At 34.4% G+C, this 230,686-nt stretch carries 187 protein-coding genes and 4 tRNA genes (2 of these 191 only partly in view); 64 read left to right on the top strand and 127 right to left on the bottom strand.

Annotation, left to right across the window (positions count from 1 at the left end):
* Window positions 1-136 carry the beginning of an NRDE family protein gene (locus GCQ56_RS12890; RefSeq protein WP_152734887.1) on the bottom strand. The gene continues 575 nt to the left of window position 1, outside the view, so the window shows 136 of its 711 coding nt (coding positions 1-136); it begins with the start codon at window positions 134-136; its stop codon lies off the left edge, out of view.
* Complete coding sequence (locus tag GCQ56_RS12885) at window positions 124-645, bottom strand: DinB family protein (RefSeq protein ID WP_152734886.1); 522 nt, start codon at window positions 643-645, stop codon at window positions 124-126. The genes GCQ56_RS12890 and GCQ56_RS12885 overlap by 13 nt, the downstream gene beginning before the upstream one ends.
* 198 nt (window positions 646-843) lie before the next feature.
* Between GCQ56_RS12885 and GCQ56_RS12880 the strand changes: the two genes are divergently transcribed.
* Window positions 844-1,887 carry a hypothetical protein gene (locus tag GCQ56_RS12880; protein WP_152734885.1) on the top strand — a complete coding sequence of 348 codons (1,044 nt, stop codon included), beginning with the start codon at window positions 844-846 and terminating at the stop codon, window positions 1,885-1,887.
* Window positions 1,888-1,947: 60 nt separating this feature from the next.
* Here the strand turns inward: GCQ56_RS12880 and GCQ56_RS12875 are convergent, their stop codons facing one another.
* From GCQ56_RS12875 to GCQ56_RS12840, 8 genes are all read right to left on the bottom strand, one after another.
* Complete coding sequence (locus GCQ56_RS12875; RefSeq protein ID WP_152734884.1) at window positions 1,948-3,249, bottom strand: OmpP1/FadL family transporter; 1,302 nt, start codon at window positions 3,247-3,249, stop codon at window positions 1,948-1,950.
* 335 nt (window positions 3,250-3,584) lie between these two features.
* Window positions 3,585-4,205, bottom strand: a complete 621-nt coding sequence (locus tag GCQ56_RS12870) for a rhodanese-like domain-containing protein (protein ID WP_152734883.1) — start codon at window positions 4,203-4,205, stop codon at window positions 3,585-3,587.
* A gap of 23 nt (window positions 4,206-4,228) precedes the next feature.
* Window positions 4,229-4,819, bottom strand: coding sequence for a YeeE/YedE thiosulfate transporter family protein (locus tag GCQ56_RS12865; RefSeq protein ID WP_152734882.1), 591 nt, complete (start codon window positions 4,817-4,819; stop codon window positions 4,229-4,231).
* Window positions 4,820-4,844: 25 nt separating this feature from the next.
* The gene (locus tag GCQ56_RS12860; protein ID WP_152734881.1) at window positions 4,845-5,366 is read right to left on the bottom strand and encodes a YeeE/YedE thiosulfate transporter family protein; all 522 of its coding nucleotides are present in this window, start codon (window positions 5,364-5,366) and stop codon (window positions 4,845-4,847) included.
* Window positions 5,367-5,400: 34 nt separating this feature from the next.
* Window positions 5,401-6,342 carry an NrfD/PsrC family molybdoenzyme membrane anchor subunit gene (gene nrfD / locus GCQ56_RS12855; RefSeq protein WP_152734880.1) on the bottom strand — a complete coding sequence of 314 codons (942 nt, stop codon included), beginning with the start codon at window positions 6,340-6,342 and terminating at the stop codon, window positions 5,401-5,403.
* A gap of 13 nt (window positions 6,343-6,355) precedes the next feature.
* Window positions 6,356-6,889, bottom strand: a complete 534-nt coding sequence (locus GCQ56_RS12850) for a 4Fe-4S dicluster domain-containing protein (RefSeq protein ID WP_152734879.1) — start codon at window positions 6,887-6,889, stop codon at window positions 6,356-6,358.
* 3 nt (window positions 6,890-6,892) lie between these two features.
* Entirely contained in the window at window positions 6,893-9,130 is a 2,238-nt protein-coding gene (locus tag GCQ56_RS12845) for a molybdopterin-dependent oxidoreductase (protein WP_152734878.1), read from the bottom strand.
* A gap of 331 nt (window positions 9,131-9,461) precedes the next feature.
* On the bottom strand, window positions 9,462-10,040 hold the full coding sequence (locus GCQ56_RS12840) for a molybdenum cofactor guanylyltransferase (RefSeq protein WP_152734877.1): 579 nt from the start codon (window positions 10,038-10,040) through the stop codon (window positions 9,462-9,464).
* Window positions 10,041-10,160: 120 nt separating this feature from the next.
* On the opposite strand from GCQ56_RS12840, the gene msrA reads away from it, so the two are divergent.
* Together msrA and GCQ56_RS12830 are read left to right on the top strand one after the other, a co-directional pair.
* Window positions 10,161-10,778 carry a peptide-methionine (S)-S-oxide reductase MsrA gene (gene msrA, locus GCQ56_RS12835; RefSeq protein WP_152734876.1) on the top strand — a complete coding sequence of 206 codons (618 nt, stop codon included), beginning with the start codon at window positions 10,161-10,163 and terminating at the stop codon, window positions 10,776-10,778.
* A 177-nt stretch (window positions 10,779-10,955) separates the two neighbouring features.
* On the top strand, window positions 10,956-11,633 hold the full coding sequence (locus GCQ56_RS12830) for a hypothetical protein (protein ID WP_152734875.1): 678 nt from the start codon (window positions 10,956-10,958) through the stop codon (window positions 11,631-11,633).
* On the opposite strand, the gene GCQ56_RS12825 is transcribed toward GCQ56_RS12830, so the two are convergent.
* The 4 genes from GCQ56_RS12825 to GCQ56_RS12810 all read right to left on the bottom strand — a co-directional run bounded on the left by GCQ56_RS12825 (window position 11,591) and on the right by GCQ56_RS12810 (window position 15,216).
* Window positions 11,591-12,667 carry an AMP-binding protein gene (locus tag GCQ56_RS12825; RefSeq protein ID WP_152734874.1) on the bottom strand — a complete coding sequence of 359 codons (1,077 nt, stop codon included), beginning with the start codon at window positions 12,665-12,667 and terminating at the stop codon, window positions 11,591-11,593. The two genes, GCQ56_RS12830 and GCQ56_RS12825, sit on opposite strands and share 43 nt — an antisense overlap.
* Window positions 12,668-13,711, bottom strand: a complete 1,044-nt coding sequence (locus tag GCQ56_RS12820; RefSeq protein WP_152734873.1) for an o-succinylbenzoate synthase — start codon at window positions 13,709-13,711, stop codon at window positions 12,668-12,670.
* Window positions 13,712-13,736: 25 nt separating this feature from the next.
* Window positions 13,737-14,639, bottom strand: coding sequence for a 1,4-dihydroxy-2-naphthoate polyprenyltransferase (locus GCQ56_RS12815; RefSeq protein WP_152734872.1), 903 nt, complete (start codon window positions 14,637-14,639; stop codon window positions 13,737-13,739).
* A gap of 181 nt (window positions 14,640-14,820) precedes the next feature.
* Window positions 14,821-15,216 (bottom strand): twin-arginine translocation signal domain-containing protein, encoded by a 396-nt coding sequence (locus GCQ56_RS12810; protein WP_152734871.1) that lies wholly within the window; start codon window positions 15,214-15,216, stop codon window positions 14,821-14,823.
* 289 nt (window positions 15,217-15,505) lie between these two features.
* On the opposite strand from GCQ56_RS12810, the gene GCQ56_RS12805 reads away from it, so the two are divergent.
* Window positions 15,506-16,081 carry an HD domain-containing protein gene (locus tag GCQ56_RS12805; protein ID WP_152734870.1) on the top strand — a complete coding sequence of 192 codons (576 nt, stop codon included), beginning with the start codon at window positions 15,506-15,508 and terminating at the stop codon, window positions 16,079-16,081.
* Here the strand turns inward: GCQ56_RS12805 and GCQ56_RS12800 are convergent.
* The 7 genes from GCQ56_RS12800 to GCQ56_RS12770 all read right to left on the bottom strand — a co-directional run bounded on the left by GCQ56_RS12800 (window position 16,076) and on the right by GCQ56_RS12770 (window position 21,735).
* Window positions 16,076-16,609: a GNAT family N-acetyltransferase gene (locus GCQ56_RS12800; protein WP_152734869.1), complete on the bottom strand. Its 534-nt coding sequence runs from the start codon at window positions 16,607-16,609 to the stop codon at window positions 16,076-16,078. The genes GCQ56_RS12805 and GCQ56_RS12800 overlap by 6 nt on opposite strands.
* Window positions 16,610-16,672: 63 nt before the next feature.
* Window positions 16,673-17,167 (bottom strand): GNAT family N-acetyltransferase, encoded by a 495-nt coding sequence (locus GCQ56_RS12795; RefSeq protein ID WP_193323781.1) that lies wholly within the window; start codon window positions 17,165-17,167, stop codon window positions 16,673-16,675.
* 51 nt (window positions 17,168-17,218) lie between these two features.
* The gene (gene menB, locus GCQ56_RS12790; RefSeq protein WP_152734867.1) at window positions 17,219-18,043 is read right to left on the bottom strand and encodes a 1,4-dihydroxy-2-naphthoyl-CoA synthase; all 825 of its coding nucleotides are present in this window, start codon (window positions 18,041-18,043) and stop codon (window positions 17,219-17,221) included.
* Between the two features lie 2 nt (window positions 18,044-18,045).
* On the bottom strand, window positions 18,046-19,785 hold the full coding sequence (gene menD / locus GCQ56_RS12785) for a 2-succinyl-5-enolpyruvyl-6-hydroxy-3-cyclohexene-1-carboxylic-acid synthase (protein WP_227006070.1): 1,740 nt from the start codon (window positions 19,783-19,785) through the stop codon (window positions 18,046-18,048).
* A gap of 86 nt (window positions 19,786-19,871) precedes the next feature.
* A complete protein-coding gene (locus GCQ56_RS12780) occupies window positions 19,872-20,978 on the bottom strand; it encodes an isochorismate synthase (protein ID WP_152734866.1) in 1,107 nt (368 codons plus the stop codon).
* Window positions 20,979-20,981: 3 nt separating this feature from the next.
* Window positions 20,982-21,398 (bottom strand): PaaI family thioesterase, encoded by a 417-nt coding sequence (locus GCQ56_RS12775; protein ID WP_152734865.1) that lies wholly within the window; start codon window positions 21,396-21,398, stop codon window positions 20,982-20,984.
* A 145-nt stretch (window positions 21,399-21,543) separates the two neighbouring features.
* Window positions 21,544-21,735 carry a cold-shock protein gene (locus tag GCQ56_RS12770; protein WP_152734864.1) on the bottom strand — a complete coding sequence of 64 codons (192 nt, stop codon included), beginning with the start codon at window positions 21,733-21,735 and terminating at the stop codon, window positions 21,544-21,546.
* A 537-nt stretch (window positions 21,736-22,272) separates the two neighbouring features.
* On the opposite strand from GCQ56_RS12770, the gene asnA reads away from it, so the two are divergent.
* On the top strand, window positions 22,273-23,310 hold the full coding sequence (gene asnA, locus GCQ56_RS12765; RefSeq protein WP_152734863.1) for an aspartate--ammonia ligase: 1,038 nt from the start codon (window positions 22,273-22,275) through the stop codon (window positions 23,308-23,310).
* A gap of 104 nt (window positions 23,311-23,414) precedes the next feature.
* Here asnA and GCQ56_RS12760 read toward each other — a convergent pair whose 3' ends face one another.
* The gene (locus tag GCQ56_RS12760; protein ID WP_152734862.1) at window positions 23,415-24,632 is read right to left on the bottom strand and encodes a S8 family serine peptidase; all 1,218 of its coding nucleotides are present in this window, start codon (window positions 24,630-24,632) and stop codon (window positions 23,415-23,417) included.
* Window positions 24,633-24,890: 258 nt separating this feature from the next.
* Here GCQ56_RS12760 and GCQ56_RS12755 point away from each other — a divergent pair, with 258 nt between their 5' ends.
* From GCQ56_RS12755 to GCQ56_RS12745, 3 genes are all read left to right on the top strand, one after another.
* Window positions 24,891-25,415 carry an SRPBCC family protein gene (locus GCQ56_RS12755; RefSeq protein WP_152734861.1) on the top strand — a complete coding sequence of 175 codons (525 nt, stop codon included), beginning with the start codon at window positions 24,891-24,893 and terminating at the stop codon, window positions 25,413-25,415.
* Between the two features lie 6 nt (window positions 25,416-25,421).
* Window positions 25,422-25,637, top strand: coding sequence for a DUF2892 domain-containing protein (locus tag GCQ56_RS12750; RefSeq protein WP_152734860.1), 216 nt, complete (start codon window positions 25,422-25,424; stop codon window positions 25,635-25,637).
* A gap of 175 nt (window positions 25,638-25,812) precedes the next feature.
* Window positions 25,813-26,184: a DUF3795 domain-containing protein gene (locus GCQ56_RS12745; RefSeq protein WP_152734859.1), complete on the top strand. Its 372-nt coding sequence runs from the start codon at window positions 25,813-25,815 to the stop codon at window positions 26,182-26,184.
* 20 nt (window positions 26,185-26,204) lie between these two features.
* Here GCQ56_RS12745 and GCQ56_RS12740 read toward each other — a convergent pair whose 3' ends face one another.
* The 3 genes from GCQ56_RS12740 to GCQ56_RS12730 all read right to left on the bottom strand — a co-directional run bounded on the left by GCQ56_RS12740 (window position 26,205) and on the right by GCQ56_RS12730 (window position 29,551).
* Window positions 26,205-26,717, bottom strand: a complete 513-nt coding sequence (locus GCQ56_RS12740) for a hypothetical protein (RefSeq protein ID WP_152734858.1) — start codon at window positions 26,715-26,717, stop codon at window positions 26,205-26,207.
* Window positions 26,718-26,841: 124 nt separating this feature from the next.
* Window positions 26,842-28,191: a PAS domain-containing sensor histidine kinase gene (locus tag GCQ56_RS12735; RefSeq protein WP_152734857.1), complete on the bottom strand. Its 1,350-nt coding sequence runs from the start codon at window positions 28,189-28,191 to the stop codon at window positions 26,842-26,844.
* The gene (locus GCQ56_RS12730; RefSeq protein ID WP_152734856.1) at window positions 28,181-29,551 is read right to left on the bottom strand and encodes a sigma-54 dependent transcriptional regulator; all 1,371 of its coding nucleotides are present in this window, start codon (window positions 29,549-29,551) and stop codon (window positions 28,181-28,183) included. Before GCQ56_RS12730 ends, GCQ56_RS12735 begins: the two co-directional genes overlap by 11 nt.
* A gap of 183 nt (window positions 29,552-29,734) precedes the next feature.
* On the opposite strand from GCQ56_RS12730, the gene GCQ56_RS12725 reads away from it, so the two are divergent.
* From GCQ56_RS12725 to GCQ56_RS12705, 5 genes are read left to right on the top strand one after another with little or no spacing between them, the layout of a single operon-like run.
* Window positions 29,735-30,445: an ABC transporter ATP-binding protein gene (locus tag GCQ56_RS12725; RefSeq protein WP_152734855.1), complete on the top strand. Its 711-nt coding sequence runs from the start codon at window positions 29,735-29,737 to the stop codon at window positions 30,443-30,445.
* 45 nt (window positions 30,446-30,490) lie between these two features.
* Entirely contained in the window at window positions 30,491-32,836 is a 2,346-nt protein-coding gene (locus GCQ56_RS12720; protein ID WP_152734854.1) for an ABC transporter permease, read from the top strand.
* A gap of 11 nt (window positions 32,837-32,847) precedes the next feature.
* Window positions 32,848-35,208, top strand: a complete 2,361-nt coding sequence (locus GCQ56_RS12715; protein ID WP_152734853.1) for an ABC transporter permease — start codon at window positions 32,848-32,850, stop codon at window positions 35,206-35,208.
* Window positions 35,209-35,245: 37 nt separating this feature from the next.
* A complete protein-coding gene (locus GCQ56_RS12710; protein ID WP_152734852.1) occupies window positions 35,246-37,648 on the top strand; it encodes an ABC transporter permease in 2,403 nt (800 codons plus the stop codon).
* Window positions 37,649-37,683: 35 nt separating this feature from the next.
* On the top strand, window positions 37,684-40,086 hold the full coding sequence (locus GCQ56_RS12705; protein ID WP_152734851.1) for an ABC transporter permease: 2,403 nt from the start codon (window positions 37,684-37,686) through the stop codon (window positions 40,084-40,086).
* Window positions 40,087-40,128: 42 nt separating this feature from the next.
* Here the strand turns inward: GCQ56_RS12705 and GCQ56_RS12700 are convergent, their stop codons facing one another.
* Together GCQ56_RS12700 and GCQ56_RS12695 are read right to left on the bottom strand one after the other, a co-directional pair.
* Window positions 40,129-40,497: a putative zinc-binding protein gene (locus tag GCQ56_RS12700; RefSeq protein WP_152734850.1), complete on the bottom strand. Its 369-nt coding sequence runs from the start codon at window positions 40,495-40,497 to the stop codon at window positions 40,129-40,131.
* Window positions 40,498-40,522: 25 nt separating this feature from the next.
* Entirely contained in the window at window positions 40,523-41,692 is a 1,170-nt protein-coding gene (locus GCQ56_RS12695) for an adenylate kinase (RefSeq protein WP_152734849.1), read from the bottom strand.
* A gap of 329 nt (window positions 41,693-42,021) precedes the next feature.
* On the opposite strand from GCQ56_RS12695, the gene GCQ56_RS12690 reads away from it, so the two are divergent.
* The 3 genes from GCQ56_RS12690 (at window position 42,022) to pdxH (ending at window position 44,663) form a co-directional block, all read left to right on the top strand.
* Window positions 42,022-43,527, top strand: a complete 1,506-nt coding sequence (locus GCQ56_RS12690) for a NapC/NirT family cytochrome c (protein WP_152734848.1) — start codon at window positions 42,022-42,024, stop codon at window positions 43,525-43,527.
* A gap of 79 nt (window positions 43,528-43,606) precedes the next feature.
* On the top strand, window positions 43,607-44,005 hold the full coding sequence (locus GCQ56_RS12685; protein WP_152734847.1) for a hypothetical protein: 399 nt from the start codon (window positions 43,607-43,609) through the stop codon (window positions 44,003-44,005).
* A 13-nt stretch (window positions 44,006-44,018) separates the two neighbouring features.
* Window positions 44,019-44,663 (top strand): pyridoxamine 5'-phosphate oxidase, encoded by a 645-nt coding sequence (gene pdxH / locus GCQ56_RS12680; protein WP_152734846.1) that lies wholly within the window; start codon window positions 44,019-44,021, stop codon window positions 44,661-44,663.
* Window positions 44,664-44,831: 168 nt separating this feature from the next.
* On the opposite strand, the gene GCQ56_RS12675 is transcribed toward pdxH, so the two are convergent.
* Window positions 44,832-45,773, bottom strand: a complete 942-nt coding sequence (locus tag GCQ56_RS12675) for a PfkB family carbohydrate kinase (RefSeq protein ID WP_152734845.1) — start codon at window positions 45,771-45,773, stop codon at window positions 44,832-44,834.
* 421 nt (window positions 45,774-46,194) lie between these two features.
* On the opposite strand from GCQ56_RS12675, the gene GCQ56_RS12670 reads away from it, so the two are divergent.
* Complete coding sequence (locus tag GCQ56_RS12670; RefSeq protein ID WP_152734844.1) at window positions 46,195-49,689, top strand: hypothetical protein; 3,495 nt, start codon at window positions 46,195-46,197, stop codon at window positions 49,687-49,689.
* A gap of 481 nt (window positions 49,690-50,170) precedes the next feature.
* Here the strand turns inward: GCQ56_RS12670 and GCQ56_RS12665 are convergent, their stop codons facing one another.
* The 6 genes from GCQ56_RS12665 to GCQ56_RS12640 form a co-directional block, all read right to left on the bottom strand.
* On the bottom strand, window positions 50,171-51,406 hold the full coding sequence (locus GCQ56_RS12665) for a hypothetical protein (RefSeq protein WP_152734843.1): 1,236 nt from the start codon (window positions 51,404-51,406) through the stop codon (window positions 50,171-50,173).
* Window positions 51,407-51,523: 117 nt separating this feature from the next.
* The gene (locus GCQ56_RS12660; RefSeq protein WP_152734842.1) at window positions 51,524-54,352 is read right to left on the bottom strand and encodes an FAD-binding and (Fe-S)-binding domain-containing protein; all 2,829 of its coding nucleotides are present in this window, start codon (window positions 54,350-54,352) and stop codon (window positions 51,524-51,526) included.
* A gap of 119 nt (window positions 54,353-54,471) precedes the next feature.
* Window positions 54,472-56,130 (bottom strand): L-lactate permease, encoded by a 1,659-nt coding sequence (locus GCQ56_RS12655; RefSeq protein ID WP_152734841.1) that lies wholly within the window; start codon window positions 56,128-56,130, stop codon window positions 54,472-54,474.
* Window positions 56,131-56,147: 17 nt separating this feature from the next.
* Window positions 56,148-56,339, bottom strand: coding sequence for a hypothetical protein (locus GCQ56_RS12650; protein WP_152734840.1), 192 nt, complete (start codon window positions 56,337-56,339; stop codon window positions 56,148-56,150).
* A 17-nt stretch (window positions 56,340-56,356) separates the two neighbouring features.
* Window positions 56,357-58,501 (bottom strand): L-lactate dehydrogenase (quinone) large subunit LdhH, encoded by a 2,145-nt coding sequence (gene ldhH, locus GCQ56_RS12645; RefSeq protein WP_152734839.1) that lies wholly within the window; start codon window positions 58,499-58,501, stop codon window positions 56,357-56,359.
* A 9-nt stretch (window positions 58,502-58,510) separates the two neighbouring features.
* Window positions 58,511-58,984 (bottom strand): lactate utilization protein, encoded by a 474-nt coding sequence (locus tag GCQ56_RS12640; protein WP_152734838.1) that lies wholly within the window; start codon window positions 58,982-58,984, stop codon window positions 58,511-58,513.
* Window positions 58,985-59,551: 567 nt separating this feature from the next.
* On the opposite strand from GCQ56_RS12640, the gene GCQ56_RS12635 reads away from it, so the two are divergent.
* Entirely contained in the window at window positions 59,552-61,231 is a 1,680-nt protein-coding gene (locus GCQ56_RS12635) for a hypothetical protein (protein WP_152734837.1), read from the top strand.
* Between the two features lie 158 nt (window positions 61,232-61,389).
* Window positions 61,390-61,989 carry a rubredoxin-like domain-containing protein gene (locus GCQ56_RS12630; protein WP_152734836.1) on the top strand — a complete coding sequence of 200 codons (600 nt, stop codon included), beginning with the start codon at window positions 61,390-61,392 and terminating at the stop codon, window positions 61,987-61,989.
* Between the two features lie 95 nt (window positions 61,990-62,084).
* Here GCQ56_RS12630 and GCQ56_RS12625 read toward each other — a convergent pair whose 3' ends face one another.
* The 9 genes from GCQ56_RS12625 to GCQ56_RS12585 form a co-directional block, all read right to left on the bottom strand.
* Entirely contained in the window at window positions 62,085-62,798 is a 714-nt protein-coding gene (locus GCQ56_RS12625) for a TonB family protein (RefSeq protein WP_152734835.1), read from the bottom strand.
* 217 nt (window positions 62,799-63,015) lie between these two features.
* On the bottom strand, window positions 63,016-64,866 hold the full coding sequence (locus tag GCQ56_RS12620; protein WP_193323780.1) for a helix-turn-helix domain-containing protein: 1,851 nt from the start codon (window positions 64,864-64,866) through the stop codon (window positions 63,016-63,018).
* 240 nt (window positions 64,867-65,106) lie between these two features.
* Window positions 65,107-65,622: an LUD domain-containing protein gene (locus GCQ56_RS12615; protein WP_152734833.1), complete on the bottom strand. Its 516-nt coding sequence runs from the start codon at window positions 65,620-65,622 to the stop codon at window positions 65,107-65,109.
* A gap of 293 nt (window positions 65,623-65,915) precedes the next feature.
* Window positions 65,916-67,361 carry a sigma-54 dependent transcriptional regulator gene (locus GCQ56_RS12610; protein WP_152734832.1) on the bottom strand — a complete coding sequence of 482 codons (1,446 nt, stop codon included), beginning with the start codon at window positions 67,359-67,361 and terminating at the stop codon, window positions 65,916-65,918.
* Between the two features lie 31 nt (window positions 67,362-67,392).
* The gene (locus GCQ56_RS12605) at window positions 67,393-69,786 is read right to left on the bottom strand and encodes an ABC transporter substrate binding protein (protein WP_152734831.1); all 2,394 of its coding nucleotides are present in this window, start codon (window positions 69,784-69,786) and stop codon (window positions 67,393-67,395) included.
* 98 nt (window positions 69,787-69,884) lie between these two features.
* Complete coding sequence (locus tag GCQ56_RS12600) at window positions 69,885-71,072, bottom strand: ATP-binding protein (protein ID WP_152734830.1); 1,188 nt, start codon at window positions 71,070-71,072, stop codon at window positions 69,885-69,887.
* Between the two features lie 135 nt (window positions 71,073-71,207).
* Window positions 71,208-71,822, bottom strand: a complete 615-nt coding sequence (locus GCQ56_RS12595) for a porin family protein (RefSeq protein ID WP_193323779.1) — start codon at window positions 71,820-71,822, stop codon at window positions 71,208-71,210.
* Window positions 71,823-71,994: 172 nt separating this feature from the next.
* Window positions 71,995-73,206 (bottom strand): aminopeptidase C, encoded by a 1,212-nt coding sequence (locus GCQ56_RS12590; RefSeq protein WP_152734828.1) that lies wholly within the window; start codon window positions 73,204-73,206, stop codon window positions 71,995-71,997.
* Window positions 73,207-73,390: 184 nt separating this feature from the next.
* Window positions 73,391-74,101 (bottom strand): AAA family ATPase, encoded by a 711-nt coding sequence (locus GCQ56_RS12585; RefSeq protein WP_152734827.1) that lies wholly within the window; start codon window positions 74,099-74,101, stop codon window positions 73,391-73,393.
* Window positions 74,102-74,269: 168 nt separating this feature from the next.
* Here GCQ56_RS12585 and GCQ56_RS12580 point away from each other — a divergent pair, with 168 nt between their 5' ends.
* Both GCQ56_RS12580 and GCQ56_RS12575 read left to right on the top strand, forming a co-directional pair.
* Window positions 74,270-76,252, top strand: coding sequence for a tetratricopeptide repeat protein (locus tag GCQ56_RS12580; RefSeq protein ID WP_152734826.1), 1,983 nt, complete (start codon window positions 74,270-74,272; stop codon window positions 76,250-76,252).
* Between the two features lie 36 nt (window positions 76,253-76,288).
* Window positions 76,289-77,563, top strand: a complete 1,275-nt coding sequence (locus GCQ56_RS12575) for a replication-associated recombination protein A (RefSeq protein ID WP_152734825.1) — start codon at window positions 76,289-76,291, stop codon at window positions 77,561-77,563.
* A 275-nt stretch (window positions 77,564-77,838) separates the two neighbouring features.
* Here the strand turns inward: GCQ56_RS12575 and GCQ56_RS20290 are convergent, their stop codons facing one another.
* Entirely contained in the window at window positions 77,839-77,994 is a 156-nt protein-coding gene (locus GCQ56_RS20290; RefSeq protein ID WP_193323778.1) for a hypothetical protein, read from the bottom strand.
* Window positions 77,995-78,341: 347 nt separating this feature from the next.
* Between GCQ56_RS20290 and kdsA the strand changes: the two genes are divergently transcribed.
* Window positions 78,342-79,160, top strand: a complete 819-nt coding sequence (kdsA, locus tag GCQ56_RS12570) for a 3-deoxy-8-phosphooctulonate synthase (protein WP_152734824.1) — start codon at window positions 78,342-78,344, stop codon at window positions 79,158-79,160.
* Between the two features lie 919 nt (window positions 79,161-80,079).
* On the opposite strand, the gene GCQ56_RS12565 is transcribed toward kdsA, so the two are convergent.
* The 8 genes from GCQ56_RS12565 to GCQ56_RS12530 all read right to left on the bottom strand — a co-directional run bounded on the left by GCQ56_RS12565 (window position 80,080) and on the right by GCQ56_RS12530 (window position 91,860).
* Entirely contained in the window at window positions 80,080-81,870 is a 1,791-nt protein-coding gene (locus GCQ56_RS12565) for an NADH-dependent [FeFe] hydrogenase, group A6 (protein WP_152734823.1), read from the bottom strand.
* 48 nt (window positions 81,871-81,918) lie between these two features.
* A complete protein-coding gene (locus GCQ56_RS12560; RefSeq protein WP_152734822.1) occupies window positions 81,919-83,106 on the bottom strand; it encodes an NADH-ubiquinone oxidoreductase-F iron-sulfur binding region domain-containing protein in 1,188 nt (395 codons plus the stop codon).
* Between the two features lie 42 nt (window positions 83,107-83,148).
* Window positions 83,149-83,616: an NADH-quinone oxidoreductase subunit NuoE gene (nuoE, locus tag GCQ56_RS12555; protein WP_152734821.1), complete on the bottom strand. Its 468-nt coding sequence runs from the start codon at window positions 83,614-83,616 to the stop codon at window positions 83,149-83,151.
* A 550-nt stretch (window positions 83,617-84,166) separates the two neighbouring features.
* Window positions 84,167-84,856, bottom strand: coding sequence for an energy transducer TonB (locus GCQ56_RS12550; RefSeq protein WP_193323777.1), 690 nt, complete (start codon window positions 84,854-84,856; stop codon window positions 84,167-84,169).
* A gap of 349 nt (window positions 84,857-85,205) precedes the next feature.
* Complete coding sequence (locus GCQ56_RS12545) at window positions 85,206-85,982, bottom strand: hypothetical protein (protein WP_152734819.1); 777 nt, start codon at window positions 85,980-85,982, stop codon at window positions 85,206-85,208.
* A gap of 177 nt (window positions 85,983-86,159) precedes the next feature.
* Window positions 86,160-87,491 carry a hypothetical protein gene (locus GCQ56_RS12540; protein WP_152734818.1) on the bottom strand — a complete coding sequence of 444 codons (1,332 nt, stop codon included), beginning with the start codon at window positions 87,489-87,491 and terminating at the stop codon, window positions 86,160-86,162.
* Between the two features lie 212 nt (window positions 87,492-87,703).
* Entirely contained in the window at window positions 87,704-90,592 is a 2,889-nt protein-coding gene (locus GCQ56_RS12535) for a DEAD/DEAH box helicase (RefSeq protein ID WP_152734817.1), read from the bottom strand.
* 338 nt (window positions 90,593-90,930) lie between these two features.
* Window positions 90,931-91,860 carry a hypothetical protein gene (locus GCQ56_RS12530; protein ID WP_152734816.1) on the bottom strand — a complete coding sequence of 310 codons (930 nt, stop codon included), beginning with the start codon at window positions 91,858-91,860 and terminating at the stop codon, window positions 90,931-90,933.
* A gap of 709 nt (window positions 91,861-92,569) precedes the next feature.
* Here GCQ56_RS12530 and GCQ56_RS12525 point away from each other — a divergent pair.
* The gene (locus tag GCQ56_RS12525) at window positions 92,570-92,911 is read left to right on the top strand and encodes a hypothetical protein (RefSeq protein ID WP_152734815.1); all 342 of its coding nucleotides are present in this window, start codon (window positions 92,570-92,572) and stop codon (window positions 92,909-92,911) included.
* Between the two features lie 1,192 nt (window positions 92,912-94,103).
* Here GCQ56_RS12525 and buk read toward each other — a convergent pair.
* The 17 genes from buk to GCQ56_RS12440 form a co-directional block, all read right to left on the bottom strand.
* Window positions 94,104-95,180 carry a butyrate kinase gene (buk, locus tag GCQ56_RS12520; RefSeq protein WP_152734814.1) on the bottom strand — a complete coding sequence of 359 codons (1,077 nt, stop codon included), beginning with the start codon at window positions 95,178-95,180 and terminating at the stop codon, window positions 94,104-94,106.
* 321 nt (window positions 95,181-95,501) lie between these two features.
* The gene (locus tag GCQ56_RS12515) at window positions 95,502-96,839 is read right to left on the bottom strand and encodes a serine hydrolase (protein WP_152734813.1); all 1,338 of its coding nucleotides are present in this window, start codon (window positions 96,837-96,839) and stop codon (window positions 95,502-95,504) included.
* Between the two features lie 377 nt (window positions 96,840-97,216).
* Window positions 97,217-98,500 (bottom strand): adenylate/guanylate cyclase domain-containing protein, encoded by a 1,284-nt coding sequence (locus tag GCQ56_RS12510; RefSeq protein WP_152734812.1) that lies wholly within the window; start codon window positions 98,498-98,500, stop codon window positions 97,217-97,219.
* A 23-nt stretch (window positions 98,501-98,523) separates the two neighbouring features.
* The gene (locus tag GCQ56_RS12505) at window positions 98,524-99,819 is read right to left on the bottom strand and encodes a cyclic nucleotide-gated ion channel (RefSeq protein ID WP_152734811.1); all 1,296 of its coding nucleotides are present in this window, start codon (window positions 99,817-99,819) and stop codon (window positions 98,524-98,526) included.
* Between the two features lie 99 nt (window positions 99,820-99,918).
* On the bottom strand, window positions 99,919-101,037 hold the full coding sequence (locus GCQ56_RS12500; protein ID WP_152734810.1) for an ABC transporter permease: 1,119 nt from the start codon (window positions 101,035-101,037) through the stop codon (window positions 99,919-99,921).
* A 55-nt stretch (window positions 101,038-101,092) separates the two neighbouring features.
* On the bottom strand, window positions 101,093-102,199 hold the full coding sequence (locus GCQ56_RS12495; protein WP_152734809.1) for an ABC transporter permease: 1,107 nt from the start codon (window positions 102,197-102,199) through the stop codon (window positions 101,093-101,095).
* Between the two features lie 25 nt (window positions 102,200-102,224).
* Entirely contained in the window at window positions 102,225-102,971 is a 747-nt protein-coding gene (locus GCQ56_RS12490; protein WP_152734808.1) for an ABC transporter ATP-binding protein, read from the bottom strand.
* Window positions 102,968-103,894: an ABC transporter ATP-binding protein gene (locus GCQ56_RS12485; RefSeq protein WP_152734807.1), complete on the bottom strand. Its 927-nt coding sequence runs from the start codon at window positions 103,892-103,894 to the stop codon at window positions 102,968-102,970. Before GCQ56_RS12485 ends, GCQ56_RS12490 begins: the two co-directional genes overlap by 4 nt.
* A gap of 3 nt (window positions 103,895-103,897) precedes the next feature.
* On the bottom strand, window positions 103,898-104,788 hold the full coding sequence (locus GCQ56_RS12480) for an HlyD family secretion protein (protein ID WP_152734806.1): 891 nt from the start codon (window positions 104,786-104,788) through the stop codon (window positions 103,898-103,900).
* Window positions 104,789-104,809: 21 nt separating this feature from the next.
* The gene (locus GCQ56_RS12475; RefSeq protein ID WP_152734805.1) at window positions 104,810-106,093 is read right to left on the bottom strand and encodes a TolC family protein; all 1,284 of its coding nucleotides are present in this window, start codon (window positions 106,091-106,093) and stop codon (window positions 104,810-104,812) included.
* 10 nt (window positions 106,094-106,103) lie between these two features.
* Window positions 106,104-106,718: a TetR/AcrR family transcriptional regulator gene (locus GCQ56_RS12470; protein ID WP_152734804.1), complete on the bottom strand. Its 615-nt coding sequence runs from the start codon at window positions 106,716-106,718 to the stop codon at window positions 106,104-106,106.
* 192 nt (window positions 106,719-106,910) lie between these two features.
* The gene (locus GCQ56_RS12465) at window positions 106,911-109,298 is read right to left on the bottom strand and encodes an ABC transporter permease (RefSeq protein WP_193323776.1); all 2,388 of its coding nucleotides are present in this window, start codon (window positions 109,296-109,298) and stop codon (window positions 106,911-106,913) included.
* A gap of 227 nt (window positions 109,299-109,525) precedes the next feature.
* The gene (locus GCQ56_RS12460) at window positions 109,526-110,776 is read right to left on the bottom strand and encodes a DUF1015 domain-containing protein (protein ID WP_152734802.1); all 1,251 of its coding nucleotides are present in this window, start codon (window positions 110,774-110,776) and stop codon (window positions 109,526-109,528) included.
* Between the two features lie 114 nt (window positions 110,777-110,890).
* Window positions 110,891-111,811 (bottom strand): 3-phosphoglycerate dehydrogenase, encoded by a 921-nt coding sequence (locus GCQ56_RS12455; RefSeq protein WP_152734801.1) that lies wholly within the window; start codon window positions 111,809-111,811, stop codon window positions 110,891-110,893.
* 140 nt (window positions 111,812-111,951) lie between these two features.
* Window positions 111,952-113,028: a 3-phosphoserine/phosphohydroxythreonine transaminase gene (gene serC, locus GCQ56_RS12450; protein WP_152734800.1), complete on the bottom strand. Its 1,077-nt coding sequence runs from the start codon at window positions 113,026-113,028 to the stop codon at window positions 111,952-111,954.
* A gap of 437 nt (window positions 113,029-113,465) precedes the next feature.
* Window positions 113,466-114,569 (bottom strand): glycine cleavage system aminomethyltransferase GcvT, encoded by a 1,104-nt coding sequence (gcvT, locus tag GCQ56_RS12445; RefSeq protein WP_152734799.1) that lies wholly within the window; start codon window positions 114,567-114,569, stop codon window positions 113,466-113,468.
* A 143-nt stretch (window positions 114,570-114,712) separates the two neighbouring features.
* Window positions 114,713-116,449 carry a tetratricopeptide repeat protein gene (locus tag GCQ56_RS12440; RefSeq protein ID WP_152734798.1) on the bottom strand — a complete coding sequence of 579 codons (1,737 nt, stop codon included), beginning with the start codon at window positions 116,447-116,449 and terminating at the stop codon, window positions 114,713-114,715.
* 327 nt (window positions 116,450-116,776) lie between these two features.
* Between GCQ56_RS12440 and GCQ56_RS12435 the strand changes: the two genes are divergently transcribed.
* The 4 genes from GCQ56_RS12435 (at window position 116,777) to GCQ56_RS12420 (ending at window position 119,549) form a co-directional block, all read left to right on the top strand.
* Window positions 116,777-117,232, top strand: a complete 456-nt coding sequence (locus tag GCQ56_RS12435; protein ID WP_152734797.1) for an Hpt domain-containing protein — start codon at window positions 116,777-116,779, stop codon at window positions 117,230-117,232.
* Window positions 117,233-117,247: 15 nt separating this feature from the next.
* A complete protein-coding gene (locus GCQ56_RS12430; RefSeq protein WP_152734796.1) occupies window positions 117,248-117,598 on the top strand; it encodes an STAS domain-containing protein in 351 nt (116 codons plus the stop codon).
* A gap of 9 nt (window positions 117,599-117,607) precedes the next feature.
* Window positions 117,608-119,170 (top strand): response regulator, encoded by a 1,563-nt coding sequence (locus GCQ56_RS12425; protein WP_152734795.1) that lies wholly within the window; start codon window positions 117,608-117,610, stop codon window positions 119,168-119,170.
* 64 nt (window positions 119,171-119,234) lie between these two features.
* Window positions 119,235-119,549, top strand: coding sequence for a PQ-loop repeat-containing protein (locus GCQ56_RS12420; RefSeq protein WP_152734794.1), 315 nt, complete (start codon window positions 119,235-119,237; stop codon window positions 119,547-119,549).
* A gap of 26 nt (window positions 119,550-119,575) precedes the next feature.
* Here GCQ56_RS12420 and GCQ56_RS12415 read toward each other — a convergent pair whose 3' ends face one another.
* The 8 genes from GCQ56_RS12415 to clpB form a co-directional block, all read right to left on the bottom strand.
* Window positions 119,576-120,649 carry a [citrate (pro-3S)-lyase] ligase gene (locus GCQ56_RS12415; RefSeq protein WP_152734793.1) on the bottom strand — a complete coding sequence of 358 codons (1,074 nt, stop codon included), beginning with the start codon at window positions 120,647-120,649 and terminating at the stop codon, window positions 119,576-119,578.
* Between the two features lie 180 nt (window positions 120,650-120,829).
* Window positions 120,830-122,221 (bottom strand): triphosphoribosyl-dephospho-CoA synthase, encoded by a 1,392-nt coding sequence (locus tag GCQ56_RS12410; protein WP_152734792.1) that lies wholly within the window; start codon window positions 122,219-122,221, stop codon window positions 120,830-120,832.
* A 91-nt stretch (window positions 122,222-122,312) separates the two neighbouring features.
* Complete coding sequence (citF, locus tag GCQ56_RS12405; RefSeq protein ID WP_152734791.1) at window positions 122,313-123,872, bottom strand: citrate lyase subunit alpha; 1,560 nt, start codon at window positions 123,870-123,872, stop codon at window positions 122,313-122,315.
* 25 nt (window positions 123,873-123,897) lie between these two features.
* Window positions 123,898-124,794, bottom strand: coding sequence for a CoA ester lyase (locus GCQ56_RS12400; protein ID WP_152734790.1), 897 nt, complete (start codon window positions 124,792-124,794; stop codon window positions 123,898-123,900).
* Entirely contained in the window at window positions 124,794-125,081 is a 288-nt protein-coding gene (gene citD / locus GCQ56_RS12395) for a citrate lyase acyl carrier protein (protein ID WP_152734789.1), read from the bottom strand. Before citD ends, GCQ56_RS12400 begins: the two co-directional genes overlap by 1 nt.
* 937 nt (window positions 125,082-126,018) lie before the next feature.
* Window positions 126,019-127,452, bottom strand: coding sequence for an ADP-dependent glucokinase/phosphofructokinase (locus tag GCQ56_RS12390; RefSeq protein WP_152734788.1), 1,434 nt, complete (start codon window positions 127,450-127,452; stop codon window positions 126,019-126,021).
* Window positions 127,453-127,653: 201 nt separating this feature from the next.
* Window positions 127,654-128,964 carry an SPFH domain-containing protein gene (locus tag GCQ56_RS12385; RefSeq protein ID WP_152734787.1) on the bottom strand — a complete coding sequence of 437 codons (1,311 nt, stop codon included), beginning with the start codon at window positions 128,962-128,964 and terminating at the stop codon, window positions 127,654-127,656.
* A 204-nt stretch (window positions 128,965-129,168) separates the two neighbouring features.
* On the bottom strand, window positions 129,169-131,760 hold the full coding sequence (gene clpB, locus GCQ56_RS12380; protein WP_152734786.1) for an ATP-dependent chaperone ClpB: 2,592 nt from the start codon (window positions 131,758-131,760) through the stop codon (window positions 129,169-129,171).
* A gap of 289 nt (window positions 131,761-132,049) precedes the next feature.
* Between clpB and GCQ56_RS12375 the strand changes: the two genes are divergently transcribed.
* Together GCQ56_RS12375 and GCQ56_RS12370 are read left to right on the top strand one after the other, a co-directional pair.
* Window positions 132,050-132,463, top strand: coding sequence for an OsmC family protein (locus GCQ56_RS12375; RefSeq protein ID WP_152734785.1), 414 nt, complete (start codon window positions 132,050-132,052; stop codon window positions 132,461-132,463).
* Window positions 132,464-132,694: 231 nt separating this feature from the next.
* Window positions 132,695-133,276, top strand: coding sequence for a peroxiredoxin-like family protein (locus GCQ56_RS12370; protein ID WP_152734784.1), 582 nt, complete (start codon window positions 132,695-132,697; stop codon window positions 133,274-133,276).
* Window positions 133,277-133,313: 37 nt separating this feature from the next.
* Here GCQ56_RS12370 and GCQ56_RS12365 read toward each other — a convergent pair whose 3' ends face one another.
* The 9 genes from GCQ56_RS12365 to GCQ56_RS12325 form a co-directional block, all read right to left on the bottom strand.
* Window positions 133,314-134,147 (bottom strand): AraC family transcriptional regulator, encoded by an 834-nt coding sequence (locus tag GCQ56_RS12365; protein WP_152734783.1) that lies wholly within the window; start codon window positions 134,145-134,147, stop codon window positions 133,314-133,316.
* A 103-nt stretch (window positions 134,148-134,250) separates the two neighbouring features.
* On the bottom strand, window positions 134,251-135,681 hold the full coding sequence (locus tag GCQ56_RS12360; RefSeq protein ID WP_152734782.1) for a glycoside hydrolase family 47 protein: 1,431 nt from the start codon (window positions 135,679-135,681) through the stop codon (window positions 134,251-134,253).
* 231 nt (window positions 135,682-135,912) lie between these two features.
* Window positions 135,913-138,981, bottom strand: a complete 3,069-nt coding sequence (locus GCQ56_RS12355) for an ATP-binding cassette domain-containing protein (protein ID WP_152734781.1) — start codon at window positions 138,979-138,981, stop codon at window positions 135,913-135,915.
* Between the two features lie 1,174 nt (window positions 138,982-140,155).
* The gene (locus GCQ56_RS12350; protein WP_152734780.1) at window positions 140,156-141,307 is read right to left on the bottom strand and encodes an alpha/beta hydrolase-fold protein; all 1,152 of its coding nucleotides are present in this window, start codon (window positions 141,305-141,307) and stop codon (window positions 140,156-140,158) included.
* A 43-nt stretch (window positions 141,308-141,350) separates the two neighbouring features.
* Window positions 141,351-142,157 (bottom strand): hypothetical protein, encoded by an 807-nt coding sequence (locus tag GCQ56_RS12345; protein ID WP_152734779.1) that lies wholly within the window; start codon window positions 142,155-142,157, stop codon window positions 141,351-141,353.
* A complete protein-coding gene (locus GCQ56_RS12340; protein WP_152734778.1) occupies window positions 142,157-142,591 on the bottom strand; it encodes an SRPBCC domain-containing protein in 435 nt (144 codons plus the stop codon). Before GCQ56_RS12340 ends, GCQ56_RS12345 begins: the two co-directional genes overlap by 1 nt.
* A gap of 31 nt (window positions 142,592-142,622) precedes the next feature.
* On the bottom strand, window positions 142,623-143,633 hold the full coding sequence (locus GCQ56_RS12335) for a hypothetical protein (protein ID WP_152734777.1): 1,011 nt from the start codon (window positions 143,631-143,633) through the stop codon (window positions 142,623-142,625).
* Between the two features lie 10 nt (window positions 143,634-143,643).
* The gene (locus GCQ56_RS12330; RefSeq protein WP_299994520.1) at window positions 143,644-144,051 is read right to left on the bottom strand and encodes a DUF3788 domain-containing protein; all 408 of its coding nucleotides are present in this window, start codon (window positions 144,049-144,051) and stop codon (window positions 143,644-143,646) included.
* A 40-nt stretch (window positions 144,052-144,091) separates the two neighbouring features.
* The gene (locus GCQ56_RS12325; protein WP_152734775.1) at window positions 144,092-145,291 is read right to left on the bottom strand and encodes a PDZ domain-containing protein; all 1,200 of its coding nucleotides are present in this window, start codon (window positions 145,289-145,291) and stop codon (window positions 144,092-144,094) included.
* 314 nt (window positions 145,292-145,605) lie between these two features.
* Between GCQ56_RS12325 and GCQ56_RS12320 the strand changes: the two genes are divergently transcribed.
* The 3 genes from GCQ56_RS12320 (at window position 145,606) to GCQ56_RS12310 (ending at window position 148,615) form a co-directional block, all read left to right on the top strand.
* Window positions 145,606-146,430 carry an FKBP-type peptidyl-prolyl cis-trans isomerase gene (locus GCQ56_RS12320; protein WP_152734774.1) on the top strand — a complete coding sequence of 275 codons (825 nt, stop codon included), beginning with the start codon at window positions 145,606-145,608 and terminating at the stop codon, window positions 146,428-146,430.
* 230 nt (window positions 146,431-146,660) lie between these two features.
* Complete coding sequence (locus GCQ56_RS12315) at window positions 146,661-147,050, top strand: BlaI/MecI/CopY family transcriptional regulator (protein WP_152734773.1); 390 nt, start codon at window positions 146,661-146,663, stop codon at window positions 147,048-147,050.
* Window positions 147,051-147,061: 11 nt separating this feature from the next.
* A complete protein-coding gene (locus GCQ56_RS12310; protein WP_193323775.1) occupies window positions 147,062-148,615 on the top strand; it encodes a M56 family metallopeptidase in 1,554 nt (517 codons plus the stop codon).
* A gap of 89 nt (window positions 148,616-148,704) precedes the next feature.
* On the opposite strand, the gene GCQ56_RS12305 is transcribed toward GCQ56_RS12310, so the two are convergent.
* Window positions 148,705-149,025, bottom strand: coding sequence for a co-chaperone YbbN (locus tag GCQ56_RS12305; RefSeq protein WP_152734771.1), 321 nt, complete (start codon window positions 149,023-149,025; stop codon window positions 148,705-148,707).
* A 175-nt stretch (window positions 149,026-149,200) separates the two neighbouring features.
* On the opposite strand from GCQ56_RS12305, the gene GCQ56_RS12300 reads away from it, so the two are divergent.
* The gene (locus GCQ56_RS12300; protein ID WP_152734770.1) at window positions 149,201-149,761 is read left to right on the top strand and encodes a DNA-3-methyladenine glycosylase I; all 561 of its coding nucleotides are present in this window, start codon (window positions 149,201-149,203) and stop codon (window positions 149,759-149,761) included.
* Between the two features lie 41 nt (window positions 149,762-149,802).
* Here the strand turns inward: GCQ56_RS12300 and GCQ56_RS12295 are convergent, their stop codons facing one another.
* Together GCQ56_RS12295 and GCQ56_RS12290 are read right to left on the bottom strand one after the other, a co-directional pair.
* Window positions 149,803-151,683, bottom strand: a complete 1,881-nt coding sequence (locus tag GCQ56_RS12295) for a TonB family protein (RefSeq protein WP_152734769.1) — start codon at window positions 151,681-151,683, stop codon at window positions 149,803-149,805.
* A gap of 2 nt (window positions 151,684-151,685) precedes the next feature.
* Complete coding sequence (locus tag GCQ56_RS12290; protein WP_152734768.1) at window positions 151,686-152,057, bottom strand: BlaI/MecI/CopY family transcriptional regulator; 372 nt, start codon at window positions 152,055-152,057, stop codon at window positions 151,686-151,688.
* Between the two features lie 151 nt (window positions 152,058-152,208).
* Between GCQ56_RS12290 and GCQ56_RS12285 the strand changes: the two genes are divergently transcribed.
* Together GCQ56_RS12285 and GCQ56_RS12280 are read left to right on the top strand one after the other, a co-directional pair.
* Window positions 152,209-152,658: a hypothetical protein gene (locus tag GCQ56_RS12285; RefSeq protein ID WP_152734767.1), complete on the top strand. Its 450-nt coding sequence runs from the start codon at window positions 152,209-152,211 to the stop codon at window positions 152,656-152,658.
* 76 nt (window positions 152,659-152,734) lie between these two features.
* Window positions 152,735-154,705 (top strand): hypothetical protein, encoded by a 1,971-nt coding sequence (locus GCQ56_RS12280; protein WP_152734766.1) that lies wholly within the window; start codon window positions 152,735-152,737, stop codon window positions 154,703-154,705.
* A 1-nt stretch (window position 154,706) separates the two neighbouring features.
* Here GCQ56_RS12280 and GCQ56_RS12275 read toward each other — a convergent pair whose 3' ends face one another.
* Window positions 154,707-156,038, bottom strand: a complete 1,332-nt coding sequence (locus GCQ56_RS12275; protein ID WP_193323774.1) for an MATE family efflux transporter — start codon at window positions 156,036-156,038, stop codon at window positions 154,707-154,709.
* A 62-nt stretch (window positions 156,039-156,100) separates the two neighbouring features.
* On the bottom strand, window positions 156,101-158,254 hold the full coding sequence (locus GCQ56_RS12270; protein ID WP_152734764.1) for a DPP IV N-terminal domain-containing protein: 2,154 nt from the start codon (window positions 158,252-158,254) through the stop codon (window positions 156,101-156,103).
* A 239-nt stretch (window positions 158,255-158,493) separates the two neighbouring features.
* Between GCQ56_RS12270 and GCQ56_RS12265 the strand changes: the two genes are divergently transcribed.
* From GCQ56_RS12265 to GCQ56_RS12255, 3 genes are read left to right on the top strand one after another with little or no spacing between them, the layout of a single operon-like run.
* Window positions 158,494-159,426, top strand: a complete 933-nt coding sequence (locus GCQ56_RS12265) for a hypothetical protein (protein WP_152734763.1) — start codon at window positions 158,494-158,496, stop codon at window positions 159,424-159,426.
* An 18-nt stretch (window positions 159,427-159,444) separates the two neighbouring features.
* Window positions 159,445-159,864, top strand: a complete 420-nt coding sequence (locus GCQ56_RS12260; protein WP_152734762.1) for a hypothetical protein — start codon at window positions 159,445-159,447, stop codon at window positions 159,862-159,864.
* 49 nt (window positions 159,865-159,913) lie between these two features.
* Window positions 159,914-162,976: an ATP-binding cassette domain-containing protein gene (locus GCQ56_RS12255; protein WP_152734761.1), complete on the top strand. Its 3,063-nt coding sequence runs from the start codon at window positions 159,914-159,916 to the stop codon at window positions 162,974-162,976.
* Window positions 162,977-163,033: 57 nt separating this feature from the next.
* Here GCQ56_RS12255 and GCQ56_RS12250 read toward each other — a convergent pair whose 3' ends face one another.
* The 4 genes from GCQ56_RS12250 to GCQ56_RS12235 form a co-directional block, all read right to left on the bottom strand.
* Window positions 163,034-163,414 (bottom strand): DUF1987 domain-containing protein, encoded by a 381-nt coding sequence (locus GCQ56_RS12250; RefSeq protein ID WP_152734760.1) that lies wholly within the window; start codon window positions 163,412-163,414, stop codon window positions 163,034-163,036.
* Between the two features lie 23 nt (window positions 163,415-163,437).
* Window positions 163,438-163,977 carry a SiaB family protein kinase gene (locus GCQ56_RS12245; protein WP_152734759.1) on the bottom strand — a complete coding sequence of 180 codons (540 nt, stop codon included), beginning with the start codon at window positions 163,975-163,977 and terminating at the stop codon, window positions 163,438-163,440.
* 89 nt (window positions 163,978-164,066) lie between these two features.
* Window positions 164,067-165,233: a class I SAM-dependent RNA methyltransferase gene (locus GCQ56_RS12240; RefSeq protein WP_227006069.1), complete on the bottom strand. Its 1,167-nt coding sequence runs from the start codon at window positions 165,231-165,233 to the stop codon at window positions 164,067-164,069.
* 187 nt (window positions 165,234-165,420) lie between these two features.
* Window positions 165,421-167,034 carry a S41 family peptidase gene (locus GCQ56_RS12235; RefSeq protein ID WP_152734757.1) on the bottom strand — a complete coding sequence of 538 codons (1,614 nt, stop codon included), beginning with the start codon at window positions 167,032-167,034 and terminating at the stop codon, window positions 165,421-165,423.
* Window positions 167,035-167,139: 105 nt separating this feature from the next.
* Between GCQ56_RS12235 and GCQ56_RS12230 the strand changes: the two genes are divergently transcribed.
* On the top strand, window positions 167,140-167,874 hold the full coding sequence (locus GCQ56_RS12230) for an Hpt domain-containing protein (RefSeq protein WP_152734756.1): 735 nt from the start codon (window positions 167,140-167,142) through the stop codon (window positions 167,872-167,874).
* A 44-nt stretch (window positions 167,875-167,918) separates the two neighbouring features.
* Here the strand turns inward: GCQ56_RS12230 and guaA are convergent, their stop codons facing one another.
* From guaA to rpsA, 5 genes are all read right to left on the bottom strand, one after another.
* The gene (guaA, locus tag GCQ56_RS12225) at window positions 167,919-169,451 is read right to left on the bottom strand and encodes a glutamine-hydrolyzing GMP synthase (RefSeq protein WP_152734755.1); all 1,533 of its coding nucleotides are present in this window, start codon (window positions 169,449-169,451) and stop codon (window positions 167,919-167,921) included.
* A 168-nt stretch (window positions 169,452-169,619) separates the two neighbouring features.
* On the bottom strand, window positions 169,620-170,867 hold the full coding sequence (locus tag GCQ56_RS12220) for a hypothetical protein (protein ID WP_227006068.1): 1,248 nt from the start codon (window positions 170,865-170,867) through the stop codon (window positions 169,620-169,622).
* A gap of 66 nt (window positions 170,868-170,933) precedes the next feature.
* On the bottom strand, window positions 170,934-171,860 hold the full coding sequence (locus GCQ56_RS12215; RefSeq protein ID WP_299994506.1) for a ribonuclease Z: 927 nt from the start codon (window positions 171,858-171,860) through the stop codon (window positions 170,934-170,936).
* 3 nt (window positions 171,861-171,863) lie between these two features.
* Complete coding sequence (locus tag GCQ56_RS12210; protein ID WP_152734754.1) at window positions 171,864-172,223, bottom strand: STAS domain-containing protein; 360 nt, start codon at window positions 172,221-172,223, stop codon at window positions 171,864-171,866.
* A 17-nt stretch (window positions 172,224-172,240) separates the two neighbouring features.
* Window positions 172,241-174,046, bottom strand: a complete 1,806-nt coding sequence (gene rpsA, locus GCQ56_RS12205; protein ID WP_152734753.1) for a 30S ribosomal protein S1 — start codon at window positions 174,044-174,046, stop codon at window positions 172,241-172,243.
* A 329-nt stretch (window positions 174,047-174,375) separates the two neighbouring features.
* Here rpsA and GCQ56_RS12200 point away from each other — a divergent pair, with 329 nt between their 5' ends.
* From GCQ56_RS12200 to GCQ56_RS12165, 8 genes are all read left to right on the top strand, one after another.
* Window positions 174,376-174,951, top strand: a complete 576-nt coding sequence (locus tag GCQ56_RS12200) for an alkylphosphonate utilization protein (protein WP_152734752.1) — start codon at window positions 174,376-174,378, stop codon at window positions 174,949-174,951.
* A 433-nt stretch (window positions 174,952-175,384) separates the two neighbouring features.
* Window positions 175,385-176,734: a UDP-glucose/GDP-mannose dehydrogenase family protein gene (locus GCQ56_RS12195; protein WP_152734751.1), complete on the top strand. Its 1,350-nt coding sequence runs from the start codon at window positions 175,385-175,387 to the stop codon at window positions 176,732-176,734.
* A gap of 95 nt (window positions 176,735-176,829) precedes the next feature.
* Window positions 176,830-177,774, top strand: a complete 945-nt coding sequence (locus GCQ56_RS12190) for a UDP-glucuronic acid decarboxylase family protein (RefSeq protein ID WP_152734750.1) — start codon at window positions 176,830-176,832, stop codon at window positions 177,772-177,774.
* A gap of 80 nt (window positions 177,775-177,854) precedes the next feature.
* Window positions 177,855-178,724 (top strand): glucose-1-phosphate thymidylyltransferase RfbA, encoded by an 870-nt coding sequence (gene rfbA / locus GCQ56_RS12185; protein WP_152734749.1) that lies wholly within the window; start codon window positions 177,855-177,857, stop codon window positions 178,722-178,724.
* A gap of 16 nt (window positions 178,725-178,740) precedes the next feature.
* Entirely contained in the window at window positions 178,741-179,301 is a 561-nt protein-coding gene (gene rfbC / locus GCQ56_RS12180) for a dTDP-4-dehydrorhamnose 3,5-epimerase (protein WP_152734748.1), read from the top strand.
* 9 nt (window positions 179,302-179,310) lie between these two features.
* On the top strand, window positions 179,311-180,183 hold the full coding sequence (gene rfbD, locus GCQ56_RS12175) for a dTDP-4-dehydrorhamnose reductase (RefSeq protein ID WP_152734747.1): 873 nt from the start codon (window positions 179,311-179,313) through the stop codon (window positions 180,181-180,183).
* A 21-nt stretch (window positions 180,184-180,204) separates the two neighbouring features.
* A complete protein-coding gene (locus GCQ56_RS12170) occupies window positions 180,205-181,947 on the top strand; it encodes a phospho-sugar mutase (protein ID WP_152734746.1) in 1,743 nt (580 codons plus the stop codon).
* Between the two features lie 45 nt (window positions 181,948-181,992).
* Window positions 181,993-183,213 carry a PP2C family protein-serine/threonine phosphatase gene (locus tag GCQ56_RS12165; RefSeq protein ID WP_152734745.1) on the top strand — a complete coding sequence of 407 codons (1,221 nt, stop codon included), beginning with the start codon at window positions 181,993-181,995 and terminating at the stop codon, window positions 183,211-183,213.
* On the opposite strand, the gene GCQ56_RS12160 is transcribed toward GCQ56_RS12165, so the two are convergent.
* On the bottom strand, window positions 183,210-184,643 hold the full coding sequence (locus tag GCQ56_RS12160) for an ATP-dependent RecD-like DNA helicase (protein ID WP_152734744.1): 1,434 nt from the start codon (window positions 184,641-184,643) through the stop codon (window positions 183,210-183,212). The two genes, GCQ56_RS12165 and GCQ56_RS12160, sit on opposite strands and share 4 nt — an antisense overlap.
* 90 nt (window positions 184,644-184,733) lie before the next feature.
* Between GCQ56_RS12160 and GCQ56_RS12155 the strand changes: the two genes are divergently transcribed.
* The 12 genes from GCQ56_RS12155 to GCQ56_RS12100 all read left to right on the top strand — a co-directional run bounded on the left by GCQ56_RS12155 (window position 184,734) and on the right by GCQ56_RS12100 (window position 194,875).
* Complete coding sequence (locus tag GCQ56_RS12155) at window positions 184,734-185,375, top strand: hypothetical protein (protein WP_152734743.1); 642 nt, start codon at window positions 184,734-184,736, stop codon at window positions 185,373-185,375.
* A gap of 11 nt (window positions 185,376-185,386) precedes the next feature.
* A complete protein-coding gene (locus GCQ56_RS12150) occupies window positions 185,387-186,235 on the top strand; it encodes a DUF3822 family protein (RefSeq protein WP_152734742.1) in 849 nt (282 codons plus the stop codon).
* The gene (locus GCQ56_RS12145; protein WP_299994517.1) at window positions 186,226-186,765 is read left to right on the top strand and encodes an RsmD family RNA methyltransferase; all 540 of its coding nucleotides are present in this window, start codon (window positions 186,226-186,228) and stop codon (window positions 186,763-186,765) included. The genes GCQ56_RS12150 and GCQ56_RS12145 overlap by 10 nt, the downstream gene beginning before the upstream one ends.
* Before the next feature lie 163 nt (window positions 186,766-186,928).
* Window positions 186,929-187,002 (top strand) — tRNA-Asp (locus GCQ56_RS12140).
* Between the two features lie 36 nt (window positions 187,003-187,038).
* Window positions 187,039-187,115: transfer RNA gene (locus GCQ56_RS12135), tRNA-Asp, on the top strand.
* 26 nt (window positions 187,116-187,141) lie between these two features.
* Window positions 187,142-187,218, top strand: a tRNA-Asp gene (locus GCQ56_RS12130).
* Window positions 187,219-187,250: 32 nt separating this feature from the next.
* A tRNA-Asp gene (locus GCQ56_RS12125) sits at window positions 187,251-187,327 on the top strand.
* A 357-nt stretch (window positions 187,328-187,684) separates the two neighbouring features.
* On the top strand, window positions 187,685-188,890 hold the full coding sequence (locus GCQ56_RS12120) for an aminotransferase class I/II-fold pyridoxal phosphate-dependent enzyme (RefSeq protein WP_152734741.1): 1,206 nt from the start codon (window positions 187,685-187,687) through the stop codon (window positions 188,888-188,890).
* 78 nt (window positions 188,891-188,968) lie between these two features.
* Entirely contained in the window at window positions 188,969-189,769 is an 801-nt protein-coding gene (locus tag GCQ56_RS12115; protein WP_152734740.1) for a DUF1338 domain-containing protein, read from the top strand.
* 133 nt (window positions 189,770-189,902) lie between these two features.
* Window positions 189,903-192,464, top strand: a complete 2,562-nt coding sequence (locus GCQ56_RS12110) for a M1 family aminopeptidase (RefSeq protein WP_193323773.1) — start codon at window positions 189,903-189,905, stop codon at window positions 192,462-192,464.
* A 50-nt stretch (window positions 192,465-192,514) separates the two neighbouring features.
* Window positions 192,515-193,633: an AraC family transcriptional regulator gene (locus tag GCQ56_RS12105; RefSeq protein ID WP_152734738.1), complete on the top strand. Its 1,119-nt coding sequence runs from the start codon at window positions 192,515-192,517 to the stop codon at window positions 193,631-193,633.
* Window positions 193,634-193,720: 87 nt separating this feature from the next.
* On the top strand, window positions 193,721-194,875 hold the full coding sequence (locus tag GCQ56_RS12100; protein WP_152734737.1) for a DUF418 domain-containing protein: 1,155 nt from the start codon (window positions 193,721-193,723) through the stop codon (window positions 194,873-194,875).
* 94 nt (window positions 194,876-194,969) lie between these two features.
* Here the strand turns inward: GCQ56_RS12100 and GCQ56_RS12095 are convergent, their stop codons facing one another.
* Both GCQ56_RS12095 and GCQ56_RS12090 read right to left on the bottom strand, forming a co-directional pair.
* Complete coding sequence (locus tag GCQ56_RS12095; protein WP_152734736.1) at window positions 194,970-196,310, bottom strand: erythromycin esterase family protein; 1,341 nt, start codon at window positions 196,308-196,310, stop codon at window positions 194,970-194,972.
* 138 nt (window positions 196,311-196,448) lie between these two features.
* Window positions 196,449-196,892: a DMT family transporter gene (locus GCQ56_RS12090; protein ID WP_152734735.1), complete on the bottom strand. Its 444-nt coding sequence runs from the start codon at window positions 196,890-196,892 to the stop codon at window positions 196,449-196,451.
* 172 nt (window positions 196,893-197,064) lie between these two features.
* Between GCQ56_RS12090 and GCQ56_RS12085 the strand changes: the two genes are divergently transcribed.
* A complete protein-coding gene (locus tag GCQ56_RS12085; protein ID WP_152734734.1) occupies window positions 197,065-197,613 on the top strand; it encodes a fused DSP-PTPase phosphatase/NAD kinase-like protein in 549 nt (182 codons plus the stop codon).
* A gap of 691 nt (window positions 197,614-198,304) precedes the next feature.
* On the opposite strand, the gene GCQ56_RS12080 is transcribed toward GCQ56_RS12085, so the two are convergent.
* The 19 genes from GCQ56_RS12080 to GCQ56_RS11990 form a co-directional block, all read right to left on the bottom strand.
* Window positions 198,305-199,219, bottom strand: a complete 915-nt coding sequence (locus GCQ56_RS12080) for a carboxypeptidase-like regulatory domain-containing protein (RefSeq protein ID WP_152734733.1) — start codon at window positions 199,217-199,219, stop codon at window positions 198,305-198,307.
* Between the two features lie 299 nt (window positions 199,220-199,518).
* Complete coding sequence (locus GCQ56_RS12075; protein ID WP_152734732.1) at window positions 199,519-199,860, bottom strand: hypothetical protein; 342 nt, start codon at window positions 199,858-199,860, stop codon at window positions 199,519-199,521.
* A gap of 799 nt (window positions 199,861-200,659) precedes the next feature.
* Entirely contained in the window at window positions 200,660-202,780 is a 2,121-nt protein-coding gene (locus GCQ56_RS12070; protein WP_152734731.1) for an RNA-binding domain-containing protein, read from the bottom strand.
* A gap of 327 nt (window positions 202,781-203,107) precedes the next feature.
* Entirely contained in the window at window positions 203,108-204,673 is a 1,566-nt protein-coding gene (locus GCQ56_RS12065; RefSeq protein WP_152734730.1) for a rhomboid family intramembrane serine protease, read from the bottom strand.
* Window positions 204,674-204,794: 121 nt separating this feature from the next.
* A complete protein-coding gene (locus tag GCQ56_RS12060) occupies window positions 204,795-205,274 on the bottom strand; it encodes a hypothetical protein (protein ID WP_152734729.1) in 480 nt (159 codons plus the stop codon).
* A 165-nt stretch (window positions 205,275-205,439) separates the two neighbouring features.
* Complete coding sequence (locus GCQ56_RS12055; protein ID WP_152734728.1) at window positions 205,440-205,829, bottom strand: hypothetical protein; 390 nt, start codon at window positions 205,827-205,829, stop codon at window positions 205,440-205,442.
* Window positions 205,830-205,874: 45 nt separating this feature from the next.
* Window positions 205,875-205,973 carry a helix-turn-helix transcriptional regulator gene (locus GCQ56_RS12050; protein WP_152734727.1) on the bottom strand — a complete coding sequence of 33 codons (99 nt, stop codon included), beginning with the start codon at window positions 205,971-205,973 and terminating at the stop codon, window positions 205,875-205,877.
* A 497-nt stretch (window positions 205,974-206,470) separates the two neighbouring features.
* Window positions 206,471-207,109 (bottom strand): hypothetical protein, encoded by a 639-nt coding sequence (locus GCQ56_RS12045; protein ID WP_152734726.1) that lies wholly within the window; start codon window positions 207,107-207,109, stop codon window positions 206,471-206,473.
* 183 nt (window positions 207,110-207,292) lie between these two features.
* On the bottom strand, window positions 207,293-208,294 hold the full coding sequence (locus GCQ56_RS12040) for a hypothetical protein (protein ID WP_152734725.1): 1,002 nt from the start codon (window positions 208,292-208,294) through the stop codon (window positions 207,293-207,295).
* A gap of 104 nt (window positions 208,295-208,398) precedes the next feature.
* On the bottom strand, window positions 208,399-208,764 hold the full coding sequence (locus tag GCQ56_RS12035) for a DUF2200 domain-containing protein (protein ID WP_152734724.1): 366 nt from the start codon (window positions 208,762-208,764) through the stop codon (window positions 208,399-208,401).
* 456 nt (window positions 208,765-209,220) lie between these two features.
* Window positions 209,221-210,150 carry a YeiH family protein gene (locus GCQ56_RS12030; RefSeq protein WP_152734723.1) on the bottom strand — a complete coding sequence of 310 codons (930 nt, stop codon included), beginning with the start codon at window positions 210,148-210,150 and terminating at the stop codon, window positions 209,221-209,223.
* Between the two features lie 77 nt (window positions 210,151-210,227).
* On the bottom strand, window positions 210,228-211,115 hold the full coding sequence (locus GCQ56_RS12025; protein WP_152734722.1) for a LysR substrate-binding domain-containing protein: 888 nt from the start codon (window positions 211,113-211,115) through the stop codon (window positions 210,228-210,230).
* 175 nt (window positions 211,116-211,290) lie between these two features.
* Window positions 211,291-212,823 carry an Ig-like domain-containing protein gene (locus GCQ56_RS12020; RefSeq protein ID WP_152734721.1) on the bottom strand — a complete coding sequence of 511 codons (1,533 nt, stop codon included), beginning with the start codon at window positions 212,821-212,823 and terminating at the stop codon, window positions 211,291-211,293.
* A gap of 432 nt (window positions 212,824-213,255) precedes the next feature.
* A complete protein-coding gene (locus GCQ56_RS12015) occupies window positions 213,256-213,792 on the bottom strand; it encodes a VanZ family protein (protein WP_152734720.1) in 537 nt (178 codons plus the stop codon).
* A 266-nt stretch (window positions 213,793-214,058) separates the two neighbouring features.
* Entirely contained in the window at window positions 214,059-214,589 is a 531-nt protein-coding gene (locus GCQ56_RS12010; protein WP_152734719.1) for a Crp/Fnr family transcriptional regulator, read from the bottom strand.
* 14 nt (window positions 214,590-214,603) lie between these two features.
* A complete protein-coding gene (locus tag GCQ56_RS12005; protein WP_152734718.1) occupies window positions 214,604-215,305 on the bottom strand; it encodes an ATP-binding cassette domain-containing protein in 702 nt (233 codons plus the stop codon).
* Complete coding sequence (locus GCQ56_RS12000) at window positions 215,292-216,239, bottom strand: hypothetical protein (protein WP_152734717.1); 948 nt, start codon at window positions 216,237-216,239, stop codon at window positions 215,292-215,294. Before GCQ56_RS12000 ends, GCQ56_RS12005 begins: the two co-directional genes overlap by 14 nt.
* 58 nt (window positions 216,240-216,297) lie before the next feature.
* Window positions 216,298-217,506, bottom strand: a complete 1,209-nt coding sequence (locus GCQ56_RS11995; RefSeq protein WP_152734716.1) for a winged helix-turn-helix domain-containing protein — start codon at window positions 217,504-217,506, stop codon at window positions 216,298-216,300.
* 139 nt (window positions 217,507-217,645) lie between these two features.
* Entirely contained in the window at window positions 217,646-218,584 is a 939-nt protein-coding gene (locus tag GCQ56_RS11990; RefSeq protein ID WP_152734715.1) for a radical SAM protein, read from the bottom strand.
* A gap of 264 nt (window positions 218,585-218,848) precedes the next feature.
* Here GCQ56_RS11990 and GCQ56_RS11985 point away from each other — a divergent pair, with 264 nt between their 5' ends.
* Window positions 218,849-219,613 (top strand): SPFH domain-containing protein, encoded by a 765-nt coding sequence (locus GCQ56_RS11985; RefSeq protein ID WP_152734714.1) that lies wholly within the window; start codon window positions 218,849-218,851, stop codon window positions 219,611-219,613.
* Between the two features lie 96 nt (window positions 219,614-219,709).
* Here GCQ56_RS11985 and GCQ56_RS11980 read toward each other — a convergent pair whose 3' ends face one another.
* Window positions 219,710-220,360: a DUF1349 domain-containing protein gene (locus tag GCQ56_RS11980; protein WP_152734713.1), complete on the bottom strand. Its 651-nt coding sequence runs from the start codon at window positions 220,358-220,360 to the stop codon at window positions 219,710-219,712.
* 97 nt (window positions 220,361-220,457) lie between these two features.
* Here GCQ56_RS11980 and GCQ56_RS11975 point away from each other — a divergent pair, with 97 nt between their 5' ends.
* Entirely contained in the window at window positions 220,458-221,222 is a 765-nt protein-coding gene (locus GCQ56_RS11975; RefSeq protein ID WP_152734712.1) for a response regulator transcription factor, read from the top strand.
* A gap of 70 nt (window positions 221,223-221,292) precedes the next feature.
* Here GCQ56_RS11975 and GCQ56_RS11970 read toward each other — a convergent pair whose 3' ends face one another.
* Both GCQ56_RS11970 and GCQ56_RS11965 read right to left on the bottom strand, forming a co-directional pair.
* Window positions 221,293-223,140, bottom strand: a complete 1,848-nt coding sequence (locus GCQ56_RS11970) for a glycoside hydrolase family 13 protein (protein ID WP_152734711.1) — start codon at window positions 223,138-223,140, stop codon at window positions 221,293-221,295.
* Window positions 223,141-223,349: 209 nt separating this feature from the next.
* Window positions 223,350-225,773: a DUF5916 domain-containing protein gene (locus GCQ56_RS11965; protein WP_152734710.1), complete on the bottom strand. Its 2,424-nt coding sequence runs from the start codon at window positions 225,771-225,773 to the stop codon at window positions 223,350-223,352.
* A 254-nt stretch (window positions 225,774-226,027) separates the two neighbouring features.
* On the opposite strand from GCQ56_RS11965, the gene GCQ56_RS11960 reads away from it, so the two are divergent.
* Together GCQ56_RS11960 and GCQ56_RS11955 are read left to right on the top strand one after the other, a co-directional pair.
* A complete protein-coding gene (locus tag GCQ56_RS11960) occupies window positions 226,028-227,089 on the top strand; it encodes a sensor histidine kinase (protein ID WP_152734709.1) in 1,062 nt (353 codons plus the stop codon).
* Window positions 227,089-227,814, top strand: a complete 726-nt coding sequence (locus tag GCQ56_RS11955) for a LytTR family DNA-binding domain-containing protein (RefSeq protein ID WP_152734708.1) — start codon at window positions 227,089-227,091, stop codon at window positions 227,812-227,814. The genes GCQ56_RS11960 and GCQ56_RS11955 overlap by 1 nt, the downstream gene beginning before the upstream one ends.
* Before the next feature lie 97 nt (window positions 227,815-227,911).
* Here the strand turns inward: GCQ56_RS11955 and GCQ56_RS11950 are convergent, their stop codons facing one another.
* Together GCQ56_RS11950 and GCQ56_RS11945 are read right to left on the bottom strand one after the other, a co-directional pair.
* A complete protein-coding gene (locus tag GCQ56_RS11950; RefSeq protein ID WP_152734707.1) occupies window positions 227,912-229,288 on the bottom strand; it encodes an alpha-amylase family glycosyl hydrolase in 1,377 nt (458 codons plus the stop codon).
* Between the two features lie 42 nt (window positions 229,289-229,330).
* A protein-coding gene (locus GCQ56_RS11945; RefSeq protein WP_152734706.1) for an alpha-amylase family glycosyl hydrolase crosses the window boundary here: on the bottom strand, window positions 229,331-230,686 show its 3' portion. Its footprint extends 297 nt past the window's final position; the window shows 1,356 of its 1,653 coding nt (coding positions 298-1,653); its start codon lies beyond the right edge, outside the window — the gene reads right to left on this strand; it ends in the stop codon at window positions 229,331-229,333.

The raw sequence follows: 230,686 nt of genomic DNA, 5'->3' as shown, positions 1-230,686 counted from the left end.
CTCTCGGAAAAATAGAAACAAAACCATTTATTATTTGTCTCGCAGGATAAGAGGCTACACGCCTAGGACTCTCATCGCGATTAGTTGTTAATATGTAATTTGATTCTCCTAATGGAATATAAGTTAGTGTGCACATAAATCATCTCTAAATCTAATGGTTGAATATGCAACTCCAAAATGTTGATCCAAATTAACCGATTTGAGCTCATTTTCAACAGCAATCCGTATAATAGCCATATGATGAATTGCATGTTCAATATTATACACCAATTCTCTATCTAAACTAGTTTTTACCTTGAAACATTCACTATTATTCTTATTGTAGCTGATATTCAAGTCAAAACTTCCATTCACATCCAGTCCATCAAACCATTTGTATATTCGGCTGAGTCTATTTTTGGCCAATTCAATATCTTTTTCTGTCTTTTCGCAATGAACTCGATGATCGTAACTTAAGGTATTAGATTTTTGTTCTGCATCAATCAAAATGTCGTAAAACTCAACAATGTGTCTAACATGTTTTCCGATTGTATTTTTTGAAAGCAAGGTCAATGGTTTAGAAAATTGCTCTGTTGAAAGAGAATTACACAAGTCAATAAGTTGACCTAAAATTTCCTTTGAGGCTGATTTTATTTGTATATGCATAGTTTAATTTCAATAAAGATTGATATGTTACAATATATCAAATTATCAATATTTTTCATAGCAAAGTAAGTTTTAAACATTTACCTTATGCAATTAATTATAAAAAGTAAAAATTACAGCGCGATTTTACTACCTTCAGAGTAGTGAAATTGAATTTCAGCATTGCTATTAACACCATAATTTCTTGTGACTAAATTTATGAAGCAATTTTTTAAACTCCCTTTTTTTATTTCAAAATGGTTTCGATTTGAGTTTTGGCCATTCTGGATATTTTACATCCCAATGTTTGGATATGGGATTATTTTGGCAATAAAAGCAAGAGCTTTTGCCTACTTTACTCCAGCAAATCCTGCAATGAAATTTGGCGGAGCATTTGGAATGGATAAAATGGAAATCCTAAAGTCAATCAAAAAACAATATGTACCAAAAGGTTTTGTTAGCAATTCTAGACAAACTATTATTGAATTGCTTGAATTACTGAAGGAACACGAAATAAGTTTTCCGATTATTTGTAAGCCCAATGTTGGAGAACGAGGTATAGGAATCGAAAAAATAGATTCCAAAACTGATTTCGAAAGTTTTATGAAAATACAATCAGAGGATATTTTAATCCAGGAATTTATTGATTTTCCAATTGAATTGGGTGTATTCTACCACCGATTTCCAGTGTCACGCAAAGATGGTATTACCTCTGTTGTTCGTAAAGAATTTTTAAGCATAAGCGGAAATGGGAAAGCAAAATTTGGAGATCTGATTAAAGATAATATTCGTGCAAAAGGCAGAATTTCCTATTTGAGAAATAAGTACAAATCAAAGTGGAATCAAGTTATTCCTGCAGGTATTAGCTATAAATTAGAACCGATTGGAAATCATAACAGAGGAACCAAATTTCTTGATGGTAATCACCTTATCAATGATAAATTAGTTGCTGTTTTTCGAGAAATTTCAAAACCTCTTAATGGTTATTACTATGGTAGATTCGATTTAAAAGTGAACAGCTTGGCGGATTTATATGAAGGTAAAAATATTAAAATAATTGAGCTGAATGGTACCAATTCAGAACCTGCTCATATTTATGATCCTGACTTCCCTTTACTAAAAGCTTATAAAGAAATCACCAAACACATGAGACTTGTTTATGATATTAGCATGGAAAATAGAAAACGTGGAATTCAACCAGTTCCCTTTCGAGAATTTATAAGTGCTTTGTTTTCTCGTTTATTTTCAAAGAATAAGAAATAATAAAACAAAAAAGAGATTTTTCAAATTGAAAAACCTCTTTTATATATCATTAAAGTTTTATTAGAAAGTAAATGCAATTTCAACTTCGAATTGATTCATTTCTAATTCAATTGTCTGATTTGGAACCATATTTCCTTGCATTGCTTCAGCAGGATCAAAATCCATTGGATTATATCCTTTAACACTCGCTGGTAAAGCATATACAACAGCTAAATGAAGTGCCTTTCCTGATTCACCAAGAGTTTTAGAACAACCTAATGTTATATGATCTTCAATAACACCTGGAGCTAAAATATTGAACATCACCTCGCTATTTGGAACAGGTTGATCTGTATGAGAATAACCTCCACGGAAGGTCCATGTATCAACTCCTGCATACTCAACACCAAATTTCAAAACATTAATATCTTCCCAACCAAAACCTGCACCATTGTCAGTTCCTAACGGAGCTGTAGCAAAAGCCATTGGATCCATCGGATTAGAAACCGCAGCTATATCAGAATAATTAATTCTCTTAAAATCAGCCATAACAGCCCAATCCTCATTCAATTCATAAGCTAAACCAAGAGTCCAGGTCGAAGGAATATTAAAGTCACCCTGCTCAGCAAATAATCCGGCATAATCATCGAATTCACTCATATAAAGCATGGTCTGGTAACTAGCACCTAGATGTAATCCTTTTGCAATTTCACCCATGTAACCAAATCTAACACCATAACCGAATCCATTATCATGACCATTACCCGTTAGTTTTGTAGCATCACTAGACATTCCTCCGAATGCAGCTAAACCTCTAGCTTCAAAGTATTGATAAGCCAATAAAGCAGTTACACCAAAACTATGATTTTCAGCAATTTTTCTAGAGTAAGTTAATCCTAGAAACATTTGAGCCAAATCTACACCTGTTGTAGAAGAACTCTGATCGTAAAATGTTTGAGTTGGATAATCAGTATTCATACCTCCGTTACCAAAAACAGTTGCTGAAAAACTACTTTTCTCATTAATCATCCAATTTGCACCCATACTAGGCATTAGAAATAATTTTGAATCACTCTCGACAGTACCAGGCATTAAACCAAATGTTCCATCCATACCAGAAGGATTCCCTGTTACCGTATATTCTCTGTTTGGATTAAAAAAGCCAATACCTACCTGATATTGTTTACCAAGAAAAACGTGACCTGCCGGGTTACCGTTAATTAAAGAGTTTTTATACCAAGCAATACCTGCTCCAGCAACTCCTTTATTTTGTGCACCATATCCAACTCCAAAATATCCGTCCGTCGCATTTGCATTTTGAGTTGAAAATGTTCCAGCTGTAATAAATAGAGCCGCAATAATAATCTTAAAAGTATTTTTCATTTTTTATGAATTAGTTTTGATATAATTAGGATTCGCTAAACAAAATAGAAACATTAAACTCATCCATATATGTTTTATATCATATATATACATATCAAACCACTCACATTTCCAACTATCTAAATACCAACCTCTTACTTATGCATTATTTTCCAGAAAAAGTTAATTTTTATTTAATGTAAATTAACAGAGTATCAGCACATTGCAAACACCAACTGATACAAAGACATATACCGATGACACCAACGATAAAATACTCCGAACAGATAAATTACTAATATCAAAAAAGCCTTTCTGATAAATCAAAAAGGCTTTCTATTATTAAAATGCTATTTCTAGCATCCACCAGCGACTCTCTTTTTCTTTTTTCTCTTTTTAATAGTTGGTTTAGGTTTTTTAGCTGTATTGGAACTCGACACAACTTCGTTACCTCCACCAAGTGCAGCACTTGCACCTTTTCTAAAATCGTATTTGGCAATTTCGTCATCCGCCATTACAGATTTTGGTGCTTGTGGATTCAAAATGGTTTCAGCCCAATAATTTAAACCGCCTTGTAACACAAAATTATTCTCAAAACCCAATTGTCTGGTAATCATCCAGGCTTCGTTGGCTTTTAAATTTCCATTTGAATAAAAAACATTCATCTTAACTCCCTGATCTAAATACTCTTCATAGTCATCTGATAGAATATCTGTTAAAGGAATATTAACAGAACCAGGCAAATTATACTTCTCAAATTCTGCCTGAGAACGAACATCAATTAACTGAAGACTTGGATCTCCATGAACCAACATATCAGCAATCTCATCTGTACTTACAAACTGAGTTCCATCTTTTACCTCATCAAGCAATTCTGCAGCAGTTAATTTATATTGCTTGGTTGTATTTTCGGGTACTGCAGCAATAATAATTCCCAATGGAATAAATATCGATGCTAGTATTAATCTTATATTCATGATATTGATTTTAACAGTTTTAATTAATACTCCTCACGAGGAAATTTTTTCTCAGCCCATTCGCCAACCCAAAACATAGCAAATGCCATCAAAATTAATCCTAAAGCGAATACTCCTCTTGGAATATCAAGTAACTCATTCATTGTAGGTGTACCTATAAAATTCGCTTTATACATCTCTTCAAACAATGGGTAACCTTCAGTAAAAAATACAATACCTAATGTTAATCCTCCTATAAATGCCAAAGCATCTAATTTACCTATGGATATTGCACAAAAGGCAGTTCCAGGACAAAATCCACCCATGATGAAGCCTACCCCCATAACTACTCCTCCGACTATTGCCGAAGTAATATAAGTTGGATTAATGTATACAAAATCTAAATCTATCCATCCGAAAAGACTAAAAAACAACATCCCAACCATTGCTGTTATTGCAGCTGTAAAGAATACTTTTAATACCGTTGTGTCATATCCGTAGAACATTCCCGCCAACTTTCGACTCGACGAAAATCCACTACCTTCTAACACAAATCCAAAACCAATTCCAATTAAAAATGCAATTAACAAATTGGTGTCTGGTGAAATTATTTCATTAACAATTAATGGTGCCATAATCTATTTGTTTATACATTTAAAATTAAATCCAGTTCTTTCTAAAAAAGTAAGCCAAGGCAAATGCTGTTCCGAATATACATGCCATGGTTAAAAATCCTCCAACCGAAAGCACAGCCATTCCACTTAAAGCAGATCCACTTGTACATCCACGTCCTAATTGAGAACCAAAACCAAAGAACATTCCTCCAAGAATTGCAAAAATAATTCTTCGTTTTGATGTGATTTTTGGAGAGTGCTCCACTTTAAATTTTAAACGTTTCGCAAAAGCTCCTGATAAAAATCCTCCTACTAATACGCCCATTAATTGAAATACCAACCAGGATTTCATTGGGTTTGAATGTGTTTCATTATACTCCTTATAATATGTCGCATTTTCGGCATGAGTTGGAGCAACAGTATTTACTGTAGATACCACAGCACTTTTAATTGCACCACTTGCTCCCAATCCACGACCAGAAACAAAATTTGCCGCCAAAAGCACAAGTCCTAACAATACACCTCCGATATACGGATTAAAGTATTTTGTTTTTTTCACTTCGCTCATTTTATAGTGTTTTAAGTTTATTCTCAAAATTTGGTTAATAAAGCCATCTGCTAGCTTGTCCTGCATTAGAAATTAAAAATCTAAGCATCACACTTCCAAACAGCACTAATACTACCGGTATTGCAACTGGAATTTTATACCCTTTTAATTCCATTCCTTCAAGTATTGCTGGAACAATCATCCCAAGTAATACAACGAAAATCCAGAAGGGTGCAGTATATGCACCACCTAAAAATAAATTTGCCGCATCGATTTGTACTTGTGTACTTGCCAAAAATCCCATGAACATATGAATGATCAAAAATAATTCTATTCCTATAATCATTAAATCCAATTGGGCAAAGCGCTTGCGTTCTGCATGATTTTTAGACATCCAAATTACAACAGCTGCTCCCGCCGATAATCCTGATGCAAGAAACAAAGGTCCTAAAATAGATGTATTCCAAAGCGGACGTGCATTAAAAGCTGAAAACAAAATTCCTGTATAAATTCCCAGTATTACTGATGAAATCAACATGATCCAGGCAATTGTTTTCTTATTTTTCTTAAAGAACTCTATTAATTCTTCAATCACATCAAATTTCCAATTCCATCTAGGAAACACTTCTTTAATATGCATTGCTGTCCAAATCATAGAAATAGGAGTAACAACCATTAATGTCCAGGCTCCCCAAGACATTGGTGACTCTAAACGTATTGTGGTATACAATCTCCAGAAATACAATTTATGATGCAAATCCAAAAACAGAGCAACCAAACCCAGCATTAGGGCAATTGGTGCCAGCATTGGAGCAATTTGCACTGCTGTTTTATATTTATTCTCCTTATTTCGAATGGTATAAAGTGCCGCAAAAAACATTAATCCTGCCGCCAATCCTCCAAGAAAAAGGTATGTTGGTATTTCCCAGTGCCAAACATGTAACTGAGGATCAATTAGTGGATTATTTCTTCCACTTATAATTATTTCTTCTCTCATAGGGTAATATTTATCAGATTAGGAAATACAAATGTGGTTTGGTACCTGCTTCTGGTATTAAAGTTTTAGATTTTCTCTTTTTTAAGATCTGTGAAACTTCACTTCTAGGATCATCCAAATCACCAAAGTACATACACTTGGTTGGACAAACTGCTACACATGCCGGCTGCATTCCCTTCTTCACTCTATGAATGCAGAAAGTACATTTATCCACATATCCTTCAGGATGAACAAAACGAGCATCGTAAGGACAAGATGTAATACAGGCACTACATCCAATACATTCATTTTTGGTAACCAATACTGTTCCTCCTTCGGAGTAATGACTTGCTCCGGTTGGGCAACAACGAACACATGGAGAGTTTTCACATTGATTACATCTCTCCGAACGTAATTCCATCTCCAATTGAGGATAAGTTCCATCCATTACCTCCACCACCCAATCGCGGCAATACCCGATCGGTACATCATTTTCGGTTTGGCAAGCTACTACACAGTCGCTGCAACCTACACACTTTTTAGTATCAATAGCCATTGCATATCTCATAGCTTACACCTCCGATTTTTTAATATCAGTTCTAAATGTTACAAAATTTCCACGCATTCCAGTTCCTCCCATAATCGGATCGGTCATTACATTCGTAATCATTTGAGTATCACTAACTCCTTTAGCGAAACAGCGTTTCATTCTCTTTTCGGAATGTCCAAATCCATGAACCATATAAACAGAATCAAAACGGATTCTTTCAGTAACTCTTACTTTAATTGGAAACTCAGATACAATACCATCCTGATTTTCCAAATACACATATTGATCATTTTCCAAATCCCATTCTTTAGCAACTTTAGGATTCACCCAACAAGTGTTTTCATCCATTAAGTCAGTAAGATTTGGATTGTTAGCCGTTCTACTGAAGGTATGCATTGGAGCACGACCATAAATCAAACGGTAAAATCCTTCTGCTGGTTCAGGATGTGGAGTATATACAGGCATTGGTTCAAAACCTTCTTCTTCAAGAGCTGTTGAATACAGTTCAATTTTGCCTGTATTGGTATTAAACTCTATATCCTCTCCATCTGAAAAGTACAAATCATCAAATTCTCTTTCCAACTTCTTCACTCCCACTCGTTGCATTTCTTCGAGTGAAGTGCCAACCTGCTTCAATTCCCAATCAATTTCTTCTTCAATATTCTCAAATGGAAAATAATCTTGTAAATCGAGCTTCTTGGCTAATTCTCGAGCCATCCAATAAGCTGGTTTGGTATTATAAAGTGGATCAACAGCTGGCATTCTTAATGCAATACTTGGCTCTCTTCCCTGCGATATTCTTAAAGCATCGTATCTTTCCAAATATGTACATTCAGGAAGAACAACATCTGCATATCCAGTAATTTCCATAGGCATTGTATCCACAACAACCATCAAATCCAAACCTTGAATTGCATCAATAGTTTTCTTTTGATTTGGTAAAGTATTGATTAAGTTAGTTCCATTTACGATCCAGGCTCTGACTGAGTAATCCAAATCAGGCGATGGAATAGATGCATCACAAACCCCTGAAGCCAATGCTAAATCAGCCAAATTGTACTTGCCATTCATAGCATCGCGCCAATTCTTACTTGGCTTAGGAAAAGCTGGAAGTTTGTAATGTGGAACCGTTGCTTTTTCAGGATTATAAAATCCACCACGTCTTCCCCAACTTCCTAATAAGGCATTTAAGATAGCTACAGCACGCAAGCGCTGCGTGTCGTCTCCATACCAGGTTACATGACGACCAGGATGAACAATTACTGCAGGAGCAGCATTTGCCATTTCTCTGGCAGTTTCACGAATCTGTTGTGGTTTTATAGTTGTCACACCGTAAGCCCATTCAGGAGTATATCTTTGGACATGATCTTTCAATTGATCAAAACCAAATGTATATTTTTCTACATACTTTTTGTCGTATAGTTCTTCGTTGATGATCACATTCATCCATGCAAGCAGAAGTGCATTATCGGTAGCAGGTTTAATTGGCAACCAATGTTTTGATTTACCCGCAACAGTTGAAAAACGGGGATCAACAGTTATAATATTCGCACCTTTGTCAATAGCATCAGACATTTCCTGAACCTGACCATTGTGCATGTTCTCACCTAAGTGCGACCCAATTAAAACCAAACATTTTGTATCTCTAATATCTGTATTCTCAGGAGAGTTTATACCTTGCCCATAAGTTGCAATAAAGGCAACTTCACGAGGTCCTCTGCATTGTGCATAAGATGGTGCAGCTATATTATTCGAACCAAAAGCCTTTAAAAGCTTGCCAAAGTATTTCCCACCAGAACCATGGGTAAATAAAGCAGTAGATTCAGGACCATGCTCCTTCTTAATTTGCTTCATTTTAGTTGCAATTAACTCGAAAGCCTCATCCCAACTTGCTTCAACGTAGGTTTGATTTCCATCTATCTCTTTACGGATTAATGGAGTTTTTAAGCGATCCTCATCGAAATACATTCCAACCCCGCCCGTTCCTCTTGGACAAAATCGGCCATTACAATTAGGGTCTAAATCGTTTCCAATTATCTTTTTGATTCTACCATTTTCATCCTTATAAACCCAGCCGGCACATTTCCAAAAACATACCTCACAATAGGTTGGAGTACGAGTAAAATCATATGGTCCCTTAAAGTATGATTTATTATCCCTCACCAAATTATTAGCGAAGGATTCTAATAATCCTCCACCAAAAATTAATCCAGCGGCACTTAAGGAACTAATTTTAATAAATTGTCTTCTGCTCTTCATCTTGTGACTTCTTTATGCTTTAACACATGAACACATATAGAAAACTATATCTATGGATGTAAACATATATCAAAAGGGTACATGAAAACATGTTGTAGAACACAATAAGCTTCTTTTAAATTGATCTAAAGAAAGAGAAAACGTGGAAAGCACTGATACAAACAAATATGCAACTATTTAGATCTTTACTAAATTGCATTTGATGTAATAATTCTTCAATCAACTCACAATAAAAGACATATTTGTCCTTAATTCATTGACACTCTTTATTGTTTTTAGCATTCACATCAGCATTTTAAATACCGATCTAAATCAGTATTAATAGAGTTTATTAAAGAGATGCAACATCATCAGGTGAGTTGGCATTAGACAATAGTTTCGAATTGTAATAATCTAGATTTGGAGAAATCTGAAATAGTTTTACTTTTAATAAATCCAAAAGCCGCATCATTTTATAGTTGCCATCCATAAGCTCACTTGTAAGAATAGATAAACAATTTGCACTGTATACCGATATCAATGGTTGTTTTCTATTGCTATCATCAATTGGACAAATTAAATCAGCATCTTCAATATCACCAATCATATCTGTAAATAATTGAGTTGGTACATTGGGAACATCACAGGAAATAACAAGATACAAATCAGCTTTTATTTTTTTCATACAAGAATAAATCCCACCTATTGGTCCACACTCTTTTATTTCATCGTTAATAACGGGCAGATTTAAATAGTTGTAGCAATTTTTATTGGAGCTAATTACGATTTGATCACAAATACCTCGGATACATTCAAGAGAGTATTCTATTAATGGTTTTCCATTCCATGCAACCAATCCTTTTTCTGTTCCCATTCTGGAACTTTTGCCACCTGATAATATAATACCAACAATTTTTTTTTCCTTAATCATATTCAAATATAATGAAGAATATATTGACAAACGTTTTAAGAGTTTAAGATCTTTTAACTTTGATTTAATTCATTCAAAAGCTATCTTTAGACTCATTATAAATAATAAAAACCGGAAGAGATGAAAAAATCAATTATTGTTGTATTCGTTTTACTTTCCGGAATTACATTCGGAAAGACAAACATGAATACAGAAAAAGAAAACAAAAATTTAGAAATTGTAACCTTGGGTGCAGGATGCTTTTGGTGTGTAGAGGCAATTTTTCAAGAATTAGAAGGTGTTGAACAGGTTGTTTCTGGTTATATGGGAGGTGAAACCAAGAATCCAACTTATAAAGAGATATGTACAGGTGAAACAGGTCATGCCGAAGTGTGTCAAATCACATACAATCCTGCTGTAATTAGCTTTGGTGATTTATTGGAAGTGTTTTGGCAAACGCATAATCCTACAACTTTAAACAGACAAGGAGCTGATAAGGGAACACAATATCGATCAGCTGTGTTTTATCATACCGAACAGCAAATGAAACTTGCACAATCTTATAAAAATAAATTAGCGGAATCTGGAGCTTGGGATGATCCTATTGTAACAGAAATAACAAAGGTTTCTAAATTTTATCCCGCTGAGAATTATCATCAAGATTATTTCAACAATAACAACAATCAACCCTATTGTAGTTTCGTTATCAAACCTAAGATGGAGAAATTTAAAAAAATCTTTAAAGACAAACTAAAATAATAGTAAACACCGAGTAATATCGGTGTTTTTCATTTCTAGACAAATCCACTCACATCCTGACATAAAATATATAACCGTTTATCAAAACTATTGCAAAATTAAACAACACAAGTGTTACAAACATCCAATTTGTCCTATTTTTGATTCGCTTAATTACAACCCCTCAACTCATCCTACATGAATAAATTTTTACTCAATCTTTTTTTATTGTCATTTATTGGTTCTGCAAATGGATATTCTAATCCAATAACAAAAGAACAAGATCAGTTTCCAACCTATGGAATAATGCAATATTTTGTACCTAATCCCGCTCAATATTCCAATATTACAAAACCAGATATATACTCAAGCATGAGTTTTCAAAATGGAAAATTAATTACCGTTAACAATGAAATAATTCAACCTGGGGGAATTCGTTATAACATTTCTCATGATGAAATGGAATGTAAAATAGAATCTCAATTCAGTAAGATCACTTCGCCTCACAAAATAAAAGAAGTTAATATTAATGGAGCGCAATTTATTTACATGAAACATATCGTAAAAAAAGATTCTCTATCAGGCTATCTCCAAAAAGTATATGAAGGTTCTAAAAATATATATGTGAAATACATCTGTAAATCCTGCCCCAATATAGATGATATTTCAAAGGTTAAAACGATTCTACTTATTGAAGAAAATGGTGAATTGCCTAAAAAAGTGAGATCAATAAAATCTAATCTTTCTGATATCTTTAATGAACAAGCTATAAGATATATGAAAGAAAATAAAATGAACTGGAAGAACGCAGATGACCTAATTCAGCTTTTCACTTATCTTGAGAGTATAAATTCTTCAAGTGTTGCTTCACGTTGAATTTTGCCTGTTTCTGTTCTTTTAAATTCAGAAATATAAAATATTTCCCGAGCCTGTTCAAATTTTACGAACAGGCTTTTTATTTGCCTTCTTATTTCTAATCTTTTTTCCTCTTTACAATTCTCATCTTCAATCAAAAGAATCATTTTTTCACCTAAATGAGCATCTGGAATTCCTGCAAAAAAGAAAGGATGCTGAATAATCCCTTGTAATTTCAGCTCTAATTGCTCAGGAAACAGTTTAATTCCTCCTGAATTAATAACATGATCATATCTTCCCAACCATTTAAATTTCTTTTCATTAACCAATTCAACTACATCATTCGTAAGCAATAAGTGATCTAGAACAGCTGAAGATTCAATACACAAACAACCACGATCATCAATTGTAAATTTAGCATTACCCATTGCTGAATATAAATCGGATTTATTCTCCCCATTTAAAGAACGTATGGCCACATGCGAAACCGTTTCAGTCATTCCATATCCTACAAAACAATTGACTTTTACCGATTGTAATGATTCTGATAAATGCAAATCAACTACTCCTCCACCAATAAGCAAATTTTTTACTCTATCCAACTTCACCTTATCGAGTAAAGAATTATTTACCTGCAGGGGAATCATTGCGGCAAAATCAAAATCTGAACCTACATTTTCTAAAGGATAACCATTGGGAGAAACAGGTATTAAATTCAATTGCCATACAAAAGCACGTACAATCATCATTTTACCGGCAATGAAATTACTTGACAAACAAAATAGAACTGTATCTCCTTCCTTAAAACCAAAATACTCGCCCGTTAAACGAGCGGAATTAATCATCTTTTGCTTGGAAAGTTTTATTTGTTTTGGAGTTCCCGTAGAACCAGAAGTTTTTGCACTCACTTTATCGGAATTATTCAGCCATTCTTTAATAAAACGGCAATAATCACGCTCCCATTCTTCTACTGAATTAGAAATAAGGTTATGACAATACAATATGAGCTCCTCTTCGGTGTATGTCTTTCCATTAATGATCAATCCTCTATTCATTTAAATTGTCTCCCAATTTAAATTTGTATCATATTTTAAATTACCTCTGGAAATAACCAGTGGTGAAGAAATATTATTTATGTAAAGTTGTCCGGTACCCAATCCTTGTGGTAAGGAATTATTTAAAGTGTAAGTCCATTGAGCAATGGCATTTAATCCAATATTTGATTCTAATGCAGAAGTGATCCACCAAGGAATATTTCTTTCCTCCGCTATGTCAATCCACTCTTTACTTCCCTTAATTCCACCCAATAAACTCGGTTTAAGGATAATAAACTGAGGTTTTATTGTATCCAGTAAATCTGATTTGGTCTGCCAATTATACACCCCAATTAATTCCTCATCGAGAGCAATTGGAAGCGGTGTGGATTCACAAAGTTGAGCCATATCTCTCCATTGTCCAGCTTTTATTGGCTGCTCTATAGAATGAAGTTGAAATTGCGACAAATCTTTAAGTTTATCCAGAGCAGAGTCTACACCAAATGCCCCATTGGCATCAACACGCAATTCTATCTTATCCGGCCCAAATTCTTTGCGAATACTTTCCAATAAGAGAAGCTCTTCTTTAAAATGAATAGCTCCAATTTTCATCTTTATACAATCGAAACCTGCCTCTAGTTTTTGTTGAATTTGCTCCTTCATAAAAACAGAATCTCCCATCCAAATCAGACCATTAATAGGAATACTCTTTTCTCCTGTTGTGAATTTCGAAGGAAATAATATTTTTGAACCTTTTACCTTAAAATCTAAAAAAGCAGTTTCCAATCCAAAATAAATAGATGGCCACTCTCTTAAACCTTCCTCTAAATAATACCAAAAATCATCAATTTGATCACAAACCTCTTTAAGCTTTTCAAGATACCCTTCTCTATCATCGGGGCTTAAGCCTTTAATAATAGAACATTCTCCAACTCCTTTAATTTCAGGATTTCGATCATCCCAAATGTGAATAAACCAGGAATCTTTTTCTGTTAAAATTCCTCGTGATGTTCCACTAGGATGTTTAAATTTTAATGGATAATGTATGTAATCAGCTTTAAGCATAATGTGAGAATATATTGATTTGAAATTAAAGAATCATCCCAATTCCAAAGGTTAAGCTAAAGAAAAAAGTACTTAATGCCAGTTTTTTTAATTCGGGATCGAGCATTTTGGCTTCCTTATTTTTTAAAACAACAAGTAAACTACGAATAAGCAATGGAAAACTAAGCAAAAACAACAATTGCGTGTAGCTATTCCAATGAATCATTACATAAGCACATGCTGCACTCATAGCTATAACAATTAGGAATAAATGATAAATTCTTGCCTTTCTGGCACCAATTTTTACAACCAAAGTTCTTTTTCCAGTTTTCGTGTCGTTCTCCACATCACGCATATTATTCAGATTCAGCACACCAACACTTAGCAATCCAACAGATGAAGCTGGAAGAAATATTGTCCAATTTAATTCTCCGGTATACAAGAAATAAGTACCAACAACTCCTGCTAATCCAAAAAATATAAAAACAAACAAATCTCCAAAACCATTGTAGCCATAAGGATTCTTACCCACAGTATAATTAATGGCTGCACCAATAGCCAATACTCCAATTCCAAACATGATTAATGCCTGATTGTAACTTAAAAGCTGAAGTGCCTCCCACAACAAGTATAATCCTGAAATTAATGATAGAAAAACAAATACCACAACCATTCTAATCATCTCTTTCTTACTAATAACACCACTCTGAACCGCACGTTCCGGTCCCACTCGCTCCTCATTATCAGCTCCTGAAATCGAATCTCCCAAATCGTTAGCAAGATTAGATAAGATCTGTAAAAACAAAGTTGTAAGTGTTGCCAATAAAAAAATTTTCACACTAAAATGACCATTTGAAATAGCTAAAAAACTTCCCAAAAAAATATTCGAAAGTGCCAATGGCAGGGTTCTAAGACGAAATGCATGAATCCATGCTTTTGCTTTACTCATAAAATAAAAGGCTAATGTAATTAGGCAATAAAGTTAGTAAAATTCGATATAGATAGTTTGCCAGATATGTGAAAACCAATATCGAAAACTCCAGTTGTGATGCACAATAAAAATAAAAGAGCGATGACAAACATCGCTCTTTATTCCAATTGGAACCATTACTATTACATATCAAGTCGTTCTACGCTTCCAATTCTGGCGTAATAACTTCGGCAAATTGCTTTGACAATTCAAAATATTTTTGCTTAAAATCATCATGTTTAATGTACTCTTTTATCTGCGCTGGCCATTCTTCTGCCTGTGCCGATAAATGCATTATTCTTTTCTTATTTTCAACATTATTAGAATCCTTCTTCTCATTTTCAACAACCGAGATATAATCATTCACCCATATTTCATATTGATTTAAAAATTCATTCCGTTCTGTTTCATTGGAATACTTGTTGGGGTTAATTTCTGCCAACACTTCAGAATCCAGCACTACTGCTGCCCCTACTGTTAATCCTAATTTTTGTAGAAATCCTCTTCTTGTATTGTTTTGATTACTCATATCATTAAATTCTTCTAATTCAGACATTGAAGTCCTAAAACTACTATTTAAATTCAGTTTAAACAAGCATGAAGAAAAGATTATTAATCAAGCACACCCCTCTGCCTGTCGGCATCTCCCCTGAAAAGGGAGAATTCCGAAATTAAACTTTTGCATATTGTAATTTTTTGCCTTTCTACATTCAACATAGTAACTATTCATAAAGAGTAAGCTAAAAAGAAAAACACTTAACGTTACGCACCCTCTTTATTTTTACAATTCATCATTCATAATTTATAATTATTCACTATTTTCAAGACCAAAACTGATAACTGACATGACTCACATACCTACAAGACAAGAAGCATATGAACTTTTAACGACCTATACAAAAAATCCTAGCTTACTTATACATGCAAAAGCAGTAGAGGCTTGCATGAGATATTATGCCAGAAAACATGGTGAAGATGAAGAGAAATGGGGAATTGTTGGTTTGGTTCATGATATGGATTGGGATCAGTTCCCCGAAGAACACTGCGTAAAAACACGGGAAATTTTGGAAACTGCCAACTGGCCTGAAGAGTTCATTCGTGCCATTGAAAGTCATGCCTATCTTACTTGCACCGAAGTTATACCAGAAACCCTTCTGGAAAAAACACTTTACGCCGTTGATGAACTAACCGGATTAATTCGAACTACAGCTCTTATTCGCCCTTCGAAATCGGTATTGGATGTTAAAGTAAAATCGGTAAAACGAAACTGGAAAAACAAGCGATTTGCTGCCGGAGTAGACAGAACAGTTATTGAACGTGGTGCAGAAATGCTAAAAATGGAAATACCTGATTTAATTCACGATTGCATTGAAGCCATGAAAGAGGTAGCTGAGGAATTAGAGTTGAAAGGAAACTTATAATCTAGATAAATCACGTTTATTAAATTCAGATTTCAAAACCGACATCACCAACTTATCGTGAAATTCACCATCGCGATAACAGGCTTCTCGCAATTTACCTTCAATGGTAAATCCAGCACGTTGATATGCCTTAACTCCTCCAACATTGGGTTCTGAAACGGTTAGCATGATTCTGTTCAGATCCAACTCTTCGAATCCAATCTGCAGAACTTCCTTTGTCACCTCAGTTCCTACACCCTTTCCCCAATATGCTTTATCGCCAATAAAAATAAAATACTCACCCGATTTATTACTCGCCGACAAATCGCAAATTCCTGCATAACCAATTAATTGATCGGTATTTTCAAGAAATATTCCCTGCTTATAAGTTTTGGTATCATTTATTGTTTCAGTGAGCCACTCTACTATCTGTTCTTCGGTTTGCAATTTCTGAAAAATAGATAAAGAATAACGAATCACTTCTTCATCTTGAAACCAATTGTAGAAAAATTGAGCATGAAGGTCATGCAGAGGTTTTAATTCTATCATTTATTGCAGATTTAATATAGGCATCTATTATTGATACCCTCATTCGGAGTAAGAGCATCAAAATTAATTAACTTCTCTCCCGTAGTAAACATGAGAGCACCACTTTCCATCGATATTGGCGATATTAGGCAGGCATGCCCAGCGTTCGAAACCATATTTCTCGAGTAATTTAATACTGGCAATGTTAGGTTCCAATAAAATGGCAAAAAGATGTTTGATATTGTATTTTGGAGCTTGTTTTATGGCAAAATCCATTAACAGGCTGCCAATGCCTTTATCCTGATGATTCTCGTGCAAGTAGTAGCTGACTTCAACAGCAGTTTGCAGAGCTCTTCTTCCTTGGCGATATGATGAATAGCACATCCAACCTAAGATTTCATTATTCTCTTCAAAAACAAATACAGGGTGCTTGTTGGGATTATGAGCAGTGAACCATTTTTCACGTTCCTTTATGCTGATTTCTTCCAAATCGGCAGTACAAAACCTTTTACGAACAGCCTGATTGTAGATCTCATTTATGGCTGGTAGATCAATTAGGGTAGCTAGTCGAATATTCATTTTTAGCATTGTTGTAGGGACACGCCATGGCGTGTCCCTAAGATTTATCATTTATCCTGGAAATTTCGGAAATTTCTGAAATTCTGGATCACGTTTCTCTAGGAATGCATTCTTTCCTTCCTGTGCTTCTTCCATCAGGTAATACATCATGGTAGCATCACCGGCAAATTCCATTAATCCACGTTGTCCGTCCAATTCTGCGTTTAATCCACGCTTAATCATACGAAGTGCCATTGGACTGCGCATTAGCATGGTTTTACACCAATCTACAGTTTCGTCTTCCAATTGCTCCAAAGGAACCACTTTGTTTACCATTCCCATATCTTCAGCTTCTTTGGCAGTATACTGTTTGCAAAGAAACCAAATCTCACGAGCCTTCTTCTGACCTACGTGACGAGCCAAATAGTTCGATCCAAAACCTGCATCGAAACTACCTACCTTAGGACCAGTTTGACCGAATTTTGCATTCTCCGAAGCAATTGTCAAGTCACAAACCACATGAAGTACATGTCCGCCACCAATTGCATATCCGTTAACCATAGCAACCACCGGCTTAGGCATAGAGCGAATTGCTTTGTGTAAATCCAATACGTTCAAACGAGGCACTCCGTGCTCATCGATGTATCCACCAACACCTTTTACATTCTGATCTCCTCCCGAACAAAAAGCTTTATCACCAGTTCCGGTTAAAACAATTACACCAATATCACTACGCTCACGGCAAATATCCATTGCATCCAACATATCGAAGTTGGTTTGCGGGCGAAATGCGTTATACACCTCAGGACGATTAATTGTAATTTTTGCGATTCCCTCGAAAAATTCGAATTTAATATCCTCGTATTCTTTAATGGTAGTCCAGTTTCTTGTTGTCATACCTATGTTTTTATGTTTTTAAAGTAATTTATTAGCACTTGATCGTTTATCGTTCTAGGCGTTTTAATCTCCAAAACGGCAGCTCTTTTATTAGCTGCATAAAATTCAGGTAAAATTGCTTCTACCTCTGTTTCATTTTCGGCGTAAAAATAATCTAATCCGTAAGTTTCTGCCAATTTATCAGCCTTGTATTCCTGTACAGTTTCAAAATATTCTTCCAGTTCTTCTACTCCCGATGGTCCGGATATGAATCGAAAGATTCCTCCTCCACCATTATTTATCAGGATAATTTTAAGATTTGGCTGCAGATATTTATTCCACAATCCGTTAGAATCATAGAAAAAACTGATATCACCAGTTATTAGTGTAGTAGTTTTTCCATTCACTAAAGCAGCTCCTGCCGCAGTTGATGTGCAACCATCAATACCACTGGTTCCTCGATTGGAATTGTAAACAATTTTATTGGAAGATGTAAACAATTGAACATATCTTACCACCGAAGAATTTGCCAACTGTAAATTTCCTCCCTCTGGAATAGCATTTAATATTTTCTCAAAAGCCTTTAAATCGCTCCACTGTAAGTTATCCAAATACTGATTGTGAATTGTTTCAACTACAGCATTTCGTTCCTTCCACATATTAGCATATCCATTTTCAGCAATATCAACCAAAGGCAACAATTGTTTAAAAAATGCAAATGGAGAAACATCAATATGTGAAGTCAAATTCTTAAAAGTATCAATAAAATGATCCTCCTTCCCTACAAACCAATGCTCTTTTGGTTTATTATCTCGCAAGAATGTTTTAATCATTTTCGACACTAACGGACCACCAAAATTGATTAGCAAATCTGGCTGAAAATCTTTCACCTCATCCTCTTTTATCGAGCAAATCACTCTATCGATACATGGTAAAAAATTCCCATCGTATACATTAGCCACCGACTCTGTCATTACAAGTACATTCGGCTGCTTTGCCAATTGGGATAACATTTGATTCAATTCTGGCTGTTGATGTAATAAACCTGCCAAAATCAATATTTTTTTTGTAGAATTAAAAGTCTTTGCAAGCATTTCAATACTATCTGAGCTCAATTCATCCACCGAACTTACTTTACGAATTACACGCTCATCCATGTCTGGATATTGCTTCACTCCATACAAAGGCTCACGCAAAGGAAAATTGATATGAACCGGTCCCAGTCTGCCACTTTGTGCTTTCGATAAAGCCTCATTCACCATTCTATTTAGGTACCAGCAATCATCAGGATTATTGGCATCCAAAGGCAATTGATAAGAGTCTTTTACAAATCCCTTAAACACATCAGGCTGCGGTATCGCTTGACTATCGTCCTGATCAATCCATTCTGTGGGTCTATCTGCAGATATTACAATCAACGGTAAACGCTGGTAATAAGCCTCAGCTACTGCAGGTCCGTAGTTTAAAAGAGCTGTACCCGAAGTGCAAACCAAACCAACTGGCTTTCTGGTTTGCTGAGTAATTCCCAGAGCAAAATAAGCTGCACTTCGCTCATCAACAATTACCAAACTTTTTATTCGCTGGTCTTTAGCAAATGATATACTTAAAGGAGCATTTCTAGAGCCAGGTGAAATAATTACGTATTCCATACCCTTAGCCCAACAAATATCAATTAGTTCTTTCACACCTTTGATATCTGAATAATTACGCTCCATCTGTTTTATATTTTCTTTTTCTATTATTGAAGTAAATTCTGAATTCATATTTAAGCTTTTAGCCTACTGGTAAACATTTGCATTTTATACTTCCTGCTTTTACCTTTCGAAACTCAAATTTAGAACAATTTCCCTTATTTAATCACATTTAAGAGAGTTTGCGCTTTAAAACAGGTTTCATCCCATTCTTTCGTCGGATCGGAACCAGAAGTGATACCTCCACCAACAAACAAAGCCATTTTATTTTCAAAAACCTTCATACTTCTCAAATTCACAAACAAAGACATGTCTCCATTGGCGTGAACCGGTCCCAAGTAACCGGCATAATATTCCCTATCGTGATTTTCTACTGTTCGTATTAATTCCATTGCATTCATTTTTGGTAATCCGCAAACAGCAGGCGTTGGATGCAATGCCTCCGCAAAAGATGAGCTTTGATCAAAGCTTAAGTTTGAATTTATCTGATAAATGGTTTTCAGATGAACAAGATTCCCAGCCTGACTGGTAAAAGGACCTTTCCGTTTATAGTTTGTAATTTGATTTTCATTTAACAATTCTTCAATATAAGAACTAACAAAAGATTGTTCTTCAATCTCCTTCTCTTCCCAAACAACATCCTCAAGCTCTCTCTCTCCCAATTTTTGCGTTCCTGCCAATGCAACAGTTTCCATCGTATTGTGTATTTGAGATATCAATCGTTCCGGGCTGGCACCTATCCACAATCCAATTTTAGGAATATCAACCATAAACACGAAAGCGTTAGGATAAGCATCTATCAACTTCAAAAAATAAGTAAGAGCTTTTTCCCTACCCATTTGATTCAAGATGTGAATCCTGGAGAGAATTACTTTATCCAGTTCTTTTTGATTAAGTTGAGAAAGTAAAATATCCATCTGTTGTGAATACTCTTTTCTAGTACTTTCATGAATTATACTATCCTCTTCAGCATTATAATCCTCAATTTTATCGAGGTTTTCATTTTGAAAATCATCCTCATCAAGATCTTTTCTGATAAAATAGGATTCATGCTTTCCTTTCTGATCAAAAGGAGCAAATACGAAACCCTCTTTTCCCTTTAGGTTTGACAGTTTCTGATAACCTTGAGGCAGATCATTTATTTGAACACCAAATTTCATTGATGATGTTTCAGGCAATGAATAAACATAAAATGCAAGATTCTTGACCAAACAAGTAGAAAGAAATTCGTTTCGTTTTCTATTTTCTGTATCCAAGAGATTCATTCACTACTTTTTAATGATCACATTGGTAATTCTACAAATAGAAACCAGCTTGTCTTGGTCATTTAACACATTGATCTCTACGATATGTGTCATTCCACCTTTATGTAGAAATTTTGCTTTAGCAGTAATTTTTCCTTTTCTTAAACTGCGTACATGATTAGCATTAATCTCCATGCCTTTCACATCGAAGTTTTTTAAATCTGTATGAAGAACCGAAAGTGCACTTCCAACTGATTCTGCTAGCGCTAAAGTTGCACCTCCATGTAATATTTTCATTGGTTGCCAATGATTAGAAGTAACTTCCATTTCTGCAACCAAATAATCCTCTCCAACTTCTGTATAAATAATTCCCAAATGCTCCATCAAGGTATCCGAGCACATTTTATTTAGTGTATCTAAGGCTTCTTTCGTATTGATCATGCCACAAAAATAATGAAATCGTAGTATAATAATTCCTTTGCTCACTTAATTCAAACATAAATGTACAAGTTTAATATTATTTTATAAGAGCCAAAAAAAGCTCAATTCTAAATTGAGCTTTACTAAGGAAAATATTATTTTAAAATTAGTCCATTTTTACATTAACTGCATTTAATCCTTTTTTTCCTTCCACAACATCATAAGTTACGTTATCACCTTGGTCGATTTTATCGATCAAACCTGTTACATGAACAAAAATGTCTTCTTGTGTTTCACTGTTCTTAATGAACCCAAATCCTTTGGATTCGTTAAAAAATTTTACTGTACCTGTAGGCATTACTTAAAAAATTTAAAATTATTACTTAGTAAATGTACGTAATTAGATTCAATTACTAAACATTTACCTAATTATTTTTGCATTTACATACAACAGTTAAAAAGACAAGGCAACAACTCTAATTATAAGACTCTTACGCGCAACAAAAACTCTTTCAAATCAAACTTTCAAACGAATAATATGATTTTTTAACAACAAACAACTTTGCTAGTAAAAGATAAAAACCTACATTTGTAACAAAGCAAAACACATGAAACAAGTAAATATCAATAATAATTCTTTTAATAATTTGATGAATAATAATTCATCGAAGTTGGGAAGATTATAGATATTTTAAACGATATTTTTCACAAGCCTTCCCAAATTGGGAAGGCTTTTTTATTTTAATTAAATGGTACAATTCAATATCAATAATAACAATAATAATTCTCCCCCAAGGTGAGAAAGTAAATTGTTATATCATATAGCAAGCCTTTCTCACCTAACGAGAAAGGCTTTTTTCATTTAAAATAACTATTAACCAAAAAATTTAAAAACATGAAAAACTTAATTATTCCTGAAGATTACAAAAGTATTCTTGATCTGGATGCGACAGAAAAAGCGATCAAATTCATTAAGGATCAGTTTCAACTTCAATTGTCATCGGAACTGAAATTAAGACGAGTTACAGCCCCTATGATTGTTATGAAGGGGACCGGTTTAAATGATGATTTAAACGGGATTGAACGCCCTGTTGCGTTCCCTATTAAAGGATTATCTGACCAAACAGCGGAAGTGGTTCACTCTCTAGCCAAATGGAAAAGGTACATGTTGGGAGAATTACAAATTCCAACAGGAAAAGGTCTTTACACCGATATGAATGCCTTGCGACCTGATGAAGATTTCACCAACCTACACTCGGTATATGTAGATCAGTGGGATTGGGAAAAATCGATACAAAAGGAAGAGAGACAACTTGAATTTCTTATAGGAAGTGTAAAGCAAATCTATTCCTCACTAAAAAGAACAGAGTACATCTTGAGTGAATACTATCCTGCTTTAAAACCACAGCTTCCAGATGAAATCACATTTATTCATGCCGAAGATCTTTTGGCTAAATATCCTGATTTAACACCTAAAGAAAGAGAAAGCAAATTCACAAAAGAACATGGCGCCGTCTTCATTATTGGAATTGGTGGCGAACTTGCAAATGGAGAACCTCATGATGGAAGAGCTCCTGATTACGATGATTGGACAACTCCAACATTAAACGGTTACAGTGGATTGAATGGTGATATTTTACTTTGGAACCCTATATTGAAACAAGCTTTCGAAATTTCATCGATGGGAATTAGAGTAGATGAAGATGCACTTGAAAAACAATTGAAACTTAAAGGTGAAGAGAAAAGAAAAGAACTGATGTTCCACAAAAAACTTCTTGCTGGTGAATTACCATATTCCATTGGTGGTGGAATTGGACAATCACGATTGTGCATGTTCCTATTACGAAAAGCACATATTGGTGAGGTTCAATCAAGCATTTGGCCAGATGAATTAAGAGACACTTGTAAAAAAGCTGGTATCATTTTTTTATAAAAATTAGTTGATTAATAGGAACAGTCAAGTTCCCCTGACTTTTCCAAAATTAAAAAAGGTCGTACGCTAAAGTACGACCTTATTATAATTTTAATAAAACAATACTATCTATGCGCAATAGGATCTGCATCGCCATCAGGATCATTATTCACATATCCATCGGTTTGGATTGGACCAAGCAAAAGCAAACCACAAACATGAGGAGCTGCCATTGATGTTCCACTCATAGTACCATAACCACCGTTTAGATAACATGATTTTACATCTACACCAGGAGCACAATAATCAACTGGTAATCCATAATTTGAGAATGATGCAAAATTATCATTAATGTCAGATGCTGAAATTGTATAAATATTTTCATGATTTGCACGAGAAGGTGAATAGTACAAAGCATCATCGGATGAGTTACCGGCTGCAATCGAAATCAATATTCCAAGATCAGCAACGGCTTTTACAGTTTCATCATAAGCATCATAAGTATAACGAGATTTTGGTCCCAAGCTCATATTAACAGCATCACCTGGTTGCCCTTCAGCTGCAATATAATCTAAAGCAGCCATTGACCATGACATATTTCCATTACCTCTTCTATCTAAAACACGACAAGAAACAACTTTAGCACCCGCAGCTACTCCAATAACACCAATAGTATTATCTATAGCGGCAACAGTTCCAGCAACATGAGTTCCATGTCCATGTTGGTCATCTGGTGTAGTTTTTCCTTGAGTAATAAATGTTTTACTCCTAGCAACATCTACATTTAAATCTGGGTGATCTAAATCAATTCCAGAGTCAATAATCCAAGCCGTTTTACCAACACCATTACCTGCACCACCTATGCGAGTAATACCCCATGGTGTTTCTTGAGTTGGTTGAGTTGTCCCTCCGCCTGGCTTACCTAGAGCTATTTCAATATCCTTCTCAATGCGTTTTACATTAGGATTAGACATTAATTTAGTTAATTGATTTTCATTCAATTTAACTGAAAAACCTTTAATTGCAGTACTGTAAGTATGTTCTACATCATTGTTAGAAATTCCATTTTTCTTAACAAAATTTGAGACATGAGATTTCATTCGCAAAGACTTTTTTTCATACCCTTTTAGTCCTTTCAGCTCTGAATTCAATGCAAAATCGTCCTCAAACTGAACAATGTAAGTAGCCTTTCCATTTGTGACACTAAATTCAGTTTTAACCTCAGATATTACATCAGGAATTTCGTTAATTTCCGTTTCTAAATCATTATCACACGATATAAAAACAAAACCAAATAAGGTCAATAAAAGCATTGCTTTTTTTACAAGAATTAATTTTTTCATAAATTAATTTTTAATTATAAAAGATTAGTGATTAGAGTTGTATCCCGATTTAACTTTTCAATTGATAAAGCGCTTCAGTTAAATTCTCAATACACTTCTTAATTCCAGTTTTGCTAAAAAGGTAACCCTCCTTCATGATATATTTCATACTCAACAATGTCTTTTATTATTATAAGCTATTGATTTCTTGAAAATTAAGATTTAAAAAAAAAATACCTATCGTGTATTATTCTTATATTTAAATGAAATTTTAATACTATGAAAATATTACTTTACATTCTTGGAGCAATCATTTTAATTGTAGCTGTTCTTCATATAATAGCTCCCAAAACCTATCATGTAGATAGAAACATTGTTGTTTCTGAAAATATAGATACTGTATTTCAGAGTTTGTGTTCACTTAAAGAACAACAAGCTTGGTCTCCTTGGGCAGAAAAAGATTTAGAGATGAAAGTCAAATTTATGGGAACTGATGGTACTGTAGGTTCTGTAACTCATTGGGCAGGAAACAAAGATGTTGGTGAAGGTGAACAGGAAATCATGAAAATTGAGCCTAACTCATATATCGAAACAGAATTACGCTTCTTAAAGCCTTTTGAATCGAGCAGTACTGGTTTTTTCGAAATTAAAGAGGCTGGTGAAGGAACGGAAGTAACCTGGGGTTTTAAAGGTGAAAATACTTTTCCAAGTACCATTATGATGGTATTTATGGATATGGATAAAGCCATAGGTCCAGATTTTGAAAAGGGATTATCAAACTTTAAAACTTACATTGAAAAGTAAATAAATATGAAAAAAAATATGGGTAATCTGGATCGTGGATTAAGAGTAATTGCTGCTCTTATTCTTGCGACACTTTATTTTATGGATATCATTACCGGAACCATTGGAATTATTGTCTTGATTTTTACTTGTGTAATGTTTTTAACCAGCGTTGTTGGCAATTGTCCACCATACACTTTATTAGGAATAAATACATGTAAGGTAAAACCAGATAAGAAATAAAAAATATCATGCCAAAAACTGTCCTCAAAGAGATTTTCTTTGGGGATTTTTTGTTTTATGAAACATCTTGAAAAGTGCAAAAATCTTAGCTATATTTAAGGATATAATTCTCTAATGAATCGAAACAAAGATCGAATTGAGAGTATATTTAACTAGCACGAAACCCAATAACAATATGCATAAAACCCAGGACAAAAATAGAATTGCCTACTGCGGGGTAAATTGTTCCACCTGCCCTGCTTATGTCGCAACGCAAAGGCAACAAGAAAAAGTAAGAGTTAGAATTGCCAAATTATGGTCTGATAAAGATCACACCTACGAAGCGAGTGAAATAACCTGTAAAGGTTGCCATGAGCCCTGGGGACAAAAATTTCGTCATTGTCAGGAATGTGCAGTGAGAGCTTGTGCGAGAAAACGACTTTATGCTACTTGCGCAGAGTGCAACGAATATCCTTGCAGTAAATTAAACGATCTGCATCAAACTCTTGATAAAAAGATTGCCCGAATAAATTTAAATGATTTAAGATGTAATAATAAGGCTGGTTAATTCCAGCTTTTTTTCTGCATTTAAAAGATAGGTAAGTTAATTGCCAATCGTCTGATTTGAAAAGCTTGACTCAAACATTTCTCTACGATTTTATAATTCTCAATTGGCTGTAAAATAACTGCGTTAACTTTACTTTTCTTATCATTAAAAAACCAGGATCGATGATGCCCATCGTGAACAATAAATCGAATTCTTTTTTCCTGAAATAAATCCCAAACAATAATTGGAGGAAACTCCTCTCCTTTCTCCTCAATATATTCATGAGCCGTATCAACCATTAAAAGTTTTTCTTGTTCCAACCTGGATTGACTTGCCCAAAGAGATCCTGGAGATAAAAAGCGTGGTGGATATATTTTTACATGTCTAGGATTCAATCTGAATTGTACACAAGCCAAATTACACAAGTTCGCTGTAGTATTACCTTTTACCCAATGCGTCCTTCCCAAAAAGGCATTATAGCCCTTTTCCCTATCCGCGGGATTTTCAGAAAGTAAAAGTCTGGTGATTTCTAAAGGAGATTTTATCTGCATCATATCCCCTTAAGTTACGGAATATCAAGAGAGAATAAAATACTACTCCATGGCATTATAACACCTCACACTCTTTTAGCTAAAGGATACAAACATCATTAGTTTAAGTGTTGACACTCAAATACAATTAAAATTGCAAAGTAAATTCGGTTAAACGATTGGGTTTTGAACGGACTGCAATGGTTCCACCATGCAATCGCATTATTTGTCTTGACAAATTCAAACCAATACCAGATCCTTTTTCTTTTGTAGTAAAGAAAGGTGTAAAAACATTTTCAATAACATCATCGGGTATACCAGCACCATTGTCTCTAACAATAATTAAATTGAGAGGATTTGCTTGTCCTGTTGATATCGACAGAGTTTTTGTTTTCGTTTCTTTTAATGCTTCAATCGAATTACGAATCATATTAATCAACACCTGAGAGATTAACTTTTCATCTGCTATCAACTCTTGTTGATCAGAATGTAAATGGTACGTGAAATCAATACTCTCCGCTTTAAACTCTTCCTGAAACAAAACTCCAATATGAGAAAATAGTTTCTCTACTGATATCAATTCGAAATGTGGTTTTGGCAACTGTGTTAAGTTCTTATATTCATCTACAAAAGCAATTAAACCTTTACTCCTTTTTCGTATCGTTTGCAAACCCATTAAAGTATTCGAAATGGCACCTTCATTCAATATTTCTTTGCATGGTTGTGCTCCGTTCTTTTCATACAAATCAATCAAACTACCCGAAAGCATTGATATCGGACTAACCGAATTCACTATTTCATGAGTAAATACACGAATCAGTTTGTGCATGGCATCCATTTCTCCTTTATCAATGGCATTTTTAATATCCTGAAAAGCCACAACTTTAATATTTTCGTCCTCTAAGCGAAAATCAACCGCTTTAACTGCCAATTTTAAAATTCTATTCTTAACTAAATATTTCCTCAGTTTTTGTTTCTCAGATTTTATTCGATTTAAAAATTCAGGAAAAGCTTCCTCAACAGTAACCAATTCCGAAATATTATTAAAATCACCCACCAGAAAAAGATCTTTAAACGCCTGATTGCAAAGCTTCACATTTCCCCTATGATCGAATGCCAATAGACCAATCCCAACCAATTCTACCGTATTTTGAAAAAACACAAAGTCTTTTTCTTTTTCAATCTTCACCTTACCAAAAGCCTTAATAATCTGATTAAAACTCTGATGAAGATTCACAAAAGCCTTATCCTTTTTGCCTTCATTGAAAACCAAAGTGGCATCCTGATATTGAAAAGCATCAAAAAAACGTGATAAATCGCGATTAGTTTTATTGATGTAGTATAATAAATATACAATTTGCAGAATCCATAAAGCAGCCAAGCTATATGTGGTTACTACCATGTATTCCTGAGCATACACATACAAAAACAGCAAAGGAGTTAACGACAATAAAATAACCTGAATTAGTACTCCGATATAAAATCTTTTATAAATCATACTTCTTAATTTTATCGTATAATGTAGAACGGTTAATACCCAATTCTTTAGCTGCTAAACTCATGTTACCTCCTGTAAATCGAATGGCTTTCTCGATTAAAAACCTCTCATTTTCAACCAAATTTAAAGTTTCAGGCATGATTTCCTTTTTGGCAGTCTCTTCCCCTATTAGCACATCATCTGCAGACAATTTTTCTGAATCACCTAAAATTACTGATTTTTCCACCACATGTTGAAGTTCTCTGATATTACCCGGCCATGAATGTTTCGTAAGTTTATTAATAGCTGTCTTTTGTAAACTCATTTTCCCTTTTCCATACTGATCAGCAAACTTATTCAAATAAAAACTACTTAATTCTTCAATATCTTCAATTCTATTGCGAAGCGAAGGCAACTCAATTAGAATCGTATTCAAACGATACAATAAATCTTCACGAAATAAACCATCATTCACCATCTCAAACAAATTGCAATTAGTTGCCGATACTATTCGCACATCTATTTTTACCGGAACATTTCCTCCAACTGGAATAATTTCTTTACTCTGAATAGCGGTTAATAATTTGGTTTGCAAGTGAAGAGGCACATTACCAATTTCGTCTAAAAATAGAGTACCTCCTGATGCCAATTCAAAACGTCCCATTCTATCTTCTTTTGCATCGGTAAATGCTCCTTTTTTTGATCCAAAAAGTTCACTTTCGAATAAAGATTCACTTATGGCTCCCAAATCAACATGAATAAAAACCTGATCTTTTCTATTCGATTGCAAATGAATTTCTCTTGCGATAACTTCTTTACCAGTTCCATTCTCACCTGTTATCAAGATGTTGGCATCAGTCACTGAAACTTTTTCAACTGTTTTGAATACTTGCAACATGGCATCAGATTTTCCTTTTACAAAGCTACTATTCTTATTGATCTCCTTATTTAATTGCTTTTGCTTCGTTTTAAGAGTTTTTATTTCAAGCTTAGAACATCTTAACTTGTAAGCCTTCAAAAGTGTTGAAAGAATGTGATTTTCATCCCATGACTTCTGTATAAAATCAATGGCTCCATTTTGCATCGCTCTAACAGCCAATTCAATGTCTCCATAAGCAGTAATTAAAACAACACATGCATTTTTATCTTGTTCAAGAATTTGTGTCAACCAATACAATCCTTCATTACCTGAATTAATTCCGGCTTTAAAATTCATATCCAATAAAATCACATCATAATCAGTCTCCCTAATTTTTGAAAGTAAACTATTTGGATTTTTAATGGTATCAATGCTATTAAAGTGAGATTGTAAAAACAGATGAAGAGCAAAAAGTAACTCTTCGTTATCATCTACAATCAGTAGTTTTCCCTTTTTAGACATACAAATTAATTGTTTAAATAGAATTCAGATTTAAAGTTAGCATATTGTTGTAATTGACAACAGGAAGTGTCGGAAATTCCGACACCTTAAAATGCAACAATATTGTAAAAGACTGATCTTAAGACTCTATTTTCTTTGGCACAAAACTTGGCTTAATCAGTTCAAATCTTAAAACTTAAAATAATGATTCTTACAAAAGACTTGTGCAAAACATTTAGAACCGAAGACGTAGAAACATCTGCTTTAAACAATGTCAATCTACATATCAATGATGGTGAGTTCGCTGCTATTATGGGACCATCGGGTTGTGGAAAATCGACACTTTTAAATATTATTGGACTATTGGATAATCCCAGCAATGGAAACTATACTTTTAATGGTGATGATGTAAGCAATAAATCAGAAAAAGAGAGAACTCAATATAGAAAAGGGAATATTGGTTTTATTTTCCAGAGCTTTAATCTGATTGATGAATTGAATGTTTTCGAAAATGTTGAACTACCACTTTTATATATGGGAATTTCAACATCAGAAAGAAAAAAGAAAGTGAATGAAGTTCTGGAAAGAATGAATATTGCTCACAGAGGCAAACACTTTCCACAGCAGTTATCAGGTGGTCAGCAACAGCGTGTTGCCATTGCACGTGCAGTAGTCACCAATCCAAAATTGATATTAGCCGATGAGCCAACTGGTAATTTGGATTCGAGCAATGGAACTGAAGTAATGGAGCTTTTGAGTGAACTGAACGCTGCAGGAGCAACAATTGTGATGGTTACCCACTCCGTAAGCGATGCAACCTATGCTCACAGAGTTATTCATTTATTTGATGGTAAAATTGTTTCCGAAAACAAAAAGAATGAAAATAATACTCAAAAAGTAATGCAGGAAGCATAATAATAAGATAAATCTTAAATACATTTAATCCCAAACAATCTACTTATGCTCTGGCACAATATAAAGCTTACATTCCGAAATCTTTATAAAAACCTCACGAATTCCGCCATTAACATATTAGGGCTTTCTGTTGGAATGGCAACGGTTATTCTCATCATGCTTTACGTTCAAAACGAATTGAGTTATGATTTATTCAACTCAAAACATGAGAGAATACACAGAATGTATTCAACCTATCATGGCAACACCGGACCTCGTTGTATGCGGTTGACTTCTGAAAATTTCTCATCAAAAATTCCAGAAGTTGAAGAAGTTACTCAGGTTTATGGCTACGATCAACCTATTGATTATGGGAAAAATAGATTTACAGAATTCACTCATTTGTATGTTGATTCTAACTTCTATAAAGTATTTGATTTAGAATTTTTATATGGTCATCCACAAAATGCACTGTCAAAATTAAATGGATTAGTGCTAACAGATGAATGCTCTAAAATCATTTTCGGTGAGATCAATTCCATAGGAAAGCAGGTTACGATTAATGAATCAATTTATACCGTTGAAGGAATTGTAAAAAAATTGCCTGTAACATCGCATTATGAATTTGATATTTTAACTTCAATGGAGTCAAATCCTTGGCTGGAAGATTTAGGTAGTTTAGAATTCATTACCTATGTATTGTTCAATGAAAATGTCGATTCGAAATTAGCAATTAACAAATCATTGGCTGTTTATAATCAAATCATACAAAATTGGTTTACTAAATATGGATACGAATCAAATGGAAATCTTGAACCTCTTACAGATATTCACTTGTATTCGGAAATCGGCAACTATCTTGGAGGACAGGGAGATATTGTATCTATTCTTGTGCTGAGTACGCTTGCACTGCTAGTGCTAATGATAGCCCTAATTAATTTCATCAATATAATGACGGTTCAATATGAAGCAAAAATGGGTGAAATTGGTTTACGTAAAGCTATAGGCGCAAATCGTATTGAACTAATCAAACAATTTCTAGGTAGCTCGTTCCTTTACTCTTTTGTTGCATTGATATTGGGCATTATTCTATCTGAAATTTTCCTGAATAAATTTAACAACCTAATTCACAGAAATATTACACCTGAATATTTCAACAATCCGTCACTATTATTTGGATTAATTGGAATATTTGTCTTCACCGGTTTTCTTTCTGGAGTATACCCTGCTCTCTATCTAACTAAATTTCATGCTGCTGAAATAATTAAAGGCAATTTAACAAAACGAAAAGGCAGTTTATCTTTTACAAAGATTCTGGTTATTGTGCAATTCACCATTTCAATTAGCCTAATTTCGAGTCTTTTAATAATTCGTCAGCAAACCAATTATTTAGAAAATGCCGATTTGGGCTTTCAGCCTAAAAATGTAACAGGAATCATTTCATTAAGTCAATCGCTTAGAAGATCTTTTCCTGCTATTAAAGAAGAATTATCTAATATTCCAGAAATTCAATTCATAAGTGCTAGTGATCACTTTCCTGGTGGTGGAGCAAGTGGACAAGGCTTTTATATGCTTGGGCAAGAACAAAGCAGTTCAATGGATTGCGCAGAATATAGAGTACAAGCTGATTATTTCGAAACGTTAGGAATAGAATTTAAAGAAGGTCATTCGTTTAACAAAGACAATAAATCAGATCGCTATGGCATAATTATTAATGAAGCTGCTGCGAACATGATTAACACAAAACATGTTTTGGGTTCTAAAATTAATTATGCAGATACAATCTACACAATTCAAGGAATTGTTAAAAATTTCCATTTCCGATCGCTTCGTAGTAAGATTGCTCCTCTTCTATTTAGTAATCGATGTTTTGGATTATTTACCATATTAATAAAACACAATACAAACAATTATAAGGAATTAGAAGATAAAATTGAAAATGTATTACGCAAGTTCGATCCCAGTTACAACCTAAATGTTATTAATGTTGAAAAAAGAAACCGAAATCGCTACCATCAAGAAAGACGAACAATGAAAATAGCAATGTACACGTCTATTTTATCCATCATCATTGCCTTAATTGGTTTATACTCTCTAAGCTTATTTATGATTCAAAAACGTACGAAAGAAATTGGTATACGTAAAATAACAGGTGCGTCTATAACTCAAATTTCAAAGCTATTTCTAGGATTATTTAGCAGGTGGATCTTAATTGCTTTTGTCATTGCAATTCCCATTTCATGGATTTGTATGAATCATTGGCTTAATGGCTTTGCTCGGAAAATTGATATCGGAGTTTTACCATTCCTTATTTCTGGTGGTGTAACCTTGTTCATTGCTCTTTTAACAGTTTTCTATCATACATGGAAATCTGCAAATCAAAATCCAATTAAATCATTACGTTACGAATAAATTATCAAAATATGCTTTGGCACAATATAAAATTATCCTTTAGAGGCTTGTTGAAAGAAAAATTAAATTCAACAATTAACATTGTCGGTTTAGCAATAGGCATGGCGGCAGTACTATTAATTTCTATCTACGTTCAGCACGAATTAAGCTATGATAAACACAATGAGAAACATGATAGAATCTTCCGAATACTAACCAAAGTTATACAAGAAGAAAAGGAGGAAATTCTACCAAATTGTCTTCGTTTAACTAAAGATAATTTTGCCAGACATATTCCAGAAATGGAGGAAGTGACTGAGATTTATAATTTGAATTATCTAAATATTAAAATAGCTGATAAAAAATTTAGAGGGATTCAAGCATTGTGTGTTGACACTAATTTTCACAAAGTTTTTACTTTAAAAAAGCTTTCTACAATCAATCCTAATAAGCTATTTTCGACACCAAATAGTGCAGTAATAAATAGGAGTACTGCCAAAAAATTATTCAATACAACTGATGCTGTTGGAAAAGAATTTGAGAGTATGGGAAAAACATTTACCATTGCTTCTGTAGTAGAAGACATTCCTCTTACTTCTCATTACGATTTTGATGTGCTTATTCCATTTACGGCTTCAGAGTATATGGACAATATGAAATCTCTGGAATATTTATCTTATGCTTTATTAAAAACAGAAATAAACACGCAAAAGGCTCTTGATAAAATAAATCGATTATATAATAAAAGATTAATTGATCGATTTGGAGTTTACAACCTTAAGGTAGAATCTCTTACTCAAAAACTAACTGATATCCATCTTAAATCAAATTATGAAACGCACCTTAAACCACAAGGTAAAATCAATTCTATTTACATTCAAATTATCCTTGCAGCATTAATCTTGGTAATTGCAATTATCAACTTCATTAATATTCTTGTTGTTCAATATGATAGCAAACTAAGTGAAATCGGCTTACAAAAAGCCATTGGTGCAACACGCTTTAGTGTGATAAAAAGAATCTTTGTTTTAACTCTTACAATGGTACTTTTTGCCATTTTACTTGGAATTATTATTTCAGAAATCCTATTACCCTTCTTTTCCGATTTAATGAACAGAAACTTGAGTATTGATTATTTTGGTAATCCAATCCTTTATCTTGGAATACCAATACTTGCAATATTAGTAGGAGTTCTTTCAGGTTTGTACCCTTCTTTTATCATCAGTAAATATTCTCCAGCAAGTATTATCAAAGGAAATACCAAATCAAATCATAAAACCAACAGGCTATCTCAGGCTTTGGTCGTATTTCAATTTTCCATATCCATGATATTAATTGCATCTGTTATTATAGTTCAAATGCAAATCAAATTCATGAAAGAAAGCGATTTGGGTTTTGAACCTGATAAAGTAATTGCCATTAACAATTTGAGTGGAAAACAGGCTCAATCATACGAGTCAATTAAACAAGAACTTCTAAACAATCCTAATATAGCAGATGTTAGTGCAAGTTCGCATTTACCTGGAGGTGGCTGTAGCGGACAAGGTTTAAAAATGGCTAATACCAGCGACGAAGCAACCAAGTTGATAAATGAATATCGAGTTGCTCCTGGCTATTTTGAACTTTTAGATATACAATTTATTGCAGGAAGTGCTTTTGGTGATTTTAGTAAGGCTGATGAAAAAAGCATAATTCTAAACGAAAAAGCTTTAGAACTATTAAATATTAAAGATGCAGTTGGTAAAAATGTTATTTTTCATGATACCATATATTCCATTAAAGGAGTCGTTAAAGATTTCCATTATGCTTCCATGTCCGAAGAAATACAACCTTTAATGTTCAGTTATTCCAAAAGAGTAGACAACATCCTGATTAAAGCAAAACATCATCAATATTCAATTGTGTTAGATGATATAAAAAGAACTATTACTCAATTTGATGAAGGAAGAGCCATAAACTATGAGTTGATCGATGATATTTGTCGCAACCGCTATCAAAAGGAAGAACAGGAAGAATCCTTAGCCATTTCTTCTTCAATTTTGTCAATTCTTCTTGCTCTACTTGGATTGTATGCTCTAACCTTATTCATAATACAACGAAGAACCAAAGAAATAGGAATTCGAAAAGTAGCAGGAGCAAGTATCCCACAAATCATTCGTTTGCTATTTTCAACTTATGCCAAATGGTTATTGATTGCATTTGTTATCTCAATTCCTTCAGTATGGTTTATCATGCATGCTTGGCTTGAAAATTTTGCCTATAAAGTTCAAATAGGTATACTTCCATTTCTAATTTCCGGAATCATTACGACTCTGTTTGCACTACTAACTGTTTCAGTACAAACCTGGAAATCTGCCAATCAAAATCCAATAGAATCTTTACGTTACGAATAAAACTTAATCGCCCAATATCAAATTAACCTTATTAACTATGATCTGGAACAACCTAAAAATAGCAATTCGAAACCTTTGGAGAGATAAAGTTTTTTCTTCGATTAACATTAGTGGATTGGCTATAGGATTAGCATGTTGTATCATTATTTTCCTATTCGTCAACGATGAGTTGAGCTATGACAAGCATCATAAGGATTTTACACAGATATATCGAATTGGAATGGAAGGAAAGTTAGGCGATATGGAGATGAAAGGACCTTTCACGGCTAACCCCATGGCTCCTACACTGCTAAACGAATTCCCCGAAGTGGAGGAAGCTATCAGAATTCGTCGATCTGAGAATTCTGTTCTTCAATACCAGAACAAAATCTTCTCGGAAGACAGGCTATTTTGGGTCGACTCCACTTTCTTCAATGTATTCACTGTCGATTTTATTTATGGAAATCCTAACAAAGCACTATCCCAATCAAGGCAAATGGTGCTTACCAAAAGTATGGCAATGAAATACTTTGGAAACCTGGAAGTGATTGGTAAAAGTTTGAAATTAAATCAAAATATTGATTATACAATTTCGGCTGTTATTGAGGATTGTCCATCCAACACGCATTTTCATTTTGATTTTTTGATCCCTTATTATGACCACTCCACATCTAATGATAATTTTTGGCTGAACGATGGCAAATACACCTATGTAAAACTCAAAAAAGGAACCAAACATAGTGATTTCAATGAAAAGTTAAACACTTTAGTAACCAAATACGTTGCTCCAGCATTAAAACAGGCTATGAACATCGATTACAATAGCATGATAAAGGAAGGAAATTACTATCGTTTCTATTCTCGTCCGATGAAAGATATTCATTTACATTCTCATTCTACTCTCGAACTAGAAAATAACGGTGACAGTATTAATGTAACCCTATTTACCATTATCGCCATTTTAATATTAGTGATTGCCTGTATAAATTTTACAAATCTGAGTACTGCAAAATCGAGTAAAAGAGCAAAGGAGATTGGAGTGAGAAAATCCTTAGGGTCATCTAAAGGGCGATTGATTTCACAGTTTTTATTCGAGTCGGTTTTACTTAGTCTCGTTGCTTTTACACTTGCAATGATTATAGTGGAATTCCTTCTTCCAATTACTTCTGTTTTAATAGGCAAAGATTTATTCCCAGATTATTTAAATAATCCTCAACTATTTTTCCTTTTCCTTGGTATTTCAGTTGCTACCGGATTACTATCAGGAGCTTACGCGGCATTTTTCCTATCATCCTTTAATCCTGCCAAAGTGTTAAAAGGAGAATTTTCGAAAGGGAAAAATAATTTGTTACTAAGAAAATCACTGGTAATTTTCCAGTTTAGTATTGCCATCTTCCTGTTTGTTGCCACTTTCACTGCCTACAAACAAATGCAATTTATCCAAAACAAAAAGTTGGGCTTCGTAAAAGAAAATATCATGGTTTTAGAAAATGCCGACGAAATAAATGATATCAGAAGCTTTAAAGAAAGCATTAAATCCTATCCTGCCATTATTAATTCAACATTTGCGTCTGCCATTCCAGGCGAGTTTCTAAATGGTAATATTATTGGTCGTAAACCCGACTTAGATCCGAATCAATATAGCTTCAGAAGGATCAGTGCAGATGCAGATTATCACAAAACGCTACAGTTGAAATTAGTGGAAGGACGGTTTTTTAATGAAGATATGGCATCTGATTCCACCAAAATATTGATCAACGAATCGGGTGTAAAAGAATTAGGATTGATCAATCCAATTGGAGAGATTATTACACGTGGAGTAGCTTATCCGCTAACCATTATAGGTGTAGTAAAGGATGTTCATGGCGATACCTTTCGCAATAAGATTCTTCCTCTAATTATTTTACCCAATAATTTAAATTTTCAATCTCGCCTTGCAATTCGATATCATGCCAACAATAAAAATACAATTCTTAATATCATTAAGAAAGAATGGAACAAATACACCACAAATATCCCTTTTGAGTATTATCATTTAGATAATCTTATTAATGATTTACACAAGCAGGAATATGCAACCATGAGAACTTTCACAATATTTGCCATTTTATCAATTCTAATTGCTATTCTGGGATTAATTGGACTAAGTTCCTACGCTACCGAACAGAGAATTAAAGAGATTGGAATACGTAAAACTTTGGGCTCGTCGGTAAGTGGTATTTTAAGAATGATGAATAAAGATTTCCTCCAATGGATTTTAATATCCATTTTGATTGCATCTCCAATTGCCTACTACTTTATGTCGAAATGGCTAGAAAACTTTGTCTACCGAGCAAGCTTAGATATTTGGATTTTTATTGTCTCAGGCTTGTTATCCTTATTTATAGCCAGCTTTACGATTAGTTTGCAAAGTTTAAAAACTGCATGTAAAAACCCTATTGAATCTTTACGTTACGAATAAAACTTAATCGCCCAATAAAATAAACCTTATTAACTATGATTTGGAACAACCTAAAAATAGCCTTTAGAAACCTTTGGAGAAACAAGGTTTACTCATTCATTAACCTGTTTGGATTAGCCATTGGTTTAGCAGGATGTATCGTACTTAGTTTGTATGTAATTGATGAGTTTAGCTACGACAAATACAATAAAAATCATGCTAGAATTTATCGCATGAACACTTCAATAAAAATGAAAGAGTTTGAATTAACTCACCCAACCTCATCACCTGTTTTGGCAGCCACTTTAATCGAGGATTTTCCTGAAATAGAAGAGGCTACCCGAATCGTTTCAACTTTCGAGTCGGTTGTTGTTGAAACCGAAGGGAAAGGCTTTGAAGAAGAACGTTTTTATTGGACCGATCCTTCTATTATCAAAATTTTTGATCTTAAAATTCTAAAAGGAAACGGATTCGAAAGTTTAAAAAACCCTCATCAACTGATTATTTCAGAAAAAACTGCTATGAAATATTATGGCAGTCTGAATGTTATTGGAAAGCAAATAAAACTGGAAGATGAAGGAAATTTTACCATTACGGCAATAGCCAAAGATTTACCTCAGAATTCTCATTTCCATTTTCATTTATTAACCTCGATTAAAACACACTTTAAAAGCAAAGTAACCAGTTTTAACAACGATGGAGCCTACACCTATGTACTTTTAAATGATAAAGCAAATGGTGAAGCATTTGTAGACAAAGTGCCAGGACTTGTAAAAAAGTATGTAGAGCCAGATTTAAAGAAATACAACAATATGACTTTGGCTGAAATGGAAGCCACTGGAGATTATTATAAATATTTTGCAATGCCATTAACCGATATTCATCTTCATTCTCATTCAATTTACGAATTGGAAACCAATGGTGATATCAATAATGTGTACATTTTCCTGTTTAGTTCAATTCTTATACTACTAATTGCATGCATTAATTTCACAAATTTAAGTACTGCAAAATCAGCACAAAGAGCAAAGGAAATAGGCGTTCGGAAAAGTCTGGGGTCTTCACGCCAAAGACTAATTATTCAATTCTTGTCCGAATCTATTTTGCTTAGCATTGCTGCACTATTGGTAGCTCTTCTTTTGGTAGAGATTTTACTTCCGTTTGCAAGCTCACTTCTCGAAAAACAACTCGAAAATTTATATCATAGCAATTCATTACTCATTCTATATTTTATAGGAATTGCCCTATTTACCGGATTATTTGCAGGCAGTTATTCAGCCTTTTATCTGTCTAAATTCGATCCGGCAAAAGTATTAAAAGGAGATTTATTTGTAAACAATGGCAAATCGACTTTAAGAAGTACCCTGGTTAGTCTTCAATTTTGCATTACCATCTTCTTATTTGTAAGCACCCTCATCGCATTTCAACAAATGAAATTCATAAACCATAAGGATTTGGGATTCAATAAAAATGAGCAATTGGTAGTAAAAAATATTCATAAAGTGAATTCGATGGATGCGTTTAAAAGTGCATTTACAAATCATACAAATATTATAAATGCATCATGTGCCAGTAATATCCCAGGAGGGTTTTACGATGGATTCTCTATTCAAAATACCGATGCAAATGACCAAAACAATTATTCGGTTCGCGCAACCACCGCAGATTTCGATTTTGCAAATACAATGAGTATGCACTTGACTGCAGGTCGATTCTTTTCCAAAGATTTTCCCTCTGATAAAAATGGAATTGTAGTAAATGAAGCTCTAGTAAAAGAAATGAAGCTTAGTAATCCTGTTGGAACAATTGTGAATACTCCGATGGGCAAAAAAACGATTCTCGGAGTGGTAAGTGATTTTCATTTTGTTTCTCTTCATATGAAAATTAGTCCTCTAATTTTTGTACATCCTGAAGGTCTACCAAAATTATATTTGGTGATCAACTACAGAGCTGGACAAAAGAAGGAAGTTTTAGCTCTTTTAAAATCTACTTGGAATGAACAAGCTCAAGGATTCCCATTGGAATATTTCTTTATGGATGACTATTTTGCTGAGTTGCACCGAAATGAAAACAATACCATGCAGCTTTTCTCAATTTTCTCAATTCTATCAATATTAATTACATGTTTAGGATTATTAGGTTTAAGCTCGTTTACAACAGAACAGCGTACCAAGGAAATTGGTGTTCGAAAAGTTTTGGGTGCAAGTAATTTTAGCATCTTACATCTACTGAATAAAGACATTTTAAAATGGATGCTATTTGCAATTATCACGACCAGTCCTATCGCCTGGTACATCATGAATGGTTGGTTGAGTAATTTTGCCTATAAAACAGAAATTCATTGGTATGTATTTCTAATTTCAGGAGGATGTGCCATGTTTTTAGCCATAGCAACTATCAGTTGGCAGGCTTGGGTTGCCACCAGAAAAGATCCTATCGAATCTTTGCGATATGAATAATAAAACTATAAACCCCGATACAAATATATCGGGGTTTATAGTTTACAGTAAACTGATAGCCACTTCGTAAATAGAATCTACTCTATGACTTTCTGGTTCTGAACTTCCCTTGGCATATCCCAGATCACTCAATCGTAAGTGAGTATAATCACACAAGCCATTTTTCTCCATAGTAATTCGCCCACAGTCCAAATTACATCCATCAATCACCAAAGTTTTTGAACCTTTAACCGATTCAATCATTTTGGGGATTCCTGCACCAACAAAAGCCAAACATTTCATTTGTGCGAGATTGTTCTTTTTTATTTTTCTGGCTACCAAATCAGTTAATTCCCCAACATCTGCAGCTCCAGAACAAGCAAAAACCACTTTATTGCTTTTGTCATCACAAGTACACGATTTTTTTCCCATTACCAACTGTTTATTGATTTATGACTTATTTCAAATGCTTCATATTCTGTTCCAACTCAATCGCAATTCTATCAAAAACTTCATCAAACTCACCTACTCCGTCAACTTTTTTCACATCATGTAACTGATTGTATTTCTCAATTACGGGTACTGTTTTTTGTTCATGCTCCTGAAGTCGTTTAACAATTTTAGAGGTTTCGGTATCGTAAGGCATGCACCTATCTGTTTTGCTTCGAGCGTCTAACCTGTTTATCAATTCAAGTGTTGGTACATCAATTTCTATCACTTTTGATATGGATGAATTATGTTTTTTCAATAATCCATCCAAAATGTAGGACTGGACCAATGTTCTAGGAAACCCCTTAAAAATAAAACCTTTTACACCGTTGGAATTTTCAATCTTCTTTTCGATCAATTGAACAACGATTTCATCTGGTACCAATTCCCCATTTTCATACAACTCAATAATTCTTTTGCCTATTTCCGATCCATTTCTAATTTCATGATCCAACATTTGTCCGGTGGCTACATATTCCAAACCATATTTCTTAGCCAATGCAATTCCTTGCGATCCTCTTCCCGATCCTGGATATCCAAACAATACCACATTGTACAAGCTTTTTGCCAATTCAGCCTTTATTATCTTCTGAATATCCAAATTTACCTTATCAATAGATTGATTTCCATCTATCCCAAAATAGATTCCCTTATCCTTATAGAACTGTAATACAGGTAACGTTTTATCCCTGTATTCTCTCAATCTGTTGCGAATTACAGATTCATTATCATCTGATCTGCCAGAGGTTTTTCCGCGATTCAATAAACGAGCCACAGATATCTCCTCTTCAACTTCCAAACTAATTAAACAACTCAATGAAGTATTTAATTTGATCATTAAGCCTTCCAAAATATAGGTCTGAATGTAGGTTCTTGGAAATCCATCAAACAAAAATCCATTGGCATCAGGATTTGCAGTAATGGTTTTCTCTATAATCTGAACAATAATCTCATCAGAAACCAATCCTCCCGAAGCAATGATACTTTGTGCTTCCAAACCCAATTTACTTTTCTCCTTAATTTCTTTACGAAGCAAATCTCCTGTTGAAATATAGAACAGGTTGTATTTTTTAATTAAGTATTCCGATTGAGTTCCTTTTCCTGCACCCGGAGGTCCGAATAACGCGATATTCAACATAGGCTTGTATTTGTAGAATTAGAATTTAGTGCGAACGATACTACAATGTAACATATATCAAAATCAAGGTCAAGTGTTTTTGTCACTTATAACCGATGTATTTCAATAAAATTGATTCATTCAATAGCTGCCAATTAAGATTCATCGTAAACCAATCGATAATTCTCGATATCATCAACAAACAAAAAACCCTTAGCTGTTAATTTACTGACACTTAAGTGTAAATTCAAAATCTCTTTATTCAAATAAGATTCATTTTAAACAAGAGATATAAATAGATAGATATCAAGCTTTTCCGTAAATTATAGTATCAATCAAAATCTAATCGTATGAGACTTCCCAAATCATTTTACAACTGGACATCTATTTTGGGTGCTAGTATTGCTAGTATTGCCTTCTTTCTGATTGTATTTTTCTTTGTGATTTCAATTCTATTTGATCAAGGAAGTTCATATATGGGACTTATCATCTATATCGTCTTACCTGTATTTATGGTAATAGGAATGATTTTAATTCCTATAGGCATGATCATTCAAATAAGACGAAGGAGCAAACAAATTTTCATAACAGAAAGTATGAGATGGCCCAAAGTTGATTTAAATAATCAAAAACATAGAAATGCATTTTCTTTATTTGTGATCATTAGTTTCATATTTCTGTTTCTTTCTTCAATAGGTAGCTACGAAGCTTTCGTATATAGTGAATCAGTACCATTTTGTGGAACACTTTGCCATGAAGTTATGGAACCCGAATATGTCACATATCAGCAATCTGCTCATGCAAGAGTTGCTTGTGTTGAATGTCATGTAGGAGAAGGTGCCGATTGGTTTGTGCGATCCAAATTAAGTGGTTTGTATCAGGTTTATGCAGTTCTTTCCGACAATTTTCCAAGACCAATTCCAACACCTATTGCCAATTTACGACCTGCTCAAGAAACTTGTGAACACTGCCATTGGCCCGAAAAATTTTATCCTAAACGCATTAAAAATCAGAGGAATTTTTTAGCAGACAGTTTGAACTCTGAATGGAACATACAACTTATAATGAAGATAGGACCTGATCATCATACACAACAACTTTCTGAAGGAATTCATTGGCATATTAATCCCAATATTAAAATTGAATTCATGTCTACTGACGAAAAAAATGAATTTATTCAATGGGTTAAATACACGAATTTAGAAACAGGAGAAGAATACATTTATGAAGATCAAATGATGGAACCAGATTCGATGTTCTATGCCGATGCAAAATTGCATACTATGGATTGCATGGACTGCCATAATCGCCCATCGCATATCTACCTTTCTCCTCCCGATTTTATTGATGCTGCACTAGCTAAGGGCAGTATTAATTCAAACATTCCATATATAAAATTGGCAGCAATGGAAGCTCTATCGGAAATATACAATACAAAAGATAGTGCTAACTTATTGATAGAAGAAAAGATTCTAAACTTTTACAAAGACAATCATTCAGACATTGCCATATCGCATAAAAATGATATAAAACTGGCAGTAAACGAAATTAGAAATTCCTATCACCAAAATACATTTCCTGCTATGAAAGTACGTTGGGATATTTATCCCGATCACAAAAGTCATATGGAATCACAAGGATGTTTTCGTTGCCACGACAACATGCATTCTACTAAGAATGGTCGAGTTATTTCAAAAGATTGTAATTTATGCCACTCCATAACTACCCAAGGCAAACCAGGTTCTCTTCAATTTGCGCTTTCTGGAAATAGTCTCGAATTCAAACATCCAATTGATATTGGTACCGATTGGAAAGAGTATTCTTGTGTTGATTGTCATGCATATTTATATCCTTAAATCACTGTATGAACTCATTCTATTTGGAATTGTTTTAATTAAAGAAGATATTCGCAATTAAGAATGAACAAATCAAGATATGAGCAATAATAGACTTAGCGGAGAAGAACTACACGAATTAGGAATAAAATGGGTTTATAAGCATATAAAGGATGAATTTGAAGTATTATCTGTAAATATTGAATTCGAAAAAAATCCACAAATTCTAGCGAAAAAAGATGATGAAATGCATTTTATTGTGGTAAAAACCAGCACCTATCCAGATGTTGGATCATTGTCGCCGATGGCAGCTGAAGAAATTATAAAGCACGCAGATAAGCACAAAGCAAAAATTCTATTTGCTCACGTAGGAGTTGCTAATGCTGATGCTAAAGATGATAATGGAATGCAATATCCTGAAAAAGGTGGGCAATACTATATCAATTATACAGGCTTGACTATAGAACCAAATATTCTGTTAGACCCAACTAACATTTAAAATTCTTCTAATTATGAATTCTAAAGATGATTTTAAACAAATCAGACATGAATATGGAAAAAAGGAATTGCTTGAGACAGATATAAATGCAAATCCGATAATTCAATTTGAGGATTGGTTTAATGAAGCAGTAGACCAAAAAATATCTGATGCTAATGCCATGACATTATCGACGGTTTCTTCTGAAGGACGCCCATCAGCAAGAATTTTACTGTTGAAAAACTACGACGAAAATGGATTTTATTTTTTCACGAATTACAATAGCCGAAAAAGCATTGAGTTGGAACAGAATCCTTATGCTTGCATGGTATTTTTTTGGTCTGATTTAGAAAGGCAAATAAGAATCGAAGGAAAAATTGAAAAAATTGAACCTAGACTGTCTGATGAATATTTTTTCGAAAGACCGATTGGAAGTAGAGTGGCAGCTGCCATATCACCTCAGAGTGAAGAAATTAAAAACCGTGACTATTTAGATAAACTGGTGAATGAGTTTAAAACCGAACATGGTGAAAAATTTGAAAGACCAGAATATTGGGGAGGTTACCGATTAATTCCTGACAGTTTTGAATTTTGGCAAGGACGAAAAAACAGATTAAATGATAGAATTGAATATCGATTAATTGAAAAGAAGTGGAAAAATAGAAGACTAGCCCCTTAAAAAACATCATTAGTCTAATGAAAACATCCACTCATACAAAAAAATGAAAAATATCACATTTCAAGGGTTACCTTTTCCACATTTATAGAATAAAGAAGTGAAGACTCCCATCTTGTCCAGATGGTTCTTCATTCAGTAAATTGTATGTAGTAAAAGCACCCCGATGATTTAATCACGGGGTGTTCTTTTTATATGATAGTACTTAGCCAATTTCTCTTCAATAAAATTATCGTATCCCATACATACTTTTTGGGAAAAATGAACTGCTATTTCAACCAAGTTCCTTATCTGCGATTCTAACATTTTATCTATATCATCAAGTTTTATATCATTTTGAACAAGATAATATGCAATAGCAGCATTGAATGTATCACCAGCACCAACTGTGCTTATTGGATTAATTTGGGGAACCTCAAAAACATATTCATTCCCTATAATTACATATACTCCATTTTTATTGGCTGTGTAAATTAATTTAGCCGAAGTAAATTCGTTCATCCATTTATATGCTGATTTTGCTGAAGTCGCTTTGCAAATCAATTCAAAATCTTCGTTAGAAGCTTTTACGATATCACACAGTTGAATATTTTCTTTTATAAAAGGGAGAACCTCTTCTAGTAAGGGTAAATGCTGAGCTCGAAAATTAGGATCGTATATTATTATAGCACCTTTAGATTTACATTCCTTCAAAAAATCCACTAAGGCTGATCTAAATTCAAGCTTTATAGCAAGGAAAGATCCAAACAGAACAATGTCATTCTTTTCCACACAAGTAGGAAATTTTATACATGTCTCAAGTCCCTTTCTGGTTTTATAAAATGAATAATCCGCATTTTTCTTTTCATCCAGAAATGCCAATGCTAAATTTGAATTGGTGTCTGTAAAGCGAGCTATATGATTTGTATCAACATTATTTTGCTTCAAAAAATCAAAAATCTGTTCTCCTACTCTATCAACACCTAATTCACTTATTAAGGAAACATTTACTCCCAATCTGCCCAAACTAACAGAGGAGTTTAAGAAGGATCCGCCCGGCTTCGCTTCAACAGGTTTATCATTTTCAAAAAAGAGATCTAAGACACAATCACCAATAGTATAAACTGTACGCATTAAAGTTGATTTTAATTATTCCAACAAAACTACGAATTCAAATATTCAAAAAAGCACGAACTTCTGAATAGAGTGTCTGGATTTAATACTATTCTTCTTCATTTCACTTGTTTTAGCTCAACTAAAAGAAAAAACAATACAAAATTGACTAAAAAATGACTTAATTTTACTCTAAAGTGACATCGACGGTCACAATATTTCACTTTCTCTCAAAAAAAATATAATTTAGATTCATTCTTTATAACTTTCAAACCATCAAGATGAAATCGTTTTCGATTCATCCATTTTTAGCAAGCTTAAAAAAGCACGGTTAAATTAAATAGATTTGAACTATAGTGAGGAATGCAGGAATTTTTGCCACATCAAAAAATAAAGTAAATTTGGTTCCGTCATTCCCTAAGCAAAAATAAATTGGAGACATATGCAAAGTAAAAAACCAAGCGAAATTGAAGTGAACCAAAAGAAGAGTAAAGGTGATCAAAAAGATTTAATCCGTTACATTAATCTTCAGTTGGCGGCAATGGGACAACCCATTTTTAAAGAAGAATCAACAGAAGAAGAACAACTTTCTGACCCTAAATTTATAGAGCTAACTGATAGCTTGATTAAAAACTATCGTGCAAAATCACGTTTATTAGCCGACCACCTTTGTCCAGCCGATCAGCGTATACAAGATTTTCTAAACGATTATCTTGCTGATGTAGATGATGAAGTTGCACAAATACCAACATCTACATTTGTTTTAGATCAACCGGGAATCGCAAGAGAACTGAGTTTACCTCCAAATAAGGATGAACACATAACAGATCTATTAAGTTCTTACAGAATAGAACAAGGTGTTCTACACAATCCAAAACACGATAGAAGAACTACCAAAGGTTCTTTCCACATTGTAGATGGAAGCCTACCTGTTCCTTTGGATAAAATTGAAGTACCAAAGAAAGCATTTGCTAAATTCTTACAAGCTGCTTTCTCTCCTTCAGAAGAAACCAAACAAATTCCATTTACAGCTTCTCAGGAAGACAAAGCTAAGATGATGGTATCTCTTTTACTTCGTCCAACTGTATGTCCTGAAGTTAAAGGAGTTATCAGTCAGAAGTCAATGGAAGTTCGTTTCTTCGCTCCTGGTAGCCTTGTAAGTAACCTTGATTTTGTGGAATCTATTTTCGGTAATGCTGGAGATCCTAACATTCCTGCAAATGATGCTGGTTTGGATATTGAACACTGGACAGGACATACTGGATGTATTGTTTTGGCTCCACAATTGTTGAAACTTACCAAGAAAGAATTAGGTTTACCTCATTACGATGATGCAACTGAACGTCAGAAAAGAGATGGTGTTTGCTGGATCAAAGAAGATGAGCTTTATAATAACGGAAGTGCATTTAAATTAACTTGCCGTAGCGAAAAAGGTGTGGTAATTACTTTAATTGCAGATAACTATTTCGGATACTCTAAAAAAGAGATCAAAACTCAAATCAGTTTCTCGGCTAACCTATACGGATTGGCAGAAGAAGAGCATGCTGGTGGAGCTATTGCTTTCCCTAGAAAGAATTTAGGTGATAGTTTTAGTGGAGCACTATTCATGAAAAATGTATTGAAGAAACAATACAGCTATGATGAAATGGTAAAAGAATTTGGTGCTACTATGGATGTTCACCCTGAAGGATTTGCTGTTGACAAAGAGTATCCAAACATCTATTACATCAATGAAAATTCAAATATTGATGTTTATGAAAGTAAGGTAAGCTGGGAAAAAGATAGTGAAGAACAGAGCATTCGTCTACTTCCTGATCACTACTATGTTCACCCATCAGGATATAAAATGCACATGGAAAAACATCCATCTGCACCATCATGGAGATTGGTAAGTACTGCCTCTGAAGGAACATTCTGCCACAAGCCATGTACTGTTTCAGGAGGTGGTAAATCAGAAATTTCCAAATCACTTCTAAATGCAATTATCTATAGCTCTTTCTATGTGCAAGACATGGAAAAAGACTTTAATTTAGCTGACGAAGTAATTAATCACGATTATACAAAACGTTGGAAAGATCATCCAGATAGAACGACTCCATCGAGATCATTATTAAGTTCTGATCGTTCTTTAGGATCTGTAGTTAAGTTATTAACTCCATCGAAATATTATACTGCTGAATACAATGCATTTTTGGATACAATTCCAGATCACGTTAAGGCATTAGTTCTATTTGTTAAGAGATTCTATCGCCCTGAGCGTACTGATAGCAACTGGAGAGACTATTTCTCAGTTGACGTTATCAATGGAAGAAAAGGACACGAATTGTTATTCAACAACCGTAAAATTGTAGCAAGTTACCTGCGTGTAGGATTTGCTGATGACAATTCATGGTATTTGAATAAGTTGCGTCAGGACTTTATTGCTGCTGCTAAAATTCAAATGGAGGATGATATTACAGCATCTGTAGTTCTTCCTGCAAACAGCTTGAATTACCTTAACGAAGCTTACGACAATGCTAGTGTGAAGTTAACTGCCAACTGCGAGAAGAGATTCTTCCAGCGTCCTGATGAAGCAATTCACAGAGGATATGATAAGGAAGCGGAAGCGGATCTATCAATGAGAAATAACTTTACTTCAAACTACGAACCATTATCTACTGAAGATGGTAAGGATTTAATTGCTGATGCTATTGGTTTTGATATGTACACCAAACCAATTCAGGAAGTAATTAAGCGAGGAGCTGAAAGTAAGAATTCAAACTATTTCATCTCACCATCTCATCCAAGAATTGTAAATGGTGCTCCATCAAAGAATCCAAGGTATTTGCAAATCAGACCTGATTTGGTAAATCCAATTGACGATCGTTTGGCTGATGTTGGTATTCGATTAGCAAGAAGAATTCCATTGGATCAACCTGTTCATCACCCAGTAAATGCTGTTCTTCCAGGACGTAGAAATAATCCTGCTGAGAAAGAAGTTGGTATTCGTGCTTTGAGTGTATATAACCCAATTCACTACCAAGAGTTACCTGAATTGTTCATGGACTTTATCTGTAGTTTAACTGGTAAATCTCCTTCAACAACAGGAGCGGGTACAGAAGGTGCATTGACAAAAGGTCCTTTCAACATGTTGTCACCAACAACTGACTTAAACAATGCGTTACTTTCGTATATCCTAACTGGATATCAGGGATTCTCATCTGCAGCGGGTCACGTTGGAACAGAGAACAGATTCGATCATGATGTATCATTATTGATTCCTGAATTGTGGTGTCGCTTGAAAGAAGAGAATCGTAATCCTAAGTTGTTAATAAAAGAAGGATCTCTTGAGAAATTGGAAGATTTCGAATTTGAAGGAGAAAAGATTGAAGCTTCTCGTTTAGGATATCGTATTACAGACGAATTCTTATTCCGCTATATGAACCGTATTTTCGATGAGCCTCAGAATGTATTCAATGAAAGAATGCTGAAGCCGGAAATTCAGGATATGGAAGCTTATGCAGATGGGATTAAGAATATCTGCGAAGCTCAGGAAAAAGTTGCGGTAAATTACTTTAAAGATAATAGTGTTGATGCTGCTATTCCTCCATTAAAAATTCTTTTAAGCATTATGGCTTATGGAGAATTTGAAGGAAAACACATTTCTGATTCAGAATTGCGTAAGCAATTTGATCGTGATGTTGTCATCAAGTCTGACTGGTACAAAGAAAGATTGAAGCGCAAACAGCAAATCGATATTGAATTCTACGAAAAACAGATTGCATATATTGAGTCGTTCATGGCTGAAAAGTTGAACTCAGAATGGAGTGAAGACTTAAGTCTGGAAGACAGATATGCAAAAGCTAAAAAAGATTTAGAAAAAGTGAAATCTGAAGAGTACCTGCAAAGTTTAGTAGGTACAATTGGAGCTGATCCGCTTTGCAGAAGAGCAGAGTAAATAAATCTTCAAGAATAAATTTTAAGAGTGACTCATTTAATTATGGGTTGCTCTTTTTTTATGCCATAAAATTAAAAGCAAAAAATAGCCCGTGATATAGGGGAAATCACGGGCAACAATTCTAAAGGATTAATTAACCTACTAACCAACCTTACGGTTGAACCTTTAACTCATTACTACCTTTCGGTAGAATTTCTAGACTCTAAAGATAAAATTTTTTTTCATTTATCCACATAATAAGATAACGAATGTAAATTCTTTAAAACAATTCTACATAACAGATAATATATCACAACTCAAAAACAAAGACAATTATGTATATTTATACACATGTGCTTTTATAAAGTAAATCCTTTTAGCAAGTATATATACTTAAATCAGCCTTTACGAATGTAAAGGCTGATAAATAAATTTGGAACATTATAGTATTGTTCCAAAAAACGTACAAAAATGAAAAACAGAAATTACAATTCTTCACATCTTAAAACGAGTATTTAAGATGCACCATAAAACGTGTACTTCCAACTTCAGAAGCATCTTTAACTTTACCATTAACTTGTGTTGTTCCATAAGCTGCTGCTGTATATAGCACTTGAGTTCCTATCATAAACTTACCTGAATACCATTCTACTCTTGGTCCGAACTGATAGATATAATCAATATTTGAACCACGACTATATAATCCAACAAAACCATCTGCATCGGTTGCTAAATCATCGTCGGCTCCTAAGTTTTTAGTATAACCTGCAAACAAACCATAACGAACATCTCCTGTTGTGGTATATAAATCAGACCAAATGGATGAAGTTTTCACATTGGTATATTCGTAATCGCCATTGGCTTTTACATTCTTAACACCATATCCACCAATCATTACAAAATTATACATGTTCTCACCATAAATGGTATGAAGATTCCAAACCAACTTATCAGACTTAAGTGTCATCCAGGCATTCATTTGAACACTTGATAACATTTCATCCGTTTTTGCGCCAAGAGGATTTTCTACCATTGGCTTCAAGAATTTAACTCCTGCAGTAGCACCTAAAGTAAATCCTTTTGCAAAATCATATTTTATCTGACCTGATAACTCAGGAATACTAGCCTGTTGTACATACTTCACATTAGCTCCATCAGGACCATTCGATTTAAAATCCAATTCTGACAAGGCTGCAATAAGTGCATATCCTTTATCACCTAATTTGCGAGTATATCGGAACTGAGGAGCTCTTCCCAATACATTAAACGGAATACCTCCACCCCAATGCTGAACCTTTGGGAAACATGAAGTAACGAACATTGGATGCCAATACTTACCAACCAACAATTCATCCTTTTCCCAATTTAGTTTCACAAAGGCATGTCTTAGTCTGAACAAACCAGATTTATCATTTGATGTTCCAACAAAATCACCTTGAATTGTAGCTGATCCTTTCGCACCAAACGCCTCAAATCCTGTAACACCAACATTTAATCTTGAGTGAATAGAAGTCATAAACAGCTCCGAACGATCATTTAAATCATCACCATTAATATCGTAAGATTTTGCTGCAGGATATAGAATTACTTCTCCTTCGCGAGCATTAACGGTTTTACGAGTATCAAAGATCGCTTCAGCCGATACAAAGCCACTTAATTTAACTTTAACTTCTTCTTTCTTTTGCGCTATTCCTACTAATGGAAGTAGCCCGAGTATTAGGATATATATTTTTTTCATAGTATTCATAGGTTTTTTAATCTTGAAACAGAGTGTGACCAAATTCTAAATGGAAGTAAAGAATAGCTATTGGATCACACTTGTTTCAATTGCACAGATTATTGTAAATATTAATTGTTATTTTCTTTTGGGTGTTGTTGCCTTATCAACCAAGTAAATAATTGATTGATACGAGACCCCACTATTTAAGGTTAGACCTATTTCACAAGTTCTACTTGTAGAGTAACCATGTTTCACCTCAACAGGGTGTTGAATTTTTAGATCACGTAAACCATGATCATTCAATTCAGGATGTGTAAATCCTCTATCTCCTGCAAAGCCACAACAATTTGAATCTGGTTTTACCACCTTTTTAGCACATTTCTGAGCCAATTGAACTAACTTATCGTCAACACCAAGTTTTTTAGCTGAGCAGACCGCAAATACCGAAACAGTTTCATCAACTTGCTTAAAGTCTAAATGGTCTACCAAATAGTCAACTATAAACTCAATAGGTTCATATAATTTCAATGTTGGCTCCATATTCTCTTTCATGGTATACAAACACGGACTCATATCGCAAAGTACAGGATACTTTCCATTATCACTTGCTTTTAATAGAGCTTCCTCCAATGCATTGGATTTCTTCATTCCAGCCTCTTTAAAGCCTTTACTCAAGAAAGCCATACCACAACAATGATTGTTCAAATTCTCAGGGTAAATAATCTCATATCCTGCCTTTTGAATCAACTGTTCTGTCTTTTTGGTCAAGGCAACTTTCTCATCGTAATCCTTCGATGTACCCATACTACGATTGATACACGATGGGAAATAAACCACTTTTTTAGGATTGGATGAATCTACAGCTGGAGGAACAATTTTAGGTGCTCCTTTTGGAAAGGCTTTATTCCAGCGAGGAATTGCATTACCCGATAGACTTCTCATACCTCCAGAGATTCCACTCATTAAACCTGTTCCAATAATTGAATGGAAGAAGTTTACTGTATTTAATCCTACTTTGGCATAAGATTGTACCTTATCCATATTATCGGCACACCACATAGCATATTTCTTAGCTTTTGGCGATGCATCCTCAGATCTAAGATCTTTAATCAATTTACCAGTATCAATCTTTACAGGACAACTCAGTGCACACAAACTATCTGTCGCACAAAGCTGCATAGCTTCATAATCGAATTGTTTCACCAAATTAGCGAGCTCATGTGGTTTCTCACCTGTAGCTTTTAATCTGGTAATCTCACGGAACGTAGCAATTCTCTGTCGAGGACTTAAGGTTAAATTGTGAGATACACAAGATGGTTCACAGAAACCACACTCCATACATTTGTCCACTTTTTCGTGAGCTGCAGGTAGAGGTTTTAAATCCTTTAGGTGAGCTTGCTTATCAGCATTTAAGATAACACCTGGATTGATTAAAAAGTTTGGATCGAAAATTTGCTTGATATCTTTCATCAGATTATAAGCATCAGTTCCCCACTCCATTTCAACATATGGAGCCATATTTCGACCTGTACCGTGTTCTGCTTTTAAAGCACCATCGTAACGACCAACAACTAGATCAGCCAATTCATCCATGAACTTAGCATACCGATCTATCTCTTTCTGAGTACCAAAATCCTGAGTAAATACAAAGTGTAAATTCCCTTCCAAAGCGTGACCAAAAATTACTGCTTCGGTATATTTATACTTCTTAAAGAGTTCCTGAAGATCTAATGTTGCCTCAGCCAATTTTGGTACAGGAAAACAAACGTCCTCAATAATAACGGTAGTACCTGTTTTACGCATACCTCCTACTGTTGGCAATAGTCCTTTACGGATTTTCCAAAGCATGGCAAATTCGGCAGGAACATCAGTAAACTCAATCGGCAATTCAACAGGGATTTCCTTAATTGAATCCTTAATAATTTTAATTTGTTGCTTTAAAGTTTTTGCATTTTCAGCTCTGGTCTCTACCAAAATTGCCGAAGCTCCTTCCGATAAAGTTTTTAAATATGCAGGTACACCCTCATCATTTTCAACCGAGCGCAATGCTGCTCTATCCATTAATTCTACGGCAGCAACAGGCTCCGATTTTAAGATAGAAACCGCTCTACAAGCCTTTTCAATATCAGGAAACATCATTAAAGAGCTCGCCTTAAATTTATGCTCTATTACTGTTTTATAAACCAACTCGGAAATAAAACCTAAGGTTCCTTCCGATCCGATCATTATGTGGGTTAAAATATCGAAAGGATCGGTATAGTCAACCAAAGCATTTAAACTGTATCCAGTCGTATTTTTCATCTTAAATTTATCCCGAATACGTGCATGCAGAGTTTCATTACCTCTAACCTTTTTGGCCAAATTGTCTAAATCCTGCAACAAGCTTGCATGAGTTCTTTCAAATGACGTTTTACTATCTTCACAAGAAGTATCTAATACTGTTCCATCGTGTAAAATAACACGAATAGAATCGATTGTTTTGTACGAATTCTCAGATGTACCACAGCACATACCAGAAGCATTATTGGCTGCAATACCACCAATCATAGCTGCATTTATAGAAGCCGGATCGGGACCAATTTTCTTCCCATAAGGAGCAAGAACTGCATTAGCACGTGAACCAACAATACCTGGTTGAAGTCTAATTTTCTCACCCTCATTTAAAATGGTGTGCTTTTTCCAATGATCCCCAGCCACTACCAAAACCGAATCGCTAATGGCTTGACCTGATAAACTTGTTCCTGCAGCTCGATAAGTTACCGGAATATTTAAATCGTGACATTCACGCATGATCAAACTCACCTCGTTTTCATCCTTCGATTTGATAACCAACTTAGGTATCAATCTATAGAAACTAGCATCAGTTCCCCAAGCCAAAGTATGAAGCGGATCATGAAACATTCTTTTCTTATCTATTGTCTGCAACAATCTTTCGTGTAGTATTTTATATTCTCCTGTAAGCATTTTTGTTGGGTTTTATTCTAATCAAACAAATAAATTGGTAACTTGTATGACAAATGTACGTTTTTTACTCTTTATAAAAATGCCAAATATCCAAGTTATTGAATATTTGGCAAGTTATATTATAACGGCAATGGATTAAATCCTGTAGATATTAATACTACAACCACAATCATTACCAATAAATAGTATATAAATGCAGGAATTGCGTTACGTCTGATAATTGTACCTTCGGCACCAATGCAACCTACTGTTGCACAAACTGCCACTACATTATTTACACAAATCATGTTTCCTAATGCAGCGCCAATAGTCTGTACTGCAACGATTAACACCTGAGGAATACCTAAAATAGTTGCCGTTTCGAATTGTAATGAAGCAAATAACAAATTAGAAACAGTTGCCGATCCCGACATAAAAGATCCCAATACTCCAACTATTGGTGCAATAACAGGATAAGCATTACCTGAAAGATCTGCAATAGCAGTAGCCATAGTAGTAAGCATACTATCCAAGCCAGCACCATTCGTTCCCGATTTTAACATTAACTGAACCATTGCAACACCTGCAAAAAGTGCAATCGCAGCGCCACTAATTTGCTTAAAAGTAGTTTTCCATGAAGCAATTACTTGCTTGCCATTCATTTTATGCATAAAATTGGTAATTACAGCAACCAAAATAAATGGAATTGTTCCAGGAAGATAAGCCCATTTCAGCACATAAGTCAATCCTTCGATACCCAAAACATTAGATAGAGTAACGGTTTGCGCCGCTAACCATCCTTTTAATCCTAAAGAAGGAATACGAGTAACAACCAATATAATTGCAATTAATACGTAAGGCATCCACGCTTTTACCAAGCCCATTTTTGCCTCACCTGTATCACCTGTTGAATCGTTAGATAACCAGCTTTTCTCCCACTCTGATTTTGGAGGAAAATCCCATGATTTCTTTGGAACCAAAAATCCTTTTTTAGCTGCAAAAATCACAATACCCAAACCAATAAATGCACCCAATAATGAAGGTAGATCAGGACCTAAAGTTGAAGCAATTAAAACGTAAGGAATACCAAAAGCCAAACCTGCAAAAATTGCAAAAGGAGCTGCTGCCAGAGCTGGTTTAATCGATTTCTCTTTACCAAAAAATTTGGTCATGATCATGATACCCAACAATGGAATAAAAATTCCGACCAAGGCATTTGGAATGGCAATCCATTTTGTAAGAGCCATTTTAAAAATCTCAGGATTGGCAGCTACATCAGCAAGATTCTGCTCGAGAGTTACCATCGCTCCTCCACTAATTGGTGTACCAACAGCACCATAAGGTACAGGTACCGAGTTAAAAATAAGTGCAACCATTGCCGCCGCCAAAGGAGGAAATCCAAGTCCTACCAATAGTGGACCAGCCAATGCAGCAGGAGTTCCAAAACCAGCAGCACCTTCAATAAACGCTCCAAACATGAAACCAATTATAATGGCTTGTATCCGCCTATCGTTGGTAATACCATTAAATCCGTTATTAATGGTAGTCATCGCCCCCGATAATTTCATAGTATTCAAAATAAGGATTGCTCCAAAAATAATGATTAGGATGTCCATTGCTTTTAAAAAGCCAAATACAGAATATCCAAGTATGTGGTGAATATCGATTTTCCAAACACCAAAGGCTACCACTACAGCTAAAAGCAGAGATAATGGTAAAGCCTTTTTGGCTCCCCAGTTGAAGCCAACCATCAGAATGATGGTTAATAAAATTGGTGAAAAAGCTAATAATGCATTCATAAAAAATAGTTTAGGTTTTAATTCGTAATTGATTTATCAATTGAAGTAAATGGGTTAGATTTACTATAGTTTTTTAGAACAGAATCACTATTCTTAACAGGATCTCCAAGCAGTGCATTATTATGCATCAATACATCTAAAGCAGTAAGCTTTTGTCTTAAGTCTTTTAAACTTTCTTCTATGCTTATTCTATTATTTTTGAAGTCCATATTCTGAATTTTAATTGTTATATAAGTTCCAGGTGATTTTCGATGAATTCGGTTAAATGCAAGACCTTAACAGGTACTTTTTCGTGCATTAAACCGCCATTAATTTGCATTACACATCCCGGACAATCGGTTACCAACAACTCAGCCTCGCTAGCCTGAATGTTTTCAATCTTCTTGTTTAAAATTCCGTTGGATATGCTTGCAAAATCAAGAGAGTAAGTGCCACCAAAACCACAACACACATTGCTATCGGTAAGTGGAATAAACTGCTTGCCTATTAAATTAGAAAGGAATGATTCGGCAGAATAATCTAATGATCTGGAATCGTGACATGGAGTATGGTAAGTCACTTTTTTGTTTCCTTTTACTTTAAACTTGATATTATTATCTTCTAAAAACTTACCGATTGGCGTTACCATATCACCTAACATCGAAGCTTTCTTGTATCTGTTTGGATCTTCCTTGGTGAAATCTAAAAACTCATGTTTAATGGCTCCACCACATGTTGGACAAAGAACTAGTAATGCCTCGTAATCCTTAGGTCCCTGCAGATTATCAATTGTATTGTATATCATGCTTTTTGCATTATCGGGATCACCCGAAGCAATTGCAGGAATACCACAACAAGCTGCTTTCTTAGGAATATCAACCTGAATACCGCTTTTTTGTAATAATTTTATCATAGCCAATCCCATTTCTGGATAGAAATACTCAATGGCGCATCCTGGATAGAAAAATACCTTTCTATCAGATGAAAACTGATCGTATCCATCTTTATAAAATCGCTTACTAAAAGTTTTAGATGCTAAAGCAGGAAACTTTCTAAAATCCATTTCCTTCGGCAACATTGGAACTGTACCAATTATCTTCTCGTTATTGGTTTTGCAAGTTTTGGTTAGTGGGAATTGGAAATTCGCTCCTAAAGAAAGCATCGATTTCATTCGATCTGGTTTGGCAACCAAACTCTTAAATACCTTCTTCTTTACAGGATTGATACCATACTTTTTCCCTACTACCAATTTTAGATCGGAGATTAAGGCTTGCAAGTCGATACCCGATGGACAATTGAAAGAACAAGCTCTACAACCAATACACATCTTCAAAATATCCTTAGCCGCTTCGTCACCTTGATAAAGTGCAGTTAAAATCAAGCCAATTGAACCAATGTATCTGTCGCCATAAACATGACCACCAACCATTTCGTAAGCCGGGCAAATGTTAGCGCAACTACCACAACGAACGCATTTTAGAGCTTCTTTAAACTTAGGATGTTCGAAAAATGCCAAACGTCCATTATCCAAAAACACATAATGCGTTTCTTTAATACCTTCTTCGTTTTTATAAGATGGAGTTCTACCCTTAATCCAAGTAGTATATGAAGTAATGGTTTGCCCGGTTGCACTCTTTGGCAACACACGTACGATATCCAGTGCCTGGTTAAAATCGTCGCAAAGCTTTTCGTAACCAACCAAAACAATATGTACCGGAGGAACGGTTGACGATAAACGTGCATTTCCCTCGTTAGTGACCAAACCTATGGTACCGGTACTTGCAACTGCAACATTTGCCCCAGTCATACCAACCCCCGACTTGAAATAAGAATCTCGTAAAAAACGACGTGCAATTTCAACCATTGCTTTGATATCTTCCGGATCGACATCTTCGCCAGTATATTCGGCGAATATTTTAGCTACCTGCTGACGAGTTTTGTGAATGGCTGGCATTACCATGTGCGATGGATGCTCGTTAGCCAATTGAAGAATCCACTCTCCCAAATCAGTCTCGATAGGCTGTAATCCTTCTTTTTCCAAGTGATGATTCAATAGAATTTCTTCCGAAGTCATCGATTTAGACTTCACCATATACTTGGCATTGTGTTTTTTCATTACATCAGCAATGTATTTACATGCATCCTCACCGGTTTTAGCCTGAAATACCTTACAACCATGCTTCTCTACATTCTCGCGAAACTGGTTGAATTGCTGCATTACTTTATTTAAATCCCTGTCTTTTAAATCGTGAACACGTGTTCTCAAAGCTTCAAAATCCATTCCCTTATAAGCATTCTCTTTTGAAGCTTTATAAGCAGTAGCAAAATTTTTAAGGTTTTTGTATAAAACCTCATCCTTCAATTTTTCTTCTATCTGATCATGTATTTTCATAGCTGCTTCTTATAAATCATTCAAAATGTAAACTGTCATCTCTTTAGGTCCGTGCACTCCAACAGTTAGTACACGTTCTATATCTGCTGTTCGGCTAGCTCCTGTAATAAAGGCTACATATCCACCTACATCCATTGTTCGTTCTTCAATAAAATCGGCTACATCGTTCAGGCTTGAAACCAATTTGCTCAATGGAATCACTGCTAACAATTTTTCTGCAAGACAGGTAGCCAATCTTTTATTTTCATTGCAACTATCCAATACAACTGTACCGGTTTCGGCAATTGCGTAATCAACTTCAACAAGTGCATTTGCAATTCCTTTTTCGCCAGCTCTAATATCTTTTAATAGTTTAAAGCTTGGTACATCTACATACTCGAATTGCTCTTCTTTTAACAGTTGCGAAAACTCTTCGGTTGATAGGATTAAATTTTCATTTCCTACTAATGCCGACTTCTCTAAAAAGTGTTCTAAATCATTCATTGGAGTTCTTTATTGTTAGAATTAAATAAATGGGTTCCTATATTGTTGCTCACTCCCTAACCAAGCAGAATGCCAAAAATTCAGCACCTTTCTTATCTAGAATCTTTCTAAGATTTATGAGACTGAAGGACAGCATAGTTACTTGCGCAAAGGTTTTCGGAAAGTTGTTGGTTCAATCGATTTCGATTCTGTTCAATTTTGAACATTATAAGATTTAAAGAGGTGCGATTTGGAACATTTGTGCAGTTTTGCACAGTTAATTTATTACATTAACTGAGATAATATTCACAAATGAGAAATCAATATTAAATAACGTTACATCTTAAAAAATTGGATAGTATTCACTTCTACAAAATGCCTTTTAAAAATACCACAATAGATTTAATAAAGAATTATTACTACTGTATTAAGTTCACCTAATTATTTTTAATGTTCAATTGATATGATATCTTTAAAGTTCGAAAATAAGCATCTTCAGTTTATATTATTTGGATACTAATCTGCATTTTTTTAGATCTAAATGAGAACGCTGATTTTAATAATAATAATTCCAAATATTATTCATTGATGAAAAAAACGAGTTTACTAATCGCTATTCTAATCTGTTTTTGTTTTGCTGGAAAAGCTCAAGAATGCTATTCTGATTTAATTGCAAAAGCTAAAGAATGTAATCAAAACAAAAAGGATAGTTTACAACTTAAAAAAGCTCTTCTTTTATATGAAAAAGCTTACGATAATTATTCTGACAGCATTAATGATAGGACATTGTATAATGCAAGTTTATTGGCAAATGATTTAATGAATTTCGACATCGCTTTTAAATTTCTGAAACCATTATCGGAACTAATTGAAGATGAAGAAGGTTATCCTGGCTGGGATTATATCATTGGAGAATATGCTAAGGATGACTATAAAAATTTACTGAATCATCCCCGCTGGAAATATTTGGAAAAAAAAGCTATAATCAAACAGAAAACCTTCTTTGAAGAACTTTATAGTAGCGAGAAGGAATTTTTCGATGTCAATAAAGTGGAATACCCTAAGAATTTATCAGCTGCAAAAATATATAATCATATAAAGGAATCTAACCCATATAAAAATAAATTAAAACAGGATTACTCCTTATCCTTAAAAATAAATGATACTCTAACATCCTCGTATTTCGTTCACCTTCCAAAAAATTATAATCCTGAAAAAAAATATTCGGCTTTACTATTTTTACATGGTGCCGTTCACTATAACACTTTCTCTAAATTTCAGACAAAAAGTAATCTAAAATATTGGAATAGATTCTACACAAAATATGCGAATGAGAATGATGTTATTTTGATTTTTCCACAAGCCAATAAAGAATACAACTGGATGACGTCGGATAAGGGATTCTTTATGATTCCAAAAATTATAAGGCAGCTAAAAAGAGCTATTAATATTGATAACAATAAGATTTTTATATCAGGACATTCAAACGGAGCTACAGGATCATTCTCCTATATAATGAAAGATCCTACACTATTTGCCGGATTTTTTGGATTCAATACCCAACCAAAAGTTTTCACCGGAGGTACGTTCATCGAGAACATTAAAAATCGTTCTTTTATTAATTTTTCAACAGATCAGGATTATTACTATCCGGTTGAAGCCAACGATAGCTTGAGTAATTTATGTAGACGAATAAATGCAGATTATAAAGATTACAGATACAATGGTTTTCCTCATTGGTTTCCAGAATTTGATGAATCGGAACCTGCCTATAAAATAATATTTGATGACATAAACAGTAGAAGTAGAAATCCTTTTCCTGAAGAATTAAACTGGGAAATTGACGATGAAAATAATGGAAATATTGACTGGTTAAATGATATAAAACTAGATACTCTTGGGCAAAATAAGGTATGGCACAAAAATTTGAATTTTAAAATCACAAAATGGCTAGAATACAACGATTCGGATAGCCTGATTGTTAAAAATGTAAACAAAACTGCATTTAATTTACCTAATAAATCTGGCAAAATCATTACCAAATACCAACACAACGAGTTTCATTTTACCACCTCAAACATTATGTCTTTCAAATTGTACATTTCTCCAGAAATGGTGAATCTGAAGAAAAAAATTAAAGTATTTGTAAATGGCAAATTGCACTTCAATCAAAAAATAACATATGACAAGGAGTTTATGTTGAAATCATTTAAAAACAACGGTGACAGAGAGCAGATTTGGGTAAACAATATTAAAATTACACTCTAGAATGTCCTCAATACTTAATTTAGACAGATTAGGAAAAGATAAATTTATAAGGTTGATAATTTATACTAATTCCAATAAAATTTCCTTATTTTTTAAATCTGATTTTTAGGGCAATTTGTTAAGTTTATGATCTCTATAACCTTTAACAACTTAATCGAATGAAAGAAAAACAAGAAGAAAAGCTATATATCTGCAAGCCCTGCGGCTATGTAATGAAAGAAAGCGAACTTGAAGATGTTTGCCCTGCTTGTGGTTTACCCAGAAAAGTTTTTGAACAATACAAGGAAAGAATGTCTCCAGGGCGTAGTAAAATTCTACATTTAGATTTACACCCTATTGCAGTTCATTTTCCTCAAACAACACTGGTATTCACCCTACAAGCTTTATTAATCAACCTTTTCTTTCCTAATTTTCATCCGGAAATATTGTTAGGTACTGCAAAATTCTCAGCTGTTATTTTTCCTTTTACTGTAGTTGGTGCATTTGTTAGTGGAATGATTGATGGTAAATTGAGATTTAAATCTGTTACTACTCCTATCCTGAAAAAGAAAATCATTTATAGTGTGGTAATGCTTATTGCATCTGTCTTCACTCCTTTTTTAGCCTGGAAAGGGATAGACGATCTGCAATCGAAGATCTTGTTACTAATTTGTGGAACAGTTGCTCTTATTTGCGGAATAATACTTGGACATGCCGGTAAAAGATTGATGAATATTGGTATGGGTGGCGCTGTTAAAATTTGGGGTAAAAAGTTTTAATGTATTCCTCTCGTTTAAATATAAAATTGACAAAACTATTAGATTAACAAAGGACTATCACGCTAATAGTCCTTTGTTATTATAAATAAATCTGATTAATCTCTTTTTACTAAAGCCAATTTGTCAATTTCGCAATATTCTTTCAAATAACCATCAATGTAATCGTAACCTAAAGCCTTCATTCGATTAAAATCCTGACAAGCATTATCTGAATTACCTAATTCTAAATGAGTTCTGGCTCTTAAAAACAAAAGAGCATCGCTATATGGTTGATAAACCATTGCATAATTCACAAAACGCAAAGCTCTCTTTGGTTTATTCTTCATTAATTTCTTGTTCGATCGTTTATAATATTTATGAGCCAATTGTAGATGATTTGATCCATCACGCATAAAAGTGACCGAAACCTCCCTTTGCATTTCAACCGAATTCCCATTGTTTTTGCCAGGTATCCACATTCCATTTGTTGATTCCAATACCCTTATCACTTCTCTATCAATTTCATCAGAAACACTATTAACAATCTGAAAATCTCCTAAATTACCATTTGGAAAAACTGTAAATTGAATAATGGCTGTTCCTTCAGTTATTCTTTTTATAAAATTATCCGGATATTGAGTTTTTTCACTTAAATAATCATAAATAGAACCAAAGTCAGTAGCTTTAATAACATCTACAGTTCCCTTAATTCCTGTAAATAAAGGAGGTTTAACTTCTACTCCTTTCAACATTTTTGATTTCGACATATCCTGAGCTGTAGTTAAAAATCCTACAAACAAGAACAGTACGAAAATTACCATTGCTTTCATATCAATAACTTTTAATAATCATGAGTAATTCTTTAACAGAAATAGGATATCCAACTTATTCACGCGCAATATTAAAATTACTCTGAAAAAGGGGAAGCTGCTAGTAACTATATCTCTATGATATTAACATTAATTTTAAGGAATTGAAGGTATGTTGCAGACTTTAAATTTACTTGCAAAACATTTAAGGTATGTTGTAAGCGAAAAAATGAATACACTAATTGTCCAATCTCATTTTTGCTAACAAAGCTTTGTATCTAGGTTCTGAATGAAGATTTTCTAAATTATGATCTTTTTTGAGTCGAATTAATAGTAAACACACTTTAGCTTCAAAAGCAATTTCTAACCAATCCAAAGCTTTTTCTTTTTTCCCAAGCTTGGCATACAATTCAGCAATAAAATAAGGTTCTGGAGCATTTTTTTCTAACTGCAATTCAATTAACCAAATTAGTACTCCATTTATTCCCGATTTTTCAAAAGCAAGTTCCATTGATGGAATATGTTTTCTATCAAAAGTATCTTTCTCCAAATATTTCTTAAGTTCCAATACAGCTTCTTTATCTCTCCCTTGCCTCAAATAAATATAAAAAATATCAATATGAGTGTATCTGAACTTTTCATTCATTTCCAATGCAGTTTGATGAAAATCAAGGGCCTTTTCATATTCTCCAACCTGATAATAATAACAGCCACTAGCATTATACATCATCATAGACAATGGATCTAATTCTCTGGCTTTATTAATCTCTTGAATGGCTTCATGTAATTTGCCAACAGCACTCAAATGTTCAGCGTACCATTGATGAGCGGTAGCATAATTATTATTCAATTCAATCGCACGTTTGTATTCTTTTCCTGCTTCTTCCCAATTCCAATCAGACCAATATGCTATACCTCCTAAGGTGGCATGTGCTTCAGCAAGATTTTCATCAATACTTAAGGCCTTTAATGCATACTCTCTTGCTTTTTTGAATCCTTCCTTCTCTGGATACCATTTCCAACAAGAAAGAATAAAATAAGCATCTGCCATACCAGAATAAGCCAATGCGTAAGATGAATCTTGCTCTATGCTTTGTTGAAAATATTTGATACTGGTTGTAACATCCTCTTTCGTTCTTCTATTCCAAAAAAAACGTCCCTTTAAATACAAGTTGTATGCTTCCAAATTATTGGTTTGTATCTTCTCAATTTGTCTTAGTTCTTCAGGAGATAAAACAGCTTCCATTTCTGATGCTACTTTTTTAGCAATTTTAGACTGTACTGACAATAAATTCTCAAAACTAACATCATATTTATTGGACCAAATATGTTGATCTTTTGGTGCCTCAATTAGTTGAACAAAAATCCTTGCCTTATTCTCATATTTCTGAATACTTCCTTCTAAGACAAATGCTACATCCAGTTCTTTGGCTATTTGCGGAAGAGATTTCGCACTTCCCTTATATTGTTCGGAAGATATCCTTGAAATAACCTTCAGTTCATGAACTTGAGATAATCGATTAAGAATCTCTTCCATCATTCCGTTGGCAAAATAAAGGTTGTTACTATCATCACTTAAACACTTAAATGGAAGTACTGCAATCGACTTATCCATAAATCTACCTTTATTCGAGCTTTCTCCTTTTATTTGAGGTATTACAAAATAGATAAATGAGACAATAAAAAGAATACCTAAGGTGGCAAGTATGTACATATGGAAAAAACGTTTTGATTTCCTCTGTTCAAAAACCTGATTCTTATTTTCGATATTTTTTTTCTCCTCTTCTCCTGGAGGATAACCATAATAATCGTGATAACATTTACTGAAATAGGTAGGACTTCCGAAACCAACTTTATATGATATTTCAGAAACTGTAGCGACCTTTTGTTGTAGTAAATTTTGTGCCTTTTTAAGTCGAATTTCACGAATATACTGGCTAATGGATTTCTGATAGATCTTTTTCAATTTACGATGAATCTGTGAACGACTCATGCCCATTTCATTGGACAATTCCTTCACTCCAAATTGTTCGTTTGTCAGATTTCTATCTATAATTTGTGTCAATTTTTCAAGAAATACCCGATCCATGGAACCATCATTCAACATGTTTTCCAAATACAATAACAACAATCAACTCACCATCAAAAATAATTTTCACATGACTATTTAAGATACAAAAAAAATCAAACCTAAACAAAGAATAGACAACATAAAAACTTCAATACAAGCCACTTAACAAGCACTTAGATTCATACAACAATCTAATCCATTGGCATAAAAAAACCTCCAATCAATTGAAAGGAGGTTTGCATATATTTAGTAAAAAAATTACAAATCTTCAATTACATATACCATTGTTTTTACTGCTTTTGGAGAAAAACTCAATTCATCATTAATTCCAGTGGCACTTAAACTAAGCACTCCTCTTCCAATATCAATAGCCGATTTTCCTTTAATCATCTCTAAATCGTCCATGGAATGAAGTATTTTACTTGCAGGAACGATAATGTGTAAGGTTTCAGCTAAAAATACGGTGAGCAACTCGTCTGAATCCCGAGTATCTATTACCAATTTTCCGGAATCAGCAATTGCATATTCGGCTTCTAAAAGAGCATTACGTGCATTACTAATGTCAAATGATTTCTTGTTTAAATTAAAACTATTCAATCGAACAAATTCAAATTGCACATTTTTCTTATTGGCAGCCTCTTTAAAAAGATTAAGATCAGCTTTAAGAGAGTCGTTTCCTATTTGATTTGAATTCGATAAAAATGAATCCAAAAGGTCTCTCCTGTTCTCTGTTGAGAATAAATTCTGATTTTGCGTATAAGTTCTAACTTCCATACCTTCTAGATTTTTAATTAAAAACTACCATCTAAAGGGCAAAAGAAATGCCAAACAATGATTAAAAAAGTTAAGAAATTAAAAAGAATACTATGTCGCTAATAATGTACACATTACACTTCACAAGCAATCATCAAATATTGGCATCAAACTGTTCAATTTTGCACAATTTAATAAGTTCTACAGGCTAAAGTGCACAAGTGAGCAAAACTGCACCAAAATAGTGTGTTTTTGGGTGTGACAAAAATCCCCGATTGGGGAAAAATTTCACACTTTAAGTAAACTTAAAAAAACTATAATTTATTCATTCTACTTCGAAGTGCACTTCGGGTAATGCCCAAATATTCCGCTGTTTTTGATTTATTATTATCAAACTTTTTTAATGCTTTCCTTACAATTTCCAATTCCAATTGTTCAATATGTAATTCATTATCAGGTAAAACAATTCTGCCAGGAGTCAAGGGTTGATCACCAGTATTAATATCCTCCTCATCGCTTTGTAAAAATCGAATGTGATCTACCTGCAATTCTAAATCATTAAAAAGTAAAGTTGCACGCTCAATGGTGTTTTTCAATTCTCTGATATTACCTGGCCAATCGTAATTTTGTAATAACCTTTTAGCTTCTTTACTAATAAACTTAAATTTACGTCCTCTTTTTTTGGCATATTGATCTAAAAATATTTGTGAGAATGATAAAATAGCTTCTTTTCTCTCCCGTAATGAGGGAATATAAAGTCTTCCTGTATTCAATCTATAGTACAAATCGCTTCGGAAGGATTTTTCTCCTACCATTTCTTTCAAATTTCGATTCGTCGCACAAATAATTCGAACATCCAACTCTATCGGCTTGCTACCTCCCACTCTATACATTTCACGTTGCTGCAAAACTCTTAAAAGTTTAGGTTGCATATCTAACGGCATTTCACCAATTTCGTCTAAAAATAAGCTTCCTCCCTGAGCCAATTCGAGTTTTCCTGGCTTTCCTTCTTTTTTAGCACCGGTAAACGCACCCTCCTCATATCCAAAAAGCTCACTCTCGAATAATGTATGGGAAATTGCCGAACAGTTTATGGAGATGAATGGTTGAAGAACTTCAGCCTCTTTGCCAAAATGAACCAAACGTGCCATTACCTCTTTACCTGTTCCTGTTTCTCCTTCGATAAGAACAGGTACCGATCTATCTTCATGAAATTGCTCAGCCATTCGCACAACACCTCTCATAGCATCTGAAAAGACACCAATTTTACCTACACTGGTAATTTCACGAATAGTTGTCTCATAATAATTGATTCGTTCCGCTTCCTCCTTTTTTACGGATGAAATTTCACGATTAAAGTTTTCTTTTAAATCTCTGTTTTCTTCTTTCAGGCGTATATTTTCAGCTACTCTTTCAACCAAAAGTGCCAATTCTTCGATGTTCACAGGTTTCAATAAATAATCGTAGGCACCATTGCGTAATGCTTCTATTGAAGTTTCCATGTCTCCAAATCCGGTCATAATTACCACCTCAATCGATACTCCATTCGGCATGTTCTTAATCTTCTTAAGAAGATCAATGCCCGACATCCCTGGCATTCTCATATCGGAAATTACCATACGAAAATCCATTTCCTGAATGAGCGCATATGCATCCTCACCAGTGTGACACAAGCTTATTTCGTGTCCCAATTGTTCTTCAATGAATTCTGCCACTGCAGCTCCACTTGATCTATCATCATCAACAATAAGTATCTTCATAAAAACAGATATTGTGAATTGTCTGGAATTATTATTCCTGCAATTTAAATTTTAATATAAAACTTGCTCCACCTTCTTCATTATTGTGGTTGGAGATTTCTCCCTGAAACTTATCTATAAATGACTTTACAATTGCCATTCCAAGACCGCTTCCAACTCCCGCATCTTTTGTAGTAAACAAAGGATCGTAAATTTTTTCCTGAATTTCCTCCTGTATTCCAGTTCCGTTATCGTGAATCTCTAAAATTCCATTACTATCATCGGTTCTAACCTTAATTCTGATCAGCTTATTATCTCTTTTAACCTTATCCAGAGAATGAATGGAATTCACAATTAAATTAACAACAATTTGTTCAAATTGAATGTAATTGGCAAAAACCAGAATTTTTGAATTTGGCATTTCATGAACCAGATCAATGCTATGATCATACACCTGTCTTTTTACCATGGACAAGGAACTTTTTACAGCATCAACCATATCAACCGTTTCTGATGAAATGTTCTGAGGTTTTTCCCAAAAAGTTCTCATGTGTTTAATAATGGAATCTATTCGCGAAGTTCCTTCTGAAATGGTTTTAATCTTACGGGTAAACATTTCAGGTAAGGCTCCAGGATTCCTTTTCTGCCAAAACAGAACACTGTCAGCAGTAATTTTTATTGCATTTAAAGGTTGATTAATTTCATGTGTAATTCCAGCAGCCATCACACCAATAGACGCCAATTTTGAAGATTCCTCCAACATACGAAGAGCTTCAACATTTTTCTGTTCCGCCTCAATCCTGGCATCCATTAAGGAATTACGCTCCCAGGCATTTGCAATCATATTTACTGTTGAAAAGAAAACTGAAATTTCATCTCTTGACCAATTGTGAGCATTTGTTTGAGAGAACCCCATCAATCCCACTACCTTATTTTCCACCATCACAGGCAATATCACAACAGCTTTTATATTCCTTTTTTTGTAATACTCCTGCTCTTTTTGTTCCAGATTCAACAAATCATTGGAAACAATACTCCGATTCAATTGTAACCTTGATATTATCTCTTTCAATTCCGAAAAATAAAACTGATCTACATCCTTAATGGTCTTTCCTTTTGTAGATACTCTACTCTTTATTTTCACAGCTGAATCTCCCGAACTATGCAATGAATACAAACTAATTCTAGCAACATTCAATTCCTCAGTCATTAGTTTTAATACATCATCTAACACATTTTTAAAATCGGAAGAGGCGTTCAACAGTCGTCCAATAATACCTAACAAACGTTCATGTTTCACCGATATTTTCAACCTGTCTTGTTCCAGTATTAAAGCCCTCTCAGCCTTAATTCTACGTATAATGGCTCTCGACAAAACCAAAATGATTATTGTTGCTAGCAAGATAATCCCCGTAACAATATGAATCCATTCTTTATTCTCGCCATAGAATGATTTTGGTGAATTCATTAAAAATGTGCCTTCAGGAAGAACATCTTTATCAATATCGAATCGCTCAATTTCATTGTAATTAACCACATACTGATCCAATGGCTCTCGATAAATAAGAATTGAATCTGCAGGAGTTCCATTAAGAATTTTGGCAATCATACGAGCAGCCATTTTACCATGATAACTTCCATCAACAACCTTACCTCCTATTACTCCATCGTTAATGTAAAAAGCCCAGGCTATAAACACAGGTACCTTACTTTTAGGTATTAACAAGTCCAAATTATCCTGAAAACTTATAAATTTCCCATCTTTATCCTTATTAAATGTCAACAGTAATATAGAGGTATCTCCTTTTATTTTTTGGACATTATCAACCAGTTCATCAATTCCCAAATCTTCAAAATAAACAAAATCAAGTATACCTTGATATTTTTTCTCCAATTCAAGCATTAACAGCTTGTTTAATTTCGCAGTTGTAGTTTTATTATCATTTATTACAACCAGTTTTTGGGTACTTGGTCGAGTTTTTAAAATCAGATTTATCACACCATCCCAATCCACTTCCTCAGCGACTCCAGTTATGTTATTAATTCCTTCAATCATTTCATCTTTAAAATGATTGATCCCACAAAAAACAATTGGTGTTTTATTAAAGTATTTTTGTCCGTGATTTTTCACAAAGGACAAAGCGTTGTTATCAGAAACAATTATAGCATCATACTTTTCTCTTTGTAATTTCAGATCGTATAATTCTATGATCTTCTGTAAATATTCATCGGAAGGATTTCTTTTGGTATCGAGATATTCATAGTCCAACTCAACCCTATTTCCAAGTGAGTCCATAACCTCCCGAATACCTCGATTTACATTATCGGTCCAACGCAATCCATGATGATAGGAGTGCAATACGAGCACCTTTTTTCGATTACCTGAAAAAGCATCAAAAAAACAAAAAAGGATAAGGAATAAAACTGCAAACTTTAGATATCTCATATCACACCATGTTGAAGAAAATATTAATTCCCTAAAATAAATGAAAATCGGGCAATTCTTACATCCAACAAGATGTTACGTGAAAGGTTTTAAAGATGTTATTCTTTGGTATCAGAAATTGGAAGTGTGAAAGTGAAAGTACTACCTTGATTTACTTCGCTTTTAACGATGATTTCACCCTTGTGCTGCTCCACAAACTCCTTGCATAAAATTAGGCCTAAGCCTGTTCCTGTTTCGTTTTCAGTCCCATTTTGAACCACCTGTTCATCAATTCGAAACAGCTTCTCAATTTTATCATGACTCATTCCAATGCCGCTATCAGATACCGATATCTCTAAAAGATCATCTCTTTTATTGGAGGATACAACAATTTTGCCACCTGTTGGGGTAAATTTTATAGCATTGGATACCAGGTTTCTCACCACGGTATTGATCATATTAGGATCAACAAAAGCAGTTAAATTTTCGTCAACTTTAGCTTCCAGGCAAATGTTCTTATTTTCTGCACTACCAGTTAGAAGATTCACCACCTCATTCACCAAATTCCATAAATCCACCTCCTGCGGTTTCCAGGCAATTTTACCGGTTTGCATTCTAGACCATTCCAGCAAATTTTCAAGCAGACGGTATCCATTTCTAGCAGAATTATTAATTATGGCTAGGAAGTTTTTCAACTGTTCGGCTGACAATTCATCGGAGCTATTAACCAGATAATCAGAAGCTCCTATTAATGATGCAAAAGGATTTTTCAGGTCATGAGCTATAATTGAAAAGAATTTGTCCTTTGTAGCATTCAACAATTCCAATTCCTCCCTTTGTTTTTCAATCATTACCTTTTGTCTGGTTAGCTCCTCCTCCAAAAGATCCTTAACCACCATTCTTTTTCTCATATTTTGAAGTGGAATGAGAATAGAATCAATTATTTTCACATCAAACTTTTCTTCAACTTTTTTGAGTTGATTTTGAGTGCATTGAAGTAATATTGAATTTGTTTTGGCAGTAGCTGAAGCCGATCTGCTTTGAGTATTGATTAAGGCATATTCTCCAAAGGTTCTCCCTTTTTCCAATTCAATAAAAACGTGTCCTTGATCATGAATCTGAATGCATCCTTCTACAATAATATATACAGCTCCGCCATCATCACCTTTCTCAAAAATGGTTTGTTCTGATAAAACCTCTATTTCATCAACCAAGCTAGCTAAAAAGTGGAATACCTCCTCTTTTTGATCCGCCATAAAATCTAAACTCTTAAGCAAATTCACTTTTGAATCGATGGATAATATCATGCTGTAATTTTTAGCTGGTTGATTTTGACACAAATTTATTTCTTTAAACTGTTAAATAAAGAAAATTTCGACGAATTATGGCAAAAAAAAGACCATCAATTCATATTGACAGTCTTTCTATATTATTATTACTCTTTAGAATAACTTAAATCCTAAAGTTACATTCACCATGTTTTGTTTTAACTGATCAGCAACGTCAGAAAATCCAACTTCATAATCAACATCTAAAGTTAATTTCCACACATCGATACCAGCACCAAATTTACCGTTCCAAACAGCTCCTTTAAAATCACTTTCAATGGCACCATCAACTGTACTTTTAACGCTATCATCAATTTTAAATGAAGCTACAGGTCCTGCAAATGCTCTCAATTTAAAAGCAGGTAATTTTACAATCTTATATCCTAATAAAATTGGCACATCAATACTTTTTGTTTTAACTGTGGTAGTAAATTTACCCGTTGCACTTGATAATTCATCAAAATTAAAGTTCTGTTCAACCTTTGTCTTTCGAGAAACATAATTCAATTCAGGCTGCAAGTACCATTTGTTTAAATTAACTCTTAAGAATGCTCCAATCATCATTCCATTATCAGCTTTTTCTTTAATTCCTGATAATCCACCCATATCAGTATCAGCTTTTGTACTAACCAAACCCGCATGTACACCAAGACTTATTGGTGAAGACAATTGTGCGAATAATGCTGTAGAGAACAAGCATATAACTGCAGATAAAATAAGTTTTTTCATAGTTAAATTATTTTCAAATTTTAGATCCTCTAATTTAGTGCTTTTTTTTCTCATTCATCATTAATTTAATGCTATTAATAAGAAAAATTAGTACACTTGATTCCTACAATGAAAGTTTAGCGCAAAAAAAAGCCCGAACATAAGTCGGGCTTTATATCAAATTGAGTTGGAATTACAATCCTAATTTCTCTTTCATTTCTTTAGACAATGCATCTTTGTGAATCATGAATGACATTGTTTTATAAGCTACAAATGGGAAAGATGCATAAAAATATCCATCATATTTGTTGCTATCATCAGCCCATGAGTTTTTCACGATAAAATACTTGTTGTCTTGCTGATCTTTAGCAATACCAACCATGTGCATTCCATGATCATCTGTTGTAGTATAATTGTCAAAAGCAATCTGACGCATCTCCTGAGTAATAACCTTTTCCTTTACAGGTCCAGCTTCACCTTTAAGCTTAGCATCTTTTTCGTCCTTTGATAAAGATTCCCATTTTGAAATCTCAGAATCACTCATGTTCTTTGTAGTTGCATCTGGAACAATAGCAATACCTTTTCTGTACATGAATCCTTTTTCACTTACGTCCGAAGCCCAACCAATTGAATAACCTTTCATGATTGCATCTTCCATAATCTGCATCATTTCATTCATTGGAACATTGTAAACCTCATCCCACAACCAGTTATCTGGTACTTCGATAATGAATTTTTCATAGAATGGGTGGTGAGTGTAAGAAGAAATTTCGATATAATCATCAGCATTTACGCCAACAAAATCCTTCGCAAATGATTTTGGAGTATACTCTTTTCCTTCATATTCAAATTTCTCTGGAGTTTCGCCTAAATAAGCATCCAACACACCATCGAAACCTTTGTGCCATACCGGTGTAATCTTGCGGTTTTTATTCTTAATAACTGCAGTAACGTAATCTTTCAATATCGCATCTAACTCACCATGAGTATGTCCAGACTCACCATAGTTTAATCCTTCGTAAACATTCTCAGGAACGATTCCATAGTTTTTCAACACATAAGTAACATCGTGAAATGCTCCACCGCCACCAAAATTAAAATGTCCGTTCATTCGAACATGCTTAATTGCTTTATCCGAATAACAATTGTACACGACGAACATTTCCGATAAATCCACCTCTGGCTTACCCATTCTCATCATTTCTGACTCGATAAAAGACAAACCAGAAAATGACCAACAAGTACCAGATCTGTGCTGATCTTTTACCGAAGTAGCTGGTAATCTTTTGATATCAGAAAACTGATACGACTCTTTTTCTTTCTTCTCTTTTTTCTTTGCTTCTACTGAACCGGATAATAGTAAACCGGCAGCCAAAAGCCCAATACTTAGGAACTTTATTTTCATTGCTTGTTGCTATTTATAAAATCTATTCAAACGGTTGCAAAAATAGTAAAATCAATATCTCAGACAACGATTTTCCTCAGTTTCCATCGTATTTTCGATAAACGGATATCTTTTCTCGTTCTATCCCATTAAAAAAGGAGGTTTAGCTTTGCTAAACCTCCTTATAAATCTAAAAATACACCGATCAACCCATAACAATTTGTTTTCCCAAAACTCCTTTTTTCTCCATTAAAGAAATGCTAGCGTCAACAATTTGTTCATCGGTAATTTGCTTTGAATTAAAAATGACATCAAAAACGGTATTCGGAAGAGGTTCCTTATTAAAGTAATTCCTAAGGATCTCTCTTTTCTTATCTATATCATTTGCATATTTGATCATTTCATCCATGCTCAACTTGTAAATTTTCTGCAATTGTGTAGCTCTCCATTCCAATGGTGCTTGCAATTTTATATGAAAAGATCTTTCAATATCATTAGTAAGCACAACCCCACCTCTACCGATAATAATGCAGTTGCCTTTGCAAGCGAAAGATTTCACAACCTCAGCAATTGTTTTCTTAATCTTTCTGTCACTATGATAGTACTTACTCGACAAAGCACCCAAAATTTCATCCCAGGTAGATTTCTCCTTAGAATTAAATACATATTCAAGTTTTGCAGGATCTAAATTTAACTCCCGGGCAGAACGCTCCAAAATCTCCTTGGTTAAACAATTCCATTTCTTTCCTGTTTTGTGGCTTAATTTTTCTGCCATCATATTCGCAATATTAATAGCAGTACAACCACATTCCCGAGAAATGGTTACAACCGGTCCTTCGCAAAACATTTCCCTTTTAGGATCAATGATTTTAGACTCGTACCGCTTTTCCATATATTTCAATAAAATATTGTCCATATTCACCTCCTAATTCGTTAATTTCTTTCTATATAATTTAAGATTTTTTAAGAAGATATGAAAATAGAAAGGCTCACTTTTTGTTATATAGAGTGATTATTAAAAGAAGGAAATATTAATTTTATAAATTTGTATTCGAAAATTATGCCTCACCCTAAAAAAAATCAAATGCGCGCGTTACTTATATTCTTAGTCTTAGGATTTACATTGTCTATTTCCTCTGTGCAACTTAAGGCTCAGCTTAACACAAACAATATATTCGATAAAGGACGAAATGCCATTTATTTTGATGATTATACCGAAGCAATAACCAAATTCAATGATATCATTCGTGTTAAACCTTATCTTCCTGAGCCCTACTTTTTCAGGGGGTTAGCCAAATCGTATCTGGAAGATTTTAACGGAGCCATTGTAGATTACACCAAAGCCATAGAATTAAATCCCAATTACACCTTCGCCTACTTGTATCGAGGGATTGCGAAACAAAGTTTGAAAAAATACCCGCAAGCTATTGCTGATTTTAATCGGGCATTGGAATTTAAACCCAATTATGCCGACATCTATTTTAGTAAAGGAAACAGCTTGTTCTCCTTAAAAAAATACAAGGAAGCCAACGAAAACTACTCAAAAGCAATTCAAATTGATCCGGAATTGATGGGTGCCTACTTAAACAGAGCACTGGTTCGTGACCATTTAGATGATACCGATGGGGCAATTCAGGATTGCAATAAGGCAATTCAATTAAACAACTTTTCGTCTAATGCTTTTGGAAATAGAGGCTATCTAAAATTTAAGAAAAAAGAATACGACGAAGCGATTATGGATTACAATCGTGCCTTAAAAATTGATCCTAAAAATACCAGGGTATTAATGAGCAGGGGTTTTGCCAACTACGAACTAAAAAATCTACAAGCCACACTCGACGATTACAATAAAGTTCTGGAAATTGATCCGAATAACGCACATTGTTATTACAATAGAGCTCTCTTACGATCAGAAATCGGTGATTACAACTCGGCAATCGATGATTTCAATAGTGTATTGGAAATGAATCCTGACAACATGTTGATCTACTTTAATCGAGGATTTGTTAAAAGAGATATTGGTGACTACTATGGAGCCATTGCCGATTATAGTACTGCAATTAGAATCTACCCCGATTTTGCCAAGGCTTATTTAGCCAGAGCTTCTGTAAAGAGTCAATTGAATAATCCCAAAGGTGCAATCCAGGATAGAAACCAGGCATTGCTGATTATTGAGAAGTACAAGAAGATGAAAAATGAAGGTGCAATGTCTGCCTTTGTTGATACCACCGAAAACTTCCAGAAACTAATCGACCTAAATTCAAGAGAGTCCTTTACCGAAAAAATCATAAAAGGTCGTGTTCAGGATAAATATGTAAGTATTGAGCTGGAAGATAACTTTCATCTTACTCATTTGAGTATGGATAGCCTTCGTGCAGGAAAAATTCAATACTACGATCAAACGATCATGCATTACAATCAAAAACAGAATTACAGTCCTGCCTTTACGCTTTCGAACAGCCAGTTAAGATACCCGAAAAAATTAGTAGATAAACAATTGAAAATTGCGGATGAGCAGATTGACTCTAAAAATCCAAAAGGATATTTCCATAAAGGAACTTATCAGTTAATGGATAAGAAATACAACAATGCAATTGAAGATCTTAGTAAAGCTATTGAAAAGGAGCCAGGATTTGCTTTGGCCTATTTCAACAGAGCCAATGCTCTGGTTGCCATGACAGATTACATACAATCGGTAGGATCGACGGACGAGACGATTATTAGTTTAAGACCAGAAGAGAAAAAAGGAAATAATGAAGTTATTGTAGATTACGGAAGTGCAATTAAAGATTACACTCGCGCAATTCAAATTGATCCTTCCTTTACTTTTTCAATATTCAACAGAGCCAATGCCTATGCCAAATCTAAACAGCTTAAAAAAGCTTTGGTAGATTACGATTGGGTGATTCAGTTGGATCCAAACTTTAAAGAGGCCTATTACAACCGTGGTTTGGTATATCTTATATTGGAAAACAAAGATTTGGCTTACGAAGATTTAAGTTTAGCTGGCGAATTGGGCTTACCAAATGCCTATAATGTTATTAAACGATATTGTAACAAGGAGTAGCCTTAACATTACTTTAACAAGATACCATAAGAATAAATGACACCAAATCAACCATTAGCTGAAAGACTACGACCAACAGATCTTCAAAATTATCTTGGTCAAAAACATCTTGTAGGAGAAAAAGCTGTTCTTCGAAAAATGATCGAATCTGGAAATATCTCCTCTTTCATTTTATGGGGACCTCCTGGTGTTGGCAAAACGACCTTGGCGAAGATTATCGCCAATCAGTTGAACAGGCCATTTTATACGCTGTCGGCTGTTAATTCTGGTGTTAAAGATGTTCGGGAAGTGATCTCGAAAGCTGAAAAACAAAAGTTCTTTTCCACACCCAATCCCATTCTTTTTATAGATGAGATTCATCGATTTAGCAAATCTCAGCAAGATTCACTGCTTGGTGCTGTCGAAAATGGAACGGTTACACTTATTGGTGCAACCACCGAAAATCCTTCTTTTGAAGTGATTTCTCCTCTTTTGTCACGTTGCCAGGTGTATGTACTGAAAGCTCAGGAGAAGGAAGATTTAGTACAATTGATAGAGCATGCAATAAAGAATGACAACTACTTAAAAGAGAAACAAATTGAAATACAGGAGAAGGATGCTTTACTGAAATTTTCAGGTGGTGATGCTCGTAAACTTCTTAATATTCTTGAGTTGGTTATCAACTCTCAAACTACCGATGAAATTACAATTACGAATGAGTTGGTAACGAAAGAACTGCAAGAAAATCCATCGATGTATGATAAAGATGGAGAACAGCATTACGATATCGCTTCGGCACTAATCAAATCGATTCGCGGAAGTGATCCCGATGCAGCCGTTTATTGGTTAGCCCGAATGATTGAAGGAGGTGAAGACGCGAAATTTATTGCCAGACGTTTGGTGATATCGGCAAGTGAAGACATTGGATTGGCAAATCCCAATGCCCTACTATTAGCTAATACTTGTTTTCAATCGGTTAATGTTGTAGGAATGCCAGAATCCAGAATTATCTTATCTGAAACAGCCATTTACCTGGCAACATCACCCAAAAGTAATGCCTCTTATTTGGCAATAGGAAAAGCACAAGCTCTGGTTCGTGAAACCGGAAACCTTGCCGTGCCTTTGCATTTAAGAAATGCTCCTACTAAATTAATGAAGAAGCTCGATTATGGAACCAACTATAAGTACTCTCATGATTATCCGGGAAACTTTGTAAATCAACAGTTTCTTCCAAATGAAATCAAGAATCAAAGACTCTATTATCCTCAACAAAACCCTCAGGAATTAAAAATTTGGGAACGATTAAAAGGCTGGTGGAAAAATCGATTCTAAGCAAGCCAAATTCTGTGCTTCCTTTCTCATCAATAAAGAAAGGAAGAGCCTCTGCGGCTTGAGCAGAAAAAATAGATGAAATAGCTTTAGCTACTATATAAAACAAAACAGATTGCCTCAAAAGAATGGTCTTATTTAATACTATAAGTTTAAAGCAAACTTCCAATACTAATTCGTCTCTTACTGGGCATCTTAAGGGCAAACGGATAATACGAAGAAGAACTTTTAGTAAGACGGATAAGCTGAGAACTTGTTCGAAGATCACTCCGCCGCACTTAAAGTTTTTCAAGTAGAAGCAGTTTGGGTTTAAGCGTCCTAGATTCTTTGCTTCCTTTCTCATCAATGGAGAAAGGAAGAGCCTCTGCGGCTTGAGCAGAAAGAATAGATGAAATTGCTTTAGCTACTATATAAAACTTAAGAGATTGTTTCAATAAAATGTTGTTAGGTTACTAGTATAACTTAATGTATACTTCTTTTTACCTATTCATGGCTTATGGGACATCTTAAGGACAAACTGATAATACGAAGAAGAACTTTTAGTAAGACGGAGAAGCTGAGAACTTGTTCGAAGATCACTCCGCCGCACTTAAAGTTTTTCAAGTAGAAGCAGTTTGGGTTTAAGCGTCCTAGATTCTTTACTTCCTTTCTCATCAATGGAGAAAGGAAGAGCCTCTGCGGCTTGAGCAGATAATCAACTCTTAACTGAAGAATAATATTCCCACTATAATTAGAATAGAAGCAAAATTGCTTATTTTTGCCAAGAATAAAATTGAATATCATGATAGCAAACATACCGAACATTAAACATACCGATAGCGGTAACTTCTTTCTTTTAGCTGGTCCTTGCGCCATCGAAGGTGAGGAAATCGCAATGAAAATTGCTGAAAGAATTGTTGAAATTACCAACAAACTTGAAATTCCATTTATTTTTAAAGGATCGTACCGCAAAGCGAATCGCTCAAGATTAGATTCTTTTGCAGGTATTGGTGATGAGAAAGCACTTAAAATCCTTAAGAAAGTAAGTGATACTTTTGGCGTTCCTACCGTAACCGATATTCACAGTGCAGAAGAAGCAGCAATGGCTGCTGAATATGTGGATGTATTGCAGATTCCAGCGTTCCTATGTCGTCAAACCGATTTATTGGTGGCTGCTGCTAAAACCGGTAAGGTGGTAAACATCAAGAAAGGACAATTCCTGGCTGCTGAATCGATGAAATTCGCAGTGAATAAGGTACGTGAAACAGGAAACGATCAGGTTGTATTAACCGATCGCGGTAACATGTTTGGTTACCAGGATATGATTGTAGACTACAGAGGAATTCCAGTAATGCAGGAAAACAATTGCCCGGTTGTATTGGATATTACTCACTCCTTACAACAACCAAATCAAGCTGGTGGTGTAACTGGCGGTCGTCCTGAATTAATCGAGACTGTTGCCAAAGCAGGTATTGCTGTTGGAGCCGACGGAATCTTTATCGAAACACATCCAGATCCAGCCAATGCAAAATCTGATGGAGCCAATATGTTGCATTTAGATTACCTAGAAGATCTACTTACAAAGCTTGTTGCCATTCGAAAAACAATCAACCAGTTTTAGTTAAGCTTCAAATCTCAAGTTACAAGCTACAAGTTTTGGGACCGGCATCAGCTACGAAAGTGGGGACCCATAGGTAGAAAAAACGAAAAATAGAAATGCTGTTGAACGAGGAACGAGTGAGACTATCTATTTCTATTCGTTTTTGAGCCGTGGTGGGTCACTGAGTAGATGCGCCGTAGATTTTTGTTACTTTTCATCAATGGAAAAGTAAAAACCCCCTGCGGCTTGAGCAGAAAGAATAGATGAAATAGCTTTAGCTACTATATAAAACAGATTGTCTCAAAAGAAAGGTCTTATTTAATACTATTAGTTTAAAGTAAACTTCCAATACTAATTCGTCTCTCACTGGGCATCTTAAGGACAAACGGATAATACGAAGAAGAACTTTTAGTAAGACGGGGAAGCTGAGAACTTGTTCGAAGATCACCTCGCCGCACTTAAAGTTTTTCCAGTAGAAGCAGTTTGGGTTTAAGCGACCTAGATTCTTTGCTTCCTTTCTCAGCAATGGAGAAAGGAAGAGCCCCTGCGGCTTGAGCAGAAAAACGAAACTGATTAGTAGTTATAACTATTAAATAATACAATTGAGGCTGTCTCAAAAAGATTGTTCATTTAGGATTAGTATAACTAAAAACAAACTACCTATAATTATTCAAGATTTTAAGGACATCTTAAGGACGAGCTGGTTATATGCAGAATAACTTTTAGTAAGACGGGGAAGCTGAGAACTTGTTCGAAGATCACCTCGCTGCACTTAAAGTTTTTCAAGTAGAAGCAGTTTGGGTTTAAGCGACCTAGATTCTTTGCTTCCTTTCTCAGCAATGGAGAAAGGAAGAGCCCCTGCGGCTTGAGCAGAAAAAATAGTATAAAACAAAAGATCCGGTCTCCACCGGATCTTTCTTTTTACAAACTTACTTAATAATTAATACTGCTCACGCTTCACATAGGACGTATGAAGCAACTTGTGAGACTTGTGGCTTAAAGGTTCCTCTAAGAATTCTTTATAAATCTTAACGATTTCAGGATTCTCATGCGATTTTCTGATTGGCAGATCTCCATCTTCAGCATATAATGCTTCCATACGCTTCAATCGAACAGCATCGTCGACTGGATATGGCTGACCACCACCACCAAGACAACCACCCGGACAAGCCATAATCTCAATGAAATGATAGAATCTGTCTCCAGCCTTTATATCTTCCATTAATTTATGTGCATTCTCCAGACCATTTGTAATGGCACATTTCAATTCTGCTCCTTCAAGGAATCGCCACTCTTCTACTGTTCCTTCAATTGGAATTATGGCTTCCTTAACGCCATCCAATCCTCGAACCGGAAGAATGTCCAAATTCTCAAATGGAACTTCTCTACCAGTAACAATCTCGTATGCCGTACGAAGAGCAGCTTCCATAACACCACCTGTAGCACCAAAAATAACTCCAGCACCCGATGATGTTCCCATAATGGAATCAAACTTCTCATCATTTAATTTTTCAAACTCGATACCTGCCTGCTTAATCATCACAGCCAATTCTCTTGTTGTCAGAACAAAATCGACATCTTTATATCCACTATCCTTCATTTCCGGACGATTTGCTTCATACTTTTTAGCCGTACAAGGCATAATAGATACAGAAATAACATTTTGCGGATCGACTTTTATATTCTTTGCATAATAAGTCTTTGCCAACGCACCAAACATCTGCTGAGGCGATTTACAAGTCGAAAGATTTGGCAAATACTCAGGATATTTGTGCTCGATATACTTCACCCAACCCGGAGAACAAGAAGTCGCCATAGGCAATGCTACATCAGGATCATCATCAACCAAAGCTCTCTTCAAACGAGTTAACAGCTCTGTTCCCTCTTCCATAATGGTCAGGTCAGCCGTAAAATCGGTATCCAAAACCGAATCGAACCCTAAACGACGTAAGGCAGAAACCATTTTACCGGTTACTCTTGTTCCTGCAGGCAAACCAAGCTCTTCACCTAATCCTACTCTTACCGCAGGAGCTGTTTGAACCACTACATGTGTATCAGGAGAAGCAATAGCATCCCAAACTCTCTCCACATACGATTTTTCGGTTAAAGCACCGGTTGGACAATGAACGATACACTGACCACAGTTGGTACAAACTACCTCATCCAAAGCTCTGTCGAAGAAAGTAGAAATCTTCATATCGGCTCCTTTATGAGCAACAGCGATAGCACCTACCGATTGAATTTCGGCACAAGTTCTTACACAACGCTGACAACGAATACATTTGGAATCGTCCTTTTCAATAGCAGGAGACAATTTATCAATGGTGTAATTCTTATCCGGAACCAAATCTATAAAATCCTGATTCGTAATCTGATATTCCGCCGAAAGTTCCTGAAGCTCGCAATGACCATTACGGTAACATTTGGTACACTCTTCGTTGTGCTCGGTAAGTAAAAGCTCAATAATATGCTTGCGACAATTTCGAACTTTTAAGGTATTGGTATTGATTTCCATACCTTCCGAAACAGGCATTGCACAAGAAGCAACCAACTTGTTATTGCCAACCTGCTCTACCACACAAACGCGGCAGTTTCCTGCAACACAAAGGTCTTTATGGTAACAAAGTGTAGGTATTTTTATATGGAGTTTCTCTGCTGCCTCGAGAATTGTTTTTCCTTCCTCAACACTAACAGCTATTCCATTGATTGTTAAATTAACCATGTTTGACATATCAATTTTCTTTTTTAATTGTTAAATAGTTATTGGAATAACTTCCGTTTAATAAATCATCTCCTCACGGAAATTCTCTACAATAGAAGAAAATGAATTTGCTACAGATTGCCCTAATCCACACTTGGCAGTTAGTTTCATTGTATCTGTAAGCTTTAACAATTTGTCAAGGTAAGAGGCTGGTTTTTCGCCACGCTTAACGGCGCGAATACCTTTGAGTAGTTGCTGACAACCAACACGGCAAGGCGTACATTGTCCGCATGATTCCTCCTCGAAGAAATCAAGGTAATTGTTCAATACATTGTACATGGAACGAGAACTGTTGAAGATCATCATCGATCCCCCGGTAGGTAAGGATATTCCCGTAAGTTTTCCCTGGTACCCGATAGATGTTTTCCCAAATCGCTTTCTAGGAACCAAAAATCCTGATGCGCCACCAACCTGAACCGCTTTGGTATCACCATCACCAAAATCATCCACAAAATCCTGAACCGACATTCCCAGCTCCAATTCGTAAATTCCTGGTATTGGCGTATCTCCCGAAACAGAAAATACTTTTGAACCTCTCGAGTCTTTCACTCCAAGATCTCTAAATTTCTTCGCGCCAAACTTTAATATGGTATAGGAGTGAGCCAGTGTTTCCACATTATTCACAACCGTAGGTTTTCCCTTAAAACCATACTCACTTGGGAAAGGAGGCTTGTTACGAGGTTCCCCACGTTTTCCTTCCATCGATTCCAAAAGTGCACTCTCTTCACCACAGATGTATGCACCACTTCCCATAAATATTTCCACACGGAAATCCAGACCTAGCTCGTCTAGTATATCATGAAATTTTCGCAATTCCTTTTTCAAGTTAGGAACCAAAAATCTATATTCTCCTCTTAAATAAATGCAGCCTTTTCGTGCTCCTATAATCTTAGCACAAACAGCCATCCCCGATAAAACTTTATGAGGAACTCTTGTTAAGATTTCCCTGTCCTTAAATGTTCCGGGTTCGCCTTCGTCGGCATTACAAATTACATATTTATCTGTCTCCTTTGTCTCGGCAGTTAATTTCCATTTTAAACCAGTTGGAAATCCTGCTCCTCCTCTACCCTTGAGACCGGAGTTCACCATCTCATTAATTACTTCCTGATTGGACCTTGCCAATGCATTTCTAAGAATCTCTTTACAATCTTCTTCATTTTTGAAAATCAAATCGATTCTGTGAAGCTGTTTCTTAGTTGTTGTCATACCAGAGGGTATTTTAATTGTTAGTTTTGCTTTTTTAGAATGTTAATTTTCCTCTCTATACTCACGAAGAATATCCACCACGCTTTCTGGTGTCAACTCAGTATACACCTCATCGTTCACCAACATGGCAGGCGCTTTATGACACCATCCCAAACAGTTCGTTTGTAAGATTGTAAACTTCTTATCGATGGTAGTTTCACCAACTTTTACCTTCAAGTAGCTTTCAATAGCTTGAATGATCTGATTTTTACCTTTCATTGCGCAAGTAATGGTTTTACAAACGCGAATTACATACTTGCCTCTTGGTTCGGTATCCAAAAAGGAATAAAAACTTGCCGTTCCATATACATCGGCAGCTGGAATACTCATTTCTTTAGCAATCTTCAATATTGCCTCTTCGGATAAATAACGTTCTTCATCAATAACGCCTTGAAGAATCGGAAGCAAGTTCTCGCGTTCTGTTCCGTGTTTGGCAACCAATTCGTTCACTAATTTTTCTTGAAAATCCATAAACTTTAGGTGTTTGGGTTAATACTAATAGAGTTTCACTCTGAAGATAAAAAAATTAAAGAAATTTTTCTCTATTTATTCAAAAAACTCTTAAACACAGCAGCTTACCAATATGCGCAAAAATAAAACTTAACTTAACAAATCAACAACTCCCAAATAGCAGTAAACAAAAGAGCTCTGGAATTATTCAACCCATAAAAATATTTCGATACGCTCAACATAAAGTGCCGTAAAACACATGTAATTTGAATTTAGACTCCTTATAAACTATGATAAACATGATAAAACTCATAAAAAAAGCCTTCGGCTAATTAGCGAAGGCTTTCTGTATTAAGATATTGTGCTTTACAAGCTCTTAAAAGCTCACTTTAATAATCATGACTAAGCGTAGATTTATCCCATACTACTGCATGTCTTCCTAAATAGAATAAGGAATAACACACCTCACCTCAATCCTCTCCTTAAGGAGAGGAAGTAGTCAGTGAATAAAATGGAATGAGCCATTTAGGCAAGGAACCCATGGGTAAAGAATGAAGGCCACCAATATTCCTTACTCAAGCGAAAATCTTATTGGACACTCAATATACACTCCAATATTTTTCTCATTCAGTTTTACAGGTTCAAATTGAGGCAATTGCTTTACAACATTTAAAGATTCTTTATCGAGTAATTCATGCACACCTCTTACAATTTGAACTGAACCAATTGTGCCTAATTTATCAATCGTAAACCCAACTACAACTTCTCCCTGAATATCCCGATCCCTGGCACCATATGGATACACAACATTTATAGCCACCCATTGCATAAAACCATGTTCATACTGTTTTGATATCTGTTTATCTTTAAAAACTAATGGAATTTCTTTATTTAATTCTACCAATTTTCCTGTATGTAATCTGTCTTCAATATCGCATCTATAATATCCTTCTGGCTTATCGTATCCATACAATATTCTATTTGTTAACTGTCCATTTCCATTATAATAATACCAATTACCAAATGGTTTATTGTACTTATACACTTTTATCCAAATGGTTCTATCAGTACCAATGTCTTTAAATGTTACTCTTTTTATGCTATCATTTAAACACTCGCTACTTTCAATAAATACCCCTTTCTTTTCTTTTACTTCACGCGATTGTTCAATGTCCTTAAAGTACTTTATTCCAGTGGATGTTTGAGAATATAAATTTACCGAGAAAATTAATGCTATAAATACCAGTACTATTCTTTTCATTTTTATTAAGTGTTTCATCATTAATATTTTTCAGGTTAATTTACAACTCGTGGTTACATTTTTATAGGATAGATTAGCAGCCATAGCATACTGGGACTATCTGAGCATATTACGCAAGCTCTATTATGTTCTTGACAATAACGCAAACAGTCAAGTAAAATTTCTTTACATTCTAATCTAGTAAGTCAACCCACTCAACTACCACAATGCTTACAAAATAAACTCCTACCATATTATGAAATTTATAATTACGACTCATACTAGTCTATAATTACTTAGCGAAACTTCTTGTTCACAATACCACACGAGAGGACTCGTGCGGTAGCGAGGGTACAGTAGCGAGGGTAATTTATTCATTCCATTCGTAATACCTTATCCTAAATTCCTTTGTCAAGTATTTGTAACCCGTCATTTCCTGAAATAAATCACTCTCCTTTAATCTAGAACTATCAAAATACTCCAGGAAAGTACTGTCACAATCTACAATAATATGGTAACCCAATTTCCTAGGTGATCCTACCTCTGATGAATGCCAATCTGCTTTTACCCGGTATTTACCATTCTTAAAAATCCTTTTGAATTCTTCTTCAATAGGTTTTTCTTGTTTAAATATGTCTTGGTCTTCGTCAACCAGTTTTATATCAAATTTCAATTGGTCAGAAAATTCGATAGTCGTGTCTTTAGGGTATAAAAGGTAAATGTTATCTATTTGTTTTAAACTGTCAAGTAAGAAATCATGTTTCTCGATAGAATTTGCACTTATCAAATTCAATTGCGCAGGAATAAATTCGTTCTTCAATCTACCAAATTTATAAGACAAGGCTATCCAACTACAATAACAAGTGGAACGTATTCTCTTTCCATTTTTATACAATTCCAAACAATTATCAGGAGTTGTTCCACCACATTCTTTTGTAGATTTTATTTCTAAATCATCCTGCAGTTTTAATAAGATATCCTTGTTGATTATAACACTACACGTACCTATATCCGTATTTGTTTTTACGAATAACCAGTCAGCCTCCTCTGTAAAGTCAATCTTTTTGAAGAAGTCAACTTTATTTCCCAAATATCCGCATGAGACAAATAAAAACCCTATCAAAATGTATGTTAAAACTTTACGCATCGTTTATTTTTTATGCCACACTAACGTTCCCTGGCTACCATACGAAACAAAGTTCGATGATATTTATAATTACGACTCATACTAGTCTATAATTACTTAGCGAAACTTCTTGTTCACAATGCCATACGAGAGGACTCGTGCGGTAGCGGGGGTATTTTAACTATAAGTTCCAAAATTTTATAAATCAGATAAGTCATAATTATGATGAAATATGTCATCATAGTCATCAAAATCACTTTCAAATTGTTTTCTGGCAGCAATGAATGAGTATAGTTCATTTGCCGATACTTGCACGGAACCAATTGATTTGGTCTGTTTCTCTTTGCTAAATTTCAATTCCATGTATACTTTTTGAAATGGATTGCTGAAAAAATATTTCTTTGAATCAACGTTTATTCGTAAAACCTCATCTCTTTCATTCGTTATTAACTGACTCAAATATATTGTCAATGTGTTTGATGGATAGCCGTTTATATCATTACGCAACTCTGTCAATATTTCTTCACTACTAACCTCATTCTTATTTAATCTGATAATTGCTCTTAAAATTTCTTTTGTTCCATATTTACTCTTTTTAGAGGTTTTAGTAGCTTTTTCATAGGTTGATTTCAGAGTTGCATATTTTTGTTTTAAATAATCCTCTATTGACAAATCTAAATCTGTTTCTAAAAATTTGTGCCTGACCTCCGCTGTTTCGTAAATGTTGTTATTTGTACACATTGAAAGGCAAAGCTGATGACATATCGCTCCTAATCCATTTGAATAAGCAACAATTTTATTCTTCAAATATTTAGGAAAATGAACATTCAAAAGTTCCTCTCCCTTAATTATAATTTTTTCAAGTTCCTTGGGAGACATGAGTGGGACGAATATTTCTGAAATTCTTTCGCTCATTTCATTGTCATACTCTACTATTTCTTTTCCTGTTCCAACAGCACCAATTGCTATTATCTTAGTGCTTTCGTAAGACTTGGAGGTATCCATGAAAATTTTCATTATTTGTGCCAATCTTAGCTTGTGTTCTTTTCCAACTTTATGAAAATCTTCTATTTTCCAACAAGCATCAGATTCTCCAATAAATTCAGCCAATCTTTTATCTGACAATTGTAAAGGCACAATACGTGAATATTTACCACTTTTTTGTATCCTTGATGCAGCTTTGATTTCTCCATATATTAATTTTAAACTGGCAGAGATTTCAGAACTATTTGAACTGGACAATTCTGTAACATAGTATTTATCCAGTGCATCAAAAGCTTCAATTTTTAATTGGTCAATTGTTGTTCCGATAGTGCATTGAGATACTATAACTTCAGAATAAAGTTGATTCAATTTGTTATCTATTAAAGTGGTTTTTCCTGAACCGCTAAATCCAAAGATTACTAACTGTCTACCGGGTGTCATTATAGAATCTACCAACTGTTTATTGACCTCGTCTCTATCAACGAAAGTTAATTCTGCCGGTTGAGAGGGGGTAAAAACTTTATAAGTTTTATAGTTCTTTTTCATAATATAGATTTATCTCAGTTACTTATTTCTGTTCTTCTAGCTATAATTGTGTAATGTCTCAATTAATATAGTGGCTAACGTTGAGAGTATGGCGTCGTAAGGGATTCCGGACTTCAAACCTATCATGTCACCACCCAAAATTGAGGCGGGCAATACCGCTCGAAAACCTCTGAAACCCTTATGCACTATACACATTGTTGTAGCCAGTACTTTTATGAACCCCATATTTCAAGACTAGCAAGGCTACTTAATATTCTTTCATACATCGGAATTGCCAATTCATAAACATTGTTATTTTCTCGATCGCGATCTGAAACTTGTGCTATATCAAATCCAGGTTGCGGTAATATAATGTTGAACTTCCATTCGTTCAGCCTATAATTATCAGCGAGAGAATCCCAAGTTGCTTGAGTTGTCAATAATAACTCAGAGTTACCTTGTATTCGCTCATTTAACCTGTCAATTAGTGATACTGAATATACCCAATGAATACTTCTCATTGCTTGTGTAAACAAAATATCTGCGTCTGCTTTTCGTCTACCAGGCGCGTCACCATGGGAAGCTTTGCAATGTATAAAATGAATAACTTTTAAATCGTTTTGAAACCAAATCAGGTCAGCTATTTCATGAGAACCATCATCAAGTATTAAAACATCACTACCTGAATCAAAATCAGGTCTTATAAATTCTACAGTTTTATTAATAACTGGGATATTATTAACAGCATTTTCGTCATATCTCTCGGCACGTATATTACAACCAGTCCAATCTTTTATCTTCCAAATTTCAGTGGGCAAATTTTCAATTGATCTATTCGGAGTAATTTTATTTCCTCCTTCAACTACTTCTCCATTCGGCATAATTAATGAGGACAAATATTCATTTAAAATATCCTCAAGCGATTTATCAATAATGTCTATCTCGTTCCTGTCAGCCCTCACTCTTATACTTTCTTCAGTTATTATCTGCCACATAGGCTCTCTTTGAAGATTCATTGTTAAATTACATTCAAAGTCATCAATTTTTAATGTGCAATTCAATTCTTTAGTATCTTCATCCAATGTTTGCGGCATTAGTTCTGGAATTATATTTCGTTTGGGTTCACCACCAGAAACTTGAATAATAGTTGAATAAGATCTGAAGAACAGATCATTTGGAATTACAGCAATCGGTAATTCATTAATTGTATTAATTGGCTCGGATTTAGCAAGAAATGATAATCCTGGCAACACTCTTATTTGAGGTCCTGCATGAATTAAATCTGATAGAGATATACACCAGTTTTTAAACTCTTCAGCAGTTCCCCTTTTCATAGCCCAAACTCTTCCCTTCTTTGTTGCGATGCCCCAAGTTCTATCTTCATCGATTTTTAAGAGTGCATGACCTGTGCTAAAAACACGACCTTCACTCGCACGGACAGAAGCTTGAACACCACTACCAATTACTGTTTTGTATGATGGTTGTGAAGCCCCTTGTGAAACAGCATTTTTGAGACCAACCATAATGTAGTCACGTTGTCTAAACTGTGATAAAGTTTTATAAAGTCTGCTATGTGGTAAGTTTTTTATTTCTGATTTTATAATTTCTTTTTTGAAGGATGCTAGTGCTTCTTCGCTCGTAGTTAGTTCAAAAAGTAAGTTGTTAGCCGAATGATGGTAATAAATATGAACGTCTAATAAATCTTCTATATGTATTTCACCATTTGCCCACTCTAATGGCTTGTCGTGTGCTGTAATTATTATCAAGGGAGAATCGTCATCCTGCTGTTCAATTCTAAGGATTTCAAATGGCGATTTAGAGCTTATTTCCTCTTCATTTTCAAAGGAGAAATCATCAGGAGTTTCATATACTAGTGCACTGAAAAATACATTTAACTCAGGCATTTGAAAATCCTCTTCTTTAGCTTGACTCGATTTATAGTGTCTAGCTCTAGCCATTTGCTCATCAATCAATTGGGGTATTAGCTTACTCCATGCTTCATCTGATTTATAAAGTTTGTACACTTCTCCTTTTACTTCATCCTCATTAGCGATTAGTTTGGCAATCCCTTCTTGGTCATTATTCGTTCTTGATATGCGACCTAGAAACTGAATTGTGTAAGGTATTGATCTGGGGGTTGCATGTAAAACAGCAAGCTTTAAGTTTGGAATATCTAATCCTTCACTTGCAATTCCAACACATACTAATCCATCCAATTCATTCTTTCTGACTTTGTCTATTAATAGTGAGTTAACATTTGCAGAACGTTTTGAATGTATATAGTCGACATTTAATCCTTTATCATTATACATTTCAGCTAAACGTACGGAATCATCAATTGTGTCAGTTCTTATTAAAATTGAAGCATCCTCATTTTGCTGTCGTTCTTCTTGAAATGCCTCAATTGCAGAACTAATTATTGCATTTTCTGTATCTTGAATCCCTGCCTTTTCTTTGATAAAACCAACTTCTCTTATTATGTCATCTTCAAGTGCTTTCTCAATTGAATAATGATACGTCAGTTTAGCTTTCATCCTTTTCCTATCACGTCTAAAAGGAGTTGCCGTAAAAAAAACTCTTTTCAATTCCGCATAGAACTCATTTATCTTTCGCCATGAAGAAGCTGGTTCATGATGTGCCTCATCAACTAAAACAGCATCAATCAGATCAATTGGAACAGGTTCAATATCCTTAAAGTAAGGAGATATACTGTTGGGGTGAGCAACTATTATATCATGTTCATTTAATATTTCCACCCATTGTTCTCTTGTCTTTTGTCTCTTTGTAACCTCAAATACACTTACTTCAGGCGCATCATCTTGCAAACAACCCGCATCTTTAAGCACCTTTAATGACCTAAATTGATCACTTATTTGTCCTCTTAATATTTTAGATGGTACGACGATTAAAACTTTCTTCAAATTCAGTTCAAAACAGGTTGCCATCATTAACGCTGTTTTACCTGATCCTGTCGGCATACTAATTAAAGAAGCGATACTGTTTGAAGATGTTGTAAAATGACTTTTCAATGCCCATATCGCTCCCAATTGACACTTTCTCAAACCAGTATTATTTGTGGGTTCTAGTTGAAAAGATGATTTATTTTCTATAAAGTATGACATTTCAAATTAGTTAGGTACTTGGTTTTAGTATTGGCTACAACTTATAAGATGTACACTGGTGTACTTATTTTTCTTATCTCAGATTAAAAAGCTGCACAATACATACCATATAGGTCACTATTGTGCACCTTTCTATTACTTTGGTATATTATTATGCTCTCCTATCGAGTCAATAAATTTAAAAACATTCCCCCACTCTCCTTTACATATTTCAGCTTAATTTCCTTAGAATCAATATAAATTTACTTAACAAGTGGCTTTTACTGCTAAGCCACAGGTGTACATATTAAAAAGAGCCCAGTAAAATTGGGCTCTTAAAGGATTTTAGCATCGAAGTATTATGCATCCGTATCACTTTCCACAATCACCTCTTCCAATACAAAGATGATATCGAAGTTCATTGTATGATCGGCTTCCAGCATGAATACTCTTTTTTCCTGCTTGTAGGATTCTTTGCTAAAGAGCAGGCTGTGTTGTCCGGCTGACACATTGTAAAAATAGAATTGACCTTTCTTGCCACCTTTTTTCACAGGCTTCTCCTCATCCAACTGTATCCACACATCGCTTACCGGCTCACCACTTTCATTTTTAAAACTACCTGTAATCACCTTTGTCTTTGTTGGCAAGGCATCAGTGTGTATGGCATTTAAGAATGCCTTGTACAAATCGGGATTGCTATCGGCATAGTTCGAGCGCACATTAGGTTTTAAAGAATCATTCAACAATGTTTTGAATCCATCCAGTTCCTCATCAATCTTCACATTGATATCGTGCTGCTGCAAACGAAATTTTCCAGGGGCATATAAAATATCCGAAGCGGCAGTAATTTTTGCCTCGAAAGCAGCCAAACGTTCATCGGATATTCCTGCTTCGGCTCTTTCTGTAGGAGAATCCTTCATTACCGTAAGCATGCCTTGCACATTGGTGATCACCTCCTCATCGCGCGCCCTGGTCAGATCAGACTTTTTACAGTCTTCAATGTTTTTAAAAGGAATAAACTCCTTATAGTTCCCATAACTTGCTAGCATGCCTTCCACATTAGCCGCTTCGGCAATTAATTCCTCGAAGGTTTTCTCCTTCTCCTGGGTTAGCACCTTACTGCTTTTGTCTTCCTCCTGTATCAAAAGAGCAAGCCTGGTGTAATATGCCAGAGCATCTTCCAGCATTAACCACAATAGTGGAACCAATTTCAATTCTTCTTCATGTTCATTTTTAAAGGCAATTAGCTTTTGTAATTGCTCATAAATCGATTTTTCAACGTTATTCATATTCTATTAATTTAAGGGTGAACCCAAAAGCGGGCATAAATAATTCATTCGTTTTCTTTTTGTATTCAGGCAACCGGTAAAGCATTTTAAGTCTTAGCATAGCCAATTGTCATACCTCCTTAACTCAATTGTCATAGGTGGTCAAATCGATTGTCACACCTCCTTAACTCAATTGTCATGGGTGGTCAAGTCGATTGTCATACCCTCTTAACTCAATTGTCATGGGTGGTCAAGTCAATTGTCATACCCTCTTAACTCAATTGTTATGGGTGGTCAAGTCAATTGTAATACCCCCTTAACTCAATTGTCATAGGTGGTCAAGTCGATTGTCATACCCCCTTAACTCAATTGTCATAGGTGGTCAAGTCGATTGTCATACCCCCTTAACTCAATTGTCATAGGTGGTCAAGTCGATTGTCATACCCCCTTAACTCAATTGTCATAGGTGGTCAAGTCAATTGTAACACCCCCTTAACTCAATTGTCATAGGTGGTCAAGTCAATTGTAACACCCTCTTAACTCAATTGTCATATCCTCTTAAGCCATTTTCCATTGTCCTTAAGTCCATTTCCATACCTCCTTAAACCAATTTCCATTAGTTATCAAATCGATAGGAAGTGGTATTCCATCCGTTTTGTTTGCTCTGATCCTTGTTCTCATGGTGGCTCCCCCTTTGTGATTTGTTCTTGTCATCACATTTGGGAGCGCTATGGAGAGTATTGAAGTGCATCACATCGTTTCCAATCTATTGCAAAGCAATTGCCAACAGGCAATGACTGCTCGTATTCCTCTTTGGGGAATAGTCTTAGAATCTGAAACGATTTTTGAAGATTGTGAGTCTAATTCTGTAGTTCACGAATTAGCTCACCTGCGCACCAGAACGGGTGCACAATTCGGGATGATTGAAATTTTTAAGTTACCGCAGTCAACGGTTTTCTGTAGTTTCTGTTTTGTTTTCATCAGAAGGAATTTTACATTCTGTGTTCAAGTTTTACCTCAATTGTTTGTTTCAATCTGCACCTTCTCTATTGAACACCTATACAATTTATAAATTTTATAGTTAAAAAGAAACATTTTAATGCTTTTTTAACATTCTCATGATCACAATGATAAGTGACTTTCTGAATGCCTCACCTTGGTCCTCTCCTTAAAGAGAGGAAGTAGTTGGCATATAAAATGAACAGCAGACTTTTTATTTCTTGAGATATTCTTTAGGCAAATTTCCAATCACCCCTCTCCCTATCGGGATCTCCCCTGAAAGGGAGAAATTCAACAATCAACTTTAGTTCTTAAAGCCGTGTTCCTCTCTCCTTGAGGAGAGAGATAGAGTGAGGTATTGACCGTTCCTCTACTTCAGAAGAGAAAGTTATTGGCGCCCCAAACGGAATGATTAATGTGGGTGGAGAACCCATAGGTCTGATCAATATCATGGAAAAAAATTCATTTGAATCGAAGATGGATCCGCATCAGATAAAAATCACGTAAAGAAAATCGGATGAGTGAAGCGTAAAAAAACTGGCGTGTTTGAGGAACGTTAGGCTCGATCCCGATAAAATCGGGACCAGCATAGCTGGAGAGACTAAAAGGACGAGTTCCAGGTTTTAGCGAAATGATCCGTTTTTTAGTGATTTTTTCTGCCGCGGTAGACTTTTGCTTACTTTTTGTCATTAAAAAGTAAGAGCCCGTCTGGCTTGAGGACAAATCAAATTTTAATTCATCATTATGAAAACACCCTTTTGCCTGTAGGCATTTTCCCTAAAAGGGAAAACACATCTCGTAAATGAAAGAATTAATTTAGAGTTACCTAAGCTCTGGAATTCATGATTGGCTAATCTCTTGGAGCAGTGTTCCTTTCCCCTTCAGGAGAGAGATAGAGTGAGGTTTTGATCGTTCCTCTATTTCAGAAGAGAAAGTTATTGGCGCCCCAAACGGAATGAGCAATGTAGGTGGGGAACCCATAGGTGAAAATGATGACAAAAAAAGAAATTCTGTGAAGTGAGGTACGAACTGAACTATTATTTCTTTTCATCAGTAAGCCGTGATGGGTCACCGAATGCTTTCTCCTAGACTTTTTGATTCCTTTGTGGTAATGACAAAAGAATAGCCCGTCCGGCTTGAGGACAAAATCAAAAATAGATCTCTTGGAACCGTGTTCCTTTCTCCTTCAGGAGAAAGTTAGAATGAGGTATAAAAAAAGCCCTCGGTGATTACCGAAGGCTTTCGCAATTAGAAATAAGCAATTCCTAATTGTATACTTTAGGTTCTATTTCGTTTCTCAATACCATGTATCCGTTCATCGCTAGAGCTTTCATTTCGTCCTCACCAGGATAAACAACTACAGGAGCGATAAATGAAACCATATCTTTCACGTAGTTTACCAAATCAGGATTGTGAGCAATACCACCGGTTAGTAATATTCCATCAACATCACCTTTTAGTACGGCTGCCATTTCACCAATCGATTTTGCTACCTGATACGACATCGCATCCTGAATCAATTTTGCTTTTGCATCACCATCTTTGGCTTTCAACTCAATCTCGTAAGCGTCGTTAGTTCCCATGTGAGCAACTAGTCCACCTTCACCTTTGATCATTTTCTTCAAATCATCAAGAGTATAGTCCCCGCTAAAACAGATTTTAGCTAAAGCACCTGCTGGCAATGTACCCGAACGCTCTGGTGAGAAAGGTCCTTCTCCATCCAATGCATTGTTTACATCAATTACTTTACCTTTAAGGTGAGCACCTACAGAGATACCACCACCAAGGTGAGCCACGATTACATTGATATCTTCGTATTTTTTATCAACAGATTGAGCAAATGCACGACCTATTGCTTTCTGATTTAAAGCGTGAAAGATAGATACTCTCTGAAATTCAGGATGACCAGAAACTCTGGCAACATCAATCATTTCGTCAACCACTACAGGATCGGCAATATAAGCCTTAGCCTTTGGTAGCGACTGAGCAATATTATCTGCAATTAGTCCACCAAGATTACTAGCGTGTTCTCCTAAAACTCCAACTTTCAAGTCCTCTTTCAGGCGATCGTTTACTTCATAGATACCAGATTCGATTGGCTTTACCAAACCACCTCGACCCACTACTGCTTCGATCAAATCAATTTGAATTTCAGCATCCACCATCTCTTGCATGATGATATTCTTACGAAATTCGAATTGCTCTGAAATTTGATTGTACTGAGAAAGTTCTTCTGCCGTGTGCTTGATATTCTTCAAGAAAACAGACTTATCTCCTTGAAATACTGCAATTTTAGTAGATGTAGATCCGGGATTAATTGCTAAGATTCTACGAGTTTCCATTAGTTAAGTATATGTTTGTGTTTATGTTGTTTCTCTATTTGTCGCAAAATTACCAAACTAGATTAACAATTAACAGAAAACAGACAGTTTTTAAGTGTAATTTTGTAATTAAAATTGATTTTAAGTTACAATTTGACACTAAAACTTTAAATTCACTTAAACATTTACATCTTGAACGAATACTATCCTAATAAATTGGCGCTTCGCTCATATCTAGTGTATTTGCCGCAAGTTCCTATTCCTCGTTAGAATATTACTTACTATGAAAGTTGTTTGGGACGCAATTGGTCTTGAACTAAGCCAATAGAAAGGTAGAATCAATTAACTCCATTCATCAAACTGCGGAAGTTTATCCAAGGCAATCACATCTGGTTTTGCTTCGAAATGATCAAACAAATCGTTTGAAGGCCATTCTTTAACCGAACGCATTACACGTCGCATCAAAACACTAAGATCACGAGTAAAATCAGATCCTCTCCAGGTAGAACTATTGGTGATAATTACAAAGCTGTACCCACCTACCTGATGCTTTAATAGTGCAGAACTTCCTGCAAGGGTTCCGGTTCTCCACCAGGTTTTTGTTCTTGTTCCTTTCCATCCAATTGGACTGTGACCGTTCTTATTTGGAGTAGTCATGTAGGTAATACTCTTCTTCGAAAGTACATCCGGATGAGAACTTTCCCCATCGATGGCAAGCATAAACTTCATCAATTCGGCAGCCGATGCTACCCAACCGCCAGCACCACCCAATTCTTCAATATTGTTTCCACCATTTGATCTGAAAACTGTTTTTCCTGATCCATCAAAGGCTGAAATTTTAATTGCATTGGATTGCTCGTAATAGTTCACCTCATTAGAGAAATGATCATCCTGTAAGTTTTTCCCTAAATGCATATCGAAAATACCTGCAGGATTTAAAATATGTGTCTTCACGTAATCCTCATAATCTTCACCTGAAGCTTTCTCTACAATTTTTTCAAGAATCACATAGCCTAAATTGGAATATCCTCCTCTACTTCCAGGAGTAAAATGAAGTCTTCTTGAAAGGGCAAACTGTATGGTAGTTTCGGCGCTAATTGGTGGTTCCACCTTCATCTTTTTAGCTATAGATAAAGGTAAAAACATAGGATCACCATATTTACTCGAATATCCAGCCGAATGACGTAACAGATGTTCAACGGTAATGCGCTTTGATCTTTTGTCTCTTATTTTTAAATAAATGGAATCATTCAAAATTCCATGCTCTCCAAAAGCATAATCATCAAGATGAAGTTTTCCTTCCTCTTTCAATTTCATGATTGCTGTGGCTGTAATCAATTTAGAAACGCTAGCAATACGGAACAAATGCGAAGGCTCTACTGGCTCCTCATTTTCCACATTAGCATATCCGTATCCTTTGGCAAAGATTAATTTTTCATCCTTAACCACTGCAACGGTAGCTCCTGCTACTTCCCACTTTCTTAAAAATCTGTTGATTAAACGATCCGCTCTGGCAGTTTTTACACTTTCCGAAAGATTATTTGATAATCGGTGTGAAACCGCTTCGATACTCTTATCGATAGGAATTGCCTCGGCTCCCTGTTTTGAGAAACTAAAATTCCGATCTAAAAAGACCAGAAGTACTATTATTAGAAAAGAAAATATTCTTCTTACAATCATCTACAAAATATTGATTCAACATGCACTCCCAACATCACAACTCATTCTTTCAATAAGTTAGCATGTACCTTTGTACTTAATTCGCTACAAAAATGTTTATATTTTTTTGAAATACCATTCTAAATTAAACGCAATTTAAATATAGTAAAAATAATAACACTTGTCCCAATAATATGCTTTTTAATCCAAACAATACACTCATTCATCACACCAATAAAGTCTATCAAATCTAATTTAGAAAGATTATTCCCAATTGGGTATTCTAAACAAGACAAGAACAAAGCCTATCGAAAATAGAATAACGACAGGCTTTACAATTTATTTTAAAGGATGATTCAATTTTGTGCAGAAGTTAACTTGAATACTTGCCCATACATTTATCCAACATTGAACACATTCACTTTTTCATCAATCCCTTTGAGTTTAACCAATCCTAAATCAGACAATTCGGACTTGGAATCCAACAAATCGGCAATTTGCTTGCTAATTAAAAACTGAGTTTTAAATTTCTTATTTAATTGTTCTATACGAGAAGCCATTATTACATTCTTGCCGGCAATAGAAAATTGTTTGCGAATTTCGTTCCCAATATTTCCGGTAACCACTTCACCACAATGCAATCCGATCCCAACCTTTGTCGAATCACCATTCTCCTCCATTTTAAGATGATTAATAGCTTCGATAATCTCAATACCCGCATGATAGGAATCATTGGCGTGATTCTCGTTTTTTACCGCAATACCGAATGAGGCCATGAATCCATCTCCAAGAATCTGATGAATGATTCCATTGTTCTTTTCGATGATTCGAATCAAAGGATCGAATATGGCATTCTGAAACTCAATCGTCTCTTCAGGACTCTGATGATCTGCCATAAGGGTAAAGTTTCGAATATCCAGAAACATGATCGATCCCGTCACTTTGTGCCCTACGGAATCATTTCTGTGCAAAATCAATTCATTGGCAACATCTTTAGACAACTGCTGCCCTAATAAGGATTCAATTTCTTTCTGATCCTCTACACTTTCCAAGTAATTATTCACCCTCTTTTTAATTTCGGAAGCTACAACTCCTGCCACAATACCAGCTAAGAACAATCCAATACTTCGCATTGTGTATATCTCTTGTAATTGCTCAATATCTTTATCGGGTTGCAAATATTCTATACCCCAAAAAGCAACTGAAAAATACCCAACAGCAGCCAGTAAACCAGCACCTAGCGAAATCTTAAAATCAAGATGCATAGCTGATAAGGTTAATAACAAGAAATAAAATAACAAGCCATCATACTCCAAAATTAAAAGAGAATAATCGTATTTAATAGCATGATAAAGCACTATTGCTGGCAAACCAAATTCAAGTAATAGATTTAGAATTAATATTCGTTTAGGAACAGAGATATTATTCTTAATAGAATAAGTTAAACGCAAAAAAACAAACAACTCAAAAGCACAAAATAAAAGCCACCAAAAAACTAAGCTTGAAATATATTGATCTTGATTCAGAAAATTTCGAAGCAAGTTTGGAGCCAAATAGTGAAGAACAGGAAGTGTTAATGAACCAATAATAAATAAGCCTAGTATTATTCCAACCCTTTTACGCTCAATTTTAAGAAATTCAGGGTGCAATGGTTCGTTAAAATGATGATGACGATGAAGCATGTTGCTTAATTTTAACTTAACAATTAAATATATCTTTCCTCTCTCGATTTAGATTTAACCAATATTTTCTCAGCTATTTCCGGATACTTCTTTAATACCTTATCAAACTCTTTTCGGTGTAATTCATAAATATCCGAATAACCTATTGAGACAACTGTTGCCGTCCTTTCTGTTTTTTTAAACATGGCAATTTCGCCCATAAAATCACCCGTTCTAAGTATAGTCAGCTGTTTTAACTCATCTGCTGAAAGAACTTTCAATTTGCCTCTTTGCACAAAAAACATCGATTTTCCTTTATCTCCAGCTCGAAACAAATAATCTCCTGGTGTTAATATCATCGGCTTTAGATATTGAGCGATTTCTCGCACGAACTGATCATCAACACTCTCAAATAGTGTAATATCTTTAATTACATTTTTCTTAAACTCTAACTGCAGTTCATTCCTTAAGCCAAATGGAAGAGCGTCCATTAGCTCCGATTCGTCGTATCCTAATTTTTGCTTTAACTCATAAGTAAAATAGTCTCCAATACGATGCTCCAAATCCTTTGATATTTCCTGATAATGAATCAAAGCACGCAGCTTTTCCATATTGTCGATAAAACGCTGTTCTGCAGGATTTTTCTTGGTAAAAACTCCAACGATACTACCAACCAACAAAGCAAGCAAAGCCACACCTGAGAATTGCAAGATAATATTAAACAGCATTTCTAAATTGCCATGTGGTACAATATCTCCATATCCAACCGATGTGATTGTACTTACGGTATAGTATAGAGCTTGCACATAATTATCCACATTTGAGAGCCCCGGCTCTATACCGTGAACCCTAACCCACATACATGCACACCAGTGCGAAAATAAAAATGTTCCGAATACCAACAACCAAAATAAGATGCTGGAAGTGTTTCGAATGTTTCGCATTTGAAAATGACGCATGGTTTGAAATACCTTCACCCATTTAAACAAACGCAAGAGTTGCCAAAGAGGTCCGGATAATAAAAATGCATAGGGTAAAACAGCTAATACATCTGCGATAAAATATTTCCAGGAAGAATAGGTATCCCAATAAACATCCTTCAAAACAGAATGACTCCTGATCTTTTTATATCGGTAAATATTAAAAAGTAAATCCAAAAGAAATAATCCAGAAATGCTAAAATCCAGTACCCAATACCACCTATTGGCTCTCAAATCGAATAAAAAATCCAATGGTAGTATACTAGCTTGAACCAAAACAGCTACTATTATAATTATCCTCCACGAAGAATCGAATGCGGACTTTAGACGTTTGCTTTGCATTTGGGTTAGAATTTCCATCAAATAAACATGAATACATTAAATAACAATATCAAAAATAGATAAAAGCATTCTATTTATCGGTAAGTTGCAAAGCAAGCTTATTCCCTTTCCTCTATTTTAAGCAACTTTTTTATACCTACTCACTGCAAAAGAAATCATTACAATTGAATACAAGGATAAGATTTGCAACTCCTTAAGGATATCAGTAAAACCGGATCCCTTCAACATTATCATTCTAATGATCTTGATAAAATAGGCAACAGGATTCAAGAGATTCAGTTTTTGTGCCCAGTCAGGCATGCTTTCAACCGGAGTGAACAAGCCGCTCATCATTAAGAAAACCACCATAAAAAACCAGGCAATAAACATGGCTTGCTGTTGCGTATCTGTTTGTGTTGATATTAATAAACCAAATCCTAAAATGGTGAGCAAATAAACAAAAGCAACCAAATAAATTAGCCAAACCGATCCCAATAAAGGAATTTTAAAAAGAAAGGCAGCGATTAACAAACCCAATCCCAATTCGAAAAAACCAATTACCAAAAAGGGAATTAACTTGCCAATTAAGAACTGATATCTCTTTATCGGTGTCACATTTATCTGCTCTATTGTTCCAATTTCTTTTTCCCGAACCACATTCATTGCAGATAAGAACAAGCCAACAACGGTGATCAATAATACCAAAATACCTGGCAGCATGTAAGGTATATATTTCATTTCTGGATTGTACAAATACGAATAGGTACTTTGAATTTGTAAAATAGTATTATCCTTTCCTACTGAATTAATATTCGCATTCGTACTTTGATTGTATTCCTGAATTACAGAGTGAATGTAAGCATTGTAAAGTCCGGCAGCACTGGCATCAATCGCATTTACCAAAACCTGAATCGATGCACTTTCTTTTTTATCTATAGCTTTTCCAAATCCATTTTCAAATTTAAGAACTGCATCAACCTTATCTCTAAACAATTCTTTTTCCGCCTCATCAATAGAAAAACCTGAACCTACTACCGTAAAAAAAGGAGAACCTCTGAACTTGGATACGATTTGTCTGGAATGTGTTGACAAATCATTATCTACGACATAGATATTGGTGTTTTTCATTTCGTAGGTTGCCGCAAAAACCAAAACACAAAGCTGAATGATTGGCATTGCAAAAATAATTGGCAACATACTTTTGTTTCTAAAAATCTGTAGAAACTCCTTCTGTAATATGTATTTAATTGTTCTCATTCTATTATTTGTAAGTCAAGCATCTAAAATCAAGCGTTTAATTTCCCAATACAGTTTATTCCAATCTAATTTTAAATTTCTTTACACTCAATCCAATAAAGCCCGCAGTCATTCCTAAAAGAATAAGCGTCTCCTTCCAAACAAATTCAAAGCCAGTTCCTTTTAGCATGATATTTTTAATGATCACAATAAACCACCTTGGCGGGATAATGTGACTTATTACCTGAAGAGGCAAAGGCATGTTCCGTATTGGAAAAATGAATCCTGAAAGCAGAATGGTTGGTAGCATCAGTGCAAACATCGATAGCATCATCGCAACTTGTTGACTGTTGGATACAGTGGAAATAAATATCCCAATTGATAGTGCCAAAAAGATGAATAGAACACTTTCCGCCATTAACAAAGCAAAACTGCCCAATACCGGAACGCCAAAAACAAAATACCCCATTCCCACTATTATCAGTGCATTGATAAAGGACAACAACAAATAAGGCGTGACTTTACCCAATATAATCTGCCACGGCCGTAAAGGCGAAACCAAAAGGATTTCCATTGTTCCCAGTTCTTTCTCTCTGGCTATTGATATGGAAGTCATCATTGCTGAAACCAGCATTAAAATGGTTGCCATAATTCCCGGCACAAACATGAAAACACTCTCCATATTCTCATTAAAGTACATTCGTTCTTTTATGACGATTTGATTAGGCGTAACATTCGATTTGTTAATTTCCACATTATAGTTTTGTAAAATACCTTGCAGGTAATTTACTTCCAGGCTTGCCATATTTGGTTCGGATGCATCTGCCAGTATTTGAACTTTCGCCCTTGTGTTTCGAATCAAATTCTTCCCAAACTCAGGTTCAAAAACCAAGACCACTTTGGTTTCGCCTTCTTTAAATACTTCATCCACCTCATCTACATTTTTCAGGTTTTCAACCAAATCGAAATAACCTGATGAAGTAATCTTATTAATAATTTCTGCTGTATATTCATCTTTTGAATGATCCAAAACTGCCATTTTCACATCCTTCAAATCATTGGTAATCACAAATCCGAACAACATCAATTGGACAATGGGCATTCCAAATAAAATAAGCATCGATCGCTTATCTCTAAATATATGATAGAACTCTTTTCTTAAAAATCCGATAAATCGCTTCATAACAACTCCTAATATTGATTAGCAACTACTCTTGATAATTACTTTTTCGTGCCAAACGAAGGAAAACTTCATCCATATCCTTGGCTTCAAATTGTTCTTTTAGCCCTTTGGGTGTATCCAATGCTTCAATTTTTCCATCCACCATAATCGAGATTCTATCACAATATTCTGCCTCATCCATATAATGTGTAGTCACAAATACCGTAATCCCATTTCGCGATGCTTCGTAAATCAAATCCCAAAATTGTCTTCGGGTAACAGGATCTACTCCTCCTGTGGGTTCATCGAGAAATACGATTTTAGGATTGTGAAAAATCGCAACCGAAAAAGCCAGCTTCTGCTTCCATCCCAATGGCAGTTCACCAATTCTTTTGTTTCTGGCATGCGATAAATTCAACTTATCGAGTAGCTCATCAGACTTTTGCTTAATTTCTTTTGATGACATGCCATAAATTCCAGCATAAAAACGGATGTTCTCAAATACGGTAAGATCATCGTAGAGAGAAAATTTCTGACTCATGTAGCCAATATTTCGTTTCAATTCTTCTCTCTGCTTGTAAACATTTAATCCTGCCACCATTATTTCACCTGATGTGGGATAAGAAAGTCCGCAAAGAATCTTCATGGCAGTTGTTTTTCCTGCTCCATTTGCTCCCAAAAATCCAAAAATTTCACCAGCAAACACATCAAACGTCAAATCATCGTTTGCCGTAAAGGCGCCAAACTTTTTGTATAGGTTTCTTACTGATATTACTTTTTTCTCTGAATTCATTGCTGTGTTGAGTTTTCAATACTTAAAGCCATAAAGCAATCTTCAATTCCTGCTTGTGCTTTCTCTATTTTCAAATCATCATGTCCCTTCAATTGGAGATATTCCTTTAAATCTGAAATTGAAAATTCATCTCTTGTATCGGTATAATGAATGCTTTGCCCAAATGGAAACACGGAATTAACGTAAGGATATTCTCTTACATCGAGAATCAATTGGTAAGTATCTGTTCCTTGAATGGAATACAAATCTTTTTCGAAATTCGATATGATTCCTTCCGGAGTATCCAAACTTAAAATCTCACCATCCTGCATTAAGGCAACTCGCTCGCATAAATTGGCTTCATCCATGTAAGGCGTTGCCACAACAATTGTAATTCCTTTACTCTTTAAGCTTTTCAACATTTGCCAGAATTCACTTCTCGAAACTGCATCAACACCTGTTGTTGGTTCATCGAGCAAGAGTATTTTAGGTTGATGAACCAAAGCGCAACAAAGTGCCAGCTTTTGTTTCATCCCGCCTGAAAGTTTACCTGCCAATCGATGTTTAAATGGTTCAATTTGCTGCCATACATCTCGAATCATATCCATATTATCTTCTATTCGAGTGTTAAAAACAGTGGCAAAAAATTGAAGGTTCTCAATTACACTTAAATCCTGATAAAGAGAGAATTTACCTGGCATATAGCCCAACAAATTTCTTATTTCCTTATACTCTTTGCGCATATCGTATCCGCAGAGTGTGGCAGAGCCTGAATCCGGAAGCAGTAAAGTTGCCATCAGGCGAAACAAACTTGTTTTCCCCGCGCCATCAGGTCCAATTAAACCAAATAACTCTCCAGATTCAATCTCTAAATTGATGTTCTTCAAAGCCTGTACTTCTCCGTAAGATTTGTACAGATTCTCTATGCTAATTTTAGATTCCATATGCTATTTGAATCTAATTTCCCCTGGCATTCCTATTTTTAGGCGCCCATCATTTGCCACTTTTACTTTAAGAGCATAAACCAATTTCACACGCTCCTCTTTGGTTTGTATAATTTTAGGCGTGAATTCCGATTGAGAAGAAATCCAGCTTACAATTCCTTTTAATGAATCGTTTTCCTTTTTGTTTTTATCAATTAAAACATCTACTTCCTGTCCTAATTTCACTTCTGATAGTTGATCTCCACCTATATAAACCCGCAAATCTAAACTTCTTAAATCCGCCAATTTAAACAATGGAGTTCCTACACTCACCATTTCATAATCTTCATGATATTTCTCTAAAACCGTTGCTGGTTCAGGGACGTAAATTTTACTCTTTTCAATCAAGTCATTAATGGCGTCAATTTTTCGGGCAATATTATCCAACTCTCCAAACACCTTTGCATTCTCTGTTTTCACAGATTTAATTTGCTTTTGAATCACCAATACATTCCCGTTAATATCATCAACTTCTTTTTTTGTAGCCGCTCCATCCTCAAACATTTTATCGATTCTCACCTTGTCTTTCCCCAGAATAGATAACTGCTCCTTATAAACTTCGATTCTGGAAATGATATTTTGAATACCCGATGCTATGGATTTCTTTTGTGCCTTTAGTTGTTCTTTTTGCAGATAAAGTTGAGTCGTATCGATTAAACCAACTTGTTGAGCTTCTGTAAAAACATCACCTTCCTCGATATTCAATTGCAATAACTTACCACTATTCTCTGCTGAAATTTTGTAATCCGCAACTTCGAAATTACCATAAGCATCCGATCCATTCTCGGTTGAATTGCATGCTGAACTTAAAATCAAAAGCCCCAGACCTATTCCAATTATTGTAGTTAATCTCATTTTTTTATCCTTTAAGTTCTTCTATATTCCTTTTATCCTTCTATACTCAGCAAGCGATTGCTGCAACTGAATCAAATGATATTTCTTATTTAGTTTCGCTTGAATTTCTTTGTTTAAATCTTCCAGATAATCACTGGAAGTAATCACTCCATTATCCAATTGAGAAGCCGAACTTTTTGACACTTCCTCTTGCAATTCTATAATGGCATCATCCTTTTGCAAAAGCAGTTTGAAGGTATTGATATTGCTCAACTCACTTTCTAATTCTATCAATTGATTCTGAGTAAAACTCAATTCGTTCGTGGTAATAATATCTTTCTGAATTGCAATCTCCTTTTGCTTTCTACGATTCGCTTTCCAATCGAAAATATTCCATGAAACTTTTGCTCCAATCATGTAGTAGGTATCAAATTTGTTGTTCAACTGATTGTAGCCCGGATTTCCATAACCGAACTGTCCAAATCCTGCAACAACAGGATATCTATCTTTCTTTACCAAATTAATCTGAGATTCCAACAGGGATTTTTGGCTGGAATAAAACTGATATTCTGGTCGAGTCTTCTTATCCAGTATAGGCATTACATTATCGGAGAATTCCGTACTTTCAAGTTTGGTATCAATACCAACATGTCTACCCATTAATTGCGACAATACAACAAATGATCTTACCTCATGAGAATTCAATTCCTGCATTTGCTGATCGATTAAAAGCACCTCTGATTGTAAAACTTTTAAATTGGCAGGCAATACTACACCATTCTCAACAGCCGATTTTACTTGTTGTAATCGCTCCAAAATGATTTTCTGCTTATCAGCCAGTACCAACTTGTTTTTGCGAACCAACTGAATACCAAAATATGCTGTATTAACTCTCTCTCTTAGCTGATACATCTGAATTTCCAGATCCTTAAGCTGAACTTCCGAAGTTTTCTTTTCTATGTCAATTCTATTTTGAGTTTTTCTACCATCATAAATCAATTGCTCAACATCTAGGTTAAGTGAATATTGATCTTTAGGCGCAGTAGGTGTATCCATTCCTGGAAAAGAAATTCCTGTTACATCTGACTGATAACTTGCTTTTCCATTAGCATACAATTTTGGTAAATACGATATCTTAACATTATCCACATTTAATTCGGATGACAATTTTATAAGCTCTAGTCCTTTTCCTAATGGATAATTCTCCTGCACCTCTTTTTGACATTGATCTAAACTAAGCGCACTCTCTTGTGCCCAGGTTTGATTGCCTAAAAAAGAGAATATCAAAAAAAGAATCAATTGGCTCCTTCTTACAATTACATTCATAATCTAAACATTAAATTTTTATGGATTGAATTATAAAATCGGCAACTTTATCCGCCCTAGTCCTTAGCACTTGGTCAAAATTTACATTTTGATACAAAAGTTCGCTAGCAATAGGTTTACTTGCAAAAGGGAATATGGATAAACTAATAATATTCAATATCAATTCTCTTGGATCAATTTCACGAATTTTTCCATTTTTAATTGCCTGAGATATTTGAGTCAAAGTCTTTTCCTTACCAGCCATAATGCCTTCAACATTTATTAGTTTTAAAATTCTGCTAGGATCTGTATTTACTTCATTAATAATGAAATTTGGCAGAAATGGATACTCAACTAAAATCTTATTGTAATGCCTGCATATATTTCTTATTTTTTGAAACAACTCCGAATCATCAGCTAAAAATGCTGCTAAGGGACGTGCTAATTTCTTAAATGCTTCTTCAAATATCTGTTCAAACAACTTCTCCTTACTTCTATAATAATAATGCAAAAGGGCTTTGTTAATACCAGCACTATCTGCAATTTCCTGCATGCGTGCTCCTGCTAATCCTTTTTGCGCAAAGATCTTTCTTGCCGCTTCGAGAATATTCTCTTGTGTTTCGACTGATTTTTTCTCCTCTTTCATACTTTAACCATTTGGTTAATTTACACTCAAAAATAAAACCATCCGGTTTAACCGTTTGGTTAATGCAAATATATGGGAAGAAATAGAACTAACAAAACATTTGGATATTTTTTTAACCATATGGTTAAAACTCTAAGTGCAAAAAGCTCCAAATCTAGGATTCAGAGCTTTACATTTATAAGAAATCAGTTACTATTCGTAACGAAGAGATTTTACCGGATTCATTCCTGCTACTTTAATAGAATGTCCACTAACAGTAACAATTGCCAATAGCAATGAAATACCCAAGGCTATTAAGAAGTAATACCATGGAAAATCTATCCGGTAAACAAAATTGGATAGCCATTTATTCATGGCATAATAACTAAGCGGCCATGCAATAACATTAGCAAGAACAACACTAATACACAAATTCTTACTCAATAAGGCAATTAAATTCATTTCATTACTTCCCAACACTTTTCTTATTCCAATTTCCTTTACTCGCTGTTGCATTTCAAAAGAAACCAAGCCTAAAAGACCTAAAAGAGCTATAAGGAAAGCCAAGATCGTAAAAGCACTTAGAATGTTCGCCACCCTTACTTCTCCTTTAAATAAGGTGTTAAAGTCATTATCAAGAAAGAAATATTCAAAAGGTTCACCTTTGGTTTTTTTCATCCAAACTTTCTTTACCACTTTAACTCCCGCCATTACATTTTCAGGCTTTAACTTCACCAACAAATATCTTTGATGAGAATTGGGAGCATAATGCAAAAACATCGGTAATATTTTATCTTTCATAGATTCAAAATGAAAGTTTTTTATGACTCCAACAATCTCAACAGGAGTTCTTCCATTGTTATTAAAGCTTGGCTTATACACATATCTTCCGACTGGATTTTCACAATATTCCAATACATCAATAGCCGCTTCGTTTGCAATAAAAACAGAAGTGTCCGCCAATCTCGACTTGTCAAATTTTCTTCCGTCAAGTAATTTCAATCCTAGTAAATCAATAAAATTCTCATCAACACGCATCAACCTAAAATTGATCATATCCTCATTACTAGCTCCTTCACGATACATCGACCAACCATTGGTCCCTCTACCAGGAACCATCCCTGAAAATGATACATTCTCAATCGCAGGACTCTTAGATAACATTTCCTTTACCGTCTCTTTCTCTTCATTATCGAAGGTATATGCTCTATTAACAACCAGAATCCTCTCCTTTTCAAAACCCAATTTCTTGTTCTGCATAAAATCAACCTGTTCTTTCATTACAAAGGTTGAAATCAATATTCCAATAGCAACAGTAAACTGAAAAATCACCAAAGTAGATCTAATTTTCTTTCCTAATTTTCCTTTACGAACCTCTCCTTTCAATACGCTCATAACTCGAAACCCAGAAAGAGACATTGCTGTATAAGTCCCCGCAAAGATTACGACAAAAACAATTACCCCAAGTACAAATACGATGTAATCTAATTCCCATAATAAATTAGAAGAGATGCTCTTTCTTGCTATTTGATTGAATACAGGCAACATCAACTCCATCAGGAAATAAGATAAAATACCAGCCAACACAGACATTAGTAGAGTTTCTGCATAAAACTGAAACAGTAACATTTCTCTGCTACTTCCGAAAACTTTTCGTACCCCTACCTCATTCGCCCTGGTAAAAGATCTGGCTGTAGTTAAATTCAAGAAGTTTACACAGGCCAACAATAAAATAAAAAATGCAATTGCTGAAAAAATATAAATGTATCTGATATCACTAATAGGCTCGATCTGCCCATCAGTAGTAGAATGCAGATATATTTTCTCAAGAGGTTCCAAGTAATAATAAAATTCATTTCCGGATTTTTCCCATTGCAGAATATCAATCCCGAGAACTTCCATTAATTTAGGTCCCATGTGTTTTAATAAGAAAGGTCTCAATTTCTCCTGTAGCACTTTAAAATCAGAACCAGATTCCAACAGAAGATAAGCTTGCATATAGTCGCTAAACCAATTCTCTTCATCCTCCGTACTCAAGTCTAAATTACAAACCATATTGTAATGAAAATGCGAATTCTTAGGAACATCTACTACTACACCAGTAACAGTAAACAATGTCTTCTCACCTAATCTAATTACCTTTCCTACTGGATTAATATCACCAAAGTATTTTGAAGACGTGGTCTTTGTTAATACAATATTGCCAGAGCCACTTAGTGCAGTTTTTGGATCACCATAAATAAATGGTCTTTCAAAGACTTCAAAAAATGTCGAATCCGTCCTAAGTAGCTTATCTTCTACAAATTGCTTTTTCTCATAACTAAACAGAACATTACTCCAAAAATGAGTTCGAACAGCATACTTTACTTCCGGAAAATCTGCTTGAGCAGCTGGTGAAAATGGAGCACAAATCGTATTTCCATCATATGTTCTTTCTCCCATCTTCGACTTTACGGCAACGCGATAAATGTCTTTTGATTTTGGATAAAATTTATCGTAGCTCAATTCATCATTAACAAAAAGGAAAATTAAAAAAACACATGTCAATCCAATTGCCAAACCAACAACATTAATAAAGGAATATCCTTTATACTTCTTCATATTTCGAAAAGCAACCTTGAAAAAATTTTGAATCATCATAGGGGGATTTAGGTTATGTATACCTTTTATCAATAGGTATACCACAAGCCATATCCAACTAAACAACTGATAGTTACCACAAATACAACCCAATTAAACTTGTCCGTAATCGAAAGTTTAATGTTCGAAATCGGGCACAAAAAAGAGGATACCAATTGGCATCCTCTTCAATATATTAAGTGACTTTATTAGTCTAACTTGTGAATTAACAAACCAGAACGAAGTTTAGGCTCGAACCAAGTTGTTTTTGGAGGCATGATGTTACCTGTATCAGCAATATCAATTAACTGTTGCATAGAAACTGCATATAAAGCGAAAGCAACTTTCATGTCACCGCTATCAACACGTTTCTTCAACTCACCCAATCCACGGATACCACCTACGAATTCCACGCGAGTAGTTGTACGAAGATCTTTCACATCTAATAGATTATCCAATACATGGCTTGAAAGGATAGTTACATCCAATACACCAATAGGATCCTTATCATCATAAGTACCTTCCTTAGCGTTCAACTTGTACCACTTGTTATCTAAATACATAGAGAACTCGTGCAATTGAGCTGGCTTGTAAATCTCTTCACCCATGCACTCAACATTGAAAGTCTCTTCCAATTTAGCAAGGAATTCAACTTCAGTCATTCCGTTTAAATCTTTAGCTACACGATTGTAATCGATAATAGCTAACTGATCATCTGGGAAGTGAACAGCCATAAAGTAGTTGTACTCCTCATCTCCAGTGTGATTTGGATTTTTAGCAGCAAACTCATCACCAATACGAGCAGCAGCAGCTGTTCTGTGGTGACCATCAGCTACATAAGTTGCAGGAACTTTAGTTGCAAACAACTCTTCCAACTCTTTGTTTGTAGCAGGATCGTTTACTGGCCAGAAATGGTGACCGAATCCATCTTCAGCAACAAAATCGTACTCAGCCTCTTCGTTCTTTACAATATTTGCTACGATAGCGTCAATCTCTGGAACAGCTTTATAAGAAAAGAATACTGGTTCCAAGTTAGCCTCAGTATAACGAGTTAAGATCATACGATCTTCCTCTTTATCCGGACGAGTTAGCTCGTGCTTCTTAATTACACCATTTTTATAATCAGCGCAAGCAGCATTCGCAACAATACCGTACTGAGTACGACCGTCCATAGTTTGAGCATAGATATAGAATTTAGCTTCTGAATCTTGCTTTAACCAACCTTTTTCTTGCCATAGCTTAAGGTTTGATACTGATTTTTCGTATACCTCAGCAGAGTGAACATCTGTTCCTGCAGGGCAATCGATCTCTGCACGAGTAATGTGTAGTAAAGAACAATCTTTACCTTCAGCCATTTGAGCAGCCTCTTCTGAATTCATTACGTCATAAGGTAGACATGCTAAATCTTTAGCGATATCTTTTGTAGGGCGCAAGCCTCTGAATGGTTTTACTATAGCCATCGTTAATATGTTTTTGTTGTGTTGTTAATCTTAAATTGAAAACGTTTGCTTTCAATACTTATAAAAAAGGAAACAAGATAAATACATTGTATCTCTTGCTTCCTAATATTCTATTTAGTTTACTTTATAAGTAGTATCTCCTTTTTCGATACAGTTCACAATTTGATTTGCTCCAGCAATACCAGCATTGATATTTGCTTCAGCAGTTTGTGCACCCATCTTTTTAGGTGTAAAGAAGAAACGACCATCAAATTTGGCAGCAATTTCATCCTTACAATCAGGAGCGATATCCGAAATGTATGCAAAATCTTTACGATCATCCATTAATTTCATCAATCCTTCTTCATCAATTACCTCTTTACGAGCAGTATTTACAAGAACACCACCTTTAGGCATTTTGTTTAATAAATCGTAATTAATTGATTTTTTTGTTTTATCATTAGCTGGAATATGCAACGAAATGTAGTTACAAGTACTGTATAATTCTTCAACAGAATCAACAACAGTTACTCCATCAGCTTCAATTGCTTCTTTAGCTACAAACGGATCGAAAGCCAAAACTTCCATTCCAAAACCTTTAGCAATTTCGCCAACATAACGACCTACATTACCATAGGCGTGAATACCGATTTTTTTACCTCGTAATTCAACACCAGCTTTTCCGTTATAAGTATTTCTAGCCATAAAAACCATCATACCTAAAACCAACTCAGCAACAGCGTTTGAATTCTGTCCTGGAGTGTTCATAGCAACAATTCCTTTTTCAGTACAAGCTTCAAGATCGATATTATCGTATCCTGCACCTGCACGAACTATTACTTTAAGATTCTTAGCAGCTTCAATAACTTCACGTGTTGCTTTATCACTACGGATAATCATTGCCTCAACGTCAGCAACAGCTGCTAATAGATCAGCCTTATCAGTATAAGATTCCAACAAAACCAATTCGTAACCTGCGCCTTCCACAACTTCTCTGATACCATTAACGGCGGCAGGAGCAAAAGGCTTTTCGGTTGCAATTAATACTTTAGTCATTTTATTTGAAAATTTGAATTAAAAAAATAAAATGTCATTGTCAGCCAAATCGAAGTAACTCTAGAGTTACTTTAGTCGTTCCTCATGCATCTGAATGACGAAAAGTAGGAAGACTTCTCCTCCTACTCATCAAATGTAAATTATTTTACGTGAATTGCTTCGAATTCTTTCATGCAATCAACCAAAGCTTGTACGCTTGCTTTTGGTAATGCATTGTAAGTAGAAGCACGGAATCCACCAACCGAACGGTGTCCTTTAATACCAGACATTCCTCTTTCAGTTGCGAATGTGAAAAATTCTTTTTCCAATTCTTTGTACTCGTCAGTCATTACGAAACAGATATTCATTAATGAACGATCTTCTTCGTTGATAACAGTACCTTTGAACATTGGGTTGCGATCGATCTCATTGTAAAGAACTGCAGCTTTTTCTTCGTTCATTTTCTGCATAGCAGCAACACCACCTTGTTCTTTGATCCACTTCAAAGTTTGAAGAGCAGCAAATACAGGAACAACAGGAGGAGTATTGAACATTGATTCTCCTTTAATGTGAGTTCTGTAATCTAACATTGTAGGAATCTGACGATCAACTTTACCTAAGATTTCATCTTTAACAATCACAAAAGTTACACCTGCAGGAGCAAGGTTCTTTTGAGCACCACCATAAATCAAATCATATTTTGAAACGTCAACCGGACGAGAGAAAATATCAGATGACATATCAGCTACTAGTGGTACATTTACGTCCATATCTTCTTTGATCTCGGTACCGTAAATTGTATTGTTTGTAGTAATGTGGAAATAATCTGCATCAGCAGGAATTTCGTATCCTTTTGGAATGAAGTTATAAACAGTATCTTTTGAAGATGCTACTTCTACTACTTCACCAAAAAGTTTAGCTTCTTTTTGAGCTTTATTAGCCCAAGCACCTGTATTTAGGTATGCAGATTTTTTTCCCATCAAGTTGTAAGGAATCATGCAAAACTGAGTTGATGCACCACCACCAACAAATAATACAGAGTATCCTTCAGGAATGCTCAATAATTCTTTGAACAATGCGATTGCTTCGTCCATTACTGCAACAAATTCCTTGCTACGGTGAGAAACTTCCATTACAGAAAGACCTGTTCCAGCAAAATTTTTGATTGCTTCAGCAGTTTTTTCAACTGTGAAATCCGGAAGGATTGAAGGGCCTGCAGAAAAGTTGTGTACTTTCATTTTTTCAAACGTTTTAAATTTTTGTATTATTCCATATCCTGAGGCAAATTTGCAAATAAAAATTTATTTTAAGACGGTTTTATCTGTTAAAATGTATGTTTTAAAACAAATATTCCATCATCTTATCCCCCTTCGTATAGATTAATACTTGCAATCTGAAAAACAGCAACTTAACCCTCAGAAATTATTTTGATATTTTCTCTTTTTTTCAACAACATTGTCTATTTTCATAAGATTTTGATTTTTGATGAAATCAACTGGTGCAAAAATTTACAAATCAACATCAATCTAAGCCAAAAAAACAAACTGGAAGTTTTCTAAAGAGAAAAACAAATGTATAAATTTATGTTCGAAATACTTCTTCCTTTTACAAATAAAAAAGCAGGTATACAATAAGTACACCTGCCATATATAAATTCAAAATGAATTTCTTTTTCTTATCCTTTATAAAAAGGGATCTTCGTAATTTTAGCTTTTAAAGCTTTCTTTCTTACACGAATGTAAATTTCGGTATCCGCTTTGTAAAAACCTTCCTTAACGTATCCCATTCCGATTGATTTGCCAACCATTGGAGCCATAGTTCCCGAAGTAACCTCTCCAATTTCATTACCTTCAGCATCTTCAATCTTATATCCTTGACGAGGAATTCCTCTGTCAATCATTTCAAAACCTTTCAATCTACGCTTTGGTTTTTCCTCTTTTTGTTTTTGGAAGAAATCACGATCAATAAAATCATTACCATCAACAAACTTAGTAATCCAACCTAAACCTGCTTCAATTGGAGTATGAGTATCATCGATATCATTTCCGTACAAACAGAAACCAACTTCTAAACGTAAAGTATCACGAGCTGCCAAACCAATTGGCTGAATACCAAACTCTTTTCCTGCTTGCATAACAGCATTCAAAAGCTTTTCACCATCCTCGTTCGATACATAAATTTCACATCCTCCTGAACCAGTATAACCAGTAGTTGAGAAAATAGCATTCTCGATACCAGCTACGGTAGCTTTTTTAAATGTATAATATTCCATATCCTCAACAGGAACATCTACAATTTTCTGCATTGCTTTTAATGCCAAAGGACCTTGAACCGCTAACTGACAAATTTCATCAGAAGCGTTGTACAATTCTTTTCCTACTTCCAGTCCCATTTCCTCAGCGTTTTTAGAACACCAATTCCAGTCTTTTTCAATATTAGCTGCATTTACAACCAATAAATAAGTTTCAGCATCAATGCAGTAAACCAACAAATCATCAACAATACCTCCATTTCCGTTAGGAAAACAGCTATATTGAACCTTTCCTGCACTTAAAGCAGCAACATCGTTAGTTGTTAATTTCTGAACAAAGTTAAAAGCCTTAGTACCTTTTACCCAAAATTCTCCCATGTGAGACACATCAAAAACACCTAATTTCTCACGAACACAAACGTGCTCATCTTTAATTCCAGTGTATTCGATAGGCATATTATAGCCTGCAAATGGTGCCATTTTTGCACCCAATTCCTCGTGAAAACTAGTGAAAGCTGTTCTTTTCATTGTATTTTGTGTTATGGGCAAACAGTTACTAAAAAGGAACATTTTGCGTTAAAAGTTCACCCAGGAAAAAACTAGTGTATTATGTTTGCGTTATGCAATTGCAAATGTAAAAATTTTTCTCAGATATCGTTTGCATTCTAAAATTAGTTTACGCCACCCACTTTTCTGGCTATTCCCAATCGATAACCACCTTTAAACAAAACAACAAAGGCATCATTAACACCGCAAACATCTCTATACTTGGCTGCTTCTTCAAAAGTTTCAAATCCTCCTATGGTATATTTGTGCCATCCTTGTACAAATAAATGTTCTATAACAGCTCCACCTTGGTACCTTTTAAAGAGATCTTTTGGACCCATTTCTTTCTTACAAGCCGCAATTTGAACTCTGTAAACAAAATCCTCTTCAACAAGCTCTTGATTCATTGCAACCTCTTCAATTCCTGCGGGCCTTTTCGCCATAGGTATTTCAAGTACTTCGATTGGTTCGCTTGTCTGAATAACTGGTATGGATTGAACTTCCTCAACCACTTCTACAGGCTCTTCTTTTTGTATTGGATCAGGAATTTTCTCTGAATAAATATCAAAGCCTCCAGCACCACCACTACGTTCCGATGCGAAATAGAATTTTCCATCATTACTCTCAAAATAGGTAATATCATTATCCGTACTATTTATTGGTACTCCCATATTCAGAGGTCTTCCCCATTCTCCTGAAGCCAATCTTTCGCATCTGAAAATATCATATCCTCCTATCGTATTGTGACCTCTCGAACTAAAAAACATTTTTTGTCCATCAGTTGTTACAAATACATCTCCCTCATCATATTCTGTATTTATTTCTCCACCAATATTTACAGGTTTACCCCATTTCCCTGACTCCTCTTTTCTACTTACATATATGTCGCACTCACCAAAACCATTATTCCTATCACTCACAAAATAAAGTTCATTCCCCCGAATACAAGCTGAGCTTTCTCGTGAATCTTTCTCATTTATCGATTTCAATTCTTTTCTCAGTTTCCATTCACTATTTCTTTTTTCGCCATAAAACAGATCTCCATTCCCTTCTGTTCCATCAAAAAATAAAAACTGTAAATTATTAGTTTCCGACATTAGTGCCACACTCGATTTGTCTGAAATATCAACATTTAATTTCTCAACATTTCCAAACCCATCTTCCACTCTATCTATAGCATAAATTCTTTCATAATATTTTTGATCCTTAGGTGATCGAGAATTCTTTTCAACTCCTCTTCGTGAACTAAAATATAATGTATCTTTAAACATCAATGGCTTAAAATCATCATGATTTGAATTCACTTTACCAGTAGACTCAACTTGAAATAGCATTGCTTCTGACAGAAGTTTCTTTCCACTCTTGCATTCCAAAATATGCTTCTTGCTTAAGGCAATCAATTCCTTTTGATCTTTATATTTGTTTAATTGAACCAACTCAATATTCATTTTAAAATGAGTTATGGCTTTTGAAAACAAATTTTGATACTGATAGGCAAGTCCCAACAAGTAATGAATGTCTTCACTTACATCCGGATTTAATTTTTCCGCATCAATTAAAAAAGGTAAAGCTTTATCCTTAGGTCCTGCAATCAAGTAGCAAATACCTATGTTGTAATTTAATTCCGGATTGATTTGATTAAGTTTATGTGCCTCCAACAATAGCACAAGAGATTGATCTGCAAATCCAATTCCTTTAGAATATAGAAGAGCTGCATTTTTTATTTGCTTGTAAGCATTCTTTCGCTCAGGTAATCGCTCCGTAAATCCAGCCTTATTTACATCCAAAAAGTTTTGACCTGAAACAGAAGTAAATCCAATAAAAGAAAAAAGTAAAATAAAAGTAGTAAATCTCCAATTCATAAGATAAAAGGTTAGTTTAAATTAGATTTCACTAAATTAAAGAATTCCAATCTCAATTCTCATAAAAGCAATTTAAAATATCAATTATTAATAATAAAAATAAATAGAATCCTAATCACAAAACCACACGCCAAACAATCAATAAATACAAAGGATATAAGTATCTTAATCCATCTATTTTCAATAGGTAGTTTGAAAATTAATTAGTATTATTGCATTAACAAAAGATGTTAAACCTTTCAGATTTTCAGAATAATGCATTACGTTTACAAATATGTGCAAATTGAGAATTGAAAGTTTTTTGTATAACATGTTTATCCTAAAAGAATGACTCAAGGACACAAAATCACTGATTTATCCTATTTGAAAGAAATGTCGGGTAACGACAAGAGTATTATTGAAGAAATGATTGAAATATTCATTGAACAAATTCCCGAATTTACAGATGAAGTTTCATCAAATTTTGACACTAGAGATTGGGCTGGTTTAGGCGCAATTGCTCACAAGGCAAAATCATCGGTTCGAACGATGGGCATGGAATATATAGGGGATTGTCTTGAACAATTAGAGCATTTTTCAAAAGGAAACCTTAAATTTGAATTACAGATAAAAAAAGAAAAAGGTGTTGAATTAAGTCCTGATGATGAAAAAAACTGGAGCAATGTGATGAATGAAGCCAGCAATGACGTTGAATTAAAACATATTCCTGATCTCGTTGAATGTTTCTTAACCAACTGTCCATTAGCTGTTGATGAACTTAAAACAACATTACAACAACTTTAAACCATAACTAAAGCTATGAACATCGAAACCAAAAACGTTGATTCTATTACTATAATGAAATTGGGTGAAACCAATCGTTTATATGCCCTTAATGCAGGAATTGCTAAAGATAAAATGAACGAAGTTTTAACTCAACCAGAATCGAGACTTATTGTAGATTTTGAAGCAATTAGTTTCATTGATAGTTCTGGGTTTGGAGCTTTACTCTCTGCTTTAAAAACTTCAAAAGAACATCAAAGTCAAATTAAGCTTTGCAATATCAACAAAGATGTAATGGAATTGATTGAATTAATGCAATTGGATTCAATTTTTGACATATTCCAGGATTCAAAGGCTTGTGTAAACAGCTTTTCGAGAGCAGAATAAACTGCCATTATGGGCAAAGTCTCACCTCATATACTTGTAGTTGATGACGATGTAGTTATCTTAAAATTTATTGAGTATACTCTAAATGATTTAGGGTATCAAACAACTTTGTCCAAAAATGGTCAAGATGCTATCAACAAAGCTAAAAGTGAGCATTACGATTTAATCATATCCGATTTGTACATGCCTCTGATGGATGGCAATGAATTGGTACGCCATTTTCGAAGTTTACCTGAATACCAACACACACCATTCATATTCTTATCGGGCAATACCGAAGAAGAAACCTGGATCAAAAACTTGAACGATGGGGCGGATGATTTTATCACCAAACCCATCAAACAAAAAATATTCATCTCCAAAATTCAGTCACATTTAAAAAAATCTTTTCTAAGAAAAGATATTTTAGATGGAGCCAGAAAGAATGATATTAGCTTTAAAAAAGGCAATTTAATTTATTGTGCCAATAGAATTAAACCCTTTCCTCTTCCTCGTAAATTAATCAAAACAAACATTAAGGTAGTTTATACAGATACGGATTTCTTCATGGCCTTACAGGATGTGAATACATGGGAAATTATTATTGACGATGCTGCAGATTGGGCAACTTCTATTCTTGAAAAAATCAGTGAAATTGTCTCAAATCATCTACCCATTAGCATTTTAGTTTCAGATTCCGAAAATAAAGAACAAATGGATTTCTTTCTGAAATTTAAAATCAATAGTTTCCTTTATAAAAAATTGGATTCAAGACTCATTGTTCATCAAATTAACTCTAACATACAGAGAGAACACGAATTAAAAAATAAATACCTGCACGCCTTAAACACTGCAGCAAAAAGATCACCCATACGATTCGAAAATAATTTTTCTGATAGTTTAAACGATTATGATATTCAGGTGTTACATCAACCATACGATAAGTTACCAGGTGGAGACTATTACGAAGTTATCAATATAGACGAAAATCGAAAAATTTTAATTCTAGGTGATGTAATGGGTAAAAAATGGGATGCCTGGTTTTTTGTTCCTGCCTATATTGCCTACATACGAAGTACAATTAATTTTTTCTTGGATAGAGAAGAGTGGAACTTTGTAGAACACCCTGGAAAATTTCTTGAAATCATTAACAAATATATTTTTAAAGACATGCAGTTAACGGAGGTATTTACAACTTTAAGTATTATCTCTATTTCTAGCTTAACCAATAAAGTAAGCGTTGCTTCTGCAGGCGCTTTACGACCGTACTATTATAACAGTTCCGAAGATACGATCTCTCAACTCAATATTGTTGGCACATTGCTAGGTGTTATAAAAGATGCCAATTACCAAAGTTTGGTCCATGAAATTCAAAAAGGAGATAAGCTTTTATTTTACACCGATGGCTACACTGAGGCAGTAAATGACAAGAATAATGAAATGATTGGTGATGACGCACTTTTCATGGCCTTAGATAATTTTAAAAAGCAGGAAAATTTAACTCCAACCAAAATTGAAGAAGAAGTGGCACGCTCACATAACGTATCCAAGTTCGATGACGATAGAACACTTCTTGTCATTCAAAGAAATTAACCAAAATCAATTCTATTTCCCTTTTTTTTAGCACATTTGCCAAAAATTTAATTGCTAAAAAACAATGAACGAAATTATTGGATGGCTAGGAAGCCTTTTATTTGCCATTTGTGCCCTACCTCAAGTGATTCATACGTTTAAAACAAGAAAAACGGATGATCTGAGTGAGATTTTTCTTTGGCTTTGGTTCTGGGGAGAAGTTTTTACATTTAGCTACATTATTAATGATGATATAGCCAGCAAAAACTATCATATCCCACTCTACTTCAATTATCTGTTTAATTTAGTACTACTATTCTATTTAATTTTTGCAAAATATACCTATAACTCTAGACCAACAGGTTTGGCAGTATTATTCCAAAAAATAATTAAAAAATAAAGCCGGATTCTCATCCGGCTTCTCTTTTAATGTCTTGATATCGTATTTCTTATTTTCTCTCTAATCTCTTTCGATTCTTCCGATAGTAAAAAATTCTTTGTTGAGTCGGGAAGAAAATTTATAACATCATTCAGTCGGTCTTCTCTAATTGCAGCTCTTACCTTCGATGCTGAAATATAGTTATCCTCATCGCCATTCGTAATTCTTGGGATTTCTTTCAATTCCACTCCATTCGATGGCAAGTATTTTATCATTGCTTCGTTGTATGCAGCCGTTACCGGCGAGTACATTTCTGTTCCCACATATCTTCTGGTAATATTTAAAACTGGTACAATGTAATGCATGAAGGTAATCACGTCCAACTCTGCCTGTTTGGCTGCTATATCACACTCTTTTTCTTCCTTTAAAAAATAGCAAGGGAAAATGGTACCGGAAACCACATAGTTTCCACCTTTTACCATCACCAAATTATCGATATGTCCAAGCTCTTCTTCAATCAATCTCCATCTAATATCAAAAGTAAACGAAGAACGATCCTCCTCAACTATAAACAGATAAACCAGGCGATTCTCTTTACAAGCTTTTTCAATCAGGTATTTGTGACCTTTGGTAAATGGATTACAGTTTACAACAACAGCAGCAACATCTCCAACGCTTATCTCTCTTCTAACCGATCTTAGGTAATCCTGATATGTTTTAACATTCTCATATCCAAACTCAAGAACTGAGAATAATGGTTCTGCCGTAGCAATCTCGGTAAATCCCAAACCCTTAAACACTTCCAAATTTCGAGGCTTGGTGTAAACAAAAATATGTTTGTGCTTTAAAATCACCAAATCAATAAGATGTGTAACAATTTGAGCAAAAGCCGCACCTTCTCTAAATTTGGGAGCTACCGCAACATACTTCAACACCCTTCCCTGATACGATCCTGTGCCAATAACCTCTCCGTTTAAATTATACAAAATCATTGAATAATCTACATCCTGAGATTCGAAAATGAAACCTAAAGGTTCTAAAAATTCCGAAATCAGTTTTATATCAAAGGGGTTATTTAAATCCAAGGATTCTTCTCTGTAATCTGTATTTTCGACGCCCATCCTTTTCCGTTAATTTTGTTTATTTAGTTTTCTGTGTGTGATTTTTTGTACTGTTTCTCAGTATTCAATTATATAAGATTTTACTGAAAATTCATCCCTTCATTAATATGTTTCAGAGGCTATAAATACATCAAAAATCATGATAAATGTTATTTGTTTTTAGTTCATGATTTAGTAGCGCTAAGCATATTTTTGATTAACCGTAAAAACAAAATAACTAACCGCTAATAAATCTGCTGATCCTCCAGGTGAAATATGATTTTTCGCACAAAAATTCATCAACCCTTTGTACTTCTCATCAAAATCCGATTCTCCGAAACAATCAAATGCCTTTTGCGCCTTTTGTTTTAGATCCTCCAAAGCTTCTATACCCCTTCTAAATAGTATATTGCTATCCTCATTATTAGCAATTAAAGCCAAAAGTGTATGTGTTAATGATTTTTGAAGTAATGAATCAGTAATAATATTTTTATCCTGTAAATGTGAACTTAAAACAGGTATAGCATGCTCGAATACGCTAGGTAATCCAGCTTGAACTTCTCCCCTAATGCCTTGTCCTTTCTTTCCATACCTTTGAAAACACTCTTCGCCATGAGTCTTGGCTTTAGAGTATAATTTTTTACCCAATTCCTTTTCAACCAAATTGCCATTCAACCCTTTCAACAACTCAACAAATGAATGATAAGAAAAGTTTTGGCAGGCAATTAAATATGCGCTGATAAAAAGAGAAAATCCCAAAAGAAAAATAGCTCCCTTATGAGTATTCACTCCATTTGTTTCGGTAAACATATCTTCCTCCATCAACAAGCCTATTCGACGCAATTCAGGTAATGCGCTTTTTAAGTTTTCCCCTTTAAACTCATAACCAAATTCAGCAATCTCTTTAAAATACACAGACAATACTGCACTTGAATTGATAAAGGTTGAAAAATCCATATCATCGTGAGATCCGCAAGAAAAGCGATCTACCAATCCTGGTTTTGGAGATAAAGAAACCTCGTGCAATAAAGATTTTAGAGCAGTTACAGCAAGATTTTTGCAAACTTCATCCTGTTGAATCATATGAAGATATTTCTTTATATCCTCATCTATCTTGTAACGCATTTCTTCATAGGAATGTTTTTGTGTCCTCATACAAGCAATGGCTGCCTGCTGATTGCAGAAATAACAAAGTTTTGCTTTTCCAGAGGAAACCGGATGACCATTTTTATCTGTAATATCTACATCTAACAATCGACCCAATGGATGTTCTTCTTCAAATCGCTCTGTAATTTCTTTAATTTCACAAATTGACAAGGCATCAGTACCTATGGGAACCAAATAAAAATCACCTGCTTTATCTGTTTCGTAATATTCTTGATTTGTATTAATATCAATCCTATTTGCTAAAAGAAAACGTTTCAGTTTCTTTAAGGAATGCTTAAAAAACTGCGTCCTTAATTCATTCGATTTTGGATAGCCAGGAATATTCAAGTTCAAGCTCAAAGAAGCCACAACTTGATCTGCAAGTAAATTCCTCTGTTCTGCTCTATTGTCTTTAGCTTCCAATAATTCTTTGATTACTTTATCCATCAGTTCCTCAGCTTCTGTATTCCCAATTAAAAATACACCCTAAAAGTAAAATTACAATTAGGGTGCACAATATATTTATTTCAAATTCTACCTAAGATAGATTTTCGACATTGTAAATTACATCGATAATTGTACCATCTCGATACTCAACCAATGCAACAATCTTATCTCCCAATTGCTTTTCAGCCGGAACTCCGGTCATGTTATCCACTTCCTCTTTCAAGTCACGGATATCAACAACCTTCACACCTGATTTTTTAAGTGCTGCAGCAAGGTTTGGTTTCGATGGATTCACACAAACACCTCTTTCTGTAACTACCACATCAACACTTTCACCAGGAGTAACCACTGTGTGAACACGATCTTTCACAATTGGCAAACGACCACGGAAAGATGGGCAAACAACAACAGTTAAATTGGCTCCTGAAGCCGTATCAGAGTGACCTCCTGATGCTCCACGAATTTCTCCTGAAGAACCCGTAATTACATTCACATTAAAATCAACATCAACCTCTAAGGCTCCCAATACTACAACATCCAACTTGTTGGTCATAGAACCACAGTTGTTTGGATTTGCGTATTGATCACAAGTGATCTCGATATGATTTGGATTATTCAAGACAGAAGAACTAACGGCTGCATCAAATGACTGTACGTCGAAAATAGCCTGAAACAAACCTTCTTCCAGCATGTCAACACCATAAGATGTTACACCACCAATCATGAAACTCCCCTTAATATCTTTGCGTTTCATATCCTCGCGAAGGAATTTAGCAACAGCCAAAGAGGCTCCACCAGCACCTACCTGAAACGACATACCATTTTTAAACAAACCTGAATGCTCAATTACATTAGCTGCAATTCTTGCAATACGTAAGTCCATTGGTGAACTTGTGATACGAGTAGTACCCGAAGCAATTTTAGTTGCATCACCTATAGAATCAACTCTTACTACATAATCAACAAAATGCTGACGCACAGTTGATGGAACACATGGATATTCTACCAAGTTATCCGTAACAACGATTACGTTCTTAGAATATCTGGCATCAATATCAGCATACCCCATTGATCCGAAAGCTGAAGGTCCGTGAGATCCTGTTGAGTTACCTTCCTCATCAGCAGCAGAAGCTGCCAATACAGATAAATCTGGCTTAATACGTCCTGTTAAAAAATCACGAACACGACCACCATGAGAGTGAATTATTGCAGGGTGTTTTAATCTACCCATAGAAATAATTTCACCTAATCTTCCACGGATTCCCGATGAAAAGATTTTGGTAATCATACCACTCTCAACGTAAGGCACTAAGCCATCGTGAGCAGAGGTTAAGGAAGAAGAAGCCAAAGTGATATCTTTGATTCCCATCTTGTCTAGAATTTCGATAGTTTGCATCAAAACTCCATCTCCACCACGTAAATGATGGTGACAAGTTACAGTCATACCATCAAATGGATTACAATTTTTAATCGCCTCTTCTAAATTACCACACAACTTAGATGTGTGAGCTTTTTTTGCTTTTAGTGTTCTTGAAATATTTGTAGATGGCACTTCATCTCCAATAATATTTTCCCAAACTCCCTGGAAAGGTTTTAACTCTCCCAAGCCTTCTATATATTCAGGAATTTCAACTCCCAATGCATTTTTCATGTCTATATTCAATTAAGAAACCTAATTAACCAACACTCTTCTCAATCTCTTCAAGATCGATATTAGCATATTCTAATACTGTAATTGCACGTTGAACAACTGGTGCATCAATCATTTTACCATCAATAGCAAATACACCAATACCTGCTTTTTTATTTTTGATAAATTCTGAGTACACACGATATGCTTTACGCACTTCATTCTCGGTTGGATTAAATACTTCGTGAACTGTATCAACCTGTCTAGGGTTAATAAGTGCCTTACCTGCAAAACCAATTTTCTTGATGTATTCAGTCTCTTCACGCAAACCTTCTTCATCATTCACATCAGCAAAAACAGTATCTAACACATCCAAATTGTTAGCCTTACCAGCCATTACAATTCTTTTTCTTGCATAATCGATACCAACCCCATCTGGTGTCTTTACAATTCCCATATCAGCAGTTAAATCCTGACCACCAATAGTAATTGCATCAATTCTAGGATCAGCTGCTGCAATATCATACACATTAGCTACTCCTTTTGCAGTTTCAATCATCACGTGAATAGACATGGTTGGTTTCTTAATTCCATGCTTTTTTTCTATTCTGCGAACTTCTTTCATAAATTCCTTAACATCATCAACCGATTCTGTTTTTGGAAAACGAATATTATCTGGCTGCATTGGAACAATCTCTTCCAAATCGACTAAACCAAATGGTGTGTGCATATTGTTAACACGTACACAAACTTCTGTATCGTAAAACTCTACAGTTTGTAGCATGCTGCGAACCAAAATACGAGCCGCATCTTTTTGATTCAATGCAACTGCATCTTCAAGGTCTAATAATACAGCATCACATCCGTACACTCCTGCTTGTTGAATCATAGCCGGATTATTTCCCGGAATGTACAACATTGATCTTCTTTTTCTTTTAGCCATTACATTGTACCCTCCTGAATACCTAAAGAACGTTTAACTGCAGTTTCAACTCTCGCTTTAATTGTTGGTGTTAGCGCTCCTTTATCTTTTGCAATCAAGTGCACATCTTTAATATCAAGATCCTTTAGCACTTGATTTACTGTAGTTTTGATATCTTCTTCGAACTGTAACATTACTGTTGAAGAAATATCAACCTGGAGTCCGGTTCCTTGCTCAACTGGCTCAATCAAGATCATGATATCACTTGATTCAAAAGTTCCGGCCTGCGCTTTAAACTTAGGTGTCATTGTTAACGATATTTGTTTAATTATTCCGTAAGAATTCTATTAATTGATTATGCAAATTTTAATGTCTTTGAATAGAAATCAAAGCACTTTTAAAGATTTTTGTAGTTAATTAGCTAGTGTTATAAAACACACTCAGGAACCAGCCGAATATCAACACATTACAAACAAGCAAACGTTTGTAAGTATATACATTTCTTACTATTCTAATGATTTTTTCAAGTCATTTTAATACATATTCACTTGACTTTGCCTAAAAAACCTTTTAAACGATTAAAAGATTAATGACTTTTTAATATAAAACATACTATTACAACAAAGGCTCCGAAAATTCGGAGCCTTAATTGTTAGTGATTAGTTAGTGGTTAGAAATTCTCGCCATAAAGACAAGAAAATCAAAGGTGTGATTAGTAAAGTATACAATGGTAATTGTGTTCTTACTTTTCAAATACGTCGCAATATAAGTGTAATTTTTTAGATTACGCAAACGTTTTCTGAAAAATTATAGTTTTAATTATTTTAATTTTACTGATCAACTAAAAATACATTTCAAAGGATAAAAACATTAGATTGAATAAAGAATTATTTCCGTTAATGGTTTTTCACGATTAATTAATAGAATATTTTTCAACTCTAAAAAGTCAATCAACTTACACTTTTCTACTCATAAAAATTACCGATTAATACATTTCTACAAGCTATTAATCGCTAATTAAATCAAAATTAAGAGATCAATTCTATCTTTGAATCATCAATTTAGATAGTAGTAAGTTAGATTAGTAAAATAATGTTAGTGTTAGAGTTAGCCTGAACTGTTCCACACAGTCAGTTCTGAATAAAATAGCCTTTGTACCACAAGGCTATTTTTTTTTGCCATAAAAAAAGGAGCAATCAAGCGCATTGCTTAAGAACTCCTTTTTCGATTTTTGACAATTATATTCTAAACTGCACCTACAAGCGAAACGGATGAAATAGTATCTCCCATTCCCACTAATGTTACTGGTTTTTCAATTAAGATAGTAGGTACAGCAATCACTTCAAGTTGCTCGTTTGAGAAAATACCTGTTGATAACAGATCATTTTCTCCTAAATGTAGTTTTACCGTTTCAGATAAGGACTCAAGCTCTTTCAATCCCACATCAGATACTTTATGATCTTTTGCCCACAACAAAACATCTTTTGTATCTATGGCACCGGTTCCTGCTTTTGCTGCAGCTACGGTAGCAGCCAATTGCATTCCATTTCGGTTTTGTAAAGAACTCACCTTAAATCCTTTTTCCTGAAGGGTTACGTACAATCCAAACATGTGCAATTGCATTCTTGGACATTTCGTATATTCATAAATCTTCAACATTCCCTCAAACAAATTAGAAGAGTTGGTGTTTTCATCACATTTTGCTGCCAACTCATCTTCTCCGATTACTTCCAGGATATCAATTAACTCCCGCTCATTAAATCCGAGACTATCTACGCTTTCAACCAAACTATCAATTAAGTGTTTTCGAACCACCTTATCTTGCGTTGATGCTACCTCTAAATGCAATAGATTATTTGGACATGATTTTCTCCAATCAGCAATCATTTTTTTCGAAAGATCGATTCGATCGACTCCTTTTGTTCCATCCGCTAAATTCTCATGCAACATTTGGTATCCGGAAAGGATAATGTATTCAGGATTAATATCTTCTTTTGACATTCTTTTGTCAAAGTTTTCATCCACATGCAATTTGAAATTCAAAGGATCGTAAGTAGCAATAAAACGATTTGCCTTAGGACAGGTATAAGTTTCGCCATCAACAGTAATGGTATCCCCCTTATCAAATTCAATAATCCAGTGAATTAATGCATTCTCATTTGCTCTATCCACCTTCGAAGCCTGCTGAATATCTCCATCTGCATTTGTAGTAACAAGATTTGGAAGGTTTAAAAACAACTGAGCTTGCTCTTTAGGCGCAGATGCACAATGCACATAAACATTTTGCACTCCGCAAACTGCCATAACATTAGCCACAATTCCTCCTTGACCACCCATTTGCATTTTATCGTAGCCAACATTTTTATTCAACCACTCAAACACTTTAACTTCCTCAATCAGCCATTCTTCAGCAAAACCACCTTTAAAGCAATTCAAAAAACCTCTAATTGCATCTTCATTAGTGCGGATTGCCTTCTCTCCTATCGAAACAATAGAGTCAAGCTTAAGATTATTTTCAATAATTAGTTTTTCAATACTTTTTCCGCTTACCTTAATTACCGCATCAACATTTGCATTAAACGCACTTATTAAACCTTTAATATTGCTCATTTTTTCCAATTGAGCAGGAGCTGATTTATAGTTATCAAGCCATGCAGTTTTTAATTCACTTAAAGACATATGGGTGTGATTTTATATTATTATTCCAGATTTCAACATTAAATATACTTAGCAAAGAAATGGAATAAAAGTCCTTTAGCTTAAAAACTTTAGGGAAAACAAACGAAAAATCACTGCAATGGTTTGCAGTAAATTTATGAAAAAAAGACCTTTGGGAATAAATCCACAAAGGTCTCAACTGAATTTCAAAAATATAAAAGATTATTTTTTCAATTGGGTATCCATTAACTGCTTAGCCATTGCAGCACCTATCAGTGATTCAAGAGGCATTTTTCCATTCTTTCCTCCATCACCTGTAATCATTACATCCGGGAATTTAATTTTAGCTATTTCTTTAGCTACACCAATTGCAATTTCTTTCTCTATTTGAGCTCTTTCCTGAGGTGTTAAACCTGCAGAAACTAATTTTGCATTCTGATAAGATTCAGCATCAGCAGCAACTTTCTTAGCTGCAGATTTCAATTTTTCGGTCTCTAAAGCTATTGCAGCCAAACGCTTGTTTGTTTCCTCTTGCTTTAATTTGGTTTCAATCGAAATCAACGCTTTCACCTGCTCTTTTTCCTGAGTAACACGCTCACCAGCCTTATCTCTTTCCCCTTCGGCAACAATACGCGCCTGAGCATCTTTCGCAGTTTTAATTTTTTGTTGCTCCAATTGTCTTTTTGCCGATTCATCTCTCTGAGCTTCCAATCTTTTCTTAAAAACCTCTTCCAAAATTACATCATCAACAATAACCTGTGCTACAATAATATTATTTTCATTGATATCATGAGGAATACGGATCAATTTGCCACTAGCATCTTTTCTCTTCTTTACCTCATAACGAGTTTGAATTTCCTTTACTGCTCGATTATCTTCTTCAATTGCTGATATGATCGTATCTCTGTACTCCAACTTTTCAACACTATATGCTCCTGCTTTTAATTGGTCTTCAACTGCCACCCTAAAATCGGATGCAGAACCCGAAATATAATCCTGTGCCGCAAACATATACCCAGTATTTGATACAACCTCACGAACCGTAGGGATTAATGTATTATGAGCTAAATTTTGTAGTGATCTAAACTCAATCGCCATTTCGATAAACGATTCCTTATCTGTTGGCAATTGAAAACGAGTTGATAACTTTGCTGACGCTGTTACCTGATCGATAAATCGAATTGGAATGGGACTCATTACACCTTCGATATTATCTTTTTTTTCTCCTTTACTTACGACTTTTACATCAATGTATTTTTGCCAAGGTATGATTTTTGCAAATCCCCTCCATTTAATACCTTCTGTCATTACAGCATCTTTACCACCATTAGGATAAACAACAAAATACTGATATCCAGGTTCTGCCCAAAAAAACATAAATGGCATAATAATCATAAAGAAGCCCATAACAATCACTCCGAATGAAAAACGAGCGGTAAGTTTCGAAAATAATTGTAGCTTACTTACTAGAAATGGCTTTAAAAACAACAATACTAGTCCTAAAATAACAACGATAACTCCTAATGCAATCATAAAATTAAATGGTTTAATTGGTTTATTAATTCAATGACCAAAGTATAATTTATTTTTCAGATCAATGATATACTTATGTTATTTTTCGACAAAGTCAATTTCTCGACTTTGAATCCGCTTTTTTACATGTTTTACCAAAATAAAAAAAGCTCACCTGTAAGATGAGCTTTAATTTTAAATCGAATTAATTTATGCATAATACTCCTAAACGTTCCTAAATACAATGCTTTCACCCACAATATCAATAATTATTTCCTGTTGTGCTGTAATGATTTCGGACAGTATTTGTTTTGATAACTCATTTAAGATCTGTTTTTGTAAGACTCTCTTAATTGGTCGTGCTCCAAATTGCGGGTCGAATCCCAAATTTCCAAGAAAATAAATCGCCGATTCACTCAATGAGATACGAATATCATTCTTCGCCAACATTGCTTGAACTGTCTTAAATTGAAGTTGTACAATTCTCTTCACTTCCTCTCTTTCCAAAGGTGTAAATACAATGGTTTCATCTAAACGATTCAAAAATTCGGGACGTATGCTTTTCTTTAAAAGATCAAGAACCTCAGTTCTGACTTGCCAAAGCAATTCTCCTTTATTTTCATTTGTCATTTGCTCTATTTTTTCCTGAATTAAATGTGAACCAACATTGGAAGTCATTATTATGATGGTGTTCTTAAAATCAACCACACGCCCCTTATTATCTGTCAATCTTCCATCATCAAGAACTTGCAGAAGAATATTAAATACATCAGGATGAGCCTTCTCTATTTCATCCAATAAAACTACGGAATATGGTTTTCGACGAACTGATTCTGTCAACTGACCACCTTCATCATAGCCAACATATCCGGGAGGAGCTCCAATCAATCTTGATACAGAATGTCTCTCCTGATATTCCGACATATCAATTCTTGTCATCTGATTTTCATCGTCAAATAAAAACTCAGCTAAGGCTTTGCCCAATTCGGTTTTACCAACACCTGTAGTTCCAAGAAAAATAAAAGATCCTATTGGTCTCTTTACATCTTGCAAACCTGCTCTACTTCTCCTCACCGAATCTGCAACGGCAGTAATAGCTTCCTCCTGTCCAATTACTCTTTTGTGCAATTCATCCTCAAGAGATAATAATTTTTGGCGCTCACTTTTTAGCATTCGATTTACAGGAATGCCAGTCCATCGAGACACAACTTCCGCGATATCATCATTCCGAACTTCTTCCTTAATCAAGGCATCGGAGTTTTGATTCTGCTTCAGCTTTTCGTTTAAATGTTCGATTTCCTCTTCCAACTCTTTTAATTTTCCATAGCGGATTTCGGCTACTCTTCCGTAATCTCCTTCACGTTCGGCTTTTTCAGCTTCATATTTTAAATTTTCAAGCTCTTCCTTATTCTTCTGAATACCATCAATCACTTCCCTTTCGGCTTCCCACTTGGTCCTATATTTTATCCTTTCATCATTCAGCTCTGCAATTTCTCTAGCCAATTCATCCTGTTTTTTACTATCTCCTTCACGTTGAATGGCCAATTTTTCAATTTCCAATTGCTTGATCTTGCGTTCGATTTCATCCAGCTCTTCAGGCAAAGAATTCATCTCCAAACGTAACTTGGCAGCAGCTTCATCTATCAGATCAATGGCTTTATCTGGCAAAAAACGATCGGAAATGTAACGTTGCGATAACTCCACTGCAGCAATAATGGCCTCATCTTTAATTTGTACTTTATGATGATTCTCGTATCGTTCTTTTAATCCCCTAAGTATAGAGATAGCACTTAAAGTGTCGGGTTCCTCAACCAATACTTTTTGGAAACGACGCTCCAAAGCTTTGTCTTTCTCAAAATATTTTTGATACTCATTTAAGGTAGTAGCACCAATGGCACGTAAATCGCCACGAGCCAAAGCCGGTTTTAGAATATTAGCTGCATCCATCGCTCCTTCACCTTTTCCAGCTCCTACTAGGGTATGAATTTCATCAATAAACAATACGATCTCTCCATCAGATTCAACCACCTCTTTTACAACAGATTTAAGTCTTTCTTCAAACTCTCCTTTGTATTTGGCACCTGCGATCAAAGCTCCCATATCAAGCGAGAAAATTTGCTTGCTTATCAAATTATCGGGTACATCCCCTTTAATAATTCGATGAGCCAAACCTTCGGCAATGGCTGTTTTACCCACTCCAGGCTCTCCAATTAGTATAGGATTATTTTTAGTCCTTCGTGAAAGAATTTGAAGAATCCTACGGATCTCTTCGTCACGACCTATTACCGGATCCAATTTCCCATTTCGGGCTCTTTCGTTCAAATCAACTGCAAAACGCCTTAAAGAATTGAAAGTATCTTCTGCAGTTTGCGACACAACCTTTGCTCCTTTTCTCAATTCCTGTATTGTAGCATTAAGATCTTTTTCATTTATTCCATTATCCTTAAACAGTTGAGCAATCTGGTCTTTCGCTTTAACTAATGAAAGTAGAATGTGTTCGATAGACACAAACTGATCGCCCATTTTTCTGGATATATCAGTAGCATTTTGCAATACTGTTCTTGCATCTCTCGACAAATAAGGATCTCCTCCGCTTATTTTTGGATAAGACTCCAAAATTCTATCAAGTACTACAATAAAATTTTGGACATTCACACCCAGTTTATTCATCAAAAAACCAACAACATTTTCTCCTTCCGAAAAAATCCCTTTCAACAAGTGACCAGTTTCAATGACTTGTTGCTGATTTCCCTGTGCAACCTGATATGCTTTTTCGATTGTCTGTTGCGATTTAATTGTGAAATTATTAAAGTTCATATCCATAATAATAATTTGTAACTATCTGATAAAATATTGAAAAAACTAATCATCTACGCTACATTAATTCCTAACTCAAAATTACGCTTGATACACTTCAATTTATTTGCCATTTACCAAAAACTGTAATAATGTCTGGAAGAAGATAAAAATATCCGTCAACTTGACATATTATTGGAGATTTTCATGATTTATTTCATGTTAACAGAATTTTAGAAATTACAGACCCAATACATCTGGATATTTATATACATTTGTCAGCTGAATGTAAAAACAAAATATTATAAATATGAAAGCAACAACTACCTGGACAAAAGGCATGTCATCGATAATTACCAACAACAGAGGTCACGAAATAACAATTGATTTACCTGATGGAAAAGGAGGTGAAAATCTTGGTGCAACAGCTTTTGAAGTGTGCTTAATGAGCTACTCTGGATGTGTAAACACTATCTTCAATGTAGTCGCTAAAAAGATGAGAATTGAGTTTACATCTTTAGAAGTTGACACAACAGCTCAACAGCAAAATGGAGCTCCAACTTTTACGGATGTAGAAGTAGAGTTAAGAATTGATTCTGAAGCCAATGATGAAAAAATTAAGAAATGTCTGGAACAAACACTAAAGATGTGTCCTGTAGGAGTTCTATTTCATCAGGCTGGTGTTAACACTACATACAAAATTGTAAAAATGCAGAAAGCATAAGTTGAATACGACATACTTTCACAAATCCCTTACCATAGGTAAGGGATTTTTTTATACGATAACAAATCACATTTACGTAACAGTTAATAATATCGAAAACAGATTTTTCAAATCAATATTTGTTCTCTATTCTATAATTAACAAATCATTAACGCTGTAAAAATACCCCAACCATTGTTTAGCTGAAAAATAAAAGACTAATTTGTATTTTATTATTAAAATTAAAAAATCATGAAAAACTTATTAGTATTAACAATACTACTGATCAGCTTTACAAGTTTTGGTCAGAATGAAAAAAGCAGTATTAATGTTGGGGATAAGGCTCCATCTTTTACTGCTAAAGATCAAAATGGAACAATTGTAAAAAGTGACGACATTCTTGCCAATGAGCAATTAATAGTCGTTTTCTATCGTGGACAATGGTGTCCTTTGTGCAACAAACATCTATCTCATCTACAAGAGAATGTAGAAAAATTTAAAAAAGCGGGGGCGAGACTTGTTGCAATATCTCCTGAGATACCTTTAAGTGTTGATAAAACCATTGAGAAAACAAGTGCAGAATACTCTATTCTTTACGATGCAAACAGTAAAATTATGAAAGAGTATGGTGTTGATTTTGTTTTATCAGAGAAACTGCAAAAAAAATACAAAGAATATGGTATTGATTTGACAGTTTCTAATGGAAACGATAATCAAATGCTTCCAGTTCCTGCAACTTATGTTATTGGAAAAAATGGCAAAGTAAAATATGTGCAATACGATCCAAATTACAAGAACAGATCCAATGCAAAAGACATTTTAATGCATTTATAAAAAACATTGCGAGCTGCAGTATTAACTGTGGCTCTTTTTATACAATTCGCTTATTATGGATTCGATAATCTTTAGGCGACATTTTATAATGAGCTTTAAAGACCCTATAGAAATATCCCATATTACCATAACCACAATCAGAAGCAATTGTTTTCACAGAGGCATCGGTCATGATCAGCAAACGCGCAGCATACTTGATCTTGGACAAGTTAATAGTTTCGGTAAGCGTTTTTCCTGTGTATTTTTTAATTATCCTATTGGTATGATCGATGGATTTATTAGTTAATGACAAAAAACCTTCAATACCTTGAATAAAAACAGCAGGTGAATTGTAATTTTCCAAAGCGGATTGAAGCCAATAAGGCATTTCATTATCATAGCTTTTGTGTGATGGTTCAATTATTTCAAAAATAAACAGTAGTAATCTATCCAATTGAATGTACTCCCTACTTTGATTGATTACCTGATCGGCTTTCCTACATAATAAACTCAACTCTTCAGCAGGAACTCTAAAACTAAAAGGCAAATAACTCTTGCTCCAAAAATACAAGTTCGTTTCAGGAAAGTATCTGTTTCTAAAATAATCTAATGTCGAGCTTTTAAAAGCCAGATTAGTAATGGTTAATCCTTTAGCCGTTGATTTAGCAATAAAGGTATGCTTGTCTTCAGGACGAAGCGTACATAAATAACCTGGAAATATTTTTACTTTCTCTCCATTAATCAAATGATATCCCTCTCCTTCTTCAATCCAAAAAATTTCGGCATAATCATGCGTATGCATTTCAATATCTCCTTTTGAACGCAATGTGACTCGTGCCAAATGAAACACCTCCTCGGAATTGGACAGGAAAGAATCCAGATTAAACTTCATAATATCTTGGAGTATTTTATACACGACAAAATAGAATATTTATTCAAAAATAAAAAGGGATTGTATCTGAATACAATCCCTCATCAAAAACGGTTCTTTATGTTTATTCTAAACCTAAATTCTTTTTCACCTTTTCAGGATCAAAGGATTTTTTAGCAAAAGGATGTGCTTCTGTATTAAACACATAATCATCCAAATTAAAAACTCCTGTTTCTTCTGTAAAAGTCAAGTACAGATATTTCAACGTCTCTGCAAAAAAGAAGGTTGGCATGTAATCCTTTTTCTCCATTGTTCTAACATCATTCACCGATGAAAAAGCAATTTCAGTTCTACAATATTTCTTAATATCTGACCAATACTGATCAACCATATTGTAATATTTTTTCTTACCTGTTATGTGATATAAATAATATGCAGATTCAATAATTTCAGGATTTAAATCGTAAACAGGATAAGTTGGTTCTCCTTGTTTGTAATCATAGATCATAGGTTCTAAACCATATTTATTCCAAAGTCCATTCCAGGTATTCTGAGTTTTTTCTGCTCTTCTTACATCACCATCCAAGGCTAAAATTGACTGGAAAAATGCATCGTACAAAGTTACAATACTAGCAAATTGTCTTCCTGAATGCGAATCGATACAATCGCGAGTGCCTGTGTGCATATTTACACGACCATACCACAATGTTAAATCTGTTTCTTCTGCTACATGTTTGTTGATAGCATCAATACTTTCATCCCACATTTTTTGTGAATCCTTATCTCCGAATAGCAACATACTCTTATACAAATATTCGTAGTATGAATCGGCTCCTGCGCAAATGTGGGAATGATCGTTTAACCATTCGCCTGTTTCCACATCAATTAAATCAGCCACCAAATTCAATTCAGAACGCCTCTCCCAAATAGCCAAATTTGCCTTCTTTGCAGTTTGATAATAAATAGGATTACCAGTATAATAACTCAAGATTCCCAACTCAAACATGTAAGAAGCAGCTTCAGCCAAATTAATTTTAGCACCTTTAGTTTCTCCAGTTTTCAAATTCACCCAGTAATATGGAATCCCTGTTGGAGAGTCGAATGCTTTCAACATTCTTTTTCCAAAATCTTCGGCTTTTTCAAGTATCCTTGGATCAGGATTGTATTCATACATTGCCAACAATCCTCCCATAATTCGAATATTGACCTCGAATGTTTTAACAAACAAATCCTTATCCCAAGTGATACTATCGATCAAATAATTTTCAACTTCCTTAGCTTGCTGATCCAATCCCATAACTTTCATGGTACTGTAGGCATCAATAGGCGAAATATGTAAGGATTCTTTGTACCAATCTTGATATGATTTTGATAATGGTAATAATACATCATGTCCCCAAGCGTATTTCTTATAAGCTTCCCAAGATCGTACAAACTCATTTTTAACTTCCTCTGCTAAAGGACTAATCTTAATCTCTTTATTTTTTACATCCTTTGTCTGACAAGCAGCAATTACGATAGCAAAAAAAATTAGCAAATAACTTAGCTTCTTCATTATAAATTCAATTTTATTCTTTGTCAATTCTCTCAAATTTAAAATTAACAGATATTGCAATTTTGTCAATAAATTCAAATCTTCCTCAAAAATACGATACCAAAAAATGAAGAAATAATACAAAAAAGACTTTTAACGTGAATTTAATACACTAGAGCGATATGATTGCTACTATTGGTGATTTCAAAATCAAAAAAAGGTTGATACACGATCAACCCTTTTGTAGTAATATTATTTCTGACGTTTTCGGGTAATACGAATATGTCCTTCTGGTAAGATAGTAACCCAGAATATTTCAATAAGAAGTATTGCTCTGCGCAGTAAATCAAAATACAAAGAGAAATAAAAGATGATTGTAGTCAGCCAAATGATAATAACATTGAACCAAAAAGTATCAATTAAAAAATTACCGAGCCTCTTTTGAGATGCGAAAAAATGTGCTCGCCCATTCTTATAAATAGGCGTCTGAAAAACTGGATCTTTTAGCTGAATAAACTCTTCTTCATACTTTATAAGCTTATTGATTTCTCTTCGATTTAAAACAATCTGCTCAATGGCTTCGTTATGGTAATCTTGCTTGAATTCAATCACTTTATTACGATCCCCCAAGCTATTAATTAGACCACCAAATACTTTATCACGTTCATTCGATTGAGTTTTATATTCAGCCCAACCAGCCTGTTTTATTCTATCTAACCATGCATTTACTTTTTCCTCTGAATGACGCAAAGCAATTCGAGATATTTCAATATCCTCAGGAAGATTATAGATATTCGATAGTTTACTCAATTCATTTTTTATCAATCGAAAATCTTTTTCATTCTCTTTTTTTAACCATGAATTATAAGTTTGTTTCAGAGAAGGAAGCAAGAATGATGAGCGAAAAGAGACTTCACTCATTTTTTGTTCATATGGAAAAAATTGAGATTGAAAATCATTGTTCTTGAACTGCTCTACCACCAAAGCTTCATAAGCCCAACGAGATGTCATTAAATCACCAACAATGGGCACATACTTTTGAGTTGTTATTGCTGGGTGAAGTTTATTAAAACTAACAATTACACCAGAAAACAACAGTTGTGGCACCAAAATAAATGGAATGGATACATAAACTGCAACAACTGAATTAAGACCTGCCGATAAGTTTAATCCAATTAGATTGGCACAGGCAGAAGCTGTATAAAGAACAAGCCAATATTCCATACTAAGATCTTTGATCTCAAGAATAGTATTTGCAAACAAAACAAATAAGAAGGTCTGAATTGCTGATATAATGAGGAGTATAATGACTTTGGAATTCAAATAACTGGAGCGGCTTAAATTAAGAAACTGCTCTCGTTTCATCATCCTTCTATCATGCAGAATTTCCTCAGCGGATATGATTAAGCCTAAAAATAAGGCTACAACCACAGCCATAAATATAAATGAAGGGATGTTCTCATTCTTCGAAAAGACATAAATAGGATGATCAACATCTGCCCCACTGATATATTTTGTAAAATATCCAAGAATAACAGCCAATAACGGTGCTTCCAGCAAGGTTATCAACATGTATTGTCGATTGCTTAACTTTGATTTTATATCTCTCGACAAATATATCTTTAACTGATCCCAACGCTTCGGAATACTAAAATAGTTTTTAGGAATAAGCTTCTTACGTTTTGGTTTAGTAACCTTTGTTTTATTTTCTATATTCTCCTGATACAATTCATACCACTCCTCGGAGCTTCTCTTACGTTTACGAATTTGCTTGCCATACTCGTTCATCATACGAGCTTCAATAATCCGTAAAATTTGCTCAGAACTTACGTTACCACAAGTCAGGCACTCACTTTCATCAGCTTTTACATAGTGTGATTGCGTTTTAAAATAAACAACCGCATCAATAGGATTTCCAAAATAAATTACCTTTCCCCCCTGATCCATCATCACCAATTTATCAAGCAATTTAAAAATATCGGAAGATGGTTGATGGATATTACAGATCACAAGTTTTCCTTTTAAAACCTGTCTCTTTAAAAGAATCATCACCTTTTCAGAATCCATACTTGATAAGCCCGAAGTAGGTTCATCTACAAAAAGTACAGATGGTTCTCGCATCAATTCTAATGCAATATTCAAGCGCTTACGCTGACCACCGCTAAGAACTTTATTAATCGGATCTCCAACTTTAAGGTCACGAGCCTCAACCAAATCAAAATCTTCAATTGTTTTATCAATGATCTTCTCTATTATTTCATCAGAAGTATCATCGAAACACAATTTAGCATTGTAATATAAGTTTTCGTATACAGTCAGCTCTTCAACTAATAAGTCATCTTGAGGAACATAACCGATAACTCCTCTTAATTTTTCCTTATCGATATGCAAATTGTAACCATTGATAAAAATCTCACCATTCTTTAGTGGAAGATTTCCATTCAGAACATTCAAAAATGTGGACTTCCCAGTTCCACTTCCTCCCATTACTCCAACCATTTGACCTGATTCCATTTTCATGCTAACAGGTTGCAAACCATTATTTGATCCAGGAAAATTAAACTCTACTTCTTTAGCAATAAATTCAATATCTGATAAATTTCTTCTCTCAATAAACACCGACGAAATCTGTGAGTAATAAATCGGGTCAATTCGCGGACTTCGAACCACAGATCCAAACGAAAGAATATAGCCCCTATCCAATTTCACATTGTGCCCATTCAAAAAGAGGTTATACTCTCCAAAATACTTCATGATTAAAGTATTTGTACTTTCTAGGTGAAGAATAAATATTCTCCCACGCAATCGAGGACTATAGATATGCTTGACTACCTCATGTTCCCAATTTTCATTGTTATCAATTAGGAGTAAATGTTCGTTGAATGGAATTGAGTACTCATCTCCAATTAAAAATTGGCGACCATATTCAAACTCGTGTTTGGGAATACGAAATGATTTAGATACAGTCTTTACAAAATCAAGTTCTTCAGGACCTGTGAATTCTGTATCATCTATAAACTCTAGCAATTGAAGCATCACCCAGACCTTTTGTTCCTGTTCAGCCTCTTCAGCTAATTTCAAACAAATATTTGCAACTTGTTCATGCTTTTTACGCAATGAATCTTTATTTCCATCCTCGTAATACGATTCCCTCAAAAAACGATCAAAATTTTCAAGATAGTGCTCAATCCACTCTTTACTAAACTGTTTCTGAAGCCAACTGGCAACAACATCACGTGCCGCCATCTCAAAGCCAAGCTTTTGCTCATCAACAATAATGGCAAAAAGTCGCATCAAGGCATTCAGTAAGGATTCATTCATGAGGTAAAATTAGAATTATTGGTGCTAATAGTCTTGGTTTTCTGATAAGGCACTAATTTAGACAAATTACTTGAGCTATGGAATAAAACATTTTTACAAAAAAATTAAATAAAAAGCAGTTCTAGCTAATTTTTTTTAGATTTTTCTAAAAAACATTTCCTCCAACGAATCGTATTTAATCATCGATAAAACACAAAATACAACTGTTTAACCCCCCTTACCATATTGGTTTTTAATCTTTTTTAACACTTCTTATCATGAGTTAACCTTTGATTTTCATACCTTTGGTAATGTACTACAACAAGTAGTATTTTTCATAGATTAAAGATTTAGGTTAGTAATTAGTGGTTAGAGAGAATCCCGGACGCCCGTTCGGGATTTTTCGTTGCTATAACTTTTAATAAAGTACTATTAACTCTTCTTTTATAATCCTTTAACATTTATTTAATCCACTTAACTGTTTTACCGACTACATTTGTACCATACAAAACAGTAAAACGTTTTTTCATAGATTAGATTTAGGTTAGTAAATAGTGGTTAGAAGAAAAGCCTGGGTGGGGACCCAGGCTTTTTCTTTGGAATAAACTCAAGCATCTAAAACATACATTTATAATCCTTTAACATTTATTCAATCCACTTAACTGTTTTACCAACTACATTTGTATCATACAAAACAGTAAAACGTTTTTTCATAGATTAGATTTAGGTTAGTAAATAGTGGTTAGAAGAAAAGCCTGGGTGGGGACCCAGGCTTTTTCTTTGGAATAAACTCAAGCATCTAAAGCATACATTTATAATCCTTTAACATTTATTCAATCCACTTAACTGTTTTACCAACTACATTTGTATCATACAAAACAGTAAAACGTTTTTTCATAGATTAGATTTAGGTTAGTAAATAGTGGTTAGAAGAAAAGCCTGGGTGGGGACCCAGGCTTTTTCTTTGGAATAAACTCAAGCATCTAAAGCATACATTTACAATCCCTTAACATTTATTCAATCCACTTAACTGTTTTACCAACTACATTTGTATCATACAAAACAGTAAAATGTTTTTTTCATAGATTAGATTTAGGTTAGTAAATAGTGGTTAGAAGAAAAGCCTGGGTGAAGATCCTTTTTCTTTGATGCAAATTGGTAATTCAATATAAAAATCATGTATCAATCCATTTTTTTATTTCTTCTCAATACTAATGCGATTTATACTCTCCCGATACAATCTTAACCTTTGCTCATAAAATGCCATAGGCAATGTGGATTTTTGTTCCATCAACACATCAATAGCTTTTTGATAGGAAGCCATAGCTCTTCCCCTATATCCCATAAACTCTTGAAATTCTCCCTTGCTATCATATAAATTATGGGACAGTGGATATTTTCTAATCCCCCACTCAATAACTTGTATAGCGTCATTTGCTTTCTCTTTTCTAAAAAGTGCGTATGCAAGGCTATTAATTTCTTCTGATCCTAATTTCAACTCCTTATTACTTTCCAAACGATCGTAATATTGAATTAATTTATTGGATGTGAGAAACTGATAATCAATGTACTTTTTTAAACCTTGTAAAGTTCCAAAGGTAAAAACAGAGCTATGATCATCCGTATTAGAAAAATCATCGAATTCAAAGTGAAACTTCTTGCTATATATCTTACTCTCAAATAATGCTTTAACTTTCTTATTTGATGACTTCCATCCAGCTCCTGATTCATTTGCTTTACACAAATAGTAGTATTTTTTGGAATCTAAAATATCTAAATTGAATTTTTTAAATCGATTTACAAATTGAGATTTGTCGTAAGCAAAGTTTGGCGAAACATTGATATAAGCATTAAACATACTTGGATTTTCCATTAAACAATAGGAAATAAATGTTCCCCCATTAGAATGACCAATAGCAATTCTCTCAGATAACACTCTGTAGTTGCTATTCATATGCGGAATAAGTTCATCCTTTATAAAATCCATAAACTGATCTGCTTTGCCGAGCATTCCTCTTCTATTCTCAAATGTTTGCTGATAATTGTTTTTAGGTAAAAAATCAAAACCTCTTTGCGGAGACTTAATTCCGACCACAATCATAGGAAACTGTTCATTTATAAAATTCATGCTGGAATGAACAAAATCGAAATATTGTCTAGCCTGTGCATCGAAAACATAAATGGTCTCAAATTTTCGATTAGGCTCGGTTTTATACTGCCAGGGTAAATAAACCAAGATCTCTCTTTGTTGATTCAAAATCTCAGAATGGATTTGAACAGATTTAATTTCCTGAGCAGACAGTATTGCCGGAAATATTACCATTAAACAAAGCACCAATTTTTTCATAAGAAAGAAATTTATCTTATTTCACCTTTAACAGCTCAATTTTTCAATTGATTTGAACATGAATATGATCATCATGCCTTACAGCTCCACATCCATGAAATCTAATTCTACTATCACTTAAATTCATTCTATTTTTAAGGTGTGGTTCAATAAACATTTTACTTAGTACTTTCTGACTCAAAATCGCATCTATCAATTCCTTCGTTCCTTTCTTCGAAAATTTTAATTCAGAATTGATTTTTCCTAAAGTTAAATATTTTGGATAATCGTATTGGAAATAGCCTTTTTGCAAACAATCAGAACATTGATTGAACTCATTATCTTTAGCGTCTTCAAAAACACCATAGCCACTTCTCGATTTTCCTTTATTTACAACTTTTCTATCCTCATCTTCATACACCAAGCTAAAGTCAATTTTGCAACCATCCTTATGACTAAGATGCGGTAACAAAGGAAAACCCTTAAAAAAAGGAAAGCAGGCATCGAGATAACGAGCATGAACATCCGAATTTGCTTTGTCTAGATGATTTGAAATATTTTGTAGAAAGACATTTGTTTCAGGCGTAACATAGTTTCTATTCAAGAATATACTCAAATAATTAGCTGCTTGTAAATGACTGTTATTCTTAATTTTCTCTCGACCAAAAAAAGGTGCTGTATATGGTATTATTAGAAATGTGGTCAGCACATAAAGCATTATAAAAATCAGGAATCCTTTTCCAGAAAATCTGACTCTAATCCGATTACTTAAAATCGCACTCAAAAAATACACCAAACCTCCTACTTGACTAACAACTGTTAATACAACAAATAGAAAAGCTCTTCCTAAATACTTCAATATTCTACTCATTATTTCTGAAAATACTCTTTTAAGCGTTGATTGATAAAATAGTGCCAGCCACCCTGACAGCTTTCGCATGTAAATTCAGGTACATTCCTATCAAAAGTATGTAAACCAATAGCTGTTACTCTTAATTTGCAATTGCTTCCCTCATCCTCTAGTTCGTAGATAACATCGGCACTTCCTGTGTAGCCTTCGTACTGCCAGTTACACACCAACTTTTGCATTGGAATAACTTCTGTAATTTTCCACAGATGCATGAATTGTCTTTCTCCTGCATCCACATTAAATTTGGTTTCAAAGCCTACCTTGGCTAAATAATCGGGCATATTTTCGAAAAACCACAATCGCATTTCATTAGGATCGGTAATTGCTTTCCAAACCTGCTCTTTTGATTTAGTAAATATTTGTTCAGTGATGATTGGTGTTGTTCTGTCTTCCATTTTACTATATTTTTAATGCCAATAAGATAAATTATCCAATTTCTTTATACAAAATAAATCCACCATTAATATGATCGATAACGATAAAGTATTTAGTTCCCCTGGCTCCTGAAGCTAACAAACCACCCAACACACCAAAAAATGCTCCAGCTGCAACTACATCAGCTGAGTTAGCTGTTGCTTCAACATCTCCTACAAAATAAAAGTAATCATCACTTTTACACAGATTGTAATAACCATATTTTGTGGCTATATATGCTTGTCCATCTTCCACAATTGCATAAATATTTTTAGATTTCACTTTCACAAGTTGGTTAAATTCATCATGTACTTTTACCGATGCAATACTCAGATCCTTCCTTCTTTTCACGAACACTTCATTATCCGGCTCCTGATCTCTGAATGATCCAAAAGTATAGTACAATCCATCCTTATAATTCTTAGTATTGTAGAGCTTCAATTTTCTTTTCTCACAACTATCTAACTTCACAATCTCATGATATGAATATGACTCTAAATCCTTGACCTCTTTGTTTAAATTCTGACTAATAAAATCTGTCATTACCTTGCTACCAGTTCTAAATATTTTTTTAGTGACATCCATGCCTTTAACAATCGAAAGAGTATCTATATCCGATAGTTTATGATATCTCTCGCCTTGCTTAGAATATAGAACAGCTCGCAAATAAAAGTATCCTTTTTCGCTAGTAGCTTTAGTGATTTCAGCAAATGATAGCTTTCTAATTTGAAAAAGCAGCTCTCCATTTAAAGCAGAAGAATCAATAATTTCACTCATTATATCATTTAGCTGAGAAGATAAGCTAACTTCGGGGATTACTTTCGCCTTTCTATTCAACATGCCAACTTGCACAACACCTAAATGGCTGGTGTCAATTCTACAGTCTAAGAGCTCAATTTTACTGTATAAGCTATTAGAAACTTTGTTTTCAGGCACTGTTATTGAAAAATCCTTGGTAGAATTTTGACCAAGTAAATTAAAACTCATCGTGAGAAATAGAATAAATGTGTAAAGGTTCTTCATAGATTATTGTTTAATATTTCAACTTAATTTCAATCAACTGCTCAATATCGGTAAGCAAGTGATCATTTGTTATATTGATTTGTACACCGCGACCTTCGGAGTACTTCTTTGCTTGCGATAAGTCTGTTTTAATAGCTTCTGAAATGTTACTTTGCATGATTTCATCATAAGCTTTTTGTCCGAAAACAAATGCCACTTTAAAGTAGCCATCGCGGGGTAAAAAGTAGATGATTGCTCTCTTTTTGTCTTTAATGAGGAAGCTCCAGCCATATTTCTTGCCAGGATAATTCCATCCATCAACACCATTGCGATATTTGCTATATACCAATTGGTAAATCCGCTCCCAAATTGGGTACAGTGTGTTCAGTTTGTTTCCTACATCATTTTGGGTAGGTTTGGTAGCTTTGTCGGTAAAAATACTGATGTCGCTTATAGATCTGTTTTTTAAATTTTACTAATTATTGAATAGGCTCCAACTTAAATTTAATCTCCATTTGCTCCACTCCTCTTTTTACTGCCAGGTTTACACTTGTCAAATCATCCCAAAATCCTTTCTGAGATTCATAGGTTATCTGCTTAACACTAGTTCCATTAACTGCTATTATCTTATCATCTATTTTTAATCCCGCTTTTTCGGCATTGCAATTTCTGTATAGCCCAATCACTATCCAAGCATCCATAGTTTTGTTTCTGTCAACGTATGAAAAGCTCAATTTAGAAAACTCAAATGGCTCTTCGTATTTTCCATTGGGCTTTAAATACATATCATTATTTATAAAATCGATGAATACATTAAACCTTTCATAAATGCCATTCCCCAGCAAGCCCAGATGCTTATTAGAACTCAATGCACCACTCTTATCGATACTAAAATCCATACACACATTTGCAAATTCAAAATCGCCAATTTGTACCGATTCAGTCCTAAAATCGTAGCTCGACGATTCCCCTCCAACGCCACCATACTTTGTGAAATAGGCTGTTTTATTTTTAATATTTTCTGATAAATTGTACTTCCTAGTAGTAGCACTTGTTAACACAACACTACCTCCACAACCAAAATCTACTTGATATTCTCCTGCTATACTTAAGCTATCGTTAATATTCACTTGCAAAGGAATAAACAGGCGATTGCCTTTTTTGCTCAACTTTATTTTATCATAGCCTAATGTGTCAATAGAATCTAAACTTCGATAAAGGCACATGTATTCTCTCTCATAATTAATTTCCAGTACCGATCCGTAGAAATATTCCATACCTAAAATCCCATCGGCAAAATCTCCTAATATTGGTTTCAATTGCAAAATGGGAACAATATTGGTTCGATATAAATGTTCACCAAACTCAAAAGTTACCGTATCTTTTATTACTTCAACTTTTTGAGGAGTAGCACCAGCGCCGGGTAGTAATGCGGAAAAGTAGTCGGTATAGAAATATTTATTTCCGGCAAAATAAGTGCTGTCATAGTAAAAGTTCGATGCACCAGTATCAAACACAAAATTGCCCTGTATGCTATCCGCATCTCCTTTCACATATAAATGTCCGTGATAAACTATTGGGAAAGCATTATCAGGCAAAGGAATTGCCTGCTTTTTATTAGTGCAACTTGTGGCTACTATTAATAATACTAGAAAGATGGTACTTAGTCTGTTTTTCATTTCTTTTAATTATTGGGTTTAGGTTTGCTGGTGTTTATTTATATGCCAAACTTTCAAAAGACTAATCATGCTGAGAACAATTTTATTTTTATTAGCTACTTTAATTCTCCATCTAAATTTACTCAATCCACATTTAACATCTTTTCCAATTCGAATAAAACTATTAGTAGAATTATTATAAATAGTGTTTCTTAAACAAATGAATCTACTTTCATTTTAAAACTCAAAATTGTAAATTCGCTTCGATTGAGAAATTTACTCGCAAATTTCTCCAATAAAACCAATTTCATACTCACAAAACAGATTCAAAACACATGAAAAAAAGTAGTATTGTTCTTGCTTTATTAGCTGCTGTAGTTTTTTTAGGTGCATGTAATAAAGTGCCTAGATCAGGAAAGATGAATTTTAAAACGCAAATGGATAGTGTAAGTTATGCTTTGGGCTATATGGAAGGTAATAATTTTAAGAAAACTTTCGAACGAGTTCCGTTCGAAATGGATTCTATGACTTTCGTGAATATGGCTAAGACTGTTGCTAAAACCAAATTAACAAAGCAATACACCAACTATAGAATTAAACAATTCGATAATTTTAATGAAGATGCTTTCTATAAAGGATTTCTAAATGAAGTTGCTTATGGCAAATCTTATTTTACTCAGATGAGTGCTGATATATTCTTAAGAAAAGTACTTAATGAGAAAAAAGCTTTAAAAGATTCTCTAAAATTAGAAAAAGGTAAAATTGCTTTAGAAAAAGGAGTTAAATTTCTAGAAGAAAACAAAAAGAAAGATGGTGTAAAGGTAACCGAAAGTGGACTTCAATATGAAATTATTAAGAAAGGAAATGGTAACATTCCTGTTAGAATAGATAGAGTTAAATGTGTTTATCATGGTACACTATTAGACGGAACAGTTTTCGACAGCTCGAAAGAAAGAGGTGACACAACTACTTTTGGTGTTAATCGCGTAATTAAAGGATGGACAGAAGCGCTTCAAATGATGCCTGAAGGTTCAGAATGGCGTTTGTATATTCCATCGGATTTAGCTTATGGACAACGTGGTGCTGGTGAAAATATTGGACCAAACGAAACTTTAATTTTTGATTTGAACTTAATTGAAATTCAAGAGACAATTAAATAAAATCGTAAACTAAAATATTATTAAAGGGATGCCAATTGGTATCCCTTTTTTAAATCTCCATGACCCATCCTAAAATAAGTTGACAGAAAATCGACTTATTAATGAAAGAATCAGTAAAAACAATACTTACAGAACACAACTACTATTTAATTAGAACTTTTACTATAAATATAGTAGGATTTAAAAATAACTCTACTATATTTGTAGTAGAATTATAATCAAAAAACTCTATGGACATTAAATCACTGACAAAAGCAGAAGAGCAAATCATGCAAATAATATGGCTATTGCAAGAGGCAACAGTCAAAAATGTAATCGAAAATTTCGATGGAGATAAGCCTGCTTACACAACTGTAGCAACTGTATTAAGCGTTCTGGAGAAAAAAGGATTTGTAACACATCGCAAAATAGGCAATACCAAACTGTTTACTCCTGAAGTAAGCAAAGCAAATTATACCAAAGTACAATTTGGATCCTTATTACGAAATTACTTTAACGGATCCTTCCCAAAAATGGCTAGCTTTTTTGCTCGTGAAAACGATATGGATATTTCTGATTTGGAAAATATCATGAAGCAAGCCGAAGAGGAGTTCAAACATGAACAACAAAAGGAGGACTAATTATGGATGTAATGTTTGAATTACTATTACGAGCATCGGTAAGTATGGCATTACTATATGCTTTATACTGGTTACTTTTGAGAGAAAGCACTCATTTTAGAGCCAATCGATTCTTCTTGCTTATTAGCTTAATGATATCCATTGTAATTTCTGTAGTTCCAATTCAATATCAAGTAGACATACAAACCTCTGTAAATAACACAGTGCAAGAATTCAATGGTGTATTTAATCACAACATTGAAAATACAAATACCGATATTAAACAAAGCATTTCTTTAGTTAGTGTTTTGTATCTCATTTATCTGTCAGGAGCAGCAATTGTGCTGCTTCGCCTACTGATACAATGCCGAAATCCGATTTTGATTATTGCAAAATCAAAACCTAAGAAAATTAACAATTGCTTGATTCATGAGAACAAGGTGTACAACTCACCATTTTCATTTTTCAATCGCATATTAATCAATCCCGAATATTTTAAGCAGAACGAAATAGTTGACATATTAACTCATGAAAAAGTGCACATTCAGGAGCGTCATTGGATCGATCTGTTCATTATAGAGCTGTTAACAGTGTTTTTCTGGTTCAATCCATTTATTTGGTTATTTGAACGAGCTATAAAACAAAACCACGAATACCTGGCCGACGAAGGTGTACTAACCCGGGGCCATTCACCTGTCAGGTATCAGGCATTATTAATTAACCGGCTAATGGGCACACAGGTAATTGGCATGGCCAATCACTTTAGTGCAGCCCAGGGCCCAACCCGATTTAAGATGATGACAAAAAAGAAAACAGCGAAACGTAAATTGTTTCGAATGACATGGGGAATTCCTGTATTGGCAATTTTATTGGTAGCTTTTGCTGAGCCACAGTATAAAACAATTACTGAAGAGCCTATAATTGAAAAAAGCTCCAAAACCATTAGTAATGATAAAACTATAAAGACAAAAGGTGTTGTAACAGATGACAAGGGAAATCCTATGACTGGTGCTGCTGTTATAGTTAAAGGAAGTACCCTTGGTACAGTCGTTGACAAAGATGGTACATTTGAAATCGAAGTTCCTAATTCTAAAAAATCGGCATTGATTATTTCCTATGTAGGCTACAAAACTATTGTAGAAAAAATCAGCACTACTAATAAAAAAGTTACCCTAAATTTTAAAATGAAAAAAGGAGTAATTAGTATTGATAGTAAATCGATGCATTTAGATGGTGATGTTCCACCACCACCTCCTCCTCCAGCTCCAACTGGTACTCCATCGGATTTTGTTATAGTGGAAGAAATGCCACAATACAACCAGGGACATTACGGATTGGTTCAATTCGTAAACAAACAAAAAAGTAAGCTTCATAATAAGTTCGGTAAAAAACTAAGTGGAACAGCTACAGTTGGATTTACTATTAATGCTAATGGAGAGGTGAGCAACATTCAAATTTTGGATAAATCCAATGATATTGCAGCCAAAGCAGCCAAAATAATAGCTTCAAACATGGAAAAATGGAAACCAGGTTCGCAACGAGGCAAGAAAGTGCCCGTTGATTTTGCCATGGAACTGAAGTTCTAACAGGAAATAATTTCGATATAATTCTAAATACAAAGTGCTGTCCTTACTTCAAATAGCAAGGACAGCACTTTTTTTATGCGATAAGGCACTTAAACCTCAATTAAATTATTTAATTTTTCTGTTAGTTCAGATTCTGCAATCACCCCTACAGTCTTTTCTACAATTTCTGATTTCTTCACGAATAGCAAAGTAGGAATACTTCCTATTTTATACTGAGTCCTTAACTCAGGGAATTTATGCACATCAACTTTCTGAAATTCTATCTTTCCTTCGTACTTTCCTGCTAATTTTTCTACCAACGGCATAAGCGCCCTGCAAGGAGGACATGTGTCAGCATAAAAGTCTAATAATATGGCATTATCTTGTTTTAATAAATTCTCTAATTCTTTTGCATTTTCTATCGCTTTCATAATTCTAATCTTTACTATTAATAACTATACTTCTATACAAACAAAGATGCGGAGACTTCTTCATTATATCATTGATCAGGATTCCCGAAGACTTGTCGATTTTTCCTTTGGAAATTTTAAAGGTCGGTCTTGTTCTCAAACCATAAAAACCCATTACATTTATAAAAAAACAATTATGTCGAAAAATAGATGCTCTTGGGCTGGAGAAGAACCTCTTTATTGCAAGTACCACGATGAGGAATGGGGCGTTCCTTTACACGATGATCAAATGCTTTTTGAATTTTTGATACTGGAAGGTGCACAAGCTGGTTTAAGCTGGATTACAATATTAAAAAAGCGAGAAAACTATAGGAAAGCATTCGATAATTTCGATCCGAATATCATAGTAAACTACTCTGAGGAAAAAGTAGCTGAATTGCTGCAAAACGAAGGAATTATTCGCAATAAACTAAAAGTAAGAGCTGCTATTAAAAATGCAAAAGCATTTCTGGAGGTTCAAAAAGAATACAGCTCTTTTGACAAATACATTTGGAGTTTTACGAATGGAAAAACCATAGTGAACAAATGGAAGAATTTAAGCGAAGTGCCTGCTTCAACACCAGAATCGGAAGCCATGAGTAAGGCTCTTAAGAAACGAGGTTTTACTTTTGTTGGACCAACTATTTGCTACGCTTTTATGCAGGCTACAGGAATGGTAAATGACCATACAACTGATTGCTTTAAATACAAGAAATAAAAAAACTGCCCCTGACTAAAGCCAGGGGCAATTAACTGAATTTATAAAGATTTGAACGTAATTGGCAATGTGTAGGCCATATGAACTGCTTTACCGCCTTCAATTCCAGGTTCCCATATAGGAAAACCTTTAACAATCTCGATAGCTTTGGCATCAACTTCAGCATTACCTGTACCTCTAGTCATGCGGATATTATCAATCTTCCCTTCTTTAGTTATAACAAAAGAAACAAAACATCTTTTACCAATCTTAAATTTTGAATCTAGTTTATTAATTTCTTTCTCTAGGTACTTCTGAACTTTATCATGCCCTCCAGGAAATTTTGGCATTTGTTCCACAATAACATAAATATCCTCACCCTTGTATTGCTTTTTAGGTTTTCTAGGTTCACCTACCACAATCATTCCCTGTCCATTTTGCAATCCAAAACTTAAAGGAATAGTATAGGATACATTTACTGGTGATCCATCCATTTTTCCAGGTATCCATTTTGGCAATGTAGACACAATACGGATTGCCTCTTTATCAATTGATGGACAAACACTTCTCATAACTCTTGCATTTTCAACCTCACCTAATTTATTAATAACAAAAGTAACTAGAACCTTACCTTCAATTCCTTTTTTCTGAGCCTCACGTGGATATTTAACAGTTCTGGCAATATGCTTTCTCATTGCTAAATCTCCTCCCGGAAATACAGGTTTTTCATCTACTGATACATATACATTATCTTCACCCAAAGATTGTTCATTTTCTTCCTTTAATTTAATTTTAAGAAAGTAACCCTTGTCAGTTTTTTTCCCATTCAAAACAAAATCCTCAACAGGAATTTTCTTTGTTTCCAAGGCGATAAATGAAACATTAATGTTAGCACTTTTGACAATACTTAATTCAAATTCACCATTAAAATTCGCCACTGTACCAATTGAGGTTCCTTCCACAAGTACAGTTGCTCCAGGAATAGGTTTATCATCATTTGCAAGTACAACTCCAGTTATTTTCACAGTTTCTTGTTTATGCACTTCCGCAACTGTTGCTTCCTTGGCATGTACTTCCTCAATTCTTAAATTAAAGATTACTACTGCTACTATCACAGGAAACATCATCAACAATTTATAGCGTCTATTCTTGGGACTTTTATCTTTTGACATCATAATCATTCTTTTTTTATTAATGGAATAGTTAAAGTTGTTAGCCAAGCCAACAACTTCGGCTCCCATTAGTTGGTTAATTAATAGTGCCTGATATTGTCCGATGTTGTAGCCATGCGCAATCACTCCATCATCAGCCAATAATTCATGCGTTTGTTTTAGGGCAAGCTGAAAAAGCCATACAAATGGATTGAACCAAAAAACGATGGTCATCAGTTCAACTAAAAGCAGATCGATCCAATGCTTTTGCTGAGCGTGAACTTTTTCGTGTGCTAAAATATTCTGACGAGATTCGTTATTAAACTCCTCTCTATTAATTACTATATATCCAAAAAAAGTAAAAGCCGGAATTGATTGATCTAGTAATACAATTTTAAAATTGTCAATTACAGTATATTGCTTTCCTGATATCATTCTATAAATCTGACCAACTTTTATCAGACTTCGAATGAATAAAATACTTGCTACCAATAAATAAATCAGGAACACAATAGTTGATAACGTGTAGAAACTCTCTTGCTTAATTACAGGTTCAACTGATCCACTTACAAAGGATAAATCTCCTGCTATAACGGTATTTTCAACAGCTTCAACCAAAACGGTATAAGGAATCTTAATAAAAGGTAAAAGAATTGCAGTACACAAACTAAGCAATAAAAACCCTCTTATTTCCGTAAAAAACCTTTCGTTTCGCAACAGCAAAAAATAGATGATATAAAACAAAGCCAATATCACCGATGATTGTACAAAGTATTCTATTATAGCTTCCATATCTATTTCTCCTTCTCAATTTGGCGTTTGGCAATCTCAATCATCTCTTCCAATTCCTGGATACTTAATTTATTATCCTTAGCAAAAAAAGAAGCCATTCTTGAAAATGATCCATTGAAATAATTGGTTACCAATGCCCCTGCTTTAAATCCCGAATAATCCTCTTTCGAAATTTTTACCACAAATAAATGAGACTTTCCAGCAGGAATTTTATCTGCAAAACCTTTTTTCTCCAAGGCATTCATTACTGTTGCAACAGTAGTATAAGCAGGTTTCGGATCGGGAAACTGTGCAACAACATCTCTTACACTTGCTTTTTCCAGTTCCCATACAATTTGCATCACCTGTTCTTCTGCTTTGGTTAATTCCTTCATAACAAACTTTACTTTTAGATTAATCTACTACAAACTTAGTACTAATTTTTTAGTAGACAAATTTTATTACTAAAATTTTAGTAGATAAAATGATTTTACTACAATCTTGAATAATGCACCTGTTTTTACTAACTATGCAAAAAATTGATCGATGGAAAAATTTGAATTATCACCCAACAACTATAAACTTTGGGACAGAGTACGAAAAGAATTGTCATTATTGATATTGCTTATAGCTATTCTACTATTTTTTGTTGGCTTAAACGTGATTTATTTTACTGCTGTAATTGTAATGTACACCTTACTTTTAACACTTAAACGAAATCGAATTTTAACTTGTATCCAATTTAATGATGAAAATCAAACTCTTGATTTGGAATATTTTTATCTAATAACTATTAAAAGCAAAGAGAGCGTTCCATACCATAAACTGAGCTGTAAACTAAGTATGAAACGCTTTGGTTTTGGAGCTGCTACACAAACGCTAGAGCTATTTAAAGGAAAAATATTATGCTGTGAAATTCGAAAAGAGGGCAAATGGAAATGGTCAGAAGAACAAATCGATAACATCCATAAAAGAATCTCTGATCTTAATAAATAGAACTAAATAAGGTACAATTATTGATGTTAGGTTTGGTACAAGTTCAATTTATTTATCTTTATAATAGGAATAGTAATTGACAATAAAAACAAATCTTATTCGTACTTCATTTAAATATAATGTTCTTCTAACTATTTTTATTGGTATTTCGTTTTTCTCTAATGCTCAACGAAACCATAGAAATGACACCTTAGTGATCCCAAAATCAAGAACAAATCTTCCTGATAGTATGATTGTCATTTCCAGAGATACCATTGTATTTTTAATTGATACAATTCATGAAAAAAGAGCAAATGAAAGCAATAGTGGTAACAAATTTTATCATGCGATAAAAAGAGGTGCCTACAAAAGAAGATTTACCAAAGAACTCTATAAACTATTTTTTGTAGCTCCTGATAAGATTTCTCCTACAGATACGATCAAGACTGAACGAAGTGAAACGGCTTTTGTTATCTATCAGGGAAAAACCATTAGACGTATTAATATTAGAGTTTTAGAGCCATTTGGTTCCAGTTTGCACGATACCACAAAAGTAGCAACTTCCTGGCTCGAAACCACTGGAAATAAATTACATCACACGAGTCGACGTGGTCATTTAAAACGCTTGTTAAGAATTAAACAAGGTGATAAACTTGATGCCTACACCTTAGCCGATAACGAACGTCTAATTCGTCAGTTAGATTATATAAAAGATGCCTATTTTAGAGTGATTCCAGTATTGGGATCGAATAAAGCAGTTGATTTGGAATTGTGGGTAAAAGACCAGTTCTCCTGGGGTATTAACTTAGACGTTGGCTCTCTTTCATCCTCTGAGTTTGAATTCTACAGCCGCAACCTATACGGCATTGGTCATGAATTTAGTAATACTTTTCACTACGAATCGGATGAAAGTAGAAGTTTTGGTTATTCAGGCAGATACAAAATCAGAAATATCAGAAGAACGTATATCGACGCTACATTAATCTATGAGAATACCTATGAAAAAGCTATAGTAGGAATTGATTTTGATAGAAAATTTGAAACCTACAATACCAAATATGCAGGTGGATTAAGCCTTTCCAGAACCATGCGTTCCGATAAAATAATGGATGATGATCCCATTTTAAATGAGGTTCCATTGGACTTTAATTATGGTAATATTTGGTATGGTAGAGCCTATAAATTGGATTCAAAAAATCTTTTCGCTCGAAAACGAATGTTTATTACGGGACGAATAGCAAGTAGAGAATTTTTTAAAAGACCTGAAACTGGTCCCGATTTAAACCAATTTTTCCACAATAACTTCTTATATCTTGCCGGATTAAGTATCAGTCAAATTCAATACTACAAGAGTAATTTGGTATACAATTTTGGTAGAACTGAAGATATTCCTTATGGATTTTTGGCTCAAACCAGTTTTGGATATGAAGACCGAGAATATTCTCATCGCTTTTATCTTGGTTTTGATCTGCAAAAAGCCAGTTACATTCGCTCTACAAAAAGCTACCTATTCAATCGCTTTGCTATAGGCGGATTTTTCAACTCTAAAAGGTTTGAACAAGGAACACTAATTGCACAATCTAAATTCTTTAGCAGAATTAGAAAGCTTGGAGCTTTGCGATTCCGTAATTTTGGAGATCTAAAATACACATTAGGAATTAGAAGGTTTCCAGAAGAATTCATCACTTTAAATAACCGACAAGGTATTCGTGGATTTAAAAGTGAAGAGGTAACAGGCACGCAAAAATTGAGTTTAAATCTGGAAACAGTAGCCTTTACTCCATATATGCTTGGAGGTTTTAAATTTGCCTTTTACAGCTTTGCAGATATGGGAATAATTGGCAGTAATAAAAAGAATCTTTTTAAAGAAGATTACTATTATGGAATTGGTTTAGGAGTACGACTACACAACGAAAATCTTGTTTTTAAAACCATACAACTCCGGTTCACATTTTATCCAAACGCTCCAAATGATTTTAGCACAACTGGCTTTCGTTTATCGGGAGAAGAACGACCTAAATTTAATGATTTTAAGGTGGGACAACCGGATGTCATCCCTTTTGAATAACCTAAATTTCACTCTCTTTCCAATTGGCATATCTTAGATAAAGCCATGAACCTAAAGCTAAAAATCCGGCATAAAAATATTCCGAAATCCACACACCCGAAATTGGGAGTTGAATTACCTCAATTAAAACATAAACTCCTCCCAGGTAACAAGCCAAAACAACAATTTCAATTAGCATAGCATGAAATGTATTTCCTGTTCCTGAAACTCCCTGAAAAAGTGTAATGCCAACTGGGAAAAGTAAGGCTGCACCAAATATCACGTATAAAACTGGTTTTGTTTCTGCTATCAATCCAACTTCGTCTGTATAAATAGAAATCACCAACTCCGGACTAATCAAACTAATTCCCACCAATCCCAAAACACATAAAAATGATAATTTTACCGTTCTAAAAATTACAGGCAAAACCTCTTTTGGGTTTCCGTCTCCAATTACCTGGCTTACCAAAGTATTTGCTGCCGATGCAAATGCCCAAACCGGAACCATAATTAGTACATAAATACTTCGAATAATATTTGAAATTGCTAACTCTCTCTCTCCCATTTTCTCTACCAGAAGAAAAAATACAAACCAGCAGGATAAAGCCAAAAAATTCTGTATCATCATTGGAAAAGACACCTTTAATAATCGTGTATACAAGTCTTTATCAATTTTCGGAAATGCGAATAAATTGTATTTCCCAACCGGAGTTTTTCGTAATGTGTAGACAATAAAGAAAATCAAAACACATACCTCTGCAATTACAGAAGCCAATGCCGCACCTTTTATTCCCATTTCTGGAAATCCAAGTTCTCCAAAAATTAACACATAATCTAAAAAGATATTGATTATAGCCATAAAAGCCGTACTCCAGCTTATTATTTTAGTTTTGGCAATACCAATATAAAATGCACGAAACAGAAGGTTTATACAGGCAAATAATATTCCCCAGGCTCGCACCGAAATATAATCAGTACTCGCTTGAAAAATAGCATCCGACTTCACAATTGATTTAAGGATGGAAGGAGCTTGAAACTCCATAAATCCTAATAGAAAGACTGCTAAAATCAATAGAAAATACAAGGCATGATCAAATGTTTTTCCAACCCGTTTGTAGTTCCCTTCACCAAATCGACGAGCAATTACAATTTGAGTTCCCAAGCCAAATCCCCATCCAAGCATTACAACTGCAAAGTAGAAAATAGTTGCAATGGCAGCAGCTCCAAGAGCTACTTCACTTAAATGTCCTAAAAATGCAGTATCAGTTAAAGCTATGATATTCTGAGCAACACTACCCAAAATAATAGGATAGGCAATTTTCCAAATGTTAGAATAGTTCGTTTGTATTTTCAATTTATAAAATCTAAGAGATAACAAAGCCGGTTCCAAAATGAAACCGGCGAAAATTAATTCTTTTATTTTAAATAATCATCAAAATAATTGCTGACCTTTTGTTTCAAATGAATTCGGTCGCGACCTCTTACATTGTGTTCTGCTCTTGGATAAGGGAAATAATCAACCTGAACATTATTTTTTATACACTCACGTATAAAGTTTAAACTGTGCTGCCATAAAACTGTTGGATCAATTGCTCCTTGGCAAATCAATAGTTTACCTTTCAAATCCTTTGCTTTAGCAATTAGAGATGTTTTGGCATATCCTTCAGGATTTTCCTGAGGAGTATCCATATAACGCTCTCCATACATCACTTCATACCATTTCCAGTCAATTACAGGTCCACCGGCTACACCAACCTTAAATACGTCCGGATAATTTGTAAGTAACGAAATGGTCATAAATCCACCATAACTCCATCCATGTACACCAATTCTATCAGCATCAACATATGGTAAAGATTGTAAAAACTCCACTCCTTTCATTTGATCCGCCATTTCTGGTTGACCACACTGACGATGAATAACTGCTTCAAACTCTTTTCCTCTGTTAGCTGAACCTCTGTTATCTAAAATGTAAAGTAGATAACCATTTTGTGCCATATACTGCTCCCATAAACGAGAACCACCCATCCATCGGTTGGTTACCAACTGTGCATGCGGTCCACCATATACATAAACGACTACCGGATATTTTTTATTTGGATCAAAATTAGCTGGTTTCACCATGCGATAATGCAAATCAGTTTGTCCATCAGCAGATTTTATACTACCTAATGAAATCTCACCCAGGTTGTATTCTTTCAGTTTGTTTTCAGCATTTATTAGCTCCTTAATTTGCTTGCCTTTTGTATCAGCAACAGCTACTTTTCTAGGAACATTTAAACTGCTATAATTATCAATAATATATTTTCCATCAGCACTTACTTGCACTGAATGGTATCCTTCTTCATTGGTTAAGCGAGTTCGCTTTCCTGATTTCAGATTTAACTTGTAGACATGTCTATCTAGAGGACTTACTTCTGTTGATACATAAAACAGGTTCTTCTCTGCTTTATCAAAACCTAAAATTTCAGTAATTTCCCAATCTCCAGATGTCAATTGTTTTACCAATTTTCCATCAGTATTATACAAATAAGCATGATTAAATCCATCACGATTATTGGTTTGATAGATAAATTGATTTGGCTTATTTTTCATGAAAATTAACTGATGAGAAGGTTCTACCCAACGATTATCCATCTCTTCAAACAAGGTCTGAACAAACTCTCCGGTTTCAGCAATATACTTGTTCATTTTCATGTGATTCGATTCACGATTCAACACCTGAATGTAAATGAATTGCCCATTAGCTCCCCATGAGATATTTGTAAGATACTGATCATTGCCAAAATCATCAGGTTTAATCCAAGTAGTTGATTTCTTTTTCAGGTTAAATACACCTAATTTCACAGCTTCACTATCCATTCCACACATTGGATATTTAATCTCTCGTAAATCTCCAACTCTTGTATTGATATCAACTATTGGGAAAGAGCTAACTTTACTTTCATCTTTTGAATAGAAAGCCAATTGATCTCCTTGTGGTCCCCAAAAAATTCCGCCATTAATGCCATATTCACTTCGACTAACTGCTTGACCATTCACAATATTTTTATCTGAATCAGACGTAACTGCTACTTCTCCATTCTTATTGGCAATGTATAAGTTATTATCAATCGTATAAGCTATTGATTTATTCTCCTGACAAAACTCCTCGTTCTCAGCTTTAGAATTAACATCAAGTTCAAAAATCAAGTTCTTATCCTCAATGTTAATTTGATATATTTTATTGGCTCTTCTAAACTGAAGAACATTAGAATTAATCCATCTGTAACGCGGTAATCTTTTTAACTCAGTATTTTCTTCCGCTTTCAAAATCGTATTAAAATCCGTTAAGGTAAAAATAGACTTAGCTTCTTTTCCAGGAGCACCAGCAAGAATATCTTCTCCTTCCGCATATGAAATAAGGTTGCTCTCTCCTTTCCATGATAGTTGAGATAGGTTTTCCGGGTAAAATTGTCTCCATTGTCCCAGAATGGCATCTTCCATTGATAAATTTTTTGGCTGAGCTTGCAAACTCAGGAATAAGCCGCAATTGATTAATAAATAGCTTAAAAGGATGAATCTTTTCATGTTGTAAGGTTTGTTGTTAAATTTCTTTTAAAAAATTTTTGCGTTCAAATGTATCCTTTTTCGCATAAATACAGTAATAATGATAGAATAAATTAAACAAGAACTACCAATAGATGTGGACATGCTTCAACATCAGGTCGAAAATTCAGGTTTTAATTGCTAAACATGTAGTAATACTATAGCTTTGAGAACATTTTTTTTCTACCTACATTGGCTTAATAATTTTTAAGTTAGACAAAATGCCTAAAAAACGAATCCCAAACAGTATTAAATTTTTAATCCTGATCTCTGTTGCAGCAATTATTACTTTTTTGATTTTACAACCATCAGAAAATCAAAAGCAAGAAGCTTCAATTGAAAAAACAACTGAAGAGGAGATTATGAAGGATGTGGAGAAGACAGGAAATATTTTCAAGTACAACAATATTCTATTTAGTTTACCTTCTCCTTATCAAATTTCACTTTTGTTAGAAAAATCTGGTATTTCTTACAATAAAGATTTACTAAATCCGACCAAAAAAGCGGGTGATTACGTTGATAACTTTAGTAAGGCTGTAAACTTTGGCGTTTATGGTTCCGATCTGGGTTACATTAACATTTACAAACAAACTCAGGATGCTGCAAGTTATTTTGCAGTACTCAAAATTTTATCGCAAGATGTAGGTTTGTATAATGCAATGGATAAACCGACTGTTAAGCGAATTGAAAATAATATTGAGAATAGAGATTCCTTACTTGTTATTGTTAGTAACACTTACCGTAAAATTGACAATTATTTAAAAGCAAATAATCGAGAAAACACTGGTGCTCTTATTTTAGCTGGTGGTTGGATAGAATCAATTTATTTACTAACCCAACAAATAAATGATCATTCGAACAAAGAACTAATGAAGAGAATTTCGGAGCAAAAAAGACCCTTGGAAAATCTTATTAAACTTTTGGTTCCTTATTCAAACGAGTCCAAAGACTACTACTTTTTGGTTGATCGCTTAATTGATTTAGCCTATACTTTTGATGAAATTGATCATCAATACAAATTTGTTGCCCCTATAACCGATTCAAAGAAAAAACTTACCATCGTAAAAAGTAAATCGGAAATGGTAATGAATAAGGCACAGTTAGCTAAAATTTCAGAAAAAGTAGGAATCATTCGCGATCACATTATTAAATAATAAAGAAAATTTAAACTTATGAATCTTAAATATACCATTCTATTATTCGCGTTTATTCTGGGATTAAGTAATATATCGAAAGGACAAACCGATGTTACATTGGAAAATTGTACCAAACATTTTGGCACGGAATACATTTCTGATGGACAGCAGTACAAAGCCTTACTATCTGGAGGTGAAATTGCCGAGTTTCATACCACTTTTTACGCTGATAACCATTATCGAATAGTTGGAGCTACAGGCAAGGATGAAGGAAATGTTATTTTCTCAATTTACGATCAGGAGAACAACTTACTTTTCACAAACAGAGATCATAAAAATTCTCCCTATTGGGATTTTAAATTCGAGAATTCAATGAATTGTACCATTGAGGCAAAATTGAATCAAAAAAACATTAGTTCAGGTTTTGTATTAATGCTAATTGGATTTAAACAATAAAACAACACTGCTACTATTTTACTATCATCCTATTTTTTAATACCATTCTATGAGTGAAAGAATTCTTAAAGCTTTAATGCAACTCTTCGCTATCATTGCACACCCTAAAAGTTCAGAAATTGATAGGCGTAGAATGGTATCCAAGTATCTGAAACAACAACTGGATCAAGAAACAGCAGAAGAGTATCTTGCCTTGTATGATACACATTATGAGGCCAATCAGCGAAGGACAAACAAGAAATCTAAAATTAAAAAATATACTTCATCAAGTTCGGTAAGAGTTCTTCGAATTTGTACCGAAATAAATGAAGAGTTAATCTATCGCCAAAAGGTAATTGTTCTAATACAATTGCTTGAATTCTTAAGTTCAGAAGATGAAATTAGCGAACAGGAATTTGCATTTGTAGAAACTGTTGCCGAAACATTTAATTTACCAAAAGATGGCTATGAAAGGTTAAGGAATTTTGTTTTAAGCAATTTTGATGAAATAAATGACAATAAACGCTTATTAACTGTAAATAATTCGGAAAGTTTTCACGATAATGGTAAACACTACTATTCGTCAGGTTTAATAGGTCAAATCAAAATTCTTCGTCTGCAAAGGGTAAATATGTTTGTGATGAGATTCAAAGGAATCGAAGAACTTTTCATGAATGGTCAGCCCTTAAATCCAGAAAGAGTGCACGTTTTAAATCAAGGATCATCCATCCGAAATCCTAAAATTGATCCAATTTATTTTAGTGATATCGTTGGTACTTTTTATCGTGACCACACTCATAAGCGAGTAGTTTTCCAGGCTAAAAACATTGAATATCGATTCAAGGAAAACAATATTGGAGTACACGATCTTTCTTTTAAGGAAGAATCGGGTAAAATGGTGGGTGTTATTGGATCCAGTGGTGCTGGCAAGACCACCTTACTAAATGTTTTAAATGGATCTGCTGAACCAAATAAAGGTAAAGTGGCCATAAACGGATATGAGATAACTAAAGATAAAGAAAAGATTGAAGGAGTTGTTGGACATGTTTCTCAGGATGATTTGCTGATTGAATCACTTACCGTTTTTGAGAATTTGTATTTCAATGCCAAGCTTTGTTTCGATAAATATACCAACTTTCAGCTGATTCGTATTTCTCTAAAACTTTTAAAAGACCTCGGATTATATGATGCACGCAACTTAAAAGTTGGTAATCCTTTAGATAAAAAAATTAGTGGAGGACAACGCAAGCGCCTAAATATTGCTCTGGAATTAATTCGGGAACCTTCGGTTTTATTTTTAGATGAACCAACTTCTGGTTTATCCTCAAGAGATTCTGCTAAAATTATGGATCTTTTAAAAAACCTTGCTTTAAAGGGAAAATTGATTTTTGTGGTGATTCACCAGCCGGCTTCTGATACGTTTAAAATGTTCGATCGCCTTTTAATTCTGGATACTGGAGGTTATTTAATATTTAATGGAAATCCTCTTGATGCAATAACCTATTTTAAATCACAAACTTTAAGAGCCAACAGAACCGAAAGTGAATGTAATTCCTGTGGTAATGTCGACGCTGACCAAATTTTCAACATTGTAGAGTCTGAAGTATTAGATGAATATGGAACACCTACTCAAACGAGAAAGGTTACTCCTGTACAATGGTATCAAAGATTTAAAGATTATCGTGGAAACAACAAAGATATTAATGACTGCGATGAACTACCTCCGGTTACTTTTAAAATACCATCGGCATTTAAGCAATTTTGGGTTTTTACCAAACGTGATGTGATATCCAAATTAGCCAATCGACAGTATCTATTTATCAATTTATTTGAAACTCCATTACTTGCATTTATTTTATCCTATATCATTAAATTTTATAATGTAGATGCAGGAAATGAACTGGGTTATACTTTTAGTAACAACAGCAACCTACCTGTTTATTTGTTTATGGCAGTAATTGTTGCCTTATTTATAGGTTTAACACTTAGTGCCGAGGAGATTATTAAAGATCGAAAAATATTAAAACGGGAACGGTTTTTAAATTTAAGTACTTCAGGATATCTAATCTCTAAAATTGTAATCCTATTTTCAATATCTGCCTTTCAGGCTTTCTTATTCACCTTAATCGGAAATTCCATTTTAGAAATTCAAGGAATGTTCTTCTATTATTGGTTGGCTTTATTTAGTGCCTGGTGTTTTGCCAACATGCTTGGTTTAATAATTTCAGACAGTTTTAAAACGGTTATAACCATCTATATTTTAATACCTTTTATCCTTATTCCGCAATTAATATTAAGTGGAATCATTGTAAAATTCGACAAGTTAAATCCTAACATATCTACTCCAAATTCAATTCCATGGTATGGAGAAATAATAACAGCACGTTGGGCATACGAAGCTCTTGCAGTAAAGCAATTTAAGGATAACGATTTTACAGCAAACTTTTATGTGTATGAAAAGTTAATGAGTAAGGCTGATTATCGAAAAAACTATTGGCTTCCAATCCTCAAGAATAAATTAAATGAATGCGAACGTTATTTAAATAATCCAGATAAATTAGAAAAACTGGAATCGAATCTGGCTCTTCTTAAAAACGAACTAACGCTTGAGGATCTTAATTTACTTTCTTTTAAATTTAAGGGATTAGATAAGCTAACTCCAATCGACTTGAATAAATCTACAATTGTTCAATTAAGAGCTTATTTCGATAGGATAAATCGCTATTATATTAATTTATATAATGTATCGAACCGTAAAAAAGATGAACATTTGATGTCATTACAAAAGCAGTTCGATAACAAGCAGGATTTTGTTAAAATGAAAAAATCGTATTCGAACGAACGCTTAAGTGAATTTGTTCGAAATAGTAATGATATAGAGAGAATAATAGAGTACAATGGACAATTATTTCAAAAAATTGATCCAATTTATCGTGATCCGGGAAATCATTTCTTAAAGGCGCATTTTTATGCACCACAAAAACGAATATTTGGTCAGTATTACGACACCTATTGGGTGAATATTATTGTGATTTGGATGACTAGTTTAGGGCTTTATTTTGTATTGTATTACGGTCTTCTTAAGAAAGCTCTTGGTATTTTTGATCGTAAGTTTAATCGAAAAAAAAATTAACAAATAAAAAAACCGCAAACTAAAAGTTTGCGGTTTTCTATATAATCGTTTTAACAATTACTCTTCATCCTCAATCATTACAAAAGGAATTTTAATAATAGACTGGTAATCTTCACCAGCTTCGAGCATATCTTCATCATCCTCTTCGTAATGCCATTTGATACTCACCTTATTTCCACGCTTAAAAATGGTCTCTAATTTTTTAAAAACATCAAGTATACATTTTGATGAACTGGTATTAAAATATTCCAATTTTACGGTAAAAACAGTCTCATTTTGTGGTTCAACAACATAAGTGTCTAACCATTCCATTACAGGCTTGTAAAAATCCAGTGAATTTTCAGGAATAGATCTTCCTTCAATAGAAAACGAACCATTACTTCCGTCGAATTTAATGGTTGGTGTTTTAGGGCTACCCTCTATAACAAGTGAATTCATGAAAATTTTGCTTTTTAAGGTTTTTAAATAATAACATCTATCGAAAGAAATAAATAATCAGGACTGTACTCCAGAAACTGGTATTCCATATTATTACCACTTTTTCTGGCAATATCCACTATTCCTAAACCGCCACCTCCTTTTTCGGAGAATTCCTCATTATTCAAAATCAAACGATATAAACTTCTGGTTTCCTCAGAAGATAAAGTATTGATTTGATCAATTCTATCGCGAATTAATTTTAATCCATCTATTTTGATAAAATTACCCACACTAATACGATATTGCATTCCTTCATCTCTAAGGATTAACACACCATATTTGCTATAATCAACACCTAAATCCGAAGGAACTTCACCATGATGATGAAGATTTTGCACCAATTCAATCAATACATTAAATATTTTCTTGAATAATTTAGGCGATTCATCCTTTCTCTTAAGAATTTCTTCAATAGAACTTAATATCGATGTAACATCCTCGTCTTCAACTCTTCCCCTATAGTCAAAAATAGCATCTTCATCTATTTTATCATCATACCATTGGTCAAGATTAAAGTTCATAGAATTTTTAGGTTTTGGTTACTCGATAGACAAATATAGCAAAATATCCCTATGCTTAAAGTGATACAACATCAAAATTAAATTCGATATTACTTATCTCTTTTATAGTTATCTTTCTTTTTTCCTTCGAACATTGAATACTTCTGAAACTTACATTCCAGCGCACCATTAAACAAAGTTACTTTGCGTGATGGACGAAGTGATACGCTATCAAAACATTCTTTTGAGTAGCTCAAAATCCAAGCATCATATCCACTAAAGTGATGTTTTAATCTTTCACCAATCATAGAATACAAACCTTCTAAATCTCTTGGTCTCAGACGCTCACCGTAAGGAGGGTTAGTGATCAACAATCCTTTTTCTGCCGGAGGAACAAATTGTTGGAAAGGTATTACATTCAATTTAATTTTTCTTCGTAAACCTGCATTTCGAATATTTGCCTCAGCAATTTCCATCGCCTTATCAGAAATATCTGCTCCAATAATATCACCTTCGTAATCTACTTCTGTTTCTTCATTATAGATATCATCCCACATCTCCTCATCGTAATCTTTCCACTTCTGGAAACCAAACTCTTTACGATACAATCCCGGAGGAATATTATATGCAATAAGAGCAGCTTCAATTAATATTGTTCCTGAACCGCACATTGGATCAAGAAAGTTTGATTTCTTATCCCATTCCGAAAGTAAAATCATTCCTGCTGCCATAACCTCATTCAAAGGTGCTGCAGTTTCCCCCACACGGTATCCTCTTTTGTGTAAAGATTCCCCGGAACTATCTAGTGAAACAGTACAAGTATTTCTATCGATATGAATATTGATTCGTAAAGTTGGATTCACCATACGAACTGAAGGACGATTGCCTGTTGCGTAGAAAAACTGATCAACAATAGCATCCTTTACGCGATAAGTAACAAATTTTGAGTGTTTGAAATCCTCTGAACTAACTGTACTGTCAATGGCAATTGTATCTTTATTCCCAATATACTGACTCCAATCAATCTCTTGAATTCCTTTATACAACTCGTCGGTATCGTGAGCTGTAAATTTATGAATTGGTTTAATAACGCGGGTTGCAGTTCTTAAGTGCATGTTTGTTTTATACAATAGTGTTTTATCACCAACAAAGCTAACTGCGCGCTTTAAAATTCTTATCTCTTCTGCACCTAATTGTTCTAATTCCTTAGACAATACTTCCTCTAAACCGTGAAAGGTTTTTGCAATTAATCTGAATTTACCCGAGTCTGTTTTCAAAACCATCTTTTTTAATCTTCGTCTAACTATTTCAATTCTTCGAACCAGCGAAAACGTCTTTTCTGAGCTTATGCTTTCGGTTCGAATTTCGGGTACAAAATTAATCTTTAAGGACTAAAAACATAGGCTTTTACAAATAATATCTAAAAAAAAGCCGAAAGCAATGCTTTCGGCTTATTATCAGTCCTTATTCGCTGACTAGTTCTTGATCGTATAATTTCCTATTTTCTAATACTTCTATAGCTTTCTTAATAAAATCATTCTCCTTATTTACAATTTTGTAATACTCGGAACTCTCCCATAAATCACGCGCTAGCAATGCTTTAACATGAAGTTTAATATCATCTACAACCGCATTGTATTCCTCTTCAGTTTTCTCAACACCTTCTTTCTCACCCAAAGCAACAATTTCTGCCATCATTTCATCATTAACTTCAAATTTCTCCGAAAATGATTCGAATTTTGGATATTTCTTTTTCAACTTCTCTAAATTCTTATCCATATAGTTCACAACGTAAGGGTAAATTACATTTTTTCGAACCAAAAGATTGAAGTATTTAAAATTAGCTGTTGTATCAATTGGCATGAAGATATCAGGCATGATACCTCCTCCGCCATAAACCACTCGTTTATTAACAAGAGTATTGTATTTTAATGAATCAGCGAATTGAATACTGTCTGCGCTAATCATTTCTCCAGATTGATAACGCTTAATGATATCTAAATGATAATCTTGCAATCCATTTTCGTAAGGCTTTTGAATACAACGACCAGTTGGAGTATAATAGTGTGCCGTAGTTAAACGGATCATTGAGCCATCGGAAAGTGGAAATTGACGCTGTACCAATCCTTTTCCAAAAGTACGACGACCAATAATAACTCCTCTATCCCAATCCTGAACTGCACCAGAAACAATCTCAGAAGCTGAAGCCGATCCTTCATCCAAAAGAACTACTATGTTTCCATCTTTAAAAATCCCTTTTTCCGTAGAGATACTTTCTCTTCTTGGTGTAGTCAAACCTTTGGTATAAACAATTAACTTTTCAGCATCTAAAAACTGATCAACAATTTCAATAGCTGCAGTCATATAACCACCACCATTTCCTCGTAAATCCAAGACAAGATCTTGCATATTATTTGCCTTCAATTCGACCAGGGCTTTTAAAAATTCGTCAGCAGTTGTTGCAGCAAATCTATTTAATTTGATATAGCCTATTTCTTTATTTATCATGAAGGCAGCATCCAAGCTATGAATTGGAATTTTATCTCGAGTAATTACAAACTCAAGAAGTTCCTTCTCTTTCTTTCTTTTCACCTCAATGGTAACAATTGTTCCCTTCTCACCCCGCAAGCGCTTATGTACATCAGAATTTTTCATTCCAATAGCGGCAACATTTTCATTATCAATTTTTATAATTCTATCACCTGCACGCACACCTACCTTTTCCGAAGGTCCACCAGGAATTGTGGCAACAACCATAAGAGTGTCACGAAGTATATTAAACTGTACCCCTATTCCGCTAAAGCTTCCTATTAAAGCTTCATTCATTTCATTTATTTCATCCCTACTAATATAAATAGAATGAGGATCAAGTTCTGCAAGCACCTTAATTACGGCATCTTCAGTTAATTTTTCTACATTTACGGTATCCACATAAAATGCATCAATCAATGCCAATAAATTTTGATATTTAATTGCCTGTTGTTTTACTGATTGAGCATTTACGGCTCCAGTAAAAGCCAGAACACTTATCAGACATAAAGCAAAACCATTCCTCAATTTTTTCTTCAAACTACTCATATAAATTATGCTTTTTAATAAATTTTGCGCAAATTGATTACACATTACTGAACTTCACGAAAGATACAATCTTTTTAAGAATTACAGGCATCGAATTTAACAAACATGAAACATAAAGCCAATATACTTTTACTTGGATTTACTTCTCATAAAGGAATAGAATCAATCAAAAACATTTCTATTTCCCAATGTAGCTCCATGCAAGAAACTACCGAAAAGGTTATGGCTAATAATTTTGACCTAATTATATCCAAATATCAATTTGATAATGCCACTGCTCTTGAATTAAATCAATCTTTAGAAGCCTTAAAACTATATTACACCGGTTCATCCGAAAAAAAATTCAGGTTACTGATAATTACTTCATCTGCTGATCAGGAAGATATTTGCAAAAAAAATAAACTTCTTTATTTCCCTGAAGAGATGAATTTAAGATCTCTTGTCCTTCAATTGATTGATTTACCCCGTGAACCCAAAAAAACAGACAAGAACCTTGCCATTATAAATTTTAAAGAACTATTTGTTCGGGTGGATAACAATCGTAATTTCATTAAGGAAGTTATTGAGAAATTTTTTGAGATTAAAGATTCCAGAATATCAGATATTCGAACTCCACTTTTAAACTCTGACTTAAAAAAAGCCAAAGATGCTGCACATAAACTCAAAGGCGTTTTGGCAAATTTCTCAATGATACAGGCGCGAACCACAATTATTGAATTGGAACAGTTAATTCAAAAATCTGACATTGATTCTGCCGAAGAAAAATTGAATGAATTGGAAGAAAAAATCAATATTGCTCATGAATATTATCATGAAAATCAAGATCAATTTAAAAAATAAAAAAGGCAGCACTTATAGTACTGCCTTCGATATATATTGGAAATTTATTCCCATTCGATTGTTGCTGGTGGCTTCGAGCTGATATCATAAACAACTCTGTTCACACCTTTCACATTATTGATGATCTTATTTGAAGTTTTTGCTAAAAACTCATAAGGTAAATGAGACCAGTCTGCAGTCATACCATCAGTTGAACCAACAGCACGAAGAGCAACAACACTTTCGTAAGTTCTCTCATCTCCCATTACGCCAACTGATTGTACAGGCAATAACATTGCTCCAGCTTGCCATACATCATCGTACAAGCCATCTTCTTTTAAGCCAGAGATAAAGATATCATCTACTTCCTGAAGAATTTGTACTTTTTCAGCAGTAATATCACCTAAAATACGAATACCTAATCCAGGTCCTGGAAATGGATGACGGCTGATAAACTTATCTTCCAATCCCATACTTCGTCCAACACGACGAACCTCATCTTTGAATAACAATTTCAAAGGTTCTACTACTTTCAGTTTCATATAATCAGGCAAACCACCTACATTATGATGCGACTTAATTGTTTGTGAAGGTCCTCCTGTTACTGATACAGATTCAATAACATCAGGATAAATCGTTCCCTGTCCTAACCACTTGGCATTTTCAATTTTATGAGATTCTTCATCGAATACCTCAACAAAAGCATTACCAATAATCTTACGCTTACCTTCCGGATCTGTAACTCCTTTTAATGCAGAGATGAACTTCTCTCCAGCATCAACTCCAGTTACATTTAAACCTAGCGTTTCGTATTTCTTTAATACATCGGTAAACTCGTTCTTTCGCAACAAACCATTGTCAACGAAAATACAGTAAAGATTTTTTCCAATTGCCTTGTGTAATAACATTGCCGCAACGGTAGAATCAACACCTCCGGATAAGGCAAGGATTACACTTTCATCTCCAAGTTGAGCTTTTAATTCTGCTACTGTTGTATCTACAAAGGCATCAGGGGTCCAGTCTTGTGAACAACCACAAACTCCAACAATAAAGTTTTCAAGTATAATAATACCTTCGGTACTATGATACACTTCTGGGTGAAATTGAATACCATATGTTGATTCTCCCTCAATAGCGAATGCTGCATTTTCAACATCTGCCGTACTTGCCGTCACTTTATAATTTGAAGGCATTCTTTCGATGGTATCACCATGTGACATCCACACCTGAGAATTTAAACTAATCCCCTTCAACAATTCATTGGTATTATCTACTGAAGTAAGGTTAGCACGACCATATTCACGCTTGTTTGATGCCATTACTTCACCTCCAAAACAGTGAGCCAAATGCTGTGCACCATAACAAACACCTAATAGAGGTAATTTGCCTTTAATCTCAGATAAATTTGGAATTGGAGCCTTCTCTTCTCTCACAGAAAACGGGCTTCCTGAAAGGATAACTCCTTTAATCGACTCATCGATAGCCGGAGGATTGTTATAAGGATGTATTTCGCAATACACATTTAATTCACGTACACGTCTTGCGATTAACTGTGTGTATTGTGAGCCAAAATCTAAAATCAGAATTTTTTCCTGCATAAAACTATAAAATTGAAGGTTGTTCAGTAATCTTATTTGGCGTACAAAGATACACAAATTTGCGACTTTAAAACCACCTAAATAAGTTTTCAAAAACAATAAATCATATCACTTGTAACAAGCTAATAACTAAACAAAACCCCCAAGCTAAGCTCAGGGGTTTATACATTATTTAAATTTTTTCATAAGATCTTTCACAGCATCTTTATGGACGGTGAACCCCATCATTTTTAATTTCACGTAATCTTCATGGAAGAAATAGTAACCAAATTCTGCTGAATTTTCATCAATATTTCTTGATCCTGAACTTGAATCTTTAATCAGGTACCAATCTTTACCATCTTTATCAACATAGTAACCTACAAGATGCATTCCGTGATCATCTGTTGTAGATCCATTAGAAAAACGATACTGACGTGCCTCCTCGTTAATATACTCCGAAGGAATATCGAATGAAGGAACCATTGCACAATTTGTTGTTCTTAAAAATCCAGCCTCGGAAACATCACCGCCAATACTCATAGTGTAACCGTTACGAACTGCCTTTTTAACAGCTTTCATATAATCTTCCAAAGGAACATTATAATATTCCTTAGAATGCCACCAGTTATCAGGCACCTTATATTCTACTTGCTCCCAGTATGGTTCTTGCATATATGATAAAATCTCTACATAATCATCTGGATTTAACTTCAAATAACCCTTCAAATAAGTTATTGGAGTGTATTCTTTACCTTCAACAACAAATTTTGTAGGAGGAGTTCCCATATAATGATTCATGATAGCTTTAATGGTAGCCAAAGCTTCTTCTTCATTCCAGGCGTTACTTTTCTTTAAACCATTAAGAAATGCCATCATCTCTGTATACATTTTCTCATGAGTGTGGAATTTTCTCCCATTCAATAAGCCACTGTACTCAGATTGTGGACAAACTCCATATTGCTTCCACATTCTAGCCACAGAATTTCCTTCTGCACCTTGCTCAAAATGAGAATCTCCTCTTTCCTGAATAAAACGACGTGCTTTTTCTACATACTCCCAATAAACTGTATATAATTCAGAAATATCTACTTTTTTCTTTTGTAAACGATACACTTCTGATTCGTAAAATGAAGTAGTTGAAAAGCACCAGCAAGTTCCTGTGTTACCTTGCGAAATAGTTGGAAATGCCCACTCAGTATTATTCTTATAAAGAGATATTTTATTTGGCAAATCATAAGAACTTTGATCCATAAAGAATCGCTTATCTACATCTTTTTTCTCTAACTGATCGTTAACCATACGGATATCTTTCAAAATTGAATTTTGATAATAACCTGGCTCGTACTCTTTAAATTTAGATTTGTCTTGTTTTTGCTGTGCAAACGAAGAACTTGCAATTGCTCCAGCAACCAACATCAATACTATTCGTTTCATGTTTGTTTAGTTTAAAAGGTATTAAGAGTTGCTAAAGTATAAAAAAACTTGATTGCTTATTCATTTTTAGCGATCAAGTTCAATCTGAAACTTCTTTCCGTCTTCAGCCAAATCAGTATGGGGAAATATTTCTTTAGCTTCTTTTAAATGTTCGTCAAGCTTTTTAAAACGAGCCGAAAAATGACCTATGATTAACTTTCTAACATTTGCTTGGTTAGCAACATTAGCAGCTTGCTCGGCGGTAGAATGGTAAGTTGATTTTGCCAATTTTGTTTCCGTTTTTAAAAATGTTGCTTCATGGTAAAGCAGATCAACATTTTCGATTACAGGCAAAATTTTAGCATAAGGAACTGTATCTGTACAGAATGCATAAGATCGTGATCGAGGAGCATCTGTTGTTAGTCTTTTGTTAGGAATTACATCTCCATCTTCGGTGACAAAATCTTCACCTTCTTTTAATGCTTTCCTAAATTTTATAGGAACATCATAAGCTTTCAGCATATCACTTATTAATGTTCTGGGTCTTTCCTTTTCCTTAAATAAAAAACCAGCACAAGGCATTGCTCCATGCTTTAAAGGAAATGATTGAACAATCATCTTCTCATCCTCAAAAAGAGTTTGAACCTCTTTCCCATATATAGTATGAAAAATGATTTTGTATGGTTTTCGTGTTTCCAAAAGCTCGAGTTGAAAAGTAATCAACTTTTCCAACTTGCTGTGTCCATAGATATGCAAATCGGCTTTACGCCCCTGAAGAGCATATGTAGATAGTAAACCAATTAACCCGAAAATATGATCTCCATGCGTATGAGAGATAAAAATATGATTGATCCGGTTCATCGGAACCCTGAATCGTTTCATCTGAATCTGCGTGCCTTCACCACAATCGATTAAAAAAAACCGCTCAAGTACATTGAGCACCTGAGCGGTTGGAAATCTTTTGGTAGTTGGCAATGCAGAATTGCTCCCTAAGATTGTTACTTCAAATTTCACAAACTATTTGTTTAATTCAATTTGAGCTTTCATTGTAGAAACAGCCTCGTCCATATTATAAGCAATATTTAAAACTGAATCTAACTGAGAAATAGAAACTAATCTTTCAACAGCAGGCTGCAAACCATATAGAACAAATGTTCCATTGGCATTTTTGCACAACCTATTCGCTACAAGAATTGCACTAAGACCAGAAGAATCACAATACGTACAAGGAGTTAAATCTAAAAGAATATTTCTCTCACCATTTCCTGAAATCAAAACCAATTCTGATTTTAATGCTGGAGCAATATGAGTATCCAATTTATCTTTCAACACCTGAACTAAAGTGTATCCGTCTTTCTTGTCAATCTTGAAGTCCATAAGTACCTATTTTTTAATTATTTTTCGCCTTCGTTACCGCTTTCCATTTTCGATTTCAAAGCAGCTAATTCTGATATATCACCTAAGGTAGTCTTTTCTAGTGAATCTTTCACCTTTTTAACACCCTTTTTAGTGGTCTTAGCAACTTCTTTCTTCTTAGCAGTATCTTCAGCTTTCTTCACATCTTCGAAAGTTCTTGAGTGAGAAAGAATAATTCTCTTAGCAGCTTTAGAGAATTCAATCACTTTGAATGATAATTTCTCGTCAACTTTTGCCTGAGCACCATCTTCTTTCACCAAGTGACGTGGAGTTGCAAATCCTTCAACACCGTAAGGAAGAGCAATAACAGCACCTTTTTCGAAAACTTCTACGATAGTTCCTTCGTGAACTGAATCAGTTGTAAAGATAGTTTCGAACACATCCCATGGATTTTCTTCCAATTGCTTGTGACCTAAACTTAATCTTCTGTTGTCCTTGTCGATTTCAAGAACTTTAACTTCGATCTCAGCACCAATTTGAGTGAACTCAGCTGGATGCTTCACTTTCTTAGTCCAAGAAAGATCAGAGATGTGGATTAATCCATCAACACCTTCTTCAATTTCTACGAATACACCGAAGTTAGTGAAGTTACGAACCTTAGCAGTGTGCTTAGAATTAACAGCATACTTAGTTTCGATACCTTCCCATGGATCTGTTTTCAATTGCTTGATACCAAGAGACATTTTTCTCTCTTCGCGATCCAATGTAAGAATTTGAGCTTCTACTTCGTCTCCAACTTTCATGAAATCCTGAGCAGATCTTAAGTGCTGAGACCAAGACATTTCAGAAACGTGAATCAAACCTTCAACTCCAGTAGCAATCTCAACGAATGCACCGTAATCAGCCATAACAACTACTCTACCTTTAACGGTATCTCCCACTTTCATTTCTGCATCAAGAGCATCCCATGGATGTGGAGTAAGTTGCTTAAGACCTAGAGCGATACGCTTCTTATCGTCATCAAAGTCAAGGATTACAACGTTTAATTTCTGATCAAGCTCAACAATTTCGCTTGGGTGAGTTACTCGACCCCAAGAAAGATCTGTAATGTGAATCAAACCGTCAACTCCACCTAAATCGATGAATACACCATACGAAGTGATGTTCTTAACAGTTCCTTCAAGAACCTGACCTTTTTCAAGCTTAGCAATAATTTCTTTCTTCTGTTGTTCAAGTTCAGCTTCGATAAGAGCTTTGTGAGAAACAACAACATTTTTAAATTCGTGATTGATTTTAACAACCTTAAATTCCATAGTTTTTCCTACGTAAACATCGTAGTCACGGATAGGCTTAACATCAATTTGAGATCCTGGCAAGAAAGCCTCGATTCCAAATACGTCAACGATCATACCACCTTTAGTACGACATTTGATGTAACCTTTAATAATTTCGTCGTTCTCTAATGCAGAGTTCACACGATCCCATGAACGTAGTGCACGAGCTTTTTTGTGTGAAAGAACTAACTGTCCTTTTTTGTCTTCTTGAGACTCAACGTAAACTTCAACAGTATCACCTACAGTTAATTCAGGATTATATCTGAATTCATTTAAGCTTACAATACCATCTGATTTGTAACCAATATTGATTACAACTTCTCTTTTGTTTAATGAAATAACTGTACCATCAATTACTTCTTTTTCAGCTACTGTAGATAAAGTTTTATCATACATTGCTTCTAATTCTGTTCTTTTTTCACCTGCAAAACCTTCTGCATTAGTGAAAGCATCCCAATCAAATTCTGCATCTGGAGCAGAATGATCTACTTTTTTGTTTTCTTCAACCATGTGTTAAATTACTGATTTACTAATAAATTAGACATTATATATAAAATTCCGTGCAAAAGTATACATTTATTCCGGAAGAACATTCAAGTTACGACTTTTTTTTCGCAAAAACAGTTAAAGAAGTAATGGCTAAAGATCAAAAATACTTTTTAGACTAAAAGCCTACAAAGTCAATACATTTCCTAATGATTCTTTCTTGTAATCAAAAACAGCATTATTAAACATCCAAACTCCATTCATCAAGAGGAAATTCCTGAAAAATTGCAATTCGTATCAATTCTGAACTACCTTTGCAAAAAAATATCAAAATAGACTCAAACAATAATAAAATGAGTATAGAAAAGGAATTACATACAAGAAGCGGCTCTGTATGTGAGCTATGTTCTTCTACTGAAGATTTAAAAGCTTTTGAAGTTGCACCATCGAATAAAAATACAGAACAACATATTTTAGTTTGTGGAACTTGTCATGAGCAAATTGAAAATGCAGATAAAATGGATGCCAATCACTGGCGTTGCCTAAACGATAGCATGTGGAGTACAGAACCTGCTGTACAAGTTATGGCATGGAGAATGCTAAATAGACTTCGCTCTGAAGGGTGGCCTCAAGATTTATTGGATATGCTTTATCTTGACGAAGAAACTTTAGAATGGGCTAAAGCAACTGGCGAAGGTGAAGAGGATGAGGATGCAGTTAAACACATAGATAGCAACGGAGTACAGTTGCTAGCTGGTGACAATGTAGTTCTTATTAAGGACTTAAAAGTCTCAGGTGCTGGATTTACTGCCAAGCGTGGTACTGCCGTGCGTCGCATCTCATTGGTAGCAGATGATGCTACTCACATTGAAGGACGTGTAGAAGGACAGCACATTTATATTTTAACCAAGTATGTGAAGAAAATGTAGACTTAGAATAATAACTACAAAACAAGACCGGAAATTCAATTGAATTTCCGGTCTTGTTTTTTTATACAAAAAACTTCATTCAATGTTCCTATAAGGAAAAACATAAATATCCCTTCTCCATTATTCAATTCAACACCATCTTCTTTCATATTTATTTAAATCGAATAAATACATTTACTATTTCTCCAAAAAAATTAACTAATAACATTCTTCAAATACATCGAGTGTATTATGTTCTTATAAATATTAATACGACTACACTCACAAAAAACAGGCTAAAATCAAACAAAATATTTGTTTTTGCGTATCAAAAAAACATCAATTGACATGCAATCAAATTTGATTAACTTCATTGGTGTTTGACTTAAATTTATTTTGTTATTTAGGGTAACGAAAAACTTACCCAAACACAATCACTTAAAAAGCTATCTATATGAACATTACAATTGTTGGTACAGGTTACGTTGGACTAGTTTCTGGAACCTGTTTTGCTGAAACAGGCATAACTGTTACGTGCGTTGACGTAGATCAGACAAAAATAGACAACCTAAACAAAGGAATTATCCCTATTTATGAGCCTGGCCTTTCCCCAATGGTAACCCGAAATATGGAAAAAGGCAGATTGTTTTTTTCAACCAATTTAAAAGATTGTTTAAGCGAAGCCGATGCCGTATTTATTGCGGTTGGAACTCCTCCTGACGAAGATGGTAGTGCCGATTTACAATATGTTTTAGGAGTAGCCCGAGAAATTGGAAAGCACGCTGAACATTACATGGTAATTGTAACTAAAAGTACGGTACCAATCGGAACGGCAAAAAAAGTAAAAGCTGCGGTTCAAGAAGAGCTAGACAAACGAAATTCAGATGTAAAATTCGATGTGGCTTCAAACCCTGAATTCTTAAAAGAAGGTGCTGCCATAGATGACTTTTTAAAACCGGATCGAGTCGTAATTGGAACAGAATCCGGTAAAGCTCAAAAAGTCATGAAAAGACTTTACAAACCATTTCTCATGAATAATCATCCTGTTATTTTTATGGATATACCTTCAGCTGAAATGACAAAATATGCAGCAAACTCAATGCTCGCAACCAAAATTTCATTCATGAACGACATCGCCAATCTTTGTGAAATTGTTGGTGCCGATGTAAACAACGTTCGAAGAGGAATTGGGTCTGATAGTAGAATTGGAAATAAATTCATTTACCCTGGAACTGGTTATGGAGGATCTTGCTTCCCTAAAGATGTTCAGGCTCTTGTTAAAACTTCTGAACAAAAAGGACACCCTCTTGAAATTCTCAAATCTGTTGAGCTGGTTAATAATCGTCAAAAAAGCGTTCTCTACAAAAAGATGATGACTCATTTCGAAGGAAATCTCAAAGGAAAAAAATTCGCGATGTGGGGACTTTCATTTAAGCCTAACACCGATGATATGCGTGAAGCTCCTGCTTTAGTTATTATTGATAAACTATTAAAGGAAGGTGCAGAAGTAGTAGCTTATGACCCTGTTGCCATGGAAGAATGCGAAAGAAGAATTGGTTCAGATGTGGAATACGCAAAAGATCAATACGAAGCATTAATAGATGCCGATGCACTAATTGTTGTAACAGAATGGAATGAATTTAAAGTTCCTAACTTTAGGGTTATGGAGAAGCTATTGAAAAACAAGATTATATTTGATGGGCGTAACATTTACGACATTGAAGACATGACGGACAATGATTACATATATTACTCTATCGGTCGTGAAGTTATTGGTAAAACCAATGGAATTCCAGTTCAATAAAATAAATCTCAGAGCAAATACCTCCCGATAATTTCGGGAGGTTTACTTATACAACACATCATGTCGCAAAGACAGCTACCAACAAATCTAAAAACATGAAAAGAGTTTTAGTAACCGGAGGTGCCGGTTTTATCGGTTCTCACCTATGCGAGCGATTATTAAGAGAAGGTAACGACGTTATCTGCCTAGACAATTACTTTACAGGAGCTAAAAAAAACATAGCTCATTTATTAGATAATCCATACTTTGAATTGGTTCGTCACGATGTAACCTCTCCTTATTTTGCAGAGGTTGATGAAATTTACAATATGGCATGTCCTGCTTCACCAGTTCACTACCAATATAATCCAATTAAAACCATAAAAACTTCTGTAATGGGAGCCATAAATATGCTGGGACTTGCCAAGCGTGTAAAAGCTCGAATCCTACAAGCCTCAACAAGTGAGGTATATGGAGACCCAGAGATTCACCCGCAAACAGAGGATTACTGGGGAAATGTAAACCCAATCGGCATCCGTTCTTGTTATGATGAAGGAAAACGTTGTGCAGAAACCTTGTTTATGGATTATCACAATCAAAACAATGTTGATATCAAGATCATTCGCATTTTCAATACTTATGGTCCCAACATGAATCCAGACGACGGTAGAGTGGTTTCAAATTTTATCGTACAAGCTCTTCAAAACGAAGACATAACCATTTTTGGAGATGGATCTCAAACCAGAAGTTTTCAGTATGTTGACGATTTGGTGGAAGGAATCTCAAGAATGATGCAAACACGTCACAATTTTACAGGACCTGTAAATATTGGGAATCCTAACGAATTTACAATTTTAGAACTGGCTCAAAAAGTGATTGAATTAACCAACTCCAAATCTAAAATTATTCACTTACCTCTTCCTCAAGATGATCCTACTCAACGACAGCCAAACATTAGTCTGGCAAAAAAAGAGCTAAACAATTGGGAGCCTACCATTCAACTAAACAACGGCTTAGTCAAAACTATTGATTATTTCGACACCTTACTATCTAATCGATAAAACAATTGTGAAGTAATCAAATAGAGACCAATCAAAAAGTTAGTGAATGACTTGATAAAATCATTAAAAATTAAATCCAAATGAAAGGAATTATATTAGCCGGAGGTTCTGGTACTCGATTATATCCCATTACAAAAAGTATTTCCAAGCAAATTATCCCTGTATACGACAAACCAATGATATATTATCCATTGTCGGTACTAATGCTTGCCGGAATAAAGGAAATTCTAATTATATCTACACCAAAGGATTTGCCTTTATACAAAGATCTTTTTGATGATGGCAAACAATACGGATTGGATATATCTTATGCGGAACAGCCATCGCCTGATGGTTTAGCGCAAGCTTTTATTATTGGTGAAGAATTTATAGGCGATAGTCCTGTGTGTATGATTCTTGGTGATAACCTTTACTACGGTTATGAATTTAGCAAACAATTAAACGAATCTGCCAAATTAACCAATGGTGCTCATGTTTTTGGTTATCATGTAAATGACCCTGAGAGATATGGTGTTGCCGAGTTTGATAAGAATGGATTGGTTAAGAGCATAGAGGAAAAACCAGAGAATCCAAAATCGAATTACGCAGTTACAGGCTTGTATTTTTACGATAACTCTGTTGTTGAAAAAGCGAAATCATTAAAACCCTCAAAAAGAGGTGAACTTGAAATCACAGATCTCAATAGGATTTACCTTGAAGAAAATCAATTGAATCTTAAAATTCTTGGTCGAGGAATGGCTTGGTTGGATACTGGCACACATGAAAGCATGTTGCAAGCATCAAATTTTATTGCAACTATTGAGCAAAGACAAGGATTAAAAGTAGCCTGTATAGAGGAAATTGCTTACCGAAACAAATTCATTAATAAAGATCAGTTATTAAAACTAGCTGAACCATTACTGAAAAATCAATATGGAGAGTATTTGGTGAGAATTGCAAACGAAGATTAGAATCAACAAATCGACTATGGAAATCATAAAAACTGAAATACCTGATTTACTAATAATACAGCCAAGAGTTTTCGAAGATGAGAGAGGATATTTTTTCGAAAGCTTTAATGATAATGAATTTAAGAAACATGGTTTAAACCTGAATTTTGTTCAAGATAATGAATCAAAATCGGGCTATGGAGTAATCAGAGGACTGCACTATCAATTGGCACCTTATTCTCAAACCAAACTGGTTAGAGTTATTCAAGGAAAAGTTTTTGATGTTGCGGTTGATCTTCGACAAGATTCTCCCACCTACGGAAAATGGAGAGGTATTGAACTTTCTGCCGAAAATAAAATACAATTCTTAATACCCAAAGGCTTTGCTCATGGATTTTCGGTCTTGAGCGAAACTGCAACTTTTGTTTATAAATGTGATAGCCTCTACCAACCCAAAGCTGAGAGAGGTTTAAATTTTAATGATCCTTACTTGAATATAGATTGGAGAATTTCAGCTGAAAATGCAATAATATCGCCTAAAGACAAAGTGCTACCAAACTTTAAGGAAGCAGAAAAGAATTTTAAATTTGGTAAATAAACCGCTTTTATGACAAAAATCTTAGTGACCGGAAGCAATGGACAATTGGGATCTGAAATCAAGGAATTATCATCAATTTTTCCAGAATTTGAATTTATTTTTACCGATGTTGCCGAACTTGACATTACATCTCCGAAGGCATTATCGGATTTTATTACAGGAAAAAAGATAAAATACTTAATAAATTGTGCTGCCTACACAAACGTCGATCAAGCTGAAAAAGACGAAGAAACTGCCAGGCTAATTAATGCCATTGCAGTAAAAAACCTTGCTGAAGTTTCGAAATTACATGAAATAACTCCAATTCATATTTCTACAGATTACGTTTTCTCTGGCGAAGGCTTTAAACCTTATCAGGAAAATGAAACAATAGCTCCACAAGGAGTTTATGGAAATACTAAATTTGAAGGTGAAGAATTTCTAAGAACCATTTGCCTTAAGCATATTATCATTAGAACCTCATGGCTCTATTCTCCTTTTGGGAAAAACTTCCTAAAAACAATGATTAATTTGGGTAAAGATAAAGATCAACTAGGAGTTATTGTTGATCAGGTAGGTACACCAACTTATGCTCACGATTTAGCTTCATGTATTATACAAATCATCAAAAAAATACACGCAGACAAAGACTTTAATGATTATGGAACTTATCACTATTCAAACGAAGGTGTTTGCAGTTGGTTTGATTTTGCCAGCGAAATTCAAATTGAAGCTAAGAATGACTGTAAAATAAACACCATTGAAAGTAAGGACTTTAAGTGTCTTGCAAAAAGACCACATTACAGTGTTTTGAATAAATCAAAAATTAAACATATTTTTGGTCTCGATATTCCGCACTGGAGGGGAAGGATATCTCATTGTATCAATAGAATAAATAGTTAATTATTAGAAACCTTTTCGGAAATGAACAAAACGGAAATTTTAGAAAGTGTTATTGAAAAAGCCAACTTATGGCTTGATGGGAATTATGACGAGACGACAAAAAGTGACGTTCAATCTCTACTTAACCAGGAAGATCAGACCAATCTTATAGATTCTTTTTACAAAGATTTAGAATTTGGAACCGGAGGATTACGAGGAAAAATGGGTCCCGGAACTAACCGAATGAATATATACACAGTTGGGGCCGCCACTCAAGGTTTAGCAAACTATTTAAATGAATGTTTCTCAGACGAAGAAATTTCAATTTGCATTGGCTATGACTGTAGAAATAATAGTAAATTATTTTCGGATACGGTAGCTAATATTTTTTCTGCTAATGGAATTAAAGCATATATATTTGACGATTTAAGACCAACACCCGAAATGTCTTTTGCCATTCGTCATTTGGGTTGTAAATCAGGTGTAATTATTACTGCATCTCACAATCCTAAAGAGTACAATGGTTACAAAGCTTATTGGGACGATGGATCTCAGATTGTAACGCCTCACGATAAAAATATCATCGATGCTGTTAAGGCGGTTAAAGTTGATGATATTAAATTCGAAGGAAATCCAGATTTGATAGAAGTTTTAGGTGCTGAAATGGATAAGTTATATCTCGACACAGTTAAAACATTAACTCTTTCACCTGAGGCGATTAAAAATCAGAAAGATCTTAAGATTGTATTTACACCACTTCACGGAACTACAGTAAAACTTGTTCCTGATTCATTGGCTAATTTCGGTTTTGAAAATGTAATTCACATTCCGGAACAAGATGTTGTAGATGGTAATTTCCCAACTGTATGGTCTGCGAACCCAGAAGAGCCAGAGGCTCTAAAAATGGCAGTGGATAAAGCTGAAGAGGTTGATGCTGATTTAGTAATGGCATGTGATCCTGATGGTGATCGTTTGGGAATCTCTGTGAAAAATGATAAAGGCGAATGGGAAATCATTAATGGTAACCAAACGGCTTTAATTTTTACCTATTATCTTATTAAAAGAAGAAGAGAATTAGGTCTTCTTACAGGTAATGATTACGTGGTTAAAACAATTGTAACCACTGAATTATTCAAAGATGTAGCAGAGAAAAACAACGTAGAATGTTTCGACGCCTACACTGGTTTTAAATGGATTGCAGACGTTATGCGAAAGAATCCTGAGAAAAACTATGTTGGAGGTGGTGAAGAATCATTCGGATACATGCCTGGTGACTTTACACGAGACAAAGATGCCGTATCGGCATGTAGTGTTATGGCTGAAATTGCAGCTTGGGCTAAGGATCAAGGAAAAAACCTATTCGATATTTTAAAAGAAATTTACATTGAATATGGATTTTCTAAAGAGAAAATGATCTACATTGTTCGTGAAGGATTACAAGGATCTCAGGAAATCAATCAAATGATGCATGATTACAGGTTTAATACACCGAAAGAAATTAATGGATCGAAAATGATTTTGGTAAAAGACTATACAACCAGAAAAGCCACCAATCCAATTACTGGTGAAGCTACCGATCTTGATTTTGAAACAACTGCAGATGTTTTACAATTCTATCTTGAGGATGGAACTAAGATTTCTGTGCGTCCATCTGGAACAGAACCAAAAATCAAATTTTATTTCGAAGTTCGTGAGAAATTAAATTCTCTTAATGAATTTTTTATTACAGAAGAAAAAGCAAATAAAAAAATTGATGGAATAATAGATTCTTTAAAATTAAACTAATAAATTTAGGGTAGCATAAAAGCTACCCTACACTTATTCTAACCTATGGACAGTAAAAGAACCATTCTCTCTGTTGACGATTCACCAATCAACAACAAACTAATCGAGGCATATTTTAGACGCGAATACAATGTCATATCGAAGGAAAGTGGACAGCAAGCGCTTGCTTGGTTGGAAACAAATATTCCAGATGTGGTTTTGCTAGATATCATGATGCCCGTTATGGATGGAATTGAGGTTCTTGAGCGTATTCAAGCAAATGAGAGGTTAAGAGAAATTCCCGTAATTATGGTTACGGCAAAAACGGAAATGGAAAGCATTAAAGCTACTCTTAGCTTAGGTGCTCAAGATTACGTAAAAAAGCCAATTGACTTTACTGAGTTGCAAACAAAGGTTCTGATTGCTTTTCAGATAAATGAACAAAAACAAGAAATTTCAAAATACAAATCATATTACGATATTCACCAAGGTATGATTCATGCTCAGCGAATTCAAAGATCGATTCTTCCTGATGCTGAACATTTCAGAAGACTATATCCAAAATCTTTCATAATCAACCTGCCAAAACATGTCATCGGAGGTGATTTTTATTGGATACAACAAAGCTACAACAAAAAAAGTATTGGACTTTTTGATTGCACCGGACATGGTGTTCCTGCAGCTATGTTAACCATAATGGGTCAGATGGAACTTCATACCTTATCTCAAAATGGCAATGAAGTTAATGCGGAACAAATTTTTTCTCTTTTAAGTCGAAAGTTTAGTAAAGTTTTAAATACCTCTGCAGATACGTACACTCAACATGATGGTATGGATGGTGTATTTTGTTCGATATATCCACAAGATAATATTCTTGAATTTGTTGGTGCGAAAAGAGCACTTGTGATTATTCGTGAAAACAATACTCAATTAATTGTAGACAATCTGGATACTGAAGCAAAATTATCTAGCTCAACTCATTCTCTTTTTGAAGTTTCCGGAGATAGAAATTCTATTGGAAAAGAATCTGAATTCGTAGAATTTACCACTAAAAAAATCAAAATACATTCTGGAGACAGAATTTTCCTTTACAGCGATGGAATTACAGATCAATTAGGTGGAGACCAACAAAAAAGATTAAAGCGAAAGCAGTTTTACGAAAAACTTCTTGAAATACAAGGAAAATCTATCAATCTTCAAAAATCAGATATCTTTAATTGGCTGGAAAAGTGGAAACACAGCAATGAACAAACCGATGATATTTTAATGATTGGTATTGAGATTTAATACTCTTCCTCATCAGGAAAAAAATCTTTTTTAAAATTTACCAGAAAAAGCTTTTCAGTAGCTCGTGTTAATGCTGTATACAGCCATCTGTAATATTCTCGGTTAAGTAATTCATCCGTTAAATACCCCTGGTCAACAAAAACAGCTTTCCACTGCCCTCCTTGTGCTTTATGGCAAGTTACTGAATAAGCAAATTTCACTTGCATGGCATTAAAGAATTTATCATTACGAACTTTTTCGAATCGCTTCTTTTTTATTTTTATATCGGCATAATCCTCTGCCACGGCAAAAAACAATTTCTTGTTCTCTTCATAACCCAATGATGCTGTTTCAATATCCAAAGTATCCAGCATGATCATTGTATCCAATTCTACATCATCATAATCAGGAAAGCGCACAGTCACCTCTGCATACCTAAAACCATACATTTCAATATGCTTTTTAATCCGAACAATTTCAATGATATCTCCATTGGCAATAAAATCAAGATTTTCGATATCGTGTGCCCAAAAATAATTGTTCTTCACAACCATTAATAAGTCTCCCACTGATATTTCCTCTTCACGATAAAGAACAGTATTTCGAATCCCCTGATTGAATCGATTCGCTCTCTTATTAGATCGACTTATTACAATTGTATCCTCGACACCATACTGGTAATGAGCTGATGATATTTCTTCAATTAAATCGGCACCAGTAATCTTAAATACATCTGGAAATTGATTTGTTGACAAGGCTGGAAATCCATCTTGATTCTCCCTTAACATTTTTCTCAATTCGGTCGCATTCATTAAAATGCCAGATTCTTGATTTTGACGAACAACTTGAGTTAAGGTTAACTCCTCAATTCCATAATTATAACAGGCACGCAACTCTTCCGGATCAAGAGCAGGACTAATATCTAAACCAACAGGAGGTAACTGAGCAGAATCTCCTACCAGTATCAATTTGCAATTTTTACCTGCATAAACATATTCTATCAAATCGTCTAAAAGACAACCCGAACCAAACACACTAGCTTCAGGAGAATAGTTAGAAATCATAGAGGCTTCATCCACCAAAAAGACAGTATTATTGTGCAAATTTCTATCCTTTACAAAAACACCATCTGCATCAGCCAATGATTTTTGTCGATATATTTTTTTGTGAATGGTAAAAGCAGACTTTTTAGAATATTGACTTAGCACTTTCGCCGCTCGACCTGTAGGTGCTAAAAGAACCGTTTTTATCTTTAAATCGCCTAATGTTGAAGTAAGGGCACTAACTAAAGTTGTTTTTCCTGTTCCGGCGTATCCTTTTAATAAAAAAATTTTTTTCTCAGAATCCTGAATTACAAAATCAGCTAAATCAACTATAGCCTTAGTTTGATCACTAGTTGGAGCGAATTTAAGATGCTCCCTAATCATATCGGCAAGGTGATTTTTTATCATTTCTGTTAAATTTTAATGGATATAAAAATAGCCAAATAGATTTTTTTTTTAAATTTGCAGACAAACTTACACAAACTAATAAGAATAAAAATGAAAAAAATCTTTCAAATCTTACTATTCATAGCAATTATTGCACTTGCTTACTTAAGCTACCAAAGTATTAACAAGCCACTTGAATTTGGTAAAATCCAGGAGCAACGTTACGAAAGAATTATCGATCAATTGAAAGATATTCGCAAAGCACAAGGAGCTTATAAAGAAGTTAATGGTAAGTACACTGGAAGTTTTGATACATTGATTAGCTTTATCAAGACTGACTCAATGCCTTTGATCAAATCTATTGGTTCTCTTACTGATGAGCAGGTTGAAGCAGGTATGACTGAAAAAGAAGCTGTTAAAAAAGGATTCATTACTCGTGATACTATTAAAATTTCAGCTCTTGACACTATTTTTGGAAAAGAATATGCGATTGAGAATTTAAAATACGTTCCTTTCACTAAAGGACAGCATGAATTTAAATTAGGAGCTGGTGTTTTCATAACAGGTTCTCAAGTTAAAGTTCAGGTTTTCGAAGCAAGAGTTTCTAACATGATAATTTTCGAAGATATCTTTGAAGAGTATAGTGAAGAAATTAAAGAATTAAATGGTAACCGTATTCGTTTGAACAAATACCCAGGCTTAATGGTAGGTTCTCTTGAAGAAGCTAACAATAACGCAGGAAACTGGGAGTAATCCTTTACTATATGGACGACCTAGTATTTGTTGAGTCTACATTTGATAAAAACAAAACTGAAGAATATAATTTATCCATCCGAGTTGGCTCGGATGGATTTTCTTTTTCTATACTCAACGGAAATAAAAAATGTTTGGCATTAAAACGCTTTCAAACATTCGATCAGAACTCAACAATTGAAACTCTTAATTCATTTAAAGAGCAAATTCGAAACAACGAGTTACTCAATTTAAAATATAAAACAATTTCAGTTTTATGGGTCTCAAACAAATCTGTTCTGATACCAAATGAATTTTATTCCGAGCAATTCGCTTTTGAAAGTTTTCAGCTCTGTCATGAATTATCAGAAGAGGAAGTGTTAGAGCAGAATAATATTTCAGCTTTAGAATCGTATTGTGTCTTTTCTATACCTAATAACTTCAAGGAAGTACTGATACAACAATTCTCAACAGTTAAATTCTATCATCACACTTATCCTTTTTATTCATGTGCTATTAAAGAAGAACCACATGATAATAATCCAAATATTTTTGTAAACATTCAAAAGAGTTTCTTTCATATCATCATTCCGGATAGAAACAACAAACATTTCATTAACAGTTTTTCGTACACCGAAGATTCAGATTTAGCTTATTACATTCTTAATGTTTACAAACAACAAAAGCTAAACAACGAAAGAAGTAAGCTAATAGTAGATGGACTGATACAAGAAGAAAGTAAATCCATACAATTGCTAAAAAAATACTTGACCCATGTAGAGGTTAAACTCCTTCCCACGGAACTGAGAATAAAAAATGCCATTCCCCATAAGGAATACAATCAATATATTAATCTAATAAATTTATCCAGGTGCGAATAGTAAGCGGGACACATAAAGGTAGAAGGATAACTCCGGATAAAAGTTTCAAGGCACGACCTACAACCGATTTTGCCAAAGAAAATCTATTTAATGTTTTGAATAACATGATAGATTTCGAAGATTTAAGCGTATTAGACCTATTTGGAGGTACAGGTGGTATTAGTTATGAATTTGCATCGAGAGGTGCAGAAAAAATAATTTGTGTAGAAAAAAATCATCGCCACTTTGCATTCATTCAAAAAACGATTGAAGAACTAAAGTTTGAACAAATACTTCCTATTAAATCCGATGTTTTTCGCTTTGTAAAATCCTGTCGTCAGAAATTTGATATGGTTTTTGCAGATCCTCCATTCGATATGAAAGGTATAGATAGTATCCCAAATTCTATTCTGGAAAAAGAATTATTAACTGAAAATGGTCTTTTAATTGTTGAACATGGTTCAGCAAATGACTTCTCAGCACATCCATCTTTTTTTGAAAAAAGAACCTATGGGAGTGTGAATTTTAGTTTCTTTAAGTTAAAGAAGTAGCAAGTTGAATACCCTGTAAAAAAAAAGCATTTTTTTTACTTGTCGTAACATCCTCAAAACCGCTATATTACTGACTTAAGCTAATATTTCACTCAAAAAAACACACTTAGATATTGCAAGTCAAAAAACTTGCATTATCTTTGCATCGCTATCAAAAAAACAAGGTCTGGTAGTTCAGTTGGTTAGAATACATGCCTGTCACGCATGGGGTCGCGAGTTCGAGTCTCGTCCAGACCGCTAAGAAGAAAAACGTTCTTTACATTATTATTTTTTGGTCCGGTAGTTCAGTTGGTTAGAATACATGCCTGTCACGCATGGGGTCGCGAGTTCGAGTCTCGTCCGGACCGCCAAAAAAGAAAAGTATTTATATTATTTTGGTCTGGTAGTTCAGTTGGTTAGAATACATGCCTGTCACGCATGGGGTCGCGAGTTCGAGTCTCGTCCAGACCGCCAACAAAGATTAAGTTCTTTACATTATTATTTTTGGTCCGGTAGTTCAGTTGGTTAGAATACATGCCTGTCACGCATGGGGTCGCGAGTTCGAGTCTCGTCCGGACCGCCAAAAACATAAGCCTTCGATTCAATTTGAGTCGGAGGTTTTTTTATGCTCAATTTTTAAAAATTGGCGAATACTGGTTCACAGAATATTCTATACTTACATTTTACTACTATCGGTTAGGTAAATTTTATTTCACTAGCCATACTTCTAACTTGATTCCTCTTCTAGAATATCACAATGCTACCAAATCCTGAAATAAAAACAAACAACTCCCTTATTATCAACTCTAATAAAAAAATTTATAAGTTCAGTTATTGTGTATCAAGAGCACCTATATATTTTCAGACCTAAAAGTCTTTTATTTCGATTATTTTTCCCAACTTTAGTAGAATACAATTAAATACTAAGACTTTAGCAACAATGGGAAATTTTAAACCGGCAGATCAAATACAGGATTTGCAAAATTTTGGTGAGTTTGGAGGAGTCAATCCATCAATTACCGATTCTTCTACATTTACCTTTCTTAAGGCAAAAACAATGATTGGAGTGTTCGATGGAGAAATTGATGGTTGTTATTTGTATTCGCGTCATTGGAATCCAACCAACATTTACCTCTCGCAAGCACTTGCTGAAATGGAAAACACCGAAAGTGCACTGGTTACAGCCTCGGGAATGGCAGCCATTAGCTCTACTCTATTACAAATATGCCAATCGGGAGATGAGATTGTATCGAGCAGAACTATTTACGGTGGTAGTTATGCCTTACTAAAAAACTTTCTTCCAAAATTTGGTATCACAACAAAGTTCGTAAACACAACAGATATTAGTCAAGTAGAAAAAGCAATCAATAAAAATACAAAACTGATTTATTGCGAAACGATGAGTAATCCGATGTTAGAAATAACTAATATTAGGACTCTTTCTGCGCTCGCTAAAGCCAATAACTGCAAATTGGTAGTGGATAACACTTTTTCTCCATTAATTTTCTCTCCTGCCGAATTGGGAGCTGACATTGTAATTCACAGTTTAACCAAATTTATTAATGGAATGAGTGACTGTGTTGCAGGAGCCATTTGTGCCAGTAAAGAATTCACCGATGCTTTATACGATGTGAATAATGGTTCAGCAATGCTTCTTGGTCCGGTTTTAGATAGCCTTAGATCTGCAAGTATTCATAAAAATTTAAAGACTTTACACATCAGAATGAAGCAACATGGACAAAACGCGCTTTATTTATCCAAGAAATTGGAAGCTGATGGTTACAGAATACTTTATCCCGGATTAGAAAGTCATCCTCAGAATGAACTCATGAAAAGTATGGGAAATAAGAATTTTGGTAGCGGTGGTCTTTTTGTGATCGATTTGAAAGAAAAAGAAATGGCTAATCATTTTATGGAATTGATGCAGGAAGCAAATATTGGATATTTAGCAGTAAGCCTTGGATCGTATAAAACACTATTTAGCGCACCAGGAGGAAGTACTTCATCTGAAATCCCAGAAGAGGAAAGAATGGAAATGGGTTTAACTGATGGATTGGTTCGAATTTCTATAGGTTTAGATGATGATATTGAAAGGACTTATCTAAAAATGAAGAAGTGCCTAAAAAAGGTTCATACGCAGGTTTAATCGTTTCATTTTAAAGATCTATCGAGTGCCTCATTAATATTTTGTATCTTAATTAACGAAAAAATAAAACTCTAACTTATGCAACAACAATTATTTAAGGACCTATGGAAGGAATACACTGCTCAGAATCCTTCTGCTCAAGCCATTCATAATCTTTTCACCGAAGAAAACGAATTGGTTGTAAACGATCATGTAGCTTTTAGAACCTTTGATGATCCAAGAATGAATATTCAGGTTTTAGCAAAGAAATTCCTTAAAGCCGGATACGAATTTGTTGGAGAATACAAATTTGAAGACAAGCATTTAAATGCTGTACATTTAGAACATCCTACCGAAGATGCTCCAAGAGTTTTCATTTCCGAGTTGATTTTATCAGAATTTTCTGAAGAATTTCAAAAAGTCATAAAAGGAAGAATCAATTCTGTAGGCAATGCTTATTATGGAGATCCGGATTTAATCCATAAAGGCTGTGTTTGGGGAAAACCAACATATGCTGATTACCAATACCTGAGAAAAGAATCAGAATATGCAGCCTGGCTGTTAGTTCATGGTTTTAGAGTAAATCATTTTACAGTTAGCATTAATGCACTTAAAAAATACGATACCATTGAAAAAGTAAATCAATTTTTGAAAGACAATGGCTTTGAGATGAACACTTCAGGAGGAGAAATTAAAGGAACTCCTGAAAAATTATTGCAACAGTCTTCTACACTTTCAGAGATAATTAAGTTTGAATTTGAAGAAGGAGAATACGATATCCCTGCTTGTTTTTATGAATTTGCCATTCGTTATCCTAATGAGCAAGGTGAAATCTTTTCTGGTTTCATTGCAGCGAATGCCAATAAAATATTCGACAGTACAAACTTTAGAGAGGTATAAAGACAGTCAATTAATTAAGAGAGCAAAATTCAAATTTGAGTTTTGCTCTTTTTTTGTCTAAAATAGTAAACATCATTAGTCATATATGGCGAGCTCTCTATTATATTTGTACGAACAACTAACAAAAACCAAAATGAACAAACAACTAACACTAATGATTTTGATTTGCATGCTGATTACTGCATGTACAAATAACAATCAATCTCTACCTGTTGAAGCTGGAGTAGCTAAAGCATTAGCCGATTACAGAAAAGCAAACATTAGCAATTTAGTATATGAATTGAGTTTTGATATTCCTGAATTTAAAAACGACGAAATTCCTGGAAAAAACACCATCAGTTTTGATTTGCTATCAACAGATCAGGATTTACAAATTGACTTTAGAGAAAAGGCAAATATGATTCATAAGGTAATTTGTAATCGTGAGATTTCTAACTATCGATTTGAATCGGAACACCTAATCATTCCAAAAGAAGAACTAATAATAGGACAAAATAAAATCCAAATTGAGTTTACTGCAGGAAACACCTCCTTAAATCGTAACGATGAATTTTTATATACTCTTTTTGTTCCAGACAGAGCCAGAACAGCTTTTCCATGTTTCGATCAACCTAATCTTAAGGCTGCATTTCAATTAAATTTAAGCGTTCCATCACATTGGAAAGCAATGGGAAATGGCAAACTGGATTCTAAGGTGGATAAAGAAAACAAAAGTCATTATAAATTTTCTAAAACCAAGCCACTTCCAACCTATCTCTTCTCTTTTGTAGCCGGTAAATTCGAAACGGTAACAAGAGAGCACAATGGAAGAAAGCACACCATGTATCATCGCGAAACAGATCAGGAGAAACTAGAACGCAACAGCGATGAAATCTTTAACTTGTTGTTTCAGTCTTTGGATTGGTTGGAGGATTATACCGACGTACCATATCCTTTTGCAAAATACGACATCGTAGTAATACCATCATTCCAGTATGGAGGAATGGAACACACCGGTGCAACTCTATATAATGCTTCCCGAATGTTTTTGGATGAAAATGCTACCAAAAACAGATTGTTGGCTCGTGCTAACTTAATTGCGCATGAAACTGCACACATGTGGTTTGGCGACTTGGTAACTATGAAATGGTTCGATCAGGTTTGGTTGAAAGAAGTATTTGCTAATTTTCTTGCTGATAAAATCACTAATCCCAGTTTTCCGGAAATGAATCACAATCTAAAATTCCAGATGGCTCATTTTCCAAGTTCATTTAGTGTTGACAGAACAAATGGAGCCAATCCTGTAAATCAGGTATTGCCAAATTTGAAAGATGCCGGAACAGTATATGGAGCAATTATCTATCACAAATCGCCAATTGTGATGAACATGCTGGAAAATATAACAGGTGAAGAAGCTTTAAAAAGTGGATTGCAAACATACATGAAGAAGTATGCCTATGGAAATGCAAGTTGGGAAGACTTGATTGCAATTCTGGATGCAACCACAGAATTTGATTTAAAGGAGTGGAGCAAGGTTTGGGTTGACAAAGCAGGAAGACCTCAGCTTACCAACAATATTAGCACCAGCAATGATAAGATAAGCGAGTTTAAAATCGCACAAAAAGATACCAAAGGAAATGATGGAGACTGGACACAGGATTTGAATTTAATTTTGGGTTATAAAGAAGACAGCAAACATTTTAAAGTTAAAATGGACAAGCCAGAACTTACTATAAAAGAAACCAATGGCTTGGAAATTCCTGATTACATTATTGCAAATGGAAAAGGTGATGCTTATGGATTTTTCCAATTGGATGAAAAAAGCAAACAATTTCTATTAGAAAACCTTCATGCCGTAACAGATGATTTACACAGAGGAATTGCCTTAATCAACCTTTATGAAAACCTACGTGAAGGATTTATTAGCGGCAGTGAATTTGTTCTCGCTTTGGAAAGACAAATTGAAAAAGAGCAGAACAATCTGATTTTAGAACGCTTGCTTTCTTATTTGAAATCTGCCTATTGGTTAGATTTAAATGCCGCTGAAAGAAAGCAAATAGGTGCAAAACTGGAAGAAAGCCTTTGGATTCGTTTAAGTACAGAAAAAGACATGAGCAAAAAATCAAGTCTGTATTCTGCCTTTTCTAGTATTGCACAAAGCCCTGAGAAATTAGATCAGCTTTACAAAGTTTGGAAGGAAGAAATTGCCATTGGCGGATTTTCTCTTTCCGAAACTAAAGCAACAGCATTGGCTTGCAAGCTTGCAATAAAGATGCCCGAGAAGTCTGATGAGTTGATCAAAACACAAACTGAAAGAATCAAAAATCCAGATCGTAAAAAGAAAATGAAATTCGTTGCCCCTTCCCTTTCTGCCGATCCTGAAATTCGCAAAGCATTTTTTGAAAGTTTAAAGAATGAAGAGAACAGACAAATTGAACGTTGGGCATTGGAAGGTTTACGTTATTTGAATCATCCGCTAAGAGAAAAGGAAGCATTGACCTACCTGCCTCAAGCATTGGAGTTATTGAAAGAAATCCAGGTAACTGGCGATATTTTCTTTCCTTACAATTGGCTAAGTGCAAGTTATAGCGGACACCAATCGAAAGAAGCTGGAGATATCACTCGAAAATTTTTAGAAGAAAGACCTGATTATCCTGAAAATTTAAAATTAAAAATACTTCAGACTGGAGATTTGGTATTGAGGAAAACAGAATAAACAGTCAATTTAACTGAGTAAATATTAATCGGATTATAAAGTAGAACAAGATGTTTTTATTTGTTGGTTTGGGAGCTTTTCAAGCCCTTATATTCTCACTATTGCTAATAACAAAAAAGCAAAGGAAAACTGCTGATAAATTTTTAGCAGCTTTCTTCTTTGTGATTTGCTTATACTTACTAAACATTTACTCAGTTAAATATGCTTTGTGGAAAAGCCATCCAAACATTATCCTATGCATCACTTTAGTTGCACTTACTTATGGACCATTATTGTATTTCTACGTTACCTCATTAATTGGACGAAAGATAACGAAGAAACAGTTGTTTTATCATTCACTTCCCATACTGGGAACATTTCTAATCATATTGCCTTTTGCTTTTCGCGAGGATAGTGAAAAATGGCTCTACTTCACAGATAAATTTATTAATCTGCCATTAAATCTTTCCATTGGCACATTCCTGCAATATTTATCGGCACCGGTTTATTTCATTTGGATCCTTAAAATACTAAACGGACACAAAGAATATTTACAGAATACTCATTCATCTACAGATAAAATAAGTCTTGGCTGGATGCGTAAACTGTTGTATGGAGTAATTACGATTTGGTTTATTGATTGTGTTAATGTTTATGCACTCAATTTCACGAATCTTGATATCCCTTATTATGTGTCATGGACAATCAAGTTTACTTTTATCGCTTTTATTATCGTAATAGGATACTATGGCATTAATCAGGGAAGTATTTTCGTAAGTGTTCAGCCACAAAGTGGAAAGAAATTTGAATCTTCAAGTGATTCCAAAAAAATTACATCCGAAAAATCAGCACAAAAATACACAGATATCCTCATCAGCTATATGGAAAATGAAAAAGTGTATTTAAACAATGAAATTCGAATTCAAGACATTGCTATAAAACTGAACTTACCTGTTCATGTTTTGTCATATACAATCAACAATAATCTGAATCAGAATTTTTATGATTTTGTAAATACTTATCGAATTAATGAGGCAAAAAGACGACTAATAGATGATGAATATAAAAACTTAACCATTGTTGCCATTGCCTTTGACTGTGGTTTTAATTCGAAAGCCACCTTTAACCGATTGTTCAAACAATACACAGGAGTAACACCAACTCAATATAAGAAAGAAGCTATGAATTAGGCTCTAAAGAGGTCTCATATTATAAAGATGAGACCCTTGCTATCTTCAGATCAAGCATATTTGCTCATCAAATAACAAAACTTATTAATGATGAGAAATAACTTCTATCCTACTCAAGCTGCCAATCGTATTGAACTGCTCGATGTTCTTCGAGGCTTTGCCATAGCCGGCGTACTATTATCTAATATTATTATTTTAAGCGGTCATGTTTTTACTCCAATATCCGATTTGAATAACATGCCTATGGCTAGTTTAAATGAATCTTTGTCCATGATTGCCGCCTCTGTTATACAAGGCAAATTTTACCCAATTTTAATGATTCTTTTTGGTGCTGGTTTGTTCATGCAATTTCGCAAAAGCAAGCAAGATGGTTTTTTGAAATTCTTTAGTTGGCGCATGTTTGTTCTCATACTTATTGGCGTACTTCACTCTACTTTTTGGGCTGGAGATGTCGTTACCATTTATGCTTTATTCGCATTTTTATTGATTCCAATGCGTAATATGAAACCAAAAACATATTTAATTGTAGCCGTATTGTTATTTCTTGTTCATTTTTCGGTAGCCTACTATCAAAGTGTAGCAGCAACTTCTGTTGAAAGTACTGAACGCATTGCGCAATTTGAACTTCCGGGTGTAAGTCCAAACGATTTAATTGATAAAGTTCGAAATGAGGGATTTGCCGGTATGTGGTTCATTACTAAAAAACAAATGTCAATTCTATGGACCATTCCCAGGTATATGCGAGTAACGCCTAGTACACTACTATTATTCTTGTTAGGTGCTTACTTATTTGGAATTGGGTTCTTATCGGAGAAAGCACGAAAGGCAAAATATCTTCTTTTATTCTTAATTATAGGACTAATAGGCACTTACCTCATGTTTTATGTATCCTATTCATTTAGTATCATCGGAAATTTATTTTTAGCCCTTAGTTACATCTCGCTTATCGCTATGATAATGGAAACCCGGAGAGGACAAAAGCTTCTGAAAGGCTTAGCGCCAATGGGACGCATGGCACTAAGCAATTATATTATGCAATCGGTAATTTGTATTCTGATATTTTATGGAGTTGGGTTTGCATACTTTGCCAAACTACCTCTTTACATGATATTTTTAATTGCCATTCTTATCCTTCAATTTCAGATTACATTCAGTAAACTCTGGTTGAGAAAATACCAATTTGGTCCTTTAGAAGGAGTTTGGAGACGATTGACTTATGGCAAAAATTGCAACAAACAATAATCCCTAAAACAGTTAGACTGTTTTACATTTACCTTGAAGTGATATAAGTGAGTTAACCAATTTAGCTCACTTATTCTTTTCAGTATTTATACGATTACTCAAGCTCGGTTCCCGGATTCACCTCATCCAAATAAATGCAGGCATTCCATTCAATTGGTTCCATTAGTGTATAGTAATCGTTCTCGCGCAGAGTTAATTCGTTATTCAACCATGGCTGTGCAATTGCTGGTGCTTTTTCCCAATGTATGAAATAGGGTTTATCGGAAATAGATTTCATAGTTGTTTCCATTCCGTCTTCTTTCGCAGGCTGAATATCGTCGACAAAACGATCGGCAGGTTTTTGCCATTTGTTCCAAAATTTCCCACCTCCGTAACACATTCCTATTGCAAAGAAATCGTCGCCCAGATTTTGCTTGATAATTTGAGCCATAGGTGTGAAATAGCCCCAAACATCATCCTGTTTCTGACTTTTGGTTTTGGTATGGATCACGTGATTGATCAGGATAATCTTCGCCTCTTTTCTTTGTTCTAAAGCCCATAGCACATTGTGTGACATCATCAACTCTCTCCCATTCAAGCCGACATATCGATGTGGAGCTTTGCCCTTTCTATCGGAATAATTCCTATAATAGTTCTCAGCCATGCGCATGGCAATTGTACTCTGTCTAGCCCATTGGTATTCCTCTTCGTTCCATTTGATAAGCAATTGTTCTTTGTTTCGATCAAAATGAGCTACTGCCTCATCTAAAATGATAGCCAAATTTGCTTTTTGCTCTGCACTGAGTTTCTCCTGGTAATTGACTCTCGCTTTCTCCTTTCCCATGATTTTTAAGATCGGGTCGAGACGTTTTCTCAATTGCTTTGCATAGTTTGGATCAACTGCTTTCAAGTAATCGGTAATTCGTTTTACAGGAGGATACCAGTTGGTATAAAATCCACCTATATCGGCACCATAATATCGCAATACATTATCGTGAGATTGGTTGTATTCTTGCATCCAGTCGATTAAACTGCGACCTTCTTTCCAGGCGCCATACATTTTATTAAAACCTTCGGTATATACATCTCCCTGCACTTCTTTGCCATGAATAAAATCGTAAACCATGCGCGATTCCGGGAAACCACTTTCTGTCATTACCGTATTGAATCCCTTCTCTTTTGCAAGATACTGGATCAATCGTTCGTGCAGCTGCATCATCTCCTTACAGTTGTGAAATCCTTCGCTAATGGCAACTACTCTGGCATCGCCAATAGCATCTGCAATCGCTTTTACATCTTCGTTATCATCTGTTGGATTTAAAGAATTTAGAGAAACTGCATGCTGCTTTCCCCATTCAATAAAAGCTTTCTCACTGGAAATCTCTTTCTTATCGCAACATGAAATACTAATAAGAATCAGGAGAATTGTTGTCACACTTAAAGTTAATCGAGACATAGAATTGAGTTTAGGCTTTGGTACTGATTTTCGGAAGACTTAAAATTAGAAAATAATCACTACAAAGTACAGGAAAATCATTCACGAAGTAACACAAAGCAATATAGAACTTCTTTGTATCCCTGATGCATTGGTACTTTAAAACTTTTGAATCACCAATATCCCTCCTAGAATCAATAAAACACCAGCAATACGTCCCCAATTTACAGGTTGCACAGGAACACCAAACAATCCGAAATGATCCAGAATTAATGAAAAAACCAATTGTCCACATACAATTAGTCCAAAACTTAAGGCGGCACCCAATCGCGGTACCAGGAAAATAATTGAAGCAACATAAATTGATCCCATCAAACCTCCAATCCAAGCATATACAGGGGCTTCTTTAATCGCTAAAATGATGTTATTGGGCGTACGTGTTCCAATTATAACCATCAATAGAATAAAACCACCAACTATAAAATTGACCAAAGCCGCCATTAAAGGTGCTTTAAGAAAAGTTCCCAATTTGGCATTAATACTTGCCTGTATAGGCAATAAACAACCAACCACCAGGGCGAGTATCATCAGAAAATATCTCATAAGTATATCGTTTATTTTGGCAAAAATAAGGAATTATTACACGCAAGCATCCACAAGTATTCCATCATATAAAGAGAGAAGCAGATAGGTAAGAATTCTCCTTGCCAAAATCTATTTTTTTAGCGATGTTTGGCTTCCATTTTAAATAATCAGTAATACATACTTAAATACGATGAAAATATCCACTCTATTTTTACTAGTAAGCTTATTCTTAGCTAGCAGTTTGCAGGCACAGGACAAAATGATAAAAACAGATTCTGTTGAAATCATCAAAGATTTTAAAGGGTCGTTTAAATATCAAAACTATTATTTGAGTGCGCAACCAAGTTTAGAGGCATTGCGTTGGTACAAATCGCAAGGTGTAAACAAGATCATTAACCTGCGCACAGAAAAAGAAAATAAGGATTACTCGGCTTATGCCTATAGTGAACAAAACATTGCTGAAGAACTGGGTTTTGAATATCACTCTTTGCCAATTGGCGGATCGAAAGATTACACGCCTGAAAACCTGGCGAAATTCGAGAAATTGATTAAAGGAGATGAGAAACTCTTAATTCACTGTCGTAGTGCAGGTAGAGCGACCATCTTATTTATGGCTTACTTGATTCAACACGAAGGCTACTCGGCAAACGAAGCAGCTACAATTGGTCGTCAGATAAAGTTTTCTTTGCCTTTCGAGAAAATGCTTGATACGGAAATTAGCTTGGAAATGGTGAATTAAAATAAGTAGAACAATACTCTTTACCTAAAGTCATTTCTTATCGCGAAATGGCTTTTCTTTTTCTATTCACTTTAGAATGAATCATAAAAAAACCTCCACCAAAGCAGGTGAAGGTTCTTATTTTAGTATGTATGTAATAAGGAGAAGGGATTTTTCGTTGCTATTTCTAGCAATTGTTTTTCTCCAACAGCTTTATACGTAATTATCCATACGAAATGTTACGTTTACTAGCTATTTTTTTTCAAAAAGCTGTCTGAAAATAGAATGATATTCTATTGTCCAAAGGATATAGATAAAGTATAAAAAACCTCCACCCGTTACAGATGAAGGTTTTAGCTTTAGTATGTAGTAATGAAAAGGTAATCTGGTTTATTTGCCTTTCAAAGGTATTATTTAAATGCAATGTTGACTTTCATAACTTAATTTATTGGACTATTTGCCCAAACCCGACTTCGTGGCACTCAAAATAGCAGCTTGTATAATGCAATTAATCACAAGATTATTCTTTTTCTGAGTTTTAAGTGCAGTAATTATAGCTTATAAATGGAATTAGATCTAAATGATAGTTAGGTTTAAGAAGATGAGCAGAAAAAAGGTGCAATCACGACCAATTGCACCTTAAACTACTGTATCACACCCTATCCCACCAAGAATAAAGGGAAACACAGCATGAATAGCTTATATATGATATTTATGCTACTGGCTCAGGCTCTAATAGAATATCCAAACGATCGGTTTCGCCAAAATTGTGAACCAGTGTTAACTGTTTGGTGATGTAGTTGGTTGCCACGATTTCAACCTGATAGGTATCGGCTTCGAGCTGAGCAATACGGAAACCACCTTTTTCACCTTTTACTACATGATCGATATCTGCCTCGGAAATCAGAATATGCACCCGTTTGATTGGCTGCCTGGTATTTATATCTTTAACTGATCCGATAAGAGCCATTTTTCTACTACCCGGTTTTTCTCGCTTCACGGCTTGCTGATAAGCTGTATACAGCTCGGGATCGGATGTGCTGAAAAAACTCTCCATCAACTTATTCAATTGATTGGTTTGCAGTTGATCTATTTCACGTGCCAATTGTTCTACTTTTAGTCCAGCCTCTTCCCTCTTCTTAATCATCTCCTGCGGTATGGCAATATAGGTTTCCATAACTGATGAATCGTTTTTTAAGATTTGTAGCATGTCTTCTGAAATGCCCATTTCAGCCAAAGATTCGGTATGAGCCTCGCAATAAGCTATCGTTGATATGGATTTGGAGAGAAGCCTGGAGTAGGACAAACGCATCAACTTTTTATGTGTCGATTTGTAATTGTTCATATCAATCAAATCGTTCTTCTGCAAACAATCGTTGTAGATAAGGTTGAGCACCTTAATCAGGCTGCCTGCCAGGTTCTCCTTACTCTCTTTTTTAGTAAGGGTATAACCACCAATATCGATTGCCTGCTGACGAATTGCCGCGTTAAACTGATCGCCCAATTGCAAGAGGCTGGTGATAGTAGTCCAAACCAAAGGAATGACTTCCAGCTTGGTTTTATTCACATCGACGAAATCGTTGATCTGATACATCATGTTTTGAATCGGAACATTTTTTTTATTCATAGCTTCAGAATTTTTATTTTTTAAATGCTTTGAATCCAAATGAATTAGATAAGATTCCAAGCCTACTAATTAGTACAACTTACTTAAATGGCGCTTCGCTCATACCCGACTTCATGGTTCATTTAAAAACTGAAATCAATTGTATTTACGATTTTTGCTACGCTACAATTGTTGGCTTGATCTAAAAAAGATGCCATACTCCGAGGCGCTTAAAAATTAGCAACAAACACCTCTTCTTCATTAGAATAGCTAACACTTAATAAAATCAACAAGCGCAATTTATAGCAAGAATCTAAGCTTTAAAGCTTTAATTTTGTGGCTCTCACAAAAAATTCTCTTGCTCGCGCATAGCTGTCTAAGTCAAAAACAAAACCTTTTGTGGCTCTCACAAAAAATTCTCTTGCTCGCGCATAACTGTCTAAGTCAAAAACAAAACCTTTTGTGGCTCTCACAAAAAATTCTCTTGCTCTCGCATAACTGTCTAAGTCAAAAACAAAACCTTTTGTGGCTCTCACAAAAAATTCTCTTGCTCGCGCATAACTGTCTAAGTCAAAAACAAAACCTTTTGTGGCTCTCGCAAAAAATTCTCTTGCTCGCGCACAACTGTCTAAGTCAAAAACAAAACCTTTTGTGGCTCTCACAAAAAATTCTCTTGCTCGCGCACATCTGTGTATGGGAGAAACAAAACCTTTTGTGACACTCACAATTTTTTTTCAGACTGTTGAACAAACAACAAAGCCTTGCAATTTGCCTTTACTATGGCATACAATATAATTCGCTTACAAACCTCAAATCTTAATTAGCAATCAAAATCTTCAGTTCAGAAATAAGGGGCGTCTTACTTCTTTATTTTTTGGTGGGATTTATAGTATTGGTTCTGCAGAATCAATGTAAAAAGTTCTTCCGGAAGTAACTTTTAGAGAATTAGAGCCTTCTAATTCGTTATTATGAATTAGCTTGAATTAATGCTCTGGTTCTTATTCTATAATAAAGTTAAAGAATTATTTCTTTAAATTCCAAATGTAAAATTCATTTATCAGCAAAAAACTTAGATTCATCACCTAAAAAGTGAGGTTTAAATTAAAGCCTATGCTTTAATTTTAGTAGTCTTTCGGAAGAATTGATTCAATAATATTTTTTTGTAAAATAATTTTAAAATATTTTTATGAGGAGTTATAATTCGGATATTTTTCGCTAATGATCACCTAATCAGAAGGGTATTTGAGATGAGTGATTTTTTATTGTTTGGTTTGGTTTCGAAAGTGTAGTGGATTGGTTCTAAATGGTTTCACTCTGATTTCATTGGTTTTTCTCGACGGCTCGAATATAGGGTATTTGGCATTTCAAAGCACCAACCGATCAAACCGCTATATCTTTTATTAATTGTACTCATTTCAAATTTATCACTAACTGCCAAATGACCTATATTCTTTGTTGGCTTTAGTTGTTTATAGGCAAATAAACCTGATTTGCGGTTAATGTAATTTCAATAATTTCTCTTGTGTCAGAATCTAACTCAAGTAAATCATAAATTGCATTATCAATTTTTACAACATGGTTATCAATCTCTGAATTGTGTTTCATGACTTCTTCTTCATTATTTTCTTGAGTAAGTTTAACCTTTAGAAAGTCACTTTCCTTTTTTAGAACTAAATCAACTTCTTGCTCTACAAAAGATATCAGCTTTGCAGTATTAGGATTTTTAAAGTCTACTTTAGGGATTGTTAATTCAGTAAAAATTGAAGGTTCATGAATATTGATGCTATCGTGTCTGTTTGTTAATAACCAGAGGAAAAATGATGATTTTAAATATGCACTTAAAAATTTTGCAGAATAGTTAGTTTCTTTTCTCATATTTAATTGTAGAACAGGGTCACCTTTTGTATTAAACTGAGGCATTGTTCTTTTTGAGTAAAAGACACCACCACCTGGTGCAATGTATACTGATTCTATATTTTTACTCTCATAGTTTAATGTTTTAGTATAATGCTTAGGGATTGAGAAACGTAAAACGGCATCTTTAAATCGGGGAGCAAATTCATCTTCAAAATAAAAGATGTTCCCTTTACTTTTCCCGTTTTCATTATGTTGACCATATTCAATCAATTCTTGTTGTGCCTGTAATTCCAGTTTTTCAGGTTCATTGACTACAACTTCTTCCGCTATAGCATTTAATGGTATTGAGTTTTCAATGAATGAGCTAACAATTGGCAAAGATTTTAAACTTGTTTTAACTTTTGAGGTGTGAGACTCTATGTCTACTAAATTCTTATGAATCTTTTTCTCAATTTTCTCTACTGTGTAACTTTCTATTTTCTTTTGTATTTTTGCCGCACTAAGAATTAAGACCTTTTGATTTTCGAAAGAATAAATTATCCCATTCTCTTCAATATCTGCTAATCTATCATTACCAAATATTTTAAATACCAATAAAGCTCTCTCATTTTGTAGGGGGTAAAGATTAAAATCTAACCTAATCATTCCACTTATATTTTGAATTGCTTCAAAAACAATATCAATTTTCGGTTCGATATTTTCAAATTTATCTTCTTTAACTTCAATGCCTAAGAGAGTATTTTTTTCGTCTGCTCCTAATACAATAAATCCTCCTTTTGAATTATTTAAAGCGCAAATTGATTTTATTATATCATCTAGACTTTCAGTATCTATTTTAGGTATGTTAATATTATTTCCTGTTTTTATGATATTATCAATAATATCTTGAACTTTAGGATAATTTGTAAAAATGTATTCCGTTGGATTCTGAAAAGAACTTTTAAAACAATTCCAATCAAGTTGTTCTAGCTTAAAAAATGATTTAGACCTACCAATGTCTTTTGCATCATGTGCATCAGATGATTTGATAAAAGCTAAAGGTATTTGTCGTTGATATTCTTTAGAAGTATTAAGTGTGTTTTCAAGCTGTTTTCTTTGTTTCTCGCTTTTATAACAAACACCAGATAAGTTAGAGTTTCTAAATGCATGAGCTCTAGTATTACCTTTAGGTATAGTATTTAATATTCCCTTATCAGAATCTGTATGCCCATCAATAACCAAGCAATCATAGTTCTTAACTTCCTCATATAAATCAAATATTGACCAATTTGAGATTGTATCCGATTTTTCATAGCCATAAGAATCTGAAGTGTACCCGCCATCCTTTAGAAATTGCTTAATTTTTAATAAAGGTGTGTCTGGATTGAATATTACCAACATGTGTAATCCGTTATTTACTTCGAATTCTACAGCTGGTAGAATTAAAATACCATTGTAGTAATTTAGCGTCTTTGTAAGTTCTTTAATTCTCTTTTTGGCTTGGTTAGAATCATTTAATGAATTTAGTATATCAATCTCACCCTCTATTTTAGCTTTCTGATTTAATAATTTAGAGTAACCTTCTATACTATTGTGGTCGCTTATTGCAATTATATCTAGTTTTTTCCTTTTCGCAGACTTTAATATTTCAAAATATTCATTGTCCACTTTTGTTCCCTTATAACATTTTGAAGCGGGTGTATGTACATGCAAATCTGCGCTATAAATATTTAGTTCTTTTTTCATGCGATTCTGATTCTTTTTTCAATTAAAGCCAACTATGTTATAACAAGCAAATGCTTGTTATTTTTTTAATATTGCATTAAAAGGTGTTGTTATGATTTGACATTGAAAGTACAAAACAATAATTGCTTAACAAAATACTAAACTTTAATTGTAATTGGGAACTACTTGCTAAGCATCTTGAGATGATTAGCAAGTTCTCAGTTGATAAGAGCTTAATAATTTTAGTTTGAAGTGGTGAAAGTGAAAAGCAAAGCTTTAAAATGTATTCGTTTAATTTTATAAGGATGTGGAAGGCTTAGTTTTGTTGTGCCTACGGCAAGCTATGTTTTATATGCCATTGTTAGCTTGCGTGATTTTTCTGAAATTTGTCAATATTAAAATCATCCCTATTACAATCCCCATTAATAGTCCTCCAATATGAGCGGCATTGTCAATACCTCCAAGAAGTCCAAATAATAAACTCACACCTCCATAAAGACCTAAGATTATCAAATATACTCCACCAAATCCTCCATCTTTTTTTGTCAATAGAAGTGCAATCATAACTCCCATCATTCCAAAAATAGCACCACTTGCCCCAACACTAATTGTATTTTCGTGCCAGTAAATACTTACTAAACTTGCTCCAATACCTGATAAAATATATGCCAGTAATGTTCTTGTCCGACCTAGTATTGGTTCAATTGACGCACAAGTTGCACCAATACCAATTAAATTCATCATTATGTGCATTAAACCACCATGAAGAAACATAGAAGTAAAAAGTCTCCATGATTCACCATTCAATACTTCATATCTACGATTAGCTCCTAAATCAAGTAGTTCTTTAGGTGTAGCTGATATTATATTGATACCAGAAAAAACTAAGAATACAAAGACTATTAAGTTTGCATTAATCAAAATTGCAGTTGTAAAATGGTCGCCTTTGGGAACTAAAAATTTTAAAAAATCTTTTAAGCCATCATCTTGCAACGGTCTTTTGTCTGTAAATCTTCTAAATTCCGTGTAGTCAATTGATGGAATAAGAACCATTAATAAAAAAACAAATGCCACAATACCGAAAGAGCCAAAAATCCAGGCAAATTTATTTCCTGCTTTATCAGCAAAAGGTTCGTCAATAGGTTCAAGGATTATCAAGTTTTCAGTACTGTTATTTTTCTGTCTCGCTTTAACAGCTTCAATATAACCATCTCTGTCATCTGAATACGTAAGTCCTTGCAAGTATTGATAATCCGAATAATTATATTGCTCGTATTTTTTTACACATTCTTCGTAGAACTCTCTCCATCTTGTATTCTTTTTTTCATCACTGGAATGATTGCTCATACTTTCTGTAAACTTAAATCCATACCAATATTTATGGTTTATCAATTCTACCTGTTGGTTGTGGTCAACTAATGGCACTATAAAATAAGTTGTAAAGTTTAATTTATCATTATGTCTCCCACTTGTACGAGATGCTCTGTGTGCACCAGCATATTCTTTTATGATGTTAAAATCAGTTATTTTATAACAATCAATATTACTAGCACCAGTTATTTCATAGGGTGAAATAACCTGAATCAGCTGACTACTTGATGCTTGAATATACCCTTGTGTAACTATTGTAGGCACAAGAATTGAAGCAACTGCAATAAATTGGTAAAAGAAAAAACCGTTATCCCTTTTTCCTCGAACATTTAAAAATCTAATTCTTCTCCTTAACCATATTAGAATTAGAATCCAAGACAAAGCAAAAGGAATCCAAAAATTTAACAAGTCTTCTTTCAAATGTAATACTCCAAGTTTGTAATCAAAATACCATCTAAATATGGAATAGCAAATTATGAATGCTATGCCAATCAGAAGGTATCTACCATAGATGTATCTTAGTTTAAGTGATATTTCTTTCATTTATTGCAGAATGTTTTTCTAATGCAATCTAACTATGTTATAACTAGCATCTACTTGTTAATTTTCACTATCGCGGTAAAAGGTGTTGTTATGATTCGACTTTGAAAGTCCAAAACAATCCTTATTGTTCTTCAATTAAAATTTCACCATTATCTCTAGTTTTAAAATAAATTATTAAAACAAACAATAGGAAGATAATCACAGTCGAAAATGAAAGATTATATGTTGCCATTACAAATCCCCAAAGAGCTGATGTCACTATCAAAATCAGAAAGTTTTTTAATGTAAAGTTTTTCCCATTTATATATTTTGTTTTAAAGACTTTAAGAACTGTATCCTCTTTTTTTATTGTGCATTTAAGAATGCCTTTCCACATATTTTCTGTTACAAATTTAACTTCGTATCTCTGTCCGTTCTCATCTTGAAAGTTATGTGAGCTTTGCATCTTCATACTTCTTTGTTCAGACACAAGTTCATTATTTAAAAACACCTTCTCCTTTCCATTTATATTTGAACCCCAAATTTGGATAGTATTCATTTCATCATTATGAATGAACCAATTTCCATTCTTTATACTTGCTTCTGATTTATCTGGTATCATTTTTTTTCAATGTTGTCTGACGGTTTGAATATGGTTCGTTTGGCATTCAACGCTCCATATTTTCAACTTACCATTATGCTTATTTATTGCTACTATCTTCAATATTAGCAGTATCTGCCAAATGCACTATATTTTTGTTAGGCAAAGTACTTCGTTATCTTTTAATTATTTTTCTCCACTCTTAATAAATGGATTTATAAAGGATTTTCCATTCATTATATTAAGTGCATTAAAGATTGAAAATAATGCACCAACTAGCAAGCCTCCTATAAATGGTGTTAACATATTTATCTTCCAATAAACCCATAAACCTCCCAAACTGATTCCTAATATACATAGTTGCATACTAAGAGTTGCATTGAAATGAATTGTCATTTCTTTGGTTTTATTTTTTCTTTTATTCCAAAGAATCAATGTTGGAAAGAATAGAGGTAACAATCCACTAAAATGTAAAAGTCCTAACCAATTGTTGTTATTTACCTCCTGAATTTCTTTATCATTATTTGTCTTATCTACAAATAAGCTAAAATCAACTTCAAGTGCTTTTGCAATCATTTGAAGTGTGTATGCTCGTGGGTCTACTTCCCCATTTTCTATTCGTTAAATGGTTCTTGAACTGATCTCAGTTCTGCCAGCCAGTTCTTCCTGAGTCAAACCCTTTTTTATCCGTAATTCTTTAATAAGTTTTCCTGTTTCCATTTTTTTCTCGTTTTTAATTTGAGACAAATGTCTGACTGATTAGGGTAACTTTCCAACTACAAAAACACGACATTCTCACGACACTCACCGATAACAACTTAGTAATTAGCTTTTTAAGCCATAGCAGAGATGTGAAATTGTCTAGTCATTAATAATCCATTAATCTTTAATGAAAATATCCTTTCTTAAATAATCCACCGTTTGTTACAAATCTTTATTTCGTGCATCGTTATCACTCCCTAGTATTTTGCCTAACGTAAAAGTGTTTTATCCTTTTGTTTTCTAAAATTAACAAAACATTATTAAGAGTACCGAGTTTTAAATCTCAGAATAATTCCAAATAAAGGATAAAACATAGTTGGACAATGCCGCTATGCAAGGGGTATTTAATGGGTTCTTCGGCTATTTTTTACTTATTTTCCCGCTTGAAAGTTAAATGTATTCGTTTAATTTTATGGGATGTGGAGGGTTAGTTTTGTTGGCAGCTTTTCTTCTCTTTATAAACTTGGGAAAGCACTTAATCTAAAATAGATTTGATTATTACCAATACCAAGATGACATACAACATCATTTTCCAAAATCCAGGTATGATGAATTGATTCAATCCCTCTTTCTTTCATTTCTTTATAAAACACATCGTAGTCACTGAACTCAACTTTTTCATTCGATACTATATCATATGGAGAAGAAGCTGTTTCAGTATTCACAAAACTAGAGTATGGTAATTGTTTAAAATTTTCTTTCACCAATTTTGCTAAATGATCTATGCTTTCAGGAAATTCATTCTTAAAAACAGCTTCCCCATTGATTTCATCCAACAAGGTTTGCGCAGATCCGTCGCTATTTTCCTGGTATTGTCCGGTTAAACGAACTTTATAATTTCCGCTCAAAGTTTCTATTTCAAATTTTGGTTCAGAAAGTATCGCATCAGAAGGAATATAAAAACGATTATAATCTACCGTGAAGTTCTGGATAGGTTCTCCAATATAACCTATCAATTCAGTAATATCTATATCCTCATACACCTTTTCTGAATCATCCTTAGAACAACTCATGATTAACAGAAAGAATAGCATTGCATACAATAAACACTTAGGTCTATTGGCTAATGGTTGATTTATCTTTGTCGATTTCATCTATTTATATTCTATACACTTTTCAACAATAATTGCTACTAACATAAAAGTGCTTTATCTTTTTGCTTGTATTTGTATTCTCAATTGTTCCTAATAAAACGATTATGAATTTCGAACAGAATGTGACTCTTGGTCATTCCATTATTCCCTTCATTATTTTTTCACGATACTGTAGAAAGCTTGTTATTTCCTTTTATATGAAATAATTTTCTCTGTATTATAGATTATTGCTGTACGAACTCTGAGTTCATCCTTGTTTAATTCTTTAATTTTCCAAATACCATATTTAGAGTCTAACCTATCCGGAAAATATATAAAATCATTTGTTGTATTTAGCAGCCATTTTCTTCTGCTGGTTCCATAATACTGTCTATATTCCAATGAGTCACCTTTTATTTTCAAAGCATAATCCGATTCAATATCACCAGAAAAATCTTGTGGCTTTAAAGGGCGAGGTGGCTCAGGAAAATCCCCTTGCTTCACTCTATTTCCTATCCACACTCCTTCAAGGTTTCTAATATCTCGCTTATTCTTAATTTCCTGCAGTTTAAATTTCTTATTTTTAGTATAGTAAGCCGTCAGGTTGATCTCATCCTCAGAGCTATTATTAATCAAAAATGGAGTTGGAAACATCATGTCTAAAACCAAAAAATTAAACGATTTGTAGGTTTCGGTCCTCCACCTCTTCGTTCTATTATTAGAATAAGCATTGTTTCCAATGTCAAGAAACAGACTGTCGTTTATAAAATCAATTGAATCGGCATATTGGGGACCTGTAAATGCAAACGCCTTGTTTCTAAAACTTGGTATTGGCTGTTTATTCACCTGAATCAATCTTTTTAGCACTAGATCTACTTTATATTGATGCTTAAATTGTATTACCAAACTATCTTTTGTAATGGTTTTAAGGGTAAAACACATCGTATCAATACAAAGTTTATTCCCTTTCAATTTGTAATTAAACTCTTCAATCTTACCATAATCGGGTAAACTTTCATGATTGAACGATTTTATCCATAATGTATCTTCAGAAAAATCGTACAAAGATCTTATATGTATAGGAGAAATATCCTTTTTAGGATATTCTATTTTATAGGCAAGCATCCAAACGCCTTCAAGAGATTTTTCCGATTTAAATGATCCCAAAAGGATGAAACATAAGCATAGATAGTAGATTTTCCTCATCAATTTAAAATTAAGTAAATACTTAAGCAATGAATCTACAAAACTATAAAGACTTAACAAAATAAAAAAGCCTGAACTATCAGTTCAGACTTTATCTTTATTTTCTAACGCAAAATTTTCTCCATTTTACGACCTTTGGCTAATTCATCAATCAGCTTTTCAAAACGTCTGCATTGTTTATACACTTCGAATTCATCTTCTATTTCTTCAATTCGATAACCACAAACCACCCCTTTAATCATGTGTGCATTGGGATGGATTTTTGCCTTCTCAAAAAACGTTCTAAAGCTTACTTTCTCATCGATAAGTGATTGTAATTTTTTTTCATCAAAACCAGTAAACCATTCTATTACCTGGTGGAACTCTTCTTTTGTCCTACCATTTTTTTCCAATCTATTCCAGTAAAGGGGGTAAATAGATGCAAAGATCATATTCGCAACTTGTTCATTTTTTTCAGCTGTAACCTTCATATTATTCTTGATTTAAAATTGGAGCTAGCTATGTTGTAACAAGTTTGAAAATACAAAACTATAATGATTTAATGGTTCTATATGAAATATATTGGGTAAGCAAATTGATTATTCTATGAAAAACAATTATCCTATGATTCTTTCTTTTACTATTTCTTTGCTCAAGCCGCATGGCTTTTACTTTCTCTATTGATGAGAAAGTAAACAAAGAATCTAGGGCGTGTAAGCTCAAACTACTTTTACTTGAAAACATTAAGTTCGGCGGATAAGCAGCTTGCCCTTCCAATGCCCATCAAGCTAACTCAAAGTATTTTTCAACATATAAACGACATAAATTGATGAACTACCTACTTTAAATCATACAGAGCCAATTTAATAAAATACTATAAAATGGAAAAACCTGAACCAGTGACTCAGGCTTTTCCTTTTTAAATTTCATGAATGGTAAATTCCAATTTAAAAATTACTGGTTAGTGCAAGAAAAGAACCTATCGCAATCAGAAACCAAAGCAATACACCTAAAACAAAGCTTTTGAAACCAGCTTGTTTTGCTTCGGAAAAAGAGATGTTTGAACCTATTAGAAAAAGAGCGATGACCATTCCTCGTTTGCCCAGCCAATTCAAGTGTTCGTAGCTAACCGCATTTGATGGAAACAAATAGGCTGTAAGAATACTGGCTACAAAAAGTCCTATAAACCAGGGAATTTTAATTTTTCCGTTTGCTTTGTCTTTTTGAGTGAATGCAATAACCAGCGATAAGGGGATAATCCATAAGGCACGTATTAATTTTACCGTTGTTGCAACCTCTAGAGCTTTAACACCATAAGTTGCTCCTGCCCCAACTACCGAGCTGGTATCGTGAATGGCAATTGCAGCCCAGGTTCCAAATGTTTCCTGACTCATGTTAAAGTAATGACCTAAAATAGGAAAAATGAGTAAGGCAATGGCATTCAATATAAAGATGACCACCAAAGAGAAAGATACCTGATAGTTCTTCGCATGTAGTACCGGAGCAACAGCAGCAATGGCACTCCCACCGCAAATGGCTGTCCCTGCCGATATCAATAGTCCTATTTTAGATTCAATTTTCAGAAGCCTGGTGATTAATAATCCCACACACATTACGAATACCACAGATATTGCCGTATCGATAAAGCCAGTTTTGGAGGCAGAAATCACCTGGGTTAAATTCATTCCAAAGCCCATTAGCACAATGGATGCTTGCAATGAAAAGGAGGTGTATTTTGCTATATTATCATGTTTCAGTCCCATTAATGATAAGACAATACCTAAGCCCAAAGCAAGGGATGGCGAAATGAAAGGCATAAAACACAGAAATAGTATTGCACCGTAGATCGTTTTGATTTGTTTTTGATTTAAAGTCATATTTTAGTCCATTTGTTCGGAACAAAAATATGCTTAAGCTATAGCTATATCAAATACAATATAATTATCAGCAATAACTAAAAGTTATAATGAGAGAGAAAATCCATAAATAATTCGGTGATTGAAGTGTGATGTCCCTGTCTTAGGGCGATTCGAAATTTTCGATTCATAGAGGTATTCTTAATCCCTATTTTAACGATTTCTTTTAATCGCAATTCCTTTTCGATAGATTTCTCAGAAACGAGTGCAATTCCATCGAAATCAGCCAGAAAGTTTTTAATTGCCTCGGTACTTCCCAGGTGCATCACTATATTGAGCTGATCTAAGCTAATGTTGTTCTTTAGCAAACTGTGCTGAATCACCTGAAGTGTGCCTGAACCTTTTTCTCTGAGTACAACGGGCAATTCCTGCAGATCGGCTAAGGAAATCAATTTTCGTTTGGAACATACACTATTGCTTCCGCTTACTGCAATAATTTCATCGTCAAGAAAATCTTTATACTGAATATTGGATTGAGAACTGTCATTTTCGACTAAGGCAATGTCTATTTCATTTCCCAGAAGCTTTTGCTCCATATCAAAGGAGTTGCCGTTTAGCAAATAGACCTCAATTTTAGGATAACGCTTGTAAAATGCAGCGATAACCTTAGGAATCAAATATTGTGAAATGGTTGAGCTGGCACCAATTCGAAGTGTTCCTTTGAAAGAATCATTCAATCTCTCGATATTAAATTCCAATTCTCGATACTGTTGCCGAATCTCGTTTAAGTGATTGTAGGTAAGATTTCCAGCTTCTGTCAGGTAGATTTTATTGCCTTTTCGCTCGAACAAAGCAATGTTTAATCTGGTTTCTAACTCTTTAATGTGCTTGGTAACTGCTGGCTGACTGATAAATAATTCTTCTGCAGCTTTTGAAAAGCTTAAATTTTCTGCAACCGCTAAAAAAACTTTATCTCTGTAATCCATATTCTTGGTCCTGTTAATCTTTCCTATGTTTGCTAGGCAAAATAAGCCTAAGCCTTTCGGGATAAAATTAACAAAACAATTCCCAAATGAAAAAAGCTGTCCTTATTATCAAAGAACAGCTTTATTCTATTTATGAAGATTTTAGATATTAATCAATAAGCTTCAATTTACATTGTTAGTCTTCTACAACCATTTTCACTTGATAGAAAACACAATCTATAGTATAACCAATTACCAATGTATTTACTTTTTTATTGCCATTTTCCCCATTAATTGACCACACATTCTGATTGTCAGGAACAATACTGGTATCATCGTAATTAAATGTATGATCTTCACCCGTATTTTCATCCTGAATGTACTCAATGTTGATATTGCTAATTCTATCCTTCAAAGGTTCAACATCGGTAATGGTAACCAATTCTCCACCTCGATAATACTGCCATTTAACTTCGATATCGGTAATAACACCAGTTGCATCAGAATTAATTTTTATTGCTGGTACAGGAACAGAAATCTTATCATCTTCCAAAGGCAAAATAGAATTTAAACTGTAAGATGCCAATTCAGAACCCGAAGTTGTCTGCATAGACCATTCTCCAGCTGGAATATCACCTTGAAGTAGATCTTCAGAAGTTTCACCACCAATAAAACCCATAAATTTGATTTCTGATTCAGGATCGAATGCCTCACCAGAAATAGGTGTTTCAGCATTAAATGTTTCTCCATTACCTCTTGCAACTTCTGCAGGTGGATACAAGTTCATCTTATTTTCCAATTCTTTTCCCCATGCATAAATCTGATAACCAGCATAGTTTAATTTATCAGCATCGATTAATTCATCAAAAACCAAATCTGAAGAAAATACAAAACCAGGGCTTGCAAAGTTCTTAAAACCTGTATTTGTAAAGTTCATATAGGTTCTGATATGATCATCCAGTCTTGAAATCTTCTGAATCAATTCAGTTTTACCTTCAACAACACTTAAGTCTGCAATTGTTTTTTCTGCTATCAACAAACCATTGTCTGATGAAGATGGAACATTACCCAATTCAATAATGCCACTCAGATAACCTGAATTAATAGTTTCCCAGTATTCTTCATCTCCTGCATCAATACCAACCAAACCTTGAACTTTGTTATTTTCCATTAGAAAGACAATAAACTCGTTACCTTCCTCAATATCTAATGTAAAAGCACCGTCTTCAGCAACTTCAATCTCTGTGGTAATCATACCATCAGCAAAGTTATCCACTGTAAATTTTTCGGTATATACTACCAGAAGTTTTCTTGCTGACTCCGATGAAGATTTACTTCCTACCTCAGTTATCTGTCCTTTAAAACGTACTTTCCCTTCAGGTGCTACTTCTTTAGCCTGAACAGTAATTTCGCAAGTTTTAGAAACTTCGCCATCTCCTGATTCAGCTGTAATAATAGTAGTTCCTTCTTTTATTGCTGTAAGTAAACCTGTAGTGTTAATTGTAGCTACTTCCTTATTGGAACTTGACCATGCAATTGTTTTGTCGAATGCATTTTCTGGTAAAACAGTAACATTTAACTGTTGAGTTGCACCTTCTGTCAATACCAAATTTGTTTCTTCAAATTCAATAGAACTTACTTTAACTGTAGCTTCTTCATTATCGTCATCGCATGATACTAATGTAAAAGCACATAATAGGCATAAAGCCCAATAGAGTTTTTTGCACATAAAATAGATATTTTAGATTATTTCATGCAAAAATATAAAATATTATTTTGTCAAACTCAATTGTATAGTAACAACTTCTACTTCACAAATAATGCCCTTTTTCCTTAATTTTACACCGAGCTATATTTCAGACATTTATATCAAACAAAGATGTCATTCCCTTAAAAATACATTCCTTCTATCAAAGCTCAACCAATAATCAATCCCTGTGTTTTGATAAATATATATCACTACTCAATAGTTAACATTGTATTTTCTTGTGAAAAGAGAGTCTTACTATTTTCTTTTTATATTCTACAAGATTATATTTCCAATCGTAAAACACTATCAATAAGATCATTTCTCGCCACAGTATATTCCACCTCTAATATTATCAAAAGCAATAAATATTTAATTTGGAAATAACTTCCATCTTACTATTGAAAAAGCAATTTACTTTCTGATCCATTGCCAAAGCAAACTGGCGCCAATTGCAATTCCTGCTGCCAAACCATTAAATAGAAAATCTGCAAGATCAAACACTCTGTTGGGGATCAATATCTGAACACATTCATCGAACACGCCAATTGTAAAAGAAACCAATAATGCCAGAAAAGCGATTTGAATACTCTTATACTTTTCTTGATATCGAACAATTAATGCTCTATGAATAAAAACTGTGAGTACTGAATACTCAATAAGGTGAGTACGCTCTGCCAGTCCTAAACGAAGAAAAAGCATGAGAAAAACCGCAACAATTCCCAAAATGGTAACTGTATCGCTTTTACTTTTCTTCCTTCTAAAAGTATGTAGAATTATAGTAGTGCCAATCATACTCATGCAGATAATAAAAATAAGTGCCTGCATGTTTTGGTTTCCCAATATCTTCAACAATGGATACCCTAAAAACAGACTCGATACTATGGCAATCCAAACCAGCAAAACGTATAGCCACAGTCGCTTTTCATGAGAAGATTTAAATAAAGGCATAATTTTATTTTTAGCTCCCTTAAGATACTACGCAGTTGCCTATATGTCAAATTAGTAATGTGGGAAATCGAATTACTTTATATTTGAAATTACGATTTGACAAACTTACTTTCTATTTGATCCAAGTATTTTTTTCGTTTTTCATCAGAATTTTGCTTTTGTATATTCAGACTAATCCACTTTCTGTTTTTATATCCCATTTTCCAAAATGTACCTAGCATCAAGGCTTTCTTAATCGCGTTTCCAAGAATAACACGATAGAACAATCATTTTCGATTTCTTATTCTACTTAAGGATACCGATGTAATTCCGAGATAGGAAGCAATATAATGTTGCGGGATACGATTAAATATATCAGGATTATGAGTGAGTAGCTGTTCATACCTTTCCTGTGGTTTTTCTTTAATTCGCGATAAGAACAGTTTTTGATAGGTGATTAACCTCTGGAAGATTTGTTTTTCAACTAGTTCCTTTATTTCGACTGAACTAGTTACAATTCTGTGAAAATCGGTTTTACTTACATGCAAAATGGTACTGGCTTCAATTGTTTCAAGGCTAAACATACTTGGTTGATTCGCCCAAAAACTTTCTATTGAAGAAACAGCATCCCCTTCAAAGAAAAACTGAAAAGTAACATCTTTACCATCATTATTGAAGCACAATCGCAAACATCCTTTCTTAATAAAGTAGATATTATTTGACACCTCTCCTTCTCTTAAAATAATAAACTTAGCAGGTAACTGTTGTTCCGTTGCTACCTCCTTTAGGCGATCCCATATCTTTGAATTAATCCTCATCAAAAATCGATTATTTATTTCTCTTCCCCTTTTTCAAACAACTGATTGATGATTTCTATGTTTTCATTCTCAATCTTATCAAAAATCTCACGTTCGAAATCGGCAAAGCCAGTCTTGTCTTTACTATATTTTATCTTTCCCTTTTCCAGATAATGAATAAAATCGCATAAGTTTGTCAGAGTTTCTATAATATGAGAAGTCACAATAATGGTTTTCCCATTCTCTTTTAAGCGGAGCAAAATCATGCGAATAATTCTGCAGGTTTCTATATCAATACCATTAAAAGGTTCATCAAGAATTAGCAAAGGTTTATCTTGCTTTAAAATACCCAATAAAGTCAGTTTTTTCTTCATTCCTGTGGAATATCCATCAATGATATGATCCAATGGCAAATCGAATAACAAATTCCATTTCTCAAGATCGAACTCCTTATTTGTAAACAAGTTGAGATACTCTCTGCCCGTAATGTTGGAATAAAAGAAATTTTCAGTTACCAGATAAGCCAATGATTTTTTATTGATTTTATATCCATCGCTTAACATCTTCCCACTATCAACTTTTTTTAAGCCAAACATGCCATTCAATAAGGTTGTTTTACCCGCTCCATTTAAGCCCACAATTCCATGTATCATTCCGTCTTGTAACAACAAGTTCAGGTTATGGATTACAGGCTCATTTTTTCGGTAGGATATGTTAAGATTCTTAATTGTAATCATTTAAATAGAAATTGAGTTTATCAATTGATTTTAGGTAATGACGAATGGTTAAAACCCAAACCAATGGAATAAATACTGGAATAAAACAGCCTAAGGCTCCAAAGGCTCCGAACATTTGCGCTGCCGGAGATTTTGTGTTCGGTTCGTAAAAAGCATATTTGGTTACAATTACATAAATATGCAGAAATATAAAAATTACGTATTCGGCTATTGGAATGTACCATTTATCGAAATGGAAAATCAAAAACATTAAAATAAGAGGAGTTACCATTACTGAAAATAAGAGCAATTGCCTTTTTACTTTTAATAGCAAAAACTGTTTCGCGTTTAATTCGTGCAGTAATAATACTTGATACGATTCACATTCTTCATAAAAACTGAAAGTGATAAATCCCAAAATAAATATGGCAAGTGGCACAACTCCAATATTAAATGAAGCGATAAAGGCAAATATCCAAACGGCAATTATTATAAAAAAATATTTCCTTACTCCTGCTTTCCACTCAAAAGAATCTGCTGGAATTGCAGCTTGTAAACGACTATTCAAAATCCTGTGTTTTGTCGTGAATTCTATTAATGATACAAGTACTATTCCACCGCATAATTCAAGAAAAGATATCCATTGTAAATGAATTAGAAACAGTGAAAGTACAGGAAGAGAAAGAAGGAGATATTCGATTAAAAGAAGAATTCTAAAGTTTGAAAAATGACTTTTCAAAAACAATTTATCTCCCCGTTTAATATGAATGGAGAGTAAAAGCAGAATAAATCCGACACTAATAAACTGAGAATACGATCTATCAGAAGAATAAGAGTTTAAAAGAGATCCAACAAAAAAAAGTAAACCAAATAAAAACACAGAACGAAACAAACCGATTTGAACAATTGCTCTGTAGGTTTGCTTTACTCTTATCCACATCAATGCTTTTACCATACAGGAATTAATTTATTTATTGTGCCCTAATCTACAAAACATTTGTCTGGCAATAAAACTACAATCCCAATCCTAAGAACAAAGTCTGTAAAGCTGGTTTTAAATTTGCCGGAGAAGTTTTATGCAAACAAATCTGATTGCATTCATTAAAGCTCATAAAGGCTTGTATTTCTTTAATTAATACAAGAGAAAAGGCTTCAGCCTTTGATAAATTTGATTCCAAAACCAGATTATTGATATGCAAGATAGATTTCTTTCTATCTGCTTTGCAATCCATTCGGGCAATCAATTTTCCATCCCACAAAATTGGCAAAGAGAAATAACCATATTTGCGCTTTGCTTCGGGAACGTAACATTCTATCTGATAGTCGAAATCGAATAATGCTTGCATGCGCTTACGCTGAATAAGCAAATTATCGAAAGGTGAAAGTATTTTAAGTTTACTTCGTGATAAAGATTGATTCAACAATTCAAGTGAAGTCGGCAAAACAAAATAGTTCGTATCATTTACGTTTACCTCCCGTACTTCTCCATTAGAAAGCATTTCCTTTAGAGCATCAATTACAAGAGGCTTCGTGTTTTTTAACAAGTAAGACATTTCGGCTGCATGTCCCACTCCATTTGCTTCCAGATATCGGGTAATTAAAAATCGTGTATGCTCCTCTTGACCCGGTATACAGGTATCAATTCCTTTTGGCAATACTCTTTCGGTAAGATCATATACTTTATGAAAGTTCACCCGCGAAGGAATCATGAGATCGCCTTGCATAAACAGATATTCCAATGCTCGCTTGGCAGGTTTGCTTGCCCAATCCATATTTTTTGCTCCAGTATGCTCAAAATCTTTAGCCATTAATGGTCCTTCCTTCTCTATTCTTTTTAGAACCATGTTTATCATCTTCTCATCTCGATCGTACCAATGCTTCTGTTCCCCGCTTGCAATTGCTACTTTTCGGGGCAGACTAAATCGGTAATCGCACATTGGCAAATAAGCAGCCGCATGCGACCAGTATTCAAATACTTTTTTATCGGCAACTAATTGATCCAAATGGGAATTTTGATAGCGAGGGTTACGATTCCACAAAGTATGATGATGAGCTCTCTGAATCACCGAAATGGTATCTATTTGTACATAACCGAGATTTTCAATCGCTGATAAAGTAGCTTCAATTGCATTTCCACTTTTCTTTGCCGGTGGCAATTGCTGTGATAACAATACCAGTTTTCTGGCTTCTTGCTTGGATAGAGAGTCAACTTTTTGGGTCATGGATTTATTTCTTAATTTCCGTTCATGAATCTACAAAACAAATAGCTTTTAATGAAATACTAGATTCAATTGAAAAAGAATACTCCAATAAAAAACTCCCACATATTTGTGAGAGTTTATATCTAATTCATTAAAAAGTTTATTCTACTTTCAGTTGATAAAATACACCTCTTTCTTGCTCTAATTTTTCAATTTGATTTTTTGCATCTAAAACATCCATGCACTTACTCACCTCTTCTTCACACATTCCTAAAATGGTACTTAAATCTTCAAGTGTGCAAGGTCGACGCGAAATGGTTTCCAAAATTGCATTTTCTATATCTTTCCGATAAGATTGTTCCTTATTTGCTTGTTTTGGTTTGGCAATAATTTCAACATTGTCTAACTGCCAAAAATCTATTACTCTTTGCAATTCATCCTGTGTAGCTCCTCTCAAATTGGCAACCGTTCCTGGTCTATCTAAAGTATTTAACTGAACTGAATCATGCTTAATTTTTAGGATTAACTTCTTAAGCTCAGCAAGTTCACTTTCGCTATCATTGTACCCAGGTAGAATAAATACTTCCAACCATATTTTACCTTTGAACTCATTACAAAAATTGATCAAGCCATTAATGTACTGCTCAAAGTCTAAATCCTTGTGTGGACGATTGATTTTTCTAAAAACCTGTTCGGTAGCGGCATCTAAAGAAGGAAGTACAAGATCAACACCTACCATTGCCTCTCTTACATTTTTATCATGAAGAAGAGTTCCATTGGTAATCAAAGCCACTGAGATCTCAGGATATTCTTGCTTGATAAATTGAAGTATCTCTCCCAGGTTCTCATTTAATGTAGGTTCTCCGGATGCTGTTATGGTAATGTAATCGGGCTTAGGGTTATTCTTCAAATAATGCTCTAACTCCCCTATAATTTTTTCAGATTCTATATATGCCTTTCGTTCAACTGATAGTTTCGTAGTTTTTCCAACTTCGCAATAAACACAATCTATCGAGCAAACTTTTTTAGGAACCAAATCAAGTCCTAGTGATATCCCTAACCTTCTGGAAGGAACCGGTCCAAACAAATATTTATACATTCTGCTAATATTTTACCTTATCAAATCTATTGGCAAAGTTAATAGCTTCGTCCGAAATGACAGCTTTTATAACTATTTATCCTTTCTTGAAATACCTTTTTCACGATAAATAAATAAATTACTTACAAGCAGTACAAGCTCTTCTTTTGTTAAACCTAATGATTTTCGTAAATTTAATAATGACTGACACTCAGGGAACAAGCTTTTCTCCTTAGCACTTCCAATAATTACTTCTTTAACCCTTAACCTTATAAAACTAATCTCATGAATTTTCTACTTATTTTAATTGTAAGCCTTGCTGTTTTATTTTTCGCAGGTGTTAGAATCATATTTGAATACAAAAGAGCCTTAAAATTCCGATTTGGAAAATACATCAAAATTCTAAATCCAGGCTTTCGATGGATCATCCCTATCGTTGAAACGGTTAATATTGTTGACATTCGAGTAATAACTATCAACATTGATTCTCAGGAAGTAATGACAGAAGACAATGTTCCTTGTAGTATAGATGGCGTAGTATTTTTTCAAATTAACGATCCCGAAAAGGCTGTTTTAGAAGTAGAAGAATACAAATTTGCGATTACTCAATTGGCTCAAGCTGCTTTGCGCGATGTTTGTGGAAAGGTTGAACTGGATACCATTTTATCGAAACGAGAAGAAATGGGCAAAAACATCAAATCTATTGTGGAGAAGGAAACTGCAGTTTGGGGAATTGTAATTATCGATGTGAAAATTAAAGATATTCAATTGCCTGAGAATATGAGAAGAATGATGGCGAACCAAGCCGAAGCAGAACGATCTCGCAGAGCCAGAGTAATTCTCGCACTAGCTGAAGAGGAAGCTGCAGAAAATCTTCTGGCTGCGGGTAAATTGATTGACAAATCACCATCGGCAATAAAACTACGATTGTATCAGACGTTGGCAAACATTGCCTCTGAGAAAAACTCAACTATTTTGTTTCCTTTTCCAGAAGAAGTTTTACCGAGAAATACTAAAGAAAAACCTAATGATTCTATCGATAAAAAGTAAGTAGAATAATTTGGGACAAATATAAATTCCAAAAATAAGATACACTAAATGCTTATCTCTATTGAATTAATTTTTGTCCCACAATAACCTAAATTTCTAATTATTCTGTTTTAACCACTCAACACGTCTTGAGTCGGGCAAGTGTTTTATTCTGAAATTTTCAAAAATAGCAGTAAACCCATCACCATCAGGACTAGCAGCCATCATACCAACTTTAACCATAGTGTTATCGGGAAAATATACAATATTGCTCATTTGATAATTCTTTCCATCAAGAGAATAAAATATCTCAACAGCATCGAGTTTTCTTTTAGCCTTTATCCATACACTTTTAGGTTTTTCTTTTAATGTGATCACACTCCATGAACTAAAATCAATGGTATGAACTGTACTAAAATTGTATACTCCATCTACGTATTCAATACCGGTTTTAACCCAATGATTTTCATCAATTCGTAACATTAAACCCATTTGATCAAATCGAGTTTTGTATTCTCCTTCAATTTCAACAATTACTTCAAATTCACCACCTCTTTCTGTATATAGAAAAGGAGCATCATTTACTGTAAATCCATAATGAGTTTTATTCCAATAATCAGTCTGAGGCGTCACTTCCATAGTTAATTTACCATTGTCTATACCCCATGAATCAGGTTCATTAAACCACTGCATTGCTTCCATTTTTTGAGCAAGTACAGAGGTTGTATACAAACTAATTAAAAACAATATAACTGCTAATTTTTTCATATCAATTAATTTTACTTTTAGAATTTTCTAATTTTACAAAATTGAAGTTTTTTAGTCGACAGGACAATACTGAAAAATAACCATACTTTACATTTGAATGGAATTAATAAAAAAAATAGAAGATCAATTTGCTCAAGAAACTTTCGATAGTAAGGATATCAGAATTTCCAAACTCAACGAGACAATACAAACTATAAAAGCATTTGTAAACATAGACCAATCAGTTGCAGTTTTATCCGATCTTGCCGAAAACAAGAGTCATATAATTGTTGGTTCTTTTGGTCGATATTTGGGAATGAAAGAATCAGAACATATTATTATTGATTCCATTTGGGAAAAGGAAATATACAATAGAATCCATCCTGATGATATATTTGAAAGACACCTTCTTGAACTGGAGTTTTTTAATTTTCTAAAACAATTACCTCCTAATGATCGTTTAAACTACCATACTTCCTGTCAAATTAGAGCTACGAATCAACAACAAAATTATCAATACATATCACATCGAACTCAGTACGTGAAAAATAGTAGTAAAAATGGTCTCTGGCTTGCAGTTTGTCTTTACAACTATTCATTTGAAGATGCTCCAGCTAACAACATTAATGGTAAAATCAATAATAGTAAAACAGGAGAAAGTTTCGATGTAACTACTTATAATAACTGTACCGAGCTTTTATCGCCAAGAGAAAAACAAGTATTAATCCTAGTTCGTGATGGGTTTTTAAGCAAAGAAATAGCCGAAAAGTTACACATAAGTATAAACACTATTAATCGACATCGTCAGAATATACTACTTAAATTACAAGTAAATAATTCATTAGAAGCTGTACGTATCGCTATTAGACTAAAGATTATATAATGAACTGTATTAATCTAAAAATCCCCCAACACGATTTTGTTGAGGGATTCTTTTAAACTAACTTCTATTTCTAATTTATCTCTAATATCATTGCAGAGCGAGCCGGAACTTCAAAACTCTCCTTCAATTCAAATGTTTTGCCAGTGATAATATCTTTAGCAGATGTTTTACCACCTAGCATTTCACGATATCTATCTGTAGCCAGTTGAACTGCTTCTGTATTCTTGTTCAGGATTACCATTACTTTTCCATTATCGGTATATCTAAAGTAGGTATAAACTCCAAAATCTGGTGCATAGTGCATCAATTTACCAGTATGAATGATTTCGTTATTCTTTCTCCAATTTAATAGCTTTTTAAGAAAATCCTGAGCGTCTTTCTCTTGCTCACTTAATCCTTTTCCAGTAAATGCGTTAACTTTATCGCCTTCCCAACCACCAGGAAAATCCATGCGTAACAATCCATGATCACCACCCGCATCGCTGTTTGCTAAAACCTCTGTTCCATAATAAATTTGAGGTATTCCCCTCATAGTAAGAAAGTAAGTCATTGCCATTTGATATAGATTATAATCTTTATTCAGCTGATTAAAAATTCTGGCCATATCATGATTATCTGGGAAAATCACTAAATTATTAGGATCTGGATATTGAACATCATTTACTAACATTTCATACAATCTGATTAATCCTGTCCCCCATGTATCCTCTTGTGTCAGCCCTTCTACCAAGGCATTCTGCAATGGAAAATCCATTAAGCTTGGCAAATTGGAATCGTATCCATTCTTATTTACCTTAGCCTTTTGCCAATATGATACAATAGCAGGATTTGTACTCCATTCTTCACCAACAATATTTAGGTTTGGATATTCAGCTAATACTCTTAAGTTCCACTCTCGTAAAAAATCTGCATCTGAATAAGGATAAGTATCCACACGTAGACCATATAAATCGGCATATTCAATCCACCAAATGGTGTTTTGAATCAAATAATTTGCCATGAACTCGTTGCGTTGATTCAAATCAGGCATGCTTTTCACAAACCATCCATCCGAAAATTGTTTTAAATCCTCTTTCGATGCGTACTGATCCTGAACGGTAGTTCTCTTGTGCGTGCAACTTGTGAAATTCCCTTCGTTATTAATCCAATCTTTGGTAGGGATGTCTTTCATCCACCAATGTCCAGAGCCACAGTGGTTCAAGACAATATCCATGATGATTCCGATTCCCTTATCTTTTCCCAATTTCGATAGTTTGCGATAATCTTCGTTTGTACCAATGCGTGCATCAATATTGTAGAAGTCAGTTATCGCATAGCCATGATAAGATGTGGTTTGACGGTTCTCCAATAAGGGAGTAGACCAAATAGAGGTAAATCCCATATCGGCAATGTAATCCAAATGATCAATAATCCCTTGGATATCTCCTCCATGGCGACCATTTTTCTCCTCACGATCCAAACCTTCCAATAATCCTTCTACATTATCGTTACCCGGATTTCCATTGGCAAAGCGATCCGGAGTAATTAGATACATTACATCAGCAGGAGTAAAACTTTTACGTTCAGCCGAAGCATTTCTTCTCTCTTTTAGCTGATAGTTGTATTTCACTTTTGTTTTCTTTCCCTTTTTAAAAAGGATATCAAAACTCCCCGCTTTCACATCCTTTGTCAATTGTAAATCAATAAACAAATAGTTGGGATTCTCTACTTTGTTAATCTTTTTAATACTTATCCCAGGATAAGTTAATTCTGGCACCAGCTCAGAGATATTTTCACCATGAACTAACAATTGCAGATTTGGATTTTGCATGTCTGCCCACCAAAATGCAGGCTCCAAATGATCTATTTTGTGTTTTGTTGAAAAAGCTAAATTTCCTAATAACAATACACTTATAAATACTAATAATACTCGTTTCATATAATTAAAATATTTTATTCTATTTCGTTCTGTTCGAATACAATTGACAATTAAAGAAAGTTACTCATATCTAGCAAATTATTTCCACCGAACACCTCTTCAAATATATGGATAAACTCTTTAGAAGACCGAAACCATATGTCCTCATAAACTTGTATTTGGTAGCAGTAAATCTGTATTTAAAACTTTTCGTTTTCCTTATACTTTTCCTATTTACCTTTAATTTTGTGATAATCTATATAATATTTCAATCGAAGCGAAAGGCTGTTAACCTGGTCTTTACCAAACATACCGGAAAAATTATCCCAATAATTTCTATCAATACGAGAATTATTCGCCTGTACACTATTTTTCCATGCTAATGTTAATTCACTTCCCGGGGCAAACTCCCAGGTATAAATCATATCTAAATTAAAAGAATTGTAGTTAATATGGTTGTGATTTTCGTATTCAGATTGATCTCTCATTGAGCCATTATCATTCAGCAAATAACTCTCCTTGTATTCCACTTCAGACCAATAATGCCTCGCTCTCAAACTTAAAGATGCCTTCTGATTAAAAATCCAGCTTGCTTCCAATGTATTGGTAAAAGTATTGATATCACGATTGACAAAATAGATCTCATTTGTTTCCTCGTTATAATCAGCAAATCCCAGGCTATTCTTATTCAGTTCGTAATAGAAATAATGCTTAAACAAGAGTTTATCACTCACTCGTAATTGAGGAGTAAGCTCTAGCCAATAGCTCAACTTGCCAAATGTTCTTCCTTTCCAATATGCAATACGCGAATTTAAAGCCAATGATTTTCGGTGATCGGTATCATGAGTTAAGCGAAGCCAAAAATCGGTAGGCTCTTTATACTTTCTGCTAGTAACACGTGGTTCGTAATAATCATATTTTGGCACAGGTGTCAGGCTACCTTCCATAGTAATAGCCGAATAATTCTGAAATACTAATTTGCTTTGCCCGTACAATTCCAATTTTGAAAACCGATTTGGATGATACAAACTATTATGAGTAATACTTAGCTGATTTGTGAACTCATTTATATTGCCAAATGGATGATAATTATTGTATTTAAGAACTGCGACATTGCTCTGTTCATTGTTCTTTTCAAGATATCCCATAGCATTGGGATCAAATTTATGATCGATGCTTTTATGTATTAAATCAAACTGAAATTTTCCTTTGATGCGTGACAATTGCAATTGATAACGCACACCATATTTATTAGATTCTTCCTTTTTATTTTGACTTAAAGCTGCATTTCCCGAAATAGCATAAACACCACTTTTATTTGTGAGTTTGAATTCTGTAGCACTAACCATCGAACGATAATCATCACTAGGATGTAGCATGTGCGTATTCGCCAAACTTAGGTAAGATTGATTTCCCAAAGATTGATCTAAAACAAGCATATTATAATTGGCTATTCCCTGAGTCAAATAGTTTCTTGTGGTTTTGCTCACCGTATCCTTTATGTGTGCATAAGTTTTCTTATTCACAGCATTTATGAATCCTATTCCTAGTCCTTTATTGGTTCTACCCGATATTTTAACAGCATTAATTAACCGTGTTTCATTAGGATTTTCTGTTATGATTTCATTTTGCTGTAAAGATTCAGAAACCAGTTCTTTATTAATCGGTTCTCCACCTAAACGACGGGAATAAAATATATTACCCTTGTTAAAAATCTCCGTTCCCTCGGTAAAAAAAGATCGCTTTTCATCGTAGAAAGTTTCAAATGGACTTAGATTTAATTCCTGGTCATCAGATTCTACCTGTCCAAAATCAGGAATTAGCATCATATCGAGTGTAAAACTCTCGTTAATACCATATTTTACATCCATTCCTCCCTTAAAAGACCATGAATCGTTTTTACTATTACTATTGCTGCTAATATAAGACGAAACATAAGGACTAAATGACAATCGGGTTTTGGGTTCTACTCCTTCAATTCCATGCAGTTCACCTGCCTGATTCAACCAGCCTTCAACATCTTTATTTACAAAATTCCAGGTAATACCTTCATTCTTGCGCTTGATCAATCTAAAGATGTTCAATTCCCACACTTGAATATCCTTTTTTGGAAACCGAAGAGCCGAGTAAGGAATACTCATTTCAACAATCCATCCTTCATCATTGAGTCGTACCTTACTACTCCAAACTGCATCCCAACTTTTATTCATTCTAGCAATTGTATTGTGCGAATCCATTTGAATTCCTGAAGCTGATACCATAAATTCCGTAGCTGTTCTGCTGTCATTCCAAGGATTAATTTCTATTGAAAACAGATCTGCATTAAGCTGATCTCCTGCATCTCTCAATCCATATTCTGTAAGAATACTATCCGGAGCTGAATCGTAAAGCATGGCTCCAACATAAAGCGCATCATCATCGTAAATTACTTTTACAATGGTACGTTCACTTGGTTTCCCACCATTTATAGGACTTTGTTGAATAAAATTTTCAATAGAAGGAGCATGCTTCCAAGATTCATCATTCAAGTTAGCATCAATTTTAGGAGCTTGGGTACATCTTGATGTTTGAAAAATTTTGCGTTTGTTTTTTGCATGAACAGATGAAAACAAAGCACAACATAAAATGATCAATATAAAAGAATATAATTTCATAGGATTAGTTAGATTTTCTTAGACGATGACAATTATATCTACTCCAATTGAATCCTACTAATCCTATTGACCAACAACTTTATGTCTATGCTACTCGGTTTACATTTGCATTTTAAAACACACCAATTACAATTCATGTGCTTCGTCCTTGTAAACATGCGTTCCATCCATTCCGAAAATATAAAATCAATGAATAGTTGCAAAATATTTTAAAATACCTTACATATGTGTATTAAGAATTGACCTGTTAACAAATGCAAATCATAACATCGGACAACAAATGGCTTTCCATTATCATTAATAATAGAGCCGTGCAACACCTTTCTTATTGGATTATTTTTGTACTGTTCTTTGCTTATGCCTGGGGAACTTACGATGCTAATTATCTAAAGACAATTAAGGTTGAGCTGATTAATCTACCAGTAAAAATCCTTCTTGTCTATAGTGTAATTTACTACCTGTATCCCAAGTTCTTGTTCAACAGAAAGATTTGGCTCTTTCTGTTCTTCTTTGTAATATTCGTTTCTTTGGCGGCAGTTTTACAACGTATAACAGATAATCTAATTATTGTAGAATACTTTTTCCCGAATTGGGAAAAAGCGCCAACATTTTCCTTTTCTCAAATCGTTAGAAGTGCTGTTAATCTTGGATCCGTTTTGGTTCTTCCAATGACTGTGAAAATAATGGAATATCTGGCAATGGTTCAGCAAAACGAGCAAATACTTGCAAAAGAAAAAGTAGAAGCAGAACTTTCTTTTTTGAAAAATCAGGTTCAACCTCACTTCTTATTTAATACGCTAAACAGTCTATATTCTTTAATTCTGAAAAAATCTGATCAATCGCTTGATGTGGTTTTAAAATTATCAGAATTATTAAGATATATGCTTTATGAGACCAATTCTACCCAAGTTGATTTACCGAAAGAAATTGACTGCATCAAAAGTTATCTGGATTTAGAAAAGATTCGCTATAGTAATCGAATAGATCTTAGTTTGAATATTTGGGGAGATATCAATACAAATCGAATTGCTCCTATGATTATTCTACCTTTTTTAGAAAATGCCTTTAAGCATAGCACAAAAGGATTCGATGGACAAGCATGGATTACGATAGAAATTGGCATTAAGAATAAGGATTTAATCCTTAAAATTGAAAATAGTATTCCTAATTCAAGTTCTGATCAGGATTCAATAGTAGGAGGAATTGGTTTGCAAAATGTAAAAAGGAGATTATCTTTAATTTATCCGAAACGACATGATTTAAAAATCGAGAGAACCGAAGAAACCTACTGTGTTCACTTAAATTTAGAATTGTAATGAAGATAAAATGTTTGATTGTTGACGATGAAGATTTGGCTCTTGATGTCATTGAAGAATATATAAATCGAATTGAATATTTGCAGTTGGAAGGAAAATGTAAAAGTGCTGTTGAAGCCTTATCAATTTTAAACAGTAAACAGATTGACTTACTTTTCCTTGACATTCAAATGCCGGGCTTAACGGGTATTCAATTACTTAGAAATATATCTAATCCGCCAACAGTTATTTTCACAACTGCTTATTCAGAATTTGCCTTAGAAGGATTTGAATTGGAAGCACTGGACTATTTAATAAAGCCTATTCCTTTTGGCAGATTCATTAATGCTGTTAACCGATATTTCAAACTCAAAAAGCATGAATTTAGAATCCCCGAGAAAAAAGAGCAAAATGCTACAGAAAACCCTTTTGTATTTGTAAAATCAGAAAAAAAAATGGTGAAAGTTTTTCTTCATGAGATTTTATATATCGAAAGTCAGAGAAACTATGTGTCGATTTATCTGGAAAATAATCGAGAAGTTGTAACACTAAATACAATTAGCAATATTGAAGAAAAACTGCCTGAAAGTAGTTTCCTAAGAGTCCACAGATCATTCATTATTGCTATTGATAAAATTGAAAGCTACACGACAACAATAATTGGCATTAATTCTCAACAAATTCCAATTGGCAGAAACTACAAAAATATGGTGATGAGCATTCTGGAAGAAAACTCTATCGATTAAATCCTATAAAATAGTTATTAACAGAAAAGCCGCTCTTTGAGCGGCTTTTCACTGGGATATCGGTTTTCCGAATAATCGGAAATCGGTTTTACTAAATTTATTTTACATACACTCTGTATTCCCAAGGCTTTAATTCCACCTCAAGTTTAGCAGCTAAATCGTGCTTGTTACCATCTTTATAGCAAGCATAATTTCCTTCGTTTGCTCCCAATTCAAGTGTTGCTTTAACAGCATTTTTACTTAGATTCAAAATCACAACAACTTTGTTTCCTTCTGCTTCACGGGAAAATGCAAAAATCTCTTCGTTCTTATCCGATGGTATACGAACTAGTTTTCCACCTTTAACACCATTCTGAAGTGCTTTATTGTTCTTTTTCAAAGCAATTAACTCTTTGTAAAAAGAAGCCAATTCCATATTTGACCAATCGATCTCATCCTTTTCGAAGAATTTCAAACGCTTGTCCATTCCGGCTTCTTGTCCACTATAAATTAATGGCATACCTGGCATGGTGAATGTTAAAACAGCAAAAGCTTTTCCACCTTCGCCCATTCTCTCTTTAACAGTACCATTCCATGAATTCTCATCGTGGTTGGTAATAAAGTTCATTATATAGGAATCAGCAGGGTAGATAGTATCAACTTTAGCAAAGAAAGCTTCCATATCGTTAGCATTCTTTTCACCTTTTGCAACGTCGTTCATAATATGGTGGAAATCCCATCCATATCCCATATCAAAGGCATTCTCTAATAGTTCATGTCCACCGTCTTCAGCCAACATAAATACAGGCTTAACAGCGTCTAATTCTTTACGAGCTTTTTCCCAGAAATCAGTTGGAACCATACCTGCAACATCACAACGGAATCCGTCAACATCAGCATTCGTTATCCAGAATTTCAAGGATTCTGTCATGTACTTGCGCATGTCTTCGTTATCGTAGTTTAAATCTGCAGTATCAGTCCAATCGGTTCCTTCAGGAATTACAATTTCACCTTCTTCGTTTTGAGTGTACCAATCTTTGTGCTCATCCATGATCACATTATCCCATCCTGTGTGGTTAGCCACCCAGTCAAGAATCACTTTCATATCCATTTCATGAGCCTTCTTTACAAGATTTTTTAAATCTTCCATAGTTCCAAACTCAGGATTCACAGCACGATAATCTGCTACAGCATAATAGCTACCCATGCTACCTTTTCTGTTCTTTTCAGAAATAGGATAAACCGGCATTAACCAAAGAATATCAACACCCATCTCTTTCAAACGAGGCATGTGTTCTGCAAAAGCATTAATGGTTCCTTCAGGAGTATATTGACGAATATTAACCTCATAAATATTAGCATTTCTACTCCACTCCAAAGGCTTTTCAGCCTTATTTTCTTCAGCTACAGCTTTAGCTGCTGGCTTGTTTTGGCAACCCACCAAAATTCCAGCTAAAACCAAAAAGCTTAAAATAGTCTGATAAATTCTTTTCATTTCTAATAATTTAAATGATTAGTATGTATGATGTTTTATTTTTTAGATTATCTCTAACAATAGAATGTCAAAATCAGTGTCAATTTTTAATTTTCCAGCTTTTACTTCTGCAACTTTTCCCGAGTAAGCATCACACAGTTTGGTTCCATCTTGTAATGATTCCATTGGAATTTCTTTCATCCCTTTTTCAAGATCAAGCGCAACAAAAACTTGATCACTGATTTCTCCTTTTTCAAACGATCTATGGAATACATATGGCTTTTCAGAAATCATTTTGTGCATTCCTGCTCCAACTGCCGGATGATCTCTTCTAAACTGTCCCAATTTTTGCCAGTGACTCAATACTGCTTGTGTGTGCTCATCAGTTTCTATCTCTTCCCAGTTCATAAAAGAACGCAATGTTGCATCTCCAACTGTTCCTTCAATAATTAATGGGCGAGCTGATTCATCTCCATAATACACTTGAGAAGTACCAGGTGAAAGCAATAGTTTATTTGCACATACAATACTATTTTCTCTTTTCTGATCGAAAGGTGTTCCATCATCATGTGAAGTCAGGTAATTTAAAATACCATATCCTTTTAAATCCCCTTGTAGAATTTCAGAGTACTTGATAAACAGCTCTTCGTATGAAGATTGAGCATCGTATTTGAACTCAAAATTGATTAAATCGGTGAAGCCATTTCCATAATAGTTCACTTTCTTGTCTCCAAAATCGTAAGCAAATTTATTACTGATTCCATATCCATACACTTCGGCAACCGAATAAAACTCATTGCTATCCAATACTTTATCAGGATTATTTTTTTTCCACAATTGGAATGCATATTCACATTCTTTTCTGAAATCAGCCCAAACAGATTCTTCTGTATGCTTTACCGTATCGGCTCTGTAACCATCTATTCCAAACTGAATAATGTAATCGCACAACCATTTTATCATGTGATATTTTGGTGTTCTTGGATATCCTGTACGAGCGAAGAATTCATCTAATTCTTTCATTTCCTGCTCATATCTTCCTTCATCTTTCCACTTTTGCGCCAAACTAACTGGAATATTAACTTCCTCGGTACTTTCTGTTTTTATATCCGGTAAATTACTGGTTAAAGTACATTCTATAGTAGTTTCATAAGATTGATAAGTACAAGTTGGTTCAACTCTTACCCACTCATTTTCCCAGGCTGGATCTTTTTCTGTTGCAGGACCAGTATGATTGATAACCGCATCCATCACAATTCTAATTCCACTGGCATGAGCTACTTCAACCAATTCAGCTAAATCTTCCATACTACCAAAATTTGGATCCAAAGCAGTCCAATCTTTCGCCCAATATCCGTGAAAACCATAAGTATTACCCGTTCCCTCATCAACTGAACCATGAATTTGTTCGGTTACAGG

Source organism: Marinifilum sp. N1E240 (assembly GCF_009295825.1).
Classification (GTDB): Bacteria; Bacteroidota; Bacteroidia; order Bacteroidales; family Marinifilaceae; genus Marinifilum_A; species Marinifilum_A sediminis.
Note: the sequence above shows the minus strand (reverse complement) of the source record. Positions and strands in the feature narration are given on the sequence as shown.

Coding starts and splice junctions, on each gene's coding strand:
- rfbD (WP_152734747.1), top strand. CDS start 179,311: ATGACAAAAATCTTAGTGACCGGAAGCAATGGACAATTGGGATCTGAA.
- GCQ56_RS12735 (WP_152734857.1), bottom strand. CDS start 28,191: ATGATTTATAAAAGATTTTATATCGGAGTACTAATTCAGGTTATTTTA.
- GCQ56_RS12840 (WP_152734877.1), bottom strand. CDS start 10,040: ATGATTAAGGAAAAAAAAATTGTTGGTATTATATTATCAGGTGGCAAA.
- GCQ56_RS12090 (WP_152734735.1), bottom strand. CDS start 196,892: ATGAGATATTTTCTGATGATACTCGCCCTGGTGGTTGGTTGTTTATTG.
- GCQ56_RS11950 (WP_152734707.1), bottom strand. CDS start 229,288: ATGAAAAGAATTTATCAGACTATTTTAAGCTTTTTGGTTTTAGCTGGA.
- GCQ56_RS12245 (WP_152734759.1), bottom strand. CDS start 163,977: ATGAACTTTAATCTTGACCAATGGTATGATGATAAAATAGATGAAGAT.
- GCQ56_RS12585 (WP_152734827.1), bottom strand. CDS start 74,101: ATGGACAATATTTTATTGAAATATATGGAAAAGCGGTACGAGTCTAAA.
- GCQ56_RS12820 (WP_152734873.1), bottom strand. CDS start 13,711: ATGCTTAAAGCTGATTACATACATTATCCATTAAAATTTAAACATCCT.
- GCQ56_RS12440 (WP_152734798.1), bottom strand. CDS start 116,449: ATGAATTGGAGATTTACTACTTTTATTTTACTTTTTTCTTTTATTGGA.
- GCQ56_RS12875 (WP_152734884.1), bottom strand. CDS start 3,249: ATGAAAAATACTTTTAAGATTATTATTGCGGCTCTATTTATTACAGCT.
- GCQ56_RS12295 (WP_152734769.1), bottom strand. CDS start 151,683: ATGGAAGCTATAATAGAATACTTTGTACAATCATCGGTGATATTGGCT.
- GCQ56_RS12150 (WP_152734742.1), top strand. CDS start 185,387: ATGGACGACCTAGTATTTGTTGAGTCTACATTTGATAAAAACAAAACT.
- GCQ56_RS12305 (WP_152734771.1), bottom strand. CDS start 149,025: ATGAAAGCGATAGAAAATGCAAAAGAATTAGAGAATTTATTAAAACAA.
- rfbA (WP_152734749.1), top strand. CDS start 177,855: ATGAAAGGAATTATATTAGCCGGAGGTTCTGGTACTCGATTATATCCC.
- GCQ56_RS12495 (WP_152734809.1), bottom strand. CDS start 102,199: ATGAAGCGATTTATCGGATTTTTAAGAAAAGAGTTCTATCATATATTT.
- GCQ56_RS12285 (WP_152734767.1), top strand. CDS start 152,209: ATGGAAAAATTTGAATTATCACCCAACAACTATAAACTTTGGGACAGA.
- GCQ56_RS12630 (WP_152734836.1), top strand. CDS start 61,390: ATGAAAGAAAAACAAGAAGAAAAGCTATATATCTGCAAGCCCTGCGGC.
- GCQ56_RS12345 (WP_152734779.1), bottom strand. CDS start 142,157: ATGAGTAGAATATTGAAGTATTTAGGAAGAGCTTTTCTATTTGTTGTA.
- GCQ56_RS12080 (WP_152734733.1), bottom strand. CDS start 199,219: ATGAATAAAAAAAATGTTCCGATTCAAAACATGATGTATCAGATCAAC.
- GCQ56_RS12085 (WP_152734734.1), top strand. CDS start 197,065: ATGAAAATATCCACTCTATTTTTACTAGTAAGCTTATTCTTAGCTAGC.
- GCQ56_RS12760 (WP_152734862.1), bottom strand. CDS start 24,632: ATGAAAAAATTAATTCTTGTAAAAAAAGCAATGCTTTTATTGACCTTA.
- GCQ56_RS12530 (WP_152734816.1), bottom strand. CDS start 91,860: ATGAATAACGTTGAAAAATCGATTTATGAGCAATTACAAAAGCTAATT.
- GCQ56_RS12315 (WP_152734773.1), top strand. CDS start 146,661: ATGGACATTAAATCACTGACAAAAGCAGAAGAGCAAATCATGCAAATA.
- rpsA (WP_152734753.1), bottom strand. CDS start 174,046: ATGGTTGAAGAAAACAAAAAAGTAGATCATTCTGCTCCAGATGCAGAA.
- GCQ56_RS12745 (WP_152734859.1), top strand. CDS start 25,813: ATGCATAAAACCCAGGACAAAAATAGAATTGCCTACTGCGGGGTAAAT.
- GCQ56_RS12560 (WP_152734822.1), bottom strand. CDS start 83,106: ATGACAACAACTAAGAAACAGCTTCACAGAATCGATTTGATTTTCAAA.
- GCQ56_RS12310 (WP_193323775.1), top strand. CDS start 147,062: ATGTTTGAATTACTATTACGAGCATCGGTAAGTATGGCATTACTATAT.
- GCQ56_RS12490 (WP_152734808.1), bottom strand. CDS start 102,971: ATGAATTCAGAGAAAAAAGTAATATCAGTAAGAAACCTATACAAAAAG.
- GCQ56_RS12770 (WP_152734864.1), bottom strand. CDS start 21,735: ATGCCTACAGGTACAGTAAAATTTTTTAACGAATCCAAAGGATTTGGG.
- GCQ56_RS12045 (WP_152734726.1), bottom strand. CDS start 207,109: ATGAAATCGACAAAGATAAATCAACCATTAGCCAATAGACCTAAGTGT.
- GCQ56_RS12220 (WP_227006068.1), bottom strand. CDS start 170,867: ATGAAACGAATAGTATTGATGTTGGTTGCTGGAGCAATTGCAAGTTCT.
- GCQ56_RS12300 (WP_152734770.1), top strand. CDS start 149,201: ATGTCGAAAAATAGATGCTCTTGGGCTGGAGAAGAACCTCTTTATTGC.
- GCQ56_RS12880 (WP_152734885.1), top strand. CDS start 844: ATGAAGCAATTTTTTAAACTCCCTTTTTTTATTTCAAAATGGTTTCGA.
- rfbC (WP_152734748.1), top strand. CDS start 178,741: ATGGAAATCATAAAAACTGAAATACCTGATTTACTAATAATACAGCCA.
- menD (WP_227006070.1), bottom strand. CDS start 19,785: ATGAATTCAGAATTTACTTCAATAATAGAAAAAGAAAATATAAAACAG.
- GCQ56_RS12825 (WP_152734874.1), bottom strand. CDS start 12,667: ATGAATAGAGGATTGATCATTAATGGAAAGACATACACCGAAGAGGAG.
- GCQ56_RS12265 (WP_152734763.1), top strand. CDS start 158,494: ATGCCTAAAAAACGAATCCCAAACAGTATTAAATTTTTAATCCTGATC.
- GCQ56_RS12510 (WP_152734812.1), bottom strand. CDS start 98,500: ATGCTTCATCGTCATCATCATTTTAACGAACCATTGCACCCTGAATTT.
- GCQ56_RS12015 (WP_152734720.1), bottom strand. CDS start 213,792: ATGCCTTTATTTAAATCTTCTCATGAAAAGCGACTGTGGCTATACGTT.
- GCQ56_RS12200 (WP_152734752.1), top strand. CDS start 174,376: ATGAGTATAGAAAAGGAATTACATACAAGAAGCGGCTCTGTATGTGAG.
- GCQ56_RS12195 (WP_152734751.1), top strand. CDS start 175,385: ATGAACATTACAATTGTTGGTACAGGTTACGTTGGACTAGTTTCTGGA.
- asnA (WP_152734863.1), top strand. CDS start 22,273: ATGAAAAACTTAATTATTCCTGAAGATTACAAAAGTATTCTTGATCTG.
- GCQ56_RS12595 (WP_193323779.1), bottom strand. CDS start 71,822: ATGAAAAAACTTATTTTATCTGCAGTTATATGCTTGTTCTCTACAGCA.
- GCQ56_RS12160 (WP_152734744.1), bottom strand. CDS start 184,643: ATGATAAAAAATCACCTTGCCGATATGATTAGGGAGCATCTTAAATTC.
- GCQ56_RS12465 (WP_193323776.1), bottom strand. CDS start 109,298: ATGAAGAAGTATAAAGGATATTCCTTTATTAATGTTGTTGGTTTGGCA.
- GCQ56_RS12360 (WP_152734782.1), bottom strand. CDS start 135,681: ATGAAGAAGCTAAGTTATTTGCTAATTTTTTTTGCTATCGTAATTGCT.
- GCQ56_RS12480 (WP_152734806.1), bottom strand. CDS start 104,788: ATGAGATTAACTACAATAATTGGAATAGGTCTGGGGCTTTTGATTTTA.
- GCQ56_RS12830 (WP_152734875.1), top strand. CDS start 10,956: ATGAATAAATTTTTACTCAATCTTTTTTTATTGTCATTTATTGGTTCT.
- GCQ56_RS12355 (WP_152734781.1), bottom strand. CDS start 138,981: ATGAATGAATCCTTACTGAATGCCTTGATGCGACTTTTTGCCATTATT.
- GCQ56_RS12115 (WP_152734740.1), top strand. CDS start 188,969: ATGCAACAACAATTATTTAAGGACCTATGGAAGGAATACACTGCTCAG.
- GCQ56_RS12425 (WP_152734795.1), top strand. CDS start 117,608: ATGGGCAAAGTCTCACCTCATATACTTGTAGTTGATGACGATGTAGTT.
- GCQ56_RS12870 (WP_152734883.1), bottom strand. CDS start 4,205: ATGAATATAAGATTAATACTAGCATCGATATTTATTCCATTGGGAATT.
- GCQ56_RS12250 (WP_152734760.1), bottom strand. CDS start 163,414: ATGAATTCACTTGTTATAGAGGGTAGCCCTAAAACACCAACCATTAAA.
- GCQ56_RS12665 (WP_152734843.1), bottom strand. CDS start 51,406: ATGAAAAAAATATATATCCTAATACTCGGGCTACTTCCATTAGTAGGA.
- GCQ56_RS12540 (WP_152734818.1), bottom strand. CDS start 87,491: ATGAAAAAGAACTATAAAACTTATAAAGTTTTTACCCCCTCTCAACCG.
- GCQ56_RS12590 (WP_152734828.1), bottom strand. CDS start 73,206: ATGAAAATAAAGTTCCTAAGTATTGGGCTTTTGGCTGCCGGTTTACTA.
- GCQ56_RS12615 (WP_152734833.1), bottom strand. CDS start 65,622: ATGGAAGTTAGAACTTATACGCAAAATCAGAATTTATTCTCAACAGAG.
- GCQ56_RS12390 (WP_152734788.1), bottom strand. CDS start 127,452: ATGTCTTTAAGTGAATTAAAAACTGCATGGCTTGATAACTATAAATCA.
- GCQ56_RS12020 (WP_152734721.1), bottom strand. CDS start 212,823: ATGTGCAAAAAACTCTATTGGGCTTTATGCCTATTATGTGCTTTTACA.
- GCQ56_RS12660 (WP_152734842.1), bottom strand. CDS start 54,352: ATGCTTACAGGAGAATATAAAATACTACACGAAAGATTGTTGCAGACA.
- GCQ56_RS12605 (WP_152734831.1), bottom strand. CDS start 69,786: ATGAGATATCTAAAGTTTGCAGTTTTATTCCTTATCCTTTTTTGTTTT.
- GCQ56_RS12715 (WP_152734853.1), top strand. CDS start 32,848: ATGCTTTGGCACAATATAAAATTATCCTTTAGAGGCTTGTTGAAAGAA.
- GCQ56_RS12635 (WP_152734837.1), top strand. CDS start 59,552: ATGAAAAAAACGAGTTTACTAATCGCTATTCTAATCTGTTTTTGTTTT.
- GCQ56_RS12110 (WP_193323773.1), top strand. CDS start 189,903: ATGAACAAACAACTAACACTAATGATTTTGATTTGCATGCTGATTACT.
- GCQ56_RS12690 (WP_152734848.1), top strand. CDS start 42,022: ATGAGACTTCCCAAATCATTTTACAACTGGACATCTATTTTGGGTGCT.
- GCQ56_RS12620 (WP_193323780.1), bottom strand. CDS start 64,866: ATGGATCGGGTATTTCTTGAAAAATTGACACAAATTATAGATAGAAAT.
- GCQ56_RS12000 (WP_152734717.1), bottom strand. CDS start 216,239: ATGGTAAAAGCATTGATGTGGATAAGAGTAAAGCAAACCTACAGAGCA.
- GCQ56_RS12035 (WP_152734724.1), bottom strand. CDS start 208,764: ATGAAGGTTACAGCTGAAAAAAATGAACAAGTTGCGAATATGATCTTT.
- GCQ56_RS12730 (WP_152734856.1), bottom strand. CDS start 29,551: ATGTCTAAAAAGGGAAAACTACTGATTGTAGATGATAACGAAGAGTTA.
- clpB (WP_152734786.1), bottom strand. CDS start 131,760: ATGAACTTTAATAATTTCACAATTAAATCGCAACAGACAATCGAAAAA.
- GCQ56_RS12400 (WP_152734790.1), bottom strand. CDS start 124,794: ATGGCTAAAAGAAAAAGAAGATCAATGTTGTACATTCCGGGAAATAAT.
- GCQ56_RS12515 (WP_152734813.1), bottom strand. CDS start 96,839: ATGATTGTAAGAAGAATATTTTCTTTTCTAATAATAGTACTTCTGGTC.
- GCQ56_RS12370 (WP_152734784.1), top strand. CDS start 132,695: ATGAAAAACTTATTAGTATTAACAATACTACTGATCAGCTTTACAAGT.
- GCQ56_RS12260 (WP_152734762.1), top strand. CDS start 159,445: ATGAATCTTAAATATACCATTCTATTATTCGCGTTTATTCTGGGATTA.
- GCQ56_RS12535 (WP_152734817.1), bottom strand. CDS start 90,592: ATGTCATACTTTATAGAAAATAAATCATCTTTTCAACTAGAACCCACA.
- GCQ56_RS12430 (WP_152734796.1), top strand. CDS start 117,248: ATGAACATCGAAACCAAAAACGTTGATTCTATTACTATAATGAAATTG.
- GCQ56_RS12235 (WP_152734757.1), bottom strand. CDS start 167,034: ATGAGTAGTTTGAAGAAAAAATTGAGGAATGGTTTTGCTTTATGTCTG.
- GCQ56_RS12610 (WP_152734832.1), bottom strand. CDS start 67,361: ATGAAGATACTTATTGTTGATGATGATAGATCAAGTGGAGCTGCAGTG.
- GCQ56_RS12190 (WP_152734750.1), top strand. CDS start 176,830: ATGAAAAGAGTTTTAGTAACCGGAGGTGCCGGTTTTATCGGTTCTCAC.
- GCQ56_RS11985 (WP_152734714.1), top strand. CDS start 218,849: ATGAATTTTCTACTTATTTTAATTGTAAGCCTTGCTGTTTTATTTTTC.
- GCQ56_RS12845 (WP_152734878.1), bottom strand. CDS start 9,130: ATGAAGAGCAGAAGACAATTTATTAAAATTAGTTCCTTAAGTGCCGCT.
- GCQ56_RS12350 (WP_152734780.1), bottom strand. CDS start 141,307: ATGAAAAAATTGGTGCTTTGTTTAATGGTAATATTTCCGGCAATACTG.
- GCQ56_RS11955 (WP_152734708.1), top strand. CDS start 227,089: ATGAAGATAAAATGTTTGATTGTTGACGATGAAGATTTGGCTCTTGAT.
- GCQ56_RS12670 (WP_152734844.1), top strand. CDS start 46,195: ATGCAAAGTAAAAAACCAAGCGAAATTGAAGTGAACCAAAAGAAGAGT.
- GCQ56_RS12695 (WP_152734849.1), bottom strand. CDS start 41,692: ATGTTGAATATCGCGTTATTCGGACCTCCGGGTGCAGGAAAAGGAACT.
- GCQ56_RS12255 (WP_152734761.1), top strand. CDS start 159,914: ATGAGTGAAAGAATTCTTAAAGCTTTAATGCAACTCTTCGCTATCATT.
- GCQ56_RS12005 (WP_152734718.1), bottom strand. CDS start 215,305: ATGATTACAATTAAGAATCTTAACATATCCTACCGAAAAAATGAGCCT.
- GCQ56_RS12050 (WP_152734727.1), bottom strand. CDS start 205,973: ATGGAAACAGGAAAACTTATTAAAGAATTACGGATAAAAAAGGGTTTG.
- GCQ56_RS12170 (WP_152734746.1), top strand. CDS start 180,205: ATGAACAAAACGGAAATTTTAGAAAGTGTTATTGAAAAAGCCAACTTA.
- GCQ56_RS12710 (WP_152734852.1), top strand. CDS start 35,246: ATGATCTGGAACAACCTAAAAATAGCAATTCGAAACCTTTGGAGAGAT.
- GCQ56_RS12575 (WP_152734825.1), top strand. CDS start 76,289: ATGACACCAAATCAACCATTAGCTGAAAGACTACGACCAACAGATCTT.
- GCQ56_RS12335 (WP_152734777.1), bottom strand. CDS start 143,633: ATGAAGAACCTTTACACATTTATTCTATTTCTCACGATGAGTTTTAAT.
- citF (WP_152734791.1), bottom strand. CDS start 123,872: ATGAAAAATGCATTGGGAGTTGAAATTCCTGAATATATAGAAGGCTTG.
- GCQ56_RS12810 (WP_152734871.1), bottom strand. CDS start 15,216: ATGTCTGAATTAGAAGAATTTAATGATATGAGTAATCAAAACAATACA.
- nrfD (WP_152734880.1), bottom strand. CDS start 6,342: ATGAGAGAAGAAATAATTATAAGTGGAAGAAATAATCCACTAATTGAT.
- GCQ56_RS12815 (WP_152734872.1), bottom strand. CDS start 14,639: ATGAGTAAAGCAAAAGCATGGATTCATGCATTTCGTCTTAGAACCCTG.
- GCQ56_RS12705 (WP_152734851.1), top strand. CDS start 37,684: ATGATTTGGAACAACCTAAAAATAGCCTTTAGAAACCTTTGGAGAAAC.
- GCQ56_RS12545 (WP_152734819.1), bottom strand. CDS start 85,982: ATGCGTAAAGTTTTAACATACATTTTGATAGGGTTTTTATTTGTCTCA.
- GCQ56_RS12860 (WP_152734881.1), bottom strand. CDS start 5,366: ATGAGCGAAGTGAAAAAAACAAAATACTTTAATCCGTATATCGGAGGT.
- GCQ56_RS12155 (WP_152734743.1), top strand. CDS start 184,734: ATGAAAAAAATCTTTCAAATCTTACTATTCATAGCAATTATTGCACTT.
- nuoE (WP_152734821.1), bottom strand. CDS start 83,616: ATGGATTTTCAAGAAAAATTAGTGAACGAATTGGTTGCCAAACACGGA.
- GCQ56_RS12780 (WP_152734866.1), bottom strand. CDS start 20,978: ATGAATCTCTTGGATACAGAAAATAGAAAACGAAACGAATTTCTTTCT.
- GCQ56_RS12675 (WP_152734845.1), bottom strand. CDS start 45,773: ATGCGTACAGTTTATACTATTGGTGATTGTGTCTTAGATCTCTTTTTT.
- GCQ56_RS12525 (WP_152734815.1), top strand. CDS start 92,570: ATGGAGAGTATTGAAGTGCATCACATCGTTTCCAATCTATTGCAAAGC.
- GCQ56_RS12060 (WP_152734729.1), bottom strand. CDS start 205,274: ATGATACCAGATAAATCAGAAGCAAGTATAAAGAATGGAAATTGGTTC.
- GCQ56_RS12415 (WP_152734793.1), bottom strand. CDS start 120,649: ATGGGCGTCGAAAATACAGATTACAGAGAAGAATCCTTGGATTTAAAT.
- GCQ56_RS11980 (WP_152734713.1), bottom strand. CDS start 220,360: ATGAAAAAATTAGCAGTTATATTGTTTTTAATTAGTTTGTATACAACC.
- kdsA (WP_152734824.1), top strand. CDS start 78,342: ATGATAGCAAACATACCGAACATTAAACATACCGATAGCGGTAACTTC.
- GCQ56_RS12165 (WP_152734745.1), top strand. CDS start 181,993: ATGGACAGTAAAAGAACCATTCTCTCTGTTGACGATTCACCAATCAAC.
- msrA (WP_152734876.1), top strand. CDS start 10,161: ATGAAAAAATCAATTATTGTTGTATTCGTTTTACTTTCCGGAATTACA.
- GCQ56_RS12550 (WP_193323777.1), bottom strand. CDS start 84,856: ATGAAAAGAATAGTACTGGTATTTATAGCATTAATTTTCTCGGTAAAT.
- GCQ56_RS12290 (WP_152734768.1), bottom strand. CDS start 152,057: ATGAAGGAATTAACCAAAGCAGAAGAACAGGTGATGCAAATTGTATGG.
- GCQ56_RS12625 (WP_152734835.1), bottom strand. CDS start 62,798: ATGAAAGCAATGGTAATTTTCGTACTGTTCTTGTTTGTAGGATTTTTA.
- citD (WP_152734789.1), bottom strand. CDS start 125,081: ATGACACCTAAGTTTAAAGCGCAGGCCGGAACTTTTGAATCAAGTGAT.
- GCQ56_RS11970 (WP_152734711.1), bottom strand. CDS start 223,140: ATGAAACGAGTATTATTAGTATTTATAAGTGTATTGTTATTAGGAAAT.
- GCQ56_RS12600 (WP_152734830.1), bottom strand. CDS start 71,072: ATGATATTATCCATCGATTCAAAAGTGAATTTGCTTAAGAGTTTAGAT.
- GCQ56_RS12070 (WP_152734731.1), bottom strand. CDS start 202,780: ATGAAAAAAGAACTAAATATTTATAGCGCAGATTTGCATGTACATACA.
- GCQ56_RS12105 (WP_152734738.1), top strand. CDS start 192,515: ATGTTTTTATTTGTTGGTTTGGGAGCTTTTCAAGCCCTTATATTCTCA.
- GCQ56_RS12055 (WP_152734728.1), bottom strand. CDS start 205,829: ATGATTGCAAAAGCACTTGAAGTTGATTTTAGCTTATTTGTAGATAAG.
- GCQ56_RS12740 (WP_152734858.1), bottom strand. CDS start 26,717: ATGATGCAGATAAAATCTCCTTTAGAAATCACCAGACTTTTACTTTCT.
- GCQ56_RS12500 (WP_152734810.1), bottom strand. CDS start 101,037: ATGAGAACAATTAAATACATATTACAGAAGGAGTTTCTACAGATTTTT.
- GCQ56_RS12720 (WP_152734854.1), top strand. CDS start 30,491: ATGCTCTGGCACAATATAAAGCTTACATTCCGAAATCTTTATAAAAAC.
- GCQ56_RS12650 (WP_152734840.1), bottom strand. CDS start 56,339: ATGGACTTCAAAAATAATAGAATAAGCATAGAAGAAAGTTTAAAAGAC.
- GCQ56_RS11975 (WP_152734712.1), top strand. CDS start 220,458: ATGGAATTAATAAAAAAAATAGAAGATCAATTTGCTCAAGAAACTTTC.
- GCQ56_RS12065 (WP_152734730.1), bottom strand. CDS start 204,673: ATGAAAGAAATATCACTTAAACTAAGATACATCTATGGTAGATACCTT.
- GCQ56_RS12755 (WP_152734861.1), top strand. CDS start 24,891: ATGAAAATATTACTTTACATTCTTGGAGCAATCATTTTAATTGTAGCT.
- GCQ56_RS12485 (WP_152734807.1), bottom strand. CDS start 103,894: ATGGAATCTAAAATTAGCATAGAGAATCTGTACAAATCTTACGGAGAA.
- GCQ56_RS12640 (WP_152734838.1), bottom strand. CDS start 58,984: ATGAATGATTTAGAACACTTTTTAGAGAAGTCGGCATTAGTAGGAAAT.
- GCQ56_RS12885 (WP_152734886.1), bottom strand. CDS start 645: ATGCATATACAAATAAAATCAGCCTCAAAGGAAATTTTAGGTCAACTT.
- buk (WP_152734814.1), bottom strand. CDS start 95,180: ATGGAAACTCGTAGAATCTTAGCAATTAATCCCGGATCTACATCTACT.
- GCQ56_RS12775 (WP_152734865.1), bottom strand. CDS start 21,398: ATGATCAATACGAAAGAAGCCTTAGATACACTAAATAAAATGTGCTCG.
- GCQ56_RS12325 (WP_152734775.1), bottom strand. CDS start 145,291: ATGAAAAACAGACTAAGTACCATCTTTCTAGTATTATTAATAGTAGCC.
- GCQ56_RS12850 (WP_152734879.1), bottom strand. CDS start 6,889: ATGAGATATGCAATGGCTATTGATACTAAAAAGTGTGTAGGTTGCAGC.
- menB (WP_152734867.1), bottom strand. CDS start 18,043: ATGACAACAAGAAACTGGACTACCATTAAAGAATACGAGGATATTAAA.
- GCQ56_RS12270 (WP_152734764.1), bottom strand. CDS start 158,254: ATGAAAAGATTCATCCTTTTAAGCTATTTATTAATCAATTGCGGCTTA.
- serC (WP_152734800.1), bottom strand. CDS start 113,028: ATGAAAGTACACAACTTTTCTGCAGGCCCTTCAATCCTTCCGGATTTC.
- ldhH (WP_152734839.1), bottom strand. CDS start 58,501: ATGAAAATACATGATCAGATAGAAGAAAAATTGAAGGATGAGGTTTTA.
- gcvT (WP_152734799.1), bottom strand. CDS start 114,569: ATGAAAAGAACAGCTTTCACTAGTTTTCACGAGGAATTGGGTGCAAAA.
- GCQ56_RS12865 (WP_152734882.1), bottom strand. CDS start 4,819: ATGGCACCATTAATTGTTAATGAAATAATTTCACCAGACACCAATTTG.
- GCQ56_RS12800 (WP_152734869.1), bottom strand. CDS start 16,609: ATGATAGAATTAAAACCTCTGCATGACCTTCATGCTCAATTTTTCTAC.
- GCQ56_RS11965 (WP_152734710.1), bottom strand. CDS start 225,773: ATGAAATTATATTCTTTTATATTGATCATTTTATGTTGTGCTTTGTTT.
- GCQ56_RS12565 (WP_152734823.1), bottom strand. CDS start 81,870: ATGTCAAACATGGTTAATTTAACAATCAATGGAATAGCTGTTAGTGTT.
- GCQ56_RS12420 (WP_152734794.1), top strand. CDS start 119,235: ATGAACGAAATTATTGGATGGCTAGGAAGCCTTTTATTTGCCATTTGT.
- GCQ56_RS12410 (WP_152734792.1), bottom strand. CDS start 122,221: ATGGATAAAGTAATCAAAGAATTATTGGAAGCTAAAGACAATAGAGCA.
- GCQ56_RS12725 (WP_152734855.1), top strand. CDS start 29,735: ATGATTCTTACAAAAGACTTGTGCAAAACATTTAGAACCGAAGACGTA.
- pdxH (WP_152734846.1), top strand. CDS start 44,019: ATGAATTCTAAAGATGATTTTAAACAAATCAGACATGAATATGGAAAA.
- GCQ56_RS11990 (WP_152734715.1), bottom strand. CDS start 218,584: ATGTATAAATATTTGTTTGGACCGGTTCCTTCCAGAAGGTTAGGGATA.
- GCQ56_RS12365 (WP_152734783.1), bottom strand. CDS start 134,147: ATGAAGTTTAATCTGGATTCTTTCCTGTCCAATTCCGAGGAGGTGTTT.
- GCQ56_RS12460 (WP_152734802.1), bottom strand. CDS start 110,776: ATGGCTATAGTAAAACCATTCAGAGGCTTGCGCCCTACAAAAGATATC.
- GCQ56_RS12340 (WP_152734778.1), bottom strand. CDS start 142,591: ATGGAAGACAGAACAACACCAATCATCACTGAACAAATATTTACTAAA.
- GCQ56_RS12750 (WP_152734860.1), top strand. CDS start 25,422: ATGAAAAAAAATATGGGTAATCTGGATCGTGGATTAAGAGTAATTGCT.
- GCQ56_RS12095 (WP_152734736.1), bottom strand. CDS start 196,310: ATGTCTCGATTAACTTTAAGTGTGACAACAATTCTCCTGATTCTTATT.
- GCQ56_RS12025 (WP_152734722.1), bottom strand. CDS start 211,115: ATGGATTACAGAGATAAAGTTTTTTTAGCGGTTGCAGAAAATTTAAGC.
- GCQ56_RS12030 (WP_152734723.1), bottom strand. CDS start 210,150: ATGACTTTAAATCAAAAACAAATCAAAACGATCTACGGTGCAATACTA.
- GCQ56_RS12685 (WP_152734847.1), top strand. CDS start 43,607: ATGAGCAATAATAGACTTAGCGGAGAAGAACTACACGAATTAGGAATA.
- GCQ56_RS12655 (WP_152734841.1), bottom strand. CDS start 56,130: ATGAATGCATTATTAGCTTTTTCACCAATTTTATTAACCATCATTCTG.
- GCQ56_RS12455 (WP_152734801.1), bottom strand. CDS start 111,811: ATGACTAAAGTATTAATTGCAACCGAAAAGCCTTTTGCTCCTGCCGCC.
- GCQ56_RS12385 (WP_152734787.1), bottom strand. CDS start 128,964: ATGATTGCATTAGGAGTTATCGTTGTTATTTTAGGACTAGTATTGTTG.
- GCQ56_RS12805 (WP_152734870.1), top strand. CDS start 15,506: ATGACTCACATACCTACAAGACAAGAAGCATATGAACTTTTAACGACC.
- GCQ56_RS12210 (WP_152734754.1), bottom strand. CDS start 172,223: ATGGACTTCAAGATTGACAAGAAAGACGGATACACTTTAGTTCAGGTG.
- GCQ56_RS12505 (WP_152734811.1), bottom strand. CDS start 99,819: ATGGAAATTCTAACCCAAATGCAAAGCAAACGTCTAAAGTCCGCATTC.
- GCQ56_RS12100 (WP_152734737.1), top strand. CDS start 193,721: ATGATGAGAAATAACTTCTATCCTACTCAAGCTGCCAATCGTATTGAA.
- GCQ56_RS12120 (WP_152734741.1), top strand. CDS start 187,685: ATGGGAAATTTTAAACCGGCAGATCAAATACAGGATTTGCAAAATTTT.
- GCQ56_RS12475 (WP_152734805.1), bottom strand. CDS start 106,093: ATGAATGTAATTGTAAGAAGGAGCCAATTGATTCTTTTTTTGATATTC.
- GCQ56_RS12375 (WP_152734785.1), top strand. CDS start 132,050: ATGAAAGCAACAACTACCTGGACAAAAGGCATGTCATCGATAATTACC.
- GCQ56_RS11960 (WP_152734709.1), top strand. CDS start 226,028: ATGCAAATCATAACATCGGACAACAAATGGCTTTCCATTATCATTAAT.
- GCQ56_RS12795 (WP_193323781.1), bottom strand. CDS start 17,167: ATGAATATTCGACTAGCTACCCTAATTGATCTACCAGCCATAAATGAG.
- GCQ56_RS12435 (WP_152734797.1), top strand. CDS start 116,777: ATGACTCAAGGACACAAAATCACTGATTTATCCTATTTGAAAGAAATG.
- GCQ56_RS12470 (WP_152734804.1), bottom strand. CDS start 106,718: ATGAAAGAGGAGAAAAAATCAGTCGAAACACAAGAGAATATTCTCGAA.
- GCQ56_RS12320 (WP_152734774.1), top strand. CDS start 145,606: ATGAAAAAAAGTAGTATTGTTCTTGCTTTATTAGCTGCTGTAGTTTTT.
- GCQ56_RS12040 (WP_152734725.1), bottom strand. CDS start 208,294: ATGAGGAAAATCTACTATCTATGCTTATGTTTCATCCTTTTGGGATCA.
- GCQ56_RS12700 (WP_152734850.1), bottom strand. CDS start 40,497: ATGGGAAAAAAATCGTGTACTTGTGATGACAAAAGCAATAAAGTGGTT.
- GCQ56_RS12230 (WP_152734756.1), top strand. CDS start 167,140: ATGAAACATAAAGCCAATATACTTTTACTTGGATTTACTTCTCATAAA.
- GCQ56_RS12010 (WP_152734719.1), bottom strand. CDS start 214,589: ATGAGGATTAATTCAAAGATATGGGATCGCCTAAAGGAGGTAGCAACG.
- GCQ56_RS12580 (WP_152734826.1), top strand. CDS start 74,270: ATGCGCGCGTTACTTATATTCTTAGTCTTAGGATTTACATTGTCTATT.
- guaA (WP_152734755.1), bottom strand. CDS start 169,451: ATGCAGGAAAAAATTCTGATTTTAGATTTTGGCTCACAATACACACAG.
- GCQ56_RS11995 (WP_152734716.1), bottom strand. CDS start 217,506: ATGACCCAAAAAGTTGACTCTCTATCCAAGCAAGAAGCCAGAAAACTG.